Genomic DNA, 230686 nt, shown 5'->3' on the forward strand with positions numbered 1-230686 from the left:
CTCGGGCACGGTGGTGCGCTCGATGCCAGCGGCCGGAACGCCTGCCCAGATCGCCTCGGCGATCGCTGCGGCCATCTCGGGCTGGCAGACCCCGAGATCCATCACCGGCAGGTTGCTGGCCTTCGCCCTATCCGTGAGAAGCGGCAGGACGATCCCCGTGGCCGAAGACGCATTCGCCGGCTTCCACCTCGCCTGATTAGCATCGTTCTGGCTCCGCAGGGTGATGCCATCGGGAGGCGAGAGGTGGTGAAGCGGCGTACCCGGCTGCTGCATCGTCGAGGGTTCCCATCGCATGATCGGGCGCGGTCCTTCACCGCCGCCCTAGGGGTTACCCGTGCAGCGTCCGCCCTTTCGGGGCACGATGGGGGAGCACGCTGTGCGTGCCCACACGCGCCCACATGCTGACCGAAAAGGGATTCCCAGGTGGAAGCACAGAGCCTCCCACTACCGGACCTGCTAAAACACCTCCGGGACTTGGTCGGAATCACGCAACAGCAACTGGCAGACAGGCTCTGCGCAATCACCGGCACATTTACCGTGACCCGATTCGAGGTGGGCCGCTGGGAGCAAGGACGCGTCCGGCCCATCTCCTGGCTGCCTGCGCTGGCCGAAGCCCTGAACGTAAGGCTGGAACTGCTGGAGAATGCCCCCGATAGGCCGGGGAAGGGGCGAGGACGGCGTCTCTCTCCACAGGACGGTTCAGAGCAGGTGAGCGAGGTGCTACGACGGACCTTCCTGCAGCGAGGATTCACAGCCGCTGCGGCGTCTGCCCTGGGCACGAACCAGGAGCTGCGGGTCATCCAGGCTCTCAATATCGTCGGCGCCGATCACCTCGGCAGCGTGGTTGTGAGCCTGGGTGAGCTCGTTGACCACTACACCCAGACGATTGGCGCCCTGCCTCCCGCGGAGGTATACGACGAACTCCTCACCGTCCGGTCATATGCCCACGGCCTGCTTACGCATGCCGGCCAGGCACGGCAACGCACGGACATCGTCCTTGCCACCGGCTGGCTATCTCATCTTCTCGGGGTTGCCGCGTGCGACATGGGAGAGCATGCGGCCGCCCGCGTTTGGTGCGCTGACGCGGAACGTCACAGCAGGGACGCCGGGCATCCGGAGCTGGAGGCGTGGGCGGAGCTCACCAAGGCCATGATCGCCTGGTACCAGGGCCAGCCTCGCCAATCTGCGGAGCTGTCGGCCCGTGGCCAAGCGGTAGCGGGACGCGGCACCGTTGTCCACGCCAAATTGGCCTCTCAAGAAATGCGGTCGGCGGCGATGGCGGGCGATGTCGATGGGATGACCCGCGCCCGGAGCCGGGCCACTGAGGCCATCGCCGCGCTCCCCGGTGATGTTCCGACCAGCGGCGCGCGGTCCATCGCACTCTCTGACGATCCGCCGTATACCGCCACGTCCCTGCTCTACGTTGGTCGCTACCGTGAGGCCGTCACTGCCACCACGCGCGTCATCGCGACTGTCTACCGACCCGAGGCTCTCCAGCGAGGCGAACACCCCTCTGGATATGCACGCTCCCTGCTGATCCTGGGGCTTGCCCAGGCTGCGCTGGGCAGCCTGGATGAGGCGCTGGCGGCTGGCCACACCGCTTTGCTTGGCCGACGCCCTGCTTGGCCAACCATGGTGCTTGCCGACAAACTCGACAAAGTTCTGGCCGGGCAATACCCGAGAGCGCAGCAGACCGTCGAGTACCGCTCCCGATACCTTCAAGCCCTCGAAAGCCCCGCCGCACACCACGTGCAACTTTCAGGTGTCAAGGAGCCCAGGTGACCATTGACCTGAACCCAGCGCTCGTCGCCGAGATCACCGCGTTCGTGGACGTCCAGGCACCCCCGCCCCACGATCGACCGACCGCGCTTCTCCTCTTCGGCACTAATCAGGCCCGGCCCGCCGAGATCGCAGCCGAGCGCTACCACGCAGGTCTCGCCCCGCTGATCATCGCGACCGGTGGGGTGAACCGGCACAACGGGATCGTTGAGGCCCGCACATTCCAGAGGCTTCTCATGGACCGTGGCGTGCCCGAGGTCGCGATTCGCTGCGAGGACCAGTCCGCGAACACCTGGGAAAATGTCGAGCTGGCGCTGCCGTTCCTTAAGGAGGCACTCCAAGCCGGCCTTCCAATCACGGCGGTGTCTAAGTGGTACCACCGTCGCGCGGTGCACATCCTAAAGACAGTGCTTCCAGGCCTGGGGGCGTTTAACGCCATCGGCTGGGAGCCCATCTACGATGGCGAGCTCGTTACCCGGACGGCCTGGCCGTCTATCCCGGCAGGCAAGCGCCGAGTGATCAGGGAATGGGAGGAAGTGTCCCGCCGGGTCGAGGCCGGAAGTTTCGCCTCCTTGGAGCGCGTGGACAGAGCATGGCGGTGAAAGGGGCGACCACTCGCTCCGAGGCTCGACGCGTCCGGCGGTCCCGAGCGCTTGGCCTCCGAGTGGCGCCGATCAGAGCCGCTGAAAAGTGACCTCGAACCGATCCGGAACGCAGAGAGCTCAACGCTGGCCTTCCTGCGATGGTGCACATCGGCTCCATCTCGCTGATCGTGTGTGACGGCGGCGAGTAGTGGAGTGAGGCCGCAGAGCAGCTCCACGATCGGTACACCGATCTGAATGCTTATCTGCAAGATTGAGGATTGGTACGGGGTGCCTACGTCACCATCTTGTCCGCCAGCCCTGGTTCCGCTTCATGAGTCGTTGCAGGATGCTTAGTCGGGGAGCCGACTGGAGATGGCGATACGGGCAAGATCGATTCCTGTGTCTCTCCACCTGCTCTGGTTGGGTGTCAGCCATTAACGAGCTGGGCGATCAGGTGCTCGAAGTCGAAGGTCCAGAGACTGTCACTCATGTCCGTCGGCTTGACCCGCCGGAGCCGGAACTGCGGATCGGTGGGGGTTGCTAGGGCATAGAGGCGTTGGTAGCTGGGCAGCCCGGACGGATCGCAGCTGTAGGCCGAGAGTGCGAAGTACCTGCCGCCGTTGTCCACCGAGTGCGCTTTCTTCTCTTGGTCTGTTCCGACGACGTAGTCGACGGCCAGCTTGAACCTCGTCGAGTACTTCCCGGTGGCCACGAACAGCTTGATCGTGTCGATCTCGCCCGGCTCGAGGGCGATCTCCTTGGTGGTGAAGAAGGATCCGTGCACCTGGCCGGACTCGTCGACCGCGCGTGGCGTTGGCGTCCCGCTCGTCGAGGTTGAGCGCCATCATCATGGTGTTCGCGCCACCCTGCGGCGGTAGGTAGACCAGGCTGCCGGCCAGGTGCGGCTTCCGCTCGACGTCGGTCACGCGCACACCGATGATCCGGGTCGGCTCGCGAGCCAAGTTAGTGACCCGGAGAGTGATGATCATTCCGCGCGGGAGCACTGCGCCGTCGGCGAGCAGCCCCTGGTGCAACTTTTCCACCTCGGCATCGGTCGCCATAGCCACCTGGTCCTGCGTGAGCGGTAAAGGCCAGCGAACACCGCGCTGAAATTCAGATCCATGTGTTCCTCGGTGGCCGTCACGGCGAGGCTGTTTGCGGGTGCCGAGAACGTTTCCCCCACCGCATCGATGATCTTCGTGGCGAGTCCGGAGACGACGGTCACCGCCGTGCCCGTGATAGCGGTGACCATCACAGCGATGCCTCACTTCCGCAGCCTCCTGACCGAGGTCTGCTTCGCTGGGTGATTGCGTACCTGGCGGCGCATCTGGATCATGGACGACCTCAATTCCCGGTGCATGGAGTAACGGACGGGGGACGGCCACCGCACCCGAGACCGTGGATGTGGAGGTACTTCTGCTTGCCGACGTGCTCGGTCTCCAGATCCAGAGCGGAAGCGATGTCCTCGGGGTCCAGTCCGAGCTCCGTCAAGGTGCGGAAGGGGATGTAGCTGCCACCTTCAGATCCAGCGGCGGCGGTCCAGACGCCGCCGCGGATGATGTAGATCTGGATGTTGAGTTGACCGCGTCCGCCGTAGAGGACACCGCCCATGGTGGAGACTGTCTCCGCCACGGCGTAGGTGTCGCTGCAGCGATAGCCCCGCAATGCCTCAACTTCTCCCCGGGGCGAGAACGACGACGCAGAGCACGCGGGAGGACCATGGTGCGTAGTGCCTGACGGTATCGCCTCGAATGGAACGGGGCACAGGCGACCAGGAACAGCAGAGCTACCAGCGCAGTCAGCCATCGGGTCAGTTGCATGCGAGCCTCCACTTGCGGCTGGCGGTGGGACCACAGAAGTACGGGTTGCCCAGTCCTGCAGTCGGCTGGATCCTGCGCAGGACGCCAGTGTCGACGCGCTCCAGCGTGAAGGTGTCACCCGGCTCGGGCAGATCGTCGCCGCCTACGAAATCGTGGATGACCTTTCCAGCCGGGTCCTTGTAGACGACGCTCGTCACCTTGCCCACCAGACCCGAAGGCTCGAGCGTGAAGGAGATTGACACATGTCCGCTGCAGCCGACCTCCAACCTGTTGGGGGAGCATGGCCCGGCGTTAAAGATCATCAGGCCGGACAGGTCCGGCCTGATCTCCAGCTCGGAGCCGTGGACATGCCATTCGCCGATGAAAGGCTTGGCAGTGCGATTACGCCCCCTCGGCTCGGCGACCTTGCCGTCACGGTCGATGACAACAATCTCGTGATCCGTTCGTACGGTGACTACCCTGGCGTCCGCATTCAGCAGTACCTGCTCCGACGGCGGCAACCTGACCGACCAGATCTTGGCGTGCTCGACGCCGCCGAACGCGTCGATCCGCGTGCTCACCGGGTCGGCTCCGCGGTACTCGCCCACCGCCACGACTACTTGCCCACAGGCATCGTCCAGGCAGGCCATGCCGTACGGCTGTCCGGGCACGTCCCAGCTGGCGACCTGACGTCTGGTGCGTAGGTCCCAGACCACAGCCAGCTGAGCCTCGGCGCTCAGCCAGGCCGAGGCGACCATGTGTGAGCCGTCGCCGGACAGGCTCACCGTGCCCATCGAGTAGTCCAATACGGTCGGCTTCGGCGATGCGGGCGGCGCCCAGCTCGCCCAGAACGTGTGCCCGACGGCGATCACCGAACCGTCACTGGCGAAGCCAGGAAACTCATAGCCCTCCGTCATCGGCAGTGCCTCGCGGCTGAAGGCGACGCGCCGCTTCGAGCCCAGATCGTGCACGACCGCCGCCCAGTAATCCGCCACCAGCAGCTTGCCCCCGGTCTGGTCGAAGTGCGGGAAGCCCGGGCCGGTAAATCGCGCGATTCGTTCACGCGTGGTCACATCCCAGACACTGACGTGTTTGTCTCCGATCTCAGCGGCCAACCGGTGGCCGTCCGGTGACAGGGCGAGGCGCCCCACGATGCCGCCGGGATCCACCCGGAAGATCTCGCGCCGCCGGGCTATGTCCCAGACCACGACGAGTTCGGCTCCGTAGGCGACCGCGGCTCGGCTCGCACGGGTCACCACTGCGGTGGGCGGAGAGGCGGCGCCCTTGGCGGTGGTCATCGGCGTCTGCAGGATCGTGTTGAGATCGATGGCCGTCCACTGCGCCGGGTTCGACGGCGCTGGGCTGGACGGTGCCGCCCGGCGGACCGGCTCTGCTGTACAGGCGCAGATCATGACGAAGATGAAGGCTAGACCGAGACCACGCACCATCGATTTCCCTATCTCGTGAGCGTCAGGGCCCCGGCATCATCGAGTTCGTACACCGCGCTGTAGGCGCCGAGATCCTTGACCGCGCTGGAGGAGACGGCGCCGTCCGCATAGGCAGTGACCGCGAGCCTCGCCCCCTTCGTCTCCACCACCTGCGACTGCTCGCCCCGAGCCGAGTTCGACTCGATCACGATGTCGTACGTGCAGGATCGCCGGCGGGAGCGCGCCTCCATCGAGACGACGACCTGCTCCCCGTACGCCAGATTGATCGATTTGCCGGTGAAGTAGTCTTCGCCGCGGCGTCCGGCAGCCACATAGCCCTGAGCTCGCGGATTGAGAACATCGAGGTCGAAGACCAGCCGGGGATTGTCGACCGGACCACCCCCGGGCGGGTGACGCACGATGGTTCCAGTGAGCGGCGGGCCGCACCTCGTGCGTAGCGACATGCCCGTGATCACAGCGCCGGCCCTGGCGTTCCCCACGACCATGACGCTCACCCGCTGGAGAAGCGGATCGACGCCACCGTGCTCCTGCATCCAACTGCTCATGGCCGGAATGTCGGATGTGCGTTCGATGATCTCCCTCTGCTCCGCGGCAGTAAAGGCCTTCTTGTTGGGGAAGACCCAATCCCAGCCCTGCAGCGCTGTCTCGCGACTCGCGCCGATCACCCATGCGCGCACCTGAGGCCCCATGTCACCGCCAGCGGTCGGCGCCGCGGGCGGGGCCAGCAGGGCATCCGCCACGGCGCCGCCTATCAAGACGATCGCCGTTCCCGCCGTCAGACCCGCCCATGCCATTCCGGGTCGAGAACGGAAGAAACGGCCGGTTCGAAATTTGTGAATGACCAGAATAGCGGCAACGGTGGCGATTATGACGACAGTCCACAGAAGGATGCTGGTCTGATACTCGGTGGCGAAATTGATCAATGCGCCAAGAATCACGGGAACCACGATGCCGGTGGCGGCTTCTACCCGGATGTCGCCCTTGTTGCGGCGCGCAGCACGCTGCCGCGCTTCGTCCCACAAAGTGACCTGCTGCTCGACGAAGTCCTCCGAGAGCCGGCCCGAGACGAGCAGGCAGGCACGGACGCCATTGATGACCAGGTCATGGCTGGGCTTGAAGACGCGGCCCCCACCGAAGAGCGCCTCTGGGCGCTTCAGACTTGGCACTGCCTGGCGAAGCCTTGGGTAGGTGGGCTCCTCCGCCCATTCGTAAAGCTCTTCGAGCTTGTCCAACAGGGCAGGCCAGTCGTTCACGCCGCGGGGAACCGGTGGCGGGTTCGGAACCGTCTGCATCGCGCCTCGCCTGAGATGAAGGTCACTCAACTGTAAACGCCGCCGCCATCTCTGCAGTGGAATTCCATCACATGGATACAATTGATCCATTTTATCCGATTTCATCGGGAAAGGGCGCTACAGAGATTGAAAGGTCAGGGTTTCATCCAAGCTCCTGGTTGACGATCAAGCCGGTGTGAGTGACGAAGGCGTCCAGCAGGCCCGGGCGGTACTGCATCCGCTTGAGCCGGGTGCGGGTCAGCGCAGCGAGTTGGTCCAGGGTGGTCGCGGTCAGGTTGCCCAGGCTGCGTTTGAGGTGGGACCAGACGCCTTCGGTGGGGTTGAGTTCGGGGGCGTAGGAGGGCAGGTAGAAGACTGTCAGCCAGGGGCGGGAGTCGATCAGGCGGCGCATCAGCGCGTCGCGGTGGGTGTTCAGGTTGTCCCAGACCAGAACGATTGGTCCGCCGAGTTGCTGGTGGGCGGCATCTAACAGGCGGGCGTAGTCGGCTTCTCGGAAGCCTTTGGGCTCGCCGCGGCGACCACGATGCAGCCGCATGCGATAGATCAGGCGAGTGCGCTGGCTGGGCTTGAGGCAGATCAGCCCGGCCAGCGAGACGCGGCCAGACCCCTTGCCGGTGACGGTGATGACCGGGGTTGATCCCCGGCGGGACCAGGTGCGGGCCTTGGGTGGCCTCAGCGACTGGCCTGCTTCGTCTTCGAAGCAGATCCACGCGTCCTGGTCCCGGGCGGTCTTTCCGCGGTCGGCCAGGTCTCCTTGATCCACGTGGTCACCGCGTCCTCATCGCGTTCGGCAGCCCGGCGTTGGGGGACCTGCGGACTCCAACCCAGCCGATGCAGCAGGTAGGAGGTGCCGCGCAGGGTGTAAGACACGGCGAACAACTCCTCGATCAGCGCTGTCACGCGCGCCAGTGTCCAGCGCTGGTCCTCGATCCAGCCGTGCGCGGCCGGGCCGGCGTCCAACGCCTCTTCCAGACGCGCCACCTGCTGGTCATCCAACCGGCAAGACGACCCGCTCGGGCCCTTGGACCGCAACGCCTCCACTCCGCCGCTCTCCCAGGCGCGATGCCAGGCGTAGGCGGACTTCCGCGAGACTCTCAGCCGTCTGGCTACCTGGGGCGGTTCCACGCCTGCAGCGAATAACTCCCCGGCTTGCATGCGCACCTGTTCGCGCTTGGCTCTGGCGGCCAGGGTCAGACCACCACCATCCGGATACCGCATCCCACCGGGATAGTTCCCGGCCAAGCGAAAGGCACGCAACCACGCCGGGTCACCTCAACCTTTCAATCTCTGTAGCGCACGAACTGAGCATCACCCCACACGCCGTGATAGGAGGTTTGGAAATCCGTCTCCGCCTCGGGAAACCGGAGAACCAGATCTAGCCTTAGGACGCCTTTTACGTTCAGGTCAACCTTCCTTGAAGAACCGAGACGCAGTGATTTTGAGTAAACCTTGCGGCCATCTGCGGTCACTTCAAAGATGATCGGGCTTTTAGGTGGCGAATCATCGCGGACGCCGATGGTGGCACGAAACCACTTCATTTTCCGTTCGGTATTATAAGAGACCTTATTCACAGTGAGCCAGCCGTGCGAGGGCATGATCACGCTTTGTGGGAAGGTAGCCCCGTTGACGTCAGCAGCGCCCGTTTCCATGAAGTCGTAGGTCACGGGCTGCATGTCAGCTAGGTACTCGGTTGTCGGTGCGGCTGATACCTGTGCCGAGGGTGATTGGTCTGGCTCTGCGGTGGAAGGAGTCTCGGTCTCGCCGCTCGGGCTTCCGCCCTGTTGGTCAGAGGAGGGCACAGGAGGTGATTCGACAGGAGGCGGCGCCTTCGGCAGCTGCCAGGCCAGAAATCCGATCAGTACTCCGAGTGCGGTGAGCCACAGACCAATCTTCACCAAGCGATGAGCGCTGTCTGTTGCCATCGGGACCCCTGCCTCTCGGCTTGGGATATATACAGTTTGCAGCTACTCTTCTAGCGGTTTCGTCATATCTGGCTACCTACTTGGTCAACTGTGCATAGGTATGCTTTACGGTAGGTACTCGAACCTTGCTGTCCACCTGGGCTTGCCGGTCGATAGCTCGTGCGACCTTCTGCGCCTGGTCGGGATCGCTGGCGACAGGAGCCCGGCGGACAGGGTGCAGCTGGCGAGTTGCTGCGCGAATTGGCGGCGCGGGATCGTCACCTTCACCGTCCTTCCATCCGTGGTCTGCATGTCGAGGATGACTGGTTCGCCATCGTTGGATGTTAGGCACCTGCCCAGTAGCGGGCGGGCCATTTCTCCTTTACGACGCGGGCGATGCGGGTGGTCGCACATTAGGTGAGCTTGGCCGGCTCGCACAGCGACAACCATGCCTGTTCACGCAGCTGCCGCAGAACGGGCCCGACCGCGTACACGTCTGGGCTGTTGTGCTCGTCGCAGTTGCTCATCGGCGTATCTCTCGCTTGCGTGTTGCTCTTTCCAACGACGCCGGGCGTCTGGGCGCTGGCCGACTGCGATCGGCTGATCGGCGCGCCCATCCGGGCCAGCCGGCACAGCGCTCGCCGTTACAAGCACCCTGCGCCCGGCGGCATGATTCATCTGGATGTGAAGAAGCTCGGCCGCATCCCCGACGGTGGCGGCTGGCGTGCCCATGGCACCGCGACCAAGTCGCCCGCGGCGCGGGCAACGGCTATGACTACCTGCGCACCTCCATCCACGATCACTCCCGCCTGGCCTACGCCGAAATCCTGACCGACGAGAAAGGCGCCACCTGCGCCGGTTTCCTAGCCCGAACTGCCCTTCTTCGCCGCGCTCGGCGTCCCGCGTCGCGTTCCGGCCCGCCAGCAGGCCGCTCAGCATGTTGTCGGACACGCTGAACTGCACCACGGTGGCCCCGGCGTGTCAGGAAGCCTAGCGAGACCACACCACCCGATGGCCTGCCACCGAGTCAGGCAGAACGCGGCCAGCTCACACCGAGAGCTGGCCTCATATCAATCCGACGGATGCGTCGCGCAGAGCCAGTAGGCCCGTCGCTTTCAGCAGTCTGTCGTTTGAGTAGTTAAGCGCGGCCGACCGTAGATCTCGTAGGTGTCGTTCAAACGGTGGTGTTGTATTACGAAGATAGCCGGCGCCGAATCCTGCGACCTGCACGCAGCGGTCGCTCACCTCGTAGGCCAGTTCAGCTGCCGCTATTTTGAGAACGTTGAGGTGGATCTGGATTTGGGTATTGTCCAGGCCTTTGTTCTGGCTCCTGTGGTCCACTACCTCGTCGGTGACGAGTCGAAGGTAGGCGCTGATCAGCTCAAGGTGCTGTCTGATCCTGGCTATCCGCTCGTGCAGAAGATCGGAGCCGATATCCAGGCTCTTCGGGCGCTTCGCCGATCGCAACAGTGCGATCAGCTGCCGTAGAGCCTCGGTCGCCGTGCCGAGCCAGCAGGCCGCCCATCCGATATGCGCGAGCGGCATGAAGCTCTCCACTGCCACATGGCGAAATTCACCGTCTTCCCCGATGACCTGGTTGGCCGGGATGATTGCTCGCATTGTCAGCCCGATGCTGTGAGTTCCCCTCATGCCGAGCGAATTCCACTCGCCGGAGAATTCGATTTCGGCCTGCTGACTATCAACGAGCACCAGTGTGACCTGACTGGGTGGGGATTCAGGCCGCGATCGCATTGTCACCAGATAGCCGTCGGCGTGGGCGCCGCCAGTGACCACGGGCGCGTCACGCTTGACCAGGAATCCGTCGGCTATGGATTGCAGAGGCGCGGCGCCGGTGAGCAGGTGCCCGCCCTTCTCCCGCTCCGATGTGATCGATGCGAGGTATATCTCGCCCTTGGCGATGCGAGGTAGAACCTGTTCGCGTAGTTCTTCCTGTGCGAAGCGGACGAGGGCATCTACCTGCTGGCAGTGCATGACAAAGATCATCGCGGTGGAGAGGCAGCCGCTGGCCAGGATCTGCGCTACCTCCACGAGATGATCGAGGGTTCCGCCGAGGCCTCCGTACCGCCGGGGTACCAGGAGCCCCATCAGACCTGAGGCGCGGAGGGCGGCAAGACTCTCTTCCGGGAACCGGGCGTCGGCGTCGACCTCGGCCGCGGTGCTTCTGAGGGTCGGGAGCGCGGCTTGCGCCGCCGTGACCGCATCTCGGGAGCCGGAGTTGTTGCTGACCATTGTTTTCCTTTCATGCGATGACTGGAACGGGCCCCGCGAAGGTCAGGCCACGACTCCCATAGGAAAACGAGACGCGGCAGAGGCGGTCGCCGTGTCTCACCAGGGGGTGGACTCCTCCGCCAGGCGGTGAAAGATGCCACGAGGTGGAAGACGCTCCGGCCACACCTGGTCATCGGTGATCTTCCACGCGTGAGTGTCCTGGGCAGGAGGTCGACAGGGAGCCGGGTGCCGCCAATCCTGATCTCCGCCCAGGTGTGCGTGATGGAGATGGGGACGGACAGGATCACCCCATAGGAGGTGCGCGCCGCCAACCCGTTCTGTCGTGCGATCCGCATGAGCTCCCGAGCCATCAGCCCGCATTTGCCGATGCGGTGGGTGCGGAGAAAATCAGTGTCTTCTTTAAGGTCTGTAGGGAGGAGGTAGAGGGCGATGTCAGACAGTTCGCCGAAGAGTGCGACGACGGGCTCGGATAGGAGAGTCGGTTGGTGGGAGGTCTGCATGAGCAGCCTTCCAACCGCGTCCCCGTCGCTTGGCGACGTATGTACGACCTCAACTCTGGATGAACCTCGTAGGAGCAAGGACCCCGATGTTCTGGGTCGGAACAGGTCATGCTGGTGTGCACCTCGTAGGCGACCCCCTTTCCCAGCGCCCGTCGGAGGCTCCGGACCCAGCAGATCATCCCCGCGCGCCGGGGAGACCTGGCACCCAGATACAGAGAGGCGTTCTCCAGGCCGTTGTTGTCGAAGCGGGTCGTGTGCGGGAGGCTGGCTTCCACGAGGCGTTCGAGGACGTGCGCTGGGAGGTCAAGACGTTTCTGTGCGTCTGCTGAGAAACCGTGAATCGCCGGTGCCGGTTCGGTATGCGCAAAGCGAATCCACCAGCTGCCGCAGTTCAGTGGTCATGTCAGTCGGCAAGCTCTCTGATGACGGAATACAGTGAACCGACCGTGCTGAAGGTGTCCAGGGTCATCAACTCGTCGGGGATGGAGATCATGAATTCGTCTTCGATCTCCAGGAGAACCTGGATCGTTGAGAGTGAGTCCAGCCCGAGGTCAGGTAGCCGGGCGTCCATGAGCAGTTGCTCTGCCGTAACACCTGGAAGGTGCCGGAGCAGGAGCAGGCGATACTGCTCGTCGAGGCGGTTCGCGGTCATCGTCTGGGGCCTTCCTGTGGGTGAGGTTTCACGCAGACCTGTGCTGCGCGTCGGAAATGGACCGTGCGCTGAGCGGCTCGCGGACAACGAGCAAACGCGACGCCGAGATCACCTGGTCGCCGCGTATAGCCAGCTCGGCCGGGCATTCACGGCCCAGGAAGGCGAGGAGGCTTGCGGTCAGCCCGTAGGCGCCCACGTTGGGAATCCGCAGGATGTCCCCTGCGTTGGGCGTTGCGATCTCGAGGTCGGCCCCGAGAACGTCGCTGGGGGCGCACAGAGGCCCTACCAGTGTCAGCCGCTCTTTGGGTCGGTCGTCGGCCGTCTCGGGTCTCGCTTCGATGGGCATCAGCCGCCGAAGCCCGGACATTCCGCCCAAGTGATTGATGCCGGTGTCCAGCACCCCGTAGCTGCTTCCCTTGCTCTGCTTCACCTCAGTCACGCTGGCGTGCAGCGTGCCAGCCCGCCCGCTCAGGTGACGCCCCGATTCGAAGGCCAGCTCCATGGTTCCCTCGGCGTACTCGGGAAAGTGGTGGTCGAGGGCAGCGGTCAGTTCCGACCTGAGGGTGGGATATTCCGGGAGAGGGCCGGGCTTCGCGTATGGCGCGGCGAACCCTCCCCCCAGGTCCAGGACTCGTACAGGAACCCCGTGTACGTCGCGTAGACGGGCGGCGGTGGCGATGCTCTCGAGGAAGGAGCTCACCAGGTCTCGCTCGCTGCGCGCGTTGCTCATCGGGAAGAAGTGCAGCCCGACCACCGCTACATGGGGAGTCTTCATGGCCTGCCCCGCCCACAGATGCACGTCGTCCAGGTCGAAGCCGAACTGCGATGACCGATTGGTCATGCGGATGGCGCCCTGCCCGGCCCCGCCACCACCATTGATCCTCAACAGGCATCGCACGATTGTTCCCAGCGCCTCGGCCGTATCGCTGATCCGGGACAGGTCGCGCAACGACTCGGCGGAAAAGAGCGTGACCCCCAGCGACATCGCCGTCCGCAGTTCGCCGGTGGTCTTTCCCGGGCCAGTGTAGAGACACTCCTGCGCCGGGCAACCGGCCTGCAGCGCGATCATGAGCTCACCTGTCGAACTCACCTCGGCTCGGCAACCGGTGCTCGCCAGCTCAGCCACCACCTCGGGATGTGGATTGGCCTTGAGAGAGTAGAAGAGCGTCGCGGGGTCGGGCAGAGCACTCCTGAGTTGCGCGGCGGCGTTCGTCAGGGCGTCCAGTTGATAGACGTAAAGCGGGCTTCCGTATGAACTGACCAGTTCGGCTGGATCGATCATGCCTGAGCCATCCGTCCACTGAGCATCCGCACCTCGTTGACGATCAGGGGTCGGTCGGCTTTCCCGTTGGGCGACAGGCGAATCGTGGGAACGACGAAACATCGGTCGGGGATCCGCGCCTTGTCCAGTCGCGTTGCCAGCTCCTCCAGAACCTGATCGGGCGAAACCTGGCCGGTCACCACCAAGGAGAGATCCTCATCGGAAAGGAGAGGGTCGTGCACCGCGATCGCTTCGCGCACACCGGGGACGGCTTCGGCCGCCGCTTCAACCTCGGTGAGGCTCACGCGAGTCCCCCGCCGTTTGAAGATGTCGTCATGGCGTCCCTGGAAATACAGGTTGCCCATCTCGTCCAGCCAGCCGTAGTCACCCGTATGGAGAACGGCGCCTCCCGTCGAGAAGGAGAACCGCTCGGCCGTCAGCGCCGGAGCTCGCCAGTAGCCCCCCATCACATGCGGCCCCCGCACCACGATCTGGCCAATCTCGCCGGGAGGTAGCGAGGTGCCTGCAGGGCCTTCGATCCAGACGTCGGTCCCAGACAGCGGGAGTCCCAAAGATCCTTCCCTGACCAGGTATTCGTTGGCCAGACTGATCGAAATCCGCTTGCACTCCGTGATACCGAACATGAAGACGACCGACGATCCGGGAAAGTTGGTGCGCAGGCTTTCTGCCGAAGCGGGAGACAGCTGCGCGCCCGTGTTGGTGAAGAGCCTGACCGAGGAGACCTTCTCCGGCGCGCGATGGGCCAGTTGGATGAGCAGCTGGGCGAAGGCCGGCACAACCGGCACGACCGTCGCGCCGCACGCCCGTAGCTCCGACAGCAGGGTGATGCTGCTGTCCACGTCGCCGATCTGCACGCATGCTGAGGCTCGTACGGACAACAACAGTTGGTAGAGCCCGTAGTCGAAGGACATGGGCAGCCGGAGAAAGATCCGATCGCGGCTGGTGTACGCCAGCCGTTCCGCGATGGCCGCGACCGCGAATAGGACACTGGAGTGCGGACAGACCACGCCTTTGGGAGTGGACGTGCTCCCTGAGGTGTAGATCAGCAGAGCGGGAGCGCCGGGTTCCGCCGGAAGGCAGAATCCGTACTCCTGACCTCCCGTCACCTCTGCCCAGATCGCTTGGATCTCGTAGGTCGGGAGGTCCGTGACGAAACGCTGGGAGCCGGAGACAAGGATCATCGAAGGTTCGGCGTCAGCGACGATGCTCTCGAACTGGAAGGGCTTCATCTGATGGTTGACCGGAATAAAGGTGGCCCCGGCCATGGAGGTGCCGAAGACCATGACCGCCAGCTGGGCGGAGTTCTCCGCCTTCGTCATGATCCGGTCGCCAGGGCGGACGCCTTTGAGTCGCAGCCACTGGGCGAAGCGCCGGCTGAGGCTCAGCAGCTCAGCATACGACCAGGTGACGGCTCGATCCTGAACAGCTGTCGCATCGGGGGAGCGAGCCGCCGCGCCTTCAAGGAGGTGGTGGAGGGCCCTCAACGGGGTATCCGGCATGAAGCTTCCTTTGCATCGCAGGACGGGTGCGCGACGGATCTCAGGGGAAATCGAGAATCATCCGCTCATCCTGAGCGTCGACCACGAACCTGACCGGCACGACCAGCGCGGGATCGGCGAATGCGGCGGTGAGCAGTTCGCCATGGACGGCCGCGATGGTGGCGCGTTCGACATCAGCGCGGACGTAGGCCGTCAGCAACTCGCCAGACTCGTCGTTCGCCTCGATGACCACCTCGACCTCGGCTTCCTTGGGCAGCCTCGCGGCGACCGCTCGGCAGGCTCGCGCCAGGTCGACCAGCCCTCCCCGATAGGGCGTCAGCGGCACGGTCGATCCGCCCATGTCAGCGAGTGTGCGCAACGCGCGCTCCCAGGCCGAGGTGTCGGCGCTCCCGCTCTCCAGCGGCAGAAGTGCGGCCAGCGACTCGATGGTCCGCAACAACATCTCCGCCGCCGGAGCAGGGAGAAAGGACTCGGCGGCCTCGATCCTGATCGATACCGATCGAGCGCTCTTGTCGTAGGTCGCCGCGAAATACAACAGCCCCGGGTCGACGTCGCTCGTCGGTTCGCGGTGCAGTGTCGTCACGTCCTGGTCCGGCCCCCGTGCGGGCTCCCCCTCGACGGCCAGGTAGTTGTACTCCATCCTGATCCGCGGATTGAAGCCGCTGTCCGCTTGTCTCGACAGCATGATGTCGCGAACGACCCGGACGTCATGGTCGGCATTCCTGAAAGCCGAGCGGGTGGCGTCATTGACGATGCGCATCAGCTCGTCGAAACTGTTCGCCTGAGACACCGGGATGAGCATGGGGACCCGCAGAGCGCAGCAGTGGATGCCCTCGGGGTAGGTGAACCTGTTGGCGGAGATCACACCCACCGCGAAATCGCCGACTCCGGTGTAGGTGGACACGACCAGGGCGAACAGGCCGAGAAGAAGATATGGGGGGATGGTCGCGTATCGCCCCGACGACGACTGGAGGGCCTGTCCAAGGGTGGCTGGTCTGAAGGTCAGCACGTAGCCGTCGGTGGCTTTGGAATCCTCGATCGATGGCATCTGGGTGGGCGGCAGACCCGAGATGACCTTGCGCCATCGCGCCAGGGCGGCGGACTGATCACTGGCCAGCTGTGCGGCTGCGACCTCGATCGGTTGTCTCTTCACCGGACGGAGAGCAGGACCTGCGACGTCAGGGCCGTCTCGCAGCACTCTCAGGAGTTCCCTGCGCAGGATGCGGGCGCTGAAGAGGTCGGCCACGATGTGGTGGAAGACGACGATGATCTCGTCGACGGAGTCGTCCCTGACGATGAGGAAAAACTCCACGAGGGGAGCCTTCTGGAGGTGGAAAGACCTGTTCCGCAGGCTCCTGGCCATCGATTCGACGCTTCCGTGGATGTCCAGACAGGTATCGGCGGCGACGACGGTGACGGAATCCTTGGAGGGTTCGTGGACGACCTGGACCGGCCCTTCCACAGGGTCGAACTCGAAGGTGGTTCGCAGGCCCTCGTGTCGAGCGAGGAGGAACAGGACCGACTGCTTGACGGTCGTGAGCGGGCATGCGCTGGGGAGCTTCCAGCGGAAGACGAAGTTCCGCATCCAGGCGGACTGAGGTGAGCGTTCTAGCAGGTCGTGGTGTTCCACCCACTGGGCCAGCTGGCCCAGTGTCATGGGGCCTCTCCTGGCGATGGGCTGGTGGTTGGACGACACGAACAGGCCACACTCCAATCTAAGTATTTATCGTTCAAATCCCCAGAGGTGCTAAGCCGAGCCCGGCAGACAGTAGTTCGCCCGCCTTGCTGATGACAAGCCCCGATCTCCTGCTCACAGATTCCCTGGCTGCGAGCTTGCATCTGTTCAACTGTTCGGCTCGATGAGGTCTTGTCAAAGGATGTCATGAAGTCGTAACGTGCCCTCGACATCATGATCCACGGGGCGATTTACGCCTCGTTCCGTATGAACGTTCAAAATCATGGCGCGCGTTCGCGGTGGAGCTGGAGATCCATGACTGACACGTGGGGCACCCGATACGAAGACCTGCTACGCCAGGCTGTCCCCTCCCTTCCGCCCGGCGCCATCGATCCCACCGAGGACCTGCGGAACGCCGGACTGGACTCGATGGGATCGATCGTGCTGCTGCTGCACATCGAGTCCTGCGGGTGCCGAAAATTCATTCGTGCAGGTCGCAGGAGTGACAGGCGACCACGTGCTCCAGTCCGGAAGTCGCGAGAGCTGTACCAAAAACGGGATGATAATCGGTCGTGCTGCTGCGCTTCGCCTACCTCACCGTGACTGCCACCCTATCGTTCCTGCGACTGCTGCCCAGGAGCGATCACGAGAAGGACATGGAAATTCTGGTGCTCCGGCACCGTTTGACGGTGTTACAGCGGCAGGTGGCAAAGCCGACGCTCACGCCGGAGGACCGGTTTCTCCTGGCAGGGCTGCTCGGCCGTCTGTCGATGGACAAGTTGCGGCACTTCACGTCGCTGGTGCACTCGGACATCGTCCTGCGCTGGCACCGTGATTTCCTGCGGCGTCGTCACGCCGCGGCCAGTGCATTGCGGCGGCGTGGACGCCCGCGCACCGTTCGGTCCATCCGGATCTTGGTACTGCGGCTAGCACGGGAGAACTCCTTGTGGGGCTACCGGCGCATCCAGGGTGAACTGGCCGGGCTCGGCATCAAGATCGCCTCCTCCGCCGTCTGGGTGATCCTCAAAGACCACGGCATCGAGCCGTCGCCTGGGCGGACGGTGACCACCTGGGCCGCTTTCCTGCGCAGCCAAGCAGGTGCGCTGGTGGCGTGTGACTTCTTCGAGGTCCGCACGCTGGCAGAGGCGCGCCGGAACGTTCTGGCGGTCGTCGAGCACGCCACCCGCCGCGTGCGTATCCTCGGCGTCACCCCGCACCCCACTGGGCAGTGGGTCACTCAGCTCGTCCGCAACCGTGTCATGGACCTGCAGTACGCCGGCAGCACCACGAAGTTCCTGATACGGGGTCGGGACGCGAAGTTCACCGCCGCCTTCGATGCTTTCCTGCTCGATGCCGGGATGCGGGTGGTCAAGACCGGTGTTTGGATACCGCGGATGTCTATCTTGGAGCGCTGGAGGACCGGACCTTGATCTGGAACCAGCGCCACCTTCTGCGCGAGTTCGAGACCTTCTACAACGAGCACGGGTCGCACCGGGCTCTTGGGCAGGCAGCTCCGCTGCGACCGCTTCCCGATTCGAGCGCTCACCCAGCCCGGATCACGCTGCTCGACATCCGTCGACATGATCGACTTGGTGGCGTACTCAAGGAGTATCGACATGCGGGCTTGACCTGGCCGGATGATTATTCGGCACCCGCAGGTCCGAAAAGAGATCGAAGATTCTGGGGAGGCTGCTACGTAAGAGAAGGTATAGCTCGGTGGTGAATTCGGTCATATTCGTCACGCCAATACCTAACACAGCGGCCAGGATGCCGCTAGGTGCATGTCCTTCCGCTTTCCTTAACTAACTTTCATTCATCCGATTACTGTACTGGGATTCGATCGTCACAGATCTTGTAACGAGGTCTACGCTGGGCGCCTCCAGACCACTTGGTGTGCCTTGTCGCCCTTGTTTGTGAGGGCTACCGGGTCGGACGTGGTGGGAAGTTGGCACGTCATTGGCAGCGGAGATTATAGCGTGGACGCATGACCTTCGGGGGTGAATTGGTGTCGGTACGCGGTGATCGAGAGATAGGCGGTGTGGAGGAAATTCCGGTGATGGATATTCCCATCGCTGATATCGTGGCTGGTAATTACATTAGGGCATTTGGCATCAGCGAAGAGCACGTGCAGATTTTGGCCGATTGTGACGAGGAATTGCCCCCCATACTGGTGCAGAAGCAATCCCTGCGGGTCATCGACGGTATGCACCGCATACTTGCGGCCGAGTTGCGGGGACGCACCGAGATCAGGGCTCGGCTCATGGACATCGGGGACGCGAATGCGTTTCTTTATAGTATTAGCGCGAATATTGCACACGGATTAGCTCTGTCATTGTCGGATCGAAGAAATGCGGCTGTTCAAATCATCAGACTGTATCCAGATTGGTCGGATAGAGCCGTTGCTCGGGCGGCAGGGCTCTCCGGCAAGACGGTCAGCGCATTGCGCGCCCGCCAGAGTTCTGTCGCGCCACCTGGGCGCCGACTCGGTCTTGACGGACGGGCGAGGCCGGTGAACAGTGCTGCCGGCCGGGCGATCGCGCAGGATCTGCTCGCGAAGAAGCCCGAGGCATCCCTGCGGGAGATTGCGAAGGAAGCCGGAATCTCGCCAGGCACCGTCCGCAGAGTCCGGGCTGGGTTGCAGGGGAAGGCAGAGCAGAGACCTTCGAACGGCGACGCGTCAGTGCGAGTCGTGCGGCGTCGAGAGACCCGAGAGAGAAACAGCGCTCCAACGCCAAGCGTTCCAACTCCCAGCGCCGACAATCCATCGTTCGGGCCAACTGCGGCCGACTGTGAGGCCATATTGGAGATTCTCCGGAATGACCCCTCCCTGAGATACCGGGATACAGGACGAGGGCTTCTGCAACTACTCCATCATCAGCGACCCGTGCTCGCGAGAACCACGAAGATCATGGACGCTATCCCTCCCCATTGCAGGCCTGCGGTCGCTGTGCTGGCCCGAATCTATGCACAAGGTTGGCTTGAGCTGGCGCAAAATCTTGAGGAAACGGCCTCGCGCTCTGCGAACACCAGACGCTCAGAGAGCGCATGATCCCGTGGCGTGCAACTGAGGAAACGCGGCAGTTGCACGCCACACGCTCGGGGGTGGGCGTCGGCGTCGGCTTGCTGCGCGCAGGCCAGCGCCGCCCGGATGGTGACGGTCTGCGCGTTCTGGCTGTCGAGATAGGTGACGAACCCTGGCAGCAGCCAGGCCGCTTCGGCGAGGTCGTGCCCGAGCTAACGACGTAGTCGCAGGTAGTCGGCGAGGACCTGCTGCAGCGCGCTCATCGGACACCTCCGGGCCATGGCTGGGCGACCTGGCGCAGTCGCTCGCAGCCTGGATCGGCCTGTCTCGACGGTCAGCCGGGAGATCGCCCGCAACAAAGGCAGCGCCCGCTATCGAGCCATCGACGCCGAAGACCGCTCCTGGGATCGGGCCCGGCGTTCCAAGCCATGCCTGCTGGCGCACAAAACCCGGCGTTACGGCAACTGGTCGCGGAGAATCTGGCCTAAGACCGGTCACCAGGACAGATCGCCGGGTACCTGGCCAAGACCTACCGGCCGGGATGGGCGATGCGGGTGAGCCACGAGACGATCTGCAAGTCGCGATTCATCCAGGCTCGCGGCGTGTTAGCCAAGGAGCAGATCAGGCACCTGCGCTCAGGTCGGCCCACCCGCCGAAGTATCCATAACACCGTCACCGGACAGTGGCGTTCCCAGATCAAGGACGCCATCCCGATCAGTTAGCGCCCACCGGAAGCTGACGATCGCGCGATCCCTGGGTATTGGGAGGTCGATCTGCTGCTGGGCCGGGGCCTGACCCAGATCGCGACGCTGGTGGAACGCACGATCCGCTTCACCGTCCTGGTACAGCTCGACGGCCGCGGCACATAGACCGTCACCACAGGCCGGGCCGCGACGATGACCCGGCTACCCGAGCAGGTCCGCAGGACATGGGATCGCGGGATGGAGCTAGCCGGGCACAAGGAGCTCGCCGCAGCGACGGAGCTGCAGATGTATTTCGCCGATCTACGCAACCCCTGGCAGCGGGGCACGAATGAGAACACCAACCGGCCGCTTCATCAGTACTTCCCCAAGGGCACCAGCATGGCCGATCTCAGCCAAGACGATCTCGACCGGATCGCCCACAAGCTGAACACCCCGCCCCGCACGATCCTGGAGTTCGACACCCCGGCCGATAGACTCGCTGCACTGTTGCGCTGATCGGTTAACTGCACCGCGGCTTTTTTCAGGAACGCAACTTCGTCGCGGAGCTTGCGGTTCTCCCGCTCCAATTTGAGTTCCCGCTCGCTCTTTTCTCCGCACTTCACGAGAGCGGCCGGCGCCACACCTACGGGCTTTCACCCAGTTGTGGAGGGTGGTGTTATGGATGTTCAACGGGCCGCATGCGATACGGGACGAACCCCGTCCAGCACCATGCAGACGGCCTCATCTTTGAACGGCCGCGAGTAAGGGCCCTTACGCCGTGCCAACTACTGCTTCCTCCCGGGTCACCCCAACCCTAATTGGAGAGCTGTCCGGAAGATCTAGGGCACCTCACAGAGTGATCACATCCTGCTAGGGTTTTCCGCGGTCGCTCGCTTCAATACCGCACATATCGGTAATGCACGAACGCTCGAGAGTGACCAGATATGGAGGACCATGTCAGAGAACTTTGAAGTTGTAGTCGTGGGGGCTGGCATGTTCGGCTCCGCCGCAGCCAAGTACCTCGCCCGCGCCAGATCGAAGGTTCTGCTGATCGGGCCGGCCGAGCCTGGCGGCGACGAAACGGTTTCCCAATATGCGTTCGGCGCCCACTTCGACGAGGCCAGGATCACTCGGCGGCTAGGCTGGGACGCGGTGTGGAGTACCACCGATGCGCGGTCCATGGAACGCTTCCGTGACATCGAAGCCGAGTCGGGCATGGAGTTCTTCCACGAGTGTGGGTCGCTGATAGTGGTCGCCCGGTCGATCGCGCATCGCACTGAAGCCATGCTCGACCAGTGTCGGCGTGACGACATCTTCGTGGAGCGCATGTCCGAGGACGCTATGCGCCGTTGCTTTCCGGAACTTGGCATCCTGCCGATGGTCGGTGGCACGGAAGGCCTGTTCGAAAGCAAGCAGGCCGGATACATCAACCCGCGCAAGCTCGTCGCGGCCCAGATCGCCCTGGCTGCAGCCTCCGGAGCCGAGGTTCGACGCGATGCGGTGACTGGCATCGAGAAGGACGCGGCTACCGGTCTCTGGCGGATCCACACCAACCTAGGGAGCAGTATTAGCACAGAGCGGGTGCTGGTGGCCGCTGGCGTGTTCACCAACCACAACAACGTGTTACCTGGGGGAATCCAGCTGGCGATGCATGCGTTCACCGAGCCGAACCTGCTGTTCGAGGTGGACGATGACCAACTCGACCGGTTGCGCGCGCTTCCCACCGTAGTCACCGTCGACCCTGCGGACACTGGCGACGCGAACCTGTCCCTCTACCTTCTGCCGCCGATCCGCTACCCGGATGGTCGGTGGTACCTGCGGATTGGGCCAGGGATGCAGCCGTTCGTGGAGGAGTTGTTCACGGCAGAGGCGATGACAGAGTGGTACGCCGACCAGCAGATCACCACACGGCAGGCGAAATCGCTCACCTCAATGATGGAGCTGATGGCGCCCGATCTGAAGCCGGTTTCGGTCCGTGCGGCCGGTTGCATCATCGAAAAGACGCCCTCGCGATATCCGTACATCGGGTACCTCGACGACGACTCCACCATTAGCGTCGCGATCGGCGGCAACGGTCACGGTGCACGTGGCTCGGATGAGATCGGGCGACTCGCCGCCGTAACGGCGCTGGGGGAACGCTGGGACTGTCCGATCGATCGAGCCGTGTTTGCTCCGATCCACGCGGAGCACGCTGTCGGGAGCACGGGAGGGCGGCCCGACTTCCTCAAGCCTCCGTTCGGACTATGTTGAGCGCTTTCAGTGGCATCGAGTTCCACCGTACTTGCCCAACCTTGTTAACCCAACGGAGCCATACGAGACTGTGTCCGAGCATATCCAATCCCCGGCCAATCAAGGGCGGGATGTCAAGCTGACGAGGCTGTGCTCTCCACCTTAGGCTGCCCGGACTAAACCCAAAACAACAATTTCTGAGTGCAGGGAGGTTAGATGCATTCGGAATCTATACGGAAGAAACGGTTTCCGTTTACGGATCTCCGGTACTGGAGACGGGCGTAATCAGAGAGCGGTCAACGCGATCTGGGGGTCTCCGGGTTGAGGCAAGGTACCCGGGTCCTCGATTTTGCATACAGCTGGAGCAGCGTTTCATCAAGAGTTCTTGCTACGTCGCCGCCGTAGCTGCCAAACGATTTCCGAAAACTTCTGTGTCAATTCCCGCTGAGCGCTAGACCGTTCTGGATGCCGCACGTCGTGGCCCTACCGATTGGATGGCCTCTGTGATTCCTGCCAGCACTCTGCGCGAACTCGATAGCAGCAACTCAGCTACCGCTGACTCGCTTCTATCCGTCTTCCAGGTCACAACCCTTCACAACCAGCGCCTCCACCCGCTTCCAGATGCCGAGATGCTCCACACTCATATCAAACCGCGCACCACGAGTGACAGGAAGGTAATTGCTGCCTTCGACGAATCGGGCACGGCGGCAGCGTACGCTCTCGTAACGCGCAACCGCCTCGCCAACCGCACCCTAGCTGAGCTCGACCTTCGGGTGGCCCCGGACCAGCGCCGTCGAGGCTACGGGACAGCCCTGCTCGAAGCCGCCAAACAATTGGCCCGCGAACTGGGTTGCGACCGGCTGGTCGCTGACTTCCCGTCTGTGCCAGGAGGAGTGGACTTCGCTGAGAAGCGCGGCGGCAAACTGAGCTACCAGCATCAGCGGACGGTCCTGGAACTGCGCAAAATCGACGTCGGACGATACCGCGCGTTGGCCATACCAACTGGCCCCGACGGACCGGGCCGCGACAACGCGCAGTACAAGAGCGTCCGCTGGACTGATCACTGTCCCGACGACCTGGTGCAAGCCCACATCGTCGCCCGCGGGGCGATGCACGACGAGCCGACAGGCGACCTCGTGAAGGAGAAGAAGACCATGACTGCAGCGGAGCTACGGCAGCTGGAGGACGCGCGGATCGCCTACGGCCAACGCCGTCACACGGTCGCGGCTCTCGCGCCGAACGGTGAGATGGCTGCATTCACGCAGGTCGCCATCCTCGTGAACAGCAGAGTGCCGCTCGCACCGATGGGTAATACAGCCGTCAGCAGGGCACATCGCGGCCACGGACTAGCGCTGGGGCTCAAGGCAGAGCTGGCGCTGTGGATGCTGGAGCGCGAGCCACACATCGAGCTCATCGACTGTTGGAACAATGTCGAAAACAAAGCAATGACGCACATAAACCAGATGCTTGGCTGGGAGATCACCGGCACGGCCAGCGCATACACCTTTGAGCTCTGATAGAACCGTTCATCAACTCGACGGAGCAGACAACGTGTGCGCCGCCGATGGGACTACTCAGAAACGAATTACTAGCACGAACGAAGCGTTCAGAGTCGGGCCCTTGAGGTGGGCGGATGATCAAGGAGGTCGAATGAGTGATTCGGCTGCTGCAGCCCGACGAAGGCTGCGAGATGGTGGTCGCCTCCAATCCGTGGACCCAGGAGATGCTCACCAGGCTTCTCACAAAGCTACGGTGAACGCTGGCCCGCTGGCTGGCATCCGGATTCTCGAGGTAGGTACCATGCTCGCCGGACCGTACGCAACGATGATGCTCGCCGACCTAGGCGCCGAGGTGACCAAGGTCGAGCCGCCGGGCGGGGATATTTCGCGGACCGTCAGCGACGCCTACTTCGCCAGCCTCAATCGCGGCAAGCGCAGCGTTTGCCTCGACTTGACGACCGAAGAAGGGCAAGTGGGCCTCGGCAATCTCGTTGCTGAGGCGCATGCCCTTCTGGTCAATCTAAGACCCTCGACGATCCGCCGACTCGGACTGACCTACGACGCTCTGCGGCGCTGGAACGAGCAGATCGTCTGCGTCGCGCTTACTGGCTACGGGCTAGACGCGGGCGATGACCCGGCGTTCGATTACGTGATCCAAGCGGTCACTGGCGTCGCTGCGCTGACCGGTGATCCGGGCGGGCCACCGATGCTGCCGGGATACCCTACGGCGGACAACTCCGCCGGGCTGACCGCTGCGCTTGGCCTGCTCGCCAAGGTTGTCTCTGGGCACGGCGGTCAGGTAGAGGTGTCGATGCGGGACGTCATGTTCTCCCAGCTCAACTACCGGGCCTCAGCCCATCTAAACGAGGGAACGACACCACGCCGCCTGCCGTTTGGCGCGCACCCTCACTATGTTCCGGGGCAACTGTTCCCAACCGCGGAGGGTTATCTAGCATTGTTCATCACGCATGATCGCTTCTGGCGGTCGTTCGCTGCGGAGGCGGGGATCAGGGGTTTCCCGACGATGGCCGAGCGTGCCGCGCGGCGTGAGGAGGTACTCGCTGTCGTTACCGAGGCCCTTGTCACCGACACGGCCGCTGGGTGGCAAGCGCGGTTGAGCCCGCTGGGGGTAGCAGCAGCGGCTGTGCGGAGCTTGCCAGAAGCGCTGGCGGTCAGCCCGGAGATGATCGTGCCAGCCGGCGATTTCCGGCTGGTCGCCAGTCCGGTCCGGGTCGCGGGCTACGCGCCTGAGTACGGGCCGCCGCCGCGCTTGGGCGAGCACGGCGGCGTGCCGGGTCACCCGTAACGCGTGTTTCATCCCATCCTGTGCCGCTCGAATATTGGGTTACGCGGCCTGAGCTGTGGTTAAGCGGCGTGATGGTATTCGCTGATCACGCCTGCGACGACGGGCTTTCGGCGGATGGATCGCAGCCGGGGGGCGTTGTTGCCGGGCCTGGTGCGGCCGGTGCCCGTTGTAGTGGATCAGGTACTCGCGGAGCACGAGGGTCGGATGGCTTTCACTGAGGATCAGGGGCCGGTCCAGGAGTTCGCGGCGCAGGGTACCGATGACTCGCTCGCAGATGGCGTTCATCCTCGGCGTCTGCGGCAGGGTCGCAATGCCCCGAAGCCCTTCGGTTTTAAAGCTGAATGCGGAGGTGAAGATCGGGTCCTGATCGTGGATCAAGAACCGCATCCCGGCGATGCGGTCACCCACGTCCATGACCAGGTTGCGAGCCTGCTGCCGGTGGGGCGCCGGATCGATATCGGCCGAACGGATCTCCCACACGGTGGAGGCCGTGATCCTGTAGCCCAGGCGGGCCGACTCGCCTGGATCCGCCGATGCCCCCAGGTCGGGGTCTCCCGAGCCATCCAAACAATCACGGGTGCGGGGGCGTCCCAGGCATCGGTGAACGTTCACTTACGCGCTACTAGGTTTGTGACGCCAGCGAGCAAGATCGTCGCCTGGAGTGACGGGAAGCACCTCCGCCCGCCAGCCGCGTCACCAACCTCACGGGACAGAACAGCTAGGCCAGCCGCGACAACCCCGTGAGCCAGAGCCTGTCGGCATGATCCCACCGCGGTTGGCGATCGAGTTGACAGCGGAGCACCTGGTTCTCGTGACGCAGCACCAGCAGCTCAGCCTCTTTGGACAGGTCAGCGCAGATCGGCACCGCCACAAGGTCGAACAAGCACCACACCAACGTCCCCCGGAAGAGAGCCGTTGGCTGGACAGATCCGGTCGGCGGTGGCTTTGGCTTGTGCGTCGTCGTTGGTCGGATGGTGGCTGACTGGCTGCGGATGGGCTTTGACTGAGGACTGGGTGAGGGTTCGGGGCGCGGTGTTCTGGGTTTTCGATTGACAGTGGATGAGAGGCGAGGAGATGCTCTCGGGCGCGTTCACGGGAGTTCACGGAGCGGAGGCTTTCATGGAGGAGAACGCAGCGTATTCGCGATGGGGGTTGTGGGCGAGGACCGTTTGGGGACTGATGGTTGAGCGGTGGGGGTTATTGCGGTTCCTTGCTTGGGCTGGGCGAGTGGACTCTCTTGGGCTTGTTGGGGTTACGGGGGTGCTGGCGTTGGCGGCGCCGTTAATGGCGGTGGCTGCTGGTGAGCTGGTCGGGGCGGTTGCGCGTACGAAGGGCTTGGCGGGGGCGTTGCCTGCTTTAGGGGTCTTTCTTGGGGCGATGTTGCTGTATCAGGGGGCCTTGGCCGCTCAGCAGATCCTTGAGCATCGGGTTTCGTGGGCGATCGATGGTGGTGTGCGGCGGCGGATTCGAGAGCTGGCGGCGGCGCCGCGGGAGATCGGTCATTTGTCGGAGCAGAAGTTCATGGCTGATGCCGATCGGGCGACGGATCTGGGATTCACATGGCGGACGCGGTCTGCTGGGACGGCTGTGACGGCACAGGTGTATCTGCTTGGGCGTCTTACCAGTACCGTCGCGGCGGCGGTGGTGCTGGCGTTGTACCTTCCGCTCTTGTCCGTTGTGCTGTTGGCGGTCTGTCTGCTCAACCGAGCGGCGGTTCGGCGGCAGTGGGTACATCTCGTTGGGGTCGAGGACGAGGCGATCGGCGGGGAGCGGAAGACCGAGTACTGGTCGGAGGTGGCCGCCGGGCCTGCGGCGGGTAAAGAGGTGCGGCTGTTCGGGTTGGCCGGGTGGATCGTTGACAGGCGTCGGGCCGAGCATCACGCCTGGATGTCCGTCCGGTGGGCGGCCCGGCGAGAGATCGTCCGCCAGCAGGGGACGACCATAGGCCTCACCGCTCTCTCTGCGGTCGGTGTGCTCGTCGGTCCCGGTGTCGCTGCTGTCCAGGGCGTCTTGGACGCCGGTGAGCTGGCGACGTGCCTGGTGGCAGCGATGACGGTCTGGCACATCGGTATGCTCTTCGGCCAAGACCTGGACCTGGCGTACGGTCTCGGCGCGGTTCAGGCGCTGAGGCGTCTGGAGCTCTCGCACCGGGCGCCTGACGCGGAGACAGGGACCCGGGTCGGCCCGGGGGCGCTCGTCCACTTCGAGGCGGTCTCCTTCAGCTATCCAGGGGCGTCGCGGAAGGTTCTCGACGGGCTCGAGCTTGAGATCCGTCCAGGCGAGGTGCTGGCCGTCGTCGGAGCGAACGGCGAGGGAAAGACCACCCTAATCAAGCTCCTGGCCGGGCTGTACACGCCCACGAGCGGGCGGGTCACCGTGGGCGGTACCGATCTGGCCGAGGTCGACGTTGAGCACTGGCGGCGCCAGCTCACAGTGGTCTTTCAGAATTTTCTACGCTATCCCGCGTCGTTGCGCGATAACGTCGCGCTCGCCGCTCCCGAACACCCCGCCGATGACGAAGCCGTCCTCCTCGCACTCGAACGGGCGGGTGCTGGGGCGCTTGTGCGGACCCTTCCTCGCGGCCTCGACACCCCCTTGTGGCGCAGCGGGGAATCTGGACGGGATCTGTCGGGCGGGCAGTGGCAGAGCGTCGTGATCGCTCGTGCACTGTTCGCGGTGGCGCACGGCCGCCGTCTGGTCGTCTTCGACGAGCCGACCGCCAACCTTGATGTCCGGGCCGAGACGGAGTTCTTCCAGCGGGTCGTCAAGGCCATCGGGGACGCCTCGGCGGTGCTGATCTCCCACCGGCTCTCCACGATCCGGCATGCCGACCGGATCGTAGTCCTGCAGGACGGAAAGATCATCGAATCCGGCCGTCATGCCGACCTCATGCGCCGCGACGGTGCCTACGCGACCCTGTTCCGGCTCCAATCCGAGCACTTCGACACCGAGGCGGCCGCATCGTGACGAGACGATTCCAGACCGCGCGCCATCTGTTCCTGCTCGGGCTGCGCGCAGATCGCAGCGGTGTCTTTCTCGTCGCCACGTTGATCCTGGCGGCCTCGGCCGCGCTGGCCGGGACGGCGGCCGCCCAGCGCTGGATCGTGGAGGGCTCCGGTAGCGGTTCGGCGACCACAGTGCTCCTGGCCGCCGCACTCGGGATCGTGGTCATGACCGCGCAGACCGCGCTCACCCGCCTGCGCCAGCTCCGCTGCTCGGACCTGGGCGAGCTCGTCGCCCGCGATCTCGACCAGGAGGTGCTGGCCGCGGCGGCGAACGTCCCGACGATCGAGCACCTCGAGCATCCCGAGTACGCCGACCGGCTGACGAGTCTGCGCCAGGGGACACGGGACATGGCCGAGACCTGCTGGTTCGCCGCCGAGGCGGGCGGAGCGATCCTGGGTCTGGCGTTCGGCGTCTGGCTGTTGGCGCACGTCGATCCGCTGCTTCCCGCGGTCATGCTCGCGGCGGCTCCGATGCTCTATTGCACCTCCCGGGCGCGGAGGCTGGTCCGTGAGGCGCGGGAGTCATCGGCGTCGGCAGCGCGGCTTGAGAAGGAACTGCACGAGCTCTGCACACGTCCGGAGTCCGGAAAGGAGATCCGGGTGGCCGGAAGCGCCGCCGAGCTCGGGCACCGTGCCGCGGCGCTTTGGACGGAGGCCGGATGGTCCGAGTCCTGCGCCCGAATCAGGGCACTCCGCTGGGAGCTGGCTGGCTGGATCTGCTTCTTCGCGGCGATGGCGGCGGCGTTCACGGCGCTGATCCACCTCCGCCAGGAGGGGCGAGCGACCCCCGCGGACATCGTCATGCTGATATCGCTCATGGGCCAGCTCACCCAGCAGGTGTCCATCGCCGTGTACGGCGTGGGACGGCTCAGCGAGAGCGCCCGTACGATCGACCACTATGTCTGGTTCATGGAGTACGCGGCCCGAGCACGCCGCGGTGCGGCTTCTCCCCTGACCAGGTTGGCGCGGGGCATCGAGCTCCGCGGCGTGTCCTACTCCTATCGGGGTTCTGACCACCCGGTTCTCGACGGCATTGACCTCCACCTGGCCCCCGGGACGGTCGTGGGGCTCGTGGGGCTCAACGGCGCCGGGAAGACGAGCCTGATCAAACTCCTCACCGGCCTGAACGAACCCACGGCCGGCCAGATTCTGATCGACAGAGTCCCCCTGCCCGAGCTGTCCCCTGTGGAGTGGTCCGCGCGGTGCACGGCGGTGTTCCAGGACTTCGCCCAGTTCCAGACGCTCGTCCGCGAGACCGTCGGGGTTGGTGACCTGCCTCGTCTCGACGACCTCGACGCGGTGACCGCGGCGGTCTGCCGCGCCGGCGCTACGGCGCTCGTCTCAAGACTCGCCGACGGCCTGGAGACACAGCTCGGCCCGGTGTTCGACGGGGTCGAGCTGTCAGGGGGCGAAGGGCAGAAGCTCGCCGTCGCCCGCGGCCTGATGCGGCGCGAACCCCTCCTGCTGATCTTTGACGAACCAACCGCCGCGATCGACCCGGCGGCCGAGCACGAGCTCTTCCAACGATTCGCCGAGCAGGTGCGGGAAATGATCGCTGATTGCGGCGCGATCGCCATCTTGATTTCGCATCGATTCTCGACCGTTCGCATGACGGACAAAATTGTCGTCCTCGACCAGGGCATCATTGCAGAAGAGGGCTCCCATCATGAACTCATGAGCTCAGCGGGCCGTTACGCCGAACTTTATCGACAGCAGGCGAATGCCTACGCGGACAATGACTCCGCCGGCGCCGCGATCAATTGACGATCAATTTGCCCATCCGATAGTGTCAAGCCCAGCAAAGGCGAAGATCCGGCTATCGCTGGGGAGCTTGCGGAAGAAACGGCCAAATGAGGAACCGGACGGGTCGGCCCGTCACAGCCTTGACGATTGGTCGGCCGAATCTCCGGTCGGCAAGCGGGGTGAGAGGCCGATGCGGCCGACGACGATTTCCTCGCTGCCGTCGAGCACCGGGCGGCCGGTGAGGGCGGGAACAACAAATACGTCTTCTACGACGGACCGCCTTTCGCCAACGGCCTGCCGCGCTACGGCCATCTGCTCACTGGATACATTGACCCAATTTCATACTGGTCGGCGGTGGCTGATCACAGCATGATCGCGAGTCGGATGTTCGACCCCTGACGCAGAAGAGCCCCTGGTAGACGGGTTGATCACCACAACCATCACCGTCATCACCAGGAGCTCTGGGTGCTGTTCTATCGTGCCGGTCGATTTGTCGCGTTCAACGCTGAACTAGGTGGCCGGGCTGATCCGCAGGCAGCGCAAGGCGATCGGATCGGCCTGGCGGCTGCTGAACCCCGGCCAGCAGGCGCTGCCAGTCCTGGTCTACCTGCGTAAGGGCGAGACGCTCATCGAGCTCGGAGCGGGTTTCGGAGTGTCGACCACGACCGCGTGGCGGTACGTCGAGGAGACCGTGGCACTGCTGTCAGCCCGCTCGCCCAAGCTTGCCCAGGCGTTACAGAAGGCCAAGCGGGACGGGCTGCACTACCTGGTCCTGGACGGCACGCTGATCCGCATCGACCGGATCAAGGCCGACCGGCCCTACTACTCCGGCAAGCACCGGGTACACGGAATGAACGTGCAGGTCATCGCCTCCCCCGACAGGATGATCCTGTGGACGTCCGGAGCCCTGCCGGGCAAAGCCCACGACCTGAGCGCCGCCCGGATCTGGGGCATCCTTCGCGAGCTGGAGAAGGCCGGCATCATCACCCTGGCCGACAAGGCCTATCAGGGAGCCGAAAGACCGATCATCACCCCGTACAAGGGCAAGGACAAACCCACCTCACAGAAGCAGGCCAACCGATCCCATGCCAGGCTCCGCGGACCCGGCGAACGCGCGAATGCCCAGCTGAAGAGCTGGAAGATTCTGCGAAAGCTGCGCTGCTGCCCGCTCAAGGCCGGCCATCTGTGCAAGGCCATCACCGTCCTTCAAAACCACCGCGTCGCACAGACCGCACGAGGATGAAGAAGGGTCTGTGTTGAACACCCCCATCGCCGAGAGCAAGAAATGGCAGGCCCTGCTCCGATGGCTGGCCCTCGCGAAGATCTTGAAGGGAGACCATCCATGCGATCAGATCGTTCTGGTGTCTGCCCGCGCCGCCCGACAGTGCACAGTAATCACCCTTTCACTCGAACAAACTCAGGGCAATCACGTCCCGGATCCTTATCGTGTTTTCTCCGCGATCGGCTGGGGCTGCGGGCTGCGGCCGTAAAGATCCCCGTGCTCCTGATGCGGCGGCCTGGAGACGTGAACTTAGATCCACAGCTTCATCATAGGTACCGCATGTTGAACCGGAGACAGTCCTGCGTCACCCTGCTGACGGCGGACTGCGATTACATCGTGGTCGTCTGCTTGACACCGTCCGGTAATGGCGATGATGCTTCGGGTCGCAAATCCACCGACTCCCGAGGGCAGCGTCAGTCTTGGATACTCTCGATTGGACGAAGGGCGCCGTGCGCGCTGACACTGTCCGCTTGTACTGCTTACCGTTCGCAGGCGGCTCGGCGACGGTCTACCGCGACTGGGGTGCGATTCTGGGTTCGCGGTACCCAGTGGTGCCGGTGGATCTGCCTGGTCACGGTCGGCGGGTCCGCGAACCACTGTGTGGTTCACTCGATGCGCTGGCCGAGCTGCTGGTGACGGAGTTGTCGGAGGAGATGGGGTCAGGTTCTTACGCGATCTTTGGCCATAGTCTCGGGGGACTGCTCGCCTTCCAAATGGGCCACGAACTGGCCCGTCGCCGCCTACCGCTGCCCGTCCGGTTATTCATCTCCGCAGCGCGGTCGCCAGCCGAGCCGCATCCGTGCCTGCTGCATGAACTGTCCGATGCGGCGCTGGTCGACGCCCTGATCCGGTTGGCCGGCGATGTACCGTCGATCGACGGGCACCGGGAACTTATAGAGTTCATGCTTCCGGTTCTCCGCGCCGACCTACGACTCTCCGAGACGTGGCCCGGCCCATCGGCGCCGCCGCTCAGAGTTCCGGTTTCACTGCTGAGCGGCGCTAATGATTGGCTGGCGCCGCCGGCGCAGGTGGCATCTTGGCGCCGGTACTTCGATAGTGAGGTCGCCGTGCACAGCTACCCAGGCGGCCACTTCTACCTCGGCACCGAGTCCACTGCACTACTGCGGGACATCGGTCGCGCGTTGTCGCGGGTGGCTGGGGAGTGACCTCCCGCCACGCCAACGCGGTGTTGCCTCACACGGAGTCGTCGGTGCCGCCTGTGAGCGGCGACCGAGGTGGGTGCCGAATCTTGCCGGTGACCGCAGCAACGAGGTCCTGCCGCAGAACGATTCCCCTCGTGTCGCCGGGCACCGCCATGCACGACGCCGCTGTGCGAAAACGAGGTGCTCGAGGACGTCGGTCCCGCCGACCGCCAACAGCTATGAGGCCGAGTGCAAGGGGTTCGACGCAAGGCCCCTGCCAGGTCACGACACGACAACGTCTCACGATCCTGGTGTCTGCACCACGGGGTGAGGCGACTGCACTGTTCACGAAAGGTGCTGCCTACTGCCATGACCAATAGCCGCCGTTTCACTCCCTCGTTCGAGCAAGAGCGCGCTTACATCCTCGATTGTCTGGACGCGGCCGGACCCGCGCTGAACGGGCACCGAGCGATACTCGTGACTGGTCCTCTGCTGGCCAACACTGCACGTCAGGCGTTGCGGCGACTCACGAACCGGCACGAGATCCTGCGGACCGGGTTGGCCGACGAATCGGGGAGGCCGGTGCAGGTTGTAGCGGACAGCGTGGAGCCTGACCTGGTCATCGAAGACCTGTCAATGGCCGACGACCCGCTCCACTCGGCCCGCGAGCTCGCCGCTGCGTTCGTCGCGAGGCCCTTCGCGCTGGGCGCCGCGCCACTGTGGCGAATGCTCCTCGTTCGGCTAGACGCGGACCGGCACGTCCTGGTGCTGTCGATGCATGCGGCGGTCGCGGATGCGGAGACGCTCGTGCTTGTCTTCCAGGAGTTCTTCCAGCTCTACGGGGCAGCCGACCTGGAAGCAACGCCGCCCCGCCAGTACCGCGAGCATGTCGCCTGCCAGCGAGCAACGGATCCAGAACTCCTGGCGCAACAGGAGACCTACTGGCGCGAAACACTTGGCGGCAAGCCACAACCGGCGAGCCTGCCGACCTTCCGGCCGCGGCCTGCCACCCGGACGTTCCGGGCTGCGCGGCATCCGAGTCTCCTACCCACGGAACTCGTGGCGGACGCGGAGCGCCTAGCAGCCAGTGCAGAGGTCAGCCTCGCGTCGGTGTTGACGACGGGCTTCGCCGCGTTGCTCTACCGGTACGGCGCGCGAGAGGAGGTGACATTCGGTCAGGTCCTATCGACGCGAGGTGCCGACGAAACGATGCTCGGGCCGTGCAGTAACCCGGTCGCGGTGCGCGTCGTCATGGACACCGCAACCACCTTCGAGTCGGCACTAGGGCTAACCGCAGAACGCCTGACGCAGGCCGCAGCCCACCTGGATGTTCCGTTCCAGCGACTTGTCCGAGCGCTGAACGTGGAGCGGGAACCGGGCCGCACACCGCTATTCCAGCTTGTCTTCGACGTCGAAATGGATCTACCTCCGGCCGCAGAAGTGGCGCGGCCCCGGATGTTCGACGTCGCGGACTTCGATGTCGCGGCCGGGTTCGTCGACTACGACCTTCGCGCCACGGTTCGTCGTCGCGCCGAAGGGCTGACGGTCGATTGGATCTTTGACCCGGAGATTTTCGAGCCGCCGTTGATCGCCCAGGTAGCCAGCCACTTTGCGCAGCTGCTGGCAGCGGCGCTCGCCGACACACGTGCGCCGATCGCAGAGCTGAACTACTTCTCCACAATGGACATGGACGCGATACGGCAGCGATGGAACATCGACCGGACGCCGTACCGCAGCGAGTGCGTGCATCGCCTGATCGAGGAACAGGTCGAATGGTCCCCAGACGCCATCGCAATCGAGTTCGCTGGCGAACGCCTGACCTACGCGGACGTCAACCGGCGTGCCAATCGGCTCGCTCGGCATTTGAGGTCGCGCGGCATATCCGAGGGCGACATGGTTGGGCTCTGTATGGATCGGTCGGCCGACCTAATCGTCGCTGTACTTGCGATCCTCAAGGCGGCGTGCGCGGTGGTACCACTCGACGCCTCGTATCCGATCGAGCGGCTGCGCATGTCGATCGCGGACGCCGACGTCCGGACCGTGCTGACGACCGGCGCACCGATCCCGCGGTTCACCGGCGTGACCGAGATCCGGATGGACACGGAGCAGGCGGCGATCGACGCCTGCTCCGATACGAACCCGGACTATCCCTGCTCGCCCGATGCTGCGGTGTACTGCATCTACACCTCGGGCTCGACGGGTCTGCCCAAGGGCGTCGTTGTGGAGCATGCGGCCTTAGCGAACATCGTCGCTTGGCACCGCGACAGTTGGCTGGTCGACGTCGGAGTACGTACGCTGCTCTACTCGCCGATCAGCTTCGACGTCTCCTTCCATGAGATCGCCGTTGGGCTCTGCACCGGCGCGACGCTCGTGCAGGTCGACGAGGAGACTCGGCGCAACCCGATCGCGTTGCTGGAGTTCACCAGGCGGGAACGCATCGCCAAGTGGTACACGCCGTTCGTAACCCTGCAACAGATCGCGCAGGCGGCGCGGACAGTGGCGCCACCCGTCACGCTTCGGGAGCTGATCGTCGGCGGCGAGGTGCTGCGAATCACCCCCGAGATCCGGGATTTCGCTCGTCGGACCGGGTGCGTAATCCACAATCATTACGGCTCGACGGAGTGCATCGACGTCGCGACGCACACATTGTCCGGCGATCCGGCGCATTGGCCGAGCGTTGTTCCGATCGGCCGCGCCAACGTCCACAACATGAACCTCTACATCCTCGACGACGCGCGACAACTGCTACCCCCAGGCGTCGTCGGGGAACTTTACGGGGAAGGCGACAGCGTGTCGCGGGGTTACCACAATCGACCAGAACTGAACGCGGAGCGGTTCTTCCCAAGTACCTTCGGAATCCAGGGCAGTCGGCTCTACCGAATGGGCGATCTGGGCAGGTACCTCCCGGACGGGACAATCGAGTGTCTAGGCCGAGTGGATAGCCAGGTCAAGATCCGCGGGTTCCGAGTCGAGGTGAACGAGGTAGAAGCGGTCCTCGCCCAGCACCCCGCGGTCGCGGAATGCGCCGTCCGGGCCGCAACGGTCAAAGGGCGCACCTACCTCGGGGCCTACGCCGTCGCGCACGGCGGGCATGATCCATCCGGACTACCTGAGATGCTTCGGGCCTTCCTGGCGGACCGACTTCCGGACTACATGGTTCCAGTGGCCGTCGAATTGCTCGACGAGTTACCTTTGACGCCGAGCGGCAAGCTGGCTGTCCGGGCGCTACCGGACGTGCGAGCCGACCAATCGGAGGTTGGTCGGTCGGGTACCTCGACTCTGACCGAGACGATCGCCGGGATCTGGCGTGAACTGCTGGACCTGCCGTCGGTCCACGCGGGCAAGACGTTCTTCGAGTTGGGCGGGGACTCGATTCTCCTGGTGCAGGCGCATCAGCGCATCGAAGCGACTCTTGGCACGACGCTCCCGGCGACGACCTTGTTCCGGTATCCCACCATCGAGACTCTCAGCCGCTATCTCGAGGATTCCGGTTCGCCCGGCCACCAAGACCGATCCACCCAGCCGTCCGACCCTGATGGCCGGAGCATCGCCATCATCGGCATGGCCTGTCGGGTCCCGGGAGCAGACAACGTCAATGACTTCTGGTCGAACCTGCGTCGTGGTGTGGAATCCATCCTGCGACTGGCCAGTGCCGAAGCGGTGAACGTCAACAGCGATCGAACGCGGGATGCGCGCTTCGTACCGGTGTCCGCGACTGTGGACGGCATCGACATGTTCGATGCCGAGTTCTTCGGCTACAGCCCGGCCGAGGCAGCGGTGATCGACCCGCAGCAGCGACTCTTTCTTGAATGTGCCTGGGAGGCGATCGAGAACGCAGGTGTCGCCGTGGACGGTGGCCGCGTAGGCGTCTACGCGGGCGCGAGCCTTGGCACCTACCTCATCAACAACGTACTGCCAGCAAAGCTCGATTCGCAGCCGTACCTCAGCCATCGCCACTTCGACGAGGCCACCGACCTACGTATCGAGCAAGGCAACTCGCGCGACCACCTGCCGACGCGGGTCTCGTTCAAGCTCAACTTGAACGGTCCGAGCGTCAACGTCCAGTCGACCTGCTCCACGTCGCTCGTCGCCGTCCACATGGCCCGGCAGGCGCTGCTGAACGGCGAGTGTGACATCGCGCTCGCCGGCGGTGTCTCCATCATCACGCCTCAGAACACCGGGTACATGTGGCGGGATGGCATGATGCTGTCGTCCGACGGCCGCTGCCGCGCCTTCGACGCCGAGGCTGACGGCACGGTGTTCGGCAACGGCCTCGGCGTGGTAGTCCTCAAGCCTCTGTCCGTCGCGCTCGCGGATGGCGACCACATCTATGCGGTGATCAAGGGCTCGGCGGTTAACAACGACGGCGCCCTGAAGATGGATTACTCTGGTCCGAGCGTGAAGGCGCAGGCCGACGTCATCGCAGAGGCGCACCGGGTCGCAGGCGTTCGCGCAGACGAGATCTCCTATGTGGAGGCACACGGGACCGCAACCAAGCTCGGCGATCCGATCGAGATCGCCGGCCTGACCGAGGCGTTCCGGCGGAGCGCAACCTTTCCGGATCGCAAGGCCTACTGCGCCATCGGGTCGGTCAAGACGAACGTGGGCCATCTCGACGAAGCATCTGGCGTGGTGGGCCTCATCAAGACTGCGCTCAGCCTCTACCACCGCGAGATCCCGCCCAGCCTACACTTCACGGCGACCAATCCACTGGCCGCGATGGAGGAGAGCCCGTTCTTCGTCAACGCGGAACTGCGCGACTGGCCAGCGGTCGCGGGCTGCCCCCGGCGCGCCGGGATCAGCTCCTTCGGAATGGGCGGTACGAACTGTCATGTCGTCCTCGAGGAGGCGCCTACGCGGGAACCCGAGCCGCCATGTCAGGACCGACTGACCCATATCCTGCCCATCTCGGCCCCGACGATAGAGGCGCTGCGGGACAACATTCAGTGCTACCTGAGCCTACTGGAGCAGCCCGACGGCGCGAGCCTCGCCGACATCTGCTTTTCGGCAGCCACGGGCCGACGCCACTTCGACGCGCGTGTGGCAATACACGCCTCGGACGTCGAGAACATGCGCCACCAGCTTGCCACTGCGGTGGCCGAGCCGGATCTGGCCGGGATCGCCGCGAAGACCGGTGACCGACCGCAGATCGCGTTCCTCTTCACCGGTCAAGGTTCGCAGTACCGAGGCATGGGTCGTTTGCTGTACGACACCCAGCCCGTGTACCGGGAAGCCATCGACCGCTGCGACGCGATTCTGCGCCCGCTCGTCGGCTGGTCGCTCGTTTCGCTGCTATTCGGCGATGGCACCGAGGCGGACATCGACAACACCGGTAATGCGCAGCCAGCCCTGTTCGCAGTCGGATATGCGCTGAGTCGGCTGTGGGCATCCTGGGGTATCCGGCCCGACGTGTTGGTGGGCCACAGTCTTGGCGAGTATGTCGCGGCTTGCGTAGCCGGCGTGTTTAGCCTGGAGGACGGTCTGAAGCTGGTCACGGCGCGGGCAAAGCTCATGCAGGAGCTGCCACGTACGGGCGGGATGGCCCAGGTAAACGCTGGCCCAGAGACGGTCAAGCCATACCTGGTCGGCCGTCAGGGCGCCGTCTCGATCGCCGCAGTGAACGCGCCGGACTCCACGGTGATCTCGGGCCGCTCGGACGCGGTCGACGCCATCTGCGGCGAGTTGCTTCGAGACGGCGTCGAGACGATCCCCTTGAAGATCACGATCGCATCGCATTCGCCGTTGATGGAGCCGATGCTCGAGCCGTTCCGTACCGTGGCGGAGACGATCTGCTACTCACCGCCAGCGATCGACATCGTCTCCACGCTGACCGGCGCCCTGGTCCGGCGAGGCGAGATGGAGTCGGCCGACTACTGGGTGCGCCACATCGTGGACCCGGTGCTTTTCGACCAAGCGATGAGGGTCGTCGAGGAGTCGGGCGTCCGCGTGTTCGTCGAAGCTGGCGCCAAACCGACGCTGAGCAGCCTCGGGAGCCGGCGTCTGACACCGCGAGACGTCCTGTGGCTCCCAAGCATGACGGCACGCGATCAGGACGCCGCCGTCGGCAGCCTGCGTCGGCTCTACCTCGGCGGTGCTCACGTGGACTGGGCCGGATTCGATGAACCGTTCCACCGCCGCCGTGTGCCGGTTCCCACATACGCATTCCAGCGCAGCCGTCACTGGATCGAGCCTGAGCCGGTCGCTGATGACAACGCCGGACTCACGGTCGGGGGTGAGCCGACACGGACGTTCGAGGTCATCTGGGAGCCGTTCGACCCGAGGTTCGCGCGTCCTAGGCCGCGCCAGCGGTTCGTCGTCATCGGATCACCCCAGGGCTTGGGTCGTCGGCTGGCTGACGCGCTCCGCGCTCGAGGACACTCGTGCGCGGAGTACGGCTCGGCCCGCCAGGCCGCCGCAGGCATCGCATCGGGGCCGGAGGAGCTCCACGTGATCCTCACTCCGGAGGTGCCCGATGAACAGGACGTGCCGGGTGCCGCGGCAGCGCTGCTCGCAGAGGCGCGGAGGACGCTGGAGTTGGCGACCGGTGCGTCACCCGCGAGCAGCCTGTGGTTCGTCACCCGCGAGGGTCGCCTCGCCACGCCGATGTCGAACGCAGAGCTAGCACAGTCCGGGATGGCTGCGCTGGCCCGAAGTATCAACATGGAACATTCCGAACTCAACTGCATCGCGCTGGCCTTGTCCGCCGACGTCGACGGCACCAGCCTCGATTTAGCCGTGAGTCTGCTCGACGGTTCCGCGCCGTCGGACGAAGAGCAGTTGGCAGTGCACGGTGGCCAGGCCTACCGGGCTCGGCTCGTACCCGTCGCGGTCCCGCTCAGCGGGTCCGACCAACCGATCGACCTGCCGGTTCGCTCCGACGGCGTTTATCTGATCACTGGCGGCACATCCGGGCTTGGACTGCGGCTCGCCGTACAGGTCGCGCGAGCCAGGCCGAGACGCCTGGTGCTGATGAGCCGACGTGGGCAGCCGCCAGCCGAGGAATCCGCGGCTCGGACAGCCCTGCTTGCCACCGGAACGCCGGTGGAATTTGTGCAGGCCGATGTCGCCGACGAGGCGCGAATGCGACAGGTGCTTGCCGACTGTGGTCCCGATCTGCGCGGCGTGGTCCACTGCGCCGGCTCGCTCGACGACGGGATCTTCCTGAGGCAGACGCCGGAACGGTTCGCAACCGTACTGCGGTCGAAGGTCGACGGCGCCTGGAACCTACACAAGCACACGCACGAGAGGGGACTCGACTTCTTCGTCATGTTCTCCTCCCTGGCCTCGCTGATCGGCTACCGCGGGCAGGCCAGCTATGGATACGCGAACGGCTTTCTGGACGCTCTAGCCCGGCATCGTCGGCAGACCGGGCGGCCAGCACTCAGCGTGAGCTGGGGAAGCTGGGCCACTTCTGGGATGACGTCCCGGCTCGCTGAGCCAGAACTCAGTCGGTTGACAGAAGGCGGCGAGTCGTTCCTCACCGAGCGGACGGGCCTGGCCGCACTGGCTGTTCTCATGAACCAGCCCATGGCGCACGTCGCCGTCGCTGAGATGGATTGGTCGACGTTCGTCTGCTCCCGCCCGCGTACCACTTTGATGGTTCAGAAGCTCGCCCCATCGCAGCAGGGACCTGATCCGGCAACGGTCCGGGGCGATGCGGACCCAGGGTTTGCCGCGCGTTTGCGCGCGGCATCTCCGGATGTCGCGCGCGGGATCCTGCGTGACGCTGTCATCACGACGATCCAAAATGTGCTGGCAGGCGACGTCACGGATCCGACGCGCGGCTTCGTGGAGATGGGCCTCGACTCGCTCGGTGCGCTCGAGCTGCGCGGTAAGCTGCAACTCGTCCTAGGCGTCATCCTCCCGGCGACGGTTGCGCTGCAACACGCGTGCGTTGATGATCTTGTAGATTACCTTGGGGAGAAACACTTCGCGGCAGACATCAGCGCAATTCTGGCCGAGGACGTCACCACACAACCAGACGTTGTGCAACAGCTGGCTGCGCCGCCGAAGACACACACCGACACCGCGGTGGCCATCATCGGAATGGCCTGCCGCCTACCGGGTGCTGATTCGCCAGACGAGTTCTGGAAACTGCTGGCCGAGGGCAGGGACGCCATTCGGGAGGTCCCAGGTGAGCGCTGGGATGTCGACGAGTACTACGATCCGTCGCCCGATGCGCCGGGCAAGATGCACGTCCGCCGGGCCGCGTTCATCGACGACGTGGACTGCTTCGATGCCGAGTTCTTCCACATCTCGCCTCGCGAGGCGGCCTGCATGGATCCACGTCACCGCCTGCTGCTCGAAACGGCGTGGAGTGCGATTGAGTCTGCAGGGATCGACCCGGGATCGCTGCGCGGTAGCGACACAGCCGTGTACTTGGGCGGCGACGAGTTTCTCAACGACTACGCACGGCTCGCAGCGCCGCTGCTCGGCGTGGAGCCCTACGTGTCGACTGGCACCACACTGAGCTTCATGGCCGGTCGCGTCTCCTATAAGCTCGGCCTGCACGGACCGAGTATGGTGGTCGCCACAGCGTGCTCATCGTCGCTGGTCGCGATGCACTCAGCGGTGCGCGCCATCCGAAACGGCGACTGCGGCATGGCGCTTGTCGGAGCCGCGAAGCTCAACACTGACCCCTTCGAGAACATCCAGCTATCCAAGCTGGGGGTGCTCTCCGCCGAAGGCGTATCAAAGGCGTTCGACGCGGCGGCGGACGGCCTCGGCCGCGGCGAAGGTTGCGCGATGGTCCTGCTCAAGCGCTTGGATGAGGCGGTGGCCGATGGTGATCCCGTGCTCGCTGTGATCCGTGGAACCGCCCTCAACCATGACGGCCCCAGCTCAGGCCTGACGGTGCCAAACGCTCTGGCGCAGACACGCCTCATCACTGCGGCTCTGGCGGATGCCGGCGTCGACCCAGCGGATCTCACGTATGTTGAGACGCACGGCGCGGGTACGCAGCTCGGCGATCCAATCGAGATCAGTGCCCTGGGCGAGGCCGTACGTGGGCGGACCACACCGCTGCGGGTTGGATCCACCAAAGCCAACATCGGCCATCTCGAAGAGGCGGCCGGCCTCGCGGGGGTCATCAAGACAGTGCTCATGTTGCGCCACGACGCCATTCCCGCACAGATCCACTGCGAAGAGCTCACGGATAAGGTGGATTGGGCCAGTGTGCCCATTATGGTCGAGCGCACTGGCCTCGCCTGGCCGGACAGCGCTCCCCGGATCGCCGGGGTGAGTTCGTTCGGAGCGAGCGGGACCAACGCTCATGTCGTGCTGGAGGCATACGAGCAGATCTCGGCTTGCGCCGATGCGCAGCGCGGGCCGTTCGTCTTCACCTTCTCAGCGCGCGACGAGCACGATCTCGATGCGTCCATCCGTAGGTTTGTCAAGGACCTCGATCCGGCGGCGAATCCGGCCGCGGTCGCCTACACACTGCAGGCTGGCCGTACGGCGCTACGCTGTCGCCTAGCCGTAGTCGCCCCGGACATTGCGGTGCTGCGAGCCCGGCTGGCCGCGTTGCTCCAGGGCGAAGCGGACAGTACAGATGCGTTCCGCGGTGTTGTGCCGGGAGGAGCGCGAGGACTCGAGCCGGGCAAGACATCTCAGCTCGCACCGGGGTGGACGCACAGCGACCTGGCTCGACTCTGGTGCGATGGCCACCCGATCGACTGGCGCCAGCTGTACGGAGCTGCGATACCGCGCCGCGTCGCGCTGCCTACCTATCCGTTCAAGCGCATACGGCTGCGGATCGATGCCAGCCCCGCTCGGCCCTCGCAGACCGGCACGTGGCCCACGACACTCGGTCCGGTCGAACCCGAGATGACTGACGCACCACCGCCCAAGGAGCCCGACGTGCAGCCCGACCTGCGCCCCGCCGACACCGACGTGTTCGACAGCCTGCGAACTCACATAGCCATGCTCCTCGGCTTCCAGCCCGAGGAGCTGCAGGAGACAGCCTACTTCGACGAGCTAGGCGCCGATTCGCTGATCTTCATGCGGATCAGCCAGTTCGTACGCGAGCGGTTTGGCGCCGTCATCTCGTTCCAGCAACTGATAGAGGAGGCCGACACCCTGAAAAAGCTGGCCACCCTGGTGTCGGCGGCGGTGCCGTCCGTCATGGCCACGCACACGGGACCGGCGTCAGCGACCGTCGAGACCGAGTTTCCGTCCGGCCCGAGCACCCTTTTTAAAAACACGCCTACGGCCGAGCCGTTGACCGACCGGCAAGAGCGCTTCCTGGACAGGCTAGTTAACGCTTACGCTGCGCGAACCCCGAAGTCGAAAGCGGCGGCCGAGCGGGAGCGGTCGACCATGGCCAACTGCCGGATGCCCGCGTTCCAACTGCGCACCAAGGAGATGTCGTATCCCATTGTGGTGGATCGCTCGGACGGGGCGCGGTTCCATGACATCGACGGCAACGAGTACCTCGATATCTCGATGGGCTACGGCGTTCATCTGTTCGGCTACCAGCCACCGTTCGTGATCAATGCTTTGCGCGCGCAGCTCAACAAGGGCATCCACATCGGCCCGCAGGCCGACCAGGCCGGAGAAGTCGCGCGTCTACTCTGCGATCTCACCGGTATGGCGCGCGCGGTTTTCTGTAACTCTGGTACCGAAGCCGTCATGGCCGCTCTGCGCTTCGCCCGCGCGGCGACCGGGCGCACCGGCTTCGTCATGTTCGAAGGCTCCTACCACGGCTGGTCGGACCACACCCTGGCATTGCCCGCAGGTCAGGAGAACTCCATCCCGATGGCCCGAGGCATCGGGGCCGGCGTGATGAACGATGTCGTGGTTCTGGAGTACGGCGCGCCGCAGAGCCTGGACATAATTCGCGCCCTCGGTCCCGATCTGGCTGCGGTGCTGGTCGAACCGGTCCAGAGTCGGCGGCCGGACCTCCAGCCGAAGGAGTTCCTCCGGCAGCTGAGGGACATCACACGCGCCACCGGTACTGCACTGATCTTCGATGAGATCGTTACCGGTTTCCGAGTGCATCCCGGCGGCGCCCAGGCGTGGTCGGGGGTGGACGCCGACATCGTCACATACGGCAAGATCCTTGGCGGAGGACTGCCGATCGGCGCCGTCGCTGGCCGCGCCGAGTTCATGGACACGATCGATGGCGGTAAGTGGAATTATGGCGACGATACGAGCCCGACCGTGCCCACGACTTTCTTCGGTGGGACGTTCAACAAGAATCCGCTGTCCATGGTGGCTGCGCACGCGGTGCTGACCCATCTCGCGGCGGAGGGACCACAACTCCAGGAAGGTCCGGCCGACCATGTCGCCTGGCTCGCTGCGGACTTCAACGCTTTCTGCCGCCGGGAGAACTATCCGCTGCGGATCGTCCATTTCTCATCGGTGTTCCGCTTCATCGGTGAAGGTGAGTACAGCCTCCAGCGATTCCCCCTGGCCATAGATCTGTTCTTCCACCAGCTCGCGCTGCTCGGCATCTACGTTCTGGAGACGAGAGTCTGCTTCCTCTCCACGAGCCACACACGCGACGACGTCAAGTTCATCGCAGAGACTGCGAAAGCGTGCCTACGGTTGTTGCGCGACGGCGGCTTCTTCGGGCCGCCACCGGGCGTCGTGCGAGCCCACGTCCAGGCCCGCGACCGGTTTAGCCTGGACGCGACGCTCGACAGCGACTTTGCAGTGCGTCCCGTTGCCGCCGCTGCGGCGCGTCGGGAGACGACCGATAGCGTCCTACTAACCGGGGCAACCGGCTACCTCGGCGCTCATCTGACTCGGGATCTGCTCCGTCAGAGCTCGGCGCGCGTGCATTGTCTGGTGCGGGCGCGGGATTCGGCGCACGCTCACGAGAGGGTGATCGCCAATCTCGCGGCACACGGCTGCCTGGATGAGGCGGCTCACACGCGCCTCGTCTGCATCCCCGCCGATCTGGCCTCGCCGCGATTGGGGCTTCCGAAGGACAGATGGCAGCAACTGGCTTACGAGGTCGGCGCGGTATACCACAACGGCGCACAGGTCAATTCGCTGCTGCCGTACGAGAGGCTACGCGCCGCCAACGTCGAGGGGACGCGGGAACTGTTGCGACTCGCCGTCGACGGCCGAACCAAAGAATTCCACTACATCTCATCCGACGCGGTCTTTGACGCCTACGGCTACCTTCGCCAGGCGACCATCTACGAGGACGAGCCGCTTGCCCACAGTGGCAGTCTGTACGGCGGCGGCTACGCGGAGACCAAGTGGGTTTCCGACAAGTTGGTCGAGAACGCGCGCGCGGCGGGCCTACGCGCGTCCATCTATCGGCCCGGTGCGCTCACCGGTGCGCTCACCGGCGGATGCGGCCAGCTCGGCGACTTTTTGACGCGCTTCATCAAGGGGGTCATTCAGCTCGGCTCCTGTCCTGAGCTCGACGCAACGATCGACTTCGTGCCAGTTGACGTCATCTCCCGGACGATCGTGGAGCTTGCGCAGTCCAACTCTCCCGAGCGGACCTATCACTTGACCCATCCCAATCCGATCACTTACCTCGAATTCGTCGCCGCCATTCGTGATGCGGGCTACGCGCTGGAGGTCGTGCCCCTGCACGCTTGGGAGGCGACGCTGGACCAACTGCGGTACGAGAATGACAACGCGCTGTATCCGTTGCTGCCGCTGTTCACGGAGTCGTCAGCGCCGGTGTTCCGGGGGGCGCGCCTCGATGTCGCCAACGCGCTCGGTGGCGCGCGGACTCTGGGCGAGACGTGTCCGCCGATCCGCCATCTCTTGCCGCTCTACCTGGGTCGGTTCGCGGCCGAGGGCTTCCTGCCGCCACCGGCCGGGCAGCCCGCAAGGTGAGCGTCGGCGACATGGAGCACAGGTGCATTCGCGGGCATCTGGGTCGGCCGCTCTCCGGCACCGAGTCGATCACGGTTCGTCGATCGTCCATTCGGACGGCGGACTGGACAGGGTGGCCCGGATCGCACCCAGTTCTCCTACACCGACAACACCTCGCCAACCTCCGTCTACTGTCTCGACGTGTTTACGCGCGAAGTAACGCTGTGGGCGACGGCATCGGGCGCGGTAAAGATACCGGCCATGAGCACGCGCCAAGTGACCTATCCGTCGTACGAGGACATGAAGCTGCGGATTCACGTCATCCCCCGGTCGGGTCCGGCCAGTCCCGCTCCGGCTGGCCCGTTCGGGAACGGCGCCTCCGGCGCCAGCCTGACGCCGGAGGCGACACTCGGGTGTCGATCCGCTGTACACCCGCAAGCGTGCACTGCAGTGCAGTATGCAAATGGCTCGGCTGCTACGGTACCCCCTGCGCAGGGAGTCAGTGGTCGGGCGCAAAGGCCGGTCGCTTGCCCAAGCAGGCGACGTATACGCTGAGGCCCTGGCGTTCTTCGCTCACCGAACCCGGCCTCGGCACCACGCAACCTATTGGGCGGAAAGGCGAGTGTTGATGGTGGTCGACGACGGGGCTGGCGACAAGCCCAAGGAGGCGTGCGGCGTATTCGGCATCTGGGCGCCCGGCCAACCTGTGTCACACATGGTTTACCTCGGCCTGTTCGCGCTGCAGCACCGCGGGCAGGAGTCCGCTGGCATCGCGGTCGCCGATGGCGACAAGGTTGTGGTCGACAAGGATATGGGCCTGGTGTCCACAATCTTCGACGAGCATCGGCTTGCCGCCCTTTCCGGCCATGCCGCGATCGGGCATACGCGCTACTCGACGACCGGTGCAAGCACATGGGTCAACGCGCAGCCAGTGTTCCGATCGGCCGACGCCTATTTATTCGCATTGGCCCACAACGGCAATCTCACCAATACCCGTGAATTAAGCGCTGAGAGTGGCGTGCTGGGGAGCGACAGCGATCTAGTGGCCGAGCTCCTGGCCGCCGAGCTCATTGCCGGCACGGTAGCGTCTCTCCCGGAGGCGCTACACCGGGTCCTCCCGCGTCTCGTTGGCGCATACTCACTGACGATCATGAGTAGCGACGAGGTGATTGGCGTACGAGACCCGAACGGATTCCGGCCTCTGTTCCTGGGGCGCCTGACCGACGGATGGGTGCTGGCCTCCGAGACACCGGCGTTGGACGTCGTCGGGGCGACGTTAGTTCGGGAAGTTGAGCCGGGCGAGATCGTGGTGATCGGAGATAGCGGCGTCCGGTCTATGCGGTTCGCCCCGAAATCCCATCGCCAGTCTTTCTGCTCGTTCGAGCACGTCTACTTCGCACGCCCGGACGGGGTTCTGGGCGGGCAGAACGTGCATCGAGTACGCCAGAGGATGGGTGTGGCGCTTGCCCGTCTCGCGCCCGCGGATGCGGACGTGGTGGTACCCATACCGGATTCCAGCGTTCCCGGCGCGCAGGGCTATGCCCAGGAGTCGGGAATCCCGTATGTCGATGGGTTTGTGAAGAATCGATACATCGGTCGGACGTTCATCGCACCGACGCCCGAGCTTCGTCGGCGCGCGGTGCGGATCAAGCTCAACCCGGTGCGCGGCAATGTCGAGGGCAAGCGCGTCGTGGTGATCGAAGACTCGATCGTACGAGGGACCACGTTACGTGAAACGTTGGGCATGTTGCGTAGCGCTGGCGTCCTTGAGATCCACCTGCGGGTACTCTCACCGCCATATCGCTGGCCATGCTTCTACGGTATGGACACCGTGGACCGATCACAGCTGCTGGCTGCGGTTCACACGGTCGACGAGATCCGTGAGATCTTCAGTGTCGACACCCTTGCCTATCTGGACATAGACAGCATGGTGGAGGCGATCGGGCCAACTGACGGTGGCTTGTGCACCGCCTGCCTCACCGGCGACTATCCGACGAAGCTCAGCGCGGAGCAGCTGGCTGACTTGTGACCTGTGACAGCCGGTATCGGGCTTCGAAGGGGGTCAGTCAATACGCCTGGTCTGGCAGGAGTTCCGGCCAGTCGCGATCACTTCCGCGCCGAACTCGATCGTTTCCGAGGCGTCGAGTCTCTACTTCAGCGTGTGGCGTCGGGCATATTCACCGTTATGTACGGGTGCTCTTGGTCGAGCCATTCGCTGGTCAGCCATGCTCCTGTGGTCTGGTCGATGACCGCGAGCCAGCCGGCTCGCCAGTCGTAGCCGTCGCCGCCGCCCTAGAACTCGAGGAAGAAGTCCATCATTACCTCAAGTTCTGGCCAGCTGCTGATACCAGGCTAGCGTTCCGAGTTGCCGGGGAAGAGCGCCTCGATCGTCAGTATGAGCCGCCACCGACGGCGAGGCTCAGTTGGTTGACGACGTCCCACTCACCGATGTCGAGTTTGTCTCGGCCCAGACCCTCTGCCACGTCGAGCAGGTCCCACTCAACCCAACCGACTACATGACCGGCGCTCTGGAGACCGTTGGCGGCGGATCAGCTCCGTCGCTCCCGCTCGCGCGCCAGCAACCTCGGGTAGCTGTGATCGGTGATGAACTCGGGGAAGTCCGACGCCAGTGTGATCCGTTCGAAAAGATTCAGAGCAGTCTGCAGGTCGGCATCGTCGTCGAGTAGCGCCCGCTCTTTGGCGGCAATGTCCCGGATCAATCCGGCCGAGATCGGGGTTCCGTCGTCCAGCGAGGTGCCGTGGTGCAGCCATTGCCACAACTGAGACCGGGCGATCTCGACCGTGGCGAGGCCTTCCATCAGCCCGAAGATCCTTGCCGAGCCGTTGCCGGCCAGCCACGCCCGCAGGTAGCGAATCGACACGGCGACGTTGGCGTGCAGCCCAGCCCAGGTCACTGCGCCGGGCGTACGGTCCACGGCGAGCAGGTCGTCACGGGTCACCCTGCTCAGCCGCCGCCGATCGATCTGGTGGGGACGCCCGGCGAAAGCGCGTGTGAACGGTTCCGCACAGGTCGCGACCAGGTCCGGATGCACAACCCAGGAGCCGTCGAAGCCCTCGTCCGCCTCGCGTTGCTTGTCCTCACGTACGGCGGCATGCGCCCGGGCGGATGCCGCCGGATCGTTGCGGTCCGGCACCATCGCGGCAACCCCGCCGATGGCGTGCGCGCCGTACCGGTGGCAGGTCTCGATCAGCAGTTCCGCGTACGCCTTGAGGAACGGTACCGTCATCGCCACTGCCGCTCGGTCTGGCAACACGAACTCAGGCCGATGCCGGAAATTCTTGATCACGCTGAACAGATAGTCCCAGCGGCCAGCAGCGAGCCCAGCCGCATGGTGGCGCAACGCGTACAAGATCTCGGGTATCTCAAACGCCGCCGTGATGGTCTCGATGATCACCGTGGCGCGAACGCTGCCATGTGGCACCCCGAGCAACTCCTGTGCGAAGCAGAACACGTCGTCCCACAACTCCGCCTCGACGCTGTCCTCTACCTTCGGCAGGTAGTAGTACGGCCCGCTGCCGCGTTCCAGCAACTCGACCGCGCAGTGGAAGAAGTACAACCCAAAGTCAACCAGCGCGGCCGCCATCGGCTCCCCGTCGATCAGCACGTGACACTCGTCCAGGTGCCAGCCGCGGGGCCGCACCACGATAGTCGCTCGCTGCCGGTAATCACCCGACTCCCGGACCACCGCGACAAGCGTTGCGTATGCGGTCACCAGGTTATGCCAGGACGGCGTGGTCGCGTCCTCCAGGTCGGCGATCCACACCTGGGCCCCGGAGGCGAGCGCCTTTGCCGCGATCCGGGGCGTCACCGGCCCTGCGATCTCCACTCGCCGGTCCAGCAGGTCGACGGGACAGTCAGCCACCCGCCAGTTCCTAGAGGACGCCTCCATGAACGCAGGGAATTGCGGCTTGCAGCCGTTGAGCAGCGTCATCCTGCGCTCGGCACGGCCAATCAGTAACCGCCGTCGGGCTTCCGCGAACCGCGTATGCAGCTGTGCCAAGAAGTCGAGCGCCTGTGGGGTGAACAACGATGCCTGCGTGCCGGTTGCCGCGGCAACCTCGATCCTGCTGCCCATTTCTCGCTTGGACCGCACGCGGCCTCCTGACCCCGACGGTACCTTGTGCTCCGCGTTGATAGTCACGCCGTCCCTTCTGACCGGGCTGTCTGCGACTTGCAGACCAGCTCAGGAGGCTCGGGGTGGGCGACGGCGAATCTGCGTGGGACACTCGCGACGTCGAGCTGCACGTACCGGCTGCCGATGAGCACCGGATCCCACGAGCCGGGGTCGATGCCAACGCTGTGCAGATCGTTCGCGAACGGCTGCCAGTCCAGAACTCCGTCGCCAGCGCCAACCGTGTCCAGTGTGGACAGCAACCGCCGCGCGGCCTGCGCGCCTCGGGCGTCGCGGCCAACAGCCGTCAGGGTGTCGCGCAGTCGCGCCAGCGCGGCTGCGGAGTCCAGGTCGTGCGCCTCGGTCTCGCGATAGAGCGCGTCGATGTGCGCGATCAGCCGTGTCCTGGCGTCGTCGGGCACGGGGCCAGTCATCGCCGAATAGAGGTCGCCCGCCGAGGGACCGCAGATGATCGCCGACTCCCGGATCATGTCGAGCGGTTCGTCGGACGTGTGCACAAGGACTACAAGCGGGCCCTGTGCCTCGATCAGGGTTCTGAGATGTCCGGCAGTCCGCCGCTCCGGCCGGGCAGGCCCCTTAAGCCGGGTCAGCCGGAGACTGCCCGGCACGTCCGGCTCGGGAGCCTCGTCCCGCAGTACGACGAGAAGCGAGTCGGACCGGCCGCAGACGAGATCACCGATTGTGTTGCTGTCGGGCGTCGACGATTGCGACTGATAGAACCACAGACCGCTGACGATGGCGGGATCGAGACGCACCCGCACAGTGGCAACTGGTCGGAAGCCGTGTTGCTCAACGAACGTCAGGCAGCGCCCTGCCATCCGCTTGGCGAGGCAGTCCGGCTGGATGAGGAGGAAGGCGTGGTGCCGCAGCACAGCGGCCAGTGACTCACTAAGTGCCTCGTACGCGGAGAGGAATGCCTGTTCAAAGGCGGGGTCGTCGGCGAAAGTCTCAATCTTGGACCGATCCGCGGTGAACATCCGCCAACAGTCGTCATGCACCAGCTCAGTAAGGAGACTCTTTGACATCGTGCCATGCTTCCGTGTCGGTACGTGAGTAACATCGCTAGCGCGCAAACCCTAACGAGGGGGACGGGACTGATCAACGCGTGGGCCGGACGTGATCGTCGAACGTGCAACGACCTCGATCGCAGCAGTCACCCTTGGGGCGAAACAGGCGAGCTCGGAAACCGTCATGCCAGTCGTGAAACCCTCGAGGGTCGCCAGCGCCACGAGAGCGGCAGCTGGCTCAACTTGCCGTATGGCGGCATGGCACTCGGCAAGGTTGATGTCGATGAGGCTCTGTGACGTCAAAGTCGCGTGGTAGACGTCGAGCAGCGTGCTCTGCCACGCGGCTCGCGATCTCGGGGTCAGTGACGACATGAAGAGCATCGCGACATCCGATAGCGGGTTGCCCCACATCGCGAATTGCCAGTCGATCAGGCGTGCCTCCGTCGCGCAGTCCATTGATGGCGCGGCCGGAACGAACAGGATGTTGCCGGCCCACGCATCGCCGTGGCATAGCGAAACGTACGGAGCATCGACGTTGGACCGTTCGAGAACTCCCTTCACGTCGACATCGAGAATCGCCCGTACGAGTCCCGGGTCGAACTGGCCCGGCCAGCAGTGCTCCGTCATGTGCGGTAGGTCGTCGAGGCCCATTCGGATGGCGTCGATCAGCCCGGCGGATGCCGCGGTGTAGAGCCATGGATACGGCGCAGCGAGCGCGTCCCCGCCACGGACGGCGAATGACGCATGGGCGAGGGCCAGGCAGCGAACGGCGGCGAGCGCCTGGCTGCGGCTGAGGCCGACGGCCATCGTGCTGCCTAGATCGGGAGTGGGACCCAGATCCTCTAAGGCAAGCGCGCCAAAGCCTTCACCGCTCAGCGCCGACCAGAGGCAGGTCGGCGACACCTTCGGAGCGGATGGCCACCGCGATTCGAGGAGCCGGTAAGTCCGCACCTCTCGATCTCCCATATCGGTGAGCAGGTTGCCCCACGCGCTGAGATCGCCAGGTGATCCTTTGAACACGAATGAACGTCCCTCGCAGTCGATTCTGTCCACGCTGCCCATGGCGCCGCCGGTATGCGAGATCGACTGCACCACTATCGGCTCCTGCCCAGTCAGCTGCCATCCGAGGTGTTCGCGAATCCATGCATGACGGATATCCTCGATGTTCATGCCGCATCACGCGCCGCTGCGCGCGGAAGGAGTCCCTCAGCCATAAAGCGGTTCAGAGCTGCCCGCATTTCCTCTATGCGTTGCTCGCTGGCCGCAAGCAGCGCACGGCAGGGGCGCGACAGGCCGCGGTCGGCGTGCGGGCCGTCGAGAACGAAGGCATGCTCTTGCATGTACGACTCGTGGAACCGGCTGGGACAGTCCATACCACTCTCGTCAATAGGTACCAGCGCCGCATAGTCTCGGCGGGCCATCCGTGATCACGAAACTGCTGCACAGCATCCCTCAACGGATGCATGGCGTCAAAGCCACAACCTCAACAAAGGCCGAGTTGTGGTTCCCGCGACGCAACCAAGGGTCTCCATTCCACCCCTAGTCCGCACTGCTGACGGCAGATGGCATCCGCGCCTCGGAACGCAGATACGGCCCATCCCCGAGGAGTTTCGAAACCCGTGTCGGGCGTGTTCTTCGGCCGTAAGGAGCTGCGCTGGGACCGCTATGAGGTGGATGCTGGCTGGTGGCTTGCTCGGCCAGTGAGGCGATCACCTGGTTGGCGCGGCCGTAGGGGAGGTCCAAGACATGGGTGGCCCTCAGGGTTCGGCGTCCGGCTCGGTGTCGTTAATTGACACACAACAGGCACATCAGGAAAACTCCCCACTTAACGCTTGGCGGCTCAATTGGACAGTGAGCCACTCGGACACTCTGGACCTGATTCGGGAGGGACAGTTCGTGGGTGACCTAGAATCCGTCGTCGAGCCTTTGCGCTCGATCGACTGGGAGGACACCAGTTCGGTCGAGGAGACATGTCGCAAAGCGCTGGAGCAGCTCAACACAAACCGCGGGATCCTCCGCAAGGCGTTGTACGATTTGCCGAACCGTCCCGAGCTGCTCGCCCTGTGCGAGCATCCCAGCCCTGTAGACACCGCAGAGCTTGGGCAGCAGCTGGACAAGCTCGTTCTGTATGAGGACGAGACCGGCTTCCGAGTCAGGATGCATATCTTCTGGTCCGGCTGCGACGACCTGCCGCACAACCACCGGTGGTCCTTTGCGAGCATGATCCTAAAGGGGCAGTTCCGGCATTTGCTGTACGGTCTGGAGACCTACGAGGACACTATGCAGCTGCCGATCCCGAAGCCGCTACAGGTGCGGATTGAGCGAGTCGGGTCAATTTATGCATTGCACCACAGCATGCTGCACGCCTTGGTGGCCGAGGAGAATGCAGTCTCGCTGTTCATCCGCGGCCCCGTGGTCAAGGAGCGCGGCTATCTGGTCGACCCCAAGACTGGCAAGCGCATCTGGCACCTCGGTGTCGCCGAAGAGACACCCGAAGCTATAGCACGCAAGCGGATGACCCCCGAACTGCTAAGCGAATTGACAGCAAAGCTCGATGAGTGGGGCATTCTGGGTTGACCATCGTGCACGGAGCCGGTCAGACGTCGGTATGGGCCGCCCCGGCTTGGTTGAGACCTTATCTGCTGTAGGACGTTTCCTACGGGTGGATGAGTTGTTGCATGACGTTGCGTAGCGGGAACATGGAGCTGATCTTGCAACACATCTCCGCCGAAATCTCACATTGAGGCCAGATCTAACCGGTGCGCGTCCGCTCCGGTCGTGCTTGAGGTTCTTCCACACCCACTCCTCAGGATTCAACTCCGGCGAGTTCGGCGGCAGAAGGTACAACTCAAGCTGGCCGTCACCTTCCTCGACGAACTGCTTCACCTTGTTGGCCCGGTGGACCCGGCTGTTGTCCGCAATGAAGAAAATGGGACGGTCGCTATCGCGAATCAGCCGCTCACGGAAGGCAATGAAGTGGTCAGCGTTCAGGCCATCGTCGAAGAGATAGAAGCACAATTGCCCGCGCTGGACTATGGCCGAAATCATCCTTACCGAGCTGCGTGCCCCGGTGCGCTTGACCACGGTGGTGGCCGGGTGTGGACAGACGCCTCATGAGCGAAGTAGGTGATCGCGTTGCGCTCCCGGGCTCCCCGCAGTCCGCAAAGTCTATATAAGATGATCACGACACACGATGCCGCCAGGCGCTAGCAACAATCCCCGGATCAACTACCACCGAGAGGCAGCGATGAGTAACAGCTTCACCGACAATCGCCATCCGTCGCCGGAAACGCGGCTATTGCTGACGATGATAAAGACCAATCTGAGTGATGAGGACGTCGACCAGTGCTGGGCACTTGTCGGTACACCAGAATTCGACTGGGGCAGATTCGTCGACCTAGCCGCTCGACATCGGGTCATGCCGTTGCTGGGTCGTCATGTGGCTCGCTACGGCTTTCAGCGCCGTCGAGGCGACCTCGAGTGGCCCTACCCATGGCTATTTGTGGCGGCATACCACACAAATCGCGACCGCAATCTCGCCCTGCTCGACGAGTGGGCCAGATTGATCCGGATTCTCAACGACAGCGGGCTGCGGTATGCCATCCGCAAGGGGCCCGTCTTGGCCGACCGGCTCCACCGCGACCCAGGCGTCCGCCAGATGGAGGACCTCGACGTTCTCATCCACCGCAGCGATGTCAAGCTGCTGCGGGAAGCTTTCACCGCTGCAGGATATGTGCAGGGCAAAGCGTCGGAAGACCTGCAGAGCATCGAGCCCTTCGCGCGTACCACTCAGGCATACTGGAATATCCACCTCAATAATCAGTTGCCGTACGTGAAACTGGGGCACCGTCTCCATGTTCCCAAGTTCGATATCGACGTCTGCCTCGACATCTTCCAACCCAACTCCGGCGTAAGCGTGCCGGTATCGGAACTCCTGGATCGTGCTAGACCCTTCCTGATAGGCGGCGAACCGGCGTGGAAACTTGGCGACGCCGACGAGTTCATTGACCTTTGTTCCCACCTGCATAAGGAGGCCACAAGTGTATTCTATATCGAGCGCGGCTGCGATCTGGAGCTGAGCAAGTTTCTCGAAGTCGCGCTGGCCAGCAAGCTCCTCGATCTACCGACACAGGAAGAGATCATTCAGCGCGCGAAGGAATCCGGCGCCGAAGGAATCGTCTACTACTCCCTCCACTTCGCCTCGCAACTGTTTCCCTATCACATTCCTGAGCGGATGCTAGACGGATTGCGCCCGGCGAACCTATCTTACCTAGACGAGTACGGACAGGCCGACGGAGCACCCAAGAGTTGGCATCTCCCGTTCCCCGATCGACTCTTCCTTACCGAACGTGCGGCGGAGGCGGGAAAGAGCACCATACCCAGTACGTGAGGCGGCTGTTGCATCTGATTCCAGGAGGAGGTCGTTAAATGGCTGACGACGCCCAAGCCGAAGCCGCCGACAAGCGTTCTGGATACTCAAGGTCTAACGAAAAGCCAATCAGCTGCGCTGATGCTTGAGTTGCCCTTCATCTGTCGCAACGGTGCGGCGACCGTCCATTTCCGTGCCTGCTCGCCGCGATGGTTGAGCGGCACGAGGCTCTGCAGCCTCTGCTCCATGTCGATCACTGCGGGCGTCCGTATCAGGCAGTCTACAAATGCACGTGCCCTGTACCCTTCATAATTCATCGCGGGTGCTTGATCTGCGGTTTTGATCAGTACCGCGTCAAAACGCGGCCACGATGGCTCTGACCTGTGGTTTGACAGGGTTGATATTGGTCAAGATCGTGTCTTGTGCTTGTCCGCCTGCTCTATCTGATCACACTGCGAGTGTTCGGCTGTTTGATGTTGCTGGGCCACAGTCAAGCGTCGAAGGACGCGGAGATTATGGTGTTGCGTCACGAGGTGGCGGTGCTGCAGCGTCAGGTCGGACGCCGAAGCCGGACTGGGCCGAGCGGGTTGTTCTCCCGGCGCTGGCCCGCCGGTTGCCGGCGTGCTGCGCGCTCATCGGCTGGTCACCCCGGCGACGTTGCTGGCATGGCATCATCGTCTGCTGCGGCAAGCCTGAACCTACCCCTATCGGCCCGGGCGTCCAGGAACGCCTTCGGAGCATCGGGATCTGATCATTCGGCTGGTGCGGGAGAACCCGAGAGAGGACATCGACGGGTGCAGGGGAGCTGACGTGGCTTGGCTTTCAGGTCAGCGAGGCGACGGTGCGGCGCGTCCTGCGCTCGCGCCGTTTCGGCCCGCCACCTCGACATCTGGATACTCTCGGCAGGCGCAGTTCTGCCGAGGAGCATTGATACCCCCGGCACGGCGCCCGATCAGATCAGAAGAAGCGGGGGCGCTGCGGTGGGCCGCACGACGCCGTCGTGCTCCGTGCGTGCTCGCGCGCCCCGGGACGTGCCCTCACTTCTAATCCGACGGTCGCAGGTTCGAATCCTGCAGGGCGCGCTTCTCCACCAGCGGAAACTCCAGCCGAGTCCGCGTGCTGGGGCGGCATGGGGCAAATATGAGGCAGAGCTGAGTCAGCCGCCGAGCGGTCGCCCCAGCGCGGACGCGGCGCTCAGCACCAGCCGGGCCGTCTCCCGGGCGGCTCGGTGGGCCACCTCCGGCAGCACCGAGACATAGGTGTCGGCGGTCAGCACGATGCTGGCATGCCCCAGCATCGCCTGCACCACCTTCAGATCGGTGCGCGCGGCCAGCGCCAGCGTAGCGGCGCCATGGCGCAGATCGTGCAGCCGGATCGGCGGCTGTCCGGAGGCGGCCACCAGCCGGCGGAACCGGCCGGTGAGGTAGTCCGGCCGTAGCGGCTCGCCCTCCGCGGTGGTGAACACGTATCCCGAGTCCTGCCAGTGGGTTCCCGCCGTCGCGCTCAGCTTCTCTTGGCGCTCGCGGTGCCGGGTCAGCACCCGTACGGTCTCCGCGTCCAGGGCCACCACCCGGCAGCTGGCGGCGCTCTTCGGCGGCCCGACCACGACGTGACCATCGGCGTGCACCCGCTGCTGCGCCACCGTCAGCTCCGCCGCCTGCAGGTCGACGTCCGTCCAGCGCAGCCCGGCCAGCTCACCGCGGCGCAGTCCGCGTAGCGCGGCCAGCCACCAGGCGGCGTACAGGCGGTCCTGCGCGATGCCGGCCAGGAAGGTCGCGAGCTGTTGTTCGGTCCAGACCGCCACTGCCGGACGTTCTCCTGTTTGCTGCCACCGGGCTGTCCGCCCGGCAGTCCAGACGACCGGATGCGGTCGCCGGGGATGGGGCAGTTCGGCGCCGTTGGCCGGGTTGACCGGGATCAGCCGGGCACGGACCGCCGCGTTCAGTGCAGTCCGTAAGGTGGCGTGGATCCGCGTCGCGGTGGACGGTGACAGTCGGCGGCCGGTCGGCGAAGGACGGGACGCGAGCCTCGCGAGCAGTCTGTTGACATCGCGGGAGGTGAGTTGGTGGAGCAGGATCCGTCCCTGCGGGATGAGGTGGAGGCGGATGTGTGTGGCGTAGCCTTGCCGGGTCGACGGACGCAGGGCGTCCTTAGTGGCCAGCCAGCGTGCCAGCCACTGCCCGAGCGTGCGTCCGGCCCCTGCGCCATCGTGGTCGGCAGCGGCCAAGGCACGGCCTGCCGCTTGCGCTTCCTCGGGGTCAGCGTAGCCACCCTGGCGGACGCGCTGCCGCTGCCCGTCCAGGCCACGTACCTGCACCGCGAAATACCAGCTACCGTGATCGTCATCTACCGGCAGACGCGGACACGTCACCCCTCGCTGACGTCCTGTTTCCGCATCCACGCAGCCGCATCGCCTGCTGACCCGCACACGAGTCTTTGCCATCTGTCCCACCTCCACCCTTCACGGTGTGCGACGACAGACGCGCCAGCTAGGGCTCGCACTCGATCGGGGGATGACCTCAGGTCAAGTGTCCGGAGTGCGGGGGAGACTCAGGTTGAGTCGGGTCAGCTCGCCGTACAGATCGACGGCCTGCTGGGAGGCTTTCAGGGCGTTCTGGTGCTGGCTGACGTTGCGCAGGCGGTTCGCATGGGTGAGATGGAGCGCGGCTCGTCGCGCCGGGTCTTGAGTGGTGGCCAGGCGGTGGGCGGTCAGCCGGATGGACAGGGCGGCGATCCCAGGTCGAGGTCGATATGCCGACTGGACGGCAGGCAGGCTTCGATGGCCTCCAGAAGGGCCGGTTCGATGTCGGTCAGGTCGGCCAGGGCGGCGAGGGCGGCGCTACCGGCGTTCAGCATGAGCTGGCGGTGGGCACCTCAGACAACAGACGCCGGGTGACGGCGTACACCATCGACAAGATCACGAAACATGATCCCAGGTGACCCGGACTAGCCATTCGGCGCCCCAGAGCCCTCCCACTCACCGGACGAAGGGCTCTGCGCTTGAAGTACTCGAGTTCTTCAGCCCCACACCCGCTCCCGAGGCCAACCGAATGGCTCCCACTGGGAACCGACCGGCAACCCCATACCCGGCGCCGGAAGCGATCCTACCGTGCCAGAGTGATCCACATGATCCCCGCACACGTCCCCGACGAGCCACCGCTCACCTACGCCGACAGCTTCGACGTACCGGTCCTTTTCCGTAACGGGCCTGCGAAGAAGCCCAGGAGGCAGTGGCGGACGGCCAAGCACAAGCCGTGGGCGTGGTCGGGCGGGTTCCCGGCGACCGACGGCTGGTACGTCTCGACCACCACCTGGCGGGAGATCATCAAGGCCGCCATTGAGGTCGGCCGCGACGTCACCCCGCACTTGCAGAATCAGCCGCGTTATGCGCACGGGGAACTCGTCGCCCGGGTTGCCCCGCTGTACGCCTATCTCGGCACGCACCCCGTCAAGCCTCAGCACCCCGTACGAGGCACCAAGGGCTGGCGCCTGACCCTGAACCCGGTGTACGCGTACGGCACCGAGCGCAGCGCGAAGAACGCAGCCGCCTACCGGCTGGGTATGACGATGACCGAGTGGGCCTGCCGCTCACTGCTGGGCCTCGGTCAGACCGAGCACCTCGAACTTTGTGGCCCGATCCCTGCTCTGCTCAACACGTTCAAGGATCCGAAGGAGAAGCTGCCCGACCTATGGGGGCAGCACCAGGCAGAGGACCTGTACTGGCTGATCGAGGCCAAGGGTGGCGACGTGGGCCTCAGCACGCTCCGCAAGGGGTGGGCGCAACTGGCCGCCGGCAGCAAGATCCTCGGCTCGTACGCCCACCGCACCGTCCTGGTCGGAGCGTCCGTGCGGCCCGGAGACGACCTCTTCCTCACCATCGACCACGACCTGCACCCCGGACAGCCGCCGCTCACCCCGGCCGGATTCGACATCGACGACGAGTCAGCGGTCGGCTCAGGCAACCTCGAAGACCGTCTCGGCGACAGCGACGACGCGCTCATCGGCGCGGCCCGCGCCCAAATGCTTACCTACCTGGCGCTGCGCTCCGCTCCCGCCTCGCAACTGCGCACCGTGCCCGTTCCCGCCGACCGCGCGTCCCGTCATCGGCGCTCCGGGCTGACCACGCCCCTGGAAGGCGACGACCTCACCCTCGCCATGCGGGCCGAAGCCCGCGGAGCAGCGCCCCACACCGAGCGGCACACCCTGCGCGCCAGGATCCGTTCCATGGGCCTCGACGACTTCCTCGCCTGCCGCATCCCCGGAACCGAGGTTCACCTCGGCATGTCCCGGAAGCTGTTCGCCGCCTGCGAGCGCCTCCGCGAGGAAGACCTCGCCATCGCCCAGCGCACCCCGGGGCTGCGCGCCGAGGAGCAGCCGGCCAATGACCAGGAACTCAGCGACGACGCTCAGGAAGAACAGCGACTCACCCAGCGGCGGATCTTCCGTGAGCAGCAGGAGGAAGCCCGCCCCCGGCTGCGCCCCCTGCTCCGCTACGCCTACGAGCGGGGAGCGACAAGCGCCTGGAGTGATCTGCTGCGCCGTCCCCAGGAGCCAGAACTCGACCTGGAAGGCGACGAGGGGCTCCTCGAAGCGGCGACGCCGGAGACGTACCTGGCCGTCAGCCGTTACGGCCTGCCCCCAGCACGCGCCTAGCGGCCCCTGCACCGCCAAGCGGCCTCTCGCCGGATCTTCGAGAACGGGCCGCTGGGCCGAGCTGAGTGCTGATCTGAATCGGTCACGCGATTTGTCGGCATTATCCGTAAGATCGCTCCATGCCGGACGCCTTCACCGTTCTCTGGACACACGACACCTGCCGGGCCCTCCGCAAGCACGGTCGCGTGGGCGAGCGGCCGTTGGTCGCGTTCAGCGGCGCCCACCAGTCGCTGCCGGCCTGGACGGGCGCACAGCCTGGTGACGAGGTGTACGCGCTGCACGTCAACCGCTACGTCGTCCACGTGGTCAGCCGCATGCGCATCGTGGACCTCGATCGTGGCGAGTGCTGTGGGCCCGTCCCAGGACACTGGGAGGACTCGGCCTGCCCCGGTCACGAGGACTGGGCGATGCTCGGTGCCTATGGGTGCGGGGCCGAGCCGATCCATGTCGACGCGACTCCCGTCCGGTTCGACCTGCCGGTTCCCGGCGATCTTCTGCCTCGGCTCACCTGGCGGAACGCGCGAGGCAAGACACGAACGCTCAAATACGTCACCGAGGACGGACGTCTTGAGCGCTCGCCTAGCCTGCAGGGGTTCTACCGACTGACCACGGAATCAGCCTCCGAGCTTGACGGGCTGGTGTCCAGGGCACTCGTCTGAAGGTCGCCGTCGCCACCCGATACGGCAGAACAGGCCACCGATTGAGGTGGTAGTTGGTCAGGACTCTGCGAGTGCCGCCTCTGATCACCTGGTTCCACGTACACGGGCGGGTGGATACCGAGATCGCCGAGGACTTTGCGAGCCGCGCCTTCGGCGACAGCTTCGTGCGCGGGCTGCAGACCGGCGGAGAGTTCTACGCCGTCATCCGCATCACGTCGGTGTCGGTCAGCCACCAGACCTCGCTGGCGGCCACCCTGCAGGCCGAGGCCAACGGCCTGGTCGCGTCCGGCAGCTTCAAGGCCGCCTTCGAGGAGGCCAACAAGAGCGCCAGCACCCGCTCCGTGTACACGGCGACGATGTTCCAGAAGGCCGGTTCCGGTGCGCTGATCTCCCCCCAGGGTCGAGATCGGCGAGGTGATCAGCCGGTTCAAGCAGTTCCCGGCCATCGCCTCCGACAGTTCGGCGGCATACGAGGCCGAGGTCGTCACCTACGACACTGTGCCTGCCGATAATGTCATCCGTGCAGGTCATGCACGGTATTTCATTACAGCAAAGAACATAATCGGGACCGATCGACATGGTCTCCCAACAAAAACCTACACGATCATTCGTGATGGTCGAGGTGGGGAATTGATTACGATGCATCCAGGCCTTCCGCGCGACTTGGACCCTTGATGATTAAGGTCGAGGTGAGGTCAGGAAAGTGGGATCTTGTGGAATCGATTCCCGTAGACTCGGAGTTCGACCCAGTTCTCCGCGGGATTGACCGCAAAAGGTATCCAATACTCGGCCACTTGGATCCTTGCGGGGATACCGTGCTGAATCGGCTCCAGGTGGAGTCTCTGCTGGATGAGATCTCTGAAGTGAGATCAAATCCGAAGATCCTCTCGGCAGAATTCGCAGACAAGCTGGTAGGGGTATGTCGTGAATGTTTGCTGCGGCCTCATCGTTTTCTCCGATTTGTAGGGGAATAGCAATCGAAAAATAAGGCGCCCCAGCCCGCCAGAATTTCCTTTGCGGGGCTGGGGCCATGGATGTCACCAAGGTTCGTCGCGACGGCGCGTGCAGCGAGGTGTTCTTAAGGAGGGTGTGAGCCGATCGGAGCGCCCTTACTTGCCACGTTGGTCGTCATGGGACTTGCGCTGACCGCGCCGGCCGCCGCCCTGGTCCTCGGCCGGACCGATGATCGTGCCTCCGCCCCGTCACTGGCGCCGGCCTCGACGATCGCCGAGACCCCTCTAACTGACGTTGCCACGATGCCTGAGCTGTGGAGCAAGGACGTGACGAGCGCGAGCGTGGAGATCGCTGCACTTGGGTTCACCGCGCAGATCACGCGGGCGAACCCTGATGGGATTGCAGATCCGAAGGAGTGGGTTGTGGCCGGTCAGCTTCCAGCGCCGGGGACCCTGCTCAAAACCAGCATGCGGATCTTCCTGCAGGTCTTCCCCAAGGAGACGGCTTCACGTCACCGAGGTTCGTGAGGCCGCAGCGCGGCATGCGGCGTACGTCTCCGCAATCCGTCGATCATCGCCAAGCACGCTCTGGAGCCGAGATGCGAGACCACGGTGATGAGCCAACTCGCTCTACCTCGACGATGAGCATGAGTTGGTCTCCCGTGTCGAGACACGATCATGGTGTCGACTCGCAGTTCGGAGCGCTACGGGAGTCGCTCCCAGAAGGCGAGCCACTGATCAATGTTGGTCGTGATGGTGGCATCTTTCAGATGCGTGCGAATGCTCTTGGCGGCGATCAGTAGATTTTTGCAGTGGCGCAGATTCAAGATTTCTGACGGTGGGCGGTCGCGCCAAGTGAGTGACCAAGTCGCGGCCTGCTCTCGGGTGAGCGGCAGGGCGCGAAGGATGTCGTCTCCTAACGCGTCTGGGTCCCACCGAGGATCTCCGTTCGGGCCGACGTCGGTGATCACGTTGGCGCGTAGGCGGAACCGGCTGGCAGCGGCTGTGGTCTTGTCCAGGCCGTTGGCTTCGGCTTGCCCAAGGGCGTATAGAGCTGCGTCGGCCCACATGCGTCGTCCCTCGCCGTGAGTGGGATCGCATGCGTGAAGCTGGTTGAGATGCCAGACTGCGAGCCAGTAATTGATTGCTGACGAACGGTCCTCGGTCACGCGAGCAGTTTCCCACGTCAGCCAGTGGAACGATTCCCCGGGCGAAATTCATCCGGTCATTTCTTGGAGTGGCTGTGGCGCGGGTGTTTGTGGTGGTGTTTTGTGTGCCCTTTATGGCGGGTCTTCGCAACGTGGTGCATTCTCTGCGCGGCGATAATGACTGTCGCGCTGGTGGCGGCGGTCATGTGTACGGCTGTCGCGGATGTGGGGTGGGCGCGGAGGATGGCGGTTCGGGTGGATGTCACCGCTGGCTCGTCGGACGTGGTGAGCGCGTCCAGCATCGTGTCTGAGCGCGCGCTGTCGACCAGAGCCGCGGCCGTGCCGAGGAGCGCAACGCCGACAAGGAGGGTGGCGACCTCGACGGCCGGCTGACGGCTGACGGCTCCACTTCACGCGCAACCCCCGTAGCCGACAGCCGCAAACGGGGTTGATCTAGACATGGATTAGCAGGGTCGTCAAGGCCAGCTCAATGTTTTCTGCAGGTCAACGCCCCCATCTCGAGTCTGGCGGGCCCGAGGGTTTTCTGTGAGTTTGCTGTGAAGTCAGCGATCCTCTCGAACGGCGCGCTGGAGCGTCACCTGGGCCGTTTACAGACGGTAATCCTTGACTGGAAGTCAGCAAGATCGCGGCTGAGGTGCATGGATGGGACTCCATCCCGGTATGGGAGCGGATGTTCGAGTCTTCCTGATGATCACTTTGTGTAGATCTTGACGGTATGTGCCGGTTTGTGGCGTGATTGCGGCGTTTTTGCTCTTAGATCTTCCTTATCTGCGTCCCTGCGGGGTCGCCGGGAGTGGAGTGCCGCATGTCGCTGCTGCCCCGCAGGCAGTCGCCTGAGTCAGTTTCCCGTCGCCGTCGTCGTTACGCGCGGTTACATCGCGCGGTCGGTGTGATGATCGTGTTCGTGCTGGTGGCGGCGCTCGCACCGCCGCCACCAGCATCGGCGCAAACCTTGAGCATCGCGGCTTCTGCCGAACCCAGGGTCATCTCCCGGTTCGCGTCCTGGCTCGGTGCCACGGTCGCGGGCTGGTTCACCGACGAGCCGCATGGCGGCATGAGTGCCTCGCCCGTCCCGGTCACGTTGCCAGGGCGGGATGGAGCTGGGGCGACCTACAAGCTGGATCCGGTCAAGGAGCCCGGCAAGCGGGTCAAGGAGCTGACCGGCCAGCGCACCGCGGTCAGCAAGACCTTCGAGCTCGAGGACGGCCGCCGCCAGGTCGAGATCTCCGCGGCGCCGGAGCGGTATCGCGATGCCCGGGGCGACTGGCAGAAGATCGACACCGCGGTCAAGCAGGTGGACGACGGCTGGGGCGACGACGGGACAGGGTTTGCGACGCGATTTTCCGACGGCACGGACCGGCTGGTCCGGGTCGGGTTGGGCGACGCGCAGCTGACATTCGGCCTTGCGGGTCCGGCGGCCAAGCTCACGCCCGAGGTGGACGGGTCGAAGGTGACCTACCGGAACGCGTTCGGGCCGGGCGCGGATGCGGTGTATGAGGTGACGTCGTCCGGGGTGAAGGAGAAGATCGTCCTGTCCCAGGCGCCTGCCTCAGGGGCGGCGTTCGCGTTCACGGTGACGGCGTCGGGCGAGTTGCAGGCCAAGGCGCAGCAGGACGGCTCGATCGCCTTCTTATCGCAGGGCTCGGGCAAGCCGGTGTTCCTCCTGCCGAAACCGTTCATGATCGACAGCGCGGATGATGCGGCCTCGCCGTACGGCAAGCGGTACTCCGCGGCGGTGCGGCAGGAGGTGACTGGCCAGCAGGGCGACCAGGTGACGATCACGGTGACGCCGGACGCGGGCTGGCTGGCCGATGCCGGGCGGGCCTGGCCAGTGACGATCGACCCGACCGTGGTGGTGTCGCCGGACTGGAACACCTCCAACGACGCGACGATCGTCTCCTCGGCGGCGTCGACGAACTTCGACGGCGATGGCCGATTGCAGGTCGGCGTGAGCGGCAGCAGCATCGCGCGCAGCCTGGTGCAGTTCAACCTGGCCAGCTTGGTCCCGTCGGGGACGGTGATCGACAAGGCGGAGCTCGGCCTCTACTACGACCAGTCGCTACCAGCGACCGGGGTGGTGCCGTTGGAGGCCCGTCAGGTCACGCAGGCGTGGGACGGACAGACGGTCACGTGGAACTCCATCAACACCGCGATCGGGCCGGTGGCGGCGAACGTCACCTACCAGCCGGCCGAGGCGCACATCTGGCACAGCTATCCGCTGACCGCGCTGGTGCAGGGCTGGGTGAACGGATCGATCGCCAACCATGGGGTGGTGATCAAGGCGGTCAACGAGGGTGCGGCGGCCGGCGGCCCCATCTACACCGCCGGTGATGTCTTGGGCGGATTCCCGGTCATGCCGATGCCGAAGCTGACCTTGACGTATGGGATGCCGTCAGTGGCGCTGGCACGGCCGCGGATCGTGCACGCCACGGGCGCCGAGCTGTCCTGGTCGGCCTATGACGGTCCGGGCAAGGTGGCCGAATACCAGGTCCACCGCATGCGCACGGACCAGCCGTTCACCCCGTCGGCGGCGACGCTGGTGGCGACGCTGGAGCCCACGGCGACCTTCTATGTCGACACCACGGCCCCGCCGTCGGCCGGCGCGACCTACCAAGTGGTGGCCGTGCGCGAGGACGGGCAGGCCTCGACGTCGGGTCCGCAGTGGGTCAGAACACCCACTCCTGGCGACGCCTACGCCGAAGTCCCGGCCAGCATGGACACCACGTTGTCCAGTTGCCAGCCCACCCAGGGGCATGACACGCCGGGCGGGCTGGCCGAACTGCGCGCTGGATTCGGCGGCACCACGCTGGGCAACACCCGGGCGCTCATCAAGTTCGACACCTCGATCATCCCGGCATCGACCAAGTACCTGTTGGCTCATGTCTACTTCTCCACGGCCTCTGCCATAGGGGCCGAGGCCAGCTACGGCTTCTACGAACTCAAACGGGACTTCGACGAGGCGAGCGCCTCCTGGCAAAACGCCGCCTCGGGCAGCGCGTGGACAACCCCGGGCGGCGACTACAACGCGCCCCAGGTCGGCCAGCCGATGTGGCTGGCGCCCGGTAGCCCCACCTGGGAGCAGGTGGACGGCTTCGACGCGATAGCGGCCAAGTGGGTGGCCGACCCCGCCAGCAACCACGGACTGCTGCTCCGCCCGACAAGCGAGAGCAACAAAGCCTGCCCGACCAGCGGCAACGGCGCCACCCTCACCTCCTCCGAGGCGCCTGAGAGCGAGGTGCGGCCGGTGCTGGTGGTCCGCTACGCAGACCCGGCCACCACCTACCAGGCCCTGGCCACTCCGCCGCGGATGGTGGCGGGCGAGCAGCAAACCATCCCCGTCACCGTCACCAACACCACCACGACGACCTGGCCCGCCGGGACGATCAAGCTCGGCTACTTCTGGAAACTGCCCGACGGCACCGACGTGACCGGCGCCAGCCAGATCCTCACTCCCATCCCAGACGAGCTCGCTCCCGACCACGCGGTGACGGTGAACGCAACCGTCAAGGCGCCGGTCCTCGCCAACGGGAACCTGGCCGAGGCGGTGAGCCTGGTGTGGGACAGCCAGGACACCACCAACAACTGGCAGTCCGCCTCGCACGGCCTCCCGCAGTTGCCGCAGCAGATTCGCATCGACAGCCCGACCAGCGATTTGCTGGGCTTGGAGAAGTTCTACTCCTACACCGGCAAGAACACCGGGGCCGGGGCGACCGCGCTCGTCAACCCGTATGCCGGGAACCTGGTCTGGTCCTACAACGCCTTCTCCAACCCCTCCCGCGGCGCACAGACATTCGTCCGGATGGCCTACAACAGCCTCGACACCTCGAGCGCGTCGCTCGGGTACGGCTGGTCGCTGCAGACCTCCACGCTGTCGAAGCTCGGTTCGCAGGTGTACTTCCACCCGCCCGGCCAGGCCTGGCCCTCCCAGGTGCGGTTGACCGACGGCGATGGCACCACGCACGTGTGGACGCTGGACACCCACGGCGCCGACGTCAAGGACTGCACCCCGGCCACCTGTGACTACACCCACCCGCGCGGCATCCACCTGTACCTGCAGAAGACCGGATCGGCCGATCCGCTGCGGCAGTGGGTGTTCACCAAGCCCGACCGGACCCAGTTCTTCTTCGACGATGAGGGCTTCCAGTCGGCGATCGTGGACAAGAACGGCAACACCATGTCGTTCACCTACGAGCGGCGCAGGTCCAACAACAAGCCGACCAAGTTCCTGCAGTACATCACCGACGCCGCCGGGCGGCGCACTCTGTCCTTGGACTATTACGCCAAGGGCCAGGACTACACCTACATCAACGACGCCGGGCAGGAGGTTAGCGACACCAAGCTGACCAACCCGCACATCATCGACAACGTCCAGACCATCACCGACATCGCCGGCCGCAAGGTCTCCTTCACCTACACCGACAAGGGCTTGCTGGCCAAGATGGTCGACGGCGACGGTGACGCGCAGGCCAAGACGTTCCGCTTCAGCTATGACGCCACCCAGGGCAACAAGAACGTCAAGCTGAAGACGGTCAAGGATCCGCGGGATCACTCCACGACGTTCTCCTACTACGAGGCGCCGGTCGACCCGAAGGACAAGTGGAAGATCTCCGACCTGACGGACCGGCTCCAGGGAAGGACACACTTCGACTACGTCGACCCCGACGGGTCGCAGGGCAGCACGATCAACGCGACGGTCACCGACCCGCTCCAGCATCAGACCAAGTATCTGCTGGATGCATCCGGCAGGCCGCACGAGATCACCAACGCCAAGAACGAGCTCACGGTTCTGGACTGGGACAGCGATCACAACGTCACCACGCTGACCGAGCCCAACCAGGCCAAGACGACCTGGGAGTACGACCAGCAGACCGGCTACCCGCTGACGATCAAGGATGCCGAGGCCAACGCCAACGGCACCCCAGGGACCGTGTTGGATTACGACACCGGGCTGGGCGGCAATACCGCGGACCTGAGATTCAAGACGTCGCCCGAGGGCCGCAAGTGGGAGTTCCGCTACGACGCCAACGGCAACCTCAAGTCGGTCACCGACCCGATCGGCGCCACCACCCCGGATGCCAACGACTACACCACCAAGTACGACTACGACCCGCTTCTTGGCCAGCTAATCACCTCGACGGACGCCAACGGCAACGCCACCTCCTACGGCGACTACGACCCGACCGGCTACCCCAAGACGATCACCGATCCGTACTCGAACGTCACGGCCACCACCTATGACGTGCGCGGCAACGTGCTGACGGTGACCGACGCGCTGGGCAAGAAGACCACCCAGACTTACGACATCTTCAAACGGCCGTTGGAGAACAAATCCCCCAAGGACCAGGACGCCGCACAGCCGGTCTTCATCGTCACCCCGGCGCCCATCTACGACGCGAACGACAACGTCACCACGATGGCCGCCCCGAACGGGGCCATCTCCACCGCCACCTACGACGACGCTGACCAGCTGCTCAGCTCGATCCTGCCGGTGGACAAGGCGGGTGATCCGGAGCGGAAGGCGTCCTTCACCTGGGACCTGGCCGGCAATCTGAAGACTCAGACCGAGCCCAAGGGCAACCTCACCCCGGCCGACCCGAAGGACTACGTCACCACCTATCTGTATGACGCGATCTACCAGCTGACCGACGTCGTCAACGCGAAACAGGACAAGATCAGCTACAGCTACGACAACGTCAGCAACACCACCAAGGTCATCGATCCGCGCAAGAACGCCACCGCGGACGCGAACGACTACACAGCGATCTACGGCTATGACCTCAACCATCGGGTGAAAACCGTCAAGGACGCGGCCGGCTATCAGACCTCGACGGACTATGACCTGGACGGGCTGGTGGTCGGGCAGACCGACCAGGAGAACAACAAGTCGATCACCGTCTACGACCAGCGCGGCGCCGTCGTCGAAACCCGCGTGCCGCACGCCGAGACCGACGGTGTGATCAAGTACGTCACCACCAAGTTCGTCTACGACCAGGTCGGCAATCAGACCAAGGTGATCACCCCGCGTGGGGTGGAGCGCGGCGGTGACCTGGTCGACTTCGTGCAGGAGACGAAGTACGACAAGCTGAACCGGCCGAGCGAGAAGGTCTTCCCCTACGACCGGTCCGACCCGGTCTACAACACCCCCGACTCGGTGCTGTATGCCTACGACCCGGTCTCCCGGTTGCAGGAGATCTCCTCCCCGCCCTCGCATGGGCAGTCGATCCGCAACGTCTCCTCGATGACGTACTGGGACAACGGCTGGTCCAAGACCACCACCGATGCGTGGAAGATCAAAACCAGCTACGACTACAACGAGCTGGGCGAGCAGACCAACCGCACCGTCACCTCCGCCGGTAACTCCTCGCAGCGGGCGCTGGACTGGAGCTACTACCCCGACGGCAAGCTCAAGACCCATTCCGACAACGGCGTCCCGCTCGGCCTGGACGTCGTCCTGGACGACAACTCCGACACCGGCCAGGTGAGTGCGACCGGCAGCTGGACCACCACCTCGGGCGGCAGCTTGGCCTCCAACGTGGTCGGCCCGCGCGTGCAGACGAGCGCCACCTCGGGTTTCGTCGGCTACGACTACGCCGTCGCCCCCGCCGGGACCGGCTCGTCCTCCTTCACCTGGAACCTGACCATCCCCGCCGACGGCAGCTACAAGCTCTACGCCCAATACCCGGCCGGCGCGACCGCAACCAACGCCGGCTACCAGGTCAAGCACGGCGCCACCACCGACACCGTGACGGTGGACCAGACCAAGAACAGCGGCGACTGGGTGCAACTGGGCACCTACACCTTCACCGCCGGCCTCGGCGACACCGTCACGCTGACCGACAACGCCAACGGCAGCGTCATCGCTGACGCCGTCAAGCTGGTGCGCGACAACAGCGGCGACACCGACGGCGAGAAGAAGGACTTCGCCTACACCTACGACCCTAACGCCAACCTGATCGACATCGCCGACAACTCGGCCAACGCCAAGATCGACAACTGGGACATCTCCTACACCGGTCTCAACCAGATCGACACCATCAAGGAGACGCTGAAGGGTGTCCTGAAGAACACCACCAGCTACGGCTACAACGAAAACAGCGCCGTCACCCAGCTCACCCACGACAAGGTGCTGTCGACCTACCGCTACGATATCCGCGACCTGGTCGACCAGGTGGTCAACAAGAAGTCCGCATCGGATCCGCTGCCGAAGACGACCGGCTACACCTACACTCCGCGCGGTGAGTGGCTGAAGGAGACCAAGGCCAACGGCAACACCGTTGACTACGACTACTTCCTGTCCGGCGTCCTGCGCTACTCGGTGGAGAAGAAGCCCAACGCGGCCATCGTGGCCGAGCACACCATCGGCTACCAGGGCAACCTGCAACGCGCGTCGGATCACGCCAAACTCCAGAACGCCGACAACCCGGGTGCGTACTTAGAGAACGACTACGCCTACACCTACGACCCGCGCGACCGCATCGCCAAGACGGTGAAGACCCCGGTCGGCGGCGGTGCGGCGGAGACCGAGACCTACTCCCACGACCCCAACAGCAACGTCTGGCAGCAGCAGGTCCTGGGCAAGACCACCACCTTCAACTTCGACCGCAACCGGCTGATGACCTCGGTCACCGACGGCGCCACCTCCACCTACACCTACGACCCGTTCGGCCGGCTGCGCACCATCCAGGGTGGCGGCAAAACCCAGGAGAAGTACACCTACGACGGCTTCGACCACGTCATCAAGCACGAGAAGCTCGGCGGCGACGGTGCCACCACGGTCACCAGCTACACCTTCGACCCGCTCGACCGGACAACGTCGAAGACGGAGAAGGAAGGCTCCGCCTCGGCGAAGACCACCAACTACTCCTACCTCGGCCTGTCCAGCGAGGTCCTGGACGAAGAGGTGGCCGGCCAACTGACCAAGTCCTTCCAATACTCCCCGTGGGGCGAACGTCTGTCCCAGACGAAGATCACCGACACCGGTGCCGAGGAGTCGTCCTACTACGGCTACAACGCCCACTCCGACGTCGAGGACATCACCAAGGAGAACGGCGACACCCGCGCCACCTACGGCTACACCGCCTACGGCAGCAACGACGACAAACTCTTCACCGGCATCGACAAGCCCGACCCGGTCGACCCGACGGCCAAGGACGAGTACAACCCGTACCGGTTCAACGGCAAGCGGTGGGACAACTCCACCGGCATGTACGACATGGGGTTCCGCGACTACAACCCGGGCCTCAACCGCTTCCTCAACCTCGACTCCTACAACGGCGCTCTCGACGACCTCGGCCTCGGCCTCGACCCCTGGACCGCCAACCGCTACGCCTTCACCGGCGGCAACCCCATCAACAACATAGAAATCGATGGCCACGCACCAGACAACTGCCTTTACGGTTACTGCTCGGCACAAGTAGCAAAGGATGGCCCCCTTCAAACCGGGCCGCAACTCGCGCCCACACCGAATCCGTCCACGCCGAAGTCCAAGGCAGACAAGAGCGCGGAACCGCAGGGCACGCCGACGCCGTCTCCTCGGCCCGGCGAAGACATTAATAGCTACTTCAAGGCCTGCCAGAAGATCGGCCTAGAAAATTGCCGCTGGGGAAAATCCGAAGTATCGCTTCTTTATGATCTGTTCGTCAAGGATTTTGTGGATTGCGTCGGCGGCGACGCTGGGGCCTGTGCTTGGGCCGCGGTAAACATCATCCCCGTCGGCAAGATCGGAAAGATCGGTAAGCTTTTCAAGGACGCAGGCAAGGCGCGCGAGCTCGCTGAGGTCGCAGAAGATGCGGCAAAGGCAATCAAAAATTGCAATAGCTTTGACGCCGACACCAGCGTCCAAATGGCCGACGGAACTCGGAAACGCATAGAGGACGTCAAGATCGGCGACGAGGTAATCGCCACTGATCCTGAAACAGGAAAGACCGTCGCGAGGAAGATTACGGCCCTCCACCGCAACAACGACACCGCCATGGCAGACGTCGTCGTTGAGGCGAGCAGCGGGCGTGCCTCCACCATCAACACCACTCAGGAGCACCCCTTCTGGAGCGTGACCCGGAACAAGTGGGTCAACGCTAGAGAGCTCCTCCGCGGCGAGAAGCTCCGCACAGTTAGCGGCGACACGGTACGTGTCCTAGCCGTCCGAGCGTTCGTCCGAGCTCAGGTGATGTACAACCTGACAGTTGACGACATCCACACCTACTATGTCCTGGTAGGCGACCAAGCAATCCTCGTCCACAACTCCGGGCCCTGTAAGATTCCTTGGTCTAGCGGGACCGTTTCCAGGGCTGCCAAGGCTATTGATGAGGGTGCAACCAGCATCCACGTTCAGTCGCGGAGTCAGGCGGAGGAGCTGTTCCTTGGAAAATTCCAAGGGGCCGGATATAGAAATGCGACTGGTTTTGATGGAGTCGGCACCAAGCAATACTTTGGATCAAAGGTGGGGACCTATCATTGGGACGATGTCATTGGCGCAGACGGTCGCGTCGTAGGCCACGGGATCAACAACGCCGATGGCGCCCTACCGCACCTTCAGATCCATACGTTCGACGGACCCATCATCCGTATATTCTGGGGTGAAAAATGAAGGCAGAGGTGCTGAACCGTCTCACTATGACCAGGGCGTTGGTGTCAGCCAGGCGCGAGAGCGACTCTGCGGACAGGTATTCGTGGGTATGGGTTCTTCCTCTTCCGGACGGTCGGTTCAGGGTAGCTGCGATCGAGGTTCCGAAGCAGATCGTCGATGATGACGAATGCTTCTTCGAGGAGGACATGCTCACGCCATACTTGAAGATCGTGGACACTATCGATCAGATAGACGAGGCCGTCCGAGAAGCAGGGGTGGACCCTGTGGATCTTAATGCGCCATGGCATAACGACTTTCCGCTCTGAGTGTTCTGGGGAAGTGAAATCGCAGGATGCTATAGCTCGGATCTTAATGTCCTGACGGGCATTAAGATCCGAGCGACACGAATGAGGCCCGAGCACAGGACCGTCGTCCATGCGTAGTGTCGGCGTGCTCTGCGGTACTTAATCCATTGTGTGGCGCCACCCGCAATGACCACATCGGGGTGTTCGCCGTGCTCGGTGCGTGCTCGTACGCCCCGTCACTGGGCGTCAGGACCTGGCACAGCTGGACACACGAAACGCGCTGAGGCGGCACGAACTATAACCTAACGTCACTGCGCGGCACTAAAAGATCTTGCTTCTAATCCGACGGTCGCAGGTTCGAATCCTGCGGGGCGCGCTTTGATCACGGCCCTGAACTGGCAAAACGCGGCGTCGGATGCGTTCCAGAATACAAGTCTGGCGTCGACGTGCTCCTTGCGTGCTCGCGTGCGCCAACCCTGCACACCCCGTGATCCATTCGCCCCTCGGTTTCTGCGGGAAGAGCAGCGGCCCCGCCTCGCCAGGAGAAGGTGGCGATGCGGGGCCGGATGCTTAATCCGATTGGCAGTCTCGTAGTGAGATGAGTTTGCCTGGCTGCGTCTGGTCTTGTTCGCCGAAGAGCAGGGCGGCGGTCTTCTCGGCCGCCGCGGTGGCTACCTGTGGGTAGACGGAGGTGTAGGTGTCGGCGGTGAAGGCGCTGGCGTTGTGCATTCCGCTGACCGGACTGGCGTTCCCGATCATCGAAGAGCTCTACTTCCGCGGCTTCCTGATGCCCCGCCTCTCCCGGCTGGGCCGGTGGGCAACGCCGCTCTGTTCTCGCTGCACCACTTCTGGTCGCCCTGGGGGTCCTGTCCAGAGCGGTGTTCATGCTTCCGGGGGTCTGGCTTATCTGGCGCAAGAAGGATCTGCGGGTGTCGATCGGGATGTACCCCGGCACGACTTTGCTCCTATCGACGGGCGGCATCCGCAGTGCACGACGCCCTCTCGCGGTTACCGGCGACTAGCCGGGCGATGGCCGCTCGGGCTTCGGCGGCGTCGTAGGACAGCGGTCCTCCGCGGCCGTCGATGGAGGCGCGGAACAGCGCCCGGCGGTGTAGGTTGCGCGGGCCAGGTAGAGCTTGAGCACGTTGGCACGGTCGTCCAGCAGGGCGGTGCGTACGCTTCCGCCCTTGAGGTGGGTGCGGACGTGTTCTCGTCCAGGCGTAGGTCCAGGTCCTCGACATACAGGCCAACGCCGGTCCAGCAGAGGCGGGCAGTGGATCAGCAGGAGGAGGTCCTGGCCCGGCACACTGGGTGCGGCGTCCTGGACATCCGTTGCGGTATCGAACGCGACCGCATCTTCACGGTGGAGCAGACCCGCACGTACAACCTCATTGACGACATCTGCGCCAGCCGCAAACGCGTCACGGCGGCGGTGGCCTAGGAGGCGCAGCTAGCCGGGACCAGCTTGCGTAGTGTGCTGAGCTGTTTGGCGAAGGGTGCGGTGGGCGGTAGCCGCCAGGTCTGGATGAGCTTTTCCGCGGCGTCGAGGTGGGCGACCTCCTCGCAGCCGGCGACCTGGAACTCGAGCTGGCCCCATTTGAGCTGGGTGTCGATGAGGATGCCGGTGCGCTGGACCGGCGCGTTCTCCCGGGCGAAGTCGGGCCTGGCGGTGAAGACGTCCAGGGCGCTGCATCTGGGCGCGCCCTTCGGGATACCGCTGGAGGCCGAAGAGGATCACGGCGCGCTGCCTGACCGCCGCGGTGTACTCCTGGACGTTCCTGGCGTTCTCCTCGGCGTGCGCGGTCATCCGCAGCGCCTGGTGGTCTCGCCCGACTGCCACAGTTCCTGGGACACGGCGTAGAACTCCACGGAGGTGACCAGGCGGGCGATCGTCTCGGCCAGGTCGGCGGCCTGGCGCGCGAGCATGCCCCTGTCGGTGTTCAGGCTGCTCGCCATGTTGGCGTAGTAGTCGACGGATTCGGTGCCCGTGGCCTTGGCACTGTCGCGTACGGTGGCCAGCACCTCGCGCTGGATCGCGGTGAGCCGCTGCACCAGCGTGGTGAGCTGGCCTGGTCGTCGGCCTGCGACAGGTCCAGGCGCGACAGCACGGAGAACACGGCCGACACCGCGAGGGCGACCAGCGCGATGATCGTGGCGGGCTCGCGCCACCAGGGCCTGGCTCTGCCGGCGGCCTCCACCTGCAGCGCGTTGATCTCCCGGCCGCGCAACTCGAGCTGTTGCGCCAGTTGCTCGACGTGTGCCTGGAGCGCTCCAAGAGCTCTGGCCTGCCGGAAGTTCTGGGTGGCGGCCGAGTCCTCTGTCCCTGCAGCGGTCACGATCGGATTGACTCATGACTGGATACCACTAACAACCCTTTGACCGAGCTTGTAGAGATCTGCGTACAAAGCAGCGGGAATGGGTCGGGGCCGCGCGGGCTGGTGACACGTTCGTTAACGGCACCCCGAGTTGCTGCCGGATGGAGGCACCGGCGGAGCCACAACACCAGACAATCTCCGGACAGCCCAGCGCGCCGCCTGGTTGCGAGGCCGTAACCATCCGGCCTCCCATGACGCTCGCTTCGGCCAGGGCAGGCCCCCGCGCGCGGCCCCTGACCTCGCCGCTGCGGTCATCGACGTAGTCACCACCGCCAGCCGTACGCTCCACTCAAGCTGACCGAGCCCAAGGCGATCTGACCGGAGTAGGGGATAGGTCGCCGTTACCCGGGGCAGTTGCGGGGGTCGATGCTCTGCCCAGCACCGATGACGGTGACCTGGGCAGGGCGTTCCGGCGACGTGGCGGCGGCCGTGCACACGATCTGCTCGACGGCCAGTGTGGACAGTTCGCCGGCCGCAGCGGACAGGGTCACCACCAAGTGGCCGGCCGGCTTGGCGGTCAGCGAGAACGGGCCGGCTTCGCGCGGGACGTCGGTGGTGAAACCGTGCGCCCGTTCCCTCGCGGTGGGTCCGGCTGCCAGCAGCGCGAGCGTGTCCGCTTGGAACACTGGACGATCACTGGGCCGCGTCACCGCGCTGAGCCGGCCGTTCTTCACCAGATAGAGGGTGATCTTCGTGGTTGGTGCGACGCGTCCGCTCGGCGGGGCGCCGGCACGGATGACGTCGCTGGGGCGCACGCCGCAGCCGGCCACGGCGACGAGCGATACGAGGCATGCGGCGAGCATGCGGCGGGCGAGCCCGGTCCTCACTCGGGGCCTCCGTCCGGATCGGGTGCCCGGCGTGGCAGGCGCAGCGTGAACACGGCGCCGCCGTCCGGGGCGTTGGAGACGGTGAGGTCGCCCTGGTGCAGGCGCGCGTTCTCCCTCGCGATGGCCAGGCCCAGGCCGCTGCCCTCGGACCTGGCCCTGGCCGCGCTGGCCTTGTAGAACCGGTCGAACACGTGCGGCAGCACCGCTTCACCTAGCCCCGGTCCGTGGTCGCGGACCTCCAGAGCGATCCAGTGCGCGTCGGCGGAAAGCCGTACCGACACCGGTGGCTCGCCGTGCCGCAGGGCGTTGCCGACCAGGTTCGCGAGGATGACGTCCACTCGGCGGGGGTCCAGCCGTGCCGTCACCGCGCGTGGAAGCTCGGTCTGCACCTGCTCCGACCAGCCCCGGGTACGCAGGGTCGCGCGCACCAGCTCGGCCACGTCGACCTCGTTCAGCGCGAGGGCCGCGACGCCGGAGTCGAACCTGCTGATCTCGATGAGGTCGTTCACCAGTCCGGTGAGATTGATCGTCTCCTGGCTGACCAGCCTGGCGGCCCTGCCGGCGGGCTCGGGCAGCCCGGCCGCCTCCTCATCGAGGACGTCGGCGACCGCGGCCAACGCGGCCAGCGGGGTGCGCAGCTCGTGGGACACGTCGGCCACGAACCGGCGCGCGTCGGCCTCCATCTCGCGGAGCTGCTTGACGTGCCGTTCCAGCTCCGCGGCGGTGTTGTTGAACGTGCGTGCCACGTCGGCCAGCTCATCGGAGCCGCGGACCGCGATCCTGGTTCGCAACTCGCCCTCGCCCAGCAGGCGTGCCGCCCGGCCGAGCTCGCGCACCGGGCCCAGCACGCCACGGGTGGCCAGCAACGCCAGCACGACCGCGAACACCAGGGCGACCCCGCCGATGAGCCAGGCGCGTGCGGCGAGTTCGTCGATGCTGCTCTGTTCGGAACGCAGGCTGCGCGCCGTGTAGACCTCGATGCCGGACACCCGCGTCGGCCGGTTCTGCTCGACGATCAGCAACGGCGTGCCGATGATCAGGTACGGCGCACCCTGCCACACCACGCGTTGCCACGCCATCTCGCCGCCGGCCACCACCTGCCGCAGCTCCGGTGGAATCGCCCCGGCAGTCGGGGGCGGCGCGTCCCCGCCCGGCCCCGAACGCCCCGGAGGGCGCCCCGGCGGGCCGGCCACCGAGTACTCCTCGTGGTAGACGGCGACCACGAAGCTGTACTGGTCGACCACGGTGCGGGCGATCTCCCCGAGCTCATCCGGGCCCGGCGCCGCACTCCGCAACGGGAAGAGCGTCGTCTCCATGCGGTTTTTCATCGCCTGTACCGCGCCATCCTGGGCCCGCTGCAGGATGTCGTTGCGGGCCTGAACGTACATCCCGCCGGACACCGCCGCCGCGGTGACCACACACAGCAGCGCGAACGCGAACAACAGCCGGGCACGCAGCCCCAGGCTCGGCCGAGGTACCACCGGCGGCTCACACCGGCCCGAACCGGTACCCGAACCCACGCACCGTCTGCACGTAGACGGGCGCCGCCGAGTCGTCCTCGATCTTCGCGCGCAACCGCTGCACGCACGCGTCCACGAGACGCGAGTCGCCGAAATACCCGTGCTCCCACACCGACTCCAGCAGCTGCTGGCGGCTGTGCACCCGGCCCGGCGCGGCGGAGAGTTCGAGCAGCAGGCGCAGCTCGGTCGGGGCGAGGCTGACCGGCACGCCGCGGTTGGCGACCACAAGCCCGGCCCGATCGATGGTCAGCTCCCCGTGCCGCTCCAGCTCCGCCTGATCCCGGCCGATCCGCCGGAGCACCGCGCGAATGCGGGCCTCGAGCACCCTGGGCTGCACCGGCTTGACCACGTAGTCGTCGGCGCCCGCCTCCAACCCGGCCACCACGTCTATGTCGTCGCCGCGGGCGGTCAGCATGATGATCGGTACCTCCCAGGCGGCCCGGATGCGGCGGCAGACCTCGAATCCATCCATGCCGGGCAACATCAGATCGAGCACGACGACGTCGGGAAGGTCCGTACGCAGCCGGTCCAGCCCCTGCTCGCCGGACTCCACCGCGCGCACCCGGTACCCATGCCGGGTCAGGGCCAGCTCCAAGCCCTCCCGCACAGCCGGGTCATCCTCGATCAACAACACTCGCGACACGCCGCCGAGTTTCACCGCACGCTCCGTAACTCGCCCGCCGGTCAACCTAATCTACTGTCGGCCTGCGGTGTCCCCTCCTCGTCCGCACCGTGTCATCGTTGTGTCACAGTCGCGCCGACGGTGGCCGCCGTCGATAGACGGTGACATACGGCGGACAACGCGCGCACATTCGGCGCCAATGGTGGTTCGTCATGGACGAACCACGCACCATCCCATCTCGGCCCCGTGACCGGCTGTTCGCCGCGGTCACACTGATGCTGGCCGTGCTCCTGCTGCCCGCGGCGCTCGCCCGCCATCCCGGCCGCGCCCGCGAACTGGCCTGCCGCTGGGCGTTGGGGATGCGATTCCCCGCCGAGGACCTCACCGGGCTCACCGACGGCGCCATGGCGGCGTTCACCGCGGCGCGTACCCAGGCGCTCTGGCGTCACGGCCAGCTCATCGGCCTCACCTCGGGATACCGCGATCCCGTTGTCCAGCAACGGATGTTCGACGAGGAGGTGCGCCGGTCCGGCTCCCCGGCCTCGGCACGCATGCTCGTGCTACCACCGGCGGAATCCAGCCACGTCAAGGGCATCGCGCTGGACGTGCGCCCCCACGAAGGCGCGCGCTGGCTTGAGGAACACGGCGCCCGCTACGACCTCTACCGCATCTACGACAACGAGTGGTGGCACTTCGAGTACCGGCCGGACAGCGGCGGCACGCCACCACGACGACGACCCCACCCCGGCGTCGGCTACTTGAGCGAGATGTAGCCCAGGGAGAACCGAACCGGCAATCCGACCAGTGCGCCCAAGGGCTCGGCCCGGGCGTTCGGAAAGGGGTTAGGGGTATGTCATCAGGGAGTGACAACCTGGAATGGCGCCTGCGAGCAGCGCGCGAGATGGCGTTCGTGGGGCGGGAGGAAGAGCTCGCGGTTTTCAACGCGGCGTTGTACGGCGGCGGCTGCAGCGTTCTGTACGTGCACGGTCCCGGCGGCATCGGGAAGTCGGCTTTGTTGCGGCGGTTCGCGCACGAGGCCGCGATGGCGGAGCGGCCGGTGTCCATGGTGGAGGGGCGCATGTTGGAGCCGGCGGCGTCCGAGCTGGTGTTTCGCGACGCGAACGCGGTGCTGCTGGTCGACAACTTCGAACGCGTTCAGGGCTTGGAGGGATGGCTGCGCGAGCGGTTCCTGCCGCGGGTGCCCATGGGGGCGCTGGTGGTGATCGCGGGGCGAAACCCGCCGGATATGCGGTGGCAGGCGGATCCGGGATGGGCGGGGGCGCTGGCGGTGCTGCCGCTGCGCGACCTGCGGGCCGGAGATGCGAAGGCCCTGATGAACTCCTCCGGGGTGCCGGCCGAGTTGCGCGAGCCGCTGCTGGCCTTCGCCGGTGGCCATCCGCTGGCGCTGCTGCTGGGAGCGGCCGTGGCGGTCAAGGACGGAGGGGGCGGCAGGCGGTGGATGCCGAATCAGGACGTCGTGGCCACGTTGCTGGATCAGCTGGTGGGCGAGTTGCCTTCGGTAGCGCATCGGCATGCTCTGGAGATCTGCGCGCATGCCTACATGACGACGGAGGACCTGCTGCGGGCGGCCTTGCCGGAGGACGCCGGGAGGTTGTTCCGGTGGTTGCGGCGGTTGCCGTTCGTGGAGTCGAGCAGTCTCGGGCTGTTTCCGCATGACGTGGTGCGGGAGCTGCTGGAGGCGGACCTCCGATGGCGGGATCCCGAGGGGTACGCGGTGATGCACGACCGCATTCATGCGCATCTGGCGGAGAGGGTGCGTACGGCGAGCGATGTGGACGTGCCCGGCGCGGTGGCGGCACTGCTCTACCTGCATCGCGGTAACGAGGCGCCGGCCGATTTCCACGGACGCCACGACGAGGGCGAGTTCCATGAGGAGGCGTTGCGGCAGGAGGATGTCGGCACGTTGCTCCGGGTGGCGACCGCAGCGGAGGGTGCGGCGTCCGCGGACTGCGCCGCCTTCTGGGCGGAACGCCGGCCGGAGGCGTTCCGGCTGTATCGACGGACCGAAACCGGCGAGCTCGTGGCTTTCTCCGCGTGGTTGCGGTTGGCGGAACTCGATGAGCAGGAGCTGACGGCCGATCCCATCGTGGCCATGGCGTGGGCGCATGCGCGTGCCACCACGCCGTTGCGCGCCGGTGAACATCTGGCAGTCAGCCGGCTATGGGCGCTGCCGCCGTATCGCGGGAACTCGCCGGTGACGGATTTGATCCAGTGGCGAGTGATCGGCAATTGTTTGCGGGCCGAGCGGATGGCATGGTCATATATCGAGATACGGCATCCGAATCAAGCGTGGGTGGAGCATTACGGGATGCGTGACATCTCCGAGCAGCCACGGCTGGGCGATGACGCGTACGCCCTGTTGGTTCATGACTGGCGCGCGGTGCCGACGCGGGCATGGCTGGAGCGGATGAACCAACTGCTTGGCAGCCCGAGTGCCACGACGGCGAAACTGGCGGTGCTGTCCCAGGCGGAGTTCGCCGAGGCGGTTCGCAAGGCGTTGCGCCAGTTGTCGCGGCTGGACGCGCTCGCCGCTTCCCCGCTGACGCGCACCAGGCTGATCGCCGAGCGGGCCGGGCAGGACCCGGCCACGGCACTGGGTGACCTGCTACGCCAGGCGATCGACGACCTGCGTGAGGATCCGCGCTCGCTCAAGTTCCACCGGGCGCTGTCCGTCACGTTCCTCCGCAGCACGCCCACCCAGGAGCTGGCCGCGGAACGGCTCGGCCTCCCTTTCACCACCTACCGCCGCCATCTGACGGCCGGCATCGAGCGTGTCTGCGCCGACCTGTGGCACCGGGAGTTGTACGGCACCAACGCACCGGCGTACCGATCCACCTGAGCCGCAGGGTGCCCTCGCGGTATGTGGACCTGGGCGAACACCCGCCACGCCCCTGGCCGTCGGCGTGAACGAACGCGACCGAGGGCGTGTCAGCCGGCAAGCGCGAAGCCGGCCGCCGCCTCCGCGTGCAGTCGAGCGCTCGGCAGCACCGGGATGGCGCTGTCCTTCTCACTGATCAGCAGCTCGATCTCCGTGCAGCCGAGGATGACGCCTTCGGCGCCGTCGTCTGCGAAATCATCGATGATCTGGGCGTAGGCGTCCCTGGACGATTCCCGGAGCACGCCGCGCACCAGTTCGTCGAAGATCACGCGATGGACGAGTTCCCGCTGCTCACGCCGTGGGACGACCACGTCGAAGCCGTGGGTGGCCAGCCGATCCCGGTAGAAGGGCTGCTCCATGGTGAAGTGGGTCCCCAGCAGACCGACCTTGCGCATGCCCTTGGCGCGGACCTCGGCGCCCACGGCGTCGGCGATGTGCAGCACGGGCACGCTCACGGCCCGCTCCACGTCGTCGCTCACCCGGCTGAAGGTGTTGCTGCAGATGAGCAGGAGGTCGGCGCCGAGATCCTCCAGTTTCCCGCCGGCACCAGTCAGCAACGTACTCACCTCGTCCCAGCGGTCGGCGAAGATGAGGTCCTCGACGGTCGTGTAGTCCACCGACCAGATGAGGCTGTTGGCGGAATGGCTGCCGCCGAGTCGTTCGCGTATCCGCTGGTTGATGATCTGGTAGTAGATCACCGTCGATTCCCAGCTCAACCCGCCGATGAGACCGATAGTGCGCATGGAACTCCGTTTCGCCAGCTTGTGCCGGCAGGCTAGACGGAGTGCCTGCTCATTCAGCAGACCAAAAGCTGTTCAACCGTGGGGGCCGTCCGTGCTCTGGACCGGCTCGAGCCGGGTCGGTGCCTTGTCCAGGTTGAGCGCGTTTGCGCCAACGGTCAGGCACCGGCCAGGGCACGGGCGCAGGCACCGAGACCGATCTCGCTGGAGGCCTTGACGAACACCACGTCTCCCGATTCGAGAAGCGCGGTGGCCAGGCTGAGGGCTGCGGCCACGTCCTCGACGGTATGGACGGCCACGCCCTGGTTCGAGGACGCCGCCGCCCATGCCATCGCGAGCGGATCCCCTGCTCCGACCGCGATCAGCACGTCGAAGCGGAGGTCGGCGACGAGCCGGCCCATCTCCGCGTGCCGGGCGCGGGAGGCGTCCCCCTGCTGCCCCATCGCGCCGAGCACGGCGACGGTACGACGGGTGCCGGCCAGGGCTTTCACCGCCCGCAGCCCTGCCCGCATGGATTCGGGGTTGGCGTTGTAGGTGTCGTTGACGATGGTGATGCCGTCGGGTCGTTCGACGATCTCCAGCCGGCCTGCTGAGCGTCGCCGTGCGACGTTCAGCCCATCGGCGATCTCGGCGACGCCCAGGCCGAGTGCGGTGGCGACGGCTGCGGCGGCAAGGGCGTTGCTCACCTGGTGCTCACCTACGAGGTCGAGCCCGACCGGGGCGCGGCCGGAGGGCGTCACCAGCTCGAACGCGGTTCGCGCGCGGTCGTCCATCCGCACGTCTTCGGCTCGCACCTGCGCCTCCGCCGACCTGCCGTACAACAGGATCTGGGCCCTGGTACGGCCGGCCATGCCCACGACGTACGGGTCGTCGGCGTTGAGCAGGGCGAACCCGTCCGCCGGAAGTGCCTCGACCAGCTCGCCTTTGGCCGCGGCCACGTCGGCCGGCCCGCCTCCCATCCGCTCCACATGCGCGGTGCCGACATTGAGCACCAGCCCGACCTGAGGCGGTGCGAGCCCGGTCAGATACGTCAGGTCGCCCTTGCGGCCCGCACCCATCTCCAGCACCAGGTATCTCGTGGCGGCATCGGCACGCAGCACGGTGAGCGGCAGCCCGAGTTCGTTGTTGAACGACCTGTCGGTGGCGACCGTCGCCGCGTGCCGTTCGAGCACCTGGGCCAGCAGGTCCTTGGTCGTGGTCTTGCCCACGGAGCCGGTCAGGCCGATCACGGTCGGGCTGGTGTGTTCGAGCAGGTGCCTGGCCAGCAGGCCGATCGCGAGCTGGACGTCCTCGACCACGAGGGCGGGCACGCCGACGGGCCTTGAGGCAAGCACGGCGACGGCGCCGCCCGCGATGGCACCGGCCGCGTAGTCGTGACCGTCGACGCGGGCGCCGACCGTCGCGGCGAACAGGCCGCCAGGCACCACCTCGCGGGAGTCGACCGCCGAGGGCGCCGTCACCAGCGCCCGCGGGTCGCGCACGTCATACATGCTTGCGCCGACGACCTGCGCGATCTTGTTCAGCGTCATGGGGATCATGAGCCGCTCCTGGCGAACGCGAGGTCGATGAGGCGGCGCAGCAGGTCCGGGTACGGGACACCGCTTGCGGCCCAGGCCCTGGCGTAGACGGAACGGGAGGTGAAGCCGGGCATGGTGTTGATCTCCAGCACGTACAGGCGTCCGGTGTCCTCCTCGTAGAGGAAGTCGACACGGGACAGGCCGTAGCCACCGATCGCCCGGAAGGCGCGCAGGGTCAGCTCGCGCACGTCCTCGGCCACCCGTTCTGGCAGTACGGCAGGGATGATGGCGATCTCGGCCTGGCTGAGGTACTTGGCCCCATAGTCCAGCCAGTCGCCGGGCACGATGAGCTCGCCGGGCGTCGAAGCATCCGGAGTGTCATAGCCGCCGAGCACGCCGCAGATGACCTCGCGCGCGGTCACGCCCTGCTCGACGATGACCACCCGGTCGTATGCCAGCGCCAGATCTACGCCCGCGCGCAGCTCCTCCATGGAAGTGACACGTGAGATGCCGATGGAGGAGCCCATGTTGGCCGGTTTGACGTACATCGGCCAGTCGAGCGACTTCACCAGACTCCAGTGGTCCGCGGTGGTGAGCCATTCGTGCTCGGTGAACCACACATGCGGGGTGACGGGAATGCCTTCCGCCAGGAACGTGCGCCGCATCGCGACCTTGTTCATGGCCACGGCAGAGGCCAGGACGCCGCAGCCCACGTACGGGATGCCCAGGGTCTCCAGGTGCCCCTGGACGACGCCGTCCTCGCCGAACGGCCCGTGCAGCACGGGGAAGACCACGTCCGCCAGATCGCGTCGCAGCTCCACCGGCCACCTGCCCTGCCGGTCGATGATGACGGCGACGGGCTCGTACAGATCCCTCGGCAGAGCATCGAGCACAGCCTGCGCCGACTGCAGCGACACCTCATGCTCGGCGGACGGCCCACCCGCCAGCACGGCCACGCGTACGCGTTCGGTCACGATCGATCAGCCTTCCTCAGTGGCATGGAGACAGCACCGCCGGCGGCACGGTGTTCGCCGTCGCAGGGCCAGCCGGCCGAGTGTCGGCTCTTCGGCTGACCAGTTCCCAGGCCATTCGCTGTCCAGTTCCGACCAAAGCGCACCCGCGGTGTGCCGCGACCGGGTGCCGATCGCGCGGCACTCGCGCTGGGCCTCAGCTCTCGTGACCGACGCCCGCCGTGTCATCGAGGAGCTCGTCATCGTCGCGGCCACCACGCTCGGCATCCTGAGCCACCACGATCAACCTCGTCGTCGGGATGGTCACCGGCTGAGCCGACACGAGCCGCATGAGGTCGCTCACCATCGCCGTCCATGAATAATACTATTATTCGAGACTGAGACGAGGGGAGCGAGATGTGAGCGGGCGATTCGCCGGAAAGGTTGCGGTCGTCACCGGTGGCGCGAGGGGGATCGGCGCGGCCATCTCAAGCAGGCTGGCGAAGGAGGACGCCGCGGTCGTCATCGCCGACGTGGTGCCGGCCGACGTACCCGGCGCCATCCATGTGCCGACCGACGTCGCCTCCGAGGAGGCCTGGCAGCGCCTGCGCGAGCTGGTGAACGAGCGGTTCGGCCGTCTGGACGTGCTCGTGAGCAACGCGTTCACGCTGCGCAAGGGACCCGCGGACAAGGTGAGCCTCGCGGACTGGAACGCCCAGCTCGCCGTCAACCTCACCGGCTTCTACCTAGGCTTCCGCACCTTCGTCGGCGAGCTGGAGCAGGCGCGCGGCGCCGTGGTGGCGGTCTCGAGCGTGCACGCCGACTTCGGCGTGCCGGGCCATCCGTCCTACGCCGCGGCCAAGGGCGGACTACTGTCGCTGACCAGGCAACTGGCCGTGGAGTACGGCCCGGCCGTACGCGTCAACGCTGTGCTGCCCGGCCCGATCCTCACCGCGGCCTGGGACGGCATCGACGAGGCGGGCCGCGAGCGCAGCGCCCGCGCGACGGTGGCCGGGCGGCTCGGCACTCCTGACGAGGTCGCCGCCGCGGTGGCGTTCCTGGCCAGCGGCGAGGCCTCATTCATCACCGGTGCCACCCTGACCGTCGACGGTGGCTGGAGCGTCGTGAAGGACTCTGACTGATATGCGCATTCTGTCGCTCAAGACCTATCTGGTCGCGCCTCGGTGGCTCTTCCTGCGTATCGACACCGACGAAGGGATCACCGGCTGGGGTGAGCCGGTGATCGAGGGCAGGGCGGAGACCGTCGCGGCCGCGGTGGCCGAGCTGGCCGACTACCTGGTCGGCGCGGATCCGTTGCGGATCGAGGATCACTGGCAGGTGCTGACCAAGGCCGGCTTCTATCGGGGCGGCCCGATCCTGTCGAGCGCCGTGGCCGGCATCGACCAGGCATTGTGGGACATCGCGGGCAAAACCTATGGAGCGCCCGTCCACCGGCTGCTCGGCGGCCCCGTACGGGACAGGATCAGGGTCTACAGCTGGATCGGCGGCGATGACCCCGCCGAGGTGGCCGAGGCCGCCATCAAGCAGGTGGAGGCCGGGTTCACCGCGGTGAAGATGAACGCTGCCGGGATCGTCCGCGCCATCGACACGGCCGCCGAGGTGAAGGTGATCGTGGCACGCCTGGCCTCGGTGCGTGAGGCGGTGGGCGACGGTGTCGACATCGCGCTGGACTTCCACGGCCGCCTGTCGATGCCGATGGCCAGGCGGGTGCTGCCACTGCTGGAGCCCTACCTGCCGTTCTTCGTGGAGGAGCCGGTCGTCCCTGAGCTCACCCGGGACCTGGCGGCGGTGACGTCGCTGACGAGCATCCCGATCGCCACCGGCGAGCGGCTGTTCTCCCGGTGGGACTTCCGGCCGGCGTTCGAGGCGGGGATCGCGGTGGCGCAGCCGGACATCTCGCACGCGGGCGGCATCTCGGAGGTGCGGCGCATCGCCGCGATGGCCGAGACGCACGATGTGACGCTCGCACCGCACTGCCCGCTCGGCCCGATCGCGCTGGCCGCCAGCCTGCAGGTCGGCTTCGCCACCCCCAACCTGCTGATCCAGGAACAGAGCCTGGGCATCCATTACAACGAGCAGGCCGACCTGCTGGACTACCTGGTGGATCGTTCCGTGTTCGCCTACCGTGACGGGCACGTGCCGCTGCTCGAGGCACCCGGCCTCGGCATCGAGGTGGACGTGAAGGCCGTGGAGCGGGCCGCGGCGGACGGGCACCGATGGCGCGGGCCGGTCTGGCGCCGCGACGACGGCAGCCTGGCGGAGTGGTGATGCGCAGATATCCGGAACGCGGGACACACGGCCGTGTGGTCGAGGCGGTGGGCATCCGCGTCGTCAGCGGCGAACTGCCGCCCGGCACGATCCTCGACATCGACGCGGTTGCGGCAGAGTTCGACGTCAGCAGGACGGCCATCAGAGAGGCCCTCAAGGTGCTGGCGGGCAAGGGCCTGATCGACGCGCGGCCCAAGCGGGGTACCTTCGTGCGCGAGCGTGAGGTCTGGAACCTCATCGACCCGGACGTGCTGCGCTGGCAGTTCGAGTCGATGGCCGACCCGTCGATCCTGGACAAGCTGGCCGAGATCCGCGCCATGATCGAGCCCTCGGCGGCGGCCCTGGCGGCGCGCCGCCGTACGGAAGCGGACCTTACGGAGATTTACGCCGCGCTCGCCGAGATGGACCACGCGGACGCCACCACGGAGGAGATCGTCGCGGCCGACCTGCGCTTTCACCGCGCGCTGGTGGCCGCGACGCGCAATGAGCTCATCGAGCAGCTCGGGCAGATCATCGAGCTGGGGCTGCGGGCCCGCGACCGCTACGTCCACGGCCACCGGGTCTCGATCAAGCTCGGGCACGCATGGCACCAGGACGTGGCGGACGCGGTGCGCGACCGCGACGCGGAGGGGGCCAGGAACCGGATGCTCGCCCTCCTGCACGCGGCCGCGCGCGACGTCAGGGACGTTCAGTCCGCACCGTGACCCCCCGCGCGGGAACCTCGTCGAAGGCCTGGTCGGTGTGGTTGATCAGGAAGACGTGCCGCACGTCGTCCCCCACTCTGACCACGGCCTCCACCCCTTCAGGCAGACCCGGGACGGCCGGAGTCGCGCCTGCCTCGCGGGCGATGCGGCCCATCAGGCCGGTCATCGCGTCAGGGGCAGGACGGGTGGCGAGATACCAGGCGGCACCCTTGCCGAACGCGTGGCGGGTGACCGCGGGCTCGCCATTGGCGAAGGTCTCCATCGCGGTCGCGCCCTCCAACTGGATGTGCTCGCTCCACAGCGTGGCCTCCCCGAGTGACGTGGCGGTGCTCGCCCCGGGCAGCAGCGGGTCGAACTCCAGGACCGTCAGCCCGAGCAGGTCGCGCAGCGGCGCCGGGTAGCCGCCCATCCAGATCTGGTCGCGCTCGTCCACGATGCCGGAGAAGAACGAGACGACCAGGTGGCCGCCGCTGTCCACGTAGGAGGCCAGGTTGCGGGCGGCCTCCCCGGAGATCAGGTAGAGGTTCGGCACCACGACCAGCCGGTACTTCGACAGGTCTGTGGTGGGCCGGACGACGTCGGTGGTGATGCCCAGCTTCCACAGCGGGTCGTAGTGGTCGCGCAGCCGCCCCATCATGCGGATCTGGTCGCTGGGGTGCGACTCCTGCTCAAGCGCCCACCAGTTGCGCCAATCGAGCACGATCGCCGTGTCCGCCTGGACCCTGGTGCCCGCCACGTCGCCCAGCTCCGCCAGCTCCCTCCCCAGCTCCCGGATCGACCGGTGCAGCGGATGGTCGGGACCGGCGTGCGGCACCATGCCCGAGTGGAACTTCTCGGCGCCGCCCCGCGAGGCCCGCCACTGGAAGAACATCACCGTGTCAGCGCCGCGCGCCACGGCCTGCAGGCTGTCCCGGCGCATCCGCCCGGGCTGCTTGGCCGGGTTGGTTCCCATCCAGTTGACCGCCGAGGGCGCCTGCTCCAGCAGCCACCACGGCTGCCCGTCCTTCAGGCCGCGCCAGACGTCGAAGTAGAGCGCGCTCTCCAGATGGCCGTCGGGGGAGCCGGGGTTGGGGTAGCAGTCGCCGCTGACCACGTCCATCTCGGCCGCCCAGGCGGGCAGGTCGGTGTTGGGCATGACGTTGCACAGGTTCGTGGTGACCGGGATCTCCGGCGCGGCCCGCCGTACGACCTCGGTTTCCGCCCGATAGCAGGCCAGCAGCGCGTCCGAGCTGAACTCGGCGAAATCGAGCGTGTGCGCCGGGTTCGGGATTCCGGTCGTACGGCGGGGCGGGAGGATCTCCTCCCACGAGGAGTAGCGCTGGCTCCAGAACGTGGTCGTCCACGCCTCGTTGAGCCCGTCGAGATCGCCGTGGCGGTCCGACAGCCAGCGGCGGAACGCGGCGGCGCACAGGTCGCAGTAGCAGGCGGGCACCTGGCAGCCCCACTCGTTGCCGATGTGCCAGGAGTGCAGCGCGGGATGGGCGCCGTAGCGCTCGGCCAGCCGCGTCACCAGCCCGAGCGAGGCCTCGCGGTAGGCGGGCGAGGACGGGCACAGGTGGCAGCGCGAGCCGTAGCTGAGCCGCTGACCGTCGGCCGCCACGGGCAGCGAGTCGGGATGGCGGTGCCCGAGCCACGGCGGCGGCGAGGCGGTCATCGTGGCCAGGCAGACGTCGACGTCGTGGTCGTGCAGGAGGTTCATGACGTCGTCGAACCAGCCGAAGTCGTACTCGCCGGGAGCGGGCTCGACCTGCGCCCACGCGAAGATCCCCAGCGTCACGAGGTTGACCCCGGCCTCCCGCATGAGCTTGGCGTCCTCGGCCCACACGGCGCGCGGCCACTGCTCGGGGTTGTAGTCGCCCCCATAGCGGATCACTCTCGAACGCTCCCTTCGGTGAGTCCGGTACGCCAGAAGCGCTGCAGGGCGCCGGACAGGACGATCAACGGAATGACGGAAACCAAGGAGCCGACCACGGTCAGCGTCTGCAGGATCGGCTGCCGGTCGGCGAAGCCCTGCCAGCTCGTCAGGCCCAGCGTGATCGGATAGAGGTGGTTGTCCGAGAGCACGACCAGCGGCAGGAAGTAGTTGTTCCAGATGGCGACGAACTGGAACAGGAACATGGTCACCAGCGCGGGCGACATGATCTTCAGCACGATGGTGAGGAAGATCCGCCACTCGCCCGCCCCGTCGCTCCGCGCGGCGTCGATCACGTCATCGGGCACGGTGGCCGCGTAGATCCGCGAGAGGTAGACGCCGAACGGGCTGACCAGGCTCGGCAGCAGGATCGCCCAGTAGGTGTTGGCCAGGCCGATCTTCGACATCAGCATGAACAGCGGCAGGCCCAGCGCGGTCATCGGCAGCAGGCACCCGGCGAGCACGAGGTTGAAGACCGCCTCCTTGCCCCGGAACACGCTCTTGGCCAGGGCGTATCCGGCGCAAGCGGAGACGAACGTGGCGCCGGCCGCGCCGAGCCCCGAGTAGATCAGCGAATTGCCGACCCACTGCCAGAAGATGCCGCCGTCGAAGGTGACCAGGTCGCGCAGGTTGGTCCACAGCTGCGGGTCGGCGAGCCCCAGCGGCGAGGAGTTGATCAGATCGCCGGTGCTCTTGGTGGCGGCGACGAGCAGCCAGTAGAGCGGCATCAGGAAGTAGGCGGCCAGCACCACGAGCAGGAGCGTGGTGAGCCAGCGCAGGCTGACGGTCCTCATCGGCCCCTCCTTCCCACCAGGCGCAGGAACCCGAAGGACAGAACGGAGATCACCAGCGCCAGGATGATCGATTCGGCGGCGGCGAGCGCCAGGTTGTTGCCGTTGAACGCCTCGTTGTAAGCGGTGATCGTCGGCGTGTAGGTGCTGGAGATGCCGCTGGAGAGCGGCGTGAGCACCAGCGGTTCGTTGAACAACTGCAGCGTGCCGATGATGCTGAACACGGCGATCAGCACGAGCGCCGGCCGGATCATCGGGATCTGGATGTTCCACGCGATCGTCCACCGGGTCGCGCCGTCCATCCTGGCCGCCTCGTACAGGCCCTGGGGGATCGACTGCAGCTGCGCCACCACGATCAGCATGTTGTAGCCGGTCCACTGCCAGACGACGATGTTCATGATCGCCCAGAAGACCGAGCTCGGGCCGAGCAGATCCAGGTCAGGAAAGAACGCCGTGAACGGGGAGGTGCCCGGCGAGTAGAGGAACCCCCACATGATCGAGGCGATCACTCCGGGGATGCCGTAGGGCAGGAAGTACGAGGTGCGGAAGAACCGCGGCCAGCGGCTTATCCCCGCCTCCAGCAGCAGCGCCAGGATGGTCGAGGCGACCACCATCAGCGGCACCATGATGATCGCGAACAGGAAGATCCTGCCGATGCTGCCCACGAAGGCGCTGTCTGACAGCGCGGTGGTGTAGTTGGACAGCCACGCGAAGTGGGTGGTCCGCCCGTGCAGGCCCAGCAGCCCGGACCGCTCGATCCTGGTCAGGCTCTCCCCGAGCGCGTACAGGAGCGGCGCCACGAAGAACACGGCGAACAACACCAGGAACGGCGCGAGAAATACCGCTGCGATGCGTGGTTTCATTCTGCCCTCAGCCCCTTCGCCCTGATCTCTTCCACGGTCTGGGTCTGGGCCTGACGCAGTGCCTCGACGAGGTCGCCCTGCTCGAACCGGTCGCTCAGGGCCTTGACGGTGCTGTCGTAGGTGGGCCACCAGGACCAGCCACGCGGCACCTGACTGGAGGAGTCGGTGAACAGTTGCGCCGTCTGCTGACCGCCCAGGAACTCCGAGGGCTTGGTCAGCGCCGGGTTCGACATGCCGGAGATCGCCGCGGGCCAGCCGTACCCGGTCTGGATCAGCGTGTTGACGCTGCCGGGGTCGCGGTTGACCCACAGCGCGAACTCGACGGCCTCGCGCGGGTGCTCGCAGCCGCGCAGCAGCGCGGTGGACGAGCCGCCGTTGCTGGCCGACGCCTTGCCGCCGGCCTCCCACTGGGGCAGCGGCGCCGCCCGCCACTTGCCGGCGGTCGTGGGGGCGTTGGCGGCCATGATGGCCTCGGCCCACTGGGCCACGGGCACCGCGACCAGCTTGCTGGAGGCGAGGTCCTTGTACCAGCTGGGGGTGAACTGCGGACCCACCTTGACCAGGTCGTCCTTGACCATGCCCTGCCAGAACTCGGCCACCTTGAGCGTCTCGGGGCTGGTCATCCTCGCCTGCCAACGGCCGCTCCTGGTGTCGAACCAGGGCGTGCCGCCCTGCCAGGCCAGGCTGATGAACGGCGAGGCGTCGTTGGCGGGGAACATCGTGATGTAGGCGCCCGGATCCGCCTTGCGGATCTTGGCGGCGGCGTCGCGGTACTCCTGCCAGGTCTTGGGCACCTCGATGCCCCACTTCTTGAGCAGGTCCTCCCGGTAGTACAGGGCCATGGGGCCGGTCGCCTGCGGGACGGCGTAGGTGCCGCCCTCGAAGGAGACCAGCTCCCAGGCGTTCTCCTGGAAGTCGGCCCGGTCCTTCGGCGTCAGGTACGGGTTCAGGTCCACCAGCTCGCCGTTGAGCAGGAACGCCGGCATTTCCTGGAACTCCATCTGTGCCAGGCAGGGCGCGTCGCCCGCCTGGACCGCGGCGTGCATCTTCGCGTAGCCGCCCCGGCTGCCGCTCGGGACGTTGTCGAGCGTGACCTGGATGTCGTTGTGGGTCCGATTGAACAGATCGACGGCCTTGTCCATGCCCGGGACCCAGGCCCAGAACTTCAGGTGGACGGGCTCGTTCCCGCTCCCACCCCCGCCTCCGCAGGCGGTGACGAGCAACATCACCACGGCCAGGCTGAGGAGGGGGGACCTCAGTCGAGATGGCCAAATATTCATAATTTATGGTTTTATCACCATTGGAAGAGGGGCGGAAGACCATGAGCTATCCACGGCGTGGGGTGCACGGTGAGGTCGTCGAGGACCTCGGCCGCCGCATCGTCGGCGGCGACCCGGACACCACCGGGCCCCTCGACCCCACCGGCCTGGCCAGGCGTTACCAGGTCAGCCAGACGGTGGTCAGGGAGGCGTTGAAGACGCTGGCCGCCAAGGGGCTCGTCGACGCCAGGCCCAAGCGCGGTACGTACGTCCGCCCACGGGCCGAGTGGTCGATGCTCGATCCCGACGTGCTGCGCTGGCGCTTCGCGCACCGCGGGGACGAGGACATGCTGCGCGAGCTGGCCGAGGTGCGCGCCGCGGTCGAACCGGCCGGCGCCAGGCTCGCGGCGCTGCGCCGTACCGACGAGGAGGTCGCGGCCCTGGAGGCCGCGCTGGAGCGGATGGCGAGCACGGTCGCCGACCCGGTCGCGCACACCGAGGCCGACATCTCCTTCCACCGGCTGCTGCTGGCCGCCGCCCACAACGAGCTGCTCGACTGCCTGGTGGTCGTGATCGCCTCCGCCCTGTACGCGCGCGACCGGATGGTGCACGCGCACGGCGAGCGTCCCGGTTTCGCCGCGACCCACCGCGCGGTCCTGGACGCGGTACGGCGGGGCGACCCCGGCACCGCCGAGACCGCCATGCGTGACCTGCTCACCCAAGCCGAGAGAGACGAGGCGGCCCTTTGAACCGACGACAGCTCTTAACCCTCGGAGCCGGGCTCCTGATGTTCCGCTGGTCCGGCCCCGGCATCCCCTTCACGCTGGGCGTGAGTTCCGGGGATCCGCGCCCCGACTCCGTGGTGCTCTGGACCCGGCTGGCCACCGAGCCGCTCGCCGACGACGGCCGCGGCGGCATGGCGCCGGAGCCGGTGCCGGTCCTGTGGGAGGTGGCCGAGGACGACGGCATGCGCCGGGTGATCCGCAAGGGCACCGCCACCGCCCGCCCCGAGTTCGCGCATTCCGTGCACGTCGAGGTCGACGGCCTGCGGCCGGGACGCGAGTACTGGTACCGCTTCGCCGTCGGCGACCACACCAGCGCGGTCGGGCGCACCAAGACCGCGCCGGACCCGGGCCAGAGCCCGGAGATCAGCTTCGCCTGGGCCTCCTGCCAGCAGTGGGAGACCGGCTTCTACACCGCCTACCGAGACCTCGCGGCGCAGGACCTGGACCTGATCGGCCACCTCGGCGACTACATCTACGAGTACGGCATCGGCCCCACCGGCGGCAATCGCAAGACCCCGCTGTCGGCCGCGCACGGCGTCGCCGTACAGACCCTCTCGCAGTACCGGCTGCGCTACGCCCTGGTCAACACCGACCCCGACCTGCAGGCCGCCCGCGCCGCGGCGCCCTGGTTCGTGGCGGTCGACGACCACGACGTGGAGGACAACTGGGGCGGCGAGCTGTCACCCACCGGCGCGACCCCGGAGAACTTCCTGCGCCGCCGCGCCGCCGCCTTCCGCGCCTTCTTCGAGAACCAGCCGATCCGCCCCTCGACGCTGCCATCCGGGCCTGACATGCGGCTCGCGCAGAAGATCCCCTACGGCAGGCTCGCCACCTTCTTCGTCCCCGACGAGCGCCAGTTCCGCAGCCCCGCCGACATCAACGCCCGCCTCGACCCGGCCAGGAGCATGCTCGGCCTCGACCAGGAACGGCAGCTCCTCGACGACCTGGGCCGCTCGCGCAGCACCTGGAACCTGCTGGCCAACCAGGTCCAGATGTTCCAGCTGGACCGGCTCACCGATCCTGGCCTGCAGCAGCTCAACCCCGACACCTGGGACGGCTACGCGGCCAACCGCAACCGCCTGTGGGCCGGCATCGCCGAGCGCCGGGTGTCCAACCCGGTCGTGCTCTCCGGCGACGCCCACGTCAACTGCGCCTCCGAGCTCAAGGCGGACTTCGGCGACCCCGAATCGCCCACGGTCAGCGTGGAGTTCCTGGGCACGTCGATCACCTCCGGCGGCAACGGCTCCGACATGACCACCGGCGGCACCGAGTGGCTGGCGGCCAACCCACACCTGAAGTTCTTCAACAACCAGCGCGGCTACGTGCGCTGCCGCATCACCGCCGCCACCCTGCGCACCGACTACGTGGTCGTCGACAAGGTCACCACCCCCGGAGGCACTCCCTCGCTGCGCCGCTCCTTCGTCGTCGAGTCCGGGCGCCCCGCCCTCCAGGAGGCCTGATGAGGCGCCTCGCCGTCGCGGCCCTGGCCCTGCTGCCCCTTGCCGCGCCCGCTCAACGGCCGCCCGCCACGATCCTGGTCGTCCAGGCCAACCTCCAGGACGCGGTACGGCAGGCCGACGTGGCCGACACCCGGGACCTGGACAACTTCGCCAAGCGGGTGGCCGCCCTCGACCCTGACGCCCTGGTGCTCACGGAGGTCGTGGACGCCAAGCATCTGGCGACCCGGCTGAGCCAGGCCGGCGGCCACCGCTACCAGGTCGCCGTGGCCGGTGAACGCTCGGCGTTCCTGCCCGACGGCGCCGTGCGCGAGAACGCCATCCTGCTCAACGCCGACACCATGGTCGCCGAGCAGCCAGGCGGCTTCGAGCGGGTACAGGACGAGGACCAGGCCCACGTGCTGGCCAAACGCCGGGACGGCACGCTCCGGGTGTCGCTCGTGGCTGCCCACCCCGGCGCCGACCCGGCCGCCGCCCGGCTGGGCGACCGCTTCCCCCACGCTCCCGGGCAGGTCAGCGTGCTCGGCGGCGACTTCAGGGCGGGCCGCTGCGCGGTGCTGACCGATCAGAGCGTCGGGTGCTCGCCGCAGCCGTTCTGGGCCGAGCTGACCGGCCGCCAGGGCTACAGCGACGCGGTGTTCGAGCATGGAGACACCCGGACCCGACCCGGATACCTCTTCGCGCACGCCGATGTGCTGGACGCGGGGGTCGACTCCTACGCTCCGGGCACCTGCAAGGCGGCTTTCGACGCCGGGCGCTCCGGCTCCGCCGACGCCGCGTGCCGGTCCACCTACTACGCCGACGCGCCGTTCAGCTGGGCGCTCCTCAGGGCCGAGCGCGACGTTCAGCAGTCGGTGATCCCGGGACGGGTGACGCTCGACCACTGCGAGCTCGCCACCCGGGTGACGCAGGTGATGGCCAAGGTCGTCAACAACACCGACCAGCCGCTGCCGCGCCCCGTCACGGCCGAGGCCACCGCGCCCCTCACCGTCACGCCCGCACAGGCCGACCTGACCATCCCCGCCCATCAGGCCCGCAACGCCGTACTCAAGATCACCGCGCCGAGGGACACCCCGCCGGGCGAGCATCGGGTGAAGGTGCGGATCGGGGCCGAGACCACCGAGCTGCCGGTCACCGTCACCGAGTCGTGCACCGAGCCCAAGGTGTACGCCACCAGCTTCCACCCCGGCTTCGGACCCGAGCGGGCCGTGGACGGCGACATCTCCACCTTCTGGCACTCCGAGTACGACCCGGTCACGCCGCTGCCGCAGTCCATCACGCTCAACCTGGAGGAGGTCAGGACCGTGAGCGCGCTCACCTACCAGCCGCGCTTCGACGGCAACCTGAATGGCACGATCCTCGCCTACAACGTCTACGTCAGCACCGACGGCCAGGCCTTCACCCAGGTCGCCACCGGCACCTGGGCGGCCGACGCGCGCCTCAAGACCGCCACGTTCCCCGCCACCTCCGCTCGCTACGTGCGGCTGGAGGGGACCAAGGGCAACGGCGGCCAGTACCTGTCAGCCTCCGAGGTCACCGCTCGCTGACGCCCTGTCGGGGTGGGCGCGGATATGGACGCGCTCGCCCCGCCAGCCAGCGGCCCGGGCCGCATCATCGCCCATCTGCGGTCTCTCGGAGTGAACGCTTTCGGCATCAACGGATTGATGAAGTCTTGTCTCATTGATCATGAGGCAGATCTGTGGATGTCTCGGTCCGCAAGAAGGTGTCTCCAACCCCCTTCGCAGCTCTTGCGGTCGCGGCGGCATGCTCGTCGGCGGTCATGCCGCGGTCTGGGTAGCGCTGGTTGAGGTCGTACTGGTCGTCAGCCCACTGCTGGTAGTCCCGCCGGACGGTGAGCTCGTCGGAGTCGATGATGTGGGCGATATCGGCCCAGGTAACCCCGGCCAGCAGCGCGTGGTGGATGTTGGAGGGATGGCGCACGGTGCGCGCGATGCACTCCGCGAGCGCCAGCAGTTCGATGTGTTCGGCCACGGTGAGCGGAGGCCGGTCATCAGTTCCATGCCGGGCGGGGTCATAGATCCCTCGGGCCACCAGCTCGATCCGGGCACGAGCCGACGCGTTCTTGGCGGCCAGCTCGTTGTAGCGCTCCAGCTGCCGACTGACGGGCATGTCGTAGCGAGCGTCGTGCCAGGTATTGCTGTGCTCAGGCATGGTCATGACGACTTCTCCAGAGCGGTCGGTGCTGACGATCGTGCCTCACCTACATCAGCGCATCCATGGTCGCAGCGAACCTCATCAGGGTAGCGCCCGCCTCGGGGGCGGCCAGGATCAGACCGTCGACCCTAGCCGGGGCCCGTTTGGCGTCGTGATCACGTGGCTGGGAAAGGATTGGACGGGGTGATGCTCGGGCTTGTAGCTTGCAGTTGACCGTGACACCGCCCGAGGAGGTGAGACCCATGAACGCTGTAGCGATGTGGGTGCTCCCCCTTCCCGTCACGGCCGGCGATTGACGTAGGTGTCGCCGGGAGCGCCTCGCCAACAAGGCACTCCCGAAAGGCAACACCTATGCACTCTGAGTTCTCCGCCGAGCCGTCGTCGAACGACACGGTCGAGCGTGACGTCCCTGGACTCCGATCGCCGGCCTCCGATCGCGCGCCCATGTTCGACGTGGTCATTGCCGGGTGCGGGCCGACCGGCGCGATGCTGGCCGCTGAACTGCGGCTGCACGGCGTGCGGGTACTCGTTCTGGAGAGGGAAACCGCGCCCAAGTCGTTCGTCCGCATAGTCGGTCTGCATATTCGCAGTCTCGAGCTGATGGCGATGCGCGGACTGCTGGAGCGCATGCTCCAGCATGGAAGACAGCGTCCGGCCGGCGGTTTCTTCGCCGCCATCAACAAACCCGCGCCCAAGGGCCTGGATTCCGCGCACGCCTATCTGCTGGGCATCCGGCAGCCGGTCATCGAACGCCTGCTTGAAGAACAGGCGATCGAACTGGGTGCGCAGGTCCGGCGCGGTTGTGCGGTGGCCGGTTTCGAGCAGGACGACGAGGGTGTGACCGTCGAGCTGGCCGACGGGGAACAGCTGCGTTCGCGCTATCTCGTCGGCTGTGACGGCGGGCGCAGTACGGTACGCAAACTGCTCGGCGTCGGTTTCCCCGGCGAGCCCTCGCGGACCGACACGCTCATGGGCGAGATGAAAGTGGGTGTACCGCAGGAGGAGATCGCCGCCAAGGTGACCGAAATCAGCGAGACCCATCAGCGATTCTGGCTCAGGCCCTTCGGCGAAGGGGTCTACAGCGTCGTAGTCCCCGCCGCGGGAGTCAGCGACCGCAGGGAACCGCCCACCCTCGAGGATTTCAAACAACAGTTGCGCACCATCGCCGGAACCGATTTCGGCGTGCACTCCCCGCGCTGGTTGTCCCGCTTCGGGGATGCCACCCGGCTGGCCGAACGTTATCGGGTCGGGCGGGTACTGCTGGCCGGCGATGCCGCACACATCCATCCACCCATCGGCGGACAGGGCCTCAACCTGGGCGTCCAGGACGCGTTCAACCTCGGCTGGAAACTGGCCGCACAGATCCGCGGCTGGGCCCCGGAAACACTGCTGGACACCTACCAGGCCGAACGTCATCCGGTCGCCGAGGACGTGCTGGACAACACCCGCGCCCAGATGGAACTGCTGTCCACCGAACCGGGCCCGCAGGCTGTGCGCAGGCTGCTCACCGAACTGATGGACTTCGACGAGGTGAACCGCCATCTGATCGAGAAGATCGCCGCGATCGGCATCCGCTACGACTTCGGCGCAGGCCCCGACCTGCTCGGCCGCCGCCTGCGCGACATCGACGTGAAACAGGGCCGCCTGTACGGCCTGCTGCATCGCGGCCGCGGCCTGCTGCTGGACCGCACCGAACGCCTGACCGTCGGCGGCTGGTCAGACCGGGTCGATTACCTCGCCGATCCCACCGCGGCACTGGATGTTCCGTGCGTCCTGCTACGCCCCGACGGTCACGTCGCCTGGATCGGCGACGATCAGCAGGACCTGGACGACCACCTCTCCCGCTGGTTCGGCGAGCCCGCCAACTGATTTCGACTGAGCAACCGAAAAGGCCCGTGGGGATGATCGGAACGGCCAGCAGCTGACCGTCGGTTTCGGCGGCTCCTGCCCGACCATCCCCTCTGCCCGGTTCCGTCAGGCGGTCTCGAAGTCGGCCCGGTGGTCGGCGGCCCACTCTGCCAGACTGCGGCCCGGCCGCCGGGTCACTGCGGTAACAGGACGTGGGACGTCGGGGACGGTGAGGGTGTCGTGCCAGTAGTCGAGCAGCATCTTCATCACGGGCACGGGGATGAACTGTGCGGTCTCGGTGCGGAACTCCTCGGGAGTGATCTCCACCAGCGGGATTTCGCGTCCCAGCGTCTGGCCGATGATCGCCACCTGCTCGGAGCGGGTCAGGGCTTGCGGGCCGGTGAGCGGGATCGCCTCATCCAGATGGTTGTCGGAGAGCAGGGTCTCGGCGGCGGCCTCAGCGACGTCGTACTCATGGATCGGGGCCTGTGCCGATGCGAGGTACGGTGCCCGGATCGGTGCGCCGGAGCGGATCTGCCAGGCCCAGGAGAGCAGGTTGTTGGCGAAGGTGCCGGGCCGCAGGATCGTCCAGGCATCGGTGCGGCCGGTCACGGCGGCTTCGACCGCGGTGTGGTGGAGCTGGCTCGCCGAGCCGTGGTCGCGTTGGAACTCCTTCGCAGCAGCCAGGGAGGACAACACGGTGAAGCGGTGGACGCCGTGGGCGGTGGCCGCGGTGACGAACGCGTCGACGCCCTGGGCAGGGAAGACGAAGGCGCGATCGACACCGTCGAACACCTGCGACCCGAGCGTGGTGGCGTCGGCCAGATCACCGGCGACGACCTCGACCCCGGCCGGCAGGTCCGCGTCATCGGGCTTGCGGCTCAGCGCACGTACGGCGGCGCCGCGGGCGAGGAGGGTCGTGACGAGGTGGCGACCGACGGCGCCGGTCGCGCCGGTAACAAGGATGGTCAAGACGGCTCACCTTAGGGAAGTAGTGCCGGTCCGTCCGGCTTGAACTCCAACCTACGAAGGGTTTAGGTCATTTTCTGCCCGCATTTCTCCTAGACTTGACGAGCATGGCGGAACAGACCACAACTGAGCGGGCGCTGCGCCTGCTGGAGCTGCTCCAGGCCCGCCGGTCCTGGAGCGGCGGCGAGCTCGCCGACCGCCTCGGCGTCGACGGCCGCACACTCCGGCGGGACGTGGAGCGACTGCGCGGCCTCGGCTACCACATCGAGGCACGTCGCGGCCCCGAAGGCGGCTACCGACTGTCCACGGGCAGCGACCTGCCGCCGCTGGTCTTCACTCCTGATGAGGCGCTCGCCGTGGCCGCCGCCCTCGCCTCATCAGCCGCTAACGGTGCCGCCGGCGGGGGAGAGGTCGCGCTCACCGCCCTGGCCAAGATGGAGCAGGTGATGCCCCAGGCGGTACGTCGGCGGGTGCGGGCGCTGCGCTCCTCGGTCGCCCTGGGCGGCACACCGAACGCCGTGGCCGGCGCGTATCCGGCTCCGATGAACGCCGACGTGCTGGCAGTCCTGGCGCTGGCGTGCCGGGATGCGGAGCGGGTCCAACTGCGCGTGATGAGCACCGAGGGTGCCGACGCCGGACGGGAGTCCCCGCGCCACGTCGAGCCTGCCGCCCTGGTGCCCCGGCAGACCCGGTGGTTCCTCGTGTGCCGCGACCTCGACCGTGGCTGGCGGGTGTTGCGCGTCGATCGGATCACGCGAGCATCACCGACGGGCGTGCGCTTCGAGCCGCAGGAGGTCCCCGGAGGCGACCCGGTCGCGTTCGTCACCAGCCAGCTCGGCGCCCCGCCTCGGAAACATACAGCGACGATCCTGATCCACGCCCCGATCGAACAGGTACAGGCGTACATGGGTGGCTTCGCCGCGGACTTCTCCCCGACGACAACCGCCACCGGTCAGGCGGCGACACACTGGCGCATCGCCGACGTACGTCTCGAGGTCCTCGCCGGCGGCCTGCTGTGGGTGCGATGGCCCTTCGAGGTGATCGACTCTCCCGAGCTCGCCGCCTTGCTGCGGGACCGAGCCGCAGCCTTCACCTTCGCCGCCGACCCACGCTGAAGCCGACTCACCAGGCCGTCACGCCTAAGGGTCTCGCGCGAGCAAAGCACCGGCGAACACCGCTCACGGTGTCGGAGTAGGAGGCGGTATCGGTCCCTCGGTCTCGGGGCGGGGCCCGCCGCCGATGGTGTGGATAGCCCCTCCGCCCGGTGGGCGGAGGGGCCGTGACCTGCGGGGAACCGATCTATCCGAGCACCGGGTAGTTCGCGCGGAACACGTTGTGCGGGTCGCGGGCCCGCTTGATCTCCCGCAGCCGCGCGAGCGCGCTGCCGGAGAAGGACTTCGCCGCCGTGTCACCGGGGGACAGCACGGTGTACGGCTTGCGGCCGCTGATGTAGGCCTCCAGGTCGGCCACGACCTCGGCCTGCTTGGCGCGCGTCGCATCGGCCGCGTGCGGCAGGCCGAGACCCACCAGGCCGAGCAGGTACGGCTCAGCCACCGCGCCGCTCGCACCGGCCCCGCCGCCCGGCTCGGCGAGCGCCCCGCCCAGGTGCCTGATCTGCACGTTGATGAGCGGTTCGACCGGCTTGGCCAGCAGGAGCTCCACCGCGTCCGCGTCCAGGCCGGTGAGCAACTCCGCACGAGCGATGGATGGGGCCGGATCGGTGGGCTCGGCGGTGATGTCACCCAGGTCGGCAACCGGGACGACGCCGCGGCTGTCGGAGATCGCGCCCCCGATCTTGTCGATGCGCGCCAGCAGGTCCTCCCCGTGAGCCGCCTCACCCAGGTAGACCAGATCCAGCGTCACCATCGGCGACGCGCCGGGTGGCTGGAGCCGGTTGATCCAGACACTGAGTTCACGCGGCGCCTCGGCGGTGATCTCCAGGAACGCGTCGTACACCTCCCTGGTCCGGTGCTCCGGCCAGATCACGCGCCCGCCGTACAGGACTGGCTCGGGATACAGCTCGAGTTCGAGGGCGGTCACCATCGCGAAGTCCCCGCCACCGCCGCGCAGCGCCCAGAACAGCTCGGGATCGGCCTCGGCGGTCACCCGGCCCGGCTCGCCATCGGCGTCCACGATGTCGATAGCCCGCACGCTGTCGGAGGCGAAGCCGTACTTGCGGCTGAACCAGCCGACCCCACCGCCCAGGGTGTAGCCGGTCACGCTGACCCCCGGCGCGCTGCCGGCCAGGCCAGTAAGACCCAGCGGACCGGCCGCCGCCAGCACCTGCCCCCACTTCACGCCCGCGCCCACCCGGACCACGCGCTCCTGCGCGCGTACCTCCACCTCGTTCAGCAGGCCGGTACGCAACAGGATCAGGCCTTCCACATCACCGGAGGCGCCATGCCCGCTCGGCTGCGCGGTCACCGTCATTCCCGCCCGCCGCGCGTAACGCACGAGCGCCGCCACGTCATCGGCATCCGCGGCCTCCGCCACGGCCGCCACCGGCTGCCTGACGGTCAGATTCCATGCGGTGGTCGCCTGTTCGAAGCCGTCGTCATCGGCGAGGAGCACGCGCCCCTTGAGGACACCGCGCAGATCGTTGATCGTCATCGTCGTCTCCCTTGTTCGAGTTCTCAGAAAATGCGAAGGAATACCGTGCTGCACTACGGGACGTCAGGCGGGCTGCGCGGCGGGCGCTGGGGTGGCGGTCTCTTGGGCCTTGCGCGCCTTGCTGGTCTCGCGGAGGATCAGCAACCCAGTGACCGCGATCAGCGCCGAGGTCAGGCCGTGGATGCCGAACGCGGCGGCTGTGGAGCCGTGGTGGGCCAGGACGTTGACCATGTCGCCGAACGGGGCGACGGCCACCATCAGCAGGACCCAGGCCAATGAGCGGCGGTGGCCCGTCACCAGCAGGATGCCCATGGCCAGGCCCATCGCGATTTCGCGGCTGCCCTTCACGATGGAGAAGCCGCTGTCGTCAGAGGGCCAGTTCGGCAGGCCCGGGAAGGACGTCCCGAGGGGCAGGACAAAGGACAACCCGAGGTAGAGGGTGAACAGGACGACGGCGGTGGCCAGGACGGTATTGAGCTTCTTCAGCGACATGGTTGTTCTCCTTCGATGTTCAGACTGGGCAGGGTTCAGCCGCGGACACGGCGGATGTGGCGGGCGTAGCGGGGGCGGCCGATGACGTGCCAGATGACCCGGACCGGGGTGGCGAGGCCGCTGAGGACGATGGCGCGCTCGGCCGGGTTCGCGTCTTCCAGGACGGCGCCGAAGAGCGTGAGCAGGGTGAGCTTGGGAGTGTTGTTCACCAGGTGGTCGCCCAGGGAGGCCCACTCCTGCTCGGTGATGTGCTTGGCCGCGAGCGGGAGGAGGGTGGCCTCCTCCTCGTCGAGGTGTTCCAGCAGGACCGCGCGGTGCTCGGAGAGGGCGGCCACGAGGGTGTCGCGTTCGTCGGCGCCCGCGGTGGCCGCCCAGGCGGGGACCGCGACGTCCAGCCTGGTCATGGTGGCCGCGATGCGTTCGTGCTGGGCCTGCATGCGCAGGACGATGTCGGCCTCCAGGTCCACCCGGGAAAGGAGCGGCGGCCACAGCAGCTCGTCCTCGCCCTCGTGATGGTTGTGCAGGCCCATGCGGTAGACGCGGAAGTGGTCGGCGATCACCTTGGCGCGAGCGGTGTCACCCGGGGTGACGGCCGCGACGAGCTCCACCAGCAGCCGTGACTCACGGCGGAGCACGCGGTGGACGATCTCCATGTCCTGGGTGTTGACGCTCATCGGTTCCTGCCTTCGTTCGTTCCCGACGTGTTCAGGCTGCTCCTGGGTATTTGGAGGGGACTTGGAGCCGATTTGGAACGTCCACATACGATGTGCAGATCATGGTCTTCATCCGGGTGCTGGGCTCATTCGCAGCCGAGGTGAACGGTGAGGCCGTTCACCTCGGCGGGCCGCGGCAGCGGGGCGTGCTGGCGTTGCTGGTGGCGGCACGTGGGCAGGTCGTGCCGGTCGACCGGATGATCGAGGATCTGTGGCGGGGGGAGCCGCCCGCACGGGCGCTGATGTCCCTGCAGGCGTATGTGTCCAACCTGCGTCGGTTGCTGGAGCCCGGACGTCCGCCGCGCACGCCGGCCCGGCTGCTGGTGAGCGCGGCGCCGGGTTATGCGCTGCGGCTGCCACCGGAGGCGGTGGACGCGTGGCGGTTCGAGGACCTGCTGGGCCAAGCGCGTACGGACACCGACCTACGCGCCGCCCAGGCTCGGCTCGCCGAGGCGCTAGGGCTGTGGCAGGGACCGGCCTTCGCCGAGGTCGCCGACGAGCCGTGGGCCACCGCCGAGACGGCCCGGCTGAACGAGCTGCGCTTGGTCGCCACCGAGCTGCACGTCGCGGCGGGTCTGCGCATCGGCGATCCCGCCGCGGTGGTTCCCGAGGCCGAGCGGCTCACCCGCGACGAGCCCCTCCGCGAGGAAGGCTGGCGGCTGCACGCCTTGGCACTGTGGAGCACCGGCCGCCAAGCCGACGCGCTGGCGACGATCCGCCGCGCCCGCGGCATCCTCGCCGAGGAGCTCGGGCTCGACCCTGGCCCGGACCTGACGGCGTTGGAGGAGGCGATCCTCACCCAGCGCACAGACGTCCTACGCGCGACCGTACCCCCACCCCCGCTGCCGCAGGTGGTCCCTCTCCCGGGGACGGCTCCGACCGTCGAGGCGCCGTTCGTCGGACGCGAGGCACAGCTGTCGGCACTGGTCACGGCCGCCACCGGGGCCGCCACCGACGGAGCCCGTATCGCCCTTGTCACCGGCGAGGCCGGGCTCGGCAAGTCGACGCTGCTGGAACACCTCGGCAGGCGGCTCGAACGTGACGGGTGGCTGGTCGCCGTCGGCCGCTGCCCCGAGGTCGACAGCGCGCCGCCCGCGTGGGCCTGGACTGAGGCGCTGAGAGCCGTCGCCGCGTCCACGTCGCCGGGCGAGTTCGCGGACGACCTCGCGCCGCTGCTCACCGACACCGAGCCGGTGAACGCCGACGCCACCGCTGGACGGTTCCGCCTGCGCCAGGCCGTGTGGAAGTGGCTCGCGGCGGTCGCCGCGGAACGCCCGGTCGCCGTCGTGCTGGACGACCTGCACTGGGCGGACGCCACCACGCTGGAACTGCTCGGCGGCGGCCTCGGCATGCGGGCCCCGATCCTGGTCGTCGCCGCGTACCGCGCGGACGAGAGCGGGCACCTCACCGAAACGCTGGCCTCCCTCGCGCGCGCCACGCCCCTGCGCTTGGCGCTGCCGGGGCTGAACGACGAGGCGGTCGCGGAGCTCGTACGGGCCGAATGCGAGACCGACGAGGAGACCATCGCAGGGATCGCCGAGCGCACCGGCGGCAACCCGTTCTACGTGCGCGAAAGCGCCCGGCTGCTGAACGGCGAAGGCGCGCTGGTCGCCCTCTCCGAGGTCCCCGAGGGCGTACGGGACGTCCTGCGCCGCCGGTTCGCGCGCCTGCCCGAGGGAGGCGTGTCCGTCCTCCGGCTGGCCGCGGTCGCAGGCCGGGAAAGCTCGGTGGACGTCCTCGTCAAGGCCGCCGACACCGACGAGGACGGGGTGATGGACGCCCTGGACGCGGGCGTCATCGCCGGGCTCCTCGACGAGCCCGGCCCAGGCCTCATCCGCTTCGTCCACGCCCTCGTCAGGGACACGCTCATCGCCGACGTCAGCAGATTGCGTGCTACCCGGATGCACGCCCGGATCGCCGCCGCTCTTGAAGGCACCGACGACATCGCGGCGCTGGCCCATCACTACGCGCGCGCCGGCTCACCGAAGGCTGTCGGCTACTGCGTCCAGGCCGCCGAGCTCGCCGAGGCCCGCTACGCCCACGACGTGGCGGCCGACCTCCTCGCCGACGCCGTCACCAACTCGACCGGACCGGACGAACGCGTCGAATTGCTCGGCAGGCTGCTGCGCGCGCAGATCCGGGCGGGAGCCGTCACAGCCGCCCGCGAGACACGCCGTGAAGCCGTGGACTACGCAGAGTCCCTGGGCCGCGACGACCTGATGATCGCCGCATTCACCGCGTGGACAGAGCCGACCCCTTGGCAGGCCCGTACGTACGGCACAGTGGACCGGCCGGTCGTCGACCGCCTGAGTCGCCTGCTGAAGCGCGAACTGACCCCTGCGGTGCGGTCCCGGCTCCTGACGGCGTACGCGCACGAACTGGTCGGCGAGGACGACCCGACCGTTCTGGAGGCAGCGCAGGAGGCACTCGACCTCGCCACCGAACCCCGGTTGCGGGCCGCGGCACTCGAGATCCTGGCCGAAGTCCACGGCGACGCCGAGCTCTGCCGGGAGCTCGTGGAGATCGGCACCGAGCATGACCTGCCGGTCTACCGCGTCACCGGGCTGCTCAACCATGCCGGCGTCGCCGCCGCCGCCAACGACCCGGTGACCATGCACCAGGTGATCACCGAGGCTCTGGAACTCGCGCGCACCTACCGAATGCGCGAGGCGATCGCCGTCGCCGAGATCACGCTGGCGAGCTTGGCGCTCATCGAAGGCCGGTTCGCCGACGCCGAACTCCTCTACATCAAGGCTGACGAGGGCATGCGGCGCATCGGATCGGTGCACGCCACGGGCTTTCTCCAACTCGCCCTGGCCACGATCTGGCTGAACGAGGGCACGCTCGGCGCGCACCTGGACGACGTGCGCGCCCTCCACGCCGTGCTCGGCACCATGACCTCCGACCTGCTCGCGCTCGCCCTCCACGCCAACGGCCTGGACGCCGAAGCCCGCGAGGTGCGCGCGTCACCCAGCCCGATCCGCCCCGACTTCTTCTTCACCTTCCTCACAACGTTGCGTGCGATGGCCATCGTCGCCTTGAACGACCGCGACGCCGCCGAGGAGATCTACGCGACGCTGCTTCCGCACCGCAACGGCCCCCCGGCGGGCGCCGCGAGCCTGGCGATGGCGCTGCGCCCGGTCGCCCACACCCTCGGCGAGCTGGCCGTACTCCTCGGCCGCGACCACGAGGCCGCCGCCCACTTCACCCAGGCCGCCACCATCGCCGACCAATGGAACGCACCCCTCTGGGCCGCCGAGGCCCGGTCGCGAACAACCACCTAGCGCACATCTGTGACGCAGAACTTGCATCATCTGTTACATAGGCGGCCTTCGGGCCCTGTCCGCCCAGCTCGGCGTGCGCCGCCAGATCACACAAGACCTGGGTGCGCGAGGTCCGATCACAAGCCGCGACCGTGCAGCGGTAGGCCACCGTGGACCGGTTGTCGACATTGCCGGTGAACAGCCATATCGCCGCGTCCCACTCGCCGGGCCGCCAAGGTGTCGGCGTGTTCGCCACCAGCCACTGCTCCCAGGCCGCCTCCGGCGCCGCCAGCGCCCCGAACCCTCGCCGCCCAGTTCGCCAGGCGGGAAGGCGAGCACGTTGTCCTGGCCGCTCACGGCCGCGACTGCCTTCGCCGCTCAGCCACCATCTCCACCGCCTCGCGCTTGTCGGCATCGGTGACATGGCAGTAAGGATCCTGGGAGGAGGCCGAGATGTGCCCGGCGATCTCCTGGACCACCCTGCGGTCCACTCCCGCCATCCTCGTGATCGCCGAGTGCCGGAGCACATGGGATCGGGCCCGGAACCCGGCCCGGGCGGCCAGCCGGCAAAACAGCTCATAGGCGCTGCCGTACTTCATCGGCCGACCCAGCGGGGCATGGAACAGGTTCACGAACACCAGGTCCACCCCGGCGGCCTGCTCGACCTCGTCCCGCTCGTATTGGTTGTGAGACATCCGGCAGGAGAAGTGCCCGGCCCCGGGGGCTCCGGCTCGCCGCTCAGAGCAGGTACGCTTTTTTGATCTCGGCGCGTTCGAAGCCGTGGTCCGCGTCGCAGTCGTGGCAGTAGCCGCTCACCACGGTGCCGGCGATGGTGAGGTCCTCGATGTAGTGCTCGTGGCGCCGCTACACGATGACGATCACTTCGCCGGTGACGGCGGCCATGGCCAGTGCCTCGTCGGTCGTGCTCGTCTTGCCGCCCTGGAGGATCGCGGTCGCCGCGGCGGCGTCGTCGTGCCGGTCGGCGGCCTCCACCGGGAGGCGCCGGCGTGGGGCGGACTCCGCCTTGATCGTCCCGTCCGAGGACACGGCGACCGGCGCGTGGCCCGACCGGCGGAGCAGCCGCAGGGTCTCCTCGGGTGGCAGGGCGCCCAGGGCGACCGTGGGGGCGATCTGCCGCAGGCTCAGCTTGCGGAGCGCCCTGGCGCCGCACAACTCGGCGATGACGGCCGGGTCGCTGGCGATGATCACGGACGGGGTGGGGGCGACCTCGATCGGCCTCCGGGGAGGATCGGACCGGATTTTGGCGCTACAAAAGCGATCTTGACGACGATTCGGTGACCAGGGCTGTTTGCCCTGGTTGAGCGCCCTAGCGTGCCTGCTCATGCGTGTGGATTTCCTCTCGAATGAGCAAGTGGCCCGCTATCGCCGGTTCCGGCCTTGCGGTAGGGCGGCGACTCCTGCGGCAGGCTCCCTCGTCCTGCGCGCTCTCGGATCAAAGGTCTTGGGCCGCTCTTGAGCCCGGCGTTCCAGAACGGCCCAAGGGCGGGCGGTCACGATGGCGGCACATCGTAGAGAAGGAGCGCATCGTGCATACCGCCGACCACCCGAACGTCCCGCAGATCATGCTGCCCGGCCAGGCCGCCGCCGCCCCCGGGCCGCTCGACATGGCCAACATGTACCTCGCGCACTACGGCTTCCGCCGCGACCTCGGCCACCTGCTCACCGCGATCGGCCGGATCCGCCTCGACGACCGGCGGCGCGTCTCAGCGCTGCGCGAGCACCACGCGTGGGTCCTGTTCGTCCTGCACCACCACCACACCGCCGAGGACGAGAAGATCTGGCCGCGGCTGCGCGAGCGGGCCCCGGGGGCGATCGGCACGATCGACGCGCTGGAGGCCGAGCACGAGGCGTGCGACCACTGGATCCGCGAGAGCACCGAGGCGTTCCAGGCGTTCGACTCCGGACCGTCCGAGCAGGGGCGCGAGCGGCTCACGACCGCCCTGCGCACGCTGGCCGACACCCTCGGCGCGCACCTCGCGCACGAGGAGACCGACGGCATCCCGCTGATGATGGCCCACATCACGCCGGAGGAGGACGCGGAGATGCACAAGACGATCATGAAGGACTACGGCCTGTACAAGCTGGTCAAGCTGGTCGGCTGGACCAGCGCCGAGGTGCCTGCCGACGTCGAGGCCCACCTGCGCGCGACCGCGCCCCGGCAACTGCTGATGATCTCCAACCTGGCCGGGAGACGCTACCGGCGCCGCACGGCCTACCTGTGGGGCTGAGCCGGTCCTCTGGGGGTGAGCCGGTCCCCGCCTACTCGCTGGGCTGGGCCAGTTCCCGTTCCACGCGTTCGGCGTGCTCGGCGTGCCGCCGCGCCGCCCCGGTGTCGCCCAGGGCCTCGGCCAGCTGCGCCAGCGACCGGCTGACCGGCCACAACAGCATGCCCAGGCCGGAGATCCCGATGCGGTCGGCGTACGGGGACGCCTCCTCGTACAGGGCGGCGCAGGCTTGCCGGTCGCCCAGCGCGGCCCAGAGCTCACAGCGCAGCACCAGCCAGCACAGGTACACGAACGTGCGTGGGATCGGCGGCTGCCGCTCCCACGGGCCGAGCGCCTGCCGGGCCTCCTCCGGCCGGCCGCTGACGACCAGGTAGTGGGCGTACACGTCGAGGTTGAACGGGTCGAGCGGCTCGTGCGACATGTCCATCGGCGGCCGGACCGCGTCCGCCGCCCCGAGGCGCAGGCGCATGAGCTCCACCAGGTACGTGATCCCGGCCGTGCTCGACTCCACCCCCCACATCGAGGTGGCCTGCTGCTCGGCCGCGGTGGCCGCGAGCAGTTCCTCGGCCGCGTCCAGGTCGCCCTGCTGCACGAGCAGGCCGAGCCGCAGCCAGCCCAGCATGATGCGCAGATACGGCATGTGGATACGCCCGATCAGCCGCGCCGCCTCGGCCATCGGCTCCCGTGACTCCCGCACCCGGCACAGCTCCAGCAGCGTGCCGGCCTGGCAGATGAGCCCGATCGCGCGGAGCTCGTCGTCGCCCGCCTCCAGCCCGGCGCGGGCCATCTCCTCGCCCGCCTCCAGCCGCTGCCGCGCGTGGTCCGGGTCGAGCAGCCCGTAGTAGCGGGCGAACAGCACCCGGCCCAGCAGCGTCGCGTCGTTCTCGCGGCGGGCCAGCCGCACCGCCTCGGCGCTCCACAGCTCCCGCTCGGCCGGGTCCCGGCCGGGCTCGTAGTACGTCTGGAGCGTCAGGCAGGCCAGCACCCGGGCGCGGGCCTGCGGCTCCAGCCCTTCGTCGGCGGCCAGCTTCGTCAGGTCCGCCACCAGGTCCGGATCGTGGTCGCCGTAGACCTTCCAGGGTTGCAGGATGCGGCCGCCGTACCCGGTAGCGGCCTCGATCAGGCGCCGCCGGTCGCCCGCCTGCCCGGCCAGGTGGCGGACGCGCGCCAGCTCGGCCTCCTGCCCCAGCGAGTCGCCCGCCCCGAACCTGGCCTCGGCCAGCGCGAACAGCAGGTCCATCCGCTCGGCCGACCCCACGTCGAGGTCGTTCTCGGCCACGCGGTCCGCCCGTTCGAGCAGCTCGACGGCCGCGTCGTACGCGCGTAGCCGCTTGGCCTCCTCGGCCGCCCGCCACGCCGCCCGCCACGCCCGCGCGGTGTGGCCCGCGGGAACGGCCTCCAGCCAGTGGTGCGCGGCGGCGGCCAGCCGGTCCGAGGCGGGGCCGCCGGTACGCGACTCGATCGCGGCGGCGACGGCGGCGTGCAGCCGGGCCCGGCGCAGCACCGGCACCACCTCGGTGAGCGCCTCCTGCACCAGCGCGTGTACGAACAGGAACCGCCCGGGCCGCCCCTCGGTCAGCAGTTCCGCGGCCATGGCGGGCTCCAGCCAGTCCAGTGCCGTGTCCAGGTCCAGCCCGGCGGCCTCGGCCGCGACCGTCACGTCGAACTCCCGCCCGGCGACCGCCGCCACCCGCAGGAAGTCGGCGGACGGCGCGGGCAGCCGGTTCACCCGGCCGAGCACGACGTCGCGCACGCCCAGTGGCAGCGTGCCGCCGCCCGGCGATCCGGCCCGCAGGTAACGCACCAGCTCGGTGACGAAGAACGGATTGCCGTTCGTACGCTCCCTGAGCCCCCGAACGTCCGCGCCCTCGGGAGCCAGCCCGGCCAGGTCGGAGGCGGACAGCCCGGACAGCGGCAGCCGCAACGCCTGCCGCCGCGCCAGCGCCTCGAACGCCTCGGCCAGCGCGCCCTCAGGCGGCGGCCAGGTGCGTGCCGTGCCCACCACGGCCAGCCTGCCGCCCAGCACGTACCCGGCCAGGTAGCCCAGCAGGCGCAGCGAGGAGCGGTCCGCCCAGTGCAGGTCGTCCAGCACCACCAGCACCGGCTGCTGGGCCGCGGCCAGGGCCCGCGCCGCCGCCTCATAGGTGCGGAACCGCGCGCCCTCGGGGTCGTTGCCGGTCGCGGAGTTGACGCCGGGCAGGTTCGCCCGCACGTCGGCGGGCAGCGGCGGCAGCGTGTCGGCCAGCCGCTCCAGCACCGCCACCCACGGCCAGAACGCCGGAGCGCCCTCCGTCGCCGCGCACCGCCCCACCGCGACCGTGAACCCCCGGGCGCGGGCCCGGCTCACCAGCTCCTCGGCCAGCCGCGTCTTGCCGATCCCCGGCTCCCCGGTGATCAGCGCGAACCCGGGCTGGTTCGCCGCCGCCGCGTCGAGCAGCCCGTCCAGCGCGGCCAGCTCGTCCTCCCGGCCCGCGATGCCGCGCCCGGCCGGTTGCGGTTCGGGCATGGGCGGCCGCTGGGGGAGCAGCGCGGGGGACTGGCCGAGGATGTCACCTTCCAGCTCGCGCAGCTCCTCGCCCGGGTCGATGCCGAGCTCCTCGGCCAGGATCCGCCGGGCCGTGCGCAGCGCCTCCAGCGCCTCGCCCTGGCGGCCGCACCGGTAGAGCGCCAGCGCCCGCAGCGCCCACAGCCGCTCGCGCAGCGGGTGCTCGCGCGTCAGCATCTCCAGCTCGCCCAGCAGCTCGCCGTGGCGGTCCTGCCGGATCACCGCGTCCACGCGCAGCTCGCGGGCCCGCTCCCTGGCCTCGGTGAGGCGCGCCCTGACGGCGCCCACGTACGCCTGATCGTCCAGGTCCTGGTACGGTTCGCCGCGCCACAGCGCCAGCGCCTCGCCCGCCAGCCGTTCCGCCTCGGCGGGCTCGGCCGCCTGCTCGGCCTGCCCGACCAGGCGCAGGAAGCGCGCCGCGTCCACCTGATCGGGGTCGATCGCCAGCGTGTATCCGACCGGCCCGAACGTCAGCAACCGGCTCTGCGCCCTGGCCGGGCGTCCCGGTTCAAGCAGGCGGCGCAGGTTGGACACGTACGAGTGCAGCGACGCCTGCGCCTCGGCCGGTGGCTCCTCGCCCCACAACCGGTCGATCAGCGTGGCCGGGGACACCGGCCTGCCCTCGGCCAGCACCAGCACGTTCACCAGCGCGCGCAGCTTCGGCGCGCCGATCCCGCACGGCCGCCCCTCGTCGCCGACGATCTCCAGCGGGCCCAGCACACGAATGTCCAATGCCCTACCACTCCCACGAAGTCGTCCGATCTTACGATGGGGTGGCCGGAGGCAGTGTAGCCGAGGTGGTTGTGCACGACGACGACTCGGCCGCGGTAGCCCTGTTCCTTGATGAGCTGGGCCAGGTAGGCCAGCATGGCGAGGCTGTCTTTCCCGGCGCTGGAGCAGATGATGATCAGGTGGTATTCCGGGGGCGAGGAGCCTGAGGCAGCCGTTGGCGCTGAGATGGATCTTGGTTTGCTCGGTTTGACATAGAAGGAGATATCGAGCACCACGACCTGGGGAAACGCACTGCTGATCGTTATAGAGCCCGACTTATCCCGCATGTTCGAGCCGAAACCAGCCTGCACGTCCTGCGCCCTCGGGTTCGCCCTCGCTGAAGAACCTTCGCCCCGAGCGCCCCTGAGTTCAGCATCGGATGCGTGAATCTCGCGTCTGATGCGAACCCGGGATGGGCCGCCAACCCCCTTGACCTGCTCAAAGAGCGAATCTCTGCAGGTCAGAGCTATATCCGTTGAATTTTCCGCCATTGCTACCGGGACCCCGCTAGGTGGTGTGCCTACGGTCGTCGGTCATGCCTGCGGATTTTTTGTCTGATGAGCAGAGGGCGGCATACGCGGGGTTCATCGAGATGCCGACGCTGCCGTTCTTCTTCCTGGACGCCTTCGACCGGGAAGTGATCGCGCGCTCGCGCCAGGATTCACATCGCCTCGGCGTGGCGATCCAGATCGGGACGGTCCGGCACAAAGGTCTGTTCCTGGAGGACCCGCTCGACGTGCCGTGGCCGGTGGTGGACTACCTGGCCGAACAGTTGGGCATCGGGGACCATCGCAGGTGAAGAAGTACGGGGAGCGGCCGGAGACGGTCTATGAGCACGCGTGGATGATCCGGGACGTTTACGGCTAGCACGACTTCGACGATCGGGAGTCGTGGGAGGGCCGGGTGCTGGCCAAGCGGTTCTTGACGTTCCTGCACGGGCACGCAGGAACGAATGTGTGGTGCCGGGTGGTCGGCGACGAACTGGTGATCACCGCCCGCACCGGCTCCGGGCTAGGGCGGATTGGAACGTGCCTGACCGATATCCAAGGGTCGTAAGGCACGTTGGCGATGTACGGAAGCGTAGTCTGGGAGACCTCCACGCCTCTGCTGGATGGCGGACTCGGACAGGTTGTCCGCGAATGCCCCGCAGTTGTGCGGGCTTGGGTCCGTAACGCCGCACTCCTTCCCCACCGCCATGTCCTGCAGCGGCTGGTCTGCAGTGCAGGCCGTAGCCTGAGGCCCTGGCGTGGCGGCTGATCCCGGCGAACAATACCTTCCAGGGACGGGGAGGGATGATGGTGAAGCGGAGTGTCGCCGCCGCGCTAACGGTTGTGATGGCCGCGGCTGTCAACGTGACCACTGGGATGCTGACCCAGCGCTGGGGCTGGGCATGGCTGGCGGCCACGATCGTGCTGGTCACCGTGGGCGCGGTCAGCCAGGTCTGGCTGACCCTGGCAGACCGCACAGACCGCACAGACCGCACAGGCGGGGCCGAACCGAGAGAGGGTGTCACCGTGACCGGCGACGTGTCGGGCATCGTCTCGACCGGAGCCGACGCGACCAACATCCAGATCAACCCGCCCGGTGCCTGATGGCGTGGAAGATCTGGGTCTGGACCAACAGGGGCATCGTCTCTTCCGGCCCGGACGCCATCAACATCGTCAACAACACCGTCCAGGCTCCGCCGCCGGTTCCGGCCGCCAGCGTGGAGAGCCCGCCTGGCGTCGTGCGGCTGCGTTCGACGCCAGCGGCCACGCGCCTGTTCGTCGGGCGCGGGAAGGAGTTTGCGGCGCTGGCCAAAACCCTCAGAAGGCGCTCCGGCGGGAACGCCCAGGTTCTGACGGGGCTCGGTGGGATCGGGAAGTCCACGCTTGCTGCGCAGTACGCGCTGACACAGCGCGGCAAGCGCAACCCCATCTGGTGGATCGACGCAGAGGATCCGGCCCAGATCGACCTCGGTCTGGAAGCACTCGCCAGGCAGCTGTATCCGGGGAACTCGCCGGAGCGGCCCGTCGAGTGGGCCAAGGAGTGGCTGGCCGGTCACAAGGACTGGCTGGTGATCCTCGATAACGTGACCCAGCCGTCGGTGGTCGCGGAGCTGATCGGCTCGCTTCCCAGCGGGCGGTTCCTGGTGACCAGCCGCCAGACCGTCGGCTGGGAGGGCGTCGCCCCTCCCATCCAGCTGGGCGTGCTGCCCATCCACGAAGCCGTGCAGATGGTGGCCAGGCGCGTGGCCGACCGCGACCTCCTCGACGGCGCCGAGGAGGTCTGCCTGGCACTGGGCGGGCTGCCGCTCGCCATCGAGATGGCCGGCCACTACATGTCTCAGAACCGCGTCCCCGCGCGGACCTACCTGAGGCGCCTTTCTGACTATGACGGCGCGGTGCTGGAGTGGACGCATGCGGGCGGGGAGCTCGACCGGACTGTGAGGTGGACCTGGCAGGTCACCTTGGACCGCATCGCCGCTCAGCACGGGCCGTTACCAATGCGGCTCCTGGGAATCCTGGCCTGGGTCGCTCCCGACGACATCCCGATCAGCCTGCTCCCCGGAGAAGCCGAGATCGCCGTCGGCCACCTCGCCGCATACGGGCTGGTCACCCGGTCGGAAAACACGCTCTCGGTGCACCGGCTGGTGCAGGCGGTCAGCCGGAACCCCGAGTCCCGGCGCGCGGCGGGCCAGGCCCTGCGGACCGCGTGGAAGGACGGACCGGAGCCGTCGAGCCGGCTGGCTCCACACCTCGCCGCGTACATCGCGGCCGGCGGCCTCGCCGAGCTCGACGACGCTTCGGCCTGGCTCGCTGACGCCTTCGGCTTCCACCTGGAGCGCACGGTGTCGGCGCAGGAGGCCATCGCCTTCTTCGAGAAGGCGATGGCCGAGCACGTGGGATCTGACCATCCGGCCCTGCTGTCGATGCGGACGAGCCGGGCCATCCTACGTACGCCACTCGATCCACTCGATGTCACGATCGGCGAGTTCGAGCGGATCGTCGCGGACAAGCAGCGGGTGCTCGGCCCCGGTGATCTCGACACCTTGGAGACCCGGCTCGAACTTGGCAGCCTCTTTGAACGGCGAAAGCAGTACCGTCAGGCCTTCGCCCACTACAGGCAGCTCATCACAGACGCGGAACGAGCCCTGGGCAGGCACCACTCCCTCACCCTGCAGGCCAAGTGGAACCTTGCCGAGGCCTACGTGAACGCGGAAGACCTCAAGTGGCACGTCGGCCACACGTTCCTGGTGCTCTTGCTCTGGTGGGACGTCCTCACCGGCCTCGCGGAGTCCCGCGGCCTCCATGACGAGACGACGCGTGACTTCGGCGTGAGGATCAGGAGGTACGTGACCATGCTCGCGCACGACGATGATCCGAAGACCAGGTGGATCGTCCGCATGTTCAACGCCGGGGCGCACTTCCCTTCTCGCGTGCGGAAGGTGTTGAAAGGGTAGCCGCCGAACATCATCCGCGAGGACCGAGATCCGCTCGGAGTTCAGCCGACAGCAGTCAGAACTCCGCGCTTTCGCCGACCGTCTCGCCACAACGTGCCTCACGTGCCAGACGAGATCATCCTCCTTTGACCTGGGGAAAGAGGTCAGCAACCTAAGATAACCATCGGGCCGTCGATGCAGCGCTCGGTGGCTCGAAGAGCCAGACATCAACGGATGACCTCGCGCACCTGCTCGCCGGTGGGCGGGTCCAAGTCGCGCAGCCGGTTGAGTCCTCATCTCACGAGGATTCAGTGCACGGTGGCGGGCGCGAGCGTGACGCCGTGCAGCCGCTGAAGGTCGGCGGAGAGCCGGGCGGGCCCGTGCTTGGTCTGCCGTCGCAGCGCCTCCAACAGGTCTGCGATGTCCTCTGCGGTGCGGGCCGGGCTCACGTCGGGGCGAGGAGTGGTCGAGCAGGCCGCTATCGCCGTGCGCGCGCCAACGGGCGTACCACTTGGCCAGGCAGCGGCGGGAGATCCCGGCTTCCGCCGCGACGTGCACGTGTGGACGCCCGGCGTCCACACGCTCACATAATCGGCGGCGTCCTTCCGGCGTCAGCCGGGCGGTGGGATGCTCCGACACATCAGCCTGACCGGTGAAGGAGCACCACGGCAGTGGCGTCGTCCCGCTCACCGTCGCGGCCTTCGCGGGCGGCTGCGGGTGGAGCTCGTACGCGCGTACCAGGGTCTCCAGTTCAACGTGGCTGACGGTGTCGTGGATGCCGTCGGTGGTGAGCAGCACCAGTCGGTCGGCAATCTCGGCTTCGCGAACCGTGGCGACGACAGCAGGGGCAAGAGACGCGCGGACCCATGCGTCGTGGTGCTCGGCGATTTCGGCGGGGACGTCTCCGTCGCGCTCGGTCTCGACACGAGCTAGCGCGGCCGCCGCGGTGGTGGCGCCCTCGGCCGCCCGCGCTCGGGCTCGTCCACCAACTGCTGCGCAGCGCCGAGACGCAGCTGCGCGCCCGCGCCAGATCGAGCTGGCTGAGCCCTCTGCGGTGCCGCCACTCGCGCAGCAGCTCACCGACCGGCCGGTCCTGCATCATGCGGTGATTATCGTCCCGTCCCGTCGAGGATCTCGATTACATGCCATGTAATCGACAGGGCCGGGCGGCGGCTGGAACGGTGGCCCGCATGAGCGAAACCAGCCAAGCCGCACGCAACAAGCAACTCGTCGTTGATGGCTTCACCCAGTTCGCGGCGGGGAACATCGACGTGCTCCGCACGCTCCTGCGCGAAGACTTCATCGAGCACAGCCCGGGAAACCCGTCCGGGCGGGAGGCGTTCATCGCGTTCATCGCCCAGGCTCCCGTGGCCCGCGCCCGGCTCGACCTCAAACGGGTCATCGCCGACGACGATCACGTGGTGATGCACTACCACATGACCACACCCGACGACCCGCGCGGCGTCGCCGTCGTCGACATCTGGCGCCTGATCGACGGCCAGATCGTCGAGCATTGGGATGCGGTCCAGCCGGTGCCGGAAGCCGCACAGATTCCCCACGGAATGTTCTGAGCCGATGGGATATCCACGGTTATGGACTGCCCAGCACTTGGGGGGAGGCGGCGCGCCGCGATGGCTTCGGCTTCCTCGGCCGCCACGCGCTGCTTGGCCGGGAATTTGCGCAGCATCTGGGCAAGTCTGCGGAGGATGAGTTTGCTTGATCGATGTCGGCCAGTGTCGCATGGTAGCGACTCCTGCCACGATGTTCGCGATTGCCGTCAGCGTCATGTCGGGGCGTGACGCCGTGTACCGACCTGTGCCGCGTACACGTGAGCAACCATGCGTCCTCGACCCGCGGTTACGCCCGGCTGGGCCGCCCTGACGACGCCGCCTACATCCCCTCACCGATCAGGCAGCACCACGCACAGCGCATCTCGCGCAGGCGCTCCATCACTGCACCTACCTACTACGCCGGGATTGCACAAGTCCTCCTCGAGTACGCACGCCGCTTGAGCTGCATGGATGGGATTTTCGGCAGGCGCAATGTCTGGGCGGTCATCGAGCGCGCTACCCGCCGGGTACGGATTCTCGGTGTCACGGCGCACTCCACCGGGCAGTGGGTCACCCAGCTCCGGCCTCGGCGGGCTCCCGGATGATCCCCGCGCCTACCTGAAAGAATCTGGACGGCGGGCCCTGGCGACTAGGACAGGATGTCGGTGACCAGGGTGATCGATCCGGCCGCCACGAGGAGCAGGGCGATCAGCGTGGCCCGGCCCTTGGGCGTACCCTCTTGGACCGAGGAGCGCCAGTAGAGCAGCGCGCCCGCCAGCACCAGGGCGGCCTCGGCGGCGGCGGTGGCGCCGGGATGGCGCCAGAGCCCCAGCCCGAGCCTGGGTCCCGTACCAGGGATGAGGGCGAGGTCGGCGCGGTGGACGATCAGGTCGAGGACCCAGTGCGAGAACACGACGGCGCCGATGACGACCCCGCCCCTGCGCCCCCAGCGCCGCGCCGCGACCCAGCCGGTGACCCCCGAGATGACCAGCGAACCCACCAGGGAATGGGTGTAGTCGGCGTGGATGATGCCCTCGCCGTATCCGGCGTGAGTGCCGGAGACCGGGTCGATGTGCTCGACGCCCGCGAGCATCAGGGGGATGAACAGGACGTCCAGCCAGACGGCGGCGAGCATCAGTGCCCAGAGGGGCACCGACCGCTGCGTGGACTTGACCACCGCGGCGAGCCCGAAGTGACCGGTGATCATTTGCCCTCGCTTCGCGCGTCGAGCACGCCGATGACGACGCAGAACAGGAGGATGCCGACAACGAACGCCATCTCAGGCCTCGGCTCTGTGTTTGAGTGCTTGGTTGAGGGCGCGGAAGTCGTCGGCGGTTCGGGCGACCGCCCCGCCGAGGAAGGGCGTCAGCAGTCCGGTGAACTTCTCGCTCTGGATCAGGTTGGTGCCACGTGCGGTCCGGTGCAGCACGAACCGGTGCTCGCCGTCGAAAATGCCGGGAATGCCCAGGCTGCCGCGCCAGCACAAGGTTCTGGCGGGATCGGCGATCAGCACGCGCGGGCGGAAGGTGGTGGGCTTGCCGTCACCGCCGGGGAACATGCGCAGGACCAGGATGGCCCCGACCGTGATCTCCCCGGAAGCCTGCTTGATGAACGGGTTCCAGTCGGAATAGGACTTCACATCGGTAAGGATCTGCCAGACCACCTCCGGCGAGGCGGCGATCTCGACAGATTCCGAAATCGAACGCATGTCGCCAACCGTGGTGGAAACCGGGCACCTCGAACAACGCCGATCCAGGCAACGACCGTTAAGCTACGCCGAACGATGGAGAGATACGAGATCGAGGCGTTTCTGACGCTCGCCGAGGAACTGCACTTCGGGCGGGCGGCCGAACGGCTCGGCTTGTCCAAGGCCCGGGTCAGCCAGACGATCAGCAAGCTGGAGCGCCAGATCGGCGCGCCCCTGTTCGACCGGACGAGCCGCGCGGTACGGCTGACGCCGATCGGGCAGACCTTCCGCGACGATCTCGCGCCCGGCTTCGAGCAGATCCGGGGGGCGGTCGAGCGGGCGATGGCGGCGGGGCGGGGGTTCACCGACGTGCTGCGGGCCGGGTTCCTGTGCGCGGCGGCCGGGCAGAACCTGCTGCGGATCGCCGAGAGGTTCCGGCGGGACTTTCCCGAATGCGAGGTCCGCTTCCGGGAGACCCAGATCGGTGACGGGTTCGAAGGGCTGCGGGACGACGCGTTCGACGTGCTGCTCACCACGTTCCCGGTGCGCGAGCCGGACCTGCGCAGCGGCCCGGTGCTGCTGTCGGAGGGGCGCGTGCTGGCGGTGCCGTCAGGCCACCCGTTCGCCCGCCGGTCATCACTGGTCATGGCGGACCTGGCCGGCCAAACGGTCATCGACCTGCCGCACACCCTGCCGGACTACTGGGTCGCTTCGCGGATCCCGGCGCACCTGCGCCATGGCCCGGTGGCCAACACCCATCAGGAGATCCTCACCATGGTGGCCGGAGGCCGGGGAGTCTTCCCGCTGGGCGAGTTCACCGGCCTGTTCTACGCACGTCCAGATGTCGCCCTGGTCCCGATCTCCGACGGACCGCCGCTGGACTGGGGGCTGACCTGGCGCGCCGCGGCGGAAACCGCCCGAATCAGGGCCTTCACTCAATACGCCTGAGTTCATAGGGCGGCCGACTTCTTGGCACCCACAGGCATCGCCCGCATCCTGGCCGCCAAGGCACGGCTCGACGCCGACGAAGGATTCCGGGACTCCGGCGAATGGCTCGACGCCTATGCCGACTCTCTCTACCGCTCTGTCAAGAACGACCGCGACGGGCATTCACTCGCGGCCCGCCTCGACGCCGCCGACAGCGTCAGATTTCTGCTGGAGCTGCTCCGTGCCTGGCCGATGACGTCGGCCAGCCGCGTCGTCAGCATTCCGGCCCAGCGACGAGGTGTTCGCCGACTGGCGGTGGGCGTGCTGTCTCACACGCACCTCGCTCGTCAGCAGGCAGCGCTATCCCCGTGGAGGCGGCGCACCGACCCGTGTCAGGTGGCGGGGGCCTTGCGGTGGCGGCCGCGCTTCTTGGGGGCCTGCTGGTCGTGCTGGCAGATGCCGCACGTGCACGGGAGTTCGCCGGGCTGGTCGGGGTCGGGGCTGATGTACCGGCCGGTGCACGCCTTGTGGTTGCCGGTGGTGAGCCCTCGGACCAGCGCCCGTGCCTGGTGATTGCCGACATGGGGGCCCCGGCCTTGGCCGCTGAGGTGGCTCCGCCGGCGCGCAACCCGTGCGCGGTGTAGTTCTCGGCGTGGTCAAGCCCCGCCGCTCTGGCGGCTTGCTTGACGATGAGGTTGACGGCTTGTGGGCTCAGTCGTGCCCGCTGGCCGCGTCCGGCTGTGCTGCGCGCGCGATCCCCGATGCGGCCGTGGCGGTCGATGGGCCGGAACAGGGCCCCGGTGGTGATGCCGTCCTCGGCCAGCGCGGTGAGCCAGGCGCGCACCACCCGTAGAGGGCAGGTGCTGGCGTGGGAACCGTAGGGGATGGCAACGGTCTCGCCGTGGGCATCCTGGTCGGTCTTGCTGAGCGGGATGTAGACCTCCAGGCCGTCCTCGGTGATGGTGAGGTCGCTGATCTCGACCTCGGTGCTCTCGGAGCGGCGGCCCATGAGCGCGAAGCCGAGCACCAAGATGGCGCGATCGCGCAGCCCTGTCGGAGTCTCGGCAGAGAGCGCGGTAACCATGGCGCGGAGCCGGTCCACCGTGATGGGCGGCGACTTGCGCGGGCGGTGGCCCTCTTGGGTGCGTTCACGTCGGTAGGCGCGCAAGGCCAGCTGCGAATTGCCATCTAAGCGTCAGTTGAAATCGCCACATCCATGTCAGTTTGCTGGTCAGAGGCTGCTTTACGCGGCCGCTTCGTCTAGGCGAATACGCTCTGTTCTTGTTCATCGTGGGTCCACCTGCGGCCGATCATGTCCGAGAGGGACCTGAAGGGGTGAGTCTAGGTGGGCTCTATGCATCGATCCAGAGTTGTGGACTCTATCTCGCGCTGCCAGTGAGCGGCAGGAATGCCGCTCACTGGCAGCGCGTATGCGTTCAACGTGCGTGATTGCCAGGCATGCCAGTCGCATGTGCCACATACCGGCAACCGCTTATCGCTGGAGGTGCTGGTCTTGGTTCGCCGCTTCGTAGCCGTAGGGGACTGCGTCCGTATGTCGGCGCTTGACGTGGGTCCGGTCGCTTGGAGCGGGTAGACCATCTGCCATGCCTGCTCGTTTGTTAGAACGTAACTAGAATACATCGGTATGTCTAGACATATTTAACTGCTGGAGGCGATCAGATCGTCCTCCCGGCGACGCAGTTCCGCGGGGGTTTCCGCCAGCCGCGACATCGCCGCCCGCAGGATCGGCGGCGCCATCAGGCTGGTGACCAGGGCGATGACGATGATCGTCGTGTACATGGGCACAGTGAAGGCGCCCAGGCGTAGGGCAGCGCCGGCGATGACCACCTCGACCGCGCCCCGCGCGTTGAGGCCCGCGCCGACCGCGACCGCCTCCGGCCTGCGCAGGCCGGCAAGCCGCGCGCCGAGGTACCCGCCGCCCAGCTTGCCCGCCACCGCGATGGCCAGCAGGGCGAGCGCGGGCACCAGAACGGCGGGCTGCGCGAGGGTGGTGAGATCCATGCGCAGCCCCGCCGTGGCGAAGAACAGCGGCGCCAGCACGGTCATGACCACGGTGCGCAGCGGCGCAAGCCGTACCGGGCCCGGCTCGCCGCACGAGCCGGCCATGACGCCCGCCACGAAGGCGCCGAAGATGGCCTCCAGGCCCAGTGCCTGGGTGGCGGACGCGCTCAGGAACGAGATCACCACGAAGGCCGCCGGCCCTCCGGCGCGCAGCACGTGCCGGGCGAGGGGACGCAGCACGATCGCGGCGAGCACGACGGCGACGAGCCCGCCGAGGGCGCGTACGGTGCCCAGGCCGAACCCGGCGGCGGCCAGGGAGAACAGCGCCCAGCCGAAGACGTCGTCCACGGTGGCGGAGGCCAGGGTCAGGTGGGCCACGTCGCGATGGAGCAGGTCCATGTCGGCCATGGTCTTGGCGATGACGGGGATGGCGCTCACGCACATCGCCACGCCGAGGAACATCGCGAACGGGCTCCACCCGGCCATCGCGACTCCCGCGGCCAGCCCGCCGGCCAGGGGGATCACCAGTGCCACGAGCCCGATCGCGGCCACGGCGCCGCTCCTGCGGCGTACCAGGCCCAGATCCAGGTGCGCGCCGGTGAGCGCGACCAGCAGCAGCACGCCGAGCTGGCCGACGTCTTCGAGCAGCGGGCCCGGGCCGGAGAACAGGGGGGCGAGCGCGACGCCGGCGGCCAGCTCGCCCACGACGGGCGGCATGCCGAGGCGCCGGGCGAGGCGGCCGAGCACGACCGCGGCGAGCAGCAGGACGGCGACCTGTGTCAAGGACTGCATGCCGCGAGCGTGGGACCAGGGGCTATCGCGGCCCTATCACCCGTCCAACTGCCGCCAGGTGCGGTGAGCGATCAGCGGGAAGAGGGTCGCAGCGAAGCACAATCCGGCCGTGGCCAGCAGCGCGATCCGCAGGCCCGACGCCTGGACGGCGACGCCGCCGAGCAGGCTGCCGAGCGGCATCCCGGCGAACGCCACCGCCGTGGCGACGCCGAAGACCCGGGCCTGCAGTCTCTCGGGCACCCGTTCGTACATGACGGTCGCGATGACCGGATTGGCCGCCGACACGCCGATCCCGGCCGCGAACATGACGCAGGCCACCAGCGCGATCGACGAGCTGAGCCCGAGCGTCAGGAACCGCGGCCCGCACGCGAGCAGGAAACCCACCGAGAAGGTCAGGTAGCGGGGTAACCGCTCGGTGAACGCGATCACCACCAGGTTCCCCGCCGCGGCGCCCAGCGCGAACGCGGCCGAGCAGATCCCGATCGCGACGGGCGAGCCCGCGACGTCGCGCGCCCACACCGGGATGTAGACCGACAGGGCGGCGGTGTCGAACAGGTTGATCGCGAACATCATCGCCACGATGGACACCACCAGCGGATCACGCCACGCGTGCCGCACCCCCTCGCGCAGCGCGCCCAGGTACTTCGGGTGCTCCCGGTCCGCTGCGGCCCCGGTGCGCACGAGCGCCCCCACCAGCACCGCGCACACCACGAACGACGCCGCGTCGATGAGGATCACGGCCGGCGCGCCCAGCCAGGCCACGAGCACCCCCGCGGCCAGCCCCCCGGCCAGCGCGCTGCCGCGGCTGATCCCGTCGTAGACGCTGGTCGCCCGCATCATCGCCATCCCCGAACGCTCCACCGCCGCGGGCAGCAGGACGCGCTTGGAGATGTCGCCCACCCCGCGCAGCGCGCCCGCGAGCGCCACCAGCACGGCTAGCGCCCCGAACCCGGTGCGGTAGGCGAACGGCAGCGCCCCCACCACGACCGCGCTGAGCGCGTCGGCGGCGATGGACACCCGCCGGGCGCCGAGCCTGTCGACGATCGGCGCCCCGAGCGCGCCCGCCGCCACGTACGGCACCATCTCGATCGCCGCCGCGGCGCCGGTGAGCGTCGGGCTGCCGGAGGTCACCAGCACCAGCCAGGGCAGCGCGATGAGGCTCATCCTGCTGCCGGTGAGCGAGATCGCCTCGGCTCCCAGCAGGCCGATCAGGGACATGGACCGCATGCCCTCGAACGTAACAAGATCAACAAAGTCCCTCAATGCCGGTATCGGTCTGGAAAAGGAGCGCGATAACGCGCCAATAGGCGCACGGCTTGGCATGAGGCCATGCCCATCAACCGCAACGAGGTCGAGTTCTCCGCCGGCGGCAACCGGCTGGCCGGGACGATTCACCTGCCCTCCACCCCGCCGCCGTGGCCGGGCGCGGTGATCGTGCACGGGTCGGGCGCGACCGGCCGCGACGGGGCCGAAGCGAGCCTGGCGCCAGTGGTGGCGCACCTGGCCGGCAGCGGGATGGCCGTGCTGGCCTACGACAAGCCCGGCGTGGGCGCCTCGAGCGGCCACTGGACGGAGCAGTCCTTCGAGGACCGGGCGCGCGAGACCCGCGACGCCGTCGCGTTCCTGGCCGCCTGGCCGGGCGTACGGCCGGACGCGGTCGGGCTGTGGGGGATCAGCCAGGGTGGCTGGATCGCCCCGATGGCCGCCGCCGGGCCCGGCTCCGGGGTGGCGTTCGTGGTCGTCGTGTCGGCGTGCCCGATCACCCCCGCCGAGCAGGTCGCCTGGCTGCTCGAACACGACATGCGGCAGGAGGGCGCCGCGGAGCGCGAGATCGCGGCGGCGCTGGTCGCGCTCAAGGAACGCACCCGCGCCATGGCCGGCCCCGCCTCCGCCGCGCGCATCCTCGCCGACGAGCGGCGCGCGTACGGCGACGCCCCCTGGTACTGGCGCTTCGAGTCGCCGCCGGAGGAGGTCGACTTCATGCGCGCGATCTGGCACTTCGACCCGATGCCCGTGCTCGAGCGGCTCACCTGCCCCGTGCTCGCCGTCTGGGGCGCGCTTGACGTGCACATGCCCGTGCACGAGTGCCTGCGCCTGTTCGGCGCCGCGCTGGGCGCCGCCCGGCTGCCCGGCTTCCGCCTCGAGCTGTACGGCGGGGCCGACCACCGCATCCGGACGCCTGAAGGCGACTTCGCGCCCGGCTACCTGCCAGGCATGACCCAGTGGCTGTCACAAGTCCTGTCCTGACCAGACCGATCGACGAGAGGAACGCGATTCAGATGACAGACGAGCGCGAGTACCTGGTGGTGCTCAACGACGAGGAGCAGTACTCGATCTGGCGCGCCGACCGCCCGGTGCCCGACGGCTGGCACGGCGACGGGACCCGCGGCAGCCGCGAGGAGTGCCTGGCGCACATCGAGCGGGTCTGGACCGACATGCGGCCCCGCAGCCTGCGCCTGCGGATGGAGCAGGGCATATGAGCGAGCTTGCCGAGGTCATCAATAGACACAGCACCTTGGTCATGAGACCGACGAAGGAGGGCTCATGACCGGGTACCCCCTGTCGTCCGGTCAGCGGCGGCTGTGGTTCACCGACCGCCTCGACCCGGACAGCACCGAATACCTGGAGCTGTCGGCGGTGCGGCTGAGCGGCGAGGTGGACGTCGGCGCGCTGGCCGCCGCGTTCGGTGACGTGGTGGCCAGGCACGAGATCCTGCGCACCCACTACGCCGTGGCCGACGGCGAGCCGCGCCAGCTCGTGGACCCGCCGAGTGAGGTCCCCGTCCGGCTCGTGGACCTGTCGGCCGCCCCCGAGGAGGGGCTGCGCGACCTGCTCGACGCCGAGCTGGACACGCCGATCGACCTCGTCACCGGCCCCGTCTTCCGGCTGACTCTCGCGCGGCTGGCCGACCGCGAGCACGCTGCCGTGCTCGCGATCCACCACATCGCCTACGACGGCTGGTCGGACGTGGTGCTCTACGCCGACTGGTGGCGCTGCTACGCCGACCGCCTGGCCGGTCGCGACCCCCGCGCCGGCCAGGCCGCGCCGCGTTATCGCGACCACGCCGCGCGGCAGCGGGAGGAACTGGCGGGCGGCCTGATGGCCGACGGGCTCGACTTCTGGCGCGACGCCCTCGACGGCGCCGAACCCCTCGAACTGCGCGGCGACTGGGCGCGGCCCCAGGTCAGGAGCCACGACGGCGGGTTGCACGTGTTCACGGTGCCCGCGCCGCTGGCGGCGCGGCTGCGCGCGCTGGGCAGGCAGCACCGGGCCACGCTCTTCAGCGTGCTGCTCGCCGGGTTCGAGCTGCTGCTCGCCCGGTACACGCAGCGTCGTGACCTGGTGGTCGGCACGCCCGTGGCCGGCCGTACAGAGGCGGCGTTCGAGGACGCGATCGGGTTCTTCACCAACACGCTGCCGCTGCGCACCAGGCTGCCCGCGGACCCGACCTTCGCCGAGGCGCTCGAGCTGGCAAGCGACACCGTGCTCGACGCGCTGGACAACCAGGACGTGCCGTTCGACCAGATCGTGGACGCGCTGCGGTCCGGCAGCGACCTGAGCCGCACGCCGCTCTTCCAGATCGCCTTCGTCATGCAGAACAACCCGCCGCTGCCCCAGCCGGACGGGCTGCGCGCCGTCCGCGTCCCCCCGCATCGCCGCCACGCCCGCTACGACCTCGGCATGGAGCTGACCGAGGAGGCCGACGGCTCCTTGACCGGCAGGCTGGCCTACGCCACGGCCCTGTACGGCGAGCCCGCCATGAACCGGCTGGCCGGCCACTACCTGCACCTGCTCAGCCAGGTCGCGACCGACCCCGAGCGCAGGCTCGCCGAGCTGGACCTCATGCCGCCCGCAGAACGGCGCACCGTCGAGCAGGACTGGGTGACGGGCCCCGACGTGGCCGGGTCGCCCCAGCCGCTGCACCGCCTGGTCGAACGGCACGCCGACACCACCCCCGACGCGCCCGCGGTGAGCTGCGGCGGCCTGGAGATCGGCTACGCCCAGCTGGACCGGCAGGCCAACCGGCTCGCCCACCACCTGCGCGGCCTCGGCGTCACGAACGAGACCCGGGTCGCGCTCTGCCTGAACCGCGGCCCCCAGGAGACGGTGACCGAGCTGGCGATACTCAAGGCCGGGGGCGCCTTCGTCCCGCTCGACCCCGCGCACCCCGACGAGCGGCTGCACGACGTGCTGCGCGAGGCCAGAGTGCAGGTGATCGTCACCGAGTCCGAGCTCGCCGACCGGTTCCCGCCGCACCTCATCATCGTCGTCCTGGACGAGGAGGACCTCGACGGCCTGCCCTGCCACCGGCCGGAGACGGCCTGCGACCCGGCGAGCCTCGCCTACGTCATCTTCACCTCCGGCTCCACCGGCCGCCCCAAGGGGGTGGCCGTTCCCCACGCGGGGCTGCACGCCGTGGCCGCGCACCAGCGCGAGCTGCTGGGCATCGCGCCCGGCGACCGGGTGCTGCGCTTCGCCTCGCCGAGCTTCGACGCCTCGGTGTACGAGAGCGTGCTGGCGCTCGCGCACGGCGCCACCCTGTGCTTCGCCGGCGCCGAGGCGTTGCGGCCGGGTCAGCCGCTCGCCGCGACGCTCGCGGAAGAGCACGTCACCGCGGCGCTGATCCCGCCGTCGTGCCTGGCCGCGACCCCCGCGGCCGACCTGCCAGAGCTGCGCGTGCTGACCGTGGGCGGGGAGGCGTGTCCCGCCTCCGTCGTCGCCGCCTGGGGAACGGGGCGGCGGCTGGTCAACCTGTATGGGCCCACCGAGGTCACGATCCTGGCCACCGCGGGCGACTGCGAGGAGGGTGCGGGAGCGCCGCCCATTGGCCGGCCCATCCACGGCGCGCGGGTGTACGTGCTGGACGGCGACCTCAATCCGGTGCCCGCCGGGGTGCCGGGGGAGATCTACGTCGGCGGGGCGGGCGTCGTGCGCGGCTACCTCTACCAGCCGGAGCGGACGGCCGCCCGGTTCGTGCCTGACCCCTTCACGCTCGGCGCCCGCCTCTACCGCACCGGCGACCAGGCGCGCTGGCTGCCCGACGGCCGCCTGGAGTACCTGGGCAGGGGCGACGGTCAGGTCAAGATCCGGGGTCACCGGGTCGAACTGGGCGAGGTGGAGGCCGTCATCGCCGGCCACCCGGGGGTGGAGCGGGCGGTGGCGACCGTGCTCGGCGACGGTACGGGAGAGCGGCGCCTGGCAGGCTACGCCCTGGCCGCGGGTACGGCCGCGCCCGACGCCGCCGAGCTGCGCGCCTTCCTGCGCAGCAAGGTGCCCGAGTACCTGGTGCCCGCGCACCTGTTCGTGCTGCCCGAGTTCCCCCTCACCACCAGCGGGAAGATCGACTACCGCGCGCTGCCCGCCTCCTCCGCGCTGCCCGCCCGCGGCGCGGCGGGCGAGGAAGCGGAGCTGACGCCGCTGGAGAGCGACCTGCTGGCCATCTGGCGGGAGACGCTCGAGTCGGGCGACATCACCGTCGACGACAGCTTCTTCGACGTGGGCGGCGACTCCATCAGGGCGGTGCGGATGGTCGGGCTCATGCGCGAGCGCGGCCTCGACGTGAGCGTGCAGGACCTGTTCACCCACAAGTCCATCGCCGCGCTCTGCGCCGTGCTCAACAACCGCGAGCCGCAGGCCGAGCGGCGGGCCGCGGTGCGGCCCTTCGAGCTGATCGACGAGCGCACCCGAGCGGGCCTGCCCGAGGACGTCGTGGACGCCTACCCGGCGGCGCGCCTGCAGACCGGGATGCTCTACGAGATGCTGCGGAGCCGCTCCGACCACAGCTACCACGACGTCACCAGCTTCTACGTCCGCGACGACCAGCCCTTCTCCCCGCAGGCGATGCGGGCGGCGGCGGACGAGGTGGCCGCCCGGCACGACGCGCTGCGCACCTCCTTCGACCTCACCGGGCAGGACGTGCTGCAACTCGTGCACGAGAGCGCGATCATCCCGTTCGATGTGGTGGACCTGACCGGCCTGGCAGAGGAGGAGCAGGAGGCCTGCGTCGCGGCCTTCATCCACGACCAGCGCGACCGGCCCTTCGACGTCACCCGTGCGCCGATGCTCCATCTCGTCGTGCACGTGCTCGGAGCGGACGCCTGGCGGCTGTCGATGATCCAGTGCCACGCGATCATGGACGGCTGGAGCGAGCACCTGGTCCTCACCGAACTGCTCGACGCCTACCGGGGGGTCGCGCACGAGCCGCCCGCGCTGCGCTACGCCGACTTCGTGCCGCTCGAACAGGCCGCTCTCGAGTCTTCCCAGGCGCGCGCCTTCTGGCGCGACCTGGTGCGCGACGCCGAGCCGTGGGCGCTGCCCGAGCGCTGGGGCGGCGGCAGCGGCTACTACAGCATCGAGGTGCCCGCCGACGACCTCTGGCCCGACCTGCGCAGGCTGGCCTCCGCGGCGGACGCGCACGTCAGGCACGTGGTCCATGCCGCCTTCCTACGCACCCTCGGCGCGATCACCGGACAGGAGCGCTTCGTCAGCGGCCTGGTGTGCAACGGCCGCCCCGAGGAGCGCGACGGCGACCGGGTGGTGGGACTCTTCCTCAACACCGTGCCGCTGGCGCTCTCGCTGGAGGCCCTGAGCTGGCGCGAGCTGGTCCGCAGGGTGGCGGGCGAGCACGAGGCGATCTGGCCGCACCGGCGCTTCCCGCTCGGCGAGATCCAGCACGAGTGGCAGGGCCACGGGCGGCTCGTCGACGTCCTGTTCAACTACGTCGACTTCCACGTGGTGGACCGGACGAGCGTGGACCTGGACAGGACGCTCGACCTCGGGCAGTCGGAGATCGCCCTCGACGTGACCGTGGCGGGGGACAGGATCCTCCTCAACGGCCGCCGCGATCTGGTGGAACGCTGCTACGGCGAGCGCATGGCGGCGATCCTGCGTGAGGTCCTGGAGAGCATGGCCGCCAACCCGGGCGCCGACCCCCGGCCGTTCGCCCTGGGGCCGTCCGCGACGGCCAGGCAGGTGGCGGGAGGCGAGGGCGAGCCCAGCAGCCATCCGGGGACGCTGCACGGCTTGTTCGCCGAGCGGGCCGCCGCCACCCCGCACCGTGTCGCCGTCGAGGACGAGCACGGGCAGCACCTCACCTACGCCGAGCTCGACGCCCAGGCCGAACGGCTCGCCGGCTGGCTGCACGCCGCGGGCGCGGGCCCCGAGCACGTGGTCGGCATCTGCGCGTGGCGCTCGCCCGCGCTAGTGGTGGCGATTCTCGGCATCCTCAAGTGCGGCGCCGCTTACCTCCCGCTCGACCCCCGGCTCCCCGCGGAGCGGGTCGCCACGCTGCTCGCCGACGCGAAGGCGAGCCTGGTCGTCACCGAGGCGTCCCCGCCCGCGGCCCTGTACGGCGCGCCGGCGGACATCCTCCGCCTCGACCAGGCACACGTTCAGGCCTGCGGCCAGAGGCCACCGGCTCCCGTTCATCCGGACGGCGCCGCGTACGTCATCTACACCTCCGGATCCACCGGCGTCCCCAACGGCGTGGTCGCCACCCACGGCGGCGTGGCCGCCCGCGTCCTGGACACCGTCACGCGCCGCGGCATCACCCCCGCCGACCGCGTCATGCTCCGTAGCGGCATCGGCTTCGACGCCGCCGTGTGGGAGACGTTCGTGCCGCTGCTCGCCTCGGCCACGCTCGTGATCGCGCCGGAGGAGGCCGAACACTCGGCCGAGACCGTCGCGCGGTCGGTCCACGACGGGCGCGTCACCGTGCTCCAGGCGGTTCCGTCCATGCTGGACGCGCTGTCCGCCGAGCCCGGCTGGCACGAGCGCGACGCCCAGCCCGCCGAGCCGGACGCCCTCCGCCTGATCTACAGCGGCGGCGACAGGCTCGACGGCGCGCTGGCCAGGCGGGTCGTCGACGACCGCCAGGTCGAGCTGGTCAACGCCTACGGCCCGACGGAATGCTCCGTCGGCATCACCGAGAGCCGCTGGCGCGAGGACGCGGTAGACGGCCCCGTCCCGATCGGCCGCCCGCTGGCCGGGGTCGGCCTGATGATCCTCGGCCTGGACGGCGGGCCCGTCCCCGACGGGGTGGTCGGCGAGCTCCACGTCAGCGGCCCCGCCCTGGCGCGCGGCTACCTGGGCCGTCCCGCGCTGACCGCCGCCCGGTTCCTGCCCGACCCGTTCCACGGCCCGGGGGAGCGGATGTATGGCACGGGCGATCTGGTCCGCCGGGACCCGGACGGCGAGCTGATGTTCGTGGGCCGGATCGACCACCAGGTCAAGGTGTCGGGCGCCCGGGTCGAGCCGGGCGAGGTGGAGCGGGCGCTGGCGGCGCACCCCGCGGTGAACGCCGCCGCGGTGCTCCCGGTGACCGAGCGCGGCAGGACCCGCCTGATCGCCTACCACACCGGCGACCCGGCACTCGGCGGTGACCGGCTGCGTCACTACCTGCTCCAGCGGCTGCCCGCCCACTGCGTGCCCGGCGCGTTCGTGCACCTGGACGCGCTGCCGCTGACCTACGCGGGCAAGCTCGACCGTGCAGCGCTCCCGCCCGCTCCGGCGCCGAGCGAGCCCGGCGGTCCGCCACCGCGCACCGCGGCGGAGCGGCTGGTGGCCGGGGTGTGGTCGCAGCTGCTCGGCGTCGACGGGGTGGGTGTGCACGACGACTACTTCCGCCTTGGCGGCGACTCGCTCACCCTGGCCAAGCTTTCCTCCCGGCTGCGTGCCGAGTCCGGGGCGCACGTCCCGCTGCGCGAGCTGTTCACCGCCGTGACCGTCGAGGCGCAGGCCCGGCTCGTGGCCACCTACCGGGTGGACGCCGAGCCACTGGCCCCCGGGGTCGCCGGTGCGCGGGCACCGCTGTCGTTCGGGCAGCAGCGGCTGTGGTTCCTCGACCGGCTCGAGCCCGGCAACCCCGAGTACCTCGTGCCGCTCGGCGTCGCCGTACCGGAGGACGCGGGCGAGGATCAGGTGCGCGCGGCATTGGAAGCGCTGGCGGCCAGGCACGCGGTCCTGCGCACACGTTACGAAGTCGAGCGGGGCGAACCCGTCCAGGTCGTGGACCCAGAACCGGTCATCGACCTGGAGGCCGTACGCGGCAGGCCGCTCGCGCAGGTGGTCGCCGAGGAGCTGCGCGGCGGCTTCGACCTGGAACGCGGGCCGGTGTGGCGGGCCAGGCTGATCCGTGACAGTGGCGTGCTCCTGCTGGTCGTCCATCACATCGCGTGCGACGGCTGGTCGATGGGCGTGCTGCGCCGGGAGCTGGCCGAACTGCTGCACGCGGGGGCGCCTGCCCCGGCGCCCCGGCAGAGCTACGCCGACTTCGCCCGCTGGCAGCGCGACCGGCTCGACGGGGAGCCGATGGAGCGGCTGATCGGCTACTGGCGGCGCGAGCTCGACGGGCTCGCCCCGCTGGAACTGCCCACCGACCGGCCCAGGCCGCCGCGCTGGCGACCGGACGGCGACACCGTCGAGGTGCGCCTGCCCGCGCAGACGGCCCGCCAGGTGGCGGAGCTCGGCAGGCAGTCGGGGGCGACGCCGTTCATGGCGCTGCTCGCGGTCTTCGCCGAGTTGCTGCGCCGCTACAGCGGCCAGGACGACGTGGCCGTGGGCACCCCCGTGGCCGGCAGGGTGCGGCCCGAGCTGGACGACCTCGTCGGCTTCTTCGTTAACACCCTGGTCCTGCGCTGCGCGACCGGCGGCGAGCAGTCCTTCCGTGCCCTGACCGATCGGGTACGGCAGGCCGCGCTCGGCGCCTTCGCCCACCAGGAGCTGCCGTTCGAGCGGCTGGTCGACGAGCTGCAACCCGAGCGCGATCCCTCGCGCACCCCGCTCGTCCAGGTCATGTTCGAGCTGGCCGATGCCGCCGCCGAGGACGGGCGCGAGGTCGAGGCCGCCGTGCTCGCCGCCTGGCGGCTGGCCAAGTTCGACCTCACGATGACGCTCGCCGAGCAGGCGGACGGTTCGTACACCGGCACCGTGGAATTCGCCACCGCCCTGTTCGACCGCGAGAGCGTCGAGCTGCTCGCCGCCCGGTTCGTACGGCTGGCCGAGCTGGTGTCCGCCGGCCCCGACACCCCGCTGTCCGAGCTCGACCTGCGCACCCCCGCCGAGCTCGGGTGGAACGACACCGCCCGCGACCGGCCGCCGCTCGCGGTGCACGAGCTGATCGAGCGGCAGCGCGCCCGCACCCCGGACGCGATCGCGGTCGAGTACGGCGAGCGGAAGCTGACCTACGCCGAGCTCGACGCCCGAGCCGGGGCTCTCGCCCGGCGCCTGCGCGACCTGGGCGTCACCCTGGAGACACCGGTGGGCGTCCGGATGGAGCGCTCGCCCGAGCTGGTCACCGCGCTGCTGGCGGTGCTCAAGGCGGGCGGCTGCTTCGTGCCACTCGAACCCGACTACCCGGCGTCCCGGGTGGCCGACACCCTGGCCGCGGCCGGCGCTCCCGTCTGCCTGATCGACCCCGGTTCGCCGCCGACCGGTGGGCCCGGCGCCGACCTGCCCGTCACGCTGGAGTGCCTGACGGGACCCGGCTACACCAGACCGGTCTCGCCGGACGGGGCCGTGGCGATCTACTACACCTCGGGCTCGACCGGACGGCCCAAGGGCGTGCTGTGCACGCACCGCGGCTGGGTCAACCGGCTGCTGGCCATGCAGGAGACCATGCCGCTTGCGCCGGGCGAGGCGGTCCTGCAGAAGACCACGGTGGTCTTCGACGACGCGCCGGTCGAGTGCTTCTGGCCGTTGCTGGCCGGTGGGCGCGTGGTCGTCCTGCCGCCCGGCGAGCACCGCGACCCCGCCGCCATCCTCACCGCGGCCGCCCGGCACCGGATCACCGCGATGCTGTTCGTGCCCAGCATGCTCCGGCTGATCCTGGCGGAGCTGGACGAGCGGCGGCTCGCCGAGCTCGACGCGCTGCGGCACGTCGGCACCAGCGGTGAGGCGCTCGACCCCGGCCTGGTCCGGTGCTTCGTCGAGACCCTGGGCGGGCGGGGAGCGATCCTGCACAACCACTGGGGGGTCACCGAGGCCGCCATCGACTCCACCCACCACGCGTGCGGGCAAGGCGACGCGCGCGGGGAGGGGGCCGTCACGATCGGCGGGCCCATCACGGGCAACCGGGTCCACGTCCTGGACGCGGACCTGCGCGAGCAGCCCGCCGGCATCCCCGGCGAGCTGTACGTCGGCGGCACCGGCGTGGCCCGGGGCTACCTGGGTCAGCCCGCGCTCACGGCCGCCGCGTTCCTGCCCGACCCGTTCGAGGCCGGGGGCAGGCTGTACCGGACGGGCGACCGCGCCGTCCGCCGCCCGGACGGGACCATCACGTTCCTCGGCCGGGTGGACCGGCAGGTCAAGATCCGCGGGGTCCGCGTCGAACCCGGCGAGATCGAGCACGCGATCACGGCGCATCACGGGGTGGCCGACGCGGCCGTCACGCCCTGGGCCGTGGGGGGTGACCTCCGGCTGGCGGGGTTCTTCGTGCCTGCCGTACCGGATGGGCCGAGCCCGCGCGAGGTGGCCGAGCACCTGCGCGAACGGCTGCCTGGATACCTGGTCCCCTCGGTGCTCACCGCGATCGACGCGATCCCGCGCACCGCGTCCGGCAAGACCGACCACCGCGCGCTGCCCGAGCCGGACGCCTCCGGCGCCATCGCGCCCGAGGCACGCACGGCGCCGCGCACCGTCGTCGAGGAGCGGCTGGTCGAGATCTGGACGGAGCTGCTCGGCGTCGAGGTGGGCACCGGGGACGACTTCTTCCAGGCGGGCGGCCACTCGCTGCTCGCCGCCAGGCTCGTGGCCCTGGTCGGCGAGGAGTTCGGCGTGGAGGTGCCGCTGCGTGGCGTGTTCGACCGGCCCACCGTGGCGGCGCTGGCCGAGGCCGTGGAGGAGCAGGTGCGCGCCGAGGTCGAGCGGATGACCGAGGAAGAGCTGCGGGCGGAGTGCACGAGCGAGGAGGAGTCGAGAGTATGACCAGCAACACCGACCTGCGCGCGGAGATCATCCGCAGGAGGCTGACCGGCCGCGCGCGCACCGGGTCTCGCGCCGTCACCCACGCCATCCCGCGCGCGGACAGGAACGCGCCGCTGCCCCTGTCCTTCGGGCAGGAGCGCATGTGGCTGCTGCACCAGCTCGACCCCGCCAGCCCCGCGTACCTGGTGCCGCTCGTGCTGCGGCTGCGCGGGGCCCTGGACGTGGCGGCGCTGCGGCAGGCGGTCGACCAGGTGGTGGCCAGGCACGAGATCCTGCGCACCCGCTACCCGCAGCCGACACAGCAGCCCCAGGCGCCCGTGCAGGTCATCGACCCGCACGCGCCCGTCGAGCTGCCCGTGACGGACCTGTCGCACCTGCCCGGGGCCGAGGAACGCGCTCTGGAGCAGGCCGAGCAGGACGCCGCCCGGCCCATCGACCTGGCGGCCGAGCACCCCTGCCGCGTCCGGCTCTACCGGACCGGCCGGGACGCCCACCTGCTGGTAATCGTCCTGCATCACATCGCCTGCGACGACTGGTCGCTCGGCGTCCTGTGGCAGGAGCTCGGCGAGCTCTACCGAGCCGCCGTCGCTGGCGAACCCGCGGACCTGGAGCCGCTGCCCACGCAGTACGCCGACTACGCCGCCTGGCAGCGCGCCAGGATGTCGGGCGAGCTGCTCGAACGGCGCCTGGAGTACTGGCGCGGCAGGCTCGACGGCCTGCGGCCCGTGGAGCTGCCCACCGACAGGCCCCGGCCGCACACGCGTGACCAGGCCGGTGACAGGCATCCCTTCCAGGTGCCCGCCGAGCTCACCCTGCGGCTGCGCGAGGTCGCCCGCCGCCACGACACCACCCTGTACGTGGTGCTGCTCACTGCCTTCCAGGCGCTCCTGGCACGCCACACCGGGACGCCCGACGTCGCGGTCGGCTCCGCGGTGGGCGGCAGGACCCGGCGCGAGGAGCAGGGGCTGATCGGGTTCCTCCTGGACACCGTGGTGATGCGGGCCGCCTGGAGCGGCGACCCGGCCTTCGCGGACCTGCTGCGGGACAACCGCTCGGCCGTCCTGGACGCGCTCGAGCACCGCGACGTGCCCGTGCAGCGGCTGACCGAGCTGGACCGGAACCGCTCCGCCTCCCGCAGCGCGCTGTTCCAGGTGATGTTCGACCTGCTGGAGGAGCCGCCGCACGAGGTGCGGCTGCCTGGACTGGTGGCCGAGCCCGTCGACCTGGCGAGTACGGTCGCCAAGTACGACCTCACGCTCCAGCTCGCCGAGCTGCCCGGTGGCGCGCTCTACGGGGCGGTCGAGTACGCCACGGCGCTGTTCGACCGCGATACGGCAGACCGCCTCGCCCGCCGCTACCTGCGCCTGCTCGAGCACGTGGCCGACGCCCCGGACACCCGCGTCGGCGACCTGGACCTCCTGGACGAGGCCGAGCGCCGCCGGCTCCTCCGCCGCCCCCCGGCAGCCCCGGTCGTGGAGACCCCGTCGGAAGCGGTCGCCCGCTGGGCCGCCGCCACCCCGGACGCCCCGGCCGTCGTCTCCGGCGGCGTCGCGGTGAGCTTCGCCGAGCTCGACCGGCGAGCCAACCGGATCGCCAGGCGGCTGCGCGAGCTGGGCGCCGGGCCCGAGTCGTGCGTGGGCGTGTGCCTGGGCCGCGGGCCCGACCTGCTGCCTGCGCTGCTGGGCGTCTGGCGGGCCGGGGCCGCGTACGTGCCGCTCGACCCGTCGCACCCGCCCGCCCGGCTGGCGGACGTGCTCTCGCGAAGCGGCGCCCGGCTGGTGGTCACGGACTCGCCAGGCGGCCACGGAACACGCGCGGTCGACCCGGCCGAGGCGGCAGAGCTGAGCGGGGAGCCCCTGGACGTGTCGGTCGATCCCGACTCGCTCGCCTACACCGTGTACACCTCGGGCAGCACCGGCCGCCCCAAGGGCGTCCTCGTCTCCCACGCCGGCCTGCGCGCCTACCTTTCGTGGGCGAAGGAGCGCTACGCCGGGGCGGGCCACGGCGCGCCGCTGCTCTCCTCACCCGCCTTCGACCTGGCCGTCACCAGCCTGTACGTGCCGCTGGTGACCGGCGCTCCCGTGCGGATGCTGCCCGAGGGGCTGCCGCCGGGCCGGCTGGGCGCCGAGCTCGCCGCGGCCGGGCCGTACGACTTCGTCAAGCTCACCCCCGGCCACCTCGAGCTGCTCGTGCGGCAGCTCGGCCCAGAACAGGCCGCGGGCCTGTGCGGGACGCTCGTGGTCGGCGGCGAGGCCTTCCCCACCAGGCTGTACGAGAGCTGGCGCGAGCTCGCCGGCGACGGCGCCCGCGTAGTCAACGAGTACGGTCCCACCGAGATCACCGTGGCCAACGCCGCACACACGGCAGCCCCCACGCCCGCGGCGACGCTGCCCATCGGCGGTCCCGCCCCGGGCACCACCGCCTACGTCCTGGACGAAGCGGGCAAGCTCGCGCCCGTCGGCGTGGTCGGCGAGATCCACGTCGGAGGCGCCCAGGTGGCACGCGGCTACCGCGACCTGGCCGCGGCGAGCGCGCAGCGGTTCGTCCCCGATCCCTTCGGTCCGCCGGGCTCGCGCCTGTACAGGACCGGCGACCTCGGACGGGTGCTGCCTGGCGGCGAGCTGGAGTTCATCGGCCGCGCCGACGACCAGGTCAAGATCGCCGGATACCGGATCGAACCGGGCGAGGTCGAGCAGTGCCTACGCGAGGCGCCCGACGTGGCCGCCGCGGTCGTCATCGCCCGCGACGGGCGGCTGATCGCCTACGTCGTCCCCGAGCCGGGACAGCGCTCGCCCGCGGACTTGCGCGAGCATCTGTCCCGGCGGCTGCCGCCCTACCTGGTGCCTGCCGTCGTCGTGCCGATCGAGGCGATCCCGCTGACCGCCAACGGCAAGACCGATCACGCGGCGCTGCCCAGCCCCGACCGCGACGACCTGCTGCCCGGCGCGGCGCCCGCCGAGCTGGCCTCGGAGCTGCATGTCACCGTCGCAGCCGCCTGGGGGCAGGTGCTCGGGCTGGCCGAGGTGGGGGCCGACGACAACTTCTTCGACCTCGGCGGCGACTCGCTGCGCGCCGTGGCGCTGGTGGGGGCGCTCCGCGCGGCCGAACTGGACCTGGCCGTCCAGGACGTCTTCGAGCACCCCACCGTCGACGCGCTGTGCGAGCTGCTCGGGACCAGGACCGGCAGGGCCGCCGCGCACGCGGGCGCCCGGCCGTTCGAGCTGGTCGCGCCGCAGGACGCCGACCGGCTGCCCGGCGGGCTGACCGACGCCTACCCGCTCTCGCTCGTCCAGGCCGGGATGGTCTACGAGATGCTGGCCGACGGCGCGGCCAACAACTACCACAACACCACGACGTTCACCGTCCGCGACGGGCACCCGTTCTCCGCCGCGGCGTTCCGCGCCGCCGCCGCGACCGTGGTTGCCCGGCACGAGGCACTGCGCACCGCCATCGACGTCACCTCCTACTCGACGCCGATGCAGCTCGTGCACGAGCACGCCGAGCTGCGCGTGGACGTGCGCGACGCCCGGCACGTCCCCGAGCCGGAGCGGGCCGCACTCATCGAAGGCGTCATGACGCGCGAGCGCGCCACCCTGTTCGACCTGGGCCGCCCCTCGCTGCTGCGGGCCGTCGTGCACGTCTGGGACGGGGAGTCGTGGGCGCTGACGGTCAGCGAGTGCCACGCGGTGCTCGAGGGCTGGAGCTACAACGTCATGCTCATGGAGCTGCTGGACTGCTACCGGCAGCTTGCCGCCGGGCGCGCCGCCGACCTGCCCGATCTGCCGGAGGTCCGGTTCGCCGACTTCGTCAAGGCCGAGCAGGAGGCGCTCGACAGCCCGGAGGACCAGGCTTTCTGGCAGGGGGTCGTCGAGCGTTACCCGCCGCTGGCGTTGCCCGCCGCGTGGGCGGGCGGGCCTGGGGAAGACGGCCGGCCGTACAAGGTCGAAGTGCTCTTCGACGACCTCGCGGACCAGCTGGCGGAGCTGGCCGAGGGCAGCGGGGTGCCGCTCAAGAGCGTCCTGCACGCCGCGCACCTGAAGGTCATGAGCATGCTGACCGACCAGGAGGCCTTCTCCAGCGGGCTGGTGTGCGACGCCAGGCCCGAGGTGCTCGGCGCCGACCGGGTCCTCGGCATGTACCTCAACACGGTGCCGTTCGGCTTCGGCCTCTCCGCGCAGACCTGGCGGCGGCTCGTCGAGGACGTCTTCGCCCGCGAGATCGAGCTCTGGCCGTACCGGCGGCTGCCCGTGCCCGCCATCCAGCGCGAGCTGGCGGGGGGCAGGCGGCTGAACGAGGTGATGTTCAACTACCTCGACTTCCGGATGATCGACTTCGACCGGGTCGGGGCGGGCACGCTGGACGACAGCCCGAACGAGTTCCCGCTGTCGGTCACGGTCTTCAAGCTCGGCACCGTCGACCTCACCATCCATCCACGGCTCATCAGCCGCGCCAACGGCGCGCGGCTCGGCCGGATGTACCGGCTCGTGCTCGAGGCCATGTGCGCCGACCCGGACGGCGACGCGCTCGCCCCCTGCCTGCCTGAGGAGGAGCTCGACCCGCGCTGTAACGCGACCGCGCGCGACCTCGGCGAGGGCCTGCTGCCCGACCTGTTCGAGGCCCGCGCCGCGGCGGAGCCCACGGCGACCGCCCTGGTCACCGCCGAGGGCGAGCGCGTCACGTACGCGGAGGTGGACGCGCGCGCCAACGCGGTGGCCTGGCACCTGCGCTCCCTCGGCGCCGGCAGGGGCGACTTCGTGGGGATCCACGCCGAGCTGGGGGCCGACCTGGTGGCCGGCCTGATGGGCATCGTCAAGTCGGGCGCCGCCTACGTGCCGCTCGATCCGGCCAACCCGCCCGAGCGGAACGCCGCCGCACTGGACGACAGCGGCGCCCGGGTGGTGCTCACCCGCGACGTCGTGGCGGGGCTGGCGCCCGTTCGATCGCGGCCGCCACGGGAGACGCACCCCGACGACGTGGTGTACGCGATCTTCACCTCCGGCTCTACCGGCCGGCCGAAGGGCGTCATGGTCACCCACGGTGGGCTGGCCAACTACCTGCTCTGGGCCGCGCGCGCTTACCGGGCCGGGTCCGGGTGCGGGGCGCCGATGCTCGGCTCGGCCGCCTTCGACCTCTCGGTCACCAACCTGCTCGTGCCGCTGGTCGCCGGGCGGGCCGTGACGATGATCCCGGAGCCCACCGACGCCGCCGCCCTGGCCGGGCTGCTGCGCGGCGGCGAGCGCTTCAGCCTGCTCAAGCTCACCCCCGCGCACCTCGACCTGCTCTGCGCCGAGCTCGACGGCGAGCGGATCGAGTCCGTGGGCTGCCTGGTGGTCGGCGGCGAGGCGCTCAAGTCCAGCACGGTCCAGGCCTGGCGGCGGATCGCGCCGCGCTGCCGGATCGTCAACGAGTACGGCCCGACCGAGACCGTCGTCGGATGCTCCGTGCACGAGTGGGACCCGGCGGACGGGACGGGCGCGCTGCCCATCGGGCGGCCCATCGCGAACATGCGCCTGCACGTCCTCGACCGCGCGCTCGCGCCCGTGCCGGTCGGCGCGCGCGGCGAGCTGTGCGTCGCGGGACCCGGCGTGGCCAGGGGATACGCGGGCAGGCCCGCGGCCACCGCCGAGCGGTTCGTCCCCGATCCTTATGGCCCGCCCGGTTCCCGGCTGTACCGGACGGGCGACGTCGCCGTGCGCCGCGAGGATGGCGCGCTGGACTACCTCGGCCGCTCCGACGAGCAGGTCAAGATCCGCGGATACCGGGTCGAGCCGGGCGAGGTCGAGCAGCGCCTGCTCGAGCTGCCGGGTGTGACGGGCGCGGTGGTCGTGGCCCGCGACGGGCGCCTGGTCGCCTACGTGGTCGGTGACCACCACTCGCTACGGGAGGAGCTGAGCAGGCGGCTGCCGCCGTACCTGATCCCCGCCACGTTCGTTCCGCTCGCGGCGCTGCCGGTAGGCCCCGGCGGGAAGGTGGACCGGCGGCAGCTGCCCGCGCCCGGCGGCGAAGAGCCCTCGCGCCCCTACCAGGCGCCAGGCAGCGCTGCCGAGCGGGTGCTCGCCGGGATCTTCTGCCAGGTGCTCGGCCTGCGCCGGGCCGGCGCCGACGACGACTTCTTCGAGCTGGGCGGCGACTCGATCCTCAGCCTCAACGTCGTCTCGGCCGCCCGCCGCGCCGGGCTACCCCTCTCGCCGCGCATGATCCTGGCCGGCCGTACGGTGGCCGGAGTGGCCCGGCAGGCCGACGCCTGCGCGAGCCCGCCGGGCCCCGCGACGGGCGGCGTGGCGTCGGGGACAGTCGTCCCGCTCGCGCCCGCCCAGCGTCGCTTCCTGGAACTCGATACCGATCACGCCGACTTCACCCAGTCGGTGCACCTCCTGGTCGACCCGCCCGCCGACCGGGAGCTGCTGGAACGGGCGCTGAACGCCGTCGTCGCCCACCACGACGCGCTGCGGCTGCGGCTGCGCGGTGACGGCCAGGCGGTGGCAGAGCGGGAGCACGCGCGGTTGCTCCGCGCTGTCGACGCCGACGACGCCGGCGGCGTCGAGGAGATGGTGCGGCACGCCGCCGAGGCGGGCAGGCGGCTGGATCCCGAGCACGGCCCGGTCTTCGGCGCGCTGCTGTTCCCCCGAACCGCTGGGCAGCCCGACGAGCTGGTGCTGCTCGCGCACCGGCTGGTCGTGGACGGCGTGTCCTGGCAGTTCCTGGTGGACGACCTGACCAGAGCCTACGTACGGCTGACCGCCGCCGAACCCGTCGACCTCCCACCCGCGAGCACCCCGTTCGCCGACTGGGCACGCAGGCTGGCCGCGTACGCCCGCTCCGACGAGGCCCTCCACCGGCTTCCCGCCCCCCGCCGCCGCCCCCTGCCCGTCGACCACCCGGAGGGCGAGAACACGGCGGCCTCCGCGGCGACCGAGCACGCGGCCCTCGACCTGCCCGCCCGTCCCGCCAGGATGCGGGACCTGCTGCTCGCGGCGCTCGCGGTGACCCTGTCCGGCTGGTCGGGCGACGACGGCGCGCTGGTGGAGCTGGAATCGCACGGCAGGGAGGACCTGTTCGACGACGTGGACTTGTCCAGGACCGTCGGCTACTTCACCACCTACTACCCGCTTGACCTGCCCCTGCCGCCCGGCTGCGATCCGGCCGCCGCGCTGGAGGCCGTCACCGCGCGGCTGGGCGAGGCGCCGCTCGACGGGGTCGCCTACGCGGCCGTGCGGTACTCGCGCGGCGACGAGCACGCCAAACGGCTCGCCCGCCTGCCCGCCCCGCAGGTCTGCCTGAACTACCTGGGTCGCAGGGACGCCCACCCAGGCCGGGGCGGCCCCTTCGTCCCGGCCACCGGCCGGATCACCCCCGCCGCGAGCGACACCGGCACCCGGCCCCACCTGCTCGAGGTGAACGCCTCCGAGTACGCCGGCCGCCTGGACGTCGCCCTGACCTACTCAACCGCCATCCACACCGAGCGGACCGCGCGGCGCCTGCTGGCGGACCTGCTCGCCAACCTCAGGAGCCTGCTGTGAACGCCGAACCTCGCTTCGTCAGACCCAACGTCAGGATCGAGGGACTGATCGACTCCTTCGTCGCCTGGCTGCACGTGGCCGCGCCGGTGACCGGCGCGATGAACCTGGCCAACCTCCACCTGCCGATGCTGGACTCCTTCGTTGCCCAGCCGGAGGTGCACGCCGCCGCCGTGGCCAACCCCAAGATGAAGGGCGGATTCTTCCTCAACGTGGACGTCTCCCGGGTGGAGGAGGTGCGTCGCCTGCGCGACGCCATCGCCAGGGACAACCGGGCCACGCTCGACTTCGCCGGGGCCGTCAAGCAGGCCGACGAGCTGCTGCGCGCCCAGGCCACGGGCTACGACCTCAGCCCGCTCTACGCCCAGCTGCCGCCCGCGCTGCGCGGCTACGTGGAGCTCGTCTACGACATGGGCAACAACCCGCAGCTGCGCTTCATGGAGAGCCTGCTCTACCGCAGCCTCCACTACCGACCGGAGCGGCAGTCGGTGGAGCTGTCGATCGACGACGGGAGCGAGCCGCCCTTCGTGCTGAGCACGCCCCGCCTGCCCGCGCCTGGCCACCTCCGGCTCGACGTGCCGCTCGCCCATCCGGGGATCGACCGCCTGTTCGCCTCCAGGACGCGGCCCGTACCGCTCGGGGAGCTGCGCGAGGCGCTCGGCGTCGGCGACGACGCGGCCGCCGCGGGCCTCGACGCCCTGCTCACCGCCGACTACGCGCCGCCCGCCGACCGGCACGTCGAGAGCGGCGGCCGGATCCGCTACTTCGGGCACGCCTGCCTGGTCATGCAGAGCCCGACTGCCACGATCATGGTCGACCCGTTCGTCAGCTCCGACACCGGCGCCGGCGACCGGTTCACCTACGAGGACCTGCCCGATCGCATCGACTACGCGCTGATCACCCACGGTCACCAGGACCACGTCGTACTCGAGACGCTGCTGCAGATCCGGCACAAGGTCGGCACCGTGGTGGTGCCGCGCAGCGGCGGCGGCCACCGGCAGGACCCCTCGATCCGGCTCCTGCTCGAGCACTTCGGGTTCCCCGTCATCGAGGTGGACGACTTCGACGAGCTACCCTTCGACGGCGGATCCATCGTGGCCACGCCGTTCCTCGGCGAGCACTGCGACCTCGACATCCGGGCGAAGTCCACCTACTGGGTGCGCATCGCGGACCGGAGCGTCTTCGTCGGCGCCGACTCCTCCGGGCTGGAGGCAGAGCTCTACGGCGACATCAGCAAGGCGCTCGGGCCCGCCGACCACGCCTTCATCGGCATGGAGTGCGACGGAGCGCCCCTGACCTGGCTCTACAGCCCCCTGTTCACCTGCCCGGTGCCCAGGAAGATGGCGCTGACCAGGAAACTGTCGGGCTCCGACGCGGCCCAGGCCCTCGACATCGTCGACCGCCTGCAGGCCGGCCACGCCTACGTGTACGCCATGGGGCAGGAACCGTGGCTCCAGCACATCATGGCCACCAGCTACACGCCGGAGTCCTACCAGCTCAAGCAGGTCGCCGAGTTCCTCAAGGGCTGCCAGGCCCGTGGCGTGCCCGCCGAGCACCTGCTGACCAGGCGGGAGGTGCGCTGGTGAACCGGGTACGCGTGCTGCTCGACACCGGGCCCAGCGCCGCGGAGGTGCGCCGAATCGAGCGGGCCTTCGCCGAGGTCGGGATGGAGGCCGTGGCCGAGGGCCACTCCTACGGCGGCCCGCCCCCCACCTCCGCCTTCCTCATCGTGGTCAACGCCTGCCTCAGCCCCTTCCTGGCCGCCTTCGCCGCGGGACCGGGCGCGCCCGGGCTGGCGGGCGTCGTCCAGACGCTGCTCGACATGCGCGCCGACGAGCGGACCTGGGGCAAGCGCCACGGTGTGCGCCTGGAGGACTCGCGCACAGGGCTGGCCGTGGCGCTGCCGCCCGGCGTGCCGCCCGCCGCCTACGAGGCACTGCTCGAGGCGGACCTGGGCGACCTCGACCGAGCCACCCCCGCCGCCCTGCTGGATTGGGACGCCCTGCTCGGCCGCTGGAGCGCCCGGCTCACCACCGCGGTCGAGCCCATCTCCCGCCGGCTGCCGGTCAGGCGCCGCGTCGGCGGGCCCGCCATCAGACAGCTCAGCGAGGCCGAGCTCGGGCGGCTGTGGCGGCTGGTGAGCCGGCCGCCGGGCTCGGCGGTCACCTGGCAGCGCGCCAAGGTCGTCATGCTCGCGGCCACGGGCTGGAACGCCGCCTCGATCAGCCAGCGCGTCCTCATGAGCGAACGCCGGGTGCGCGCCGTCATCGCCAACTTCAACCGGGACGGCTTCGACTCGCTGGCCCCCGGATACGACCGCGGCGACCCGGTGGAGCCCAGCGTGGAGGAGGAACGCGAGGCGCTGCGCGTGCTCGCGCGCCCGCCCGCCGAGTTCGGCCTGGACCAGCCCGAGTGGACGCGCGGCGCGCTCACCCAGCTCCTGGTGTCCAACGGCGTCGTGGAGGACGCCGACCCCGCCCTGATCGCCTCGCTCATCCGCCCGGCGATACCGCCGCGAAAGAGGCGTGACAGGGCCGCGCCGGAGCATCGAGGTGATCAAGCGGGACCCGGCTTCCGAGGAGGACCGATGACCCAGACGCCGACGGTCCAGGACATCCTGCAGACGCTCCTGGAGAACGAGCACCAAGCCCGCCGCACGCTGAACCTGGTGCCCTCGGAGAACGCCATGTCCGGCCTGGCCAAGCTGCCGCTGCTGCTTGACACCTACCACCGCTACTTCTTCAATGAGGAGCTCAGCGACGAGCGCTGGCACTTCCGCGGCGCGGCCCTGGCCGCCGACGTCGAGACCGCCGTCACGCTGCCGCTGCTGCGCGAGCTCGCCGACGCCCCGCACGTCTCGGTCCGGCCGCTGAGCGGGCTGAACGCGATGACAGTGGTCCTCGCCGCGCTCGGCGGGCCGCCGGGTTCGACGGTGGTCACGGTCGACCAGGGCAACGGCGGCCACTACGCCACCCCGGACATCGCCGGACGCCTCGGCCAGCGGGTGGCCACGATCGGCGGGCCCGACCCGCACACGATCGACTACCGCGCCGCGGCCCGCCTGGTCGCCGAGCGGCGGCCCGGCCTGATCTACGTCGACCAGTCCAACTGCCTGTTCCCGCTGGACGTGGCCGAGCTCGTCAGGCACGTGCGCGAGGTGGACGAGGACGTGGTCGTGCACGTGGACGTCAGCCACTGGATGGGGCTGGTGCTCGGCAGGGCCTTCCCCAACCCGCTCGACTGCGGCGCCGACAGCTTCGGCGGGTCCACCCACAAGACCTTCCCAGGGCCGCAGAAGGCGGTCTTCTGCACCAGGCGCGACGACCTCGCCGAGCGGTTCGGGCAGGCGCAGGACTACCTGATCAGCAGCCACCACTTCGGCGCGACGCTCAGCCTCGGGCTCGCGCTGGTGGAGTTCCGCGACTTCGGCGGGCCCGGCTACGCGCGAGCCGTACTGGACAACACCCGGCGCTTCGCGAGGAACCTGCACGAGCGCGGGCTGCCCGTGGAGGCGGCCGGGCGCGGGTTCACCGCCGGGCACCAGATCTGGCTCGATACCCAGGCCGTCGGCCTGCCCGCCCGGGTGGCGGCGGACCGGCTCTACGCCGCCGGGCTGCGGGTCAACTTCCAGGACCTGCCCGGGATCGCGCACCAGGCGCTCCGCGTCGGCCTGAACGAGCCCACCTACCGCGGGCTGCGCGGCGGCGACATGGACGAGCTCGCCGGCATCTTCGCCGACGCCGTGCGGGCCGAGCGCTCACCGGGCGAGCTGGCGGCGCGGACCGCGCGGCTGCGGGCCGCGCGCCGGTCGAGCCCGGCCTTCCCGGTGGAGTCCGACCCGCTGGCCGAGACCGCGCTGCGGCTGTGCCTGGGCGCGCTCCTCGACCGCTCGCCGACGGACGTCGGCGCGGCACTCGACTCGCTCACCGGCGCCGGCGTCCCGGCGCTGGCCGACTAGGAGAGCAGACATGTCCCCATCCACCCGGCCGCTGCCGCAGGGCGGTGACCTGCGCGACCTCCCGCCGGGCCGCGACTACCTCGACCTGAGCACCTGCGCCAATCGGTACGGCCCGCCCCCCGCCGTCGCGGCGGCACTGCGCGATCTCGATCCTCGCGCCCTGCTCCCGCACCCGTACGAGGCGGAGGCCAGGTTCGTCGCGGCCTACGCCGCCTACCTCGGGCTGCCGGAGGGCGAGCTGGTGGCTGGGCGCGGGATCTCGGAGTTCATCCGGCTGCTCGCGGCCGTCGTGCCCGCCGATGAGGCCGTGGTGATCACCCCCGACTACACCGACACCGTCGCCTCCTTCCGCCGCCACCTCGCGCCCGCCGGGACCGAGACGGCCCGCACCCGGCTCGACCGGGTCGCCGAGGCGATGCGCCGCTTCCGATACGTGGTGCTGTCCAACCCCAACAACCCGCTCGGGCTGCACCTGCCGCGCGGCGAGCTGGCCGCGATCTGCGCGGCCAACCCCGGCTCGACCCTGGTCGTGGACGAGGCCTACATCGACTTCACCGCGGCAGGCCTGGAGGCCTCGATGAGCCGCGCCGGGGTGGGGAACGTGGCGGTGCTGCTGTCGCCGAACAAGCTGTTCGGCATCGCCGGCACCCGCACCGGCGCGCTGTGGACGGCCGACGCCCGGCTACGTGAGCTCCTCCGAACCCAGCGCCCGAACTGGCCGATCTCCTACCTGGACTCCCTCGTCGCCTGCGCCGCCGTCGGCTCGGCGGGCTGGGCCGCGACCACCCGGGCGCGGCTGCTCGCCACCGCCTCGCGAATGGAGGCACTGCTGGCCCCGTGGCACGAGAACGTCGTCACGGGCGTGCCCGTCCACTACCGCTTCGTCGCCACCCGGGAACCCGAGCGGCTGCGCGGCCTGCTCGCCGGCGCCGGCATCGCGGTGCGCGCCTTCTCCACAACCGACCCGCACCGCATGCCCGGGCTGCGGATCACCGCGCCGCGCGAGGCCGAGTTCGCAGCGCTCGCCCAGGCCATCGGGGAGCTGCCATGAGGCCGCGCATCGGCATCACCGGCTACTCGGTGCGCGCCGCCTGGGGCGTCTGGGACGTGCCCGCCGCCCTCGTCCCGGCCGGTTACGTCCGCGCCGTCTCGGCCGCCGGCGGCTGCCCGGTCATCCTCCCGCTGGAGGCCGCTGGGCCCGACGCCCTGTCGTGCGTCGACGGCCTGATCCTGTCCGGCGGCCCCGACATCGCCCCCGCCCGCTACGGCCAGGCCGTACACCCCGAGACCAGATCCCAGCCCGAGCGGGACGAGGCCGAAGCGCTCCTGCTCCGCCTCGCGGCCGACGCCGACCTGCCGGTGCTGGCCGTCTGCCGCGGCATGCAGCTGTTGGTGGTGGAGAACGGCGGGCGGCTGCACCAGCACCTGCCCGACGTGCTCGGCACCACCATCCACATGCCCAGACCCGGCTCGTACGGCAGGCCACGCGCCACCCTCGTCCCCGGCAGCCGCACCGTCGGCCTCCTGGGCACGCATGTCACCCTCGCCTGCCACCACCACCAGGGCGTGGCAGACCCCGGACGGCTGCGCGTCACGGCCACCACGGCCGACGGCCTGCCGGAAGCCGTGGAGGACCCGGGCCGTCGCTTCGCCGTCGGCGTGCAGTGGCACCCGGAGGAGACCAATGACCCCCGCCTGTTCCAGGGGCTCGTCGCGGCCAGCGCCGCCGTGCCCGCCCTGACCTCTTAGAAGGAGGACCATGATGAACGGGCTCGCGACGCGCGAGAACTCGGCGGCCCGGGCCGCGCCGCCGTACGACTGCGCGGTGTGGACCGCGGAGCTGCGCCCCTTGAACGCCCCCTACCGCGCGAGGCTGGTCGTCTTCCCGCACTCGGCGGCGGGCCCCAACACGCTGCTGCCGCTGGTGGCCGAGCTGCCGACGTGGATCCAGGTGATCGGCGTCACCTTGCCCGGCAGGGAGCGGCGCTTCGGCGAGCCGCCGGGGACCGCCGTCGCCGACGTCGTGGCCGGCGTCGGCGACGAGCTGGCCAGGATGGACCCGGCACCCACCTTCCTGCTCGGCCACAGCATGGGAGCCGCGCTGGCGTTCGCGCTCGCGATGCGCCTGCCGGACAGCTGCGCGGGACTGTTCCTCAGCGGCCAGCTGCCCGAGCGCCCGCCCGACGCGATCGACGCCGCCGCTGGAGACGCCGAGCTGGCAGCCTTCCTGCACGCCGGCGGCAACACCGCGCCCGAGCTGCTGGCGGACGAGGAGTGGCGGCGCCACCTCATCGGCCTGCTCCGCAGCGACGTGGACCTGTGCGCGCGGGCGTCAAGGATCAGCGCCGCCGGACTCGTCCACGTACCCATCACCGCCATGGGCGGCGCCCAGGACCCGCACGTGCACCCCGAACTGCTCGGGTCGTGGGCCGCCCGCTCCACCGCGCCCTGCGCCACCGCGCTCTTCCCCGGGCGCCACTTCTACCTGCTCGACCCGGCCAACCTGGCCGCCGTCGCCGACACCGTCAGCACCGTGATCCGGACCACCCCGGCGTTCATCGTCGCGATGAGAAGGGCGAGACCATGACCACCATCACCCACAACCCTCCCGGCCTCGACCTCGATGAGGTCGCGGGCTTCTGGCGCGACGGCTTCTGCGGGCCGTACCCGCTGAACCTGCCCGACAGCACGCTCGCCGAACTAGGGGAGCGGTGCCAGCGCACCGTCCAGGAGCGCCGCCGCCACCCGCTCTACGACAGGTACTCGCTGCGCGACTGGCACCTCGTGGACCTCGACCTGGAGCGGCTGTTCTGCGACCCGGCCATCGTCGGCAGGGCCGCCGCGCTGCTCGGCGCCGACCTGCTGCTGTGGCGCTCGAAGATCTTCTACAAGCCGCCGGGCGGCGACGCCATCGGCTGGCACCAGGAGTGGGGCGCCTTCGACGGCGAGGAGATCGGCAACTCCACCCCGTCGCTGCGTCCCGCCAACCCCGGCGGCAGCATCTGGGACCTGACCGTCTGGGTCGCCCTCGACGACGTGACCAACGACAACGGCCCGCTCCAGTTCGCCGCAGGCACGCACGGCACCAGGGTTCCGTGGGTACGGGTGCCGATGACGCAGTCGGCCTTCTACGAGGAGCCGTTCAACGGCCTGACCACCTCCGAGATCGTCGACAGGACCCGCAACTGCGAGCTCGCGCTCGACATCGACACCGCCGGCTGGCTGGACGGCTTCGACCTCGAGGGCGCCAGCAGGGACAACGTCATCGACCACCTGCGTGCTCGCTTCGACGAACTGCTGGCCAAGTACACCGACTTCGAGCCCGAGCCGGGCACGGTGGCCACGATGACCATGAAGCGCGGCTCGTTCGTCATCTTCAGCGAGCGGACCATGCACGGCTCGCCCGCCAACCTGTCGCCGGTGCGGCGGATGGCGGTCAACTGCCGCATCGCCCGCGCCGACACGCTGATCTACCCGGGGCGACTGGACGGCAACCTGATCGACGGGTCCAACCTGGACATCAGCCGCCACACCAGCCTGCTGATCTCGGGCGACCCGGTGGAGGGCCGCAACCAGTGGCGGCTCCCGGTCCGGTGATCCCCGTGACCTCCGGCCTGGTACCCGACGCGGTGGCGCTCACGGCACGCGCCCAGCCGGACGCGCTCGCCGTCGAGGACGGCGAGCGGCGCGTCACCTACCGCGAGCTGATCGGCTCCGCCGACGCGCTGGCCGCCCGCCTGCGCGCAGGCGGGGCCGGACCCGACACCCGGGTGGCGGTGCGCATGGGCCGCTCGGCGGAGCAGGTGATCGCCGCGCTGGCCGTGCTGCGCGCGGGCGCGGCCTACGTGCCCGTCGACCCCGCGCTGCCCGCCGCCCGCCAGCGGGACCTGCTGGCCGACAGCGGAGCCCTGACCGTGCTGGAGGGGCAGGACGTGCCAGTCGTTCCCGGCGGAGCGTCCGCCGGGATGCCCGCCGACCCCGCCGCGCTGGCCTACCTGATCTTCACCTCGGGTTCGACCGGGCGGCCCAAGGCGGTGGGCGTCCACCATGCCGCGCTGGCCAACCTCGTTTCCTGGCACGTGCGCGCCTTCCGGCTCTCGCCCGCCGACCGGTTCTGCCCGTGCGCGGGAGTCGGCTTCGACGCCTCCGTCATGGAACTGTGGCCGCACCTGGTGGCGGGGGCGTGCCTGGTCATCCCCGGAGAGTCCGTCCGGCGCGACCCCGAGGAACTGCGTGCCTTCATCGAGGAGCGCGGCGTCACCGGCGCGTTCGTGCCGACCGCGATGACCGAGCCGTTGCTGGGCGGGAGCTGGTCCGACGGCAGCGCGCTGCGGCTGGTCCACACCGGGGGAGAGGCGCTGCGTGCCCGGCCGCGCCCTGGCCTGCCATACACGCTGGCCAACCACTACGGCCCCGCGGAGACCACGGTGATCGCCACGTCGTGCGCGGTCGCGCCCGGCGATGGCGAGCCGACGATCGGCCGGCCCATCGACAACGTCGAGGCGCTCGTCATGGATCCGTACGGCGAGCCGGTCGCGAACGGCCGGGCGGGGGAGCTGTACGTGGGCGGCACCGGGGTGGGCAGAGGATATGTCACCGATCCGCGGCTGACCGCCGAACGGTTCGTCCCCGCGCCCGGCGGTGAGCGCCGCTACCGCACCGGCGACCTGGTGCGGCGGCGGCCCGACGGCGACTACGACTACTGCGGCCGGGTCGACGACCAGGTGCAGATCCGGGGCCAGCGCGTCGAGCCCGGCGAGGTGGAGGCCGTGCTGTGCGGCCACCCCGGCATCGCCGCGGCCAGGGTCGTCGCGGTCACGGACGCCTCCGGCGAGCTGTGGCTGTCCGCGTTCTACCTCTCCGACGAGCCGCGGCCGGAGCTGCGCGGGTGGCTCGCCGAGCGGCTGCCCGCCGCCTTCGTCCCGGCCGACCTGGTGCGGTGCGAGCGGCTCCCGCTCACCGCCAACGGCAAGGTCGATCGCGCGGTGCTGCGGGACTGGGCCGGCGACCTGGAACGCGGGGCGGGCGCCGCACCGAGCACCCCGCACGAGGTCGGCCTGGCGGCGATCTGGCAGGAGGTGCTCGGCTTCCCCGTCGGGGTCGACCAGCCCTTCGACGCCGTCGGCGGCAACTCGCTGCAGGCCGTCAGGGTCGTGCGGCGCATCAAGGACCGGCTCGGCGTGCGACTGCCGCTGCGGGAGTTCTTCCCCTCGATCACCATCGCCGAGCTGGCGAGGAGGACGTCATGATCGTGCCGCGCAGGCTGGAGCCCGCCACTGTCAGGGTCGCCGCGCTCGACCCCGAGCGCGGGGTGCTGCTCCTGCGCAGGGCTCCGGTGTACGGCGAGCCGTTCTGGTGCCTGCCCGGCCGGGTCCGCGAGGAGGGCGCCGGGGCTCGGGAGTGCGCGCAGGCGTGCCTGGCCGAGCTCGGGCTAGAGGGCCAGGCGGAGAAAGCGACCCTTCGGCGTACGGTGACCATCACCACCCCCGACGGCCTGGTCCGGCAGGAGGAGACGATCGTGCGAGCGACCGTCACTGGCGGGCGGGCAGGCGAGGGCCGGTGGTGGGACGTGGCGGGCCCCGCGCCCGGCGTCGTGTATCCGGGTTGGAGCGAGGCTATCGGACAGGGCGAGGATCGATTTAGATGAATCCGTAGGGGTTCGTCGACCGCGCAGGGGGCGGCGGTGGAATTCAGGCTTCTCGGTCCGGTCGAGGTCGTCATCGCGGACGAGCCCGTCGCCATTGCCTCCGCGCGCCAGCAGATCGTGCTGACCATGCTGCTGCTCGAGGCCAACCAGGTCGTGCCGGTGAGCAGGCTGGTCGACGCCCTCTGGGACGACCGGCCACCCAGGACGGCCCGCAGCCAGGTGCAGATCTGCGTCTCCGGGCTCCGCACGCTGCTCAACACCGACGACCGCGGCGAGATCCTCCAGACCCGGCCGCCGGGCTACCTCATCAGGGTGGAGGACGACGAATTGGACCTGCGCCGGTTCGAGCGGCTGGTGGCCCGCGCGGCCGAGGTCGCCGCCGCGCAGCCCGCCGAGGCGGTGCGCGACCTGCGGGCCGCGCTGGCGCTGTGGCGGGGGCCTGCCGCGAGCGGCGTGCGCAGCGAGATCGTCCAGGCCGCGGCCACCATGCTCGGCGAGAGCCGCCTGGCCGCCCTCGAGCAGTGCCTCCAGCTGGAGCTCGACCTCGGCAACCACCACGAGGTGGTGGGCGAACTGACCGGGCTGGTGGCCGAACACCCGCTGCGGGAACGCTTCCGCGGCCAGCTCATGCTCGCCCTCTACCGCTCCGGCAGGCAGGCCGAGGCCCTGGAGGTGTTCCGGCAGACCCGGCGGACCTTCGTCGACGAGCTCGGCCTCGACCCCGGCCAGGACCTGCAGAACCTCGAACGCGCGATCCTCACCAGGGACCCCGAGCTGGAGCTCCCCGACGACGTCAGGTGGGGTGCGCGGGTCGAGCCGGAGGGCGTCTCGTTCGTGCCGCGGCAGCTGCCCGCGGAGATCACCGACTTCATCGGTCATCGGGAGGTGGTCGAGGAGGTGTGTGCCGTGCTCTCCTCGCGCGCCCGTGCTCAGCTGCCCGTGGTCACGCTGACAGGCAAGGGCGGGGTCGGGAAGAGCGCGCTGGCGGTCCACGCCGCGCACCAGCTGCTCGAGCACTATCCCGACGGGCAGCTGTTCGCCCGGTTGCACGACGGAGAGGGGCAGCGCAGCCAGCCGTACGGGCTGCTCGAACGCTTCCTGCGCGCGCTCGGCGTGGCGCCGAGCGCGCTGCCCGACACGCTGGAGGGGCGGGCGGCGATGTACCGCAGCTGCCTGGCGGAGCGGCGGGTGCTGATCGTCCTCGACGACATGGTGTTGATGAACCAGGCGATCCCGCTGTTACCCGGCAGCGAGGGCTGCGGCGTGATCATCACGACCCGCAACCGGCTGCCGTGGCCGCAGAACGCCCACCAGGTCGAGCTCGACATGCTGGCCGAGAGCGCCGGGATCGAGCTGGTCACCCGGATCATCGGCCAGGAACGGGCGAAGGCGGAGCCGGAGTCCGTGACCGAGCTGGTCGCCCTGTGCGACTCCCTGCCCCTGGCCCTGCACATCGTCGCGGCCAAGCTCGCCTCCCGCCAGCACTGGCCGATCAGTGCCATGGTGCAGCGGCTGCGCGACGAGCGGCGTCGGCTGGACGAGCTCGACCTTGAGGGGGTCAGCGTGCGCGCCACGCTCTCCTTCTCCTACGACAGCCTCAGCGACGACGGCCGGCGGCTGTTCCGGCGGCTCGGCGTGCTCGGGGAGGTCAGCTTCGCCGCGTGGACCGCCGCGCCGCTGCTCGGCGTCGCCCACGTGGTGGCCGAAGACCTGCTCGAGGACCTTGTCGCCGCCCGGCTCGTGGAGGCCGAACAGAGCCCCGACGGGTTCGTACGCTTCCACCTGCACGATCTCATCCGCATCTTCGCCACCGAGCTGCTGACCCAGGAGGACACGCCCGCCGAACGGCAGCAGGCGCTCGGCCGCCTGCTCGGCTGCTGGCTGTTCCTCGCCCGCGAGGCGCACAGCCGCGTCTATGGCGGGGATCACTGCGTGCTGCACGGGGACGCGGAGCTGTGGCGGCTGCCGCCGGAGGTGGTCGAGGCCGAGCTGGGCGACGATCCGCTCGGGTGGTTCCGGCGCGAGCACACCGCGCTGGTGTCCGCCACGATGCAGGCGGCCAGGTCCGGCATTAGCGAGGTGTGCTGGGACCTGGCGATGACGTCCGTGACGCTGTTCGAGTCGGGCTTGCACACCGACGACTGGCGCGAGACCCACGACGCCGCGCTCAAGGCGGCCCGCGCCGCGGGCGACCGGCGCGGCGAAGGCGCCATGTCGTACTCGCTGGGACTGCTGGAGCTCACGCGCGACCTCGCGGAGGCGGGACGCTACCTGCGTGAGTCGCTGGAGATCTTCCAGGAGCTGCGGGAGCCGCACGGGCTCGCGCTCGCGCTCAGCGAGCTGGCCTTCGTCCACCGGCAGACGGGGGACTATCCCGGCGCGCTCGCCCTGTGCGACGAGGCGCTCGCGCACTCGCAGCGCGTGGCCGATCCGGTGTGCGAGGCGAACCTGCTGCGGAACATGGCCCAGATCCACCTCGACCAGCAGCACAGGGACGTGGCCGTGCAGCTGCTCGACGAGGCGTTCATCATGTCGCACAAGGCCGGGGCGACCAGGGTGACGGCACAGATCGAGTACCAACGGGCGGAGCTGTACCTGCGGGAGGGGCACCTCGAGCGGGCGCGGATCGCCTACGCCTTCGTCCTTCGGGCCGCCCGGGAGTCCGGGGACCTCATCGGTCAGGGTTACGCGCTGCTCGGCCTGGGCAGCAGCCGCGGTCCCGCTTTGGCCCCGGACTCTGTGTCGGGGTCCTCTGTGCCGGGGTCCTCTGCGTCGGGGTCGGAGCTCGCTGAGGCGCTGGAGCTGGCCGAGCGGGAGTTCGCCGGGGCGCTGGAGCTGGCCGAGCGCACCCGGGATGCGCTGCTGCGGGGGCGGGTGCTGCTGGCGCTCGGGACGCTGCACGCGCGGGCCGACGGAAGCCGCGCGCTGGGCCTGCTCGCCGAGGCTCTGGAGGTGTTCGGCGAGCTGGGCGACGCCGCCGTCTGGCAGGCCAGGGCGTTGGAACCGGTGGGAGCGCTGCGGTTGGCGCAAGGCGACAGGGATGCCGCCGCACGGGCGTGGCGCCAGGCGCTCGAACTGATCGGGGACGTCGACCCGGCCCTGACCGCGCGCCTCACGACCGCCCTCGACCGGCTCGGCTGACCCGGCTCCCGGATCGCCTCAGGCGCCGGTGCCGCCGCTGCCGCCCCACGGCGGGCCGTCGGGGGTGCCGCCGGCGAGGTTCGTGATCGCGCCGTTTGTGGTGACGGCGGCCTGCGCTTGGGCGGCGGCCTGGGTGGTGGCGGCGGCCAGTGCCGAGAGCGCCAGGACCAGGGCCAGGAGCAGATTACGCATCGGAACCCTCCACGGGTGTGTTTCGTCGTCGTCGAGAACTGACGCCATTCCACGCTGACCCATCTGTTTGATCGCTATCGTTCCGCCATCGCCGCGGCTGTGCCGTACGCGATGGCCCGGCGATAGCGGGACGAGAACGCGGCCAGCCATCGTGACGCCAGAAGGGTCGGGTGGTCTCATGCCCCTGAGAGTGGACGTGGTCGACGTCGCGCACGGCCGTCCGGCGGCAGGCGTGCGGATCCTGGCCTTCCGGCTGGCGGAGGCGTCCTCTTCCGAGGCAGAGGGCTGCACGGACCAGTCCGGTTCGCTTGTCTGGCCGGACCTCGCGCTCCCGCTGTCACGCGGCTCCTACCGCTTGGAGCTGAACGTGGACAGTTATTTCGCCACCCTCGGCATCGTCCCCGCCAACCCCCTCGTGGTCATCGTCTTCCGCGTCAGCGACCCCGCCGACCCACCCCGCCTGACCGTGCTGATCGCGCCTAACGCCCACACGGTCTACAGCGTCAACTGACCATCCCCAGAGGAGGACAACCTCATGCGCCAGAGACGAATCCATCGCAGCCGACCGGCGCGCCGGGTCGAGGAACGCCACGTCGACCTCCGCACCCCTTCCGGTCACCAGCTCCGCTACTAGCCTTGTTCAACAACCTTCCGGTGGTCTGCGGCGCTACTCGTGCTCGCCAAACCGTAGCGTCGCGACGACCGGCAGGCGGTCAGAGGCCGTGGTCGCGATGGTGCGGCCGACGGCGCAGCGACTCGCTCTCCCCGAGAGCGCCGAGACGCTCCACGTTGAGCTTGGATCGCCCTTTGTCCGGCATCACGATGGAGACCTTCGCCTCCTCGCCAGCTTCGTCAGCCGCCCGGCCGCCTGCCGCAGGCGGCGTCCAGCACCCGTACCCGTTCAGCTCACAGCGCATGGGTCCATGCCGGCGACAGGCATATCGTCCCTCCGGCGCACGCGGGAACCTGGCCCACTAGCCGCGCCAACCTAGATCAGCGCATCCATGGTCACTCTCCGTGTTCAGCGAGGTGTTGCCAGAAACGATCACGCGTTGAACGCTTTGGTCAAGCCAGTAGGGCATCCACCAGGCGTGACGCTCGCCAACCGATGCGCGCGGGGGTGACCTCGGACACGATCTTGCTGACACTCAGTGGCAATCTGCACTCGCATGAGTGGCAAAACCCAAGGACAGCTTCGTGGCAATGCGCACCAACCCTGGCACTCATCGGATGCAGAGTCTCGCCGGGACCGTCGCTGAGAGTTACTTGCGGGAATTCTGCCTTCTCGCAAGTTATCTTCGCGCAACGGATCTGAATTTTTGATTTTTAATTTCTGGAAAATAAAAATGCTAGGGTGCTCTTGTGGCTGGGGAGACGGGCGTGGTGACGCCGTGCAAGCAGTGCGGGAAGCCGATCGAGCAGCGGCAGGGGAGGGGGCGGCCCAAGGAGTACTGCCCCGATGGGGAGTGTCAGGCGGCGGCGAAGCGGGAGCGGGAGTTGCGACGCGCGACGCCGGGGCTGGAGGGGGCGCTGGCCAGGGCGGAGCAGCTGTACGAGCGGATGGAGCAGGGGCTTGGCGCTGCGATCGAGCCGCTGGCCCGGGCGCTGGCCACCGAGTTGAGCCCGGCCGGTGTCGAGGCCAAGCTCAGCGCTGTGCAGGCGGAGGCGCACACGCGCGTCGCCATCGCACGCACCGAGCGGGAGCAGGCTTTCGAGCAGGTACGGCTGGCCAGAGAGGCGGCCGAGTACGCGCGAGTCGAGGCACGCGAGATGCGCGCCCAGGTGGAGGAGGCCCAGTCCGAGCGCGACACGGCCCTGGCCGATGCTGAGAAGGCCCGCGAGCAGGCCCTCGCCGCCCTGCGCGAGGCGGCGGCCACCGAACGACAGTCCGTCCAGGCCGTCGACGAGGCCAACCGCCGTGCCGCCCTGGCCGAGGAACGTACCCAGCTGGCCGAACAGCGCGCGGAAGAGGCCACCACCCGAGCCGACCAGGCGGAACAGCGCACCCTCGACGCGGAGCACCGTGCCGCTCAGGCCGACGAACGCACCGCCGAAGCCGAACGTCGTGCCGAGCGGCGCCTCGCGGAGGCCGAGCAGCAGATCGAGCAGGCAGGCCAGCGTGCTGCTGAATCAGAGCGTCGCGCCGAGCAGGCAGACCAGCACGCAGCCGAGGCGGATCACCGCGCCGAGCAAGCGGAGCAACGCATCGCCGATGCCAAGCGTCACGCTGATCGGCGCGTCGCTGACGCCGAGGACCGGATCGAGCAGGCAGAGCGGCGTGCCGCGGATTCTGAGCGTGGCGCTGAAGAAGCCCGCCAACGGACCACTGATGTCGAGCGCCGTGTCGAAGAGGCGAACCAGCGGACCGCTGAGGCCGAACGTCGGGTCCAGCAAGCCGACCAGCGTGCGATCGCGGCCCAGCAGCGCGCCGAGGAGGTCGAGCTGGCTCGCGACCAGGCGGTTCAGGAGTTGGCCGAACGGATCGAGCGTGCCCAGGTGGAAAGTAGGGCAGCGGAGACCCGAGCTGCCCAGGCCGAGCTGGATGCCACCTCACGCATCGCCGAGGTGCGCGAGGAAGCGGTCGCGGTTGTGGCCCGGGTGAAGGGAGAGGTGGAGCAGGCGCTGGCTGTGGCAGGGGCACGCGCCGAGGCGGCGGAGGCCGAACGCGACCGAGCCAACGAGCGCGCCACGCGAGCCGAACGCGCCACGACCAAGGCAGAGCGCGCAGCCGCGGAGATAGAGGTGGCACGCTCGGTCGCCGTGAAGGACGCCTCAAAGGCGACGGCCGCCCTCGAGGAACGCGACCGCCTGCACGCCGAACTACGTCTGGAACGCGCTCGCCTGGGGGACCTACGCTCCGAACTGCAGGCCGTACGCGAAGAAGCCGCGCAGCTACGCGAAAGAGCCGTGGCCGCAGAACTGGCCCACCGCCCAGACTGACGCCCGACACCCGAGGCAGCCCTGGAGGCTGTCACGCGCTGACCCAAGGTGCACTTGTTCCGCCCCGGCCCCCGGCCCTGGCCCTGGCGCGACCCTGGCCCCCGGCCCCGAGGGCCGGGGGGGAGGGGATCTGGTTGCTCGGTCGGGTCGTTCGGCATTCGCGCCAACTGCCTCGGCCCAGGTGACCATCTGTCAGCCACCAGGAATCAACCTGGTGATTCGGCGCTCGGGAGGGCGTGGCTTTTTGGCGTTGAAGGGCTCGTGGCAGGCCGATCCGCACCATCAGGCTCGCCACCTGGCGGCGGCCGCCTCCCATACGGCGGACGCCGGCCTGTCACTCGTTCCGATAGGCCATGAGTGTTCACCGAGAAGGGGGAGCTGGAACAGCGCCGAGTTGCTGCAGCTGTGAGAGGGCGTCGACGACTCCCCAGATCTCAGCGACTCGGCCGTCGGCGAAGCGGATGATGAAGATCTCCGCCCAGGCTGCCGTGCCCATCGTGAAGTTCTGGGGCGAGGGCCTGCTTGCCTCGGTGGACGGGCTGCGGTTCGTCGTCCCCGTCCGTACGGTAAGCGCGGCGCCGTCGCCGAAGTATTTCGGGTTCAAGCGGGGCATCACCTGGCTCAACGCCGTCAACAACCAGGTCGCGGGCATCGGGCAGATGGTCGTCCCGGGCACCCCGCGCGACTCACTGCACATCCTGGACGGCGGGGTGAAGCCGGAGATGGGGGCGACTGACAACGCCTCGTACTCCGACATGGTGTTCGGCCTGTTCAAGATCCTCGGCTACAACTTCAGCCCGCGGTTCCGCGACCTGGACGACCAGCGGTTCTGGCGGGCCACGATGCCCGGCGTCGAGACGGGCACGTACGGCGCGGTGCTGGACCTGGCGCGCAACCGGGTGAACTTGAACAAGGTGATCACGCAGTGGCCGGACATGCTGAAGGTCGCGGGTTCCCTGGTCACCAACCAGGTCCGCGCCTACGACCTGCTGCGCATGTTCGGACGCGAAGGGCGCCCGACTCCGCTGGGTGCGGCGTTCGCCGAGTACGGGCGGATCGCGAAGACCGAGCACCTGCTGCGGGTGGTCGACCCGGTCGACGACACCTACCGGCGGCAGATGAACCGGCAGCTCACCGTGCAGGAGTCCCGCCACAAGCTGGCCCGTGACGTGTGCACGGCAAGCGCGGCACCATCCACCAGGCATACCGCGACAGTATGGAGGACCAGCTCGGCGCGCTCGGTCTGGTCCTCAACGCCATCGTGCTCTGGACCACGCGGTACATCGACGCCGCCCAGCTCCAGACCGAAGGCCACGAGATCCGGGAGGAGGACATCGCCCGGCTCTCCCCGCTCAAACACCACAACCTGAACCTGCTCGGCCGCTACAGCTTCACCGCCAGCGTCCCGGCCGCCGACGCCCTGCGCCCGCTGCGCGATCCGGACGCGCCGGATCCGGACGAGGACGACGACGGCCGCGAGGACTGAGCCGAGGCTTGTGCCCCCGGCCGCAGGTCGCTGAGCGGGGAACTGCGCGCGAAGGTGAGGGTCACGCGTCCTGTTCGGCGCCGGTCATCAGGGCGAGCAGCCTGTGGGGCGCATGGTCGTCGATCATGATCGTGTAGAAGCCGTCGTCGTCCGCTTCCACGGTGGCGGCGCGGGCGAACATGGCTTGTTCGTGCGCGGCGAGGGCGGCCTCCGCATCGCCGGGGCGTGCGGCGAGGGCCCGGCCGAGTTCAGCGCCGTCCTGCATGGCCAAGTTGGCGCCTTCGCCGTTCGGCGCCCGGAGGTGGGCGGCATCGCCGAGCAGGGTCACCCCCGGTATGCGGTCCCAGCGGTGCCCGGCCGGCAGTGTGAAGATAGGGCGCAGGGCCGGCGGGGTGTCGCTGTCGGTGATCAGGGCGGTGAGTTCGGGGGCCCAGCCGTCGAACTCCTTCGCGACCCGTACGGTGAGGGCTGTGGCATCGGTGGCATCAAAGTCGGCGAACCAGTCCTGGGGCTTCTTGAGCTGTGCGTAGGTGTGCAGGGTCCCGCTGCCCTCCCGGTGGGCCAGCAGTCCCCTCCCCGGTGCGAGGGCGAACAGCGATCCGGCCCCGACCGCCTCGGCGGAGGCGGGATGGCGGGTTCCTGCGTCGAAGAGGAACGTCTCCACGCTGCAGACGCCGAAGTACTCCGGAGCGGCCTCGGAGAGCAGCGGTCGTACGCGCGACCAGGCGCCGTCGGCACCGATGAGGAGGTCCGCGACAACAGTGGTGTCGTCGGCGAAGTCCACCTGGTGGCGGCCCTCGCCGAGAGCCCGCACCGCGGTGGCCTTGCGACCCCAGCGGACGGTGCCGGCGGGCAGGGAGTCGAGCAGCATCTGCCGCAGTTCGCCGCGCGGTGCCTCCGGGCGTTCGCCGCTTCCGTCGTCGGGCAGGTCGAGCAGCACGCTCCCCGCCTGGTCCATGACCCGGTACGCCTCCCGGCCCGGCAGGATCAGCTTGCGGAACTCCTCGATCAGACCGGCTGCTTCCAGAGCGGCCTGACCGCTCTGAGGGTGGAGGTCGAGCAGTCCGCCCTGGCGGCGGGTGTCCGGTGCGGGATCCGCCTCGTAGACCGCGGCCGGGATGCCGTACACATGCAGTACGCGGGCCAGTGTCAGGCCGCCCAGACCTGCTCCGATGATCGTGACAGGTGTCGTCATGGTTTCCTCCCTAGCCCCTTGGGGGTGCCGTGACGCCCTCATTGGATCGCCACTCCAATCACGCTAACACGAAGTTGGATCGACGCTCCATTCGTGCGATGCTGGGGTCATGGTGAAGAGAACAGCGAAGGGATCTGCGCGGGCCCCGCGGCGGACGGACAGCCTGTCGAGGGAGCTGATCATCCAGACCGCGATCGAGATCCTGGACAGCGGTGGCGAGAAGGCGCTGACGCTGCGCGCGCTCACCGTGCGCCTGAGCACCGGCTACGGAGCGATCTACCACCACGTCGCGGACAAGAGTGATCTGCTCGCGACGGCCGCTGACGACGTCATCACCGGCGTGCTGTCTGGCGCGGTCGCCGATGCGGACCCGCGCACTGCTCTGCGCGGCCTCGCCCTCGGCCTGTTCGATGCGATCGATGCCCACCCGTGGGTCGGGGCAGAATTCTCCCGCCAACCGTGGCGGCCCGCGCTGCTGGACTTCTACGAGAGCATCGGCCGCCTGCTGGACGCCCTCGACATTCCGGAGAAGGCGCGCTTTGACGCGGCCGGCACGCTCGTGAACTACGTCCTCGGCGTCGCCGCGCAGAACGCCGCGAACGCACGGCTCCTCGTAGGCAGCGACACAGACCGAGAGACCTTCCTGGAGAACGCTGCCACGCAATGGGCGCAGATCGACCCCGGCCGATACCCGTTCGTACACGCGGCGGCGACTCAGCTAGGCAAGCACGACGACCGCGAGCAATTCCTCATCGGGGTCGACATCTTCCTCGCCGGTATCGCAATCCTGCGCTAGAAGACCCCGACGCTCGCTGCCCTCGCGGCGCCAGCCACCGGACAAGCACTGCGAGGGCCAACCCACCGCTGACCCGCAGCGGCCTCCGTCACGCCCAGCCGGTTCGCGTCCTTACGCCGCAGCGCGATCAGATCGCGGTCGTCATCATCGGATCGCGGTTCCCTCTCGCTTCGTCGCCCGACCGCTCGGTCCTGTCGGCAATCGATCGTTTGCCGACAGGGAGGCCGGCCGCATTGCGGCGCGGTGCACCAGGCCGTCCAAGATAAGGGTCAGGCCGGCCTCGAACGCCGACTCGTGGTCGATCACAGGCATGTCCGCCGGTGGATCCGAGCCGTCGCCGGAGTCGGCGTCCGCCTGTTCCTCCAGGACGCTGCCGACCGTGAAACGGCCGGCGGCCAGCATCGCCATCTGGGCGTCCCGCTCAGGCACTCCGGAGGTGACCAGGAAGTCCATCTTGCGGCGGATCCGGTCGAGGTCGTTGGCAGGGGTGCTGCCTGCGTGGAGGCGTGCGCCGTCCCGGCGCATCAGCAGGGTGTGCCGGAAACTTCGCATGTTGTCCAGGAACCAGTCGCGCCAGTCGTCGTCGGGCGTCGGCAGCGCGGCGGCCGCATGCGGTGCCATCGCCGCATCCGCCATGGCGGCGAGGAGGTCCTTCTTGGTGCGGAAGTACCAGTAGAGCGAGGGCTGTTCGACGCCCAGCCGCTTCGCCAGCCGCCGCGTACTGACCGTGTCCAGCCCGACCTCGTCGAGCAGGTCGAGCGCCTCGGAGACGACGATCTCACGGTTCACCTTGGTCACGTTGACAAATCTATCACTGATAGGTGACTCTGGAGGAGAATCATTCACTGATAGATTTTTGGGGTGATGGGCATGGCAAACGGATCGGGAGCGCACCCCCTGCGGGTCCTTGTTGCCGGCGGCGGGATAGCGGGCCAGGCGCTGGCTTTCTGGCTCACGCGGGGCGGCCACAGGGTGACCGTCGTCGAACGCTTTCCGGTGCTGCGGGCCACCGGGGCGCAGGTCGACCTCCGGGGACAGGGCATCGAGGCCGTCGAGCGGATGGGGCTTCTTGACGCCGTCCGCGGCAAGCTGGTGGACGAGGCGGGTGTCGCCTTCGTCGACGCGCGCGGCAGGGCCAAGGCGACGATCATGGCCAACACCTCCGGCCGTGGCCGGCAGAGCCTCACGTCCGAGTACGAGATCATGCGCGGTGACCTGGTACGCATCCTGCACGACGCCACCGAGGACGACGCCGAGTACGTCTTCGGCGTGAGCGTGGACGGCTTCGAGCAGGACGGACAGAAGGTCATCGCGCACTTCTCCGACGGCTCCTCCGGCGAGTTCGACCTCCTGGTCGGCGCGGACGGGCAGGGATCGCGCATCCGGCAGGCGATCCTCCCGGCGGGCTTCGACCCGTACTGGCGGCTCGGCATCCACATGGCCTACTGGTTCATCCCGCGCACAGCGTCCGACAGCAACATCCGGGACACCTACATGGTCCCGGGTGGCCGTCAGATCATGCGCCGCAGCCACAACCCGACCGAGACCCAGGTGTACTTCGTGATGCGGGAGGAGTCCGAGGAGGCCTCGGCGATCCACCGGAAACCCGTCGAGCGCCAGCGGGAGTTCTGGGCGAGCAGGTTCCGCGACGCGGGCTGGCAGACCGAGCGCTTCATCGACGGCATGCGGACGAGCCCCTTCTTCTACTCCCAGGAGATCGTCCAGGTCCGAATCGACACCTGGTACAAGGGCCGCGTGGTCCTGGCCGGCGACGCCGCCCACTGTGCCTCCCCTTACAGCGGCATGGGCATCTCCGGCGGACTGGTGGGCGCCTACGTCCTGGCCGGCGAGATCAACCGGCACCCTGGCGACCTGCCCACCGCACTGGCCAACTACGACAGCGTGCTGCGGCCCTTCGTCGATGAGATTCAGGGCGAAGTGAATCCGCGTCTCCTGCGCCTGGGCATGCCGATGACCCAGCGTGCGATCGACGCCTTCCAGGCCGCCACCGCACTGGCCTGCTTTCTGCACGTTCCCGATCTCGCCGCGCGCTTTTCGAAGGAGGACCGCGGCGGCAGCTGGCAGCTCCCCGAGAACCCGGCGCTGATGAGCGCCGTCTGAAAGCGGCCGGACATCGGGGACCGATGGCCGTCGCGAGTAGCACCGCAAGAATGAAGGCGCTGGCCCGCAGAGTGTTCAGCGCCCTGTCGCCTAATCCCGACACCCTTGATCGGCTACTGGCGGCTGGGGACACGTTCGGGAGCGGAGGGCCGATCAGTTGAGGAGATCGACCGGCACAACGCCGCCCTGCCGGCTTTCGTCACCGGTCTGGTGTCGGCGCGCAAGCAGAAGCTGCTACACGGCCGCAACCTCCAGGCACAGATTGGGTTCCCCCCGACGCCGACACCTACGGCATCCCGGTCACTCGCAAGACGATCTCCCCGCAGCCGCCCCGGACTAGTCCCGGAGACGGGGAGCCGTTCACGCCCGAGCCCGCACTCAGCGACGCCGACTACGAGGCCGCCCTCCAGGTATTGGACGCCCAGCGCAACGCCCTGGGGCGCAACCCGTCGGGCGCGGCCGCAATGGATGAGGAGAGCATCCGCAACCTGCTGCTGGTCAGCCTCAACGCCCAGTTCAAGGGGACGGCCGCCGGGGAGTTGTTCAACGGCGCAGGCAAGACCGACATCCTCATCCGCGAACGCGACCGCAACGTGTTCATCGGCGAACGCAAGGTGTGGGACGGCGCCCAAACCGTCACCCACGCCATCGACCAGTTGCTCGGCTACCTGGTGTGGCGCGACACCAAGGCCGCCCTGCTGATGTTCATCCGGACCAAGGACGTGACAGCGACCATCCAGTCCGCGCCACCGCCGCCATCGAAGCCCACCCCAACTACAAACAGCGCGGTACGCATGACACTGACGGCCGCACCGACCTCGTGATGCATGCCAACTGCGACCCCGACCGTGAGATCAAGCTCGCGTTCCTGCCGTACGCTCTGCCTCGCGACGCCACCAGCCGCTTCGCCAAGGCCAAGCGTTGAGTACGGCGTCGCTCGCGCGGGCGGCAGCAGCATCGCGGCCAGGCGTGGCGTGCAGGCCGCGGTCGCTACCGCTTCGACGGGCTGATCGGCCATGCGGGTGATCCCATGCGACGACCCACTCACCTCGGTGGCCGGGCTGGGGGGCGTGGCCGTGGCCTGATGCGTCCGTTCAGTCGTCGGCGGCCTGTATCACGGCGGCGATCGGTTCGAGCCCCGCGACCAGTTCGTCGAGTTCGTCCGCGCTGAGTATGTCGTACGCCGGGGTTGCCAGCTCGTCGGTGAGGGCTTCGATCCGCTGCTTGGTCTCCCGGCCGGCGGGGGTGAACGCGCCGGCGGCGTTCACGAGGCCGCGGCCGCGCAGCCCGTCGACGACGGCGGCCAGCTGCGCCTCGGGCAGGTGGTGGATCCGGCCGAACTCCTCCGCCCTCATGCCGAGGGAAACAGCCATGAGGACGTGGGCCTCGGTGCCGCCGATGCCGTGGGCGAGAAGAGCGGCGTTGTGGCCGTCCCCACGGTGCTCCCGCAGCAGCGTCGCCGCGTGCCAGAGCTTGGCCACCGGCTCCTCGGGTACGTCGAGCGCCCGCAGCCCGGCGTACAGCACTCGGCCCTCGGTCGGCGCGCTGAGCGCTGCTCGGGTGGCGAGGTCGGCGACCCGTACCAGAGCGGGGGAGTCGGCGAGTTCCCCGATCATCTGCCGCAGCGCGGCGGCGCTGCTCCGCTCGCGTACGGCGATCGCCTCCTGCGGGGTGATCTTCCCCCACACCCAGGGGATGTGGCGCGCCACCTCGCCGTCGGCGAAGTTGTAGAAGACCGCGTGCACCACCTCGGCCGGTACCAGGCCCAGCGGCGCGGCTCGGCCCGCGAAGTATCCGTCCCAGTAGTTGCGCATGCCGAGGGCCAGGAACGCCTCGTTGGGCACCTCGGAGAAGGTGACGGTGGCGATCGGCTCGACGAGCTCGAACATGCGGTGGACCTTGGCCTGAGGGTGCGGCATCGTTCGCATCTCCCTTAGTCGTGGCAGCGCCCCTGGTGGGCGGCTTCTCACCCTGGCTACGAACAAGGTGGCCCGGATTCGACAATTCCGGTCGATTCTGCCGGGCAGTGTCGCAGAGGTACTCACCGGCGCCGACCCTGAGCATGAGGCCAGCGTCTTCGCGCGCCTTGCCGCTGGCCTCATGACAGACCGTGGGGTGTTGAGAATCGATCGATTCTCAACACCCCACACCCGGTCTCCTGCTACTACAACCCGGCAACCAGCACCATCGACGGGTGCCACCGGAATACGGCGGAAACGGGCCGCGGATTTGATCATCGGTCGTTAAGATCTGGGGGTTCGCGCTGGTTGGTGACGGTTGCCGGGGGGTCGGGTGGCGTCGATCGATCGGACCGCCTACCCGAGGTTCGCGCGGGCGGTGCCCACGCGGGAATTGGCGGAGGTGTTCACCCCGTCGCTGGCTGAGCTGGAGTGGGCGCGTGGCAAAACGCAGGATGATCAGCATCTGCTGGCGCTGCTGGTGTGGTTGAAGGCATACCAGCGGCTTGGGTACTTCCCGAAGCTCGCGGACGTTCCGCCGGTGGTGGCCGAGCACATCCGCGGCGTGATCGGATTGGCAGAGCAGGTCGTGCTGACCGACGCCGCGGAGCGCTCAGCCAAGCGGCATCGGAGCTTCGTACGCCAGCGCATGGGCGTGGTGTACGACGCGGCCGGGGTACGGGCGGTGGCGGCCGAGGCGATCCGCAAGGCGGTGCAGGCGAAGGATAACCCGGCCGATTTGATCAACGTGGCGTTGGAGGAGCTGGTTCGGGCGCAGTGTGAGCTGCCTGGTTACACGACGCTGGACGAGCTGACCAAGAAGATCCGTACCGAGGTCAATCGCGGCTTCTTCACGCTCGTGGCGGGCCGGGTTGATGCGGTCGCCCGCGCCAGGCTGGCCCGACTTCTGGTGGTTGATCCGGTCACCCGGCGCAGCGAGTACGACGGGCTGAAGGACGTGGCGCAGGCCGCGTCGCTGGGGAAGTTCAAGGCGCGCTTGGCGTTCTTGCAGAACCTGGACGCGCTCGGTCCGACGGAGAAGTGGCTGGAGGCAATCCCGCCGGGGAAGATCGCGCATTTCGCGGGCGAAGCTCGGGTGACCGACGTCGCCGACCTGCGCAAAGTGCTGGATGAGAACAAGCGGTTCACCCTGATCGTCAGCCTCCTGCACACAGTCCGGACCGGGGTCCGCGACGACGTGGTGACGATGTTCTGCAAGCGGATGGCCGCGATCCACAAGAAGGGCCGCGACCAGTTGGAGACGCTGCGGGAGATGCACCGCGCCGAGTCCGAACGGCTCTTGGGCGTGTTCGGCGACGTCCTGGACGGCGTCCGCGAGGCCATGACCTCCACAGAACGGCAGAGCAGTGAGGATAGCGCTGACACCGCGGCGAGCACACCGGACAGCGGCGATGGCCAGGAGGCGGTGACCGAGCGGGCGGGCCGGCTGGTGCTCAAGGCCCTCGACCAGGCCGGAGGTCTGGAGGCGCTCGCGGCCGCGCACGAGGCGGTCTCAGCTCATCACGGCAACAACTACCTGCCGCTGCTGGACCAGCACTACCGCTCGCACCGGTCAGCGTTGTTCACCCTGGTGGAGTCGATCGACCTGGAGTCGACCAACGCCGAGCGCAGCGTACTGGACGCGGTCGAGTACGTGATGGCCCAGCGCGGCGCCCGTTCCGCGTTCGTCCCCGAACGCCTCACCGTGGAGCGGCAAGGCCCCGATGGCGCCCCGGTGACCGTGACGCTGTCGATGGCCGTCGACGCGTTCGCTTCGGGGATGTGGCGCAAGATCCTCAAGGATCCGGCCCGGCCGGGGATGCTGGTGCGCCGGCATCTGGAGGTGTGCGTGTTCTCCTACCTCGCCGCCGAGTTGCGATCAGGCGATATCGCGGTGGCCGGGTCGGACTCCTACGCCAACCTGCACGACCAGCTCATGTCCTGGGAGGAGTGCGCGCCGTTGGTCGAGAAGTTCTGCATTGAGGCCGGGTTGCCGACCGAGGCCCGCGAACTGACCGCCTACTACAAGAAGGTCTTGGCCGACACCGCGGCGAGCGTGGACGCTGGCTACCCGGGCAACACCGACCTCCTCCTGGAGGGAGGTCGGCCCGTCCTGCGCCGCCGCAAGGGTACCGAGCGGAGCGCGGAAGCACTCAAGCTGGAGGAGGCGGTGCATGATCGGCTGCCGCAGCGCGATCTGCTGGACATCCTCACCCGCACTGCCTACCAGCTGGGATGGCACCATCACTTCGGGCCAGCCTCCGGCTCCGACCCGAAGATCAAGGAAGCGCTCGGCCGGTATGCGCTCACGGTGTTCACCTACGGCACCCTGCTCGGTCCGGCCCAGGTCGCCGCGCACATGCGGGGCAAGGTCAGCGCCGCCGAGCTTGCCCTGGCCGCGAACAAGCACGCCACCAGCGAGAAGATCGCCAAAGCGTCCGCCACGGTGATCAACGCATTCAACCAGCTCGACATCGCCTCGGTGTGGGGTGATGGCAAGACCGTGGCCGCGGACGGCTCACAGGTCGAGACGTGGGAGAACAACCTGCTCGCCGAGTCCCACATCCGGTATGGAGGCTACGGAGGTCTGGCCTACCGGCACATCTCGAACACCTACGTCGCCTTGTTCAGCCACTTCATACCCTGTGGGGTGTGGGAGGCGGTCTACATCATCGAGGGGCTGCTGAAGAACGCCTCGGAGATCCAGCCGGACACCATCCACGCGGACACGCAAGGCCAGTCGCTGCCGGTCTTCGGCCTGGCCGCACTTCTGGGCTTCGATCTGCTGCCCCGCATCCGCAACTGGCACGACCTGATCTTCTACCGGCCCGACACCGAGACCCGCTATGAGCACATCGACTCGCTGTTCGGCGACGAGGCGATCGACTGGCGGCTGATCGAAACTCACTGGACCGACCTGCTGCGCACCGCGATCTCCATCCGCCAGAACCGGATCTCCTCGGTCACCCTGCTGCGCAGGCTCGGCAACCACTCCCGCAAGAACCGCCTCTACCGGGCCTTTCGCGAACTCGGCCGCGCGGTGCGCACCATCACGCTGCTTATCTGTCGGATCCGGACTTGCGCGAGCAGATCACCCAGGTCACCAACCGCAACGAGGCCTTCCACGGCTTCTCCGACTGGCTCATGTTCGGCGGCAAGCTCATCGGCCACAACGACCCTGATTACCACGAGAAGATCATCAAGTTCAACGAGCTGCTGGCCAACTGCGTTATCTATTCGACCGCCTGCGACATCACCGACGCGGCTAACGCCATCGCCGCCGAAGGCCGCCCCGTCGATCCCGACGACCTGGCCACCATCTCGCCCTACATCACCCACGTCATTCGCCGGTTCGGCAACTGGATTCTCAACCTCAACACGCCGGCCGCTCCCACCACCCGTCTTGATCTCGAATCTCGCGTCCTGTTCGCCCCATAAGGGCCGCAGGCGGCTTCTCGCAGATCTTTGAACTATCGATATGGACCGGATAGCCCATGTGTCCGTGACGCCGCAGAGAATCCGTCACAGGGTGCCGGGGAAGCCTGGGAGCACGAGTTGGAAGAAGCCTTGGGCAGTGTAGGTGGCGAGCTTCCTGGCCTTTCCGGTCTCGACGTTCACCGCGTAGGCCGTGAAGGGAACGTATGGCGGGTCGAAGCTCGATCCAGGCGCGTTGTCGTCACGCTCACGGCAGTCCAGGGGCTTGACCAGGGCCGTGATCTCGTGAGGGCCGGTCCAGCTGCGCAGGTAGACGAAGTTGGCTGTCATGGACAGGCCCCGCACGGGGACCCTCCGGAGCACCTTGCCGGTTTTCCGGTCCAGGTGCACGAGGTCGGCACCGCTTCTCAGGCATCCGGTGATGCCCGCGTCCACGCTCTCCACCGCGACGACGCTGTGCCCGTCGGGTCCGAGCGCGCCGACCATGTAGTGCCCGGCGACGTCGACGGTTGTCGCGTTGCCCGCCGTGGACGTCTGCCACAGCCGGGTGATGGTCTGCAGACGGGTCTTAGGCGCGTACTGCGCCAAGGTGATCGTGTCACCGTCCGGGGACAGGCCGATGGGGTTCCAGCCGTTCGGCAGCGGCCGAGCCATGCGCTCGCGCATGTCGAACAGCATGGCGGGATCTTTCAGCGCCGGCGCCTTGGTGAAAGCGACGAAGCGGCCGTCATCCGACAGCAGGAGGTGCGCGATACTGCCGAGCCAGGCTTTGGGCACCTTCGTCGGCGCCGTGAGCACCGTTCCGGAGGCGAGGTCGCGCACCGCGAAGGTGCCGGCCTTGGTGTCGTAGTACGCGATCTTACGGCCGTCCCGGCTGATCACCAGCGGGCTCGGCCGGAGCCCCGACGGGGAACCGGACAGGGCCTGCGCCACCCGGTACGTCGTGCCACCACGGGTGACCACCCGCCATCCGCCGTTCACGCATCCCGCCGGCGCCTTGCCACGCTCCGGCCGGCAGAACGTCATGAAGGCGTGGCTCAGCGGCCCCACCCCGCGCGCCGGCAGGTCGCTCACCGTCCCAGGCGCGACGGCCGGGCGCGGCTCCGCAGGCAGCAGCCGTACCGCGGCCGTCACGCCGAGCGCGGTGGCGACGACCGCGGCGGCCGCGACGATCGAGGTCGTCCTGCGCCGCCGCCGCTTGCGGATCCCGATCGTCCGCTCGGTCAGGTCCACCTGAGGCGCGTTGTCGGCCACGTCGTCCAGCACATCTCGCAGCCAGGTCATCGGTGTGCTCCCTTCAAGTCTTCCATTTCGGCGAACTTCGGTGCCAGCTCCGGCGCGAGTACTCGTAACCGGGCGAGCGCATGATGGGCTTGGCTCTTGACCGTGCCAATCGAGCAGCTCAGCAGCTTGGCGGTCTCGTGTTCGGTGAGGTCCTCGTAGTAGCGCAGAACGATCACCGCCCGCTGCTTGGGCGGCAGTTGCGCGAGCGCTCGCAGCATGACGATCCGAACGATCGTGGAATCCTCGGTAGAGTACGGCCGATCCGGTGGCTCGGCGCTCGGCAGCTCGGCCACCCTGGCCAGACGACGGCGCCAGGAGATGTACTGGTTGACCAGGGCCCTGCGGGCGTACGCCTGCGGACTGGTGACGTCCGCCAGCTTGGGCCAGCGGCTGAGCACCTTCAGCAGCACACTCTGCAGCAGGTCCTCGGCCAGGTGGGCGTCCCCCGTGAGCAGGTAGGCCGTCCGCATCAGCGACTGCTGATGGACGGCCATGAACTCGCGGAAGCTGTCATTGGGGTCCAAGATGACTCCTCTCACCCGTTACCGACGCCCGTGATCGGCGGATGGTTGGGTCGCTCCATCTCGCAGCCGGAGTCGAAAGCAGGCGGCCTGGGCGAAGCCTGAGCCACTGCGGTGAAGCTCAAGCTTCTGGCGTGGTCGGGTGCCCTTGGGTGGAGGCATGCCACGAACGGCTCATGACGTAGATACGGGAGACTCCGCCACGCAGTCCTTCTGGTAAGAGATAAGCCTTGGGTTCCCTGAGGCGTCTGCGGCCTGACGTGCCCCTGGACCTGGGCCTTCTGCCTGGAACTCCGAGAGTTTTCGAAGTTGATGAGACTTCAGAGATTCTGAAGGTCTATCGTCCTCCTCGATCGTCTGACATTGCTGGTGAAGACGAGGAGGCGTGGGTTGAGCCTGTCCGTCGTGCGAGACCTCCGTGAGGCGCGTGCCCCGGTCGGCCCGGAGGAACTGGTCGCGTTCGAGACCGATGTGCTGGCCGGGTTCGTGCTCGCCCGCGCGGCCGCTGGCCTGTCAGACGCCACGATCAGCTCTGACGTGATTCATATCGAGCAGGTCCGGGCATGGTTCGGCCGACCGTTGTGGGAGATGGAACCGGCCGACGCCGACGCCTACTTCGGCCAGGTACTACGCGGTGCGGCCAAGGGCACCCGGTTGTCTCGGGCCCAGGCGATCAAGACCTACTTCTTGTTCCTGGAGCTACGACACAAGATCGAGATCCACCAGCTGACCGGGCACGTGGTGGAGTGCCCGATCGATGAGATGAACCGGCCGCGCGGGCAGAAGGACGCGGCGCTGCGGATCCCGCCCAGCGCCGAGCAGGTCACCCGCCTATTCGCCGGCTGGCGCGAAGAGCTGGCCACCTGCCGCAAGTTCGCTCCCACCGCCCGCAACTACGCGGCGGCCCGGCTAATGGCCGAGGTTGGCCTGCGGGTGAACGAGGCGCGCAGCCTGGACCTGGCCGACGTCAAATGGGAACTGGGCAGGTTCGGCAAGCTGCACGTCCGCGTCGGCAAGGGCGCCCGTGGCTCCGGCCCGCGCGAACGGATGGTTCCGCTGATCAACGATGCCGGGCGGACGCTGCGCTGGTTCGTCGAGGACGTCTGGGGCCACTTCGGCGACGATCACACCCGTCACGCAGCTCCGCTGCTGCCCTCGGAGCGCAAGAACGCTGACGGCACCGCCGCGCGGGTCGGCACCGAAGCATTGCGCGCCGCGCTGGCCGAGGCCGCCGCCAGGCACCTGCCCGACTGGAGAGAGAAGCTGACACCGCACGTGTTGCGGCACTTTTGCGCCAGCCGGCTCTACTTCGCCGGGATGGACCTGATCGCGATCCAGGAGACGCTCGGCCACGCCTGGGTGGCTACCACGATGAACTACATCCACGTCCACCGCACGCACGTCGAAGAGGCATGGCTCGCCGGACAGCAACGGGCCGCCGACCGGTTGAAGGGGTTGATCCCATGAGGTGGAACCTGCGCCTGGCCGCCGCCAATCGCGGCATATGGAAGGCCAGCGAGTTGCAGCGACTGCTCGCCGAACGCGGCATGGTGATCAGCGCCGGGAAGATGTCCGGCCTGTGGTCAGGTCACCCGGCCAGCGTCAAGCTGGAGGACTTGGACGTCATCTGTGCCGTGCTCGGCTGCGGCATCGCCGAACTGTTGATCCCCGAGCCCGAACTCGTGCCTGCTCCCGCTGAGAGCGGCGAGACGCAGATCAAGGCCGTGGTCGAGGCGGCCGCGGTGACGCCTAAGCGCAGGGACGGACGGTCGCTGCCACCAGCCTGATGGGCTACGTCTCCCCGGCCAAGCCTGCGGCGACCTGCGTGGGTTGCTACGCCTGGGGCGTGCTCCCGGGCCGGTACTGCCATGCCTGCTACACCTTCGGCCAGCTCCACCAGGTCGGCGAGTGCGCGAGCTGCTACCGAGATGCCCCGATCAAGAAGGGGTACTGCCGATTGTGCTGGCTGCAGGCCAGCTTGGAGGCGAAAGGCCAGGTGACCGTGCTGGAACCGTTCCTGCGCGGGCTCACCTGCCAGCAGTTGTTCTTCAGCAACATGCACCGGCAGCGATCCAAGGGCCCCGGACCGCGGATCGGGCGACAAGGCCGCCGACGCCGACGGCCCAACCCACCATCTACTGAACCGGACACCTCTCCAGACCGCTGGACTCAGCTGCGATTGCCCATCGCAGCGCGTCGCGACTACACCGGTTTCGACCGGCGCCGCCATGCCGACCTGGCAAACCCCGCGCTGTGCTCGGCCCGCATCGCGGCCGACACGCTCGCCGAGGCCCGGGGCTGGACCCGGTGGATCGTCAATGACGTCGACCGGGCATTGGTCACACTGCTGTCCCGCCATACCCCCGGCGACATGATCCGCTTCTCGGAGCTGTTTCCCAAGCTGCGCAACCACGGTCTCAGCGTCGAGCGCACCGTCGAAGTCCTCGTCCACGTCGGCATGCTCGATGATGACCGCATCCCCGCCTTCGACCGCTGGCTCGCCGGCAAGCTGAGCGGCATCGCTCCCGGAATCGCCGTCGACGTCGAGGCATGGGCACGCATGCTGCACGCGGGCGGGCCTCGCCAGCGAGCACGCAGCATCCAAACCGTCTGGAGCTATCTCACCGAGATCCGGCCCGTCCTGCTCCACTGGTCACTTACCTACGATCACCTCCGCGAGGTCACCCGCGACGACATCGTGACCGTCAAAGACGCCCTGCAGGGCGCCAAACGAGAGAACGCCATCGTGGCGCTGCGCTCGCTTCTGCGCTTCTGCAAGAAGACCGGACGGATCTTCCGCGATCCCACCATCCGCATCCGCATCGCACGCCGACCGGACAAGGTGATCCTCCCCCTCACCCCCGGCGACATCGGCCGGGCCGTCGCCACGGCGGCAACACCAGCGATCCGCCTCATCCTCGCCCTGGCAGCCGTCCACGCGGCCCGGCCCAAGATGATTCGTAACCTGCGGCTCGACGACATCGACCTGGGCAACCATCGCATCACCATCGGCGGCCACCCACGTCCGCTCGACGAACTCACCCGGCGGGCGCTGCTGGCCTGGCTGGACTATCGGCGCAGCCGCTGGCCAGGCACCGCCAACCCTCACCTGCTGCTCACCCAGCAGACCGCGATGGAGACCGCACCGGTCGGCAAGCTCTGGGTCACCCATGCCGTCCGGGGCCTGACCGCCACCCTGGAACGACTCCGCGTCGACCGGCAACTCGAAGAAGCCTTGACCCACGGTCCCGACCCGCTGCACCTGGCCGCCGTGTTCGGCATCGACGATAAGACCGCCATCCGCTACGCCAACGCGGACAGACAGCTCCTCCAAACCGCTGCGGAACAAGGTCCTGACCGCGATGCACCGAGCGAAATCCGCTCGGCAACAGACCACAGCAATCCATAACCTGACCCTCATGAGCGAGGAAATCGATCTGGTCCGACGCGGTTACAACGCACTGTCTTACCGCTACCGCAGCGACGACGCCGACGAGGGTGAGTACACCCCTTGGCTCAAGGATCTCCAATCCCGCCTATCCACCCGAGGATCCGTGCTCGATCTCGGCTGCGGCTGCGGTATCCCCGTTGCGCGTTCACTAACCGCAGCCGGGTATGAGGTGACGGGCGTCGACATCAGCGACGTTCAGATCCAGCGGGCGCGTCGCCTCGTTCCCGCCGGAACCTTCGTGCAGGCCGATGCCGTGGCCCTCGAGCTGCCACACGCCTCCTTCGACGCGGTCATATGCCTCTATGCCCTCATCCACATGCCCCTTGAGCAGCAGCCCCGCCTCATCGAGCGCATCGCCTCCTGGCTGCGCCCCTCGGGCTGGCTGTTGATCACCACCGGCTGGGAGGCTTGGACCGGCACCGAAGACAACTGGCTCGGAGGCACCACGACAATGTGGTGGAGCCATACGGACGCGACCACCTACCGATCCTGGCTGCAGAAAGCCGGTCTGGAAGTCGCCTCCCAAGAGTTTGTCCCGGAAGGCAACAGCGGGCATGCCTTGTTCTGGGCACGCAAACCATCTGACTGATACACGGGGTTCACCACGAACCCGGGGGTCGAAAACGGCCACCGCCCCGGAAGACCCTCGGGTTCATGCTGAGCAACCTTCAGTTCGCGTGAACTCCGGGCTTTCACGGCCCGGAACTCCTAAAGCTACGGCGAGCCGCAAAGTAGCGGTGAGCTATCTTTCGGGTTCGTCGCGTAGTGGTTGCAAGTAGGTCCATCCCGGTGAAATGGGCGACCTTTTCCTTGATCGTGAGCCATGTCCTGGTGGTGGTCTCGGTCTGGGAGTGGTGGGGATGCGCGCGGAGTGGGAACCGGATGAGCTGATCGGTTCGTGGACGCTGGTCGAGGGTGATTGGAAGCTGATCCGTAACAAGTCGGGCGCGACGCGGTTGGGGTTCGCGTTGTTGCTGAAGTTCTATGAGCTTGAGGGCCGGTTCCCGGACGGTCCGCAGGCGGTTCCGCTGGTCGCGGTCGACTATGTGGCGTCGCTGGTGAAGGTCGACGCCGGGGAGTTCGCGAAGTACCGGTGGACGGGGCGGACGATCGAGTATCACCGCAAGCAGATCAGGGAGGCGTTCGGGACGCGGCCGGCGACGGAGGAGGATGAGGACCGGTGGGCACTGTGGCTGGCGGAGGAGATGTGCCCGACGGAGACGAGTCGCCAGCGGCTTGCTGAGGCGCTGCGCCGCAGATGCCGGAGCGAGGATGTGGAGCCGCCGACGCCCGGCCAGGTGGAGCGGGTGGTGGGGTCGGGCCTTTCCAAGTTCGAGGTGGCGTTCTCGGAGGGTGTGGTGGGCACACTGGGGTCGGTGGTGTGCGGCAGGTTGCAGGATCTGCTGGATCGTCCGCATGTGCTGGCGGAGTTGAAGTCCGACCCGGGTCCGCTGGGGTTGGACACGTTGCTGGCGGAGATCGGGAAGCTGGCGACGGCTCGGTCGCTGGGGCTGCCGGACGGGGTCTTCTCCGGGGTGTCGGATCGGATCGTGGCGGCGTGGCGGACGCGGGCGATGCGGATGTACCCGTCGGACTTCGAGGACAGCTCCGAGCCGGTGCGGTACACGCTGCTGGCGGCATTGTGCTGGACACGGCAGGCCGAGCTGGTCGACGGGCTGGTCGGGCTGCTGATCGACCTGATTCACCGGATCAACGCGCGGGCCGAGCGGCGGGTGGAGCGGGAGCTGGTCGGCGAGTTGACGAAGGTACGGGGCAAGCGCGGCATCTACGTCAACATGATCAAAGCCGCGATCGAGCGCCCCGACGACACGGTGCGGGAGGCGGTGTATCCGGCGGTGCCGGGTGGGGTGGGAACGCTGAAGTCGCTGGCGCGGGAGCTGATGGCCACCGAGCGGGCTGTCTCCGAGCGGATCCGCTACCAGCTGCGCGGCTCCTACTCCCACCACTACCGGCGGATGCTCGGGCCGATCCTGGCGGCGTTGGAGTTCAAGTGCAACAACACCGCCTACCGACCGGTGATGGACGCGATCGACTTGCTGTCTCGGTACGCGGGGGTCGCGGCGACCGAGCGGTACTACGCCGAGACCGAGCGGGTGCCGATCGAGGGCGTGGTGCAGTGGGCGTGGCGGGACGCGGTGGTGGACGCCGAGTCCGGGCGGGTCGAGCGAATCCCGTACGAGCTGTGCGTGCTGATCGCGTTGCGGGAGGCGCTGCGGCGCCGTGAGGTGTACGTGCAGGGCGCTGGCCGGTGGCGCGATCCGGACAAGGACCTGCCCGGCGACTTCGAGACCAACCGCGACGTCCACTACGCCGCCCTGTCCAAGCCTCTGGATGCCACCGAGTTCATAGCCGACCTCAAAAGCCGCCTGACCGCGGGCCTGGACCGGCTGAACACCGGCCTCGTCGAGGGCACCACAGGAGGCGTGAAGATCACCACCCGGAAGGGCAAGCCGTGGGTGTCGGTCCCGAAGCTCGACAAGCTGCCCGAGCCGAAGAACCTCACCGCTCTGAAGGCCGAGGTGCAGCGCCGCTGGGGCACCATCGACCTGCTGGACATCCTGAAGAACACCGCGTTCATCACCGACTTCCCCGACCTGTTCACCTCGGTCGCGACCCGCGAGGTCCTGTCCAAGGAGACCTTGAGTAAGCGGCTTCTGCTCGTGTTGTTCGCGCTCGGCACCAACATGGGGATCCGACAGATGTCAGCGACCGGTGAGCACGGCCACACCGAGGCCGAGCTACGGCACGTCCGCCAGACCTTCATCACTCGGGAGAACCTGCGTGCCGCGATCGTGTCCGTGGTGAATGCGACCCTGGAGGCCCGGGATCCGAAGTGGTGGGGGAAGGCGACGTCGACGGCATCGGACTCAAAGCGGTTCGCCTCCTGGGACTCCAACCTGATGACCGAGTTCCACGCCCGGTACGGCGGCTACGGCGTCATGATCTACTGGCATGTCGACAAGGGTCGGCTGTGCGTCTACTCACAGCTGAAGTCGTGTTCCTCCTCGGAGGTTGCGGCGATGATCGAGGGGCTGCTGCGGCACGGCACCGACGTCGATATAGAGGCGAACTACACCGACACCCATGGAGCTTCGCTGGTGGGTTTTGCCTTCACCGAGGTCCTGGGGTTCAAGCTGCTGCCCCGGCTGAAGAACATCGGCGCGATCCAGCTGTACGCGCCGACCGCGAACCAGGCCGCGTGGCCGAAGCTGGCGAAGGTCCTGAAGCAGCGGCCGATCGACTGGGATCTGATCGCCCGCAACTACGATCAGATCATCAAGTACGCGACCGCGCTCCGCCTTCGCACTAACGAGGCCGAGCAGGTGCTGCGCCGGTTTATGAAGTCCAAGAGTGGGGGCCCCAAGCAGCCGGTCTACCTCGCCCTGGAAGAACTCGGCCGGGTCGTGCGCACCATCTTCGCCTGCGACTACCTCGCCGACGAGGAACTCCGCCGTGAGATCAACAATGGGCTGCAGGTCGTGGAGAACTGGAACGGCGCCAACGACAAGATCTTCTACGGTCGCGAGGGCACCCTCACCGGTTCCGATCGCGAGCACGCCGAGGTGTCCATGCTCGCACTGCACCTACTCCAGTCCTCGCTGGCGTTCATCAACACCCAGCTCCTCCAGGCCGTGCTACGAGATCCGAAGTGGGCGCGGAAGCTCACCGACGAGGACCACCGGGCGCTCTCACCCCTATTCTGGGTCCACATCAACCCCTACGGCCGGTTCCGCCTCGACATGAACACCCGCCTCGATCTCAGTCTGGCCGCCTGAGGACGAGTTCATGCCGATCCCCGGTCGTTCCGGGGCGCGCGGATCGGATGTCCCAGGTCGGCTCGTGGAGCTGATCGTTGTACACGATGATGTCAGCGTGCTCGGTCGGGCGGGCTGTCGCGAAGTAGAGCTGTTGGGATGGGATGTAGCGGTGGCGCCGGGACCGTTCGATCTCGGCGGCATCGGCGGATCCGGCCATCGCCATGCTGCGGGTCAGGGCGCGATCTATGGTCTGCTCGAAGTTGACGGACACGAAGATCTGCAGATCGATCTAGCTGGGCCCGATAGTCCTATGACGTCGGCGCGGCCCCGCCAACCCCGGAGACTCTGATGTGCTGATGTCCTACCCGGCGGGCAGGATGGGCGCGGGAGGTACAGATGAGCGACATCGCGGACGTTCCACCCGCCGTTGTGGGCCGGCTCCGGGTGATCTGCGGGGAGCTGCCCGAGGCGTACGAGGAGCCGGCGTGGATCGGCCTGCGGTGGCGGATTCGCCGGCGGACGTTCCTGCACGTCTACACCACCGACGAGAGGGGGTCGGCGTACATCGATATGGACGATCCGGCCATCCTGATGACCTTCCGGGCGCCGCCCGGGGAGTTGGCCGCGCTGGCGCATGCCGGCCCTCCGTTCTTCCGGGCCGACTGGGGTGTGAATGTCGTGGGAATGGTGCTGGACGACGAGACGGACTGGGTCGAGGTTGCCGAGCTGGTGACGGACAGCTATCGCGTGCAGGCGCCCCGCCGCCTCGCGTTCCGGCTGAAGGCAGGTGGATGAACCGCCGGCTACCTCCCCACGTTGCCGCTTATCCAGGTTCGGTGCTGAGAAACATTCCTATTCACGGTGGATAGGTCGGGTTGCCGCACTGGCCAGAGATATTTCAGGAGACGATTCCGATGACGACATCACCCAGTGCCGCATGCTCCGGCCGTCTGGCCGGATTTGCGGGTGCAGTTCATTCCGGGCGTGATCGGCTTCACGAACTGGTAGATGCCTTCGCAGGTCCACCGCGGCGTGACATCGAGGAAGACCTCGCGTCGTTCGTTGGGGAAGCCCGCATTGCTGGTCTTTCCGTAGCCGGTCGTGACTACCTCGCCGGTCGGCACCGCGCCCTGGCTGGGCAGTGCGGGTGCGATGAGGGGCTCCGACAGCAAGATGGGCTGGTCAAGCGCAGGATCGCGAGATCGCCGTCCATTGCCGGGACGCGCCTTCACTCGGTTCGGGCACCGGCCTCGAGCACGGTGAGGTCGCGGACCGCATACCGGTGATGCTCGGCCTCTTCCTTGCACACCACCGTGAGGCAGCGGCGCACGACGTACTCCCGGTCCGGATATGGGTCCGCCGGCTTGCGACCACACACCCGATCGAGCTCGGCCTCGGTGAGCTCGTCGACGACCCGGCGCATCGTGGCCATGCGGGCGAGCCGCGGCGCGAGTACCTCGTCGAGCGTCGGGGTGGCATCGAGGGTGAGCCCGAGCTTCGCCGATGCTTCGGCCGGCATCCCGCCGCCAGGAAGGCCCAACGGGTGGTACGGCGCGTCCTCCTCGAGCACGGCGTTGCCGATCCAGGCATCGCTGGCCATCAGCAGATGCCGCTGCGTCTCGACGAACGACCACTCGCCGTCGACCTGCTCGTGCAGCTTCGCCTCGGGTAGGCGCCTGGCGCGGTCGAGCGTCTCCTCCCATTGCTTCTCGATGGCATCCCAAGCGGCCCGGTATTCGGCGGCGGACGTGGCCTCACGGGCCAGCACCCGGTTGGGATGCAGCCGGTCGAGCTCGGCCTCGACGTAGGCGGTCACGTCGACGTCGTTGACAACGACACGCTCGAAGCCGCCACCGAGGGAGACGTTGCCCCCATAGCAGTCCACGATCTTCAGGCCGGTGACGTCGCAATCGCGAATCTCGAGGCCGGAGAGGTCGCACAGGTGGATGCGGGCACCACGGAACTGGTCACTTTGGGTGTACTCAGCAGGCATCGGGACAGTTTCCCGTATCCGTCCCGCCCGCGCCAGTGAATGGCACAACGTGAGGGTTGCGTGTTGCGTCCGGGTGGGGGAGTGCGGGATCGAGCATCTTGGCGAGCGCTCGACGATCGATCTTGCCCGCGCAGACCGCCCGAAAGAAAGGCAAGGTCGGCGGCCGCCGCCCCGTGGTCGACGACGACAAACGCGCCGCGATCTTCGACCGTCGCCGGCGCGGGGAATCCATCCGCGTCATCGCCGCCGGGGTGAAGGTCTCCGTCGGCGTCGTCCACAAAACCCTCGCAGCCGCTGCCGAGGGCAACCCCACTGACCAGCCCCCGACTCCCTGAGGAGCACGCCGTGCCGCCGCCCCAGATCCCGCCCGGCCCGCCGACGCCCGCACGCGGGCCACCAGCTCCGAAGCCGCGGCGTCGTCGAGGGGTTTGCCTTCGTGGTGGACAGGCGCGGGACGGGTGCGGAAGACTGCCTCGATGGCTGCTGAGTACGCCCAGAGTGACCAGTTCCGTGGTGCCCGCATCCACCTGTGCGACCTTGCCGGTCTCGAGATCCGCGATTGCGAGGTCAGCGGTCTGAAGATCGTCGACTGCTATGGGAGCGACGTCTACCTCGGTGGCGACTTCGAGCGTCTCGTCGTCAACGACGTCGACGTGACCGCCTACGTCGAGGCCGAGCTCGACCGCCAGCACCCCACGCGGGTGCTGGCGCGTGACGCCGCGTCCCCCGACGACTATCGGGCTGCTTGGGATGCCATCGAGACGCTGTGGGCGGCGACACTCGACCGCGCCAGGCTGTTGCCCGAGGCCAAGCTGCACGAGCAGGTCAACGGCGAGTGGTCGTTGGTCGAGACCCAACGGCACCTGCTGTTGGCCAGCGATGCCTGGCTCGGAAATGCCGTGCTGGAGGAGGAAGCGCCGTACCACCCGTTGGGCCTCCCTCACGGCGGGATGCCGCCCGACGCGACGGCGAAGCTCGGTCTCACCCTCGAAGCCACCCCGACGCTCGACGAGGTGCTCGCGCCGCGGCTCGCCCGCATGGCCACGATGCGGCGTGTCGTCGACGGGCTCACCGAGGCCGAGCTCGATCGGGTATGCGGTCGCAAGCCGGCGGACCCGTATCCCGACCAGGAGTACGTCGTGCGCCGCTGCCTCAAGGTGGTGCTGAAGGAAGAGGCCGAGCATCACCGTTATGCGGTGCGCGACCTCGCCGTGCTCGAGGCCGGTGCCTGAGCTGGCGCTGACCCGGCCGGAAATGACCTCCAGCCGCATTGCGTGCTGCTACTCCCGGCTCCTCAACTCCCGTCCCTGCCAGTTCCGACCTGCGGAAACGGCCCAGTGATCGTTATCGCGCCGGACTTATCCCTCGATGTTCGAGCCGTAACCCTCGCGCGCACACCTGCCGCGACCAGGGGACTGCCCCTTTCGCCGTTACTTGGTCTGCTGAACCGCCCCACGCGCTGCCTTACCGCCGATATGGAGCGGGCTGCAGCGCCGGGCCGAGCGTGCCGCCGGGAATGATCCTCCCGTTCGCGGCCAGTTGCACCGCGGTGGCCGCCGCCTGCAGCATTGCTTCCTGATGCGCCGGGCTCAGCCGCTCGTACGGCCGCCAGAGGTTCAGGCCCGCCCGGAACGGCAAGTCCGCGGCGTCCCAGACCTGGTGCAGGAGGGCGGCCGAGCCAGGGCCGGCCCGGGAGGCGACCATGCTGACCTCGTCCAGCAGCGTACGCAGCAGCCGCAGCCATTCTCCGACATGCACCGTGCGCGAGGGCAGTGTGACGCTCCCGGTGGCGATGCCCTCGAAGGTGAGCCGGTCCAGCGCGGCGACGGCGTCCGGGACCGGGCAGGGAGTCATCGGCTCGCCGTAGCGGTGAGCCCGGCGAACCTCGTGGACTCTTTCCAGGCGGCATCCGTGTTCCGCGCAGCTGATCATGAGGGGGAGCGCGGCGAGCAGGAGGATGCCGCGGTCGGCTGAGCAGGTGGGGCAGACCCGTCGTGCCGTCCGCCACGGGCGGCTCCGGCTGGCAGCCAGGGCACCCAGCGTTTGACGACGTGATATCCGGCCCGGCCCGGCGGCAGTAGAACAGAGTCCGGCCGGACATAGGCAGAGAAGGCCTCCTGGCCGTCGAAGGGATTCAGGGTGTCGGCCAGCCACGGCACACATCCGGTGATCGTCATCCGGCGTAGCCGGCCCACCTCGATGCCGGTCCGGGCGGCGAGCGCGTACACGATGACCGTGGGCGTCTGGTAGTCCAGGTCTGCGCCGCGGTCGAACCGTGCCGACGCCGGGCCGAGGTTGTGAGTCAGCAACTGCTCGACCGACAGGCGGTACACCCCGGCGAGACGGCCGAGTCAGGAGGTCAGCGCCTCGCCGGGGCCGGGCTCGGGGTGAACGGGCCAGCGGCGCACACCGTCCGACACGCCCTCGCGCGTCACACCAGCTCGCGTTCGAACTTGCGGCGCCGCTCGGTCGGGCCGGCGTAGGAGGCCATGAGCAGGGTGCGCTGGTTGATGGCCTCCTCGCCGGACTCGATCGCCGCGACGGCGGCCTCGGTGAGCAGGTGATGGCGAGGCGGCTGCGTACGGCCGGTTCTCGGGTGCTCCCTCCCAGGCGGAGTTGGAGCGGTTCTTCTTCCTCGACGACGTGGACAGGGCGCTGGTCGCCGAACGACGCGGATCACACCACCGCCTCGGCTTCGCCCTACAGGTGACCACGGCTCGGTTCATCGGCCGGTTCCTCCCCGACCCGCTGGACGTGCCCGTCGATGTCCTGCACTACCTCGCCGACCAACTCGGGATCGAGAACATCGCCCAGATCGCCCGCTACACCGAGCGGCGTAGCACGCCCTTCGAGCACCAGGAGGTGATCCGCGACGCCTACGCGTTGAAGGAGTTCTCCGAGGCGGAAGCGGACTTCGTCGCCTGGGCGGACGCCCGCGCCTGGAACACCGGCGACGGTAAGAAGACGATCTTCTATGACGGGGTGACGTGGCTGCGCACCCAGAAGATCCTGCTCCCCGGCGTGACCACGCTTACCCGGCTGGTGGCCAAGGTGCGCGATGCAGCCACCGACCGGCTCTACGCCACCTTGTATGAGGTGCTGTCCCCACGTCAGCGGACGATCCTGCAGATGCTGCTGGAGGTGCCGGACGGCAGGCGCGCCTCCGATCTGGAGCGCTGGTGTAAGGGCCCGGCCGCCACCTCGGGCAAGAACCTGGAGAAGGCGCTGGAGCGCGCGGCCGAGATTCTCGGCGTGGGTCTGGGTGCGATGCCGCTGCCGCTGGAGGTGCCGCATCGGCGGATGGTGGACCTGGCCCGCTACGGGATGCAAGCCACGGCCACGACGTTGCGCCGCCACGGGCCTTCTCGCCAGCTCGCGACGCTGCTGGCCACGGGGATCTTCCTAGAGGGGAAGGCGGTCGACGACTGCCTGGAGATGCTGGATCTGCTGGTCACCACCGAACTGCTCGGCAAGGCCGAGACCGCCGCGGGCAAGGAGCGGGCGCGTCAGCACCCCAAGCTGGCCAAGCACTCGGCCACCCTCGCCGCGGCGGTGGAGATGCTGCTGGAGGTCACCGAGTACGGCGAGGAGTTGCGGCTGGATCAGGTGTGGGAGGCAATCGACGCCATCGTGCCGCGGCGGGAGCTGCGCGAGGCGGTCGCGGCGGTGACCGAGATGGTGCCGCCGCCCGACAGTGACGCCGACGGCGAGATGCGGGCGCTGCTGGCCTCGCGGATCGCCACCGTGTCAGGGTTTCTCAAGACGCTGACCACGGTGATCGACTTCGGCGCCAACGCCGAGGGCGCGCGGGCGCTGGCAGCGATGAAGCAGTTGCCCCGCCTGCTGGACGGCCGCAAGAAGAAGGTCACCGAAGACGACATCGACCCCGCGCTGGTGAGCGGCTCCTGGAAGCGGCTGGTGTTCAAGAATCTGCCGAACGGCAGCACCCTGGACAAGAACGCCTACACCATGTGCGTGCTCACCCAGTTCCACCGCCACCTCAAGCGCCGAGACGTCTACGCCGAGACCTCGGCCCGCTGGCGAGACCCGCGCGGACAGCTCCTGGACGGCGCACGCTGGCAGGCGGCCAAGGGTCCTGCCCTGGTCGACCTGCAGCTCCCAGAGGATCCCGGCCAGATGCTCGCCGAGCACGCACTGGTGCTGCACCTGGCGCTCAACGACATCGCCGGCCGGGTCGGGCGCGACGGGGTAGACGTCAGCGTGGACGCCGAAGGGCGCCTGCATGTCGCCAAGCTGACCGCCCTGCCGGAACCACCATCGCTGATCGACCTGCGCAAGCGAGTCCTGGCGATGCTGCCGCGGGTCGACCTGCCGGAACTGCTACTGGAGGTTATGGGCCGGGTTCCGGTGTTCGAGGCCGCGTTCACCTCGGCCGCCGGCGGGGTGAGCAAGCTGGCCGACTTCCGCATCTCGGTCGCGGCCTGCCTGACGGCCCAGGCGCTGAACATCGGCTACGCGCCGGTGGTCAAGGCCGGGACGCCCGCGCTGGAGCGCGGCCGGCTCTCGCACGTGGCGCAGAACTACCTCTCAACCGAGACCTACACCCTGGCCAACGCCCCGCTCATCGACGAGCAGGGACAGCTCGGCTTCGCCCAAGCCCTCGGCGGCGGGCTGGTCGCGGCTATCGACGGGATGCGGTTCGTGGTCCCGGTGCCCTCCATCTACACCCGGCCGAACAAGAAGTACTTCGGCCGCTCGCGCGGGATCACCTGGCTCAACATGATCAACGACCGTGGTGTGGGGCTCGGCGCGAAGGTGGTCACCGGCACCGTGCGCGACTCCCTGCACATGATCGACGTGGCGTTCCGGCGTGACGGCGGGCCGCGCCCGGAAGTCCTGGTCACCGACACCGGCTCCTACAGCGACGTCGTCTTCGGGCTGGTCCACCTGCTGGGCATGCAGTACCGGCCCGCGCTGGCCGACATCCCCGACCAGAAGGGCTGGCGCATCCAGGACGCCGACTACGGCAGCCTGTCGCGCTTCGCGCGCGGGAAGATGGACCTGGACAAGATCAGGCGGCATTGGGGCGACATCCTGCGCGTCGTGGTGTCGATCTACACCGGCGAGATTCGCGCCCACGACCTGATGCGCATGATCCAGCGCGACGGCAACCCCACCCCGCTGGGCGAGGCGATCGCGCACTACGGCCGCATCTTCAAGACGCTGCACATCCTCACCTACGCGGTGGAGGAGCCCTACCGGCGCGACATCAAGGGTGTGCGCAACCTGCAGGAGTCCCGGCACGCCCTGGCCGGGAAGATCTTCCACGGCAAGAAGGGCGAGCTGTATCAGCGCTACCACAAGGGCATGGAAGACCAGCTCGGCGCGCTCGGCCTGGTGCTCAACTGCGTCACGCTGTGGAACACCTTCTACATCGACCGGGCCCTCGACCAGCTCAAAGCCGACGGCTACCCCCTGGCTGAGGAGAACGTCGCGCGGCTGTCGCCGTTCGTGCGCCAGCACCTCAACGTGATCGGCACCTACTCCTTCGCCCAGCCCGACCTCGGACCCGCCGGTGTCCGCCAACTCCGCAACCCCGATGAACCGGACTGGGAGGACGACAGCCTGTAGGCATCGGCTCGCCCGGCACCATCACGAGGGAGTACACCCATGCAGACCGTCACGCTGAACAACGGCGTCCAGATGCCGATCCTGGGCTTCGGGGTCTTCCAGACCCCGGCCGAGCAGACCGAGCAGGCCGTCGCCGACGCCTTGGCCGCCGGGTACCGCAAGTTCGACACCGCCGCCTCGTATGAGAACGAGGAAGCCGCCGGCCGCGCCCTGGCCGCCAGAACAGGGGCTCTGACCCGAACTGTGTGGAGGGGGGACGGTAGGTGACGACAATGATGTCGCCTGTTTGGCTGCTCCTCAGGTGTCCGAGGTGTCCAACGATGTGGGTGTCTGTTGTGCGCCGCGCCAGCGCCAGGTGATGAGGGTGGCCGCGATGGTCGCCGACACGGGCAGGTTGATGCCGAGGTCGTCGGGCCATGGCCACTGGTGCGCGCCGAGCCATGCCGAGGCGCCGACGTTGACAAGCCAGCCGGCGAGGCTACCGAGCAGGGTCGCTGCGGTGGCGACCGTGGCGATCATGGGGAGGCGGGGTCCCGATCTCAGCCACGTGTGGCGTGGGCCGCGCCGCTGCAACCAGGCGCCGGTCAGTGCGGCCACGACGGCGGAACTGATGCCGATGGAGGTGAAGGCGGAGTGCAGGAGGCTCGCCTGCCCGCTGACCAGCCCGCCAACCCCAGCTACGAGTGTGGGCGCCACATAGGCCACCACGACCTCACGCCAGAGCGTGAAGGGCGTTTTGCCGTGTTCCGCGGGGACCGCGGACCGCTGGTGCGGCGCCGTCCGTGCATGCAAGGCCGTACGCCACCCGTCATCGGTGCCCGCCCAGGCGATGTAGCCGTCGGGGCGGACCAGTACAGCGGGACCGTCGTCGTGGCGCTCGACCTGCACCAGCTCGGTCTGGACCGGCGGCGTGCCCGGCGGGCGGATGAGAAGGAACCCACCTGAGCGCGTCTGTCCGACCGTCGTGCCGTCGGACAGCGCGATCGTCGTGGCGCGGGTACCGACCAGGCGGTGCTGGCCACGGGTTCGCGGGTAGCGCAGAGCGGTGCCGGACAGACCGCCGACCATGAAGCGGGTGACCACGGGCACGCTGAGCAACCAGGTACCAGCATGGTCGCGGATCGCGCGGGAAACGCGTCCGCCGAGTGTGATGCTGCGCATCATCGTGCCGCTGGTTCGCAGCGCTCGGCGACCGATGGGGTGACGCTCCTGGTGATAGGTGTCGAGCAGACGCTCGGCATCGCCACCGAGGACGGCGTCGAGCTTCCACGCCAGGTTGATCGCGTCCTGGATCCCGGTGTTCATCCCCTGACCGCCAACAGGCGAGTGGACGTGGGCGGCGTCTCCGGCGAAGAAGATCCGTCCGTGACGGTACTGCTCGATCTGACGTTCGTCGCAATGGAAGCGGGACGCCCAGCCGATCTCCTGGACGCCGACCTCGCGTCCCATCGCGCGGTCGAGCACCTCGCAAACGTCGGCCTCATCGATCCCGGCGGTTTCCGGCACCTGACGGCGGCGGTCCCAGGTCATCGAGCGATACCAGCCGTCACCGTAGGGCGCGAGGAAACCGAACGCGTCCCGGGCGCTCGCGCCCACAGTCAGCTGCCCTTTGGCCGGCGGCCGCGTCGGAAGCACGTCGGCCAGGACGACCGAGGACAGCACGGTTTCGCCGGGGAATGCCACGTCGAGCAGGTCGCGCGTGGTGCTGTGTGCGCCGTCGGCCGCGATCACCCAGGTGGCACGCACTCGCGAGGCGTCCTTGGTTCCCCTCGCCCGCACCATCAGGGTGACGCCGTCGTCGTCCTGGGACAGGCCGAGGAGTTCGACTCCGCGGCGTATGTCGGCTCCGTGTTCGCTGGCGTAGTCCGCGAGCAGGCGATCGACGTTGGGCTGCGGAGTCACCAGGGTGAAGGGGTAGGGCGAATCGTCCTGATCGAGCCGCAGGACCGCGCCTGGCCACAGGCTGACGCGAGTCGCGCGTTCCCCGAGTTGGAGTAACTGCTCGGTGATGGTTCGACCTGCGACGGTTCGACTCGCGAGCAACTCCAGCGTGCGCGGCTGGATAGTGAAGGCGCGGCTGGCCGGGTTGGGTGACGGCCAGCGTTCCACCACCACCACGCGGCGGCCTGCGCGGGCCAGATCACCAGCGGCGGTCATCCCGGTGGGGCCGCCGCCGATCACCGCGACATCGCAACAGTCCACGGTATGCATCTCGCTACCTCACTCCCTGGTCCGTTCATGGATCGGCTCGAAGCGTCGCAGCGGCTCTCGCGCAGGACCACCGACGGTGGCGAACCTTGGTTGCGGGTGACCGCGAAACCTGGTTGAGTTGCGTGTGCAACTCAAAAGCTACCTTGACTTGCACACGCAAGTCAACGGGCGAAGGAGGCGATCATGAGCCTGGCCGAAACCGGTAGCAGCCCGACGGAACGGACCGAAGAGGACCAGCGACAGGACTGGATCGCGCTGGTGAAGGTCCTGCTCGTGCTGCCCGGCGCGTTGGAAGCGCAACTGCTGCGCGACTCCGACCTGACGCTGCTCGGCTACATGATCTTGGCGCGGCTGGACGACACACCCGATGCGACCCTGAGGATGAGCCAGATCGCCACCATGGCAAACGGATCTCTGCCACGGACTTCGCAAGCGATCTCACGACTCGAGAATCGGGGATGGGTGCGCCGGACCGTCATCAGCGGGCGCGGGCAAGGCCGGCGTTTCACGACCGCCCGCCTGACCGAGGCAGGTCGCGCGCAACTGGTAGAGGCCACGCCTGAACACGCCGCGCTGGTTCGTCGTCTGGTCATCGAGCCGGCAGGCGATCAGTTCAGCGCGCTCGGGTCCGTTGCGCAGCGCATCGTCGAAGCGCTGGGACTACCCGCGCGGCCCGCCGCCGACTGACGGTGTCACCCCGAACACATTATCCAAGACCCGCCGCGACGTCATGTACGTGATAACAGTCTATTATCACGTACATGGGCGATCACGCTGGCACCGCGACCAGGCGAACGTCTTGCCAGGACGCTGCGCGACTCCGGAACGTTATCCGGTACATCCCCGAAGGCGTCGCGCGGCGGACGGCATGAGCACCGCGCCGAAGGCGACCGCCTTACGCGGCGGGAACGTCTCGCTCGCCGCGGCCGCCGACGCCTTCCTGACCACCCCGCGCACCGCCAACCCCAACACCCACCGCGCCTACGTCTCCGCCATCGACCGCACCATCGCCCTGCTTGGCCGCGACCGGCCGCTCGCCGACGTCACCGACGCCGAGATCGGCGCCGCGCTCGCTGGCCTGTGGGGCCGATGCGCGCCGGCGACCTGGAACCGCAACCGCGCCGCCGTCACCTCCTGGCTGGCCTGGTGCCGCACCAAGAAGCGCTGGGCCGCGCCGTCGGTCCCGGCTGAGGCCGAACGCCGCAAGGAGAACGTCGACGAGACCCGCGCGGTCGCCAAGACCACCATCCACCGGCTGCTGTCGCGCCGCGACATCCCGCTGCGCGAGAAGACCCTGTGGCGGATGCTGTACGAGACCGCTGCCCGCGCCGCCGAGATCCTCGCGCTCAACATCGAAGACCTCGACCTGGAGCACCGCCGCGCCCCCGTCCGCTCCAAGGGGGGAGCCACCGAGTGGGTCTACTGGGACAGCGGCACTGCCCACCTCCTGCCCCGCCTGCTCCGGCTCCCCGACGGCAGCACGCGCACGCACGGCCCCCTGTTCCTGTCGATGCGACGCCCCGTCCCTGCCCGCCGCCCGGCGGCCGCCGACATCTGCCCGCACACCGGCCGCGCCCGCCTCGGCTACGACCGCGCCCGCGTCCTCCTGGAGAAGTACGCCGGTCTCGATCTGCACCAACTGCGCCACAGCGCCGCTACCCACCTCGGCGAAGCCGAAGTGCCGCTGCAGCTCATCATGGGCAAGACCCGGCACAAGAACCCCCGCACCGCCATGCGCTACGTCAAACCCGGCGCCGAAGCCATCGCCAAGGTCACCGAAGTTCTGGCGCCCCGCCGTCGTACCCACTGATCAACTCTTGTACTCAGCCTTCTTGAAGGCATGGTCACCTTCGTGCTGCCCAACACTCCTACGTGCGGAAACACGATCGCGAGATACATCCGAACGGAAAGTCACGTCAAGTCGTCCGCTGCTGCTCTACTAACGGGACTTTCCGTTCGGATGCTCGTCATACCCCTAGTGCTACGCGCAAAGCTACACGCCGACCACGAAGATGTTCCCGCCCCCAAGCTGCCGGTCACCCTCGACATGCCGGGCAAAGTCGCTGACTTCCTCCGGACCGTCGAGTTGGAGCCCGCCGAGCGGGCCGTCCTCGACCACGGCGTGACCGTACGGCGCGGCCAGGGCTACACCCTGCGCGTCACCGCCGCCCCCGCCATGCACCGCCGACTCCTCGCCCGCTGCCAGCCGCTCGACGGTGCCCAGGTCGTCCCTGCGGTCCCGGCCCAGCGCAAGGCCCGCCGCGAGTACGAGAACCGGGTCAGCACAGTCGTGCCGCTCGCACCATGATCGTTCTCACCGATAACCGCTGTACCGATGTTCCCCGAGGCCGGTCGACGTCCATTCAGAACGGTAGGGAGATGCCGAGAAGACAGGCGGGCTGGTCAGTCAGGTCAGTGGCTGATGGGGAATGTGGACGCCTGATGTGCAGGTCGGTCGGGTCCGAGTCCCTTGCTGATTCGGGTGCGCAGCGAGTGCAGGGCTTGCCTGAGTTCGGCCGGTTCGATGTCTGTGATGTCGGCGTCGAAGGTGAGGAGTAGTCCTGCCAGTCCTGGCCATGACCATGCGCCGAGTGTGAGTCGGCATGTGGTTTCGGTGTCGTACTCGACTGTTGATCCGCCGGGGGCGAACTGGGCGACGGTGGAGGCGGGCAGGGCGAGGATGGCTGAGCCACGGCATTGCCATTCGGCAGCGGCGTCTCCGCGGTCGTGTGCGGTCATGACGAAGGCGACGGGATCGCCGTGCGGGATGTCGCGTCGGTCGAAGGGGGTGTGCGTGGGCATGCGTGGTGTGATGCGGTCCACGCGCATCGCGCGCCATCGGTCCGCATCTGGGTCGAAGGCGACCAGGTACCAGCGTGCGGCCCAGACCACGAGGTCGTGCGGTTCCAACGTGAGTGTGACGGGTTGGCCGTCACCGGTGTAGTCCACGCGAACGAGGTGCTGCCGGTTGATCGCGCTGCCAACGGCGCGGACGATCTCGGCGTCGATCGGTGGTGCGGGGAACTCCCAGTAGTTACGGGCTGAGGAGACGGTGAACGCTTCGGCGTGCAGGCGGCTGCGCGCGGGCATCGCCTGGTGCAGCGTGGCGAGAGCACGGGCCGCATTCTCGCGGATGCCGGACAGGACAGTCGGCACGGTCTGGAGCGCGACGGCCGTGGCGACGGCCTGATCTTCGTCGAATACGACCGGCGGCAAGCGGGTAGCGCGACCGAGCCGATAGCCTCCGCCCGCTCCGCGGACGGCCTCGATCTCGTACCCGAGGTCCCGGAGCGTATCGATATCGCGACGCACGGTTCTCACTGACGCTCCGAGCCGGGTGGCGAGTTCCTCGGCGGTCAGGGTGGCACCGATCCCGAAGATAGACAGCAGCTTGAGCGTCCGCGCGGAGGTAGCAGCCATGATTCTCCGATCATCTCCCCGATAGCGGTCACTCGATGGCAACTATGCCCGCGATGGTGGCCGACATGACCGATTCACCGAACCCTCGAGCGAGCAGCCGCACAGCTGACGCTTCCCCGGCACTCATCGCCAGCGCCGGCGCGACCACGGCGCTGTTGGTGGTGCTCTTCGGTTCCTTCATGGACCTTCTCGACGCGACGATCGTCACCGTCGCGGCCCCGGCGATGGCCCAAGACCTGGGTGCCGGCGACGCTCAGATCCAGTGGACGATCGCCGCCTACACCCTCGCACTGGGCGCGGGCCTGATCACCGGCGGACGGCTCGGTGATCAGTACGGCCGCAAACGGCTGTTCCTGATCGGGCTGGCCGGGTTCATGGTCACCTCGGCGCTGTGCGCGCTGGCCGTCGATCCGGGGATGCTCATCGGCATGCGGGCCGGGCAGGGACTGACCGCCGGCATCATGGTCCCGCAGGTGTTCGGGATTATTCGGGCATCATTCACTCCGGGCGAGCGTGCCAAGGCGTTTGGCGCCTACGGAGCGGTCCAGGGCCTCGCCTCGGTCGCCGGCCCGCTGCTGGGCGGGCTGCTCGTCGACGCCAACCTGTTCGACCTGGGCTGGCGCACGGTCTTCTGGATCAACGTGCCCGTCTCGATGCTGGCGCTCATCAGTGGTGCGAAGGTCCTGCCGGAGTCCCGCTCCGCCTCGACCGCGCGACTGGACCTCCCAGGCGCGCTCCTCGCGGCCACGGGCATCCTTCTCCTGCTGCTGCCGATCATCCAGACCGAGACATGGGGATGGACCTGGGCCGGCTACGCCCTCCTCGCAGCCGGAATCGTCGTGCTCGCGATCTTCCTCGCGTACGAGCGCCGCCTCACCGGTCGCGGAAACGAACCTGTCTTTGACCCGGCTCTGCTGAGAATCCGCGCCTTCGCAGTCGGTCTGAGCGCTTCGGTGCTCTTCTTCGGCGGCATCGGGTCGTACTTCCTCACCCTCTCGATCTACCTCCAGAACGGAACCGGCCGAACCGCATGGGAGACCGGCCTGGTGATCCTCCCGTACGCGCTCGGCTCGATCATCACCTCCGGCCTCGGCGTCGCTCTCGCCGCCAAAGCGGGCAGAACGCTCCTGATCACCGGCTCGCTCACCATCGCGGCATCTCAGCTCGTCCTGTGGGTCATCGTCAAGGACGGCAACGATCCCGGATACTGGCTCCTCGCCCTCGCACTCTTCATCGGTGGCCTCGGGCTCGGTCTCGCCGCACCCGTTCTCGTCAACGTCGTCCTCGCAGGCGTCCCCGGACGCAACGCGGGCGCCGCAGGCGGGATGCTCTCCACCGTCAACCAGATCGGCGGCGCCGTCGGCATCGCCGTTCTCGGCACGATCTTCTTCACCACCGTCACCGGTTCAGCCACCGGAGCACCGGTGCTGCCCGACTACAGTCACGCGTTCAGCATCGTCCTGATCGTCTCCGCCGCGCTCTACCTGATCACGGCGCTCGTGATGCTCGCACTCCCGAAAGCCGCAGTCGAGCACGCCGAATAGAGAACCCATGCCGAGGCGAACGTATCGCCCCGGCATGAGCACTACAGGCAAGCAGCAGTCATGCCCGGAGCCGGCAGGACGGACCAGGTGCGGCCGGAAGCGGCCAGTGATCGCATGGACCGAGTCCGGGACGCCTGATGCCGTTTCCGGAGGAGGCTAGGCACGCAAATGGCGGCTGACATCGCCGACCAGGTGGATCCGGACGTGGCGTTCCACGAATCGCCAGCGTCCGTCGCGGCGCTCGAAGCGGTCGCTGTAGCGTCCTGCGGCAACGGGCTGCAGCGGAAAGTCGGGCAGAGCCTGAAACACGGTGACGTATGAACGCGCAACGGCGGTTGCTGTCTCCTCGTCAATGTCGACGGCGAGGTTGGTCGTGACGTGGTGAGTGCGCGGCGTGCCGTCCTCGTAGAGGATCACGCTGTCGCGGAGCATCTTCTCGACGGCTTCCCGGCCATGGACCGGTGCGCCACTGCCGATGAACACCCCGTCAGCGAACAGTTCGCCGACGCCGACGAAGTCTCCGGTGTCGACCAGTTCGGCGTACGTGGCGATCAGATTTGTGATGGCGGCCGTATCCACAGTTGTGCTCATGGCTTGAGGGTATGGGCCTACTCCCCAGGTAGCGGACTGAAAGGCACCGGGCCCTCGGTGACTTCGGGCTGGGCCCCTTCGGCCTCTCTCGCGCTCCTGTCCCCGGTCCGTACGGCCGGCTACCGCGACCCGTGAGCACCGCTCCGCTAAAACGGCGGCCGCGACCGACCGCACATGAACGGGGGCACATTCGATACACCACTGCACGCACACTGACGACCCCTCAGCCGAACCATGATTATCAAGGAGTGCGCTCGACCCCCGTCAAGGGCGGTGTGAGGTCGGTGGGCCTCGAAGCGGGGGACTACGTGAAGGTGGAAGTGGAAGACCGACGAAGCGAGACCCGTCGCTGGCGCGGCAGGTTACATCGGGAGGGCGCCCCGGGGTCGGCCGCCGCTGCGCGCGGGGTTCGATCGGGATCCGTGGGCGCTACCGCAGTTGGTCGCGGCGGCGGGTCAGGTAGGCGGTCTCGGCGGTGTTGCCCGCCAGGTCGATGGCTTCGTCGTAGGCCGCGAGCGACTCCCGGCCGCGGCTCAGCCGGCGCAGCAGGTCGGCGCGGGTGGCGTGGTAGGCGTGATAGCCGGCCAACTTGTCCTCAAGACGGTCGACGGCCGCCAGTGCCACCTCCGGCCCGTCGAGCTCGGCCACGGCGATGGCCCGGTTGAGGGCGATGATCGGCGAGGGGTCGAGGCGGACGAGCTGGTCGTAGAGGGCGAGGACCTGCGACCAGTCGGTGTCGCGGGCGGAGGTGTGCACCGCGTTGATCGCGGCGAGGATCTGATAGCGACCCGGAGCCACCCCGGCGGCGGCAGCGCCAAGGCGCTCGCGCACCAGCCGGTGACTTCGGCGATCAGTTCCGGGCGCCGCGGTCCTGCTCGTCGAGCGCTACCAGTTCGCCTCCGGCCGAGACCCGGGCGCGGCGGCGGGCCTCGATGAGGAGCATCAGCGCCAGCAGCCCGGCCACCTCTCCGTCCTGCGGCAGGAGCGCGCGGATCAGGCGGGTGAGCCGGATTGCCTCGGTGGTCAGGTCGTGCCGTACGGGATCGGTGTCGGGGCCGCTGGCCAGGTAGCCCTCGTTGAAGACGAGGTAGAGGACGCCGGAGACGCGCGCTGGGAGATCCTCCGCCGAAGGCACCCGATAGGGGATGCGCGCCGCCTTGATCTTGGCCTTCGCACGGGTGATCCGCTGCCCCATGGCGCTCTCGGCCACCAGGAAGGCGCGGGCGATCTCGGGCATGGTCAGGCCGGCGACCATGCGCAGCGTCAGCGCCACGCGGGTCTCCATCGCCAGCGCCGGGTGACAGCAGGTGAAGATCAGCCGGAGCCGGTCGTCGTCGATGGCGCCGAGAGGCTCAGGCGGGTCGTCGTAGGACATCTGAGCCTTCCTGTGCTTGTCGTCGCGCTTGTTCTCGCGCCGGATCCGGTCAATGGCCTGGTGGTTGGCGGTGGTGGTCAGTCAGGCGCCCGGGTTGGGGGCCACGCCGTCGGCCGGCCACCGCTGGACGGCGGTCGCGAACGCCTCGGCCGCCGCCTCCTCGGCGATGTCGAGGTCGCCGAAGCGCCTGGTCAGGGAGGCGACCACCCGGGCCCAATCCTCATGGTGGGCCTCGCGTTCACAGGAACGGCCGTACCTCGACCTTCCGGTTGCAGGCCTTCGATCCCTCGGCTGCCAGTTTGAGCGCCACGTCGAGGTCGGCTGCCTCGATGATCCAGAAGCCGGCGAGGTACTCCTTGGACTCCAGAAAGGGCCCGTCGGTGACCATCGCCTCCCCACTCCGGTTGTCGATGACGGTGGCCGTCTCGGGCGAGGCGAGGCCGTCGGCGAAGACCCAGTGGCCACCGGCCTGGAGCCGGTCATTGAACACGTCGATCGCAGCGTGCTCGTCCGGGGTGGCGAGGCTGGCCTGGTCGTGGATCACGGAAATCAGGTACTGCATCTGCGGATCATCTCCTGTGGTGCCAAGACTGTGTGGTGTGCCGGTCAGGTGCTTCAGCTGGCGCGTACTGCGGGCGCCCGGCCGGTAATCACGCCTTCGTCAGCTTCATGATCGCGGCTCCTTCACCTCGGCGCCGCCCTCTTGCGGGCGGCCTCACCCCTGCTACGAACACCACCGCCCCGATCCGACACCGTCTCCTGGATTTCTTTGAAGAACTCGGCCGGATTGAGCCAGGAGCACTCGAGGTACTCGGTCGTACGGCATGCCAGAGGACCAACCGCCTAGGGCTTCAAGGAACCGGCGGTCTCACGCGATCGGATGGGCGCGCCGTACCTGCATCGCGGGGCGAGGGTGGCCTGCCGCGCGGCGCTGGCGGCTCGACTGGGCGCGGGCGTTCGCTCTGGATCGGGTGGACCGGCGCCCGGAAGAGGCAGGCGATGAGGCAGTCCCCGCCTCCATCCCACCGCGCCTACGGGGCCTCCGGACAGCGAAGGTGTCAGTTGGGCCTACGTCAGCTGAAGGAGGTCGGGGCGTCGGCCTACAGGCTTGCGAGTTTGCGCAGTGCCTGCTCGGATGCCGAGCCGGGCTCGGCCGCGAACAGGTCGAGCCCACAGCATGACGGCTCGTCGGGCAGGGTGATGAGCTCGCCGTGCAGGGTCAGCTCGCCCACGATCGGGTGGTGCAGCACGTACGTCCGGGAACGGACCTGCGCGACCGGGTGCTCTGCCCACATCCGCGCGAACTCCGGGCTCAGGTCCCGCATGTCGTCGATGTGCGCCGCGAGCCCGGAGTCCCCGCGATACCGCCCGAGCAGAACGCGCAGGTGCGCCACCTGTTCGCGCGCCGCCCACTCCCAACCGGTGCGGAGCAGGTGGGGCTCGGTGAACAGCAGGTGCGTGAACGTCCGGCGGTGCTCCGGCAGCGCCGGGAAGTCGCCGAACACCGCCACGGCGAGCTGGTTCCAGCCGATGATCTGGGTATGCCGCCCGACCACCAGCGCCGGCGTCATCACGAACGACTCCAGCAGGTAGCGAAATCCAGGAGGCACGTCCGACGAGTCCGCGGTCACCTCACACGACAGGGGCGGCCTTGCGATCCGGTGCAGGTAGGCCAGTTCGTCGGTGTCCAGCCGCAGGGCCGAGCCGACGGCGTCCAGGATGTCGTCCGAGACACTGTCGCCCTTGCCCTGTTCGAGACGGGTGTAGTGGGCGATGCTCACCCCTGCGAGCCGGGCCAATTCCTCACGCCGCAGCCCCGCGACCCGGCGAAGCCCGCCGTAATCCCGCAGGCCGACGTCCTCAGGGCGCAGACGGGCACGGCGTGATTTGAGGAACGCGCTCAGCTCGGTCCGGTCGTTCACGCGACAACCCTACGTCTGGGTGATCAGACCGTGAGTACGCAGGACAAGGACCTGGCAGGGCGAACGCGGCTGTTCCACGCTGTTTCGCGACCGGCGCGCCGCCGGCTCCCATCGCGACCACGAACGAACGGAGACATACCGTGCCCCCAACGCTCGGACTCATCGGCAGCGGAATGATCGGCACTTCCGTCGCCCGCCTGGCCGTCGCGGCCGGTCTCGAGGTCGTCCTCAGCAATTCGCGAGGGCCCGATACGCTCGCCGGCCTTGTCGCCGAGCTGGGCGAGCGCGCCCGAGCGGCCACACCGGCGGAAGCGGCGCACGCCGCGGACCTCGTGGTGGCGGCCATCCCGCTGCACGCCTTCGAACAACTCCCCGCCGAAGCCCTGGCAGGCAGGACGGTGCTCGACACGGCGAACTACTACCCCGAGCGGGACGGCCACCTGCCCGAACTGGACGCGGGCGCCCTGACCTCCAGCGAGCTGCTGCAGCGCCACTTGGCGGCTTCCCACGTGGTCAAGGCGTTCAACAACATCACCCCGCACCAGTTGCTCACCCTCGCCCGCCCCGCAGGCGCGCTGGATCGCAGCGCCCTGCCTATCGCCGGAGACGACGACGCAGCCAAGAACGAGGCCATCCGCTTGCTGGACCTCCTCGGTTACGACGCGATGGACATCGGCCCCCTCGCCGCCAGCTGGCGCAGCGAACCGAACACCCCGGTCTACATCCAGCCCTACCTCGGCGAAATCCCCGCGGTGACCGTCGAGGCCTTCCTCCAGTGGACCCTCCAGACCCCCGGCATCGTCGTGCCCGCAGAACAGATCGGCAAGCTCGTCGAATCCGCGACCCGCCAGCCCGCAGCCGAGTCCCGCCTCCCGAACGACGACTGACGCCTACCTCAGAGCGGACCTGTTCGTCACTGGTGAGTCGGCGCGTGGCTGTACGATCTCGTTCCAGTGGATTTGGGCGAATTCCCAACAGGTCTGCAATGACTGGTCGCTACCGCCTGAGAAGAAAGGTGCGAAGCATGTCCGAAGAGCCTTTTGGTAAGCACTGGAACGACAAGGGCAAGGAGCTCCTCCTCCAGGCGAGCGAAGATTTGATCGAGAAAATTAGAGCCCACGTCCAGGAAACGCTCAATGGATCCGATCGGCCGTATCATATGGCCAAGATCTTCGATGCCAGTGACCAGTTGAATGCCGGAGCCCGGGCATACGTGGATGCCGTATTCGAGTTCACGGGCGCGATCGGCCTCCTCTTCGACAACCTGTATGAGACGTACGAGTCGGAGCTGGATCCCGAGCCGCAGTCCGCCACGGAACCGGCAGCATCGGAAAAGACGATCTCCGTCTTCACTCGGGCGGACTACGCGATTGACAGCGTGGACGAACTCATCGAGGAGGCTCGGGCGGCCTATTTGTCGACCTGGCCGAATGACGAGCCCATCGATGCGCAAATGAGGGTCGATGATGTCAGAGGAGCCATATATGAGCTCACCCACAAAGATTCGGCTCAAATCGACGGCCTGAACAGGGCCGCCAGCCTTCGCAAGCTGGGCAGGATAAGCTGGGTGGTCGACACCGACGAACCGCTGAGCCAGGATGACCACGAATGGCCTGCCAGCCCATTCGACGCCGCGGTCGACGACGAGGTGAATGTCATCTTCTCAGAGCACGTCATGTATTAGCGCAAGCGCTCACGTCTTAAAAACATTTGTGCCCAACGCCGGTGTGCTTGCATGATCGAGTATGGATGTGACGCGTGAGCTGCTCGACTACTACGAGCAGGACATGGAGCATGCTCGGCTTCGGGAGGGGCGCGGGAGATGGGAGTTCTGGCGGACGCAGGATGTGTTGCGCCGGGTGTTGCCACCGCCGCCCGCGAAGGTGCTGGATGTGGGCGGTGGCACCGGGGTGCATGCCGAGTGGCTGGCCGCCGACGGGTATGAGGTCGAGTTGCTCGATCCGGTGCCGTTGCATGTGGAGCGGGCCTCGCGTCTGGCGGGGGTGACGGCGCGGCTGGGGGATGCGCGGCAGCTGCCGGTTCCCGACGGGAGCGCGGACGCGGTTCTGCTGCTCGGGCCGCTCTACCACCTCGCCGACCGGGGCGATCGGGTGCGCGCGCTGGCGGAGGCGCGGCGTGCCGTACGGCAGGGCGGACTGGTCGCCGTGGCGACCATCAACCGCTACGCGGCCGTGCACGACATGGTCTGCCTGGGGCTCTATCAGGACGAGCGGCAGCGCGAGGCGGGGCACAAGGCCCTGAGGGACGGGATCATGATGTCTCCACGGCGGGGATTCACCGCGTACTTCCATGATCCTGGAGAAGTGCCGGGAGAGTTCGCCGACGCCGGGTTCGCCCAGGTCGAGCAGTACGGCGTGGAGGGCGCGTTCTGGCTCTTCGGCGATGTCAACGACTGGCTCGACGACCCGGAACGCAGGGAGCTCATGCTCGAGGCGCAGCGCTCGCTGGAGTCCGTGCCGTCGCTCCTCGGGGTCAGCGGGCATCTGCTCACGCTCAGCCGGCGCTAGGAACATGCAACCGATGGTTGCGCAACGCTGCATGTGGGATCTAAAGTGCAACCAATGGTTGCGTATATCCCGCAGGAGGAACCGCATGAGCCAAACGGACGCGTACGCGTCAGAGCTGCATCTCGCCCGGCCGCCCGACGCCGAGTTCGACGCGCTGACCAGCCTGACCGGCCTCGCGGGATGGTGGTCCCCGATGACGGGTGACGCGGCCGCCGGGGGAGAGCTGCGGCACCCGCTGGTGATCTCCGTCGAGGCCGCGGAAAGGCCCCGCGAGGTCGCCTGGGCGGTGGCCGACTACCCGCTGCAGCCCGACTGGGTGGGCACCCGCATCACGTTCACGCTGAGGGCGGAAGGCGACGGCACCGTCGTCGAGTTCTGCCACGATGGGTTGACCCCGAGGCTGGAGTGCAGCCAGGGCTGGGACCACTTCCTGCCGAGTCTGCGCGACTACGTGGAGACCGGGTCCGGCAGGCCGTTCGCCGACAGGAGGCAGCGATGATCGAGCAGGAGATCCTCATCGACGCTCCCGTCGACGCGGTCTGGCGCGCCGTGACCGAGCCCGAGCAGGTCCGGCAGTGGTTCAGCGACGAGCTCGACCTGGAGCCCAAGCCCGGCTACGACGGGTCGCTGACCTTCACCGACAAGGCCACGCACCACTCGGTCACGGTGCACGTCACCGTCCAGTCCGTCGAGCCGCAGCGCTCCTACTCCTACCGCTGGCAGCACCCGCAGGGCACCGAGCCAGTCGCGGGCAACTCGACGCTGGTCCGGTTCACGCTCACGCCCGAGGGCGCGGGCACCAGGCTGCGCGTGGTCGAGAGCGGGTTCGAGGAGATGGGCGCGCCCGAGTCTCAGCTCCAGGAGCACACCGAGGGCTGGGCTGTCCACCTCGGCAACCTGCGCACCTACGTGGGGCGCGCGTGACGGAGGACGAGCAGCTGTGGGCGGCGGTGGCCGAGCCGGGCCGTCGCCGCCTGCTCGACGTCCTGGTCGCCCACGGTGAGGCGACCCCGACGACGCTCGCCAAGGAGCTTCCCTTCACCCGCCAGGCCGTCTCGAAACACCTGGCGGTGCTGCTCGAGGCCGGTCTGGTGGTTCAGCGCCGCGACGGCCGCGAGGTCCGCTACCGGGTTCAGCCCGAACGGCTGGCCGCGGCCGCCGAAGCCATGACCGCCGCCGCCACCCGCTGGACCACCCGCCTCCAAGCCATCAAACGCCTCGCCGAATCCACCCCCGACTGACCTGCCCGCCCAGGAACGCTCTCACTGGGTGCCGCAGGCGAGGTCGCGTGGATCACCGTCGCCTGGTACGTCGAGCCACGAGGCGCTAGGTCAGTGAGAAGAACTATGACGGGCCGGCAACTGCCACCAGCCGCGATCTCATCTCAGTCACCCCCTTTGGCTGCGGGCGTCCGTGTCGTCGCGCAGCGCCCTGTGCATTGCTGAGGTCACGGTCCTCGTGCCGGGCACGGAGCGTCATGCGGGAGTGTTCGGCGGTCATCACGACGCCCACGCCCCTCGGGGAGAGAGTCACCTGCAACCAGTCGGCGACGTGCGTTAGGCGCTCCTGGACGTGCGAGCGGTACGCGAAGTGCTCCGCCACGCGGGTGGGCTTCGACAGGCCCAGAATCCGCTCCCGCCCCTACCAGGGCGGCGGCGACGGGTTGAGTCCTGCCGCGAGGGCGTGGCCGGCAGGTGGGCTGTACTGGGATCGTCCGACGGAGGGCGCAGTCCGGGAATCAGTGGTCAGCCGCGTCCGATGAACAGTCCGCGTATCACCCACAGGCCGCCGAGAACAACGGCGCCGACGACCGTGAAGGTCGTCATGGTGGTCCCGGCGACGTGGAGTATGTCCAGGACGCCGATCGTCAAACCGTAGACGATGGACAGGGCGATGAGGGCTCGTGCGGAGAGTCTCGCGTTCATGACTGCTGAGCCTGCCCAAAGCCGACCGCGTCGGGACAGTCACCGGGGGATGGGATGCTGATTCCGACGAAAGGTGGATACCGGGCGGCGACGTTGGCCACCCATACTGTCGAGATGGCTGGCGATTCCCTCACAGACCCGGTCGATGCTGGTCAGGACGACTGGCGTCGGACTGTTTCCGGGTGGCATCTCGCCTTCGCCACGCTGGCCGTACTGACCGCCGGTCTCGTCATCATCCGCGACGCCGACGCTTCCACCGCCGAGCGACGTATCGCGCTGTTCGTGCTTGTGCTGCTGTGCGGCTGGTACGGCGCGACCGGCGCTCGCGCTCTGCATCGCGACCACAGCCGGCTGGGTGTCATCTATCTGGCCGGGGCCGTCCCCCTGTCGGCGGCGCTGTTCATGGCGGCGCCTTTGGGCGCGCTGATGTCGTTCATGCTGTACCCGCACATCTGGGCGCTGCTCCCGCTGCGCAGAGCCATCGCCGTGACGGTCGCGAGCGTGGTGTCGTTGGCCGCGGTCTTGATCGTCCGCAGCGACGCGTACGGGGAGGAACTGCCCACGGATATCCTCGTGGCGGCGGTGGCGCTGGTAGCCGCCCTCGTCCTCGGTGTCTGGATCACCCGGATCATCGAGCAGAGCCGGCACCGCGCCATGCTCGTCGAGGAGCTGGCCGCGACGCGGGCCGAGCTGGCCGAGGTCAGCCGGGAGGCCGGGGTGCTGGCCGAGCGCGAGCGACTGGCCAGGGAGATCCACGACACGCTCGCGCAGGGCTTCACCAGCGTGCTGCTCCTGCTCGAAGCGGCCAAGGCCGGTACGTGCGAGCGCGACCAGGCCGCTCGCGGCCACCTCGACCAGGCCCGCCGCACCGCCATGGACAACCTGGCCGAGGCCCGCGCCCTGGTCGCGGCGCTGCCGCCACCCCAGCTCCGCGACGCCTCGCTACCGGACGCCCTGGGCGGGCTCGTCGAGCGGTTCGAGGCGGAGACCGCGCTCGACGCCGCCTTCACGGTGACCGGCACGCCCCGCCGGCTCACCCCGAACGAGGAGGTGGTGCTGTTGCGCGTCACCCAGGAAGCCCTGGCCAACATCCGCAAGCACGCGTCCGGCGCAGGCCGGCTGGAGGGCGTGCTGGCGTACGGGGCGGCAGGCGTGACCTTGCGGATCAGCGACAACGGCCAAGGCTTCGACCCCGGCGATGCCGGCACCGGATTCGGGATCGGCGGCATGCGCGACCGGGTCACCGAGGTCGGGGGGATCCTGACCATCGGCCCGGCCCGGCCCTCGGGAACCCTGGTCCAGGTGGAGCTGCCGTCGTGACCGTCCGCGTACTCATCGTCGACGACCACCCCATCGTCCGGCAGGGGCTGTGTGCCGTGCTGGCCACTCAGCCGGGCCTCGCGGTCGTGGCCGAATGCGGCACCGGCGAGGAGGCGGTCGCGTTGGCGGCGACCATCATGCCCGACGTGGTGCTGATGGACCTGCGCCTGCCCGGCCTGGGCGGGGTCGAGGCGACCGAGCAGATCGTCGCGGCCGGGACCGCGACGGCGGTCGTCGTACTCACCACCTACAACTCCGACGGGGACATCCTGCGCGCCGTCGCCGCAGGAGCGACCGGTTACCTGCTGAAGGACGCCTCGGGAGAGGAGCTGGTCGCGGGGATCCGCACGGCTGCGGCGGGCGGCACCGTACTCGCCGCTCCGGTCGCGGCCAAGCTGGTCACCCGCATGCGAGGCGAGGCCCCCGCCCTCACGACCCGGGAGATCCAGGTGCTGGAGTGCGCGGCCCGCGGCCTGTCGAACCCGGAGACCGGCCGGGAGCTGTTCATCAGCGAGGCGACCGTGAAGAGCCACATGATGCGCATCTTCGACAAGCTCGGAGTCACCGACCGCACCGCCGCCGTGACCACCGCCATCGCCCGCGGCATCCTCAGCCCGCCCTGACCTGGCGGCCACGTCCCATGGCCATGATCCCGATCGGCAGTTGGACCGCCGCCCATCCGCCGAGCATGACGAAGGCCGACTGGCCGCAGGGCTTCATCCACGCCATCTTCGGCGGTTGAGGTTGGTGATCTCGACGGTCGGTCATCGGGACGTCCGGACTGTGCGTGGCACGGGCGACTGGCCGGAACTGGCGGGGGTCAGGCCTGCTGCGGTACCCGGTCGGCGGGCATGCCGGGACCGATGACGGCCTGGATCTCGGCCGGGTCGTCCACGCGGCCGCAGTCGGCGCACACCGTCTGCTGGGTGATTCCGGCGCCGCACACCGAGTGGGTGTAGAGGATGGGCGGTTCACCGTCGGTCGCCCACTGATCGCCCCATTCGGTGAGCGCGACCAGCGCGGGCGCGAGCGCGCGGCCCTTGTCGGTCAGCAGGTATTCATACAGCTCGGGCTGCGAGGAGTACCTGTGGCGCCGCATGACCCCGGTCTCGACGAGCCCGTCGAGCCGGGATTTGAGGACGTTGGTCGCGATGCCCAGGCTGCGCTGGAAGTCGCTGTAGCGGGTGGCCCCCCCGAACAGGGCGTCGCGAACGATCAGCAGGCTCCAGCGTTCGCCGACCACCTCCAGGGTGCGCGCGATCGAACACACCTGTGAGTCATAGGTCTTCCCCAGCATGCGCTTGATTCTACTGCGGGCGCTTGCGTCATGAAAGCGGCCAGGTCTATGGTTACTTGCATGATGCAAGTCGCTCAGCAGCAGCACTTCACCACCACGTTCTCGGTTGACCGGACGCCTCAGGAGACATTCGAGGCCATCACCGACGTCCACGGTTGGTGGTCGCAGGAGGTCGAGGGCGTCACCGACCAGGTCGGCGGCGAGTTCGACTACCACTTCAAGGACATCCACCGCTGCAAGGTCCGCGTCACGGAGCTCGTGCCCGGCCGGAAGGTCGCATGGCGCATCCTGGACAACTACTTCAACTTCATCGCTGACCAGGCCGAATGGAAGGACACCGAGGTCGTCTTCGAGATCTCGGAGAAGGACGGCGGCGCCGAGATCCTCTTCACCCACGTGGGTCTGGTTCCGCAGTACGAGTGCTACGACGTGTGCTCCAACGCCTGGGGCGGCTACCTCGGCAGCCTGCGGGACCTGATCAACACGGGGGAGGGGCAGCCCAACCCGAAGGAGGACGGGAACGCCCCGGTCCACCAGGACGCCGCCACCGCGGTGCGCACCCGCCTGGCGCAGCACGCGCGATGACCGCGGTCAGACCTCTCCTCCTCGACGTGACCGACGGGGCCCAGACGCAAGAGGCCGCCCAGGCCTTCCTGCCGCAGCCGGCCCGTTCGCGCGGCGCCGTCGTCAACAACCTGTCCGTGGCGGCCTTCATGTCCCGCGATTTCGACGCCCCGAAGGCCTGGCCCGAATCGGTCGCGCGAGCCGTCTTCGACGGCGTGGAGAACCAGGAGGAGGACATCTTCCCCGACGCCATGTCGAAGACGATGACGTCGGGATGGCAGGGGCAGCGCGGCCAAGACGCTGAAGCGCGCGTACGCCGCCATGGCGGCGGCCGAGCGCGCCAAAACATACGCATGACAGGAGATCCGAAATGAAGCCTGGCAGCATCCTTCTCGGCACCACCCGGCCCGCGGAACTGCGCGAGTGGTACCGCAAGGCGCTCGCACCGGAACACGAGGGCGAGGGGCCGATCGACCTCGGCGGCTTCCTGCTGGTCATCGACCAGCGCGACGACGTCGACGCGAAGAACAACGAGCCCGGCCGCATGATCCTCAACTTCCACGTCGACGACTTCGACGCCGTCGAGGCGCAGCTACGGGCGGCCGGCGTGGACTGGCTCGCTCCCGTCGCGGATCGCCCTAACGGCCGCTTCGGGACGTTCGTCGACCCTGACGGGAACTACCTCCAGATCATCCAGTTCAACCACCACAAATAGCCTGTACGGCAAGGCCGCCGCCACCGGCCGCCTGCCGTACTCCGGCTGAGGACCCGCGCCCGGCGCCGGCGGCGAGTCGGGGTCGCTGCTCGCCGCCACGGCGCATCGTGACCGGGGCACCACGGCCCCGGCCGCCCGCCGTACAGGCCGATGTTCAGGAGCTCGTGAGGATGACGAGCTGCTGGGTCGCCCGGGTCATCGCGACATACCGGTCGATCGCACCCTCGATGCCCTCGCCGAACTTCTCCGGGTCGACGAGGACGACCAGGTCGAACTCGAGTCCCTTCGACAGCTCGGGGGCCAGCGACCGGACGCGGGGCGTCTCCTGGAACGTGGGATCGCCGATGACGCAGGCCGTCCCGTCGACATGCGCGGCGAGCCAGGTGTCGAGGATCGAGCCCAGGTCCGAGGCGGATCCGTGGACGACGGGGACGCCGCCGGTGCGGATGGAGGTCGGCACGTTGGCGTCGGGGAGCACGGCCCGGATGACCGGCTCGGCCTCCGTCATGATCTCCTCCGGCGTCCGGTAGTTGATGCTCAGGGAGGCCAGGGTGATCCGGTCGAGTCCGACGCGCTCGAGCCGTTCCTGCCACGACTCGGTGAACCCGTGCCTGGCCTGGGCACGGTCCCCGACGATGGTGAAGCTCCTGGACGGGCAGCGCAGCAGCAGCATCTGCCACTCCGCGTCGGTCAGTTCCTGAGCCTCGTCCACCACGACGTGCGCGAACGGGCCTGCGAGCAGGTCCGGGTCGAGGGTGGGCAGTTCGGACTCGTCGACCAGGTTTCGCTGGAGGTCCGCTCGGCGCAGCTGTGTCACGAGGCCTTCGCCGTCGTCGTCGGCCTCGATCAGGCTGTCGACGACCTGGGCCATGCTCTCGCGTTGGGCGGCGAGAACGGCTTCCTGCCGGCGCTTGTTCCGTGACGCCTCAGGGTCGCCGAGGCGCTGCCGTGCCGCGTCCAGCAGCGGCAGGTCGGACACCGTCCAGGCCTGTGCCTCCTCGCGCTGCAGCTTCCTGATGTCGTCGGCGCTGAGCCAGGGAGCGCACAGCCGCAGGTAGGCGGGAACGGTCCACAGGTCTCCCACCAGGTCGGCCGCTTCGATCAGCGGCCACGCCTTGTTGAAGGTCGTGAGCAGTTCCCTGTTCTGCAGCAGCGACTTGCGGAGCAAGGCAGGCGCGACCTCCTCGTCGTGCTTGTCCGCCAGGATCGTGAGCAGCGCCTCCCAGATCTGGTCGCGCGCGTCGTTGTGCGGGGTACCGGGGTCGGGTGCTTCGAACGCCTCGGCCCAGTCGTCGGCGCTCAGCCGGATGTCGGACCAGTGGGTCGTGACCGTCATCCCCTTTTTGGGCGGGTTCTCGTAGAACCTGACGGCCGGCTCGATCGCCTTCACCAGGTCCGCCGACGACTTCAGCAGGGCCACCTCAGGGTCGCTCTCGATCCCCACCGCGGCTCCCTCGGGGACGAGATCGCGCAGCGTGCAGGTCTGCACGCCCTCCTCGCCGAGGCTGGGCAGGACGTCGGCGACGTAGGCGAGGTAGGGCTGGTGCGGGCCGACGAACAGCACGCCGCCCCGGTGATGACCGAGACGAGGGTCGGAGTAGAGGAGGTAGGCGGAGCGGTGCAGGGCGACGACGGTCTTCCCCGTACCAGGACCGCCGTCGACGACCAGGGCGCCGCTGGATCCCGCGCGGATGATGGCGTCCTGGTCGGCCTGGATGGTGCTGAGCACGTCTCGCATCCGGGGCGACCGGCTGCTGCCGAGGCTCGCGATGAAGGCGGACTGGTCGTCGAGCGCGGCGTGCCCTTCGAACCCGTCCGAGGTGAACACCTCGTCCCAGTAGTCGCTGATCCGGCCGCGGGTCCAGCGGTACCTGCGGCGGCTCGCCAGCCCCATCGGGTTGCCGTGGGTCGCGCCGAAGAACGGCTCAGCCGCGGGGGAGCGCCAGTCGATCAGCAGCCGACGACCCGCCTTGTCCGTGAGGCCGAGTCGCCCGACGTAGACGGGCTCGGGGTCGTCCGCGCTGACCATGTGCCCGAGGCACAGGTCCAAACCGAAGCGACGCAGTGCGCGCAGGCGAGCGGTCAGCCGGTGGATCTCCAGGTCCCGGTCCAGCGCCTGCCGGCCTTTGCCGCCGGGCGCTCTGCGCTCGGCCTCGAGGCGGTCGGACAGTTCGGTGATCGACAGCTCGAGGCTCTCCGCGATGGCCGCGAAGTGCTGCTCATCGCCGGCGATCAGCGCCGGGTCGGCCTTGGGGGAGAGGTGTTCTGGAAGGTCAAACGCGCTGGTGGTCAGCGGGTTCACGTAATCAGCTCCGGTATGAGTTCTGGGGTTCACGCGGACTTGACTGCCTCGAGCAGCAGCTTCGCGGCCACGGTCGCTCCGTCGGTGTGGATCTCGGAGGTCACGGCCGTCGCTCGTGCGCGGGTCTCGGGGGTCAGTGCCGTCCTGAGCGCGGCCGACAGGGACTCGGCGGTCGGAGTGGGGCCGTCGTGTGCGGCGCCGATGCCCAGGTCGGCCACCCGACCGGCCCAGTACGGCTGGTCCGCCCCCTGGGCCACGATCACCTGAGGAGCGCCGGCCCGGGCGGCCGCCGTCGTCGTGCCCGCGCCGCCGTGGTGCACGACGGCGGCCACCCGGCCGAACAGCCGCTGCTGGTTGACCTCGCCGACGGCGAAGCAGTCGTCACGGTCGTCGATCAGGCCCAGGTCGGCCCAGCCGCGCCCGACGATCGCGCGGTGGCCCAGCGCGCGGATCGTCTCGATGGCCACCCGGGCGCTGTCCTGCGAGACGCGGCGCATGCTGCCGAAGCCGACGTAGACCGGCGGTGCGCCGGCGTCCAGGAAGGCCACCAGGTCGGCCGGGAGCGGGCGCTCGTCCGGCAGGAGCCACGCACCGGTGCGCACGACGTCGAGGTCCGGGGTCTCCTGCCACGGAGCCAGGGCAGGGTCCGCCGCCAGCCAGGGCTGGTCGGTGAAGATGAAGCCGCGGACGTCGTCCACCGGTGGCAGGCCGATCGAGGCCCGGTGGGCGTTGAGCGCCTCGCCGTGCAGCGCGTTGAAGGTCTGCGCGTTCAGCTCCCACAGCACCCGGTTGTCGGCCCCCTCGGGCGGCGGCGTCTGGCCCGGCAGCAGCAGCGCCGGCGGCGCGTGGTGCGGCGACGGCAGCAGGAACGGGCAGAAGGTCGCGTACACGTAGGGGATGCCCAGTTTCTCGGCCACCGACCGCGAGGCGAAATGCGCCAAACCGGTCGCCACCAGGGCGTCACATCCCGCGGCCGCCGCGGCCACGTCGTCGAACTGCGCGGCCAGCTCGGACACGCGCCGGGACGCGGCCTCCTCTGACGACGGCGGCGCCATCGAGCCCATCGGCCGGCCGACCGGCACCAAGGGCACGCCGGCACCGGCCAGCAGTTCGGCGAACTCCTTGTCCGGCGGCGCGCACATCCGCACCTCCGCGCCGAGCTCCCGCAACTGCACGGCGAGCGCCACCATCGGCTCGACGTCCCCTCGCGACCCGTACGTCGACAACAACACACGCATTCCGCGTCCCCCATTTCCGCAGGTTCTGGCTTCGGCGGACGATTCTGCAGCATCACCGGGGTCTTGCCGCAAGCCCCGGGGTGCGCTATACGTTGAGAACGGAAAGGAGTGTCGACTCCCCTTTCCCTTCCCCCACTCCTCTTCGCCTGTACGGCAAGGCCGCCGCCACCGGCCGCCCGCCGCACTTCGGGCGAGGGCCCGCGCCCGGCGCTTCCGGCGAGTCGGTGCCACTTCCCCGCCGCCACGACGCATCGTGACCCACCCACCGCGGCATGCGTCGGCCTGCCGTACCAGAGTGCCGGTTGCGTGATGAGCGCGTGGAGCTTCGGCCGCGAGCGCGATGCTGGAGTCGCGCTCGCGGCCGGATGTCAGCGCGAGGGTGCGTAGTGCAGCGCGACGATCCCGCACGCGAAGGGAGTCGTGGCGACGAGCCTGAAGCGCTGGGTGCCGCCCTTGGGGAACACCGGCAGGCCGTCACTGGTCGAGGCCGGGTTGACGAACAGGTGCAGCTCGTCGATCAGGCCTTCGGCGATCAGGCTCGCGACCAGCGTGCCGCCCCCGTAGACGAGCAGGTCGCCGCCGGGCCGCGACTTGAGCTCGGTGATGGCCTGGACCAGGTCGCCGCCGACCACGGTGGTGTTCTCCCACGGCGACTCGGTCAGCGAGTCGGAGACCACGACCTTGGGCGTGTTGTTCATCGTGTCGATGGACTCCTGCGGCTCGTCCGCCGGACCCGAGGCCCAGTGCGGGATGAACCCCTCGGCCAGCTTGCGGCCGAGCACGATCGTGTCGACCGGTTTCCACAGCGCCGAGACGTAGTCGCCGACGTCGTCGGTCCACGGCAGGGTCATCCAATCCATCTCGCCGTTCGGTCCGGCCATGTGGCCGTCGATGCTGACCTGTACCTGGAGCTTGAGCGTGCGCATGGCTGACTTCCCTTCAGGCCGCGGCCAGGTGGAGGACGTTCCAGAGGTGCCCGTCGAGGTCGCGGAACCCGCGGGAGTACATCGGGCCCTCCTCCATCGGCTCGCCGGCGGCCTGGCCGCCGGCCGACACCGCGGCCTCGGCCAGCTCGTCGACGCGCTCCCGGCCGTCCACTGACAGGGCCAGCGCCACCTCCTGCACCGTGCGCGTGTCGGCGGGATCTCTCTCGGTGATGGTCTTGAAGAACGGCTCCGTGACGAGCAGGGCATAGATGTTCTCGTCGATGATCATGCAGCCGGCCTCGTCGTTGGTGAGGTTCTCGTCGAAGGCGAAGCCCAGCTTCGTGAAGAATTCGATGGACGCGTTCAGATCGCTGACGTGCAGGTTGACGAAGATCTGGGTACCCATGGCCAATTCCTGTCTCTGGGGGACACTTAGTGTCCGTCGGACACAAGGTGTACGCTAGACACAGCACGTCGGGGTTGACAACCCCGAAATTTCCGAAGGAGGACGGATGGCGACCGACGAAGGCGGCGCGCTCGGCTTGCTCTGGAGCCAGCAGCGCACGGAGAAACAGGCGCGGCCCTCGCTGAGCCTCGACCTGATCGCCCGGGCCGCCATCGAGATCGCCGACAACGACGGCATCGCCGCGGTGTCCATGCAGCGCGTGGCCGGTGACCTGGGCTTCACCAAGATGTCGCTCTACCGCTACGTGACCAGCAAGGCCGAGCTCACGGCCGTGATGATCGACACCGCCGTGGGCGAACCGCCCGACCTGAAGCAGGTGACCGGCTGGCGGCCCAGGATGGAGGAGTTCACCAGGCTGCTGGCCGAGACCTGGTCACGCCATCCGTGGTTGCCCATGGTGACGACGGGCAACCGCCCGATGGGCCCCAACGAGATCGGCTGGATCGACTCGGCTGTCAGCACGCTCTCCGGGACGAACCTGACGGGAGGCGAACGGCTGGCCGCGGCGTTCCTGCTGTTCGCGCACGTCCGCAACACCCAGTCCGCGGCCGTGGCGGGCACCGGGCCCTGGACCACCGACACCACGATGGGAGGGCTCATCGCCCGGCACGGGGCTCGCTTCCCCGACCTTTCGCAGGCGATGGCGGAGACCGGCGACGTGCTCGACGACAACGGCCGCCGCTTCGGCCTCGACCGCATCTTCGACGGCATCGCCACGCTGATCGCGCAGCGGGAAGGTCAGGCCTGAGCGTAGCGGGCGGCCAGCGTGTGCAGGTGGTCGCGCAGTTCGGGCGGGTCTAGCACGGTGAACGGCACGCCCAGGCTGCCCAGGAACGAGGCCAGGTCGTGCAGGTTCTCGCTGCCCGTCTCCAGCAGGCACGACCCGTCGTCCTGCTCCCGTAGCAGCCCGGCCGCGGGAGGCAGCCGCTCGGCGACCGCCTCGACGGGGCAGTGCAGCCGCACCTTGGCGGGATAGCGGTACGCGGTCGAGGCCGTGCCGCGCACCACGTGCGTCACCGCGTCGCCCTCCGGCGGCTCCCTGGGCGTGAAGCGCGGTCCGTTGGGCGTGCGGAGGCGGATCCTGTCGGCACGGAAGGTGCGCCAGTCGTTCCTGTCGTTGTCCCAGGCCAGCAGGTACCAGCGCCGCCCGGTGTGGACGAGGCGGTGCGGCTCGGCCCGCCGTACGCCCGCCGTGCCGTCGTGGCCCTGGTAGTCGAAGCGCAGGCCCTCGCGGTCGCGGACGGCGGCGGCGATGCCGATGAGCGTGTCAGGGTCCACGGTCGGCACCCGGCCGGGCACGGTCAGCGTGGCCGTGAGCAGGGCGTCCGTGCGGTGGCGCAGCCGGGAGGGCAGCAGCCGGCGCAGCTTGGCCAGGGCGCTCAGCGAGGTCTCCTCGATCCCCGTCACCGTGCCGCTGGCGGCGGCGTGCAGGCTGATGGCCACCGCCACCGCCTCCTCGTCGTCCAGCAGCAGCGGGGGCAGCGCGGCGCCGGGGGCGAGCCGGTAGCCGCCGGCCGTGCCCGTCGTGGAGTGGACCTGGTAGCCGAGGATGCGCAGCCGCTCGATGTCGTTGCGCACGGTCCTGGTGGTGACGCCGAGCCTGTCGGCCAGGTCGGCGCCCGACCAGTCAGGACGGGACTGCATCAACGACAGCAGCCGGAGCAGGCGGACCGAGGTTTCCAACATTTCCCCAGTCTGCCAGTCCTTGAGGAACCGCAGGTTCCACAAGGCCCCGTACCTTGGGCGACATAACCCCCGAAGGGAGCAGAAATGTTGCGAGGCATCGCCACCGTCGTCTTCACCGCCGAGGACGTCGAGGCCGCCAAGGAGTGGTACACCGAACTGCTCGGCGTCGAGGCCTACTTCAGCAGGCCCGGGCCCGACGGACGGACGGCCTACGCCGAGTTCCGCATCGGCGACTACCAGACCGAGCTGGGCCTGCTCGACCGGCGCTTCTCGCCCCAGCCGCCGGGCGCGGCGCCCGGCGGCGTGGTCGCGAACTGGGCGGTCGACGACATCGAGGCCTCGTTCCAGCGGCTGCTCGACCTGGGCGCCAAGGAGTACGAGCCGATCACCACCCGCGGCGAGGGCTTCATCACTGCCTCCGTGATCGACCCGTTCGGCAACGTCCTCGGCATCATGCACAACACGCACTACCTGGCGATACTGGGACCCCAGGGCTAGCCAGGTGTGGGCACGGGGCGCATCAGAGGCGTGGCGGCTTCGCGGATCGCCTCGCTGAAGGGGGCGGGGCGGAGGGTGGCGGGGTCGAGGTTGACGTTGACCCGGTGGCCGTCGGCGTGGGTGGTGCACCCATCGGCCGACATGACGCGGAAGCCGTACACGCCGCTGCTGGTGCCCATGCGATCCAGCCAGAACTCCACCAGCACCTCGCCCGCCCCGACGATCGGGGCGTGGTAGGTGATCTTGAACTCGCGCACGGCCAGGTAAACGTCGGGAAAGGCGGAGACCGACGGGTCGAACGCCCAGCCCCGCTCGGTCCAGAAGGCCGAGATGGCCCGCTCGACCAGCAGTGCGTAGCGCGAGTTGTGCAGCAGGCCCATCGCGTCCAGGTCGTCGAAGTGCACCTGGACGGGCCGGATCTGGGTCACGTGTTCAGTCCTCCGGGAGGAGATTCGGGTTCGTCGACAGCGCGCGCAGGCGCTGCAGTACGGCACGGCGGGAGTGGACGAAGGCGAGCTCCTGGTTGACCAGCCGGGAGCAGGTGACGGCCGCCTCGCCCAGGGCGTCGATCTCGAAGGCCAGCTGGGCGGGGTCGACCGAGCGGTCCAGCTCCCCGAGCCCGACGGCCCGCTCGACCTGGGCGCGCAGGTAGTCCAGCCAGAACGTCACGGCCTGGGCCAGGTGCTCCTTGACCGGGCCGGGCCGGTCGTCGAACTCCACCTGCGCGGCGAAGAAGAAGCAGCCGCCGGGCAGCACCCGGTCGGTGTAGAAGCGCAGACGGGCCTCGTGCAGGGCGAACAGCCGCCGCACGCCGGGGGCGGCGGTACGCGCGGGCATGACGACGCGTTCGCGCCACTGCCGCGAGGCCCAGTCGATGGTGTCCAGCTGCAGATGCTGCTTGTCCGTCCAATGCGCGAAAAATCCGGACTTGCTGACTCCGGCGGCGGCCGCCAGCCGCCCCAGCGTGAGCCCTTCGAGCCCGTCGACCGAGGCCAGAGACACCGCCTGATCGAGGATCGCCTCCCGGCTGCGCTGCCCCCGGAGCTTCCGCCCGTCTGTGGTCATGCCCTCAGACTATATGAACGATCGGTCGTTTAGATACTCGGGTGGCCAGAGTGACCGCCACCAGCACGAGCGGCAGCGCCGTCCACGGCAGCGCCCCGGCTCCGGCGCCGTCCAGCACGAGCCCGCCCAGGAACGATCCGCCCGCGATTCCCGCGTTGTAGACGGTGGTCTGCATCGAGGTGGCCACGTCGGCGTTCGCCGGGCCGGAGGCCTCCACCAGCGAGGCCTGCAACAGCGTGGGCGCACCACCGAAGGCCGCCCCCCACACCGCCACAGCCACCAGCGGCGCCGCCCCGGCCAGCCCGAGCGCCAGCATCGCCAGGGCGATCAGCGCGAGCGCGCCCAGCAGCAACGCCCGCAGATACCGGTCCACGAAAGCGCCCGTGAGCGCCACCCCCGCCACCGTGGCGAGGCCGAAGACGAGCAGGACCAGGCCGGTGTCACCGGGGGAGAACGGCGCGAGGTAGGTGTACATCGCCTGGTGGCCCAGCAGCAGGAACGCCGTCGCGGCCAGCACCGTGCGGATCCCCGGCAGTGCCACCACCTCCCGCAGCGGGGCCCGCGACGCCGCCGGCTCGCCGGGCAGGTCGGGCACCGCCCAGCGGACCCAGCCCACCAGCAGCACGGCCACGGCCGACAGCGCGGCGAAAGCCGTACGCCAGCCCAGGACGCCCGCCAGCGCGGTGCCCGCAGGGATGCCGAAGCACAGCGCGACCGTGATGCCCGCCGAGACGATCGCGATGGCCCGCCCGCGGCGCTCGGCCGGCACCATCCTGGCGGCGTAGCCGACGAGCATGGCCCACATCGTGCCGCCCATCACCCCCGCGAGCAGCCGGGCGGCGAAGGTGAGCGGATAGGAGTCCGAGACCGCGGTCACCAGGTTGAACAGGGCGAACCCGGCCAGCACCACCATCAGCAACGGCCGCCGCCGCAACCCGCGCACCAGCGCCGTCACCGGGATCGCCGCGGCGAAGGACGCCAGCGCGTAGGCCGTCACCAGGAACCCGACCTGGGCCTGCGAGACTCCCATGGACGCGCTCAGCTGGGGGAGCAGCCCGGCGGGCAGCAACTCGGTCATCACGGCGGTGAAGGCGGCGGTGAACAGGGCGAACAGCTTCATGAGCGCTATGCTGAAACCTTCACATCAGTGTGAGGGCAAACGGATGAGGATCGGCGAGCTGTCGCGGCGCACCGGGGTGCCGCCCCGCATGCTGCGCTACTACGAGGAGCAGGACCTGCTGCACCCCGACCGGTCCGCCAACGGCTACCGCCGCTACGGCGAGGACACGCTCCACCGCGTCCAGCAGATCCGCGGCCTGCTCGACTCCGGCCTGACCACCGAGATCATCAGAAGGATCCTGCCGTTCCTCGACGGCATCCTGGTCCACCCCGACTGCGTGACGCCCGAGGTCACCGCCATGCTGAACGGCGAGGCGGAGCGGCTGACGCAGCGCATCGACTGCCTGAGCCGCAACCGCGACGCCATCCTGGCCTATCTGACGGCCATCTCCGGCCGCCGCCCCGAGTAGCTCACGACCGCGCCCGCGACGGTGACCGCGGCCGCCACCAGATACAGCCCGCGCAGGCCGGGCCCGCCGTCGATGACCTGCCCGCCGAGCCAGCCGGCGAAGGCGGCGGCCAGCTGGTAGGCGGAGGCGTTGACCGCCATCGCCAGCGTCGGCGCCTCGGCGGCCGCCCCCAGCACGCGGGCCTGCATGCCGGGCACGACGGCGAAGCCCAGCGCCCCGAGGACGAACACCATCACCGCCGTGGCCACCGGGCTGCCGCTGACCAGCCAGGTCAGCACCAGCGCCGCCGCCAGAACGGCGAGCAGCCCGACCTGCGCCGCCACCGGCGCCCGGTCCGACAGCCGGCCACCGGCCAGGTTGCCCACCGTGGCGCCCACGCCGTACACCAGCAGCAGCACCGCGACCGCGCCGGCGGCGAAGCCGGTGACGCCGGTCAGCAGCGGCGCCAGGTAGGTGAAGACCATGAGCAGGCCGGCGTTGCCCACGGCGGTGACGGCGATCGCGAGCTGCACGTCCCTGCGCCGGAAGACGCGCAGTTCGGCCACCGCCGAGGTCGGGGCGTGCGCGACGTCGGGCACGAACCGCAGCACGAGCACCAGCCCCACCGCCCCGCACGCCACGATCGCCCAGAACGTGGCACGCCAGCCGTACCCGGTGCCGACGAACGTGCCGATCGGCGCGCCCAGGATCATGGCCAGGTTCATCCCGAAGACGAGCTTGGACACGGTCGAGGCCTGCTTGTCCGGCGGCGCGGAGGAGGCGGCGATCACGATGGCGTTGGCGAAGAACGTCGAGGTCACCAGGGCGGTCACCACCCGCGCGGCGAACAGCACGGTGTATCCGGGGGCCAGCGCCGAGGCCAGATTGCCCGCCACGGCGACGGCCAGCAGCACCACGATCAGCGGTTTGCGCGGGAAGCGGGCGGTGACCGCGGTCAGCGTGGGACCGCCGACGATCATCCCGATCGCGTAGGCGGTGACGAGCAGCCCGGCCGCCGGCACGGACACCCCGAGATCCTGCGATATGTCGGGCAGGATCCCGGCGATGACGAACTCGCCGGTGGTGATGCCGAAGACGCACAACATGAGCGAGGGGAGCATCGAACTCCTAGTTCTTTATCAACCAGTACAAAACAAAGGCAGCCCTTTTACAGGGAGTCGAGCGCCCCCTCGACCACGTCGATCAGGGCCTGCCGGTCGTCGGTGACCTTGGCGAGCACGCGCAGGCCGTAGTAGGTGCTCTGCAGCGTCCGCGCCACCTGCAGCGGCGGCCGGCCCGCGGACAGCTCGCCGGTGCTCTGCCCGACGGTCACCAGGTGGCACAGCGCCTGCTCCAGGTCGTCGAACTGCCGCCGCACCAGCGCCGTCACCTCCCCGGTACGGCCGGCCTGCTCGCTGGCGGCGTTGAGCGCCAGGCAGCCGCGCCGGCCGGGGTCGGCCAGGTCGGCCTCGATGACGCCGAGCATGAGGTCCCGGATGCGTTCGCGGACCGAGGTCCCGGGTTCGGACAGCATGTCCAGCTGGCGCTCGGCCCAGGTGGCGGCGTAACGCCGTACCGCCTCCTCGTACAGGTGGCGCTTGCTGCCGAAGGCGTTGTAGAGGCTGCCGCGGCCCAGGCCCGTGCGCTTGCACAGGTCCTCGGTGCTGGTCGCCTCGTAGCCCTTCTCCCAGAACAGCGTCATCGCCGCGTCGATCGCGGCCTGCTCGTCGAACTCCCTGGGCCTTGCCATGCCGCCGACGCTAGCGGTTCTGTACAGGTCGGTCAAGAACCGGCTTTGAGGGTGCGGAGGATGGGGGCGGTCTCGATGCCGGTGATCGAGGGCAGCGCCAGGCGGGTGGTCAGGTAGTGGTGCAGCGCCTTCGGGCTCGGTGACAGCGCCGTGGCCAGCAGGTTCGTCGGGCCCGTCGTCGCGGCCACGATGGCCAGCTCGCGGTGTCCTGCCAGGGTGGTGGCCACCTCGTCCAGATGGGCGGGCATCACCGACATCCACAACAGCGCCGACGCCGTGACGCCGAGCAGCCGGTCGTCGATCGCGACGTCGAAGAAGATCGCGCCCTTCTCGCGGAGTTCCTCCAGGCGCCTGCCCACGGTCGCGGCCGACCAGCCGGTGGCCGCGGCCAGGTCGGTCAGGCTCGCGCGCCCGTCCTGACGCAGCGCGTCGGCCAGCCGCCGGTCGCGCTCGCTCCAGGTCACCTCTCCCGGGTCGACGGCGAGGGCGAGCGCTCGCTGCTGGTCTTCGGTGAGGGCGTCGAGGTGGCCGCGCCAGGCGGTGGGCCCGCCGAGGTAGGTGTGCAGCAGGTAGTGCGCGGAGACCTTGGTGACGCTGGTCGTGCGCGGGATGTCGCGCAGCAGCAGGGCATGGGAGTCGGGGCCGCCGGGCACGGTCTCGATGATGGCGGCGATCTCGGTGCCGCCCGAGGTCAGGCGCACCCACGAGGTGTCGGAGCGGCGGGCAAGCGCGCGGGCGATGTCCTGCGCGGCGGCCGCGGTCGCGGTCAGGCGGACGATCCACTGCTGGCGTCCCGCGCTGTACGGCTCGGCCAGGCCCGTCACGCGCAGCCCCGCCTCGGCGGTCAGGCGCCGGTAGCGCCGCACGGCGGTCTGGGTGGAGACGCCGAGCACCTGGGCGATGCGGCTGAAGGGCGCGCGACCGTCGAGATGGAGCGCATGGAGCAAACCACGATCGACATCGTCCAGCACGGTCATTTTCGCGATGGTACCGGCTCTTGATGGAAAGTATCACGGAGTACCAGGTGATCGTTGGAACGCCCGCCCGCTGGTCTTCCACCCTGGGGAGGTGACGGTTTCCAAGAAGTGGGCGGCACTGGCCGCCCTGCTGACCGCCGAGGCCCTGGACGTGCTGAACACCACGATCGTCCAGGTGGCCGGCCCCTCGATCCACGCCTCGCTGGGCGGCGACACCGCCGACATCCAGTGGTTCGGCACCGCCTACACCCTGCCGTTCGCCCTGCTGCTGATCACCGGCGGCCGCCTGGGCGACATCTACGGCCGCAGGCGGGTGTTCCGTGCCGGGGTGGCGGTGTTCCTGCTGGCGGCGCTGGGCTGCGCGCTCTCGCCGTCGATCGGGCTGCTGATCGGCCTGCGCGCGGTGCAGGGCGCGGCGGCCGCGTTGACGATCCCGCAGACGATCGGGCTGATCAAGGCCATGTTCCGCGGCCCCGAGATGTCCCGGGCGCTCGGCTGCATCGGCCCGGTGATGGGCCTGGCCGCGGTCTGCGGACCGGTGCTCGGCGGGGTGCTCACCCACGGCTCGTCCTGGCGGGCGGCGTTCCTGGTGAACGTCCCGCTGTGCGTGGCCGTGCTGGCGCTGTCGAGGCTGCTGGTGGAGGACAAGGCACCGCGACGGCCGCGGCTGGACCTGCCGGGCACGGCGCTGGCCATGGGCGGCATCGGCCTGGTCGTCTACCCGCTGATCACGCTGTCGAGCTGGGTGCTGCTGGTCGCGGGTGCCGTCCTGCTCGGCGGCTTCGCGCTGCGGCAGCGCACGCACCCGGTGGTCGAGCCGCAGCTGCTCGCCCGGCGCGGCTTCCCCGCCGCGCTGGTCACCTCGACGCTGTTCTTCTCCGTGACGACCGGGCTGGCGCTGGTGGTCACCCTGCACCTGCAGCTCGACCTCGGCTACGACGTGCTCGCCGCCGGGCTGGGCCTGCTGCCCTGGTCCGCGGGGCTCGGCGTGGCCTCGCTCGTGTCGGGCTCGCGGCTGGTGCCCCGCTTCGGGCATCGGGTGATGTACGGCGGGCTGGCCGCACTGCTGGCGGGAATCGTGAGCGGAGTGTGGTGGCTGCCCGTCGCGCTGGGCGTCATCGGGGTCGGCGCCGGGATGTTCACGCCCGCGTTCTTCACCGGCGCGCTGAGCCGGCTCGAGCCGCAGGAGGCGGGCTCGGCCGCCGGGCTCCTCAACGCGGTGCAGCAGCTCGGCGGCACGCTCGGCGTGGCCGTCCTGGGCAGCCTCTACTTCGCCTTCGGCCTCACCGTCGCGCTCGCGGCTGCCGCAGCCGTGATCGTCGTGACGTTCAGCAGCATCCCTCGACCGGCACGCACACCGCAGCACCTTCCTGCTTGAACCACGTGGCGGCCACCGCCGTGTTTCCGGAAGTTTTTACTTCCAGAGCCGCATCATTCCGGACGTGCCAGGCAAGGTGACAGGACGTGATCGCTCTGCTCGTGGGCAGTGGAGCGAACGAAGCGAGGACATCATGCGGTTGAGCGCGCGTAACCAGATTCCGGCCCGGGTGACGGGCATCACCAAGGGCGAGGCGACGGCGAATGTGGAGCTGGACGCGGCCGGGGTGCGCCTGATGGCGTCCATCACGGTGGAGGCCGCGGAAGAGCTCGGGCTGCGACCGGGCAGCGAACTGCTCGCGGTGATCAAGGCCTCCGACGTGATGCTGGCGGTGGACGGCTAGGCCGGATGACCGTCTTCGGCCCATAACCGGTCGTCCGCGCGGACTCTGATGTCGGTGACCTGGCTGATGTGCCGGGCGCCGCACCGGTCGCCCGGCATCACCAGGTGCGGACCCTCATCGTCGAGCGTGCGGCAGTCCATGACGACGGCGAGCAGCGCCGGGGTGTTGCCGAACTCGGGGTCGATCTCGCCCCACGACAGCACCGCGCGATGGCCGTCGCGCCCCAGTACCGAGATCAGGAAACGCAGCCGATCCCTGCGGTCGCCAGGATCGAACAGCGGGCCGGCCGCCTGGAGCACGTCAACGAGCAGCGGCCCGCTGAAGTGGTGGCGCCGCAGCCCTGAGGTGCGGCATTCGAAGGTCACCGTGGTCTCCCGCTGCGGCATCGACCGGAGCGTGGCCACGCTGAGCAGGGCGGGCTGCTAGATATATGCCCCTAACACCTCCGCAAACGCAAGGCTCACCACGGCCATGGGCCCGCAGCCGTGGTGCCCGGATGACGAAGCGCCGTGACGGCGGGAAACCGTCACCGACTCGCCGGAAGCGCCGCCCGCGGGCCCGCGACCGAAGTACGGCGGGCGGCCGGTGGCGGCGGCTCGCCGTACGACGTCTAGCCCCGAAGAGCCTCGGTAGGGGAGAGGCGAGAGGCGCGGATGGCTGGGTAGAGGCCGGCGAGCGCGCCGATGGCGAGGGTGGCGCCGAGCCCGCCGGCGAAGGCCCACACCGGCACCACGACGGGCCAGCCCTGGTAGGAGGCGTACCCGGCGGTGACCGCGGACCCGACCAGGACGCCGCCCGCGCCGCCGAGGGCCGACAGCAGCAGCGACTCGGCCAGGAACTGGGTGCGGATCTGGCCGCGCGTCGCCCCGAGGGAGCGGCGCAGCCCGATCTCCGCGCGCCGTTCGAGCACCGAGATGACCATGGTGTTGGCCACCCCCACCCCGCCTACCAGCAGCGCCACCACGCCTAGCCCGAGCAGCAGCCCGGTGAAGGCGGCCCCGGCGGCCTGCTTGGCGGCCAGCGCGTCGGAGGGCCGCGACACCTCCACCTCGTTGGGCGCCTCCGGGTTGGCCGTCGAGCCGAGCACCTCGCGCACCGCCGCCACGCGCGCGTCGTCCGAGCGGGTGTAGACCATGGTCGGGTGCCCGTCGAAGCCCAGCACCGAGGTCGCGGCCGGCCAGCCGATCAGGGCGGCGCTGTCCAGTTCGGGCGCCAGCGGCGCGGTCTCGAGGACCCCGACCACGGTGAACCAGACGCCGCCCACCAGCACCTGCGTGTCGGGTCCTGCGTGGCCGATGCCCAGGCGCTGGGCAGCGGCCGCCCCGAGCACGACCGCCGGGTAGCTGCCGGTGGCGTCGTTGAGCCAGACTCCGTCGCGCAGGCGGACCCCGGTGGCGGCAGGCAGGTTGACGCGGGCGGCGTAGACGGCGATGCCGTTGGTCTCGATGATCGGGATCTTGGCGTTGCGGTAGACCTTGGCCGCGGGAAGGCGCCCGATGGCCGAAACGGTCCGCACGCCGGAGATGCGCCCGATCATGGGTTCGGCCTCGAGCGGTAGCTTCGCCTGCTCCCCGGTCAGCGTCGTGCCCGGCGCGACGGTCAGCAGGTTGGTGCCCAGCGAGGCGAGCGTCCTGTCCAGCTCCGCCCCCGAGGAGGAGGAGATGCCGACGACCGCGACCATGGCGGCGATGCCGATCGCGATGCCCAGCGCTGACAGGAACGCCCGCATCGGCCGGGTGCGCATCCCCGTCGCGCCCACCTTGACCACGTCGCCCGGCCCGAGCCTGGCCGGGCGCAGCGCGTTAGCCATGGTCGGTCACCCGGCCGTCCCGCATGCGGACCTGGCGCGGCAGCGACGCGGCGATCTCCAGGTCGTGGGTGATGATCACGACGGTGGTGCCGGCGGCGTGCAGCTTGCGCAGCAGGTCCATCACGCCGGCGCCCGAGGCGGAGTCGAGCGCGCCGGTGGGCTCGTCGGCCAGCAGCAGCGCTGGGTCGCCCGCGACGGCTCGGGCGATCGCCACCCGCTGCCGTTCGCCGCCGGACAACTGGTCCGGCCGGTGGTCGACGCGGTGGCCGAGGCCGACGCGTTCGAGCGCGTCGGCGGCGCGGCGCCGCCGGTCCTTGCCGCGCATCCCGGTGTAGAGGAGGCCGTCGGCGACGTTGTCCAGGGCCCTGACGCCGGCTGCCAGGTGGAAGTGCTGGAAGACGAAGCCGATCCGGGTGGCGCGCAACGCCGACAGCCGCGAGTCCGACAGCCGGGCCACGTCGTGCCCGTCGATGTGCACGCTCCCCGAGGTGGGCCGGTCGAGCGTGCCGAGCACGTTCAGCATGGTCGACTTGCCCGACCCCGAGGGGCCGACGATGGCCACCAGTTCGCTCCTGTCGATGGTGAGCGAGACGCCGTCCAGCGCGGTGACGCCCGGGTAGACCTTGGTGACGTGCTTGAGCGAGATCATGCCGGCACCCCCACCTGGGTGCCCTCGCTGATCCCCGTGCCGGAGACCTCGACCTGGCCGGAGGCGAACAGCCCGGTCTTCACGGGCACGTACCGCGAGGTGCCGCCGCTGACCACCTCCACGCCGAACCCGCCGCCGGGCAGGCTCACCAGCGCGGCGACCGGCACGGTGAGCACGCCCTTGCGGCGTTCGGCGGTGAAGGCGACCTGCACCGAGGCCAGCACGTAGGCGCCGGCCGCCTTCTGCGCCTTCCTGCCGGTGACCGCGACCTCCACCTCGACCTTGGTCTTCGGGTCGTCGCCCGGGTTGGCGCCCGCCTGGATGAGCGTGGTGACGTCGCGGATGCGGCCGGGGATCTCGGTGTCGTCGGGCAGCGTGACGGTGACCTTGGCGCCCTTGCGGGCCAGGCGCTGGTCGACGGTGTCCAGCTCCACGGTGACGGCCTTGGTGGTGCCGGTGTAGGTGAGCACCTTCTGCCCGGGCGCCGTGGGGTCGCCCTGGCCGGCGTGCAGGCTGTCGACCCGGACGGGGCCAGGGGCGAACACCACCCGGCCCAGCTCGACCGTGCCCGTCTGGTCCAGGTCCAGGTCGTCCTGCCAGTCCTTGACCGCGTCGGCGGTGGCCTGGCTGTAGTCGTCGTCGACGGTGAAGCCGTCGTAGCCGAGCGCCTTCAGGTTGCGTTCCAGCTGTTCGACGTCAGGCCCCTCGCTGCCGACCTTGAGCGTGCGGTAGGCGGGCACCTTGCCGTACAGCAGGGTGACGGGCTTGCCGTCCACCTCGTAGAGCGGTTTGCCGCGGCTGACGCGGTCGCCGGTCTCCGGCACCTTGGTGAGCGTGCCGGGCAGCCGGCTGGTGGCGGTCGTGGTGGCACCGTAGCCGAGCCTGCCGTCGACGCTCTTGGCGTCGGTCAGCGTCTGGCGCGACACGGCGGCGGTCTTGGGCGGCAGGTGGCTCGCCTTCTGCTCGCCGGAGGCGTTGCCGCCACGCAGACCGAGCGTGGCGGCGGTGGCCCCGGCCGCGGCCAGGGTCACGATGGTGACGGCCGCGATCTTGCCACGGCCCATCAGTTGCCCCCGGACAGCACGCCCTGGCACTTCTCCTGGGCAGACTTGAAGTCGGGGTCGTTGCCGACGTCACCGCTGATCATGACGCCCTTCTGGCCGGGCTGCGGGTCGGGGAAGGCCTCCACGCCGTTCTGGCGCATGCACTCGGCGAACTTGCGGTTGCGCTCCTCCGCCTTGGCCGAGTCGGCGGGCGACTGGTCGTTCATCGGGCTGTACTGGCGGCAGGCCTCCATGGCCTTGTCGACGGTCTCCTTGGGGACGCTCCCATCCATCTTGAGCTGGATGCCCTTGCCGGGTTGCGGGTCGTCCATCTTGATGCCGTGCTCGCGCATGCACTGGGCGAACTTCACGCCCATCTCGTCCCTGCTCAGGCTGGGCTTGCCCGAGGCGGGGCCGGTGGGGGAGGCGCCCTCGGCGGTGGAGCAGCCGGTCAGGGCGAGAGCGAGCAGCAGCGGCAGGGCCGCGATCAGTTTCCGTGTCATGGGCCGATATGCAACGCCACGGCGTGTTTCCCCGCTGTTTCCGGCTTACGGGGAGGAAACGCGGTCATCGGCCACGATGTCCGCAGCAATCATGACGAAGGAGCGGACGGATGCGGGTGCTGGTGGCCGAGGACGAGCCGATCCTGGCCGGGGCGATCGCTGAGTGGCTGCGCGACGAGGCGCACGCGGTCGACGTCGCCCATGACGGCGAGGCCGCGCTGGAGCGGCTGGGCGTTCACGACTACGACGTCGTCGTGCTGGACCGGGACCTGCCGCTGGTGCATGGCGACGACGTGTGCAGGGAGCTGGTGGCCGCCGGTTCGCAGGTGCGGGTGCTGATGCTGACGGCGGCGGCCGAGATCGGCGACCGGGTGACCGGGCTGTCGATGGGCGCCGACGACTACCTGACCAAGCCGTTCGCCTTCGCCGAGCTGGCCGCCCGGATCCAGGCGCTGGGCCGCAGGGCGCGCCCGGCCGTGCCTCCGGTGCTGCGTCGGTCGGGCATCACGCTCGATCCCGCCCGGCGGGAGGTGTTCCGCGACAGCCGGTTCGTGCCGCTGTCGAAGAAGGAGTTCGCGGTGCTGACCGAGCTGCTGCGCGCCGACGGCGCCGCCGTCTCGGCCGAGCAACTGCTGGAGAAGGCCTGGGACGAGTACGCCGACCCCTTCACGGGTGCCGTACGGCTGGCCGTACTGAAACTGCGACGCAAGCTGGGAGAGCCGCCGATCGTGGAGACCGTGACGGGCGTGGGGTACCGGATCCCATGAGAATCACGCTGCGCGCCAGGTTGACGCTGATCTACGGGAGCCTGTTCGTGGTGGCCGGGCTGGTGCTGCTCGGGGTCACCTACGCGCTGTTCAGCCAGCGCCTGGGCGGCTACAAGGTCCTGGCGACCGCCGGCCCGACGTCGAGCGCCGTCACGTTCAAGGCCGACGCCGAGAAAATGATGCTCGACGAGCAGGCGCGGGTGCGGGAGGCAGCGATGACCTCGCTGTTCACCCAGGGCGGGATCGCGCTGGTGGTCGTGGGCGGAGCCGCGGCCGGGTTCGGCTGGCTGGTGGCGGGCCGGGTGCTCGCGCCGCTGCACCGGGTCACCGACACCGCGCGCCGCATCGCCACCGCGGCCGACAGGAGCCTGCACGAGCGCATCGCGCTGCGCGGGCCCAACGACGAGGTCAAGGACCTGGCCGAGGCGTTCGACGCGATGGTCGAGCAGCTCGACCGCTCCTTCGACGGGCAGCGGCGCTTCGTGGCCAACGCCTCGCACGAGCTGCGTACGCCACTCACCCTCGGGCGGGCGCTGGTGGAGCTGGCGATGCACCGCAGGAGCGCCTCCGACGACGTCAAACAGCTGGGCGAGAGCCTGCTGGAGATCAACTCGCGGCACGAGCGGCTGATCGGCGGGCTGCTGCTGCTGGCCAGCTCGGAGAACTCGCTGACCGACCGGGTGCCGGTCGACCTGGCCGACGTGGTGAGCCACGTGACCGTGCAGCTGGAGCTCGAGGCCGACAGGGCGGGCATCAAGGTGCGCGAATCGGCGCACGAGGCGCCGGTGGAGGGCAACGCGCTGCTGCTCGAGCGGATGGTGCACAACCTGGTCGAGAACGGCATCCGGCACAACGCCGAGGGCGGCTGGGTGGAGGTGTCGAGCCGCACCCGGCAGGACGGGCGGGCCGAGGTCGAGGTGCGCAACAGCGGGCCCGTCGTGCCGCCCTACGAAGTGCAGGCGCTGTTCGAGCCGTTCAGGCGGCTGGGCGGCGACCGCCTGGTGACCGCCGCAGGGGCCGGACTGGGGCTGTCGATCGTGCGCTCGGTGGCCCGCGCGCACGGCGGTGAGGCCGACGCCCATCCGCGCGACGGCGGCGGCCTCACGGTGACCGTTACCCTGCCAGGTTCTCAATGATGGTGGCGTTGGCCAGGCCGCCCGCCTCGCACATGGTCTGCAGGCCGTAGCGGGCGCCGCGCTCGCGCAGCGCGTTGACCAGGGTGGTCATGATGCGCGCCCCGCTGGCGCCCAGCGGGTGGCCGAGCGCGATGGCGCCGCCCTTGACGTTGACCTTGGCCGGGTCGGCGCCCGTCTCCTGCAGCCAGGCCAGCACCACGCTGGCGAAAGCCTCGTTGACCTCGAACAGGTCGATGTCGCCCAACTCCAGCCCCGCCCGGCGCAGCACCTTCTCCGTGGCCGGGATGACCCCGGTCAGCATGAGCAGCGGGTCGGACCCGGTCACGGCGAAGGAGTGCAGCCGGGCCAGCGGCCGCAGCCCCAGCCTGGCCGCCACCTCGCTGGTGGTGATGAGGACGGCTGCCGCCCCGTCGTTGGTCGGGCTGGTGTTGCCCGCGGTGACCGACCAGTCGATCTGGGGGAACCGCTCGCCGTACCCGGGGTCCTGGAAGGCGGGCTTCAGGCCTGACAGGATCTCCACCGTGGTCGAGGGCCGGATCGACTCGTCGCGGGTGAGGCCGGCGATCGGCGCGAGCTCGGCGGAGAAGTCGGCGGCGGCGGCCTTGGCGTGCGAGCCGGCCGAGAAGGCGTCCATCTGCTCGCGCGACAGTGACCACTTGGCCGAGATCAGCTCGGCGCTGATGCCCTGGGGCACCAGCCCGTCGGGGAAGCGCGCCGCCATGCCGGGGCCGAACGGGTCGGCGCCCGCCGGGACGTTGGACCACATCGGCACCCGGCTCATCGACTCCACTCCGCAGGCCACGACCAGGTCGTAGGAGCCGGACATGACGCCCTGGGCGGCGAAGTGGATCGCCTGCTGCGACGAGCCGCACTGCCGGTCGACGGTGACCGCGGGCACCGAGTCGGGGAATCCGGCCGCCAGCCAGGCGTAGCGGGTGGTGTTCATGGCCTGCTCGGCGACCTGGTCGACGCAGCCGCCGATGACGTCGTCGACCAGCTCGGGCGCGACCCCGGCGCGCTCGATCAGCTGACGCAGGGTGTGGGCGAGCAGGTCGACCGGATGGACTCCGTGCAGGGCGCCGGTGGGCTTGCCCTTGCCGATGGGAGTGCGCACGGCTTCGACGATGACAGCGTCCCGCATTGCTACCCTCCAGTAAGTTTGAATTCTGGACGTACATTAGCACTAGGGTGAGATCATGACGACTCCACGTCCCTGCTCGATCGCGGACACGCTGGCCGTGGTGGGGGAGAAGTACTCGCTGCTGGTGCTGCGCGAGGTGTTCTTCGGCGTGCGCAGGTTCGAGGACATGGCACGCAACATCGGCGCGCCCAGGGACGTGCTCGCCGCGCGGCTCAAGCACCTGGTGGAGGCCGGGGTGCTGGAGAAGGTGCCCTACAGCGGGCGCCGCTTCGAGTACCACCCGACGCCGGCGGGCGAGGAGCTGCGCGACGTGCTGCACGTGCTGCGCCAGTGGGGCGACCGGCACCTGGTCGACCGTCCGCCGGTGGTCTTCGAGCACTCCTGCGGCTCGATCCTGGACCCGGCCGTCGTCTGCCGCTCCTGCGGCCACACCGTCGCCGGGGGTTCCCTGCGCGTCGTCGACGGGGAACACGATCACGACGTGGTCTCCGAGAGCGCGGAAGCGCCGGGCCCGGCCTTCCGGCGGTCGGCGGGATCGGCGCGGGGCGAGGCCAGGCGGCGCGAGCTGCTCGAGCGCGTCACCGACGACCTGGCCGCCAACGGGCTGGTGGACTTCTCGCTACGGCGGGCCGCCCGCGCCGCGGGGACCACGCACAAGGTGCTCCTCTACCACTTCGGCGGTGCCGACGACCTGCTCAGGCAGGCCGTCGTCCGGCTGCGCGAGCGCCGCATCGGCAACGCGCTGGCCGCCGCTTCGGGGAGCACGTTGACCGACAGGATCCGCGCGGTGTGGCGCGTGCTCGAGCGCCCGGAGTCGGGCCTGCGCGTGCTCGACCAGGCCATCGGCCTGGCGATGTACGACCCGGACCGCTACGGCGAGCTCGGCCGCGAGGCCTCCCGCCAGTACCTGCCCACGCTGCTGTCCTTCTGCCCGCCCGGCTGGCCGGAGCAGCGCAAGCTGGAGGTCTCCCAGCTCGTCCTGGCCACCCTGCGCGGCCTCCTGGTCGAGCTGCTCACCAGCGGCGACGAGCAGGCCGTCGAGGCGGGCTTCCAAACCCTCCTCCGCGCCCTGGAACGCGAGGAGGCCGTGGACAGAGTATGAACCACGTGGTTCACTTCTGAGGTATGAAGACGATCGAGCTGTCGGCCGGGACGATCGAGTACGAGGACACCGGCGAGGGCCCGGTGCTCGTGCTGCTGCACGGGTTGATGATGGACGCCACCCTCTGGCGGGACGTGATCGCCGACCTCGCCGCCGACCACCGCTGCGTCGCCCCCACGCTGCCCATGGGCGCCCACCGCCGGGCGATGCGCCAGGACGCGGACCTGTCGCTCACCGGACTGGCCGAACTGGTGGAGGAGTTCCTCGAGCGGCTCGACCTACGCGAGGTGACCCTGGTCGGCAACGACACCGGCGGCGCCCTGGTCCAGCTCGTGATGCGGGGCGGATCGGAGCGCGTGGCGCGCGTCGTGCTGATCTCGTGCGACGCCTTCGACAACTTCCCGCCGGGCCTGACCGGCAGGACGCTGGTGGCGACGGGCAAGCTGCCGCCCGCGCTGTTCGGCGCGTTCATGCAGCAGATGCGGCTGCGCCTGGTACGGCGCCTGCCGATCGCGTTCGGCTGGCTGACCAGGCGCGGCGACGCCGCCACCGCCCGCTGGATGCGGCCCGTGCTGCGGCAGCCCGACATCCGCCGCGACACGGTCAAACTGCTCCGCGCGGCCGCCGCGGAAAAGGACTTCCTCACCGACTCGTCCGAGTGGCTGCCCACCTTCCAGAGGCCGGCCCTGATCGTGTGGGCGAGCCAGGACCGCGTCATGCCGCCCGAGCACGGCCGCCGCCTGGCCGCTCTGCTCCCACAGGCCGAGCTGGCCGAGATCGACGACAGCTACACGCTGGTTCCCCTGGACCAGCCCGAACGCCTGTCCGCACTGGTCCGCAAGTTCACGACCGTCCGGCAGCAGTCAGGTTGACGAGGACCTGGGTGCCCCGCCCCGTCTGATACCAGAACATGCCCTCCTCCGCATTCAGCGTGGGCGGGGCCTGGTCACCCCGGCGCGTCGGAATGGAGAACAACTGGCCGGTGCGTCCGGTCGCGAGATCGTACACGGCGACCGCCGCGCCACCGGCGCTCTTCTGGTTGAGCAGGATGAAGCGGCCCGAGTACAGCTCGTCACCCTGGGCGGTGCCCGGCAGTCCATGCAAGCCGGTGCCGTCGCGCCGCCAGGACTCGACGCCGTTGACGCACCACGTCACTCCGCACGCGTTCCAGGAGCTTCGCCCGGCGGGAGGGACGGCGTCCCTGCGCTCGTCGGTGAGGACGTTCCTGACGTGCTCCATGGGGCGCGGGACCGGGTGATCCAGCGTCCTGTCCTGCGGTGGCCACCCGGCCCATGGCCAGTCGAGGAGGTAGTAGCCCCGCGTACCCTGGACCAGAGACGGCTGCCCGCCCCGCAGCGGGACCCGGTAGACGCCGCCGTCGTAGGGCGACCACACGGCCATGCCGTCGGCCACTGCCAGGTCGATCCCGCCGTAGCTGTTGTCGCTGGTGACCAGGCCGGTGATCGAGGCCAGCCGCCGAGGCGTGCCGCCGGTGACGGGCACCGCCCAGATCTCGGTCATGCGGTCCCGGAACGTCGACCACGCCAGGTACCCGTCGCCGAAGACCAGCGGCGCGTTCATCACCCTTACGTCCCGGATCTGCGCGATCCGGGTGAACCGACGGGTGTCCACGTCGTAGGACCAGATCCCGCTGAGCCGGTTCCGGGTGAGCCCTCGCCCCACCACCACCCGGTCGCTGACGAACACGTCCGGTTTGAACATCCCCCCGTCGGGCCCCATGGTCGGGATCTCGTGCACCGCACCCGGCCACACCCGAGTCACCGGCGGCGCGAGCGTCCCGCTGGACAGCGTCGGCCGTACCGCCGGTGCGGGCAGAGTGACCGTACGCGTCGCCACGACGGTGACCGTGACCACCAGCACGATCGCGGCCGCCACCGCCACGGGCGCCCACCAGTCGCGCGCCCGCCCGGACGACGGGGGCGGCAGCGTGGACCGCCCGTCGTCGCGCACGGTCTCGGCCTTGGCGCGCATCGCGTCCCTGAGCCGGTCCTCGATGGTGGTCATGGCCTGCCTCCCAGTTCGCGCTCGAGCCGCTCCAGGGCCCTGGAGGCGGTAGACCGCACCGTGCTCTGCCTGAGGCCTGTCACCTCGGCAATGTCGGCGTCGGACAGGTCGAGGTAGTAGCGCAGCACGAGCACCTCGCGCTGCCGCGCGGGTAACCGGCCGAGCGCGGCCAGCATCTCCTGCCGCGACTCGCCGAGCAGCGCGGCCGACTCCGCGGAGTCCACCGGCTCGTCCGTCCGCCACCGCGCGGCCCTGGCGGCGACGCCGCGTCTGCGCAGCACTGAGCGCGAGCCGTTCAGCACGCAGACACGGATGTAGGTCAGGGTGAGCGTCTCGGGCCGCTTGCCGTGCAGTCTGGAGAAGACGTCCTGCACGACGTCCTCCGCGCTCTCCCGGTCGCCCACGAGCAGTACGGCCAGCCGTACCAGAGCGAGCCGATGCTCGCGATACAGGCCCGCCAGTACCGCCTCGGTTCGGGGCGGCGCGGGGGCGCGAGCGACCATCTCACCGTTCATGCATGAAGAACGCGCGGTAGCGTCGATCCGCTGCATGTGTTCTTGGGTCGATGCTCGTGATTTCTACCGTACACTGTACGGTTGTGAAGGAGCACGCGGTCATCTTCGAACCAGGCGATCCCCCCAGGTCAGGCACGATGATCGTGCTGGATCCGGCGGGCGGTGAGACCGTGCACCTGCACGACGGGCCGGTCAGCGCCACTCGCGTCCCTGTCGCCGACGCCGTGGCGGAGCTGGCCAGGGCCCGCGGCGCGGCGGACGCTCACCCGGCCGCGCGCTTCTGGGGCGGCGCCGCGCTGCTGGCGCTGCAGCTGGTGGCACGCGGCCGCATCCTGCCCGGGGTGTCGGCCGGTGACCACGACGCCTGGCGGGCGGGCCCGTTCGAGGCGGCCGACCTGGCCCGCATCAGGGAGCTGGCCGAGGCGATGCCCGCCGCGGCGCGAGCCGTACCCCTGGACAGCGGGCGGCTGCCGGACGCGGAGAAGCTGCTGCGGGCCTTCCTGGACGCGGTGGCCGACGCGATGCCGCGCTCGCCCGGCGCGGTGCGCGCGACCGGCACCACGGCCTTCGCCGCGATGCGGCCGGTGAAGGTGCCGCGCCTGCGCGGCTGGGCGCAGCAGGTCTCGGCCGGCCTGGACTCCGGCGTACGGCTGTCGCTGCGGGTGGAGAGCGACGGGGCGGCGCACGAGGAGTTCCGTGCCGTGGTCCAGCTGCACAGCCTCGCCGACCCGGCGCTCGTGGTGGACGCGGCCGACCTGTGGGCCGGGCGCGATGCCGGGCTGGGCGCCCGCGCCAAGATCGACGCGATGGTCGAGCTGCGGCGGGCAGCGCGGGCGTGGCCGCGGCTCGAGGTGCTGCTGGAGAGCGCGCTGCCCGACGAGCTGGTGCTCTCGGACGACGACGTGGCCGAGCTGCTGTCAGGCGTCGACCTGGAGGTGCACTGGCCGCGCTCGCTGGTGCGCGGCCTGAGCGCCCGGGCGGTGCTCGGCCAGCGCGACGAGCGGCCCTCCGACCTGCCGTCCTTCCTGGGCGGGCAGCAGGTGACCAGCTTCAACTGGCAACTCGCGCTGGGCGGGCAGGAGCTGACGGCGGCCGAGATGGACCGGCTGGCCGAGGCGCACCGTCCGGTGGTGCGGCTGCGCGACCAGTGGGTGCTGGTCGACCCCGACCTGGGCCGCAAGGCGCGCCAGCGCGACCTCAAACCGCTGACCGGGCTCGAGGCGCTCGGCGCCGCGCTGACCGGCAGCGTCGAGGTCGAGGGCGAGCAGATCGAGGTCTCGCCCAGCGCGTGGCTGCAGGAGCTGCGCGACCGGCTGGGCGAGCCCGAGCAGATCGACCAGCCGCCGGCGCTGGCCGCCACCTTGCGCGACTACCAGCTGCAGGGGCTGCGCTGGCTGGCCAGGATGACCTCGCTCGGCCTGGGCGCCTGCCTGGCCGACGACATGGGCCTGGGCAAGACGATCACGCTGATCGCGCTGCACCTGCACCGCGGCGGCACCGGGCCCACGCTGGTGGTCTGCCCCGCGTCGCTGATGGGCAACTGGGAGCGCGAGATCGCGAGATTCGCCCCGGGGGTGCCTTTCACGCGTTATCACGGCACGAAGCGGGAGCTGCCGGAAGAGGGGTTCGTCCTGACCACCTACGGCACGATGCGGCTGGACGCCGAGCGGCTGGGCGGCCACCCGTGGGGAATGCTGGTGGCCGACGAGGCCCAGCACGTCAAGAACCCGGCCTCGGGCACCGCCAAGGCGCTGCGCGAGATCCCCGCCGCCGCCCGCGTCGCGCTGA

Annotated in this window: 186 protein-coding genes and 7 pseudogenes (2 of these 193 cut by a window edge); 100 read left to right on the forward strand and 93 right to left on the reverse strand. The window is 68.6% G+C overall.

What is annotated here, in order from left to right; translation table 11 throughout:
• Nucleotides 1-294 carry the 5' portion of a hypothetical protein gene (locus KIK09_RS40260; RefSeq protein ID WP_214324757.1) on the reverse strand. It extends 12 nt beyond the left edge of the window, so the window shows 294 of its 306 coding nt (coding positions 1-294); its start codon is at nucleotides 292-294; its stop codon lies off the left edge, out of view.
• Nucleotides 295-423: 129 nt separating this feature from the next.
• On the opposite strand from KIK09_RS40260, the gene KIK09_RS40265 reads away from it, so the two are divergent.
• A complete protein-coding gene (locus KIK09_RS40265) occupies nucleotides 424-1782 on the forward strand; it encodes a helix-turn-helix domain-containing protein (RefSeq protein ID WP_214324758.1) in 1359 nt (452 codons plus the stop codon).
• Nucleotides 1779-2381: a YdcF family protein gene (locus KIK09_RS40270; RefSeq protein WP_214324759.1), complete on the forward strand. Its 603-nt coding sequence runs from the start codon at nucleotides 1779-1781 to the stop codon at nucleotides 2379-2381. Before KIK09_RS40265 ends, KIK09_RS40270 begins: the two co-directional genes overlap by 4 nt.
• Before the next feature lie 409 nt (nucleotides 2382-2790).
• On the opposite strand, the gene KIK09_RS40275 is transcribed toward KIK09_RS40270, so the two are convergent.
• The 7 genes from KIK09_RS40275 to KIK09_RS40305 form a co-directional block, all read right to left on the reverse strand.
• A complete protein-coding gene (locus tag KIK09_RS40275; RefSeq protein ID WP_214324760.1) occupies nucleotides 2791-3147 on the reverse strand; it encodes a hypothetical protein in 357 nt (118 codons plus the stop codon).
• A gap of 560 nt (nucleotides 3148-3707) precedes the next feature.
• Complete coding sequence (locus KIK09_RS40280) at nucleotides 3708-4028, reverse strand: hypothetical protein (RefSeq protein ID WP_214324761.1); 321 nt, start codon at nucleotides 4026-4028, stop codon at nucleotides 3708-3710.
• 145 nt (nucleotides 4029-4173) lie between these two features.
• A complete protein-coding gene (locus KIK09_RS40285; RefSeq protein WP_214324762.1) occupies nucleotides 4174-5610 on the reverse strand; it encodes a YncE family protein in 1437 nt (478 codons plus the stop codon).
• Nucleotides 5611-5618: 8 nt separating this feature from the next.
• Nucleotides 5619-6842 carry a hypothetical protein gene (locus KIK09_RS40290; protein WP_214324763.1) on the reverse strand — a complete coding sequence of 408 codons (1224 nt, stop codon included), beginning with the start codon at nucleotides 6840-6842 and terminating at the stop codon, nucleotides 5619-5621.
• Nucleotides 6843-7044: 202 nt separating this feature from the next.
• A complete protein-coding gene (locus KIK09_RS40295; RefSeq protein WP_214324764.1) occupies nucleotides 7045-7665 on the reverse strand; it encodes a transposase in 621 nt (206 codons plus the stop codon).
• Entirely contained in the window at nucleotides 7575-8027 is a 453-nt protein-coding gene (locus KIK09_RS40300; protein ID WP_443678886.1) for a winged helix-turn-helix domain-containing protein, read from the reverse strand. The genes KIK09_RS40295 and KIK09_RS40300 overlap by 91 nt, the downstream gene beginning before the upstream one ends.
• Nucleotides 8028-8182: 155 nt before the next feature.
• Nucleotides 8183-8824: an NPCBM/NEW2 domain-containing protein gene (locus KIK09_RS40305; RefSeq protein WP_214324766.1), complete on the reverse strand. Its 642-nt coding sequence runs from the start codon at nucleotides 8822-8824 to the stop codon at nucleotides 8183-8185.
• A 549-nt stretch (nucleotides 8825-9373) separates the two neighbouring features.
• Between KIK09_RS40305 and KIK09_RS58370 the strand changes: the two are divergent.
• Nucleotides 9374-9681 (forward strand): annotated as a pseudogene (locus KIK09_RS58370) (IS481 family transposase); the annotation flags it as partial.
• Between the two features lie 187 nt (nucleotides 9682-9868).
• Here the strand turns inward: KIK09_RS58370 and KIK09_RS40310 are convergent.
• The 6 genes and pseudogenes from KIK09_RS40310 to KIK09_RS40330 form a co-directional block, all read right to left on the reverse strand.
• Nucleotides 9869-11053, reverse strand: coding sequence for an acyl-CoA dehydrogenase family protein (locus KIK09_RS40310; RefSeq protein WP_214324767.1), 1185 nt, complete (start codon nucleotides 11051-11053; stop codon nucleotides 9869-9871).
• A 233-nt stretch (nucleotides 11054-11286) separates the two neighbouring features.
• A pseudogene (locus KIK09_RS60970) lies at nucleotides 11287-11553 on the reverse strand (transglutaminase domain-containing protein); the annotation flags it as partial.
• Nucleotides 11554-11956: 403 nt separating this feature from the next.
• Entirely contained in the window at nucleotides 11957-12205 is a 249-nt protein-coding gene (locus KIK09_RS40315; RefSeq protein WP_214324768.1) for a phosphopantetheine-binding protein, read from the reverse strand.
• A gap of 28 nt (nucleotides 12206-12233) precedes the next feature.
• Nucleotides 12234-13487, reverse strand: a complete 1254-nt coding sequence (locus KIK09_RS40320) for a type III PLP-dependent enzyme domain-containing protein (RefSeq protein ID WP_214324769.1) — start codon at nucleotides 13485-13487, stop codon at nucleotides 12234-12236.
• Nucleotides 13484-14986 carry a class I adenylate-forming enzyme family protein gene (locus KIK09_RS40325; RefSeq protein ID WP_214324770.1) on the reverse strand — a complete coding sequence of 501 codons (1503 nt, stop codon included), beginning with the start codon at nucleotides 14984-14986 and terminating at the stop codon, nucleotides 13484-13486. The genes KIK09_RS40320 and KIK09_RS40325 overlap by 4 nt, the downstream gene beginning before the upstream one ends.
• 40 nt (nucleotides 14987-15026) lie before the next feature.
• Nucleotides 15027-16643, reverse strand: coding sequence for a condensation domain-containing protein (locus KIK09_RS40330; protein ID WP_214324771.1), 1617 nt, complete (start codon nucleotides 16641-16643; stop codon nucleotides 15027-15029).
• Between the two features lie 590 nt (nucleotides 16644-17233).
• Between KIK09_RS40330 and KIK09_RS40335 the strand changes: the two genes are divergently transcribed.
• The 6 genes from KIK09_RS40335 (at nucleotide 17234) to KIK09_RS40360 (ending at nucleotide 25400) form a co-directional block, all read left to right on the forward strand.
• Nucleotides 17234-18091, forward strand: coding sequence for a hypothetical protein (locus KIK09_RS40335; RefSeq protein ID WP_214324772.1), 858 nt, complete (start codon nucleotides 17234-17236; stop codon nucleotides 18089-18091).
• Between the two features lie 554 nt (nucleotides 18092-18645).
• Nucleotides 18646-19710 (forward strand): ParB N-terminal domain-containing protein, encoded by a 1065-nt coding sequence (locus tag KIK09_RS40340; protein WP_214324773.1) that lies wholly within the window; start codon nucleotides 18646-18648, stop codon nucleotides 19708-19710.
• A gap of 914 nt (nucleotides 19711-20624) precedes the next feature.
• Nucleotides 20625-20882 carry an IS30 family transposase gene (locus tag KIK09_RS40345; RefSeq protein ID WP_250574572.1) on the forward strand — a complete coding sequence of 86 codons (258 nt, stop codon included), beginning with the start codon at nucleotides 20625-20627 and terminating at the stop codon, nucleotides 20880-20882.
• Nucleotides 20883-21320: 438 nt separating this feature from the next.
• Nucleotides 21321-22616: an NAD(P)/FAD-dependent oxidoreductase gene (locus KIK09_RS40350; protein ID WP_214324775.1), complete on the forward strand. Its 1296-nt coding sequence runs from the start codon at nucleotides 21321-21323 to the stop codon at nucleotides 22614-22616.
• Nucleotides 22617-23098: 482 nt separating this feature from the next.
• A complete protein-coding gene (locus tag KIK09_RS40355; RefSeq protein WP_214324776.1) occupies nucleotides 23099-24112 on the forward strand; it encodes a GNAT family N-acetyltransferase in 1014 nt (337 codons plus the stop codon).
• Between the two features lie 133 nt (nucleotides 24113-24245).
• Nucleotides 24246-25400 (forward strand): CaiB/BaiF CoA transferase family protein, encoded by a 1155-nt coding sequence (locus KIK09_RS40360; RefSeq protein ID WP_275956451.1) that lies wholly within the window; start codon nucleotides 24246-24248, stop codon nucleotides 25398-25400.
• A gap of 39 nt (nucleotides 25401-25439) precedes the next feature.
• Here KIK09_RS40360 and KIK09_RS58375 read toward each other — a convergent pair whose 3' ends face one another.
• Nucleotides 25440-25880, reverse strand: a complete 441-nt coding sequence (locus tag KIK09_RS58375; RefSeq protein WP_214324778.1) for an integrase core domain-containing protein — start codon at nucleotides 25878-25880, stop codon at nucleotides 25440-25442.
• Nucleotides 25881-26118: 238 nt separating this feature from the next.
• Nucleotides 26119-26283, reverse strand: a complete 165-nt coding sequence (locus KIK09_RS40370; protein WP_214324779.1) for a hypothetical protein — start codon at nucleotides 26281-26283, stop codon at nucleotides 26119-26121.
• Between the two features lie 176 nt (nucleotides 26284-26459).
• Here KIK09_RS40370 and KIK09_RS40375 point away from each other — a divergent pair, with 176 nt between their 5' ends.
• The 8 genes and pseudogenes from KIK09_RS40375 (at nucleotide 26460) to purF (ending at nucleotide 47384) form a co-directional block, all read left to right on the forward strand.
• Nucleotides 26460-28367, forward strand: coding sequence for an ABC transporter ATP-binding protein (locus tag KIK09_RS40375; RefSeq protein ID WP_214324780.1), 1908 nt, complete (start codon nucleotides 26460-26462; stop codon nucleotides 28365-28367).
• Nucleotides 28364-30169, forward strand: a complete 1806-nt coding sequence (locus tag KIK09_RS60280; RefSeq protein ID WP_214324781.1) for an ABC transporter ATP-binding protein — start codon at nucleotides 28364-28366, stop codon at nucleotides 30167-30169. The genes KIK09_RS40375 and KIK09_RS60280 overlap by 4 nt, the downstream gene beginning before the upstream one ends.
• Nucleotides 30170-30400: 231 nt before the next feature.
• Nucleotides 30401-30547: pseudogene (locus KIK09_RS60760) on the forward strand (hypothetical protein); the annotation flags it as partial.
• Nucleotides 30548-30613: 66 nt separating this feature from the next.
• Nucleotides 30614-31391: pseudogene (locus KIK09_RS40390) on the forward strand (transposase family protein).
• Nucleotides 31392-31401: 10 nt separating this feature from the next.
• Nucleotides 31402-31638: a hypothetical protein gene (locus KIK09_RS40395; protein WP_214324782.1), complete on the forward strand. Its 237-nt coding sequence runs from the start codon at nucleotides 31402-31404 to the stop codon at nucleotides 31636-31638.
• Nucleotides 31639-31849: 211 nt separating this feature from the next.
• Complete coding sequence (locus KIK09_RS40400; RefSeq protein WP_214324783.1) at nucleotides 31850-32596, forward strand: thioesterase II family protein; 747 nt, start codon at nucleotides 31850-31852, stop codon at nucleotides 32594-32596.
• A gap of 345 nt (nucleotides 32597-32941) precedes the next feature.
• Nucleotides 32942-45376: a non-ribosomal peptide synthetase/type I polyketide synthase gene (locus KIK09_RS40405; protein ID WP_214324784.1), complete on the forward strand. Its 12435-nt coding sequence runs from the start codon at nucleotides 32942-32944 to the stop codon at nucleotides 45374-45376.
• 607 nt (nucleotides 45377-45983) lie between these two features.
• Nucleotides 45984-47384, forward strand: coding sequence for an amidophosphoribosyltransferase (gene purF / locus KIK09_RS40410; RefSeq protein WP_214324785.1), 1401 nt, complete (start codon nucleotides 45984-45986; stop codon nucleotides 47382-47384).
• Between the two features lie 520 nt (nucleotides 47385-47904).
• On the opposite strand, the gene KIK09_RS40415 is transcribed toward purF, so the two are convergent.
• The 3 genes from KIK09_RS40415 to KIK09_RS40425 all read right to left on the reverse strand — a co-directional run bounded on the left by KIK09_RS40415 (nucleotide 47905) and on the right by KIK09_RS40425 (nucleotide 51686).
• Nucleotides 47905-49452, reverse strand: a complete 1548-nt coding sequence (locus KIK09_RS40415) for a malate synthase (protein ID WP_214325085.1) — start codon at nucleotides 49450-49452, stop codon at nucleotides 47905-47907.
• Nucleotides 49453-49514: 62 nt separating this feature from the next.
• Complete coding sequence (locus tag KIK09_RS40420) at nucleotides 49515-50486, reverse strand: nucleoside-diphosphate kinase (RefSeq protein WP_214324786.1); 972 nt, start codon at nucleotides 50484-50486, stop codon at nucleotides 49515-49517.
• A gap of 99 nt (nucleotides 50487-50585) precedes the next feature.
• A complete protein-coding gene (locus tag KIK09_RS40425; RefSeq protein ID WP_214324787.1) occupies nucleotides 50586-51686 on the reverse strand; it encodes an oxidoreductase family protein in 1101 nt (366 codons plus the stop codon).
• A 726-nt stretch (nucleotides 51687-52412) separates the two neighbouring features.
• Here KIK09_RS40425 and KIK09_RS40430 point away from each other — a divergent pair.
• On the forward strand, nucleotides 52413-53093 hold the full coding sequence (locus tag KIK09_RS40430) for a hypothetical protein (RefSeq protein WP_214324788.1): 681 nt from the start codon (nucleotides 52413-52415) through the stop codon (nucleotides 53091-53093).
• On the opposite strand, the gene KIK09_RS60765 is transcribed toward KIK09_RS40430, so the two are convergent.
• Nucleotides 53046-53564: a transposase gene (locus KIK09_RS60765; RefSeq protein ID WP_372455754.1), complete on the reverse strand. Its 519-nt coding sequence runs from the start codon at nucleotides 53562-53564 to the stop codon at nucleotides 53046-53048. The genes KIK09_RS40430 and KIK09_RS60765 overlap by 48 nt on opposite strands.
• A 199-nt stretch (nucleotides 53565-53763) precedes the next feature.
• Between KIK09_RS60765 and KIK09_RS40440 the strand changes: the two genes are divergently transcribed.
• The gene (locus tag KIK09_RS40440) at nucleotides 53764-54906 is read left to right on the forward strand and encodes a nucleotidyltransferase family protein (protein ID WP_214324790.1); all 1143 of its coding nucleotides are present in this window, start codon (nucleotides 53764-53766) and stop codon (nucleotides 54904-54906) included.
• A 1135-nt stretch (nucleotides 54907-56041) separates the two neighbouring features.
• Here KIK09_RS40440 and KIK09_RS60285 read toward each other — a convergent pair.
• Nucleotides 56042-56689, reverse strand: coding sequence for a site-specific integrase (locus KIK09_RS60285; protein WP_214324791.1), 648 nt, complete (start codon nucleotides 56687-56689; stop codon nucleotides 56042-56044).
• Between the two features lie 905 nt (nucleotides 56690-57594).
• Nucleotides 57595-57741, reverse strand: a complete 147-nt coding sequence (locus tag KIK09_RS40450) for a hypothetical protein (protein WP_214324792.1) — start codon at nucleotides 57739-57741, stop codon at nucleotides 57595-57597.
• A 270-nt stretch (nucleotides 57742-58011) separates the two neighbouring features.
• On the opposite strand from KIK09_RS40450, the gene KIK09_RS40455 reads away from it, so the two are divergent.
• From KIK09_RS40455 to KIK09_RS40470, 4 genes are all read left to right on the forward strand, one after another.
• The gene (locus KIK09_RS40455) at nucleotides 58012-59538 is read left to right on the forward strand and encodes a hypothetical protein (RefSeq protein WP_214324793.1); all 1527 of its coding nucleotides are present in this window, start codon (nucleotides 58012-58014) and stop codon (nucleotides 59536-59538) included.
• Between the two features lie 119 nt (nucleotides 59539-59657).
• A complete protein-coding gene (locus KIK09_RS40460; protein WP_214324794.1) occupies nucleotides 59658-60197 on the forward strand; it encodes a hypothetical protein in 540 nt (179 codons plus the stop codon).
• 71 nt (nucleotides 60198-60268) lie between these two features.
• Entirely contained in the window at nucleotides 60269-60709 is a 441-nt protein-coding gene (locus KIK09_RS40465; RefSeq protein ID WP_214324795.1) for a hypothetical protein, read from the forward strand.
• A 618-nt stretch (nucleotides 60710-61327) separates the two neighbouring features.
• Nucleotides 61328-61678: a PASTA domain-containing protein gene (locus tag KIK09_RS40470; RefSeq protein WP_214324796.1), complete on the forward strand. Its 351-nt coding sequence runs from the start codon at nucleotides 61328-61330 to the stop codon at nucleotides 61676-61678.
• A 176-nt stretch (nucleotides 61679-61854) separates the two neighbouring features.
• Here the strand turns inward: KIK09_RS40470 and KIK09_RS40475 are convergent, their stop codons facing one another.
• The gene (locus tag KIK09_RS40475; protein WP_214324797.1) at nucleotides 61855-62319 is read right to left on the reverse strand and encodes a hypothetical protein; all 465 of its coding nucleotides are present in this window, start codon (nucleotides 62317-62319) and stop codon (nucleotides 61855-61857) included.
• An 892-nt stretch (nucleotides 62320-63211) separates the two neighbouring features.
• On the opposite strand from KIK09_RS40475, the gene KIK09_RS40480 reads away from it, so the two are divergent.
• Both KIK09_RS40480 and KIK09_RS40485 read left to right on the forward strand, forming a co-directional pair.
• On the forward strand, nucleotides 63212-71905 hold the full coding sequence (locus KIK09_RS40480) for a DNRLRE domain-containing protein (RefSeq protein ID WP_214324798.1): 8694 nt from the start codon (nucleotides 63212-63214) through the stop codon (nucleotides 71903-71905).
• Entirely contained in the window at nucleotides 71902-72210 is a 309-nt protein-coding gene (locus KIK09_RS40485) for a hypothetical protein (protein WP_214324799.1), read from the forward strand. Before KIK09_RS40480 ends, KIK09_RS40485 begins: the two co-directional genes overlap by 4 nt.
• Nucleotides 72211-72759: 549 nt before the next feature.
• On the opposite strand, the gene KIK09_RS40490 is transcribed toward KIK09_RS40485, so the two are convergent.
• A complete protein-coding gene (locus KIK09_RS40490) occupies nucleotides 72760-72948 on the reverse strand; it encodes a hypothetical protein (RefSeq protein ID WP_214325106.1) in 189 nt (62 codons plus the stop codon).
• Here KIK09_RS40490 and KIK09_RS61010 point away from each other — a divergent pair.
• Both KIK09_RS61010 and KIK09_RS40500 read left to right on the forward strand, forming a co-directional pair.
• Nucleotides 72896-73630: a CPBP family intramembrane glutamic endopeptidase gene (locus tag KIK09_RS61010; RefSeq protein WP_504740306.1), complete on the forward strand. Its 735-nt coding sequence runs from the start codon at nucleotides 72896-72898 to the stop codon at nucleotides 73628-73630. The two genes, KIK09_RS40490 and KIK09_RS61010, sit on opposite strands and share 53 nt — an antisense overlap.
• A 171-nt stretch (nucleotides 73631-73801) precedes the next feature.
• Nucleotides 73802-74050 carry a hypothetical protein gene (locus KIK09_RS40500; RefSeq protein ID WP_214324801.1) on the forward strand — a complete coding sequence of 83 codons (249 nt, stop codon included), beginning with the start codon at nucleotides 73802-73804 and terminating at the stop codon, nucleotides 74048-74050.
• Here the strand turns inward: KIK09_RS40500 and KIK09_RS40505 are convergent.
• From KIK09_RS40505 to KIK09_RS40520, 4 genes are all read right to left on the reverse strand, one after another.
• On the reverse strand, nucleotides 73993-74241 hold the full coding sequence (locus KIK09_RS40505; protein ID WP_214324802.1) for a hypothetical protein: 249 nt from the start codon (nucleotides 74239-74241) through the stop codon (nucleotides 73993-73995). The genes KIK09_RS40500 and KIK09_RS40505 overlap by 58 nt on opposite strands.
• A 664-nt stretch (nucleotides 74242-74905) precedes the next feature.
• On the reverse strand, nucleotides 74906-75391 hold the full coding sequence (locus KIK09_RS40510) for a GerMN domain-containing protein (protein WP_214324803.1): 486 nt from the start codon (nucleotides 75389-75391) through the stop codon (nucleotides 74906-74908).
• Entirely contained in the window at nucleotides 75388-76872 is a 1485-nt protein-coding gene (locus KIK09_RS40515) for an ATP-binding protein (protein ID WP_214324804.1), read from the reverse strand. Before KIK09_RS40515 ends, KIK09_RS40510 begins: the two co-directional genes overlap by 4 nt.
• 7 nt (nucleotides 76873-76879) lie before the next feature.
• Entirely contained in the window at nucleotides 76880-77554 is a 675-nt protein-coding gene (locus KIK09_RS40520; RefSeq protein ID WP_214324805.1) for a response regulator, read from the reverse strand.
• A 191-nt stretch (nucleotides 77555-77745) separates the two neighbouring features.
• Here KIK09_RS40520 and vanY-N point away from each other — a divergent pair, with 191 nt between their 5' ends.
• Nucleotides 77746-78306: a D,D-peptidase/D,D-carboxypeptidase VanY-N gene (vanY-N, locus tag KIK09_RS40525; RefSeq protein WP_214324806.1), complete on the forward strand. Its 561-nt coding sequence runs from the start codon at nucleotides 77746-77748 to the stop codon at nucleotides 78304-78306.
• 128 nt (nucleotides 78307-78434) lie between these two features.
• The gene (locus KIK09_RS40530; protein WP_214324807.1) at nucleotides 78435-80393 is read left to right on the forward strand and encodes an ATP-binding protein; all 1959 of its coding nucleotides are present in this window, start codon (nucleotides 78435-78437) and stop codon (nucleotides 80391-80393) included.
• An 89-nt stretch (nucleotides 80394-80482) separates the two neighbouring features.
• On the opposite strand, the gene KIK09_RS40535 is transcribed toward KIK09_RS40530, so the two are convergent.
• The 4 genes from KIK09_RS40535 to KIK09_RS40550 form a co-directional block, all read right to left on the reverse strand.
• The gene (locus tag KIK09_RS40535) at nucleotides 80483-81175 is read right to left on the reverse strand and encodes an aspartate/glutamate racemase family protein (protein WP_214324808.1); all 693 of its coding nucleotides are present in this window, start codon (nucleotides 81173-81175) and stop codon (nucleotides 80483-80485) included.
• A gap of 155 nt (nucleotides 81176-81330) precedes the next feature.
• Entirely contained in the window at nucleotides 81331-82710 is a 1380-nt protein-coding gene (locus KIK09_RS40540) for a UDP-N-acetylmuramoyl-tripeptide--D-alanyl-D-alanine ligase (protein WP_214324809.1), read from the reverse strand.
• Complete coding sequence (locus tag KIK09_RS40545) at nucleotides 82707-83663, reverse strand: D-alanine--D-alanine ligase family protein (RefSeq protein WP_214324810.1); 957 nt, start codon at nucleotides 83661-83663, stop codon at nucleotides 82707-82709. The genes KIK09_RS40540 and KIK09_RS40545 overlap by 4 nt, the downstream gene beginning before the upstream one ends.
• 193 nt (nucleotides 83664-83856) lie before the next feature.
• Nucleotides 83857-84006, reverse strand: coding sequence for a hypothetical protein (locus tag KIK09_RS40550; protein ID WP_214324811.1), 150 nt, complete (start codon nucleotides 84004-84006; stop codon nucleotides 83857-83859).
• Between the two features lie 52 nt (nucleotides 84007-84058).
• Between KIK09_RS40550 and KIK09_RS40555 the strand changes: the two genes are divergently transcribed.
• Genes KIK09_RS40555 through KIK09_RS40565 form a run of 3 tightly spaced genes read left to right on the forward strand, consistent with a single transcriptional unit; the run spans nucleotide 84059 to nucleotide 86632 of the window.
• Nucleotides 84059-84781, forward strand: a complete 723-nt coding sequence (locus KIK09_RS40555; protein ID WP_214324812.1) for an SDR family NAD(P)-dependent oxidoreductase — start codon at nucleotides 84059-84061, stop codon at nucleotides 84779-84781.
• 1 nt (nucleotide 84782) lies between these two features.
• On the forward strand, nucleotides 84783-85928 hold the full coding sequence (gene dgoD / locus KIK09_RS40560) for a galactonate dehydratase (RefSeq protein WP_214324813.1): 1146 nt from the start codon (nucleotides 84783-84785) through the stop codon (nucleotides 85926-85928).
• Complete coding sequence (locus KIK09_RS40565) at nucleotides 85928-86632, forward strand: FadR/GntR family transcriptional regulator (RefSeq protein ID WP_214324814.1); 705 nt, start codon at nucleotides 85928-85930, stop codon at nucleotides 86630-86632. The genes dgoD and KIK09_RS40565 overlap by 1 nt, the downstream gene beginning before the upstream one ends.
• Here KIK09_RS40565 and KIK09_RS40570 read toward each other — a convergent pair.
• The 4 genes from KIK09_RS40570 to KIK09_RS40585 are packed head-to-tail and all read right to left on the reverse strand — an operon-like array spanning nucleotide 86607 to nucleotide 91424.
• A complete protein-coding gene (locus KIK09_RS40570; protein ID WP_214324815.1) occupies nucleotides 86607-88505 on the reverse strand; it encodes a beta-galactosidase in 1899 nt (632 codons plus the stop codon). The two genes, KIK09_RS40565 and KIK09_RS40570, sit on opposite strands and share 26 nt — an antisense overlap.
• Entirely contained in the window at nucleotides 88502-89338 is an 837-nt protein-coding gene (locus tag KIK09_RS40575; RefSeq protein WP_214324816.1) for a carbohydrate ABC transporter permease, read from the reverse strand. Before KIK09_RS40575 ends, KIK09_RS40570 begins: the two co-directional genes overlap by 4 nt.
• Entirely contained in the window at nucleotides 89335-90198 is an 864-nt protein-coding gene (locus tag KIK09_RS40580) for a carbohydrate ABC transporter permease (RefSeq protein WP_214324817.1), read from the reverse strand. The genes KIK09_RS40575 and KIK09_RS40580 overlap by 4 nt, the downstream gene beginning before the upstream one ends.
• Nucleotides 90195-91424, reverse strand: coding sequence for an ABC transporter substrate-binding protein (locus KIK09_RS40585; RefSeq protein WP_250574627.1), 1230 nt, complete (start codon nucleotides 91422-91424; stop codon nucleotides 90195-90197). The genes KIK09_RS40580 and KIK09_RS40585 overlap by 4 nt, the downstream gene beginning before the upstream one ends.
• Nucleotides 91425-91519: 95 nt before the next feature.
• Between KIK09_RS40585 and KIK09_RS40590 the strand changes: the two genes are divergently transcribed.
• Genes KIK09_RS40590 through KIK09_RS40600 form a run of 3 tightly spaced genes read left to right on the forward strand, consistent with a single transcriptional unit; the run spans nucleotide 91520 to nucleotide 95246 of the window.
• A complete protein-coding gene (locus tag KIK09_RS40590) occupies nucleotides 91520-92206 on the forward strand; it encodes a FadR/GntR family transcriptional regulator (RefSeq protein ID WP_250574578.1) in 687 nt (228 codons plus the stop codon).
• A 38-nt stretch (nucleotides 92207-92244) separates the two neighbouring features.
• Nucleotides 92245-93702, forward strand: a complete 1458-nt coding sequence (locus tag KIK09_RS40595) for an alkaline phosphatase D family protein (RefSeq protein ID WP_214324820.1) — start codon at nucleotides 92245-92247, stop codon at nucleotides 93700-93702.
• A complete protein-coding gene (locus KIK09_RS40600; RefSeq protein ID WP_214324821.1) occupies nucleotides 93702-95246 on the forward strand; it encodes a discoidin domain-containing protein in 1545 nt (514 codons plus the stop codon). The genes KIK09_RS40595 and KIK09_RS40600 overlap by 1 nt, the downstream gene beginning before the upstream one ends.
• A 130-nt stretch (nucleotides 95247-95376) precedes the next feature.
• Here KIK09_RS40600 and KIK09_RS40605 read toward each other — a convergent pair whose 3' ends face one another.
• On the reverse strand, nucleotides 95377-95877 hold the full coding sequence (locus KIK09_RS40605; protein ID WP_214324822.1) for a hypothetical protein: 501 nt from the start codon (nucleotides 95875-95877) through the stop codon (nucleotides 95377-95379).
• 441 nt (nucleotides 95878-96318) lie between these two features.
• Here KIK09_RS40605 and rox point away from each other — a divergent pair, with 441 nt between their 5' ends.
• Nucleotides 96319-97743, forward strand: coding sequence for a rifampin monooxygenase (gene rox, locus KIK09_RS40610; protein ID WP_214324823.1), 1425 nt, complete (start codon nucleotides 96319-96321; stop codon nucleotides 97741-97743).
• A gap of 105 nt (nucleotides 97744-97848) precedes the next feature.
• On the opposite strand, the gene KIK09_RS40615 is transcribed toward rox, so the two are convergent.
• The gene (locus KIK09_RS40615) at nucleotides 97849-98694 is read right to left on the reverse strand and encodes an SDR family oxidoreductase (protein WP_214324824.1); all 846 of its coding nucleotides are present in this window, start codon (nucleotides 98692-98694) and stop codon (nucleotides 97849-97851) included.
• Nucleotides 98695-98798: 104 nt separating this feature from the next.
• Between KIK09_RS40615 and KIK09_RS40620 the strand changes: the two genes are divergently transcribed.
• Nucleotides 98799-99806 (forward strand): helix-turn-helix transcriptional regulator, encoded by a 1008-nt coding sequence (locus tag KIK09_RS40620; protein ID WP_214324825.1) that lies wholly within the window; start codon nucleotides 98799-98801, stop codon nucleotides 99804-99806.
• Between the two features lie 184 nt (nucleotides 99807-99990).
• Here the strand turns inward: KIK09_RS40620 and KIK09_RS40625 are convergent, their stop codons facing one another.
• The 3 genes from KIK09_RS40625 to KIK09_RS40635 all read right to left on the reverse strand — a co-directional run bounded on the left by KIK09_RS40625 (nucleotide 99991) and on the right by KIK09_RS40635 (nucleotide 102467).
• The gene (locus KIK09_RS40625) at nucleotides 99991-101301 is read right to left on the reverse strand and encodes an FAD-binding oxidoreductase (RefSeq protein ID WP_214324826.1); all 1311 of its coding nucleotides are present in this window, start codon (nucleotides 101299-101301) and stop codon (nucleotides 99991-99993) included.
• Between the two features lie 63 nt (nucleotides 101302-101364).
• Nucleotides 101365-101793, reverse strand: a complete 429-nt coding sequence (locus KIK09_RS40630) for a DUF4267 domain-containing protein (RefSeq protein ID WP_214324827.1) — start codon at nucleotides 101791-101793, stop codon at nucleotides 101365-101367.
• 35 nt (nucleotides 101794-101828) lie between these two features.
• Complete coding sequence (locus KIK09_RS40635) at nucleotides 101829-102467, reverse strand: hemerythrin domain-containing protein (RefSeq protein WP_214324828.1); 639 nt, start codon at nucleotides 102465-102467, stop codon at nucleotides 101829-101831.
• Nucleotides 102468-102568: 101 nt separating this feature from the next.
• Between KIK09_RS40635 and KIK09_RS40640 the strand changes: the two genes are divergently transcribed.
• Nucleotides 102569-105790 carry an ATP-binding protein gene (locus KIK09_RS40640; protein ID WP_250574579.1) on the forward strand — a complete coding sequence of 1074 codons (3222 nt, stop codon included), beginning with the start codon at nucleotides 102569-102571 and terminating at the stop codon, nucleotides 105788-105790.
• Nucleotides 105791-106122: 332 nt separating this feature from the next.
• On the opposite strand, the gene KIK09_RS40645 is transcribed toward KIK09_RS40640, so the two are convergent.
• Together KIK09_RS40645 and KIK09_RS40650 are read right to left on the reverse strand one after the other, a co-directional pair.
• Entirely contained in the window at nucleotides 106123-106464 is a 342-nt protein-coding gene (locus KIK09_RS40645; protein ID WP_214324829.1) for a tyrosine-type recombinase/integrase, read from the reverse strand.
• A gap of 169 nt (nucleotides 106465-106633) precedes the next feature.
• On the reverse strand, nucleotides 106634-106978 hold the full coding sequence (locus KIK09_RS40650; RefSeq protein WP_214324830.1) for a hypothetical protein: 345 nt from the start codon (nucleotides 106976-106978) through the stop codon (nucleotides 106634-106636).
• Between the two features lie 338 nt (nucleotides 106979-107316).
• On the opposite strand from KIK09_RS40650, the gene KIK09_RS40655 reads away from it, so the two are divergent.
• Entirely contained in the window at nucleotides 107317-108018 is a 702-nt protein-coding gene (locus KIK09_RS40655; protein ID WP_214324831.1) for a hemerythrin domain-containing protein, read from the forward strand.
• 31 nt (nucleotides 108019-108049) lie between these two features.
• Here the strand turns inward: KIK09_RS40655 and KIK09_RS40660 are convergent, their stop codons facing one another.
• A complete protein-coding gene (locus KIK09_RS40660; protein ID WP_214324832.1) occupies nucleotides 108050-111292 on the reverse strand; it encodes an ATP-binding protein in 3243 nt (1080 codons plus the stop codon).
• Between the two features lie 631 nt (nucleotides 111293-111923).
• Here KIK09_RS40660 and KIK09_RS40665 point away from each other — a divergent pair.
• The 3 genes from KIK09_RS40665 to KIK09_RS40675 all read left to right on the forward strand — a co-directional run bounded on the left by KIK09_RS40665 (nucleotide 111924) and on the right by KIK09_RS40675 (nucleotide 114773).
• A complete protein-coding gene (locus KIK09_RS40665) occupies nucleotides 111924-112130 on the forward strand; it encodes a DUF4158 domain-containing protein (RefSeq protein WP_250574580.1) in 207 nt (68 codons plus the stop codon).
• Nucleotides 112131-112683: 553 nt separating this feature from the next.
• A complete protein-coding gene (locus KIK09_RS40670; RefSeq protein WP_214324834.1) occupies nucleotides 112684-112923 on the forward strand; it encodes a hypothetical protein in 240 nt (79 codons plus the stop codon).
• A complete protein-coding gene (locus tag KIK09_RS40675; protein WP_214324835.1) occupies nucleotides 112923-114773 on the forward strand; it encodes a tetratricopeptide repeat-containing protein in 1851 nt (616 codons plus the stop codon). Before KIK09_RS40670 ends, KIK09_RS40675 begins: the two co-directional genes overlap by 1 nt.
• 287 nt (nucleotides 114774-115060) lie before the next feature.
• Here KIK09_RS40675 and KIK09_RS40680 read toward each other — a convergent pair whose 3' ends face one another.
• Both KIK09_RS40680 and KIK09_RS60770 read right to left on the reverse strand, forming a co-directional pair.
• The gene (locus KIK09_RS40680; RefSeq protein ID WP_214324836.1) at nucleotides 115061-115201 is read right to left on the reverse strand and encodes a hypothetical protein; all 141 of its coding nucleotides are present in this window, start codon (nucleotides 115199-115201) and stop codon (nucleotides 115061-115063) included.
• Nucleotides 115202-115220: 19 nt separating this feature from the next.
• A pseudogene (locus KIK09_RS60770) lies at nucleotides 115221-115550 on the reverse strand (helix-turn-helix domain-containing protein); the annotation flags it as partial.
• Between KIK09_RS60770 and KIK09_RS40685 the strand changes: the two are divergent.
• Nucleotides 115470-115685 carry a hypothetical protein gene (locus tag KIK09_RS40685; RefSeq protein WP_214324837.1) on the forward strand — a complete coding sequence of 72 codons (216 nt, stop codon included), beginning with the start codon at nucleotides 115470-115472 and terminating at the stop codon, nucleotides 115683-115685. The pseudogene KIK09_RS60770 and the gene KIK09_RS40685 overlap by 81 nt on opposite strands.
• A 257-nt stretch (nucleotides 115686-115942) precedes the next feature.
• Nucleotides 115943-116323, forward strand: coding sequence for a nuclear transport factor 2 family protein (locus tag KIK09_RS40690; RefSeq protein WP_214324838.1), 381 nt, complete (start codon nucleotides 115943-115945; stop codon nucleotides 116321-116323).
• 628 nt (nucleotides 116324-116951) lie between these two features.
• Here KIK09_RS40690 and KIK09_RS40695 read toward each other — a convergent pair.
• Together KIK09_RS40695 and KIK09_RS40700 are read right to left on the reverse strand one after the other, a co-directional pair.
• Nucleotides 116952-117509, reverse strand: coding sequence for a permease (locus KIK09_RS40695; RefSeq protein ID WP_214324839.1), 558 nt, complete (start codon nucleotides 117507-117509; stop codon nucleotides 116952-116954).
• Nucleotides 117510-117581: 72 nt separating this feature from the next.
• Nucleotides 117582-118010 (reverse strand): SRPBCC domain-containing protein, encoded by a 429-nt coding sequence (locus tag KIK09_RS40700; protein ID WP_214324840.1) that lies wholly within the window; start codon nucleotides 118008-118010, stop codon nucleotides 117582-117584.
• A 75-nt stretch (nucleotides 118011-118085) separates the two neighbouring features.
• Between KIK09_RS40700 and KIK09_RS40705 the strand changes: the two genes are divergently transcribed.
• Nucleotides 118086-118937, forward strand: coding sequence for a LysR family transcriptional regulator (locus tag KIK09_RS40705; protein ID WP_214324841.1), 852 nt, complete (start codon nucleotides 118086-118088; stop codon nucleotides 118935-118937).
• A 253-nt stretch (nucleotides 118938-119190) separates the two neighbouring features.
• On the opposite strand, the gene KIK09_RS40710 is transcribed toward KIK09_RS40705, so the two are convergent.
• From KIK09_RS40710 to KIK09_RS40720, 3 genes are all read right to left on the reverse strand, one after another.
• Nucleotides 119191-120084 (reverse strand): site-specific integrase, encoded by an 894-nt coding sequence (locus tag KIK09_RS40710; protein WP_214324842.1) that lies wholly within the window; start codon nucleotides 120082-120084, stop codon nucleotides 119191-119193.
• A 491-nt stretch (nucleotides 120085-120575) separates the two neighbouring features.
• Complete coding sequence (locus KIK09_RS40715; protein WP_214324843.1) at nucleotides 120576-121730, reverse strand: cation:proton antiporter; 1155 nt, start codon at nucleotides 121728-121730, stop codon at nucleotides 120576-120578.
• Between the two features lie 36 nt (nucleotides 121731-121766).
• On the reverse strand, nucleotides 121767-122957 hold the full coding sequence (locus tag KIK09_RS40720; RefSeq protein ID WP_214324844.1) for an MFS transporter: 1191 nt from the start codon (nucleotides 122955-122957) through the stop codon (nucleotides 121767-121769).
• Nucleotides 122958-123059: 102 nt separating this feature from the next.
• Here KIK09_RS40720 and KIK09_RS40725 point away from each other — a divergent pair, with 102 nt between their 5' ends.
• From KIK09_RS40725 to KIK09_RS60300, 13 genes are all read left to right on the forward strand, one after another.
• Nucleotides 123060-123977: an alpha/beta hydrolase family protein gene (locus tag KIK09_RS40725; protein ID WP_214324845.1), complete on the forward strand. Its 918-nt coding sequence runs from the start codon at nucleotides 123060-123062 to the stop codon at nucleotides 123975-123977.
• Nucleotides 123978-124009: 32 nt separating this feature from the next.
• Nucleotides 124010-124210, forward strand: a complete 201-nt coding sequence (locus KIK09_RS40730) for an MbtH family protein (RefSeq protein WP_214324846.1) — start codon at nucleotides 124010-124012, stop codon at nucleotides 124208-124210.
• Nucleotides 124211-124274: 64 nt separating this feature from the next.
• Nucleotides 124275-133652 carry a non-ribosomal peptide synthetase gene (locus KIK09_RS40735; protein ID WP_214324847.1) on the forward strand — a complete coding sequence of 3126 codons (9378 nt, stop codon included), beginning with the start codon at nucleotides 124275-124277 and terminating at the stop codon, nucleotides 133650-133652.
• Complete coding sequence (locus KIK09_RS40740; protein WP_214324848.1) at nucleotides 133649-141172, forward strand: non-ribosomal peptide synthetase; 7524 nt, start codon at nucleotides 133649-133651, stop codon at nucleotides 141170-141172. The genes KIK09_RS40735 and KIK09_RS40740 overlap by 4 nt, the downstream gene beginning before the upstream one ends.
• Entirely contained in the window at nucleotides 141169-142755 is a 1587-nt protein-coding gene (locus tag KIK09_RS60290; protein ID WP_214324849.1) for an MBL fold metallo-hydrolase, read from the forward strand. The genes KIK09_RS40740 and KIK09_RS60290 overlap by 4 nt, the downstream gene beginning before the upstream one ends.
• A complete protein-coding gene (locus tag KIK09_RS60295) occupies nucleotides 142752-145127 on the forward strand; it encodes a helix-turn-helix domain-containing protein (protein ID WP_214324850.1) in 2376 nt (791 codons plus the stop codon). The genes KIK09_RS60290 and KIK09_RS60295 overlap by 4 nt, the downstream gene beginning before the upstream one ends.
• Before the next feature lie 10 nt (nucleotides 145128-145137).
• Entirely contained in the window at nucleotides 145138-146178 is a 1041-nt protein-coding gene (locus tag KIK09_RS40755) for an aminotransferase class I/II-fold pyridoxal phosphate-dependent enzyme (protein ID WP_214324851.1), read from the forward strand.
• The gene (locus KIK09_RS40760) at nucleotides 146175-146876 is read left to right on the forward strand and encodes a gamma-glutamyl-gamma-aminobutyrate hydrolase family protein (protein WP_214324852.1); all 702 of its coding nucleotides are present in this window, start codon (nucleotides 146175-146177) and stop codon (nucleotides 146874-146876) included. Before KIK09_RS40755 ends, KIK09_RS40760 begins: the two co-directional genes overlap by 4 nt.
• A gap of 10 nt (nucleotides 146877-146886) precedes the next feature.
• Nucleotides 146887-147714, forward strand: a complete 828-nt coding sequence (locus KIK09_RS40765) for a thioesterase II family protein (protein WP_214324853.1) — start codon at nucleotides 146887-146889, stop codon at nucleotides 147712-147714.
• Complete coding sequence (locus KIK09_RS40770) at nucleotides 147711-148724, forward strand: phytanoyl-CoA dioxygenase family protein (protein ID WP_214324854.1); 1014 nt, start codon at nucleotides 147711-147713, stop codon at nucleotides 148722-148724. The genes KIK09_RS40765 and KIK09_RS40770 overlap by 4 nt, the downstream gene beginning before the upstream one ends.
• Before the next feature lie 5 nt (nucleotides 148725-148729).
• Nucleotides 148730-150376: a non-ribosomal peptide synthetase gene (locus tag KIK09_RS40775; RefSeq protein WP_214324855.1), complete on the forward strand. Its 1647-nt coding sequence runs from the start codon at nucleotides 148730-148732 to the stop codon at nucleotides 150374-150376.
• Nucleotides 150373-150774 carry an NUDIX hydrolase gene (locus KIK09_RS40780; protein WP_214324856.1) on the forward strand — a complete coding sequence of 134 codons (402 nt, stop codon included), beginning with the start codon at nucleotides 150373-150375 and terminating at the stop codon, nucleotides 150772-150774. The genes KIK09_RS40775 and KIK09_RS40780 overlap by 4 nt, the downstream gene beginning before the upstream one ends.
• 36 nt (nucleotides 150775-150810) lie before the next feature.
• The gene (locus tag KIK09_RS60300) at nucleotides 150811-153915 is read left to right on the forward strand and encodes an AfsR/SARP family transcriptional regulator (RefSeq protein WP_214324857.1); all 3105 of its coding nucleotides are present in this window, start codon (nucleotides 150811-150813) and stop codon (nucleotides 153913-153915) included.
• 18 nt (nucleotides 153916-153933) lie between these two features.
• Here the strand turns inward: KIK09_RS60300 and KIK09_RS40790 are convergent, their stop codons facing one another.
• Entirely contained in the window at nucleotides 153934-154107 is a 174-nt protein-coding gene (locus tag KIK09_RS40790) for a hypothetical protein (protein WP_214324858.1), read from the reverse strand.
• Nucleotides 154108-154285: 178 nt separating this feature from the next.
• Between KIK09_RS40790 and KIK09_RS40795 the strand changes: the two genes are divergently transcribed.
• From KIK09_RS40795 to KIK09_RS40805, 3 genes and pseudogenes are all read left to right on the forward strand, one after another.
• On the forward strand, nucleotides 154286-154618 hold the full coding sequence (locus KIK09_RS40795) for a hydroxyisourate hydrolase (protein WP_214324859.1): 333 nt from the start codon (nucleotides 154286-154288) through the stop codon (nucleotides 154616-154618).
• A gap of 851 nt (nucleotides 154619-155469) precedes the next feature.
• Nucleotides 155470-157047 carry a coiled-coil domain-containing protein gene (locus KIK09_RS40800; RefSeq protein WP_214324860.1) on the forward strand — a complete coding sequence of 526 codons (1578 nt, stop codon included), beginning with the start codon at nucleotides 155470-155472 and terminating at the stop codon, nucleotides 157045-157047.
• A 431-nt stretch (nucleotides 157048-157478) separates the two neighbouring features.
• Nucleotides 157479-158533 (forward strand): annotated as a pseudogene (locus KIK09_RS40805) (Tn3 family transposase); the annotation flags it as partial.
• A gap of 61 nt (nucleotides 158534-158594) precedes the next feature.
• Here KIK09_RS40805 and KIK09_RS40810 read toward each other — a convergent pair.
• Nucleotides 158595-159728 (reverse strand): FAD-dependent oxidoreductase, encoded by a 1134-nt coding sequence (locus tag KIK09_RS40810; protein WP_214324862.1) that lies wholly within the window; start codon nucleotides 159726-159728, stop codon nucleotides 158595-158597.
• Between the two features lie 109 nt (nucleotides 159729-159837).
• On the opposite strand from KIK09_RS40810, the gene KIK09_RS40815 reads away from it, so the two are divergent.
• Nucleotides 159838-160524 carry a TetR/AcrR family transcriptional regulator gene (locus KIK09_RS40815; protein ID WP_214324863.1) on the forward strand — a complete coding sequence of 229 codons (687 nt, stop codon included), beginning with the start codon at nucleotides 159838-159840 and terminating at the stop codon, nucleotides 160522-160524.
• A 144-nt stretch (nucleotides 160525-160668) separates the two neighbouring features.
• On the opposite strand, the gene KIK09_RS40820 is transcribed toward KIK09_RS40815, so the two are convergent.
• Complete coding sequence (locus KIK09_RS40820) at nucleotides 160669-161322, reverse strand: TetR/AcrR family transcriptional regulator C-terminal domain-containing protein (RefSeq protein ID WP_308164616.1); 654 nt, start codon at nucleotides 161320-161322, stop codon at nucleotides 160669-160671.
• A 72-nt stretch (nucleotides 161323-161394) separates the two neighbouring features.
• On the opposite strand from KIK09_RS40820, the gene KIK09_RS40825 reads away from it, so the two are divergent.
• Together KIK09_RS40825 and KIK09_RS40830 are read left to right on the forward strand one after the other, a co-directional pair.
• Entirely contained in the window at nucleotides 161395-162645 is a 1251-nt protein-coding gene (locus KIK09_RS40825; RefSeq protein ID WP_214324864.1) for an FAD-dependent monooxygenase, read from the forward strand.
• Between the two features lie 413 nt (nucleotides 162646-163058).
• A complete protein-coding gene (locus KIK09_RS40830; RefSeq protein WP_214324865.1) occupies nucleotides 163059-163469 on the forward strand; it encodes a hypothetical protein in 411 nt (136 codons plus the stop codon).
• Nucleotides 163470-163739: 270 nt separating this feature from the next.
• Here KIK09_RS40830 and KIK09_RS40835 read toward each other — a convergent pair whose 3' ends face one another.
• Nucleotides 163740-164564 carry an SCO6745 family protein gene (locus KIK09_RS40835; RefSeq protein WP_214324866.1) on the reverse strand — a complete coding sequence of 275 codons (825 nt, stop codon included), beginning with the start codon at nucleotides 164562-164564 and terminating at the stop codon, nucleotides 163740-163742.
• Between the two features lie 373 nt (nucleotides 164565-164937).
• On the opposite strand from KIK09_RS40835, the gene KIK09_RS40840 reads away from it, so the two are divergent.
• Nucleotides 164938-168072 (forward strand): Tn3 family transposase, encoded by a 3135-nt coding sequence (locus KIK09_RS40840; RefSeq protein ID WP_214324867.1) that lies wholly within the window; start codon nucleotides 164938-164940, stop codon nucleotides 168070-168072.
• A gap of 53 nt (nucleotides 168073-168125) precedes the next feature.
• Here the strand turns inward: KIK09_RS40840 and KIK09_RS40845 are convergent, their stop codons facing one another.
• Both KIK09_RS40845 and KIK09_RS40850 read right to left on the reverse strand, forming a co-directional pair.
• Nucleotides 168126-169322, reverse strand: a complete 1197-nt coding sequence (locus tag KIK09_RS40845; protein ID WP_214324868.1) for a TolB-like translocation protein — start codon at nucleotides 169320-169322, stop codon at nucleotides 168126-168128.
• Nucleotides 169319-169846, reverse strand: a complete 528-nt coding sequence (locus KIK09_RS40850) for a SigE family RNA polymerase sigma factor (protein WP_214324869.1) — start codon at nucleotides 169844-169846, stop codon at nucleotides 169319-169321. The genes KIK09_RS40845 and KIK09_RS40850 overlap by 4 nt, the downstream gene beginning before the upstream one ends.
• A gap of 402 nt (nucleotides 169847-170248) precedes the next feature.
• Here KIK09_RS40850 and KIK09_RS58410 point away from each other — a divergent pair, with 402 nt between their 5' ends.
• The 5 genes from KIK09_RS58410 (at nucleotide 170249) to KIK09_RS40875 (ending at nucleotide 177091) form a co-directional block, all read left to right on the forward strand.
• Nucleotides 170249-171310 carry a tyrosine-type recombinase/integrase gene (locus tag KIK09_RS58410; RefSeq protein ID WP_214324870.1) on the forward strand — a complete coding sequence of 354 codons (1062 nt, stop codon included), beginning with the start codon at nucleotides 170249-170251 and terminating at the stop codon, nucleotides 171308-171310.
• A complete protein-coding gene (locus KIK09_RS40860) occupies nucleotides 171307-171630 on the forward strand; it encodes a helix-turn-helix domain-containing protein (RefSeq protein ID WP_214324871.1) in 324 nt (107 codons plus the stop codon). The genes KIK09_RS58410 and KIK09_RS40860 overlap by 4 nt, the downstream gene beginning before the upstream one ends.
• A complete protein-coding gene (locus KIK09_RS40865; RefSeq protein WP_214324872.1) occupies nucleotides 171630-173252 on the forward strand; it encodes a tyrosine-type recombinase/integrase in 1623 nt (540 codons plus the stop codon). The genes KIK09_RS40860 and KIK09_RS40865 overlap by 1 nt, the downstream gene beginning before the upstream one ends.
• Nucleotides 173253-173262: 10 nt before the next feature.
• Nucleotides 173263-173883, forward strand: coding sequence for a class I SAM-dependent methyltransferase (locus tag KIK09_RS40870; RefSeq protein WP_214324873.1), 621 nt, complete (start codon nucleotides 173263-173265; stop codon nucleotides 173881-173883).
• Nucleotides 173884-174154: 271 nt separating this feature from the next.
• A complete protein-coding gene (locus tag KIK09_RS40875; protein ID WP_214324874.1) occupies nucleotides 174155-177091 on the forward strand; it encodes a Tn3 family transposase in 2937 nt (978 codons plus the stop codon).
• Here KIK09_RS40875 and KIK09_RS40880 read toward each other — a convergent pair.
• Complete coding sequence (locus tag KIK09_RS40880) at nucleotides 177075-177344, reverse strand: nucleoside/nucleotide kinase family protein (protein ID WP_214324875.1); 270 nt, start codon at nucleotides 177342-177344, stop codon at nucleotides 177075-177077. The two genes, KIK09_RS40875 and KIK09_RS40880, sit on opposite strands and share 17 nt — an antisense overlap.
• 125 nt (nucleotides 177345-177469) lie before the next feature.
• Here KIK09_RS40880 and KIK09_RS40885 point away from each other — a divergent pair, with 125 nt between their 5' ends.
• Entirely contained in the window at nucleotides 177470-177868 is a 399-nt protein-coding gene (locus tag KIK09_RS40885; protein ID WP_214324876.1) for an MmcQ/YjbR family DNA-binding protein, read from the forward strand.
• Between the two features lie 128 nt (nucleotides 177869-177996).
• On the opposite strand, the gene KIK09_RS40890 is transcribed toward KIK09_RS40885, so the two are convergent.
• Nucleotides 177997-178245 carry a S1 family serine peptidase gene (locus KIK09_RS40890; RefSeq protein WP_214324877.1) on the reverse strand — a complete coding sequence of 83 codons (249 nt, stop codon included), beginning with the start codon at nucleotides 178243-178245 and terminating at the stop codon, nucleotides 177997-177999.
• Nucleotides 178246-178301: 56 nt separating this feature from the next.
• Nucleotides 178302-179066, reverse strand: coding sequence for a DinB family protein (locus KIK09_RS40895; RefSeq protein WP_214324878.1), 765 nt, complete (start codon nucleotides 179064-179066; stop codon nucleotides 178302-178304).
• A 122-nt stretch (nucleotides 179067-179188) separates the two neighbouring features.
• Between KIK09_RS40895 and KIK09_RS40900 the strand changes: the two genes are divergently transcribed.
• On the forward strand, nucleotides 179189-179401 hold the full coding sequence (locus tag KIK09_RS40900; RefSeq protein ID WP_214324879.1) for a hypothetical protein: 213 nt from the start codon (nucleotides 179189-179191) through the stop codon (nucleotides 179399-179401).
• Between the two features lie 141 nt (nucleotides 179402-179542).
• Nucleotides 179543-180298 (forward strand): DinB family protein, encoded by a 756-nt coding sequence (locus KIK09_RS40905; protein ID WP_214324880.1) that lies wholly within the window; start codon nucleotides 179543-179545, stop codon nucleotides 180296-180298.
• A 232-nt stretch (nucleotides 180299-180530) separates the two neighbouring features.
• Here the strand turns inward: KIK09_RS40905 and KIK09_RS40910 are convergent, their stop codons facing one another.
• Together KIK09_RS40910 and KIK09_RS40915 are read right to left on the reverse strand one after the other, a co-directional pair.
• Nucleotides 180531-180920: a hypothetical protein gene (locus KIK09_RS40910; RefSeq protein ID WP_214324881.1), complete on the reverse strand. Its 390-nt coding sequence runs from the start codon at nucleotides 180918-180920 to the stop codon at nucleotides 180531-180533.
• Nucleotides 180921-180994: 74 nt separating this feature from the next.
• Nucleotides 180995-181399, reverse strand: a complete 405-nt coding sequence (locus tag KIK09_RS40915) for a hypothetical protein (RefSeq protein WP_214324882.1) — start codon at nucleotides 181397-181399, stop codon at nucleotides 180995-180997.
• 247 nt (nucleotides 181400-181646) lie between these two features.
• On the opposite strand from KIK09_RS40915, the pseudogene KIK09_RS40920 reads away from it, so the two are divergent.
• Nucleotides 181647-184658, forward strand: a pseudogene (locus tag KIK09_RS40920) (Tn3 family transposase); the annotation flags it as partial.
• Between the two features lie 39 nt (nucleotides 184659-184697).
• On the forward strand, nucleotides 184698-184925 hold the full coding sequence (locus tag KIK09_RS40925; protein WP_214324883.1) for an aldo/keto reductase: 228 nt from the start codon (nucleotides 184698-184700) through the stop codon (nucleotides 184923-184925).
• A 30-nt stretch (nucleotides 184926-184955) separates the two neighbouring features.
• Here KIK09_RS40925 and KIK09_RS40930 read toward each other — a convergent pair whose 3' ends face one another.
• Nucleotides 184956-186869, reverse strand: a complete 1914-nt coding sequence (locus tag KIK09_RS40930) for an FAD-dependent oxidoreductase (RefSeq protein ID WP_214324884.1) — start codon at nucleotides 186867-186869, stop codon at nucleotides 184956-184958.
• Between the two features lie 183 nt (nucleotides 186870-187052).
• Between KIK09_RS40930 and KIK09_RS40935 the strand changes: the two genes are divergently transcribed.
• From KIK09_RS40935 to KIK09_RS40945, 3 genes are all read left to right on the forward strand, one after another.
• The gene (locus tag KIK09_RS40935) at nucleotides 187053-187556 is read left to right on the forward strand and encodes a MarR family winged helix-turn-helix transcriptional regulator (protein WP_214324885.1); all 504 of its coding nucleotides are present in this window, start codon (nucleotides 187053-187055) and stop codon (nucleotides 187554-187556) included.
• Between the two features lie 181 nt (nucleotides 187557-187737).
• A complete protein-coding gene (locus KIK09_RS40940) occupies nucleotides 187738-188679 on the forward strand; it encodes a tyrosine-type recombinase/integrase (protein ID WP_250574582.1) in 942 nt (313 codons plus the stop codon).
• Between the two features lie 168 nt (nucleotides 188680-188847).
• Complete coding sequence (locus KIK09_RS40945; RefSeq protein ID WP_214324886.1) at nucleotides 188848-189177, forward strand: hypothetical protein; 330 nt, start codon at nucleotides 188848-188850, stop codon at nucleotides 189175-189177.
• A gap of 104 nt (nucleotides 189178-189281) precedes the next feature.
• Here KIK09_RS40945 and KIK09_RS40950 read toward each other — a convergent pair whose 3' ends face one another.
• Together KIK09_RS40950 and KIK09_RS58415 are read right to left on the reverse strand one after the other, a co-directional pair.
• On the reverse strand, nucleotides 189282-190289 hold the full coding sequence (locus KIK09_RS40950; protein WP_214324887.1) for a helix-turn-helix transcriptional regulator: 1008 nt from the start codon (nucleotides 190287-190289) through the stop codon (nucleotides 189282-189284).
• A 28-nt stretch (nucleotides 190290-190317) separates the two neighbouring features.
• Entirely contained in the window at nucleotides 190318-190470 is a 153-nt protein-coding gene (locus KIK09_RS58415) for a hypothetical protein (protein WP_250574583.1), read from the reverse strand.
• Here KIK09_RS58415 and KIK09_RS40955 point away from each other — a divergent pair.
• The gene (locus KIK09_RS40955) at nucleotides 190469-191833 is read left to right on the forward strand and encodes an MFS transporter (RefSeq protein ID WP_250574584.1); all 1365 of its coding nucleotides are present in this window, start codon (nucleotides 190469-190471) and stop codon (nucleotides 191831-191833) included. The genes KIK09_RS58415 and KIK09_RS40955 overlap by 2 nt on opposite strands.
• 156 nt (nucleotides 191834-191989) lie before the next feature.
• On the opposite strand, the gene KIK09_RS40960 is transcribed toward KIK09_RS40955, so the two are convergent.
• The 6 genes from KIK09_RS40960 to KIK09_RS40975 all read right to left on the reverse strand — a co-directional run bounded on the left by KIK09_RS40960 (nucleotide 191990) and on the right by KIK09_RS40975 (nucleotide 195721).
• The gene (locus KIK09_RS40960) at nucleotides 191990-192424 is read right to left on the reverse strand and encodes a nuclear transport factor 2 family protein (RefSeq protein ID WP_214324889.1); all 435 of its coding nucleotides are present in this window, start codon (nucleotides 192422-192424) and stop codon (nucleotides 191990-191992) included.
• A 429-nt stretch (nucleotides 192425-192853) separates the two neighbouring features.
• Nucleotides 192854-193255 carry an RNA polymerase sigma factor gene (locus tag KIK09_RS58420; RefSeq protein WP_250574585.1) on the reverse strand — a complete coding sequence of 134 codons (402 nt, stop codon included), beginning with the start codon at nucleotides 193253-193255 and terminating at the stop codon, nucleotides 192854-192856.
• Between the two features lie 19 nt (nucleotides 193256-193274).
• The gene (locus KIK09_RS58425; RefSeq protein WP_250574586.1) at nucleotides 193275-193799 is read right to left on the reverse strand and encodes an RNA polymerase sigma factor; all 525 of its coding nucleotides are present in this window, start codon (nucleotides 193797-193799) and stop codon (nucleotides 193275-193277) included.
• 81 nt (nucleotides 193800-193880) lie between these two features.
• On the reverse strand, nucleotides 193881-194006 hold the full coding sequence (locus tag KIK09_RS59620) for a hypothetical protein (RefSeq protein WP_275956453.1): 126 nt from the start codon (nucleotides 194004-194006) through the stop codon (nucleotides 193881-193883).
• Nucleotides 194007-194037: 31 nt separating this feature from the next.
• The gene (locus KIK09_RS40970) at nucleotides 194038-194361 is read right to left on the reverse strand and encodes a YciI family protein (protein ID WP_214324890.1); all 324 of its coding nucleotides are present in this window, start codon (nucleotides 194359-194361) and stop codon (nucleotides 194038-194040) included.
• 538 nt (nucleotides 194362-194899) lie between these two features.
• A complete protein-coding gene (locus KIK09_RS40975) occupies nucleotides 194900-195721 on the reverse strand; it encodes a helix-turn-helix domain-containing protein (protein ID WP_214324891.1) in 822 nt (273 codons plus the stop codon).
• Between the two features lie 140 nt (nucleotides 195722-195861).
• On the opposite strand from KIK09_RS40975, the gene KIK09_RS40980 reads away from it, so the two are divergent.
• The 6 genes from KIK09_RS40980 to KIK09_RS41005 all read left to right on the forward strand — a co-directional run bounded on the left by KIK09_RS40980 (nucleotide 195862) and on the right by KIK09_RS41005 (nucleotide 199490).
• On the forward strand, nucleotides 195862-196608 hold the full coding sequence (locus tag KIK09_RS40980) for an NADPH-dependent F420 reductase (protein ID WP_308164619.1): 747 nt from the start codon (nucleotides 195862-195864) through the stop codon (nucleotides 196606-196608).
• A 137-nt stretch (nucleotides 196609-196745) separates the two neighbouring features.
• Nucleotides 196746-197405 (forward strand): hypothetical protein, encoded by a 660-nt coding sequence (locus tag KIK09_RS40985; protein WP_214324892.1) that lies wholly within the window; start codon nucleotides 196746-196748, stop codon nucleotides 197403-197405.
• A gap of 61 nt (nucleotides 197406-197466) precedes the next feature.
• Nucleotides 197467-198249 carry a class I SAM-dependent methyltransferase gene (locus tag KIK09_RS40990; RefSeq protein WP_214324893.1) on the forward strand — a complete coding sequence of 261 codons (783 nt, stop codon included), beginning with the start codon at nucleotides 197467-197469 and terminating at the stop codon, nucleotides 198247-198249.
• A gap of 85 nt (nucleotides 198250-198334) precedes the next feature.
• Entirely contained in the window at nucleotides 198335-198748 is a 414-nt protein-coding gene (locus KIK09_RS40995) for an SRPBCC family protein (RefSeq protein WP_214324894.1), read from the forward strand.
• On the forward strand, nucleotides 198745-199173 hold the full coding sequence (locus KIK09_RS41000; RefSeq protein WP_214324895.1) for an SRPBCC family protein: 429 nt from the start codon (nucleotides 198745-198747) through the stop codon (nucleotides 199171-199173). The genes KIK09_RS40995 and KIK09_RS41000 overlap by 4 nt, the downstream gene beginning before the upstream one ends.
• The gene (locus tag KIK09_RS41005; protein ID WP_214324896.1) at nucleotides 199170-199490 is read left to right on the forward strand and encodes an ArsR/SmtB family transcription factor; all 321 of its coding nucleotides are present in this window, start codon (nucleotides 199170-199172) and stop codon (nucleotides 199488-199490) included. Before KIK09_RS41000 ends, KIK09_RS41005 begins: the two co-directional genes overlap by 4 nt.
• A gap of 103 nt (nucleotides 199491-199593) precedes the next feature.
• Here the strand turns inward: KIK09_RS41005 and KIK09_RS41010 are convergent, their stop codons facing one another.
• Together KIK09_RS41010 and KIK09_RS41015 are read right to left on the reverse strand one after the other, a co-directional pair.
• Nucleotides 199594-199878, reverse strand: a complete 285-nt coding sequence (locus KIK09_RS41010; RefSeq protein ID WP_372455755.1) for a GTP cyclohydrolase I — start codon at nucleotides 199876-199878, stop codon at nucleotides 199594-199596.
• A gap of 116 nt (nucleotides 199879-199994) precedes the next feature.
• A complete protein-coding gene (locus tag KIK09_RS41015; protein ID WP_214324897.1) occupies nucleotides 199995-200174 on the reverse strand; it encodes a hypothetical protein in 180 nt (59 codons plus the stop codon).
• Between the two features lie 114 nt (nucleotides 200175-200288).
• Here KIK09_RS41015 and KIK09_RS41020 point away from each other — a divergent pair, with 114 nt between their 5' ends.
• Complete coding sequence (locus KIK09_RS41020) at nucleotides 200289-201494, forward strand: sensor histidine kinase (RefSeq protein WP_214324898.1); 1206 nt, start codon at nucleotides 200289-200291, stop codon at nucleotides 201492-201494.
• Nucleotides 201491-202117 carry a response regulator gene (locus KIK09_RS41025; protein ID WP_214324899.1) on the forward strand — a complete coding sequence of 209 codons (627 nt, stop codon included), beginning with the start codon at nucleotides 201491-201493 and terminating at the stop codon, nucleotides 202115-202117. Before KIK09_RS41020 ends, KIK09_RS41025 begins: the two co-directional genes overlap by 4 nt.
• 197 nt (nucleotides 202118-202314) lie before the next feature.
• Here KIK09_RS41025 and KIK09_RS41030 read toward each other — a convergent pair whose 3' ends face one another.
• Nucleotides 202315-202791, reverse strand: a complete 477-nt coding sequence (locus tag KIK09_RS41030) for a winged helix-turn-helix transcriptional regulator (RefSeq protein ID WP_214324900.1) — start codon at nucleotides 202789-202791, stop codon at nucleotides 202315-202317.
• Nucleotides 202792-202851: 60 nt separating this feature from the next.
• Here KIK09_RS41030 and KIK09_RS41035 point away from each other — a divergent pair, with 60 nt between their 5' ends.
• The 3 genes from KIK09_RS41035 to KIK09_RS41045 are packed head-to-tail and all read left to right on the forward strand — an operon-like array spanning nucleotide 202852 to nucleotide 204070.
• Entirely contained in the window at nucleotides 202852-203376 is a 525-nt protein-coding gene (locus KIK09_RS41035) for an SRPBCC family protein (RefSeq protein ID WP_214324901.1), read from the forward strand.
• 26 nt (nucleotides 203377-203402) lie between these two features.
• A complete protein-coding gene (locus KIK09_RS41040) occupies nucleotides 203403-203729 on the forward strand; it encodes a hypothetical protein (RefSeq protein WP_214324902.1) in 327 nt (108 codons plus the stop codon).
• Nucleotides 203726-204070 carry a VOC family protein gene (locus KIK09_RS41045; RefSeq protein WP_214324903.1) on the forward strand — a complete coding sequence of 115 codons (345 nt, stop codon included), beginning with the start codon at nucleotides 203726-203728 and terminating at the stop codon, nucleotides 204068-204070. Before KIK09_RS41040 ends, KIK09_RS41045 begins: the two co-directional genes overlap by 4 nt.
• 154 nt (nucleotides 204071-204224) lie before the next feature.
• On the opposite strand, the gene helR is transcribed toward KIK09_RS41045, so the two are convergent.
• The 4 genes from helR to KIK09_RS41065 all read right to left on the reverse strand — a co-directional run bounded on the left by helR (nucleotide 204225) and on the right by KIK09_RS41065 (nucleotide 208942).
• On the reverse strand, nucleotides 204225-206372 hold the full coding sequence (gene helR, locus KIK09_RS41050) for an RNA polymerase recycling motor ATPase HelR (protein WP_214324904.1): 2148 nt from the start codon (nucleotides 206370-206372) through the stop codon (nucleotides 204225-204227).
• Between the two features lie 29 nt (nucleotides 206373-206401).
• Nucleotides 206402-207610 (reverse strand): glycosyltransferase, encoded by a 1209-nt coding sequence (locus KIK09_RS41055; protein WP_214324905.1) that lies wholly within the window; start codon nucleotides 207608-207610, stop codon nucleotides 206402-206404.
• Between the two features lie 368 nt (nucleotides 207611-207978).
• Complete coding sequence (locus KIK09_RS41060; protein WP_214324906.1) at nucleotides 207979-208536, reverse strand: dihydrofolate reductase family protein; 558 nt, start codon at nucleotides 208534-208536, stop codon at nucleotides 207979-207981.
• Nucleotides 208537-208549: 13 nt separating this feature from the next.
• A complete protein-coding gene (locus KIK09_RS41065) occupies nucleotides 208550-208942 on the reverse strand; it encodes a VOC family protein (RefSeq protein ID WP_214324907.1) in 393 nt (130 codons plus the stop codon).
• Nucleotides 208943-209048: 106 nt separating this feature from the next.
• Here KIK09_RS41065 and KIK09_RS41070 point away from each other — a divergent pair, with 106 nt between their 5' ends.
• Nucleotides 209049-209750, forward strand: coding sequence for a TetR/AcrR family transcriptional regulator (locus KIK09_RS41070; RefSeq protein ID WP_214324908.1), 702 nt, complete (start codon nucleotides 209049-209051; stop codon nucleotides 209748-209750).
• Here KIK09_RS41070 and KIK09_RS41075 read toward each other — a convergent pair.
• Nucleotides 209741-210688 carry a helix-turn-helix transcriptional regulator gene (locus KIK09_RS41075; protein ID WP_214324909.1) on the reverse strand — a complete coding sequence of 316 codons (948 nt, stop codon included), beginning with the start codon at nucleotides 210686-210688 and terminating at the stop codon, nucleotides 209741-209743. The two genes, KIK09_RS41070 and KIK09_RS41075, sit on opposite strands and share 10 nt — an antisense overlap.
• Before the next feature lie 84 nt (nucleotides 210689-210772).
• Here KIK09_RS41075 and KIK09_RS41080 point away from each other — a divergent pair, with 84 nt between their 5' ends.
• Nucleotides 210773-211186, forward strand: coding sequence for a VOC family protein (locus tag KIK09_RS41080; RefSeq protein ID WP_214324910.1), 414 nt, complete (start codon nucleotides 210773-210775; stop codon nucleotides 211184-211186).
• On the opposite strand, the gene KIK09_RS41085 is transcribed toward KIK09_RS41080, so the two are convergent.
• The 3 genes from KIK09_RS41085 to KIK09_RS41095 are packed head-to-tail and all read right to left on the reverse strand — an operon-like array spanning nucleotide 211183 to nucleotide 213371.
• Nucleotides 211183-211614 (reverse strand): acyl-CoA thioesterase, encoded by a 432-nt coding sequence (locus tag KIK09_RS41085; protein ID WP_308164622.1) that lies wholly within the window; start codon nucleotides 211612-211614, stop codon nucleotides 211183-211185. The genes KIK09_RS41080 and KIK09_RS41085 overlap by 4 nt on opposite strands.
• A gap of 4 nt (nucleotides 211615-211618) precedes the next feature.
• Nucleotides 211619-212251 carry a TetR/AcrR family transcriptional regulator gene (locus KIK09_RS41090; RefSeq protein ID WP_214324911.1) on the reverse strand — a complete coding sequence of 211 codons (633 nt, stop codon included), beginning with the start codon at nucleotides 212249-212251 and terminating at the stop codon, nucleotides 211619-211621.
• Nucleotides 212252-212255: 4 nt separating this feature from the next.
• Nucleotides 212256-213371: an MFS transporter gene (locus KIK09_RS41095; protein WP_214324912.1), complete on the reverse strand. Its 1116-nt coding sequence runs from the start codon at nucleotides 213369-213371 to the stop codon at nucleotides 212256-212258.
• A gap of 43 nt (nucleotides 213372-213414) precedes the next feature.
• Between KIK09_RS41095 and KIK09_RS41100 the strand changes: the two genes are divergently transcribed.
• A complete protein-coding gene (locus KIK09_RS41100) occupies nucleotides 213415-213780 on the forward strand; it encodes a MerR family transcriptional regulator (RefSeq protein WP_214324913.1) in 366 nt (121 codons plus the stop codon).
• Here KIK09_RS41100 and KIK09_RS41105 read toward each other — a convergent pair.
• From KIK09_RS41105 to KIK09_RS41115, 3 genes are read right to left on the reverse strand one after another with little or no spacing between them, the layout of a single operon-like run.
• On the reverse strand, nucleotides 213744-214880 hold the full coding sequence (locus tag KIK09_RS41105; RefSeq protein WP_214324914.1) for an MFS transporter: 1137 nt from the start codon (nucleotides 214878-214880) through the stop codon (nucleotides 213744-213746). The genes KIK09_RS41100 and KIK09_RS41105 overlap by 37 nt on opposite strands.
• Before the next feature lie 47 nt (nucleotides 214881-214927).
• Nucleotides 214928-215509 carry a TetR/AcrR family transcriptional regulator gene (locus tag KIK09_RS41110; protein ID WP_250574587.1) on the reverse strand — a complete coding sequence of 194 codons (582 nt, stop codon included), beginning with the start codon at nucleotides 215507-215509 and terminating at the stop codon, nucleotides 214928-214930.
• Between the two features lie 32 nt (nucleotides 215510-215541).
• Nucleotides 215542-216486, reverse strand: a complete 945-nt coding sequence (locus KIK09_RS41115; RefSeq protein WP_250574588.1) for an Lrp/AsnC family transcriptional regulator — start codon at nucleotides 216484-216486, stop codon at nucleotides 215542-215544.
• Between the two features lie 91 nt (nucleotides 216487-216577).
• Here KIK09_RS41115 and KIK09_RS41120 point away from each other — a divergent pair, with 91 nt between their 5' ends.
• Entirely contained in the window at nucleotides 216578-217864 is a 1287-nt protein-coding gene (locus KIK09_RS41120; protein WP_308164623.1) for an MFS transporter, read from the forward strand.
• Nucleotides 217865-217928: 64 nt separating this feature from the next.
• Nucleotides 217929-218207: a TOBE domain-containing protein gene (locus KIK09_RS41125; RefSeq protein WP_214324916.1), complete on the forward strand. Its 279-nt coding sequence runs from the start codon at nucleotides 217929-217931 to the stop codon at nucleotides 218205-218207.
• On the opposite strand, the gene KIK09_RS41130 is transcribed toward KIK09_RS41125, so the two are convergent.
• The 5 genes from KIK09_RS41130 to KIK09_RS41150 all read right to left on the reverse strand — a co-directional run bounded on the left by KIK09_RS41130 (nucleotide 218204) and on the right by KIK09_RS41150 (nucleotide 222212).
• A complete protein-coding gene (locus KIK09_RS41130) occupies nucleotides 218204-218593 on the reverse strand; it encodes a hypothetical protein (protein ID WP_214324917.1) in 390 nt (129 codons plus the stop codon). The two genes, KIK09_RS41125 and KIK09_RS41130, sit on opposite strands and share 4 nt — an antisense overlap.
• 224 nt (nucleotides 218594-218817) lie before the next feature.
• A complete protein-coding gene (locus tag KIK09_RS41135; protein ID WP_214324918.1) occupies nucleotides 218818-220017 on the reverse strand; it encodes an ABC transporter permease in 1200 nt (399 codons plus the stop codon).
• Nucleotides 220010-220666: an ABC transporter ATP-binding protein gene (locus KIK09_RS41140; protein ID WP_214324919.1), complete on the reverse strand. Its 657-nt coding sequence runs from the start codon at nucleotides 220664-220666 to the stop codon at nucleotides 220010-220012. The genes KIK09_RS41135 and KIK09_RS41140 overlap by 8 nt, the downstream gene beginning before the upstream one ends.
• Nucleotides 220663-221730, reverse strand: a complete 1068-nt coding sequence (locus tag KIK09_RS41145; protein WP_214324920.1) for an efflux RND transporter periplasmic adaptor subunit — start codon at nucleotides 221728-221730, stop codon at nucleotides 220663-220665. Before KIK09_RS41145 ends, KIK09_RS41140 begins: the two co-directional genes overlap by 4 nt.
• The gene (locus KIK09_RS41150) at nucleotides 221730-222212 is read right to left on the reverse strand and encodes a hypothetical protein (protein ID WP_214324921.1); all 483 of its coding nucleotides are present in this window, start codon (nucleotides 222210-222212) and stop codon (nucleotides 221730-221732) included. The genes KIK09_RS41145 and KIK09_RS41150 overlap by 1 nt, the downstream gene beginning before the upstream one ends.
• Nucleotides 222213-222322: 110 nt before the next feature.
• On the opposite strand from KIK09_RS41150, the gene KIK09_RS41155 reads away from it, so the two are divergent.
• Nucleotides 222323-222979: a response regulator transcription factor gene (locus KIK09_RS41155; RefSeq protein WP_214324922.1), complete on the forward strand. Its 657-nt coding sequence runs from the start codon at nucleotides 222323-222325 to the stop codon at nucleotides 222977-222979.
• Nucleotides 222976-224115, forward strand: coding sequence for a sensor histidine kinase (locus KIK09_RS41160; RefSeq protein ID WP_214324923.1), 1140 nt, complete (start codon nucleotides 222976-222978; stop codon nucleotides 224113-224115). The genes KIK09_RS41155 and KIK09_RS41160 overlap by 4 nt, the downstream gene beginning before the upstream one ends.
• On the opposite strand, the gene KIK09_RS41165 is transcribed toward KIK09_RS41160, so the two are convergent.
• Entirely contained in the window at nucleotides 224093-225256 is a 1164-nt protein-coding gene (locus KIK09_RS41165; protein ID WP_214324924.1) for a thiolase family protein, read from the reverse strand. The two genes, KIK09_RS41160 and KIK09_RS41165, sit on opposite strands and share 23 nt — an antisense overlap.
• Nucleotides 225257-225311: 55 nt before the next feature.
• On the opposite strand from KIK09_RS41165, the gene KIK09_RS60305 reads away from it, so the two are divergent.
• Nucleotides 225312-226358 carry a winged helix-turn-helix transcriptional regulator gene (locus KIK09_RS60305; RefSeq protein ID WP_214324925.1) on the forward strand — a complete coding sequence of 349 codons (1047 nt, stop codon included), beginning with the start codon at nucleotides 225312-225314 and terminating at the stop codon, nucleotides 226356-226358.
• Nucleotides 226359-226381: 23 nt separating this feature from the next.
• A complete protein-coding gene (locus KIK09_RS41175; protein WP_214324926.1) occupies nucleotides 226382-227230 on the forward strand; it encodes an alpha/beta fold hydrolase in 849 nt (282 codons plus the stop codon).
• Here the strand turns inward: KIK09_RS41175 and KIK09_RS41180 are convergent.
• Together KIK09_RS41180 and KIK09_RS41185 are read right to left on the reverse strand one after the other, a co-directional pair.
• Nucleotides 227202-228383 (reverse strand): TolB-like translocation protein, encoded by a 1182-nt coding sequence (locus KIK09_RS41180; RefSeq protein WP_214324927.1) that lies wholly within the window; start codon nucleotides 228381-228383, stop codon nucleotides 227202-227204. The genes KIK09_RS41175 and KIK09_RS41180 overlap by 29 nt on opposite strands.
• Nucleotides 228380-228898: an RNA polymerase sigma factor gene (locus KIK09_RS41185; RefSeq protein WP_250574589.1), complete on the reverse strand. Its 519-nt coding sequence runs from the start codon at nucleotides 228896-228898 to the stop codon at nucleotides 228380-228382. The genes KIK09_RS41180 and KIK09_RS41185 overlap by 4 nt, the downstream gene beginning before the upstream one ends.
• An 83-nt stretch (nucleotides 228899-228981) precedes the next feature.
• Between KIK09_RS41185 and KIK09_RS41190 the strand changes: the two genes are divergently transcribed.
• A protein-coding gene (locus KIK09_RS41190; RefSeq protein ID WP_308164625.1) for an SCO1167/SCO6262 family helicase crosses the window boundary here: on the forward strand, nucleotides 228982-230686 show its 5' portion. Its footprint extends 941 nt past the window's final position; the window shows 1705 of its 2646 coding nt (coding positions 1-1705); its start codon is at nucleotides 228982-228984; its stop codon lies off the right edge, out of view.

Source organism: Nonomuraea sediminis (genome assembly GCF_018531495.1).
In the GTDB taxonomy this organism is placed as follows: Bacteria; Actinomycetota; Actinomycetes; order Streptosporangiales; family Streptosporangiaceae; genus Nonomuraea; species Nonomuraea sediminis.

Coding starts and splice junctions, on each gene's coding strand:
- KIK09_RS41080 (WP_214324910.1), top strand. CDS start 210,773: ATGTTGCGAGGCATCGCCACCGTCGTCTTCACCGCCGAGGACGTCGAG.
- KIK09_RS40330 (WP_214324771.1), bottom strand. CDS start 16,643: ATGACACTGGGCCAGCTGGCCCAGTGGGTGGAACACCACGACCTGCTA.
- KIK09_RS40415 (WP_214325085.1), bottom strand. CDS start 49,452: ATGGGCAGCAGGATCGAGGTTGCCGCGGCAACCGGCACGCAGGCATCG.
- KIK09_RS40770 (WP_214324854.1), top strand. CDS start 147,711: ATGACCACCATCACCCACAACCCTCCCGGCCTCGACCTCGATGAGGTC.
- KIK09_RS41140 (WP_214324919.1), bottom strand. CDS start 220,666: ATGATCTCGCTCAAGCACGTCACCAAGGTCTACCCGGGCGTCACCGCG.
- KIK09_RS41100 (WP_214324913.1), top strand. CDS start 213,415: ATGAGGATCGGCGAGCTGTCGCGGCGCACCGGGGTGCCGCCCCGCATG.
- KIK09_RS40345 (WP_250574572.1), top strand. CDS start 20,625: ATGGAGCTAGCCGGGCACAAGGAGCTCGCCGCAGCGACGGAGCTGCAG.
- KIK09_RS40310 (WP_214324767.1), bottom strand. CDS start 11,053: ATGGTCAGCAACAACTCCGGCTCCCGAGATGCGGTCACGGCGGCGCAA.
- KIK09_RS41035 (WP_214324901.1), top strand. CDS start 202,852: ATGATGCAAGTCGCTCAGCAGCAGCACTTCACCACCACGTTCTCGGTT.
- KIK09_RS40470 (WP_214324796.1), top strand. CDS start 61,328: ATGGGACTTGCGCTGACCGCGCCGGCCGCCGCCCTGGTCCTCGGCCGG.
- KIK09_RS40540 (WP_214324809.1), bottom strand. CDS start 82,710: ATGATCCCCATGACGCTGAACAAGATCGCGCAGGTCGTCGGCGCAAGC.
- KIK09_RS40790 (WP_214324858.1), bottom strand. CDS start 154,107: ATGCGTAATCTGCTCCTGGCCCTGGTCCTGGCGCTCTCGGCACTGGCC.
- KIK09_RS40700 (WP_214324840.1), bottom strand. CDS start 118,010: ATGCGTTCGATTTCGGAATCTGTCGAGATCGCCGCCTCGCCGGAGGTG.
- KIK09_RS40485 (WP_214324799.1), top strand. CDS start 71,902: ATGAAGGCAGAGGTGCTGAACCGTCTCACTATGACCAGGGCGTTGGTG.
- KIK09_RS40665 (WP_250574580.1), top strand. CDS start 111,924: ATGCCGACGCTGCCGTTCTTCTTCCTGGACGCCTTCGACCGGGAAGTG.
- KIK09_RS40360 (WP_275956451.1), top strand. CDS start 24,246: ATGAGTGATTCGGCTGCTGCAGCCCGACGAAGGCTGCGAGATGGTGGT.
- KIK09_RS40305 (WP_214324766.1), bottom strand. CDS start 8,824: ATGGCAACAGACAGCGCTCATCGCTTGGTGAAGATTGGTCTGTGGCTC.
- KIK09_RS41015 (WP_214324897.1), bottom strand. CDS start 200,174: ATGAACGCGAGACTCTCCGCACGAGCCCTCATCGCCCTGTCCATCGTC.
- KIK09_RS40450 (WP_214324792.1), bottom strand. CDS start 57,741: ATGCTGAACGCCGGTAGCGCCGCCCTCGCCGCCCTGGCCGACCTGACC.
- KIK09_RS40720 (WP_214324844.1), bottom strand. CDS start 122,957: ATGCGGTCCATGTCCCTGATCGGCCTGCTGGGAGCCGAGGCGATCTCG.
- KIK09_RS40585 (WP_250574627.1), bottom strand. CDS start 91,424: ATGTTGCTCGTCACCGCCTGCGGAGGCGGGGGTGGGAGCGGGAACGAG.
- KIK09_RS40865 (WP_214324872.1), top strand. CDS start 171,630: ATGGGCTACGTCTCCCCGGCCAAGCCTGCGGCGACCTGCGTGGGTTGC.
- KIK09_RS40960 (WP_214324889.1), bottom strand. CDS start 192,424: ATGAGCACAACTGTGGATACGGCCGCCATCACAAATCTGATCGCCACG.
- KIK09_RS40590 (WP_250574578.1), top strand. CDS start 91,520: ATGAGCTATCCACGGCGTGGGGTGCACGGTGAGGTCGTCGAGGACCTC.
- KIK09_RS40860 (WP_214324871.1), top strand. CDS start 171,307: ATGAGGTGGAACCTGCGCCTGGCCGCCGCCAATCGCGGCATATGGAAG.
- rox (WP_214324823.1), top strand. CDS start 96,319: ATGTTCGACGTGGTCATTGCCGGGTGCGGGCCGACCGGCGCGATGCTG.
- KIK09_RS40565 (WP_214324814.1), top strand. CDS start 85,928: ATGCGCAGATATCCGGAACGCGGGACACACGGCCGTGTGGTCGAGGCG.
- KIK09_RS41160 (WP_214324923.1), top strand. CDS start 222,976: ATGAGAATCACGCTGCGCGCCAGGTTGACGCTGATCTACGGGAGCCTG.
- KIK09_RS40405 (WP_214324784.1), top strand. CDS start 32,942: ATGACCAATAGCCGCCGTTTCACTCCCTCGTTCGAGCAAGAGCGCGCT.
- KIK09_RS41055 (WP_214324905.1), bottom strand. CDS start 207,610: ATGCGTGTGTTGTTGTCGACGTACGGGTCGCGAGGGGACGTCGAGCCG.
- KIK09_RS40375 (WP_214324780.1), top strand. CDS start 26,460: ATGAGAGGCGAGGAGATGCTCTCGGGCGCGTTCACGGGAGTTCACGGA.
- KIK09_RS40715 (WP_214324843.1), bottom strand. CDS start 121,730: ATGCAGTCCTTGACACAGGTCGCCGTCCTGCTGCTCGCCGCGGTCGTG.
- KIK09_RS40490 (WP_214325106.1), bottom strand. CDS start 72,948: ATGATCGGGAACGCCAGTCCGGTCAGCGGAATGCACAACGCCAGCGCC.
- KIK09_RS41185 (WP_250574589.1), bottom strand. CDS start 228,898: ATGAACGGTGAGATGGTCGCTCGCGCCCCCGCGCCGCCCCGAACCGAG.
- KIK09_RS41075 (WP_214324909.1), bottom strand. CDS start 210,688: ATGTTGGAAACCTCGGTCCGCCTGCTCCGGCTGCTGTCGTTGATGCAG.
- KIK09_RS40970 (WP_214324890.1), bottom strand. CDS start 194,361: ATGCAGTACCTGATTTCCGTGATCCACGACCAGGCCAGCCTCGCCACC.
- KIK09_RS40930 (WP_214324884.1), bottom strand. CDS start 186,869: ATGCATACCGTGGACTGTTGCGATGTCGCGGTGATCGGCGGCGGCCCC.
- KIK09_RS40630 (WP_214324827.1), bottom strand. CDS start 101,793: ATGTCGCTGAAGAAGCTCAATACCGTCCTGGCCACCGCCGTCGTCCTG.
- KIK09_RS41130 (WP_214324917.1), bottom strand. CDS start 218,593: ATGCCGCAGCGGGAGACCACGGTGACCTTCGAATGCCGCACCTCAGGG.
- KIK09_RS40535 (WP_214324808.1), bottom strand. CDS start 81,175: ATGCGCACTATCGGTCTCATCGGCGGGTTGAGCTGGGAATCGACGGTG.
- KIK09_RS40285 (WP_214324762.1), bottom strand. CDS start 5,610: ATGGTGCGTGGTCTCGGTCTAGCCTTCATCTTCGTCATGATCTGCGCC.
- KIK09_RS40420 (WP_214324786.1), bottom strand. CDS start 50,486: ATGTTCACCGCGGATCGGTCCAAGATTGAGACTTTCGCCGACGACCCC.
- KIK09_RS40845 (WP_214324868.1), bottom strand. CDS start 169,322: ATGACCTGGCTGCGAGATGTGCTGGACGACGTGGCCGACAACGCGCCT.
- vanY-N (WP_214324806.1), top strand. CDS start 77,746: ATGGACGAACCACGCACCATCCCATCTCGGCCCCGTGACCGGCTGTTC.
- KIK09_RS40795 (WP_214324859.1), top strand. CDS start 154,286: ATGCCCCTGAGAGTGGACGTGGTCGACGTCGCGCACGGCCGTCCGGCG.
- KIK09_RS40940 (WP_250574582.1), top strand. CDS start 187,738: ATGAGCACCGCGCCGAAGGCGACCGCCTTACGCGGCGGGAACGTCTCG.
- KIK09_RS40440 (WP_214324790.1), top strand. CDS start 53,764: ATGAGTAACAGCTTCACCGACAATCGCCATCCGTCGCCGGAAACGCGG.
- KIK09_RS40480 (WP_214324798.1), top strand. CDS start 63,212: ATGATCGTGTTCGTGCTGGTGGCGGCGCTCGCACCGCCGCCACCAGCA.
- KIK09_RS40740 (WP_214324848.1), top strand. CDS start 133,649: ATGACCAGCAACACCGACCTGCGCGCGGAGATCATCCGCAGGAGGCTG.
- KIK09_RS40765 (WP_214324853.1), top strand. CDS start 146,887: ATGATGAACGGGCTCGCGACGCGCGAGAACTCGGCGGCCCGGGCCGCG.
- KIK09_RS40825 (WP_214324864.1), top strand. CDS start 161,395: ATGGCAAACGGATCGGGAGCGCACCCCCTGCGGGTCCTTGTTGCCGGC.
- KIK09_RS40935 (WP_214324885.1), top strand. CDS start 187,053: ATGAGCCTGGCCGAAACCGGTAGCAGCCCGACGGAACGGACCGAAGAG.
- KIK09_RS41135 (WP_214324918.1), bottom strand. CDS start 220,017: ATGGCTAACGCGCTGCGCCCGGCCAGGCTCGGGCCGGGCGACGTGGTC.
- KIK09_RS40455 (WP_214324793.1), top strand. CDS start 58,012: ATGATCCCCGCACACGTCCCCGACGAGCCACCGCTCACCTACGCCGAC.
- KIK09_RS40910 (WP_214324881.1), bottom strand. CDS start 180,920: ATGACTCCCTGCCCGGTCCCGGACGCCGTCGCCGCGCTGGACCGGCTC.
- KIK09_RS41065 (WP_214324907.1), bottom strand. CDS start 208,942: ATGGGTACCCAGATCTTCGTCAACCTGCACGTCAGCGATCTGAACGCG.
- KIK09_RS58415 (WP_250574583.1), bottom strand. CDS start 190,470: ATGAAGGAACCGAAGAGCACCACCAACAGCGCCGTGGTCGCGCCGGCG.
- KIK09_RS58425 (WP_250574586.1), bottom strand. CDS start 193,799: ATGTCCTACGACGACCCGCCTGAGCCTCTCGGCGCCATCGACGACGAC.
- KIK09_RS40325 (WP_214324770.1), bottom strand. CDS start 14,986: ATGCCGGATACCCCGTTGAGGGCCCTCCACCACCTCCTTGAAGGCGCG.
- KIK09_RS41115 (WP_250574588.1), bottom strand. CDS start 216,486: ATGACCGTGCTGGACGATGTCGATCGTGGTTTGCTCCATGCGCTCCAT.
- KIK09_RS40320 (WP_214324769.1), bottom strand. CDS start 13,487: ATGATCGATCCAGCCGAACTGGTCAGTTCATACGGAAGCCCGCTTTAC.
- KIK09_RS41000 (WP_214324895.1), top strand. CDS start 198,745: ATGATCGAGCAGGAGATCCTCATCGACGCTCCCGTCGACGCGGTCTGG.
- KIK09_RS41180 (WP_214324927.1), bottom strand. CDS start 228,383: ATGACCACCATCGAGGACCGGCTCAGGGACGCGATGCGCGCCAAGGCC.
- KIK09_RS60765 (WP_372455754.1), bottom strand. CDS start 53,564: ATGATTTCGGCCATAGTCCAGCGCGGGCAATTGTGCTTCTATCTCTTC.
- KIK09_RS40695 (WP_214324839.1), bottom strand. CDS start 117,509: ATGATCACCGGTCACTTCGGGCTCGCCGCGGTGGTCAAGTCCACGCAG.
- KIK09_RS40895 (WP_214324878.1), bottom strand. CDS start 179,066: ATGCCTGCTGAGTACACCCAAAGTGACCAGTTCCGTGGTGCCCGCATC.
- KIK09_RS40340 (WP_214324773.1), top strand. CDS start 18,646: ATGACCTTCGGGGGTGAATTGGTGTCGGTACGCGGTGATCGAGAGATA.
- KIK09_RS41090 (WP_214324911.1), bottom strand. CDS start 212,251: ATGACCACAGACGGGCGGAAGCTCCGGGGGCAGCGCAGCCGGGAGGCG.
- KIK09_RS40705 (WP_214324841.1), top strand. CDS start 118,086: ATGGAGAGATACGAGATCGAGGCGTTTCTGACGCTCGCCGAGGAACTG.
- KIK09_RS40690 (WP_214324838.1), top strand. CDS start 115,943: ATGAGCGAAACCAGCCAAGCCGCACGCAACAAGCAACTCGTCGTTGAT.
- KIK09_RS40625 (WP_214324826.1), bottom strand. CDS start 101,301: ATGACGATCAACGATCTGCGCGGTGTCCTCAAGGGGCGCGTGCTCCTC.
- KIK09_RS40460 (WP_214324794.1), top strand. CDS start 59,658: ATGCCGGACGCCTTCACCGTTCTCTGGACACACGACACCTGCCGGGCC.
- KIK09_RS41110 (WP_250574587.1), bottom strand. CDS start 215,509: ATGGCAAGGCCCAGGGAGTTCGACGAGCAGGCCGCGATCGACGCGGCG.
- KIK09_RS41155 (WP_214324922.1), top strand. CDS start 222,323: ATGCGGGTGCTGGTGGCCGAGGACGAGCCGATCCTGGCCGGGGCGATC.
- KIK09_RS40600 (WP_214324821.1), top strand. CDS start 93,702: ATGAGGCGCCTCGCCGTCGCGGCCCTGGCCCTGCTGCCCCTTGCCGCG.
- KIK09_RS41020 (WP_214324898.1), top strand. CDS start 200,289: ATGGCTGGCGATTCCCTCACAGACCCGGTCGATGCTGGTCAGGACGAC.
- KIK09_RS60305 (WP_214324925.1), top strand. CDS start 225,312: ATGACGACTCCACGTCCCTGCTCGATCGCGGACACGCTGGCCGTGGTG.
- KIK09_RS40640 (WP_250574579.1), top strand. CDS start 102,569: ATGGTCTTCATCCGGGTGCTGGGCTCATTCGCAGCCGAGGTGAACGGT.
- KIK09_RS40425 (WP_214324787.1), bottom strand. CDS start 51,686: ATGAACATCGAGGATATCCGTCATGCATGGATTCGCGAACACCTCGGA.
- KIK09_RS41145 (WP_214324920.1), bottom strand. CDS start 221,730: ATGGGCCGTGGCAAGATCGCGGCCGTCACCATCGTGACCCTGGCCGCG.
- KIK09_RS41150 (WP_214324921.1), bottom strand. CDS start 222,212: ATGACACGGAAACTGATCGCGGCCCTGCCGCTGCTGCTCGCTCTCGCC.
- KIK09_RS40815 (WP_214324863.1), top strand. CDS start 159,838: ATGGTGAAGAGAACAGCGAAGGGATCTGCGCGGGCCCCGCGGCGGACG.
- KIK09_RS40760 (WP_214324852.1), top strand. CDS start 146,175: ATGAGGCCGCGCATCGGCATCACCGGCTACTCGGTGCGCGCCGCCTGG.
- KIK09_RS40885 (WP_214324876.1), top strand. CDS start 177,470: ATGAGCGACATCGCGGACGTTCCACCCGCCGTTGTGGGCCGGCTCCGG.
- KIK09_RS40500 (WP_214324801.1), top strand. CDS start 73,802: ATGAGGATGCCGGTGCGCTGGACCGGCGCGTTCTCCCGGGCGAAGTCG.
- KIK09_RS40725 (WP_214324845.1), top strand. CDS start 123,060: ATGCCCATCAACCGCAACGAGGTCGAGTTCTCCGCCGGCGGCAACCGG.
- KIK09_RS41095 (WP_214324912.1), bottom strand. CDS start 213,371: ATGAAGCTGTTCGCCCTGTTCACCGCCGCCTTCACCGCCGTGATGACC.
- KIK09_RS40530 (WP_214324807.1), top strand. CDS start 78,435: ATGGCGTTCGTGGGGCGGGAGGAAGAGCTCGCGGTTTTCAACGCGGCG.
- KIK09_RS40780 (WP_214324856.1), top strand. CDS start 150,373: ATGATCGTGCCGCGCAGGCTGGAGCCCGCCACTGTCAGGGTCGCCGCG.
- KIK09_RS40810 (WP_214324862.1), bottom strand. CDS start 159,728: ATGACGACACCTGTCACGATCATCGGAGCAGGTCTGGGCGGCCTGACA.
- KIK09_RS40990 (WP_214324893.1), top strand. CDS start 197,467: ATGGATGTGACGCGTGAGCTGCTCGACTACTACGAGCAGGACATGGAG.
- KIK09_RS41105 (WP_214324914.1), bottom strand. CDS start 214,880: ATGCTCCCCTCGCTCATGTTGTGCGTCTTCGGCATCACCACCGGCGAG.
- KIK09_RS41165 (WP_214324924.1), bottom strand. CDS start 225,256: ATGCGGGACGCTGTCATCGTCGAAGCCGTGCGCACTCCCATCGGCAAG.
- KIK09_RS41045 (WP_214324903.1), top strand. CDS start 203,726: ATGAAGCCTGGCAGCATCCTTCTCGGCACCACCCGGCCCGCGGAACTG.
- KIK09_RS40875 (WP_214324874.1), top strand. CDS start 174,155: ATGCGCGCGGAGTGGGAACCGGATGAGCTGATCGGTTCGTGGACGCTG.
- KIK09_RS41060 (WP_214324906.1), bottom strand. CDS start 208,536: ATGCGCACGCTCAAGCTCCAGGTACAGGTCAGCATCGACGGCCACATG.
- KIK09_RS40315 (WP_214324768.1), bottom strand. CDS start 12,205: ATGACCGCGAACCGCCTCGACGAGCAGTATCGCCTGCTCCTGCTCCGG.
- KIK09_RS40580 (WP_214324817.1), bottom strand. CDS start 90,198: ATGAAACCACGCATCGCAGCGGTATTTCTCGCGCCGTTCCTGGTGTTG.
- KIK09_RS40550 (WP_214324811.1), bottom strand. CDS start 84,006: ATGGTGAGCGACCTCATGCGGCTCGTGTCGGCTCAGCCGGTGACCATC.
- KIK09_RS40925 (WP_214324883.1), top strand. CDS start 184,698: ATGCAGACCGTCACGCTGAACAACGGCGTCCAGATGCCGATCCTGGGC.
- KIK09_RS40595 (WP_214324820.1), top strand. CDS start 92,245: ATGTTCCGCTGGTCCGGCCCCGGCATCCCCTTCACGCTGGGCGTGAGT.
- KIK09_RS41030 (WP_214324900.1), bottom strand. CDS start 202,791: ATGCTGGGGAAGACCTATGACTCACAGGTGTGTTCGATCGCGCGCACC.
- KIK09_RS40735 (WP_214324847.1), top strand. CDS start 124,275: ATGACCGGGTACCCCCTGTCGTCCGGTCAGCGGCGGCTGTGGTTCACC.
- KIK09_RS40950 (WP_214324887.1), bottom strand. CDS start 190,289: ATGGCTGCTACCTCCGCGCGGACGCTCAAGCTGCTGTCTATCTTCGGG.
- KIK09_RS41070 (WP_214324908.1), top strand. CDS start 209,049: ATGGCGACCGACGAAGGCGGCGCGCTCGGCTTGCTCTGGAGCCAGCAG.
- KIK09_RS41175 (WP_214324926.1), top strand. CDS start 226,382: ATGAAGACGATCGAGCTGTCGGCCGGGACGATCGAGTACGAGGACACC.
- KIK09_RS40350 (WP_214324775.1), top strand. CDS start 21,321: ATGTCAGAGAACTTTGAAGTTGTAGTCGTGGGGGCTGGCATGTTCGGC.
- KIK09_RS40870 (WP_214324873.1), top strand. CDS start 173,263: ATGAGCGAGGAAATCGATCTGGTCCGACGCGGTTACAACGCACTGTCT.
- KIK09_RS40645 (WP_214324829.1), bottom strand. CDS start 106,464: ATGTCTCACAACCAATACGAGCGGGACGAGGTCGAGCAGGCCGCCGGG.
- KIK09_RS40835 (WP_214324866.1), bottom strand. CDS start 164,564: ATGCCGCACCCTCAGGCCAAGGTCCACCGCATGTTCGAGCTCGTCGAG.
- KIK09_RS40730 (WP_214324846.1), top strand. CDS start 124,010: ATGACAGACGAGCGCGAGTACCTGGTGGTGCTCAACGACGAGGAGCAG.
- KIK09_RS40985 (WP_214324892.1), top strand. CDS start 196,746: ATGTCCGAAGAGCCTTTTGGTAAGCACTGGAACGACAAGGGCAAGGAG.
- KIK09_RS40905 (WP_214324880.1), top strand. CDS start 179,543: ATGGCTGCTGAGTACGCCCAGAGTGACCAGTTCCGTGGTGCCCGCATC.
- KIK09_RS40620 (WP_214324825.1), top strand. CDS start 98,799: ATGGCGGAACAGACCACAACTGAGCGGGCGCTGCGCCTGCTGGAGCTG.
- purF (WP_214324785.1), top strand. CDS start 45,984: ATGGTGGTCGACGACGGGGCTGGCGACAAGCCCAAGGAGGCGTGCGGC.
- KIK09_RS40675 (WP_214324835.1), top strand. CDS start 112,923: ATGGCGTGGAAGATCTGGGTCTGGACCAACAGGGGCATCGTCTCTTCC.
- dgoD (WP_214324813.1), top strand. CDS start 84,783: ATGCGCATTCTGTCGCTCAAGACCTATCTGGTCGCGCCTCGGTGGCTC.
- KIK09_RS40995 (WP_214324894.1), top strand. CDS start 198,335: ATGAGCCAAACGGACGCGTACGCGTCAGAGCTGCATCTCGCCCGGCCG.
- KIK09_RS40955 (WP_250574584.1), top strand. CDS start 190,469: ATGGACCTTCTCGACGCGACGATCGTCACCGTCGCGGCCCCGGCGATG.
- KIK09_RS40605 (WP_214324822.1), bottom strand. CDS start 95,877: ATGACCATGCCTGAGCACAGCAATACCTGGCACGACGCTCGCTACGAC.
- KIK09_RS40755 (WP_214324851.1), top strand. CDS start 145,138: ATGTCCCCATCCACCCGGCCGCTGCCGCAGGGCGGTGACCTGCGCGAC.
- KIK09_RS40635 (WP_214324828.1), bottom strand. CDS start 102,467: ATGAGCGTCAACACCCAGGACATGGAGATCGTCCACCGCGTGCTCCGC.
- KIK09_RS40575 (WP_214324816.1), bottom strand. CDS start 89,338: ATGAGGACCGTCAGCCTGCGCTGGCTCACCACGCTCCTGCTCGTGGTG.